Below are 161,690 nucleotides of genomic sequence, written 5' to 3'. Positions count from 1 at the left end.
AAATTACACAAAAAATCGAGTTGAAAGTATATATTTGACTACTCAAAAGTAGAAAACAAAGATGACAAAAAATATTGTCATAAAAAAACTTTATCAAACTTGATTATTAAGAAATATATTTGTATGTTTCTTTCTCATAGAAAATTATGATACACACAATCCATTCACATCGTGTTCGTTACGGCGAAACCGACCCTATGAAATACGTCTACTACGGCAACTACGCGCAGTACCTCGAAGCCGCCCGAGTTGAGCAGTTACGATCCATCGGAATTTCATACGATGAACTTGAAAACCAAGGAATTTGGCTACCTGTTTCAGAGTATAAGATGAAGTATTTAAAGGCGGCTTTGTATGACCAAGTTTTGGACATTCATACCTATTTGAAAAAAAAACCTGGGGTAAGAATGCATTTCGAATATGAAATTTACAACGAGCAGAAGGAACTTATTTCACTCGCCGAGGTAACTTTGTATTTTTTTGACGCCAAAACAAAGAAAATAACCCGCTGCCCTGAATTCTTATCTGAATTAATTGAAAAAAACTGGAAAGAAGACTAACTTTGGACTTCGATCTTAAAATACGTTTACTTTATGAATATTCTTCTTGCCTCCACCTCCACTCTTTATGAGGGAAGCTATTTGGACTACTTAACCGAAGAGATAAAACTTTTATTCCAAGGAATAGACGAGATTTTATTTATTCCTTTTGCTCGTCCCTCTGGAATCTCTCATGAGGAGTACACGAACAAGGCAAGACTCTTTTTTGAAGCTCTGGGTATTTCCGTAAAAGGACTCCATGAGTTTGAAGACCAGAAAGCAGCCATTGAATCTGCAAAAGGGTATTTCACAGGGGGAGGCAATACCTTCCTTCTTGTTAAAACGCTGCATGAAAACAATTTAATGGAGGTTTTGAAAGAGAACATCCTAAAGCAAAAGCCTTATCTAGGCACAAGTGCGGGGAGTAACATTGGAGGTCTTAACATGAGAACCACCAATGACATGCCGATTGTACAGCCCCCTAGTTTCGAGTGTCTTGGTCTCGTCCCTTTCAATCTAAACCCACATTACTTAGATCCAGACCCGACCCTCAAACATAACGGCGAAACGAGAGAAACTAGAATTCTTGAGTTTTTAACCCAGAATGATACAAAAGTAGTCGGACTTCGGGAAGGAAATTGGATTCGAAAAAGGGGTGAGAAAATCTCCATTGGAGGCAGCCAATCGACTCGAATATTTGAAGTGGGCAAAGCCCCAGTCGAAGTGCCACCTGGCACCGTTCTTTAAACGTCCTAAACAAGGGTCTAGAACTTCTGATTAAGGGTTAATTAAAATTAAGGGAATTTATTAAAACCCGATTTTTACTCCGGCTTTTCATTTTCTGCAGGCGTGATTCTAAATCTTCTTGAATAAATCATCGCGGCCACTCCTATTAAGATAAAAGGTATGGACAAGACTTGCCCTGTATTTAATCCCGCAATACTAATAAACTCATCGCCCTGCGGTTCTTTAAGGTATTCGACCAAGAAACGAATGGACCATAGGACCGTGAAGAACACACCAAAAAGAAAGCCCTGTTGGTACTTTTTAGCCGTATATCGGTAAAGCACCCACAAAAGAACAAAGAGCAAGAAATAGCCTCCTGCTTCAATGAGCTGAGTCGGATAGCGTGGAACGGTCGCTCCATATTCACTACTCATTTGAGGAAACAAAATCGCAAGGGGAGAACTTGGGTCTACGGGTTTTCCAATAATTTCAGAATTGAAAAAGTTTCCAATTCGAACAAAGGTTCCCCCTAAAGCCACCACGATTCCGATTCGGTCGTATACCCACAGCGGATTTTTCTTGATGATCTTCAATGAATAATAAAGCGTCGTTAGGATTAACGCTATGGCAGCACCGTGGCTTGCTAGCCCAGCAAATCCAGTGAATTTTATTTCCGGCTTGGTTTGAATGGGTAAGAATACACTCCAAAAATCTTGCTTGAAGAGTTCGGGTTGATAAAAAATAACGTGACCCAGCCTTGCGCCTAAAATGGTTCCAATTAAGGTCCAGGTGAATAATGGCTCCAAATACTTTTGGTTTACATTGTCAATTTTGAACATCCGACCCATGACCACATACCCAAGCCCAAAGGCAAGCACAAACATAAGACTATAGTAGTGAAGTGAAATTGGTCCTAAATGAATTGCCGTGGAGGGATTCCATATTTTATATTCTGTTTCTAATTCTACCTTTTTTTCAGGGGTAATTACCTCTGCAACCGATCTTGGTTTGTATAGATAGCTCCAATTCTCAGGCGAAACCAAAGATTCTGAAGGAATAGGCCTCCATTCTTTATCAAGAATTTGAAAACCGGAATTCTGGTACCCTTCAAAAACGCCAGACTGTGCGTAGGAATTGACCACGGAATTTAGAATGACAAGGACAGAGGAGTCCGTATTATTCTCTGGGAAATTGACAAAGGCTTGAATATCTGTAGTGGAAAACACTTTGACAGGTAGGTCTTTTCCGTCCACTTTTAAATTCGCATCGGAGAGTCCGTCGGGATAAGACTGCGCTGTTAATTGCGGACTAAAAGCCACAACCATTAATATAAAGAAATGAAAAAATACAGATTTCATAGCAACTATTTTCAAATTATAGCTAAGTTTTTAGCCTTTGTTTTTTTTAGGCGGTACAGGATCATATCCCTGTCCTCCCCAAGGATGACAACTTAAAATTCGTTTAGTCCCCAAATAGAGACCGTAAAATAGCCCATGCACTTTCAAGGCTTCTAGCATATACTGCGAACAGGTCGGATGGTACCGACAGTTGCTCCCCAACCAGGGGGATATAGCAAGTTGATAGAAGCGTATTAAACCCACAAGGGGCAAGATCGCTAGGTATTTTATTTTTGAATCCAAGACCTTGCAAAAATAGCAGAATAATTTTAAATTAAAGATTGCAAAACTCTTTATTATTACCTTTGAACTAAAATTGACGAGATTTTGAACTCAAACACTCCTTTAGCCGAACAATTAAGACCCAAAACCTTAGAACAAGTTCTTGGGCAGACGCATCTCACAGGGCCTTCGGGGCCTATTCGACGCATGATCGAGAACGATACGCTGAGCTCCCTGCTTTTCTGGGGTCCTCCTGGAACTGGCAAAACAACGCTTGCAGAAATCATAGCGGAGCATTCAAACCGTAAATTTTTTAAACTTTCTGCTGTTTCAAGTGGAGTTAAGGAAGTTAGAGAAGTCATTGAAGAGGCAAAAAAACAAAATCTTTTTTCGGGAAAATCTCCCCTACTCTTTATTGACGAAATTCACCGTTTTAACAAGTCGCAGCAAGATTCGCTCTTGCATGCGGTGGAAAAAGGATGGATTGTACTGATTGGAGCCACAACGGAAAACCCAAGTTTTGAGGTGGTTCCAGCCCTGCTCTCAAGATCGCAAGTTTACGTCCTTAAATCTCTCTCGTACGAAGATCTCGAGGAATTATTGGGAATTGCCTTGAAGGCTTATAACGAATCGAATGAATCGGATTTTTCTGTGGATAATGCGCAGGCCTTTATTCAATATTCAGGAGGCGATGCGCGTAAATTAATCAATTCCGTTGAACTTGTATTAAACCAATACCTAGGGACTTCCCACACGGAAATATCCACTGAAGATGTCCTAGGTACGTTACAACAGACCATGGCTCTTTATGATAAGAATGGGGAACAGCATTACGATATTATCTCTGCTTTTATCAAATCCATTCGAGGATCGGATCCTAACGCGGCTGTTTACTGGCTTGCCAGAATGTTAGAGGGGGGCGAGGATATTAAATTCATCGCGCGGCGTTTGCTCATCTTGGCGGCTGAGGACATTGGTCTTGCCAATCCCCAGGCCCTTACTCTAGCCAATACTTGTTTTCAAGCGATCAATGTGATTGGAAATCCGGAATCCAGAATCATTCTAAGTGAAACTGCAGTGTACCTAGCCGTTTCTCCGAAATCAAATTCAACCTACAAAGCCATTGGCGAGGCCTTAGCACTTGTGAAAAGAACGGGGAACCTCCCTGTGCCGCTCCATTTGCGCAATGCACCTACGAAACTGATGAAAGAGATGGACTATGGCAAAGAGTATCAGTACGCCCATTCCCATAGTGGAAACTTCGTGGAGCTCGAGTTCTTACCTGAATCCCTTGCTGGCACTAAACTCTACGAGCCGGGCTCCAATTCGACAGAAAAGAAAATTAAGGAGGAACTTTCAAAAAAATGGAAGGACAAGTATTAATTACTGCTCCAGTAAGTATTCTTTGTAATGCCCTAGAAAATTCACCTGAATGTTTAAACTTTCGAGCTCTTGCAAGGCACCAAGTGCATAGGCAGAATTCCACTCACCCACAACATTGACAAAGAAAAAATAGGTTCCAAGCTTCTTTTTAAGAGTTCGGCTCTCAATTTTAGAAAGATTCATTTTGCGCCAAGCAAAAACGGACAAAGCTTGGTGAAGTCCTCCCGCATGATCTTCTGGCAGGGTGAGGATAAGAGAGGATTTCTCCTCAGTTACCTCCAGCGGTAAATCTAAGGTTTTGTTTTGTTTACTGATCACAATGAATTTCGTGTGATTCTGTTCAAAATCATGAATGTCACGACGAATAATTTGCAACCCGTACAATTCAGCTGCCGTGGCATTGGCAATCGCCGCGAAGTTTTTCTCCGGATGTTCACTAATGTATTTTGCGGCGCCTGAGGTCGAATGGTAATCCATGCGAGGGACCGTTTTGAAATCTGTATCCAACGAATGGAAGCACTGAGCTAAGGCCTGAGGATGCGAGACAATCGCTTGAACCTCCTCACTTTGCGGATGAACCATTAAGTGATGTGAAATAGGCAGTACCGCCTCGGCTTCAATAAAGATCCCTTCAAAGTCATAAAGATAGTCTAGTGTCATGGACACCGTTCCCTCGATGGAGTTCTCAAGCGGAACGACCGCCTTGTCGAGCTCTCCCTTTTGGACCGCTAGAAAGCAATCTCGGATGCTGCTTTGCGGAGACAAGGTATTTTCTGGAAACAATTCTTGAGCTACTAGACTTGTAAATGAGGCGATCGGGCCTAAATAAGCGATGGTCATTCGAACGAAAATATAAAATTTAGTTTGTTAATCTAGTTTTTCCAGTAGCCAAGGTTGCACGGGAAGTCGAAGAACCGATGAGGACTTGCTTGATTCTCCAAGCGTAAGGGCTAGGTAGGGATTTTGTTTCGTTCCCTTTACCACTATCTCCTTAATTGCAGACGGATAGACCTTCAAATGATTGTGAAAGAGCTGCGTTCCATCAAGGTAGATGGGACTCTCAGCAGGCAAACCGTGCATTTGGTTTAACGTACTTAATTCCACGGGATGTTCCACTTCCCTAATTTTTTTAAGCGTGATGGAAATCAAGGAACGATCTAAATGGTTCGTTAATCCCTTCAGCTCAGAGGGTAATGAGGAATCGGCTTTATAGATTGCTACCGACTCAATATTCTCTACCTCCACTTCTTTTGCACTGCTTTTCGCCAAGTTTCCATCCACTAGGAAGATGGGTCCTGATTGAGGCTCTACTGAAGAGTCTACTTCTTGAGAGCTCGCAAGGGCGAAGCAAGCCAAAAAAGCAATACTGAGCAGTCCGTTTGTTATTCGATTCATTATATTCTATTTTTTTGAGTTCTGTTTATTCACTTTTAAAAATCTCGGACCGTGGAGAAATCCCATTGGCATTAAAGGCTTCAATCTGAAAATAGTAGCTGTCGGTACGATCTGCGCCGGTAAAAAAATACTCATTCTTCCCGTACACCATAATACTACCGTAGAGCTTACCTGGATCTTTCCCAAAATAGATCACATAGCCATCCGCGAGAGGGTTTTGTTGCCATTTCATCCAAATGCTTCGTCGTTCTCCAAATTTCTTTGGATCGGCACGTAGGGGCACAAAGTTTTGCACCTTACCAGGAGCCTCACCAGGCCCTTTACCAAAGACTCGCAGTCCACTTAACGCAAATTTTCCCGTGGGCATCTTTAAGTTCTCGATTTTTATATAGCGAGCCTTGACACTGTGGGCAAGCTCTACATAATCGTGGGGCACATCGGTTTTGTTCTTACTTTTGTCTACGATTCGCTTCCAAGATTTCCCATCAGTGGATGCAAATATTTGGTATTGATGAAACTTCCCAAGTGTTTTCCCCATGAACTCGACATCTTGATCCGCATAATTAATTTGAATCGCATTCACACTTGAAATTTCTCCTAAATCGGTCTCCAACCACTCCCCTTTGTTTCCTGTTTTCGCACTCCAATAGGTCTTGATGTCTTCGTCTACCGAATAATTCGCATGATACCCTCCAAGAGTAGAGGAAACCCGCACCGGCTTATTGTAATTGAGAAGCATCCAGCCTGTAAAGAGTCCTTTGCTAAAATCTTTTCCTTTTGCATATTCAGGAAGGTAGGTAGGGTAATCGCCGTAGGCAGTGATGCTATACATGACATCGTCTTTATCAAAGCCCGCAGGCCAGATTCCGAGTCGTCTTTCAAAGTTGTTTTTCGTGGAAATAAAAATAGTGGATACGTGCCAATAGTTTTTGTTCTTGTCTTGAAACGTAGACCCATGACCTGCCCCTCGAGCAAAGCCTCCCGGTTTGTAGGAAAAGGGATTGTGCTTCTGATATTCATACCCCTCTAACGGGTTCTTGGACACATATACTCCGTCTGCATATCCGCTAAATTCAGTCGCAGGAGCGCCGTACTGCATATAGTACTTCCCATTATGCTTTGTCACCCAGGCTCCTTCAATAAACGGTTTCAAAAAGACATTGTCGTTGTATTCTCCAAATCGTTCCCATCCGTGGTCCTCTGGATTGAGTTTTACGATCGGTTTTACATACCCTTCACTCTGCAGAGTTTTCATGTTCACTTCGGTGCCCAGAAGAGGCCATTCGTTACTGGAACCCCAGTAAAGAAAAAGCTTGTTGGTATCCTCATCGTAGTGGAAGGCCGGATCCCATGCTCCTACTTTTAAGGTATCTACTGCAATCTCCCACTCGTCCTTGGTGGGATTCGTGGACTTCCAAATCGGAAAATCGGATTCCCATGTTGATCCGTACACGTAAAGCGTATCCTTCATGACCCATGCGGCAGGAGCATTTAAATCATGAATATACTTGTCGTCTCGTAAGAATTTTCGTGAGACAAACTCCCAATCCAGCATATTGTCACTATGCCAATACCCTTCTTGGTTGGTTGAAAAAAGAAAAAGTCGATCTTTAAAGTTGACAATCACAGGATCGGCTGTTGCGCGATGCTTCCCTTGTTTAGAAAAAACCTCAAAAGGCGTGTATCCATAGTCAATATTGATCGGATTCGCGTAGGTTTTTTGCTGGGCATTACCAAGAATGGAAATCATTAGAAGGGCTCCCCCTATAAAAAGATGGGTTTTGCTGGTCGTGAATTTCATAGTATCGAACGCATTGTTTACTCAAATGTATCAATTTTATAGGCAGCTATAAAATTTTTCACTCAAAAAGACGGGGATATCTTGAATTCGTGAGCGAGTCCCACGCAGCTCACACCCGAAAAGACAACTCGAATTTTCACCTATAGGCTGAAACGAACCCTATGAAAATCAGTAAGGATCCTTGAAGAATTTGTATATTTGCGCAACCAATAAATTTATAAGTAAAAATGAAATTTTTTATTGACACAGCGAATCTAGAGCAAATTAAAGAAGCGCAAGATCTTGGAATTTTAGACGGGGTGACTACCAATCCTTCTCTAATGGCAAAAGAAGGCATTAGTGGCAAGCAGGCCATTAACGAGCATTACAAAACCATTTGTGAAATCGTGGACGGGGATATCTCCGCCGAAGTTCTTTCCACCACCTATGAAGAAATGATTAAGGAAGGAGAAGAACTTGCAAAAATCCATCCCAACATCGTGGTGAAAATCCCAATGATTAAAGACGGAGTGAAAGCTTTAAAATACTTTTCAGACCGAGGAATCAAAACGAATTGTACTTTAATTTTCTCTGCAGGACAAGCACTTTTAGCTGCGAAGGCGGGCGCAAACTATGTCTCTCCTTTTCTTGGAAGACTAGACGACATTTCCATGGACGGGTTAAACCTAATTGATGAAATTCGTACCATCTATGACAATTTCGGATTCAAAACGGAAATCTTAGCCGCTTCCATCCGTCACTCCATGCACATCATCGATTGTGCAAAATTAGGTGCCGACGTAATTACCTCTCCTTTAGGTCCGATTTTAAGTCTCTTAAATCACCCTTTAACCGACAAAGGACTTGCTCAATTTATTGAAGATTCAAAGAAAATGGCATAATTAGAATGCCGTAAAATAGGTAAAAAAGCTGTCCAGAATCAATTTCTGTGACGGCTTTTTTTTGCCGTTCTGCTCCCTTTCTGAATTTCTAGAAAAATGAGTACTTTTACGCCTGCGTTTTAGAACTGGAATTAACCCTTCCTACCAAAATGGAAAAGGTATATTCACTAAACCCCCTCTAAAAACGAAGTTCAAATAGACTACACGATGAAACTTGTCAAATCGCCACTAGCAGATTGCTTTATTATCGAACCCACCCTCTTCGAAGACGAACGAGGTTATTTCTACGAAAAGTACAACCAGTCCCGGTTTGAGCAGCTCACAGGAATGAAGGGCCATTTTGTGCAAGACAACCTTTCTAAATCCACCTATGGGGTCGTGAGAGGAATTCATTGGCAAAATAAGCAGCATGCCCAAGCCAAGCTCGTTTCCTGTTTAGAAGGAGTCGTTTGGGACGTGGCAGTAGACTTACGAAAGGACTCTGCTACATTCGGCAAATGGTACGGTGTAGAACTCTCCGAAAAAAACAAACTTCAATTTTACATTCCCAGAGGATTTGGGCATGGGTTTTCCGTGTTAAGTGACTCGGCCGTTTTCGCCTACAAGTGCGATAACTATTACAATAAAGAATCGGAAGGCGGCTTACTTTGGAAGGACCCTACTCTCGGAATTGACTGGAGAGTTCCTACAGAAAAAGTGATCATTTCCAAAAAAGATGAGGAGCTCCCACTCTTTTCAAGTACAGATTTTTAAGTGTTCATTTTCCTTTTCAAAAATTCCCTCGCGATCAAGGACCGTAACTAAGACTTAAGCCTCACTCAAGTCTTGTGAGTTTTGCTAAATACTGGTAATGCTCATCTTCAAACAAGAACTCAGCGTTCCATCCTAAGGAAAGTGCTCTTTTTTTAAGCGTAGAAAAATCAATGTAAAGCCAGTGGAACCAAGGGGTGATTTCCTTGCCGTATTGGTAGGCACATTCTACCTGTCCATAATAGAAGGAGGGCTTGCGAGTATAAGCATACATATAGTCGATATCAGAAGAATCAAAAATAATTTGCCCACCGGGTCTTAGTAGAGATTCTGCTTTTTGCAAAAACTGATCAAATCCTTCGAGCGATCCACACAGTCCAATCCCGTTCATAAGAAGAAGGAGCGTATCGTACTTTTGAGCAGAATACTCAAATATATCTTCGCAGATAACCGTCTTTACGCCTCGCTGAGTCATCACTTCACAGGAAGAAGGGGATATTTCTAAGGCATGCACCGTGCAACCTCTCGTTTGCAATTCCAGGGCGTGGGATCCTGCTCCCGCTCCAATTTCAAGGACTTCACCTTTCACCTGCTCTAGTGCTTTTAATTCGAGTTCAGGCATAGCCTTTACTCCTCTAAAATACATGGAAATGGGCATTTCCACGCGAGGTCCAAAACGATCGTGAACATAAAGTCGAGTCTTCTTATCGCCTTGAAAATAATCTAAAATGGCGCGTCCAGGTAAATCTATCATGAGTAAGGGATCAAAAGCAAAGAAGAGGATCATAAAAATGATCCTCTTCTCGTAGTAGCGGGAACACGACTCGAACGTGCGACCTCCGGGTTATGAGCCCGACGAGCTACCTACTGCTCTATCCCGCGATGTATCTTAATGCCTAAAAGGCCTTTGTAGCGGGGACACGACTCGAACGTGCGACCTCCGGGTTATGAGCCCGACGAGCTACCTACTGCTCTACCCCGCGATATTGGATTGCAAATATACGAAATTAACCCAATACTGCAAAGGCAAAATTAACATTCCAAGAGTGCGCAGTTTTTAATACCTTTGTTGTATGGCAAAAATACTTAAGATTTACCCCGACAATCCGCAAGAAAACTTACTTTCAGAAGTAGTTAACACCTTGAAAAAGGGAGGGTTAATTATTTACCCCTCGGATACGATCTATGCCTTAGGGTGTGACATCAACAATTTAAAAGCCATGGAGAAATTGGCACAGATTAAGAAAATTAAGTTAGAAAAATCTCAATTTTCGATTATCTGCAACGACTTAAGCCATCTTTCGCATTTCACAAGACCCATTGACACCTCAGTTTTCAGGATCTTAAAGAACAATGTACCCGGCCCCTTCACCTTCATTTTAGAAGCAAACAAAAGTTTACCGCTTGCCTACAAAGGAAAAAAAACGATTGGGATTAGAGTACCGGATCATATTGTACCTCAAATGCTAGTAGAGAAACTGGGTCACCCCATTGCTTCCACCTCCATTCGAGACGAAGATGAAATCCTAGAATATTCCACAGACCCCGAATTAATTGCAGAAAAATACGACCACCTAGTGGATCTCGTGATCGATTCTGGGTACGGAGACAACATTGCCTCCACCATCGTGGATCTCACTTCCGGTGAACCCGAAATCATAAGAGAAGGCAAAGGCCAACTCGCTTAATTTCAAAGAAATTTAATTAATTGTTAGACACTTTCGATCTATTATGAAGCTAATAACCTCCCCCGCTAAACTTATGAACCTTGAGCATGTGGGCGGATTTTCAAGAACCTCCACACCCAAATTCATTCAAGAGGCTACCCTAATTCAATCCCATTTAAAAGAGAAATCTCCAAAATTCTTATCGGAATTAATGGACATCTCTTCCAATTTGGCCCATGAAAATTGGGAGCGCAATCAAAGATGGAATTCTTCACCGAGTTCCAAACAAAGTGCGGCCGCTCTCTTTGCCTTCGCAGGCGAAGTGTATAGAGGCCTCGATGCTCAGTCTCTAGACAATGAGTCCTTACAGTACTTAAATAAGAACTATCGCATTCTTTCGGGTTTGTACGGACTTTTAAAACCCTCGGACCGCGTCATGCTCTACCGTCTTGAAATGGGAAGATCTTTTCAGTTTGACACCTACGACAATCTTTATCAGTTTTGGCGTGAAAAACTGACTCAGGAACTTAATAAGCAGCTCCATTCACGAGATGTGATTCTAAACCTTGCGAGCAAAGAGTACTTTAAAGCCTTAAACCTTAAAGAACTTAAAGCTCCTGTAATCGATTTTGAATTCTATGAACTCAAATCGGGCAAACCCAAAACAATTGTCGTGTATACAAAACACGCTCGCGGTTTAATGGTCCGATACTGTGCTCAGAACCAAGTTAAGAAGCTAAACGAGGTGAAAGCTTTTAACCTCGAAGGGTATCGCTTTGATTCGGAACTTTCTACGTCTTCCAAGTTTGTATTCACGCGTTAGCCCTTGGTATTATGACAGTCGGCGAACTTAAACAGGAATTCCAATTTGAACTTCAAAGGCTTTATGAAAAGTCGCAAATTGAAGAGCTATTCAAAATCATGGCCTTTGAGGTTCTTGAATTGAATTCCATAGCGCTTCGAAGCTCTTTACCAATGGAAATCCAGGTTCCCGATACCAAACGCTTCTTAGAGATTCTAAAAGAACTCAAAACAGGTAAGCCCTACCAACAAATCCTTGGAAAAAGTGAGTTCTATCGACTCGAATTTAAAGTAAATGACCAAGTTCTCATTCCGCGACCTGAAACCGAGGAACTTATCGAACTTGCCCTTTTCGAATTAAAAAGTAGCTCGCTTGGAAAAACGGAATTCTCAATACTTGATATTGGCACAGGCTCAGGGGTAATTCCCATCGTACTTAGTAAAAACTTTCCTTTAGCCAAGGTGCATGCGCTAGACATCTCGAAAGGCGCACTAGAGGTCGCAAAAGAGAATTCACAGAGGCACAAAACAGACATCAACTTCCTGCTTAAAGACATCCTCTTAGAAGAATTAGAGCAAAGCTATGATGTGATTTTTTCCAATCCACCCTACATTGGGATCGAGGAGCAAAATGAAATTGACCACAGTGTAAAAGATTTTGAACCGACAATCGCGCTGTTTTCTCCCACAAGTGATCCGCTTATTTTCTATAAACGGATTGCTAGTCTTGTAAATAACTATTTAAATGCCGGGGGTTATCTCTTTCTTGAGATCAACCAAAAGCTAGGAAACCAAACCTTAGAACTTTATGAGTCCCTCCTTTCGGAAGTAAAATTAATCCAAGATCTTTCTGGAAACGACCGGTTCATTATGGGTAAAAAATAGGGGCTTTTGCTCCCTTATATTTTCTTTTTTCGCACAAAAATTACGAAGCACAGATACAGCAGTGGAATGGCCATGATTAGCAAATAGCGCCAATTGGTTAGTGCCAATTGGGGCATCAGCATCACGGAATAGATGAGTCCTAAAAAGGCACCACCAAGGTGGGCAGCGTGTCCAATGTTATCGTTTGCCTTCGGATTTAACATCATGTAAACAGAGTAGGAAAAATACAGAAGTCCAAAGATATACCCTGGAATCGGAATCGGTATAAAAAAGAAATAAATACCAATTTGCGGATAGACCGCAATGGCGGCAAACAAGATTCCAGAGACTCCCCCACTCGCTCCAATCGCAGAGTACCATCCTTGATGTTGATAAAGGTAGAGTGAAAACAAATTCCCTAGGAGGATTGAGCCAAAGTAGACCACGATAAGCCCCATCTCTCCGAAGGCTTGGGCCACGATCGGACCAAAAAAGTAGAGCGTAAGCATATTGAAAAAGAAATGCATCCAGTCTGCATGTAAAAAACCTGCAGAAAGAAGTCGAATGTATTCTTTTCTCTGTACGATGGCAGAGACATTGAATTTGTATTTTTCAAAGATTTGTTCATTTGTAAACCCCATGTAACTCACTAGGGCGGTGATTGCAATAATCCCTATTAACACTACGCTCATAAATTATTTGATTTAGGCCCTTCGGCCATTTTGTAAAGATCCCGAAAAATAGGGTTCTAGTCTTCAAAAAGAGATCCAATCGTTCCTTCTTCTGGGGACTGATCCTCCATGCCGGAATGCAAGTCGCTCTCAGGCTCCTCGACGGTTATTTCAGGCTCCTCAGGCTCTGGAGGAAATTCAAGATCAATGCTTTTTATTTTGTTTTTGGTTAATTGATTTCCAATGGCTTTGATTCCTTTTATGGCAATATACGCATCGACATCTATCATTTCTACTTCTCTTTCCTTGCCCTTTTCTTGTGCAAATTTAAGGGTTGCAGTAGCTCCTGAACCGGTAAATACATGTTCAATAAAAGACTTAGGATGTTCCGATGGCATAAATTGCTGAACACCGGCCACATTATCAAAAAGGAATCGCTTGATGTAATAGATCTGCTTTTCTCCGTCAAAATAGATACAGCTGATGGCTTGCAAAGGATTCCATTTTTCAAGCACTAGATATTCGTCATCAAAACGGTTCATCAAATCAAAGGAAACCAGCCTGGCTTCGCCTTGGGCATTAATGGTTAAAATCTTGTCTTCTCCTTTGAAATTTCCAAGAAACTCTCCTCGATGATCGACATTAAGTCGGCGCACGGTCGGATCAAACCAAATCTTTCTTGGGGCAAGAGTCGAGACTCCCTCCTCTTTCATTTCAACTTTTTTCACCATGTATTTCGTAACCAAATTTCCTTTTGCATTACGTCCCTTAATGGCTAGTTCGGAGAAATCAATATCGATTTTGTTCTTACGTATTCTTGCATTTGGTTTTAACACCACGCTTACAGTTTCCGCCTCTCCATTTGGATTGGCTGAAAAATAAAGCAATTCTGAACCTTTTTCGTCGGAGGCCAGAGCATAATCTGTATTTCGAGTGACTGCAGTGACTGCAAAACGCTTCATGAAATAAGGCCCTAGCTTCCCTTGTCGGTAAATCGTGTTGTAAACCGTTCTTTGGTCATTCTTCTTCCAAATTCCGACATGCAAAATATCGCGTCCTACAAATGTTTTCGCCTCTACTTTCACCACCTTCATCGTCCCGTCTTTGCGAAAGACAATAATATCATCTATGTCAGAACAGTCAAATAAGTATTCATCTTTTCGAAGGGAAGTTCCAATGAAGCCTTCCTCTCGGTTTACGTAAAATTTCTCATTGGCCACGGCTACTTTGGTTGCATCGATGGTATCAAATACGCGGATTTCCGTTTGACGTAGACGGTCCTTTCCGTATTTTTTCTGAATCCCTAGGTAGTAATCAATCGCATAAGGAATCAGATTCTCCAAGTTAAATTTGCACTTCTCGATTCGCTCCTCAAGCGAAGCAATGGTTTCTTTAAATTTATCTAGGTCGAATCGGGAAATCCGTTTAATTCGAATCTCGGTTAGCTTTAAAATATCCTCTTGACTCACGGCTCTTAGTAGATGCTTCGTGTGAGGTTTAAGTCCTATATCAATGGTCTGAAGAACTTCTTCCCAAGAATTCACCTCTTCAATATCGTGGTAAATTCTATTCTCAATGAAAATCCTTTCTAGAGAAGCAAAATGCCAACTTTCTTGAAGTTCATGCAGTTCAATTTCAAGTTCTCTTTTTAACAAAGAAACCGTATGGTCTGTGTTTCGACGCAGAATTTCAGAAACGTTAAGGAACATCGGTTTGTCCCCTACAATAACGCAGGCATTGGGCGAGATCGAAACTTGGCAATCCGTAAATGCATAAAGCGCGTCAATGGTCTTATCAGGAGACACATCGCTATGGAGATGAATTAGTATTTCTACTTTATCGGATGTATTATCCTCAATCTTCTTAATCTTGATTTTCCCACGTTCTGTGGCCTTGACAATACTGTCTATTAAATCACTCGTGTTCTTCGAATAGGGAAGCTCCGTAATGGAAAGAATGTTTTTTTCTTTGTGGACGATCCGCGCTCTCGCTCTAACTTTGCCCCCTCGTTCTCCATCATTATATTCAGAAACATCCAGCATCCCCCCTGTAATAAAGTCAGGAAACACTTGAAAGGATTTTCCTTTCAAATAAGAAATGGAAGCTTGGATTAATTCGTTAAAATTATGAGGCAATATTTTAGTGGATAGTCCCACACCAATCCCTTCTACTCCTTGTACTAAAAGCAGTGGAAACTTTACGGGAAGGTCGATGGGTTCGTTATTTCTACCGTCATAGGATTTTGCCCAATGCGTGGTTTTCGGATTGAAAACCACCTCAAGAGCAAAAGGCGTAAGTCTCGCTTCAATATACCTAGCAGCCGCAGCGGAATCTCCTGTGAAGATATTCCCCCAGTTCCCTTGGGTATCAATTAGCAAATCTTTTTGCCCAATTTGAACCATGGCATCGGTAATGGAAGCATCCCCGTGAGGGTGGTACTTCATGGTATTGCCGACAATGTTGGCTACCTTGTTGTAACGACCATCCTCTAATTCTCGCATGGAGTGCATAATACGTCTTTGAACGGGTTTAAACCCATCAAAAACGGAGGGTATGGCCCGGTCCAAAATCACATAGGATGCATAATCCAAAAACCAATCTTTGTAAAGACCGGAAACTTTCTTTAGGCTTTCTCCTTCGTTTAACTGTTCTTCTGTCATTCGTTTTTATGCTTCGTTAAAGCAACTTATGTCTGATTATTTTGTTCTTTTTTCACTTCACTTGCAGAGCTCTATACAACGACCTCATCTTCTAATTCCTCTTTCTTTTCAATATCAGGATCCTCCACTACCAGGTTCGCAAGAATAAAATTTTGACGATCAGGTGTATTCTTCCCCATGTAAAATTCAAGCAACTGCTCAATGGTTTGGTCTTTGCCGAGCACCACAGGCTCAAGTCGGATATCCTTCCCAATAAAGTGTTTAAACTCATCCGGGGAAATCTCTCCTAGACCTTTAAATCGAGTGATTTCTGGATTTTTACCCAGCTCGTTAAGCGCTTTTATTCTTTCTTGGTCGGAGTAACAATAGCGAGTTTCCTTTCGGTTTCTTACCCGAAACAAAGGAGTTTGTAAGATATACAAATGTCCATTTCGGATAAGATCGGGAAAGAATTGAAGAAAAAAGGTAATCATTAGCAATCGAATATGCATCCCGTCCACATCGGCATCGGTTGAAATGATTACTTGATTGTAGCGTAAATCTTCTAAGGAGTCTTCAATATTAAGAGCGGCTTGGAGTAAATTGAACTCCTCATTTTCATAAACCACGCGCTTTGTAAGTCCGTAGGAGTTCAAAGGCTTTCCTCGAAGGGAAAATACAGCCTGAGTTTCCACATCCCTAGATTTCGTAATGGACCCGGAAGCGGAGTCCCCTTCCGTGATGAAAATTTGGCTTTCTGCCTTGCGAACCGCCTTTTGATCGTTGTAATGCTGACGACAGTCTCTTAACTTCTTATTGTGCAAAGAAACTTTCTTCGCTCTTTCTCTTGCTAATTTTTGAATCCCTGAGAGCTCCTTTCTTTCTCTTTCTGACACCAAAATTTTCCGTTGGACCGCTTCCGCAGTCTCCTGGTTTTGGTGCAAATAATTGTCAAGTGCCTTTTTTAGAAAGTTATTCAAAAAGCTTCGAACCGATTCCTTCCCTGGTTCCATGTCATTAGAACCTAACTTCGTTTTGGTTTGAGACTCGAATACAGGTTCAATCACTTTAATGGAAACCGCAGCGATTATCGATTTTCGAATGTCAGCTGCTTCGTAATTTTTATTCAAAAACTCACGAATCGTTTTTACGTACGCTTCTTTAAATGCATTTAAGTGGGTTCCCCCTTGGGTTGTATTTTGTCCGTTGACAAATGAAAAATAAGTTTCAGACTGCGATTTATCGCTATGCGTAATCGCGATCTCAACATCTTCCTCTTTCAAGTGAATGATGGGATATAAAATCTCCCCCTCAATTTCTTCTTGTAGTAGATCCTTTAATCCATTTTCAGAATAGAAAGTCTCCCCATTAAATATAATTTTTAGGCCTGGATTTAAATAAACATAATTCCGAAGCATGCGCTCGATGTACTCTTTCCGGAATTTGAAATTTGGAAAAATCTCATGGTCTGGTACAAATGAAATTTCAGTTCCAGCACGTTCCGCGCTAGGCTCAATAGGCAAATCATGCGTAATGGTTCCTTTCGAAAAAGTGGCTTCTTTTACCTGAGCATCCCGAATCGAACGTACGCGGAAAAAATCAGACAAGGCATTTACCGCCTTGGTTCCTACTCCGTTTAGACCTACCGATTTTTTGAAAGCTTTGGAGTCGTATTTCCCTCCCGTATTCATTTTGGAAACGGCATCCACTACTTTTCCAAGTGGAATTCCACGACCGTAATCTCGAATTAAAGCTTTTCCTTCGTCAATCTTAATTTCAATTCTTTTACCCGATTTCATCACAAACTCATCAATCGAGTTGTCAATAATTTCTTTGAGAAGAATGTAGATACCATCGTCCGCAGAAGAACCATCTCCTAATTTTCCAATGTACATACCGGGTCTCTGGCGAATATGCTCCTGCCATTCCAGTGTACGGATGTTATCTTCGGTATATTGAACCTGGTTGTTTTCTATCATAGTTATTGAATCTATTCACTAGCAGCCGAAAAAAGGCAAAAACCTTCTACTAGCCACTAACTTCCAAAAATAATGAATTGAAAACGAAATCTAAAATATTGTGGAAAAGTTTTGCGAATTTGCTCTAATCTATAGCAAAGAAGACCCCATTTCGCTCCTTTTCACCCCCTATTCTTCGAGTGGGCATGAAAAGTTCACGATACGACTCGAGAAAGCTGGACTCAAGACACTTTGAACTTAGGGCCAATTCTTTGTGTCAAAAAAAACGAGACGCAACTTGCTAGATTTCCTCCTCAGGGGAATCTTCTTCCTGCTCCCCGCAGACCAAAACGGAATCCGAAGTGAGAAAAGAAGGCTCGTCTTTTTGGATTCTATAGATCTTATACAAAATAAAAGGAATAGAAAGGAGCCAAGGTCCAAAAACAAGCCCCATGGCACCAAAAAGCTGAAGTCCTAGCAAAACACCAAACACCGTAATAAGTGGATGTATGTCTGCCATTTTCTTCAAAAGTGTAAAACGAAGAACGTTATCAATTCCCCCTACAAAAATGAAGCAATACAGGGCCAATAAAAGTCCCTGGTGAAGGTCTCCAGTCGCAATTTGATAGACACTGACCGGGATCCAAATAAGCATCGTTCCCACCACGGGCACCACAGAGGCAATCGCCGTCAAAAGTCCCCAAAACACGGGCTGTGGCACATCAAATAGGCTAAAACCGAGGACTGCAATCACTCCCTGACTAAAAGCGAGAATAGGAACGCCATACGCATTAGAGCGAATAAGGGCTAAATTCTCTTTCACAAAATAGTCTTTGGCTACAGGCGAAAACGGAAGTGCTTCTTTTAAATCCCGTTCCATCGAGCGATTGCTCGAAAGCATAAAATAGAGAATAAAAAGCGCAACAAATATATTGGCGAAAAACTGTCCCACCCAATTTAGGGTCGAAGGAATATACCCAAGTACTTTGTTCACGATGGCAAGAATTTGATCTTGACTAATTGAAAAATCGAATCGCTGGATAAACTCATTGGTTTCAATGTAGGTAAGCACCGGATTAAAGCTCTGGATCATTTTCTGTGGATGCTGAACAATCTCGTTTATTTTGGGAATCAATAACTCAAGCATTAGCCAAACGGGAACACCAAAACACACCACGATAAGCAAAAGCATCACCCAAATTGCAAATTCTTTAGGCCAACGGTACTTTTCAATCCATTTGAGAAAAATACCTCGACACACTACATACAGTGCAATGGAACCTAAAAGCCCCGTTACAAAATACTTTAATTCAAAAAGGATAAAGCACAGTAGCAATGCCGAGCCGATTACTAATGCTTTTTGAATGGTTCTCTCTTTAAAAATAAGATTCATCGACCTGGAAATTTTATCAAATTTACTCCAAAAAAAAATGAATTCGATTCTTCATTCGAATTCATTTCACTTTCCTTGAAAGATTATCTCTAGCGCAGGACCCATTTTTCATAGGCATCCATAAAGGACTTCAAAAATTTCTTCGTATCCTCAACCATTTCTCCGTCCTTTTCAAAGAGTTCGCTCGCCTTCCCTATATAGGCTTCTGGCTGCTGCATCATATAGACATCTAAAAACACCATGGATTGCCTAAGTACATGGTTTGCTCCAAAGGCACCAAGCGCACTCAGCGTCACGCTTACCACGGCTCCAGGTTTGCCAGCCCATGCATTTTTCCCATAGGGTCTAGAAGCTACATCAAGTGCATTCTTCAGGGCGCTCGGCACAGATCGATTGTATTCGGGCGTGAAGAATAAATAGCCGTCTGCGTCTTTAATTTTCTTTCTAAAATCGACCCAAGGCTTGGGTGGTTCGCTTTTGTCTAAATCCTCATTGTAGTGAACGAGATCTCCAATTTCAATGAGTTCCAATTCTAGATTCTCAGAAGCAAGCTCCATGGCTTGCATTGCCACTTTGCGATTAAAGCTTTCTTTTCTCAAACTCCCAACGAGGACTGCAATTTTTTTTGCCATAAAATATTTGTTTAGTGATTATGATCTCTGCGCTGCAAGACTTCTTGCCAACGTAGAAATGGCAATAAAGATAGTTTCAATTTTTATAATAATCGAAGAAACTAAAAATAAAGAAATAAAATCAAATTTAGATATAAAAAAAGGCTACCCACGTCTTCGTGGGTAGCCTTGTCTATTCTCTTGGATTCTAGTCCCTTATACATTAAATCTAAAATGCATAATATCTCCGTCTTTCACAATGTATTCTTTTCCTTCTACGCCCATCTTTCCAGCTTCTTTCACTTTGGCTTCCGAACCGTAATTAAGAAAATCTTCATACTTAATTACCTCGGCGCGGATAAAGCCTTTTTCAAAGTCTGTATGGATAACACCCGCCGCTTGTGGCGCGGTCCATCCCTTTCCAATGGTCCAAGCTCTTACTTCCTTCACACCTGCGGTAAAATAAGTCTGCAGTTGTAGTAGTTCATAAGCTTTACGAATCAGACGGTTAACCCCAGGTTCGGTTAATCCTAACTCCTCTAAAAACATTTGTCTTTCTTCAAACGTATCAAGTTCATTAATATCTGCCTCTATCTGCGCCGCTAAAACAACAACCTCCGCATTTTCCTGCTCTGCCATCGCTTCGATTTTTGCAATCCATTCGTTCCCATTCTTAATGGAATTCTCATCTACATTGCAAACATAAAGCACGGGCTTTTTAGTAAGCAATTGTACTTCGTCAATAATAGGCTGCGTTAAATCATTCGACGCAAACTCTCTTGCATTTCGTCCACTTTCCAAAAACTCTTGAAGTTCTTTTAGAGTTTCATAAACAAGGATATCTTCCTTCTTTCCTGACTTAATGAACTTCTTGGCTTTATCGACTGACTTTGAGATTGTTTCGATGTCTTTTAACTGGAGCTCAATGTCTATAATTTCTTTGTCTCTTAGTGGATCTACAGAACCTTCCACGTGAATAATATTTCCATTGTCAAAGCAACGAAGAACATGCAGGATGGCTTCACATTCTCTAATATTAGCTAGAAACTGATTTCCTAGTCCTTCTCCTTTGCTCGCACCTTTTACAAGTCCTGCAATGTCCACAATTTCCACAACTGCAGGCAAAACTCGTTCTGGATTCACAAGCTTTTCAAGCTCCACAAGTCGAGTATCAGGTACAGAAACGGTTCCTAAATTAGGTTCGATTGTACAGAAAGGATAATTAGCACTTTGTGCCTTGGCATTGCTCAAACAGTTAAAAAGGGTTGACTTGCCCACATTGGGAAGTCCTACGATACCACATTTCATATTCTTAGTGTGTAATAGCGAGTTTGGCTCCTAACCAAAGCTCTGGTTTATAAAATACTAAAGTGCGCAAAGATACGATTTTTAAGCACAAAAAAAGCTTCAGTTTCCTGAAGCTTTCTTATAAGTTACTAGTGAATTACCAGTCTCTTCTTCTGTCTCCTCCACCTCTGTTGTAGCCACCGCCACCACCGAAGCCTCTTGGCTTTTGCTCTTTTGGTCTAGCTTCTGAGATGTTAAGTACTTTTTCTTTGAATTCTCTCTGGTTAAGTTCCTCGATAGCCTTCAACGCTTCGTCGTTTTCTGGCATTTCAACGAATCCAAATCCACGGCTTCTTCCCGTTTCTCTGTCCATGATAATCTTTGCAGAGTCCACTGTTCCGTAGTTTTCGAAAAGTGATTGTAACTCAGACTCAACTGTGTTGTAGTTAAGGTTTGAAATAAAAATGTTCATAATAAAAAAAATAAATAGTGTTGATTAATTAAGTGGAAACCAACAAACGGACGTATGAACATTGATTGAATTTCTCATTAAATAATTTGCTGCAAGATACAATTAAAATTCAATTGATGAAATTTTATTTTAATTTATTAATTACCTGCTAATCAGTACATTTGAAGAACATACGGGGAGAGATTACCCAATCGATCGACCGATTTAAGAGCAACAGCGTGTAATTTTTCGCCAGAACGATTCAAATTAAGCACTTTTTCTTTTGCATCCCTTTCTAGAATTTCATACTCCCACTCTTTTCCATATTGAGTATAAAGAACCCATTGAGAAATGGATTCTCCCGGATTTGTATTCCAAGTCAGCTTTACGCTTATACCTCCATTAAGAGTACTTTCAATTAGGGGCCTTGACAGTTTATCCGAAGGGATCCATGGCGAGACAGGAACCAAAGCAGGTTGTCGATAGGCACTTTGAATCGCAGAATACATCTCTCCATTCTTTAACAGTCCATCCACACTGTAATGAATTTCTCCTGCATCTTTCCCCATGATTTGACGTATGGTACTCATCTGCCCTCTAATCTCAGTAGGCTTGTCGTCCACTCCTTTGATTCCAATGGTATTGAGTCCTGGCCACAAATGCCTCTTTTGGGTATTCTCAGCCTCCCACCAACTAAGTAACGCACTAAAGCGCTGTGGACCTTCCTCTTTCCAATACAGTTGAGGGGAAAAATAATCAACCCATCCTTGGTTTAACCAAAGTTTTGCGTCTGCATAAAGTTCGTCGTATTGACTTGTTCCACTAATACCCACAGGATAACCTGGTTTCCAAATTCCAAACGGACTGATACCAAATTTGACCCAAGCTTTTTCTTCCTTTATCTCCTGATAAATTCTTTTAATAAATTTATTTACGTTCGCACGTCTCCAATCCGGTTTGCTTAAAGTTCCACCTGACTCCGTATAGGAAGCGTATAGTTTTTGGTCGGGAAAGTCCCTACCTCCATTGTATTCTCTGTACGGATAGAAATAATCGTCTATATGGACCGCATCTAGGTCGTATCTTTCCACTAAATCCCGAATCACTTTGGCCGTATGGTCTTGGACTGTGGAATCTGAAGGATCCATCCAGTACATGCCATTGCGAAGTCGATACGTGACTTTATTCATGGTGCTTGCAATGCTTTTGGAATTTAATTTCCCACCCGTCGTATGATGAGCTCTGTAGGGGTTAAGCCAAACATGCAGCTCCATTCCTCGTTTGTGCGATTCTTCTATCCAAAACTCTAAAGGATCGTAAAAAGGACTTGGGGCCTTCCCAATCTCTCCGGTAAGAAAATAGGACCACGGTTCAAGATCACTCTTATAAAAAGCATCAGCCGAAGGTCGAGCTTGAAAAACCACAGCATTGAAATTCGCTTCCTTTAAACGGTCTAGAATTTCAAGAGCTTCTGTCTTTTGCTGCGCAACCGATAGATTGTTTTTGGACGGCCAATTAATATTTGCCACCGTGGCAATCCAGGCCGCTCTAAACTCGCGCTTTACTTCCGGTAGAACCACTTGGGGAACTTTCTTTGGTTTAGGCTCTTGCGGCTTTATTTCTTTCTTTACAATTTCTTTTTTTACAGGAGGTTGTTTGGGGTCCTTTTGAGTCGCACAGCCTATTAAGAAAAAAGCGCTTACAACTACAAAAAACCACAATTTAGGGGAGAAATTCTTCATGAGGCAAAAATAATAGAAAAACGGACTTCTGCGCCTATTTTAACACACTTTAAACATTTGGATTCAAAAGATGTAGCCATCGTGCTTGTTCTTACCCTGAGACAAAAAAAGAATCGTCCCGAAATTTCATTCGGGACGATTTCTATCTTTGATTGAATAGCTTTCTTATTTCGCCATTCTATCGTTTCTTTTTCTTTCTTCTTCAGAAAGTACTTTCTTTCTCATACGAATGAAATTCGGTGTCACCTCAATCGCTTCGTCCGACTGAATATACTCCATGCATTCCTCTAAGGAAAGTAGAATTTTTGGGGCAATATTTCCGTCTTTGTCTTTTCCTGATGCACGCATGTTGTTCAACTGCTTTCCTTCTACAATATTCACCACAAGATCACCGGGTTTGTTTTGTTCCCCCACGATCATTCCCATGTAAACTTCTTCACCTGGATCCACAAAGAAACGTCCACGGTCTTGAAGTTTTTCAATTGAATACGCAGTACAAGGTCCTTGGTTTTTGGAAACAAGCACTCCGTTTCCTCTTCCTGCAATCGCTCCTTTGAAGGGTTTATATTCTGCAAAACGGTGAGCCATGATGGCTTCTCCTGCAGTTGCTGTAAGCATTTGTGATCTTAGTCCGATTAATCCTCTAGAAGGGATTTCGAATTCTAAGTGTTGCATCTCACCTTTCGTCTCCATTATATGAAGATCTCCTTTACGTTGAGTGGCAAGGTCAATCACACGGCTTGCATATTCTTCCGGAACGTCAACCACCATACTTTCATAAGGCTCGCATTTCACTCCGTCAATTTCTTTTAGAATTACTTGAGGCTGACCAATGGTCATCTCATAGCCTTCACGTCTCATCGTTTCGATAAGCACAGAAAGGTGCAAAATACCTCTACCAAAAACAAGGAATGTATTCGCATCGTCCGTCTGTTGAACTTTTAAGGCAAGGTTTTTCTCAAGCTCTTTTTCCAACCTTTCTTTAAGGTGGTTGGAAGTTACATACTTCCCGTCTTTCCCGAAGAATGGGGAATTGTTAATAGAGAACGTCATGTTTAGAGTCGGCTCATCGATCGTCAACCTAGCCATGGGCTCTGGGTTTTCAAGATCTACGAATGTATCTCCAATTTGGAAAGCATCAAAACCAACAATTGCGCAGATATCTCCCGCATAAACTTCGGTTACTTTCTTCTTTCCTAGACCTTCAAAAACATAAAGTTCTTTTACCTTTCCTTTGATTATTTTTCCGCCTTCTTGCGCAAGACCAATCCACATGCCTTCTTTGATCACTCCTCTTGCAATCTTTCCAATGGCAATACGCCCTAAGAAAGAAGAAAAGTCAAGGGAAGTTACTTGCATTTGTACACTGCCTTCCTCAGTTTTTGGCTCCGGTACATACTGAAGGATTCCATCAAGTAGGGGAAGAATTGTATCTCCTGGGGTAAGACTGGTGTTAAACCATCCCTGTTTTGAAGACCCGTAAAAGGTTGGGAAATCTAACTGCTCCTCGGTCGCTCCTAAATTGAAGAACAAATCGAATACATTGTCGTGAACTTCTTCAGGACGACAGTTGTCTTTATCCACTTTATTAATAACCACAATCGGTTTTAGTCCAAGTTCTAATGCCTTTTGAAGTACAAAACGAGTTTGAGGCATGGGACCTTCAAATGCGTCTACCAAAAGAACCACACCGTCTGCCATTTTAAGTACTCTTTCTACCTCTCCACCAAAATCGGCGTGACCAGGGGTATCAATTACATTGATCTTTGTGTCTTTGTAAGTAACAGAAATGTTTTTAGAAAGAATCGTGATTCCACGCTCTCTTTCCAAATCATTGTTATCCATGATTAGCTCACCAGACTCTTGGTTTTCCCTAAATACACTGGTCGCATGGATGATCTTATCAACCAGAGTAGTTTTACCGTGGTCAACGTGTGCGATAATCGCAATATTTCTAATGTTTTGCATATTCATTTTTTGACGCCACAAAAGTAAGGAATCTTAATCAATTTGATAAAAAAAACTTAAAAAAATAATTTTTCCTTAACATTAAAATCTTAACCTTAAGGTTTCAGAACAAAAATCTTCGAAAACATAACTATTTTTCAGCCTTTTCGAATATCGAGGCAATAGATTCCAAACTGCTTCAGGTTGGCATTGCAAGCAAAAAGACCAGATTTAAATTCTGGTCTTTGCAATTTTTTATTGAACTTCTGACTTTTTTTTCAGAAACTTCATATTTATATACTCCCAAACCATAGGAAGTAGTGAGAGTCCAATAATCCCAAAGATCACCACCTCAAAGTTTTGTTGTACAAAAGGAATGTTCCCGAAGAAATACCCCATCAGTGTTAATCCGACCACCCAAATGAAACCACCGATCACATTGTAGCGAATAAACGTGGAATAATGCATAGATCCAATACCGGCCACAAAGGGAGCAAAGGTTCTTACAATGGGAACAAACCGCGCAATAATAATAGTCTTAGGTCCGTTCTTCTCATAAAACTCTTGAGTTTGTTCAATGTATTTAGGATTTACTACAGGTTTACCTTTTACTTTCCAATTAAGCATCTTAAGACCCAATTTCTCACCCAGCAAATAATTGCAGGTATCGCCAAGGATGGCGGCCACGAGTAAAATTAGTAATACGAGCCACAAATTGAGACTTGCTGTTTCCCCTGTAGCGCCGATTACACCTGCACAAAAAGTACCGGCTGCAAACAACAATGAATCCCCTGGCAAAAAGGGCATCACCACAAGGCCCGTCTCCACAAAAATGATAAGGAATAAAATAAGATAAATCCAGACCCCATAATCAATAATCATTGTGAAGAGATGCTGGTCTAAATGTAGAAAGAAGTCTAAAACAGTTTGTATAAATTCCATAGCATTGTTATTACAGGTGCAAAAATACTGATTCGTTTTCCTATCCTGCTATAATAATATAATCTTTAATGAAATTTAACTTTTAATTTACGGTTGAGAGGATGGAATTGGACGACTTTTCAATTCAATACCCAAAGCTTAAGTAATCGTTATCCTATATTTAGTAGGCTTGCACTTGCTACAATCCCCTTTGCAGCGTCTGAGTGATACCCTCCCGGTAACTTGTCGGAGTAAAGGCAAAAGCCGAACAGAATTTGCCGCTGTCGAAAAAGTAATCCTGATCATTCTGGTACTGCATTTCCTTCAGCTCACGTAGGGATCTGTCAACCAACCCGCCTAGAATTAGTACAAAAGGAGTTAGAACTCGGTAAGAGGCTTTCTGTTTTTTGATGCCATACGCTAATTCAATAAGTTGATCTCCGGTCAACCGCTCAAAGGAAGTGGGCAGGTGCCAGATCTGTCCGTAAGCACTTTCTGTATTGCCTAGCATGGCAGTGGCCCTAGCCGCATCAGGCGTGTAAGTATACGAATGGACTTTATGTGGATCGGCCTGCCAGTTTGCTTTTTTGCCTTTCGCGACTGCATTCAGAACCAATATATTTAATAAGCCATTCTCGGATTCCGGGCCGTAGAAATCGGCGCTACGGGCGATTAGCGCACTAAGGTTTCTACTTGCTACCGCCTCCATAATATACTGAGCCACTTCCATTCGTACCGTTCCCTTCTTAGAGGAGGGTGCCACTTGGCTATTTTCAGTCATATTGGGAACTGCATTTTTATCGTACATGTATACGTTGTCGAAAAACACCAGTTTAGTCCCCATTTTCAGACAACCATTCACTACATTTTGGATGATTAGAGGCCAATCTCTTTTCCATACTCGGCTATCGTACTTCAGCCCTACAACCAAATAGGCGACTTTTGCGCCAGCCAGCACTTTCTCCACCGCATCCGCATCTCTTAGATCTGCAGAAACGACCTCATCATCAAGATTTACCCGCTCAGGATTCCGGGAGACCAATCTCACCTTTTCTGTATACTGTCTTAATTCTTTTGCTAGTAGTTTGCCTATACTGCCGCCGGCACCTAATACAACCTGTACCATAATTCTACTCTTTTTTTGTTTACAATACAAAAATAGAGAGATGTAACCCCAAAAACGATGATTTGGGTTATGACTTTGAAGAGGTCAGAATCCGCTTTCTGATCCGGCTCAGGCTTTCTGGCGCTACACCTAAGTATTCAGCAACATACCGTTGGGGGAATCGTTGCAAGAGTTGAGGGCGTTCTTGGAGCAGTTCATCCAGCTGTTCTTCGGGCGACAGGGATAGCAAGGATTGAATGCGTCTTATGTTCGCTGTGGCTATTTTCTCGACAAGCGAACTAAAAAATGCAGAAACAGAGGGGGATTGCGATATGTATTCGGTCAGTTCTTGACAGCTTGCCACAAGGCATTCAGTCGATTCTAGCGCAATAATGTTAGTGGTTGAAAGCGTCTTATTGGCAAAACTCTCAAGATCCGTCACAAATTCACCCTCGAAAGCGAAATTGCACGTCTTTACGGCTCCTTTCTCGTTGGTGAAATACTGCCGTAGACTTCCTTTCTGGACAAAAAAAACCTCATGGGAGACTTTACCCGCAGTTAGTAATAAGGTATTCTTCTTATACTTTTCCACTCTGAAAATCGAATAGAATCTCTGCGCCTCCTGCGAAGGAATAGTAGCGTGAGAACTGAGAGTCTGAAGAAATTGATCCATTCGCAAATGTACATTAAAAAATGGAGTACTCCCAATGCCAAACCCATTGACATTCCGAATAACTGAATTTAAAGTTACGACTGTTTTCGGGGGTGCTTTCGGGGGAATACACAACAAAACCCCCTTAACTAGGGGGTTTGAGTAGGCCCATGAGGAATCGAACCTCAACCTAAAGAACCGGAATCTTTAATTCTATCCATTAAACTATGGGCCCCGAAAAACCAACGACTATTAGAATGTGATTTTCACACCTCCTACCACTTGGGCGCCCAGTACTTTATATCCTTTAAAGGTCTCGTACTTGCTACTAAGAAGGTTATTTCCGAGCGCAAAAATACTGAAATTTTTATGAATTTTGTATTCTGCCGATAGATTTAAATCTCCATAGCCTTTCACCTTATCGTTTGTATTTTCTGTGGAACTTAGAACCATAGAGCCTGGCACGTCCGGATTAAGCACAGGGGAGATATTAAACGAGTTTGTGGTTCTTTGGGAAGCAAAAATTCCTTTAAAACCTAGGTGTAGTTTTTTATCCAGCATGGTGTACTGTGCTCCAATGGAGGCTTTCACCAAAGGCTTATTGTAAACTTCGCTGTAGTTGTCTAAATCATAACTTTCATAGTTCACCTCAGCATCAAGTGCTAAGTTCGCTAGTGGAAAATAGGAAACACTTGCGTTTACTGTACTAAGGGTTCCGCTATCGTAAAGAGCCGAGAACGTATTCGCATAGTTATATGCGCTTCGATTAAGTGTATCGTTCGTGTCAAAAATAGAATTTGCGCCAAAGAACATGAGATCATTTACTTTCCCAAATCCCCCATTTAAATCGTATTTAAATTGTTGATCAAGGTCTCCTTTCACACCAAAATAAAAATGGTACTTTGTTTCAGTCGGTTTGACTAATTGGTCCGAGACCAGGAATGGATTTTCACTAAGCATCTCACTATACGAGTTCAGCTCTAGTCCCCCGTCAACTCCTGCATAAAATTTAAATTCTGGACTTGCAGCGAGTAGAAGTTCAGCTTTGGGAAACCAATAGGTCTCGTTCGAAGTTTCTCTTGCTACAGCCATTTGATTGTTATATTTAGAGCTGAGGAAAGAAAACCCAGAACCTACTCTTAAGTAGGATTCCCCTTTTCGAAAAGTCACCTCTGGACTTAATTCAAAATTCAAAAATTGGCTATGGTTTTGGTTGAGAAGAGAAAACTCAGAATTCAAGGACTCAAGTCCTACCCCTAGGTCTGCATTCATCACGAGATCACTAATGGGCAAACTAACTCCATGCTTGGAGAGATTGGTAGCGAGGGAAACTTGCGATTCTTTCGCATCAAAATGATCCGACAGAAAAGAAGATTTCACTCTTACATCATTCAAAATTTCATTCGAATAAAAGTCATAGTACCCATTTACTTTAAATTCCGTCACCTTTTGTTGAAGGTCTACCGAACTGGCCGGTTCCATCGCGTAAATCCCGTACAGATTGTAATCATCAAGCGCAAAATTGGCATTGATATTTAATTTTCCTTTTTCTCCGTAGGAGTTCAAATACGCTCCTAGGCTTGCCGCACTTTGCTTAGAACTCCAAGCATAGTCCTTTTTAAGCCCACCGGTGGATAAGAAGTGTAGATCCGCACCTAGTTCCAAATTGTCTTCAATTTTTGTGGAGAGGGCTCCGTCGGCTAAAAATTTAGAATAATTGCCATAGCCCACCCGGAAATAATTGGCCTGTTTATCCGCCTGAAAGTCGGGAGCAATGTCGGATCCCGCAATGGTCGAGGTTTGAAAATCAGAAGAAGCAGGCACGTTCGTGATATCGTACTTTACCGGAACCGCTGATTTTTCTTCAGGGGGATAATTTTTTATGGTTTCAACCGATGTTTTCTTTTTCTCGATCTTCTTCACCTCTGGCTCACGTTTTTTCTCTAAGACCAAACGCTCCTCTTGAATTTGAGCGAAGACTGATACAGAGCTAACAAAAAGCCCGAGTACTATTAGTTTATGAGTGTATTTATTCATTTTAAAAGTAAATCCGTTATGCGATTGTAATTCCCTATTTCAGGGCAATTAAATTTTCTATTTAATTTGTTTTTTGGCCTCTTTCGCCTCAGCCACAACGTCTGGAAAATCCTTATAGTTGGCAATAATTTGATCCAGTGTGTAACTTGCTTGGTAGCTATCCTTTAAACCGATGTAATTTTTGGCCATAACCACGAGGGCTTTGGCTCCCCAATACTCTTCGGAGGCATAATTATTGGCTAGCTTAAAGATCGTTTCATTAGAGGACTTGTAGCTTTTCTCCTTGTTCTGGAAATACGCTTTTGCATAAAGCGCCTCCGCGGCTACGCTCGCATTCGCGGAGCGCTCTAAAGAGGCATACGCCGATTTTGCTTGTCCGTCTTTTCCACTTTGTAGCTGAGCCCGAGCGCTAATTACTTTCGCACTTTCAAGTACTGCAGCCGAATTCTTCGAGTTTGCAAGCACAAGGGTTGCATAGGTTTGCGCTTTTGAAAGGTCGTTCTGTTTTGCATACAAGTTCATAAGTTGCACATTCGCAAAATCCTTCAAGTTCACGTTGGAAGATTTCGCTAGAGCCTCTAAGTAGGTCTTCGCCTCTTGCGTATTGCCTTGTGCTAAATAAATTTGAGCAATCCTAGTTTGAGCCTCCCCTTGGTAATCGTTTTGTACCTGCGCTACCTCTTGCAAAACCAAAAGGGATTTCGCCTCCTGGCCTGAGCGATAGAAACTATCGCCTAATTCAAACTGGGCTTGGTAACGTGGCGCACCGGAAGGGTTTTTGGTTAAATAACTTTCATAAAGCGGAATGGCTTTCTTATAGTCTTTCTGGCTATAAAATCCTCTCGCAGAGCCAAGGGTTGCATCATCCAGATCCGAGGCATTCAAATTGACTCCAATCGTACGAGCAAAATTCTGGTATCCTTCTACATCCCCTTTTTCAATAAAGAGAGGTCTAGACACCAAAACAATTTTATCTGCGTACGAAGTATCTTTGTATCGCTCTGCAAGGGATTTTAATCGATTGAGAGCCTCCGTATCTTTTCCTTGATCCATTTCGTTTTGCGCAAGATAGATAGAAGCATTCGCTACCAAATCAGGATCTGCACTTTGTTTAATTACCCTATTGAAAAACTCATTTGATTTTCCATACTCCTCATTCGAAGCATGGGCCGCTGCAATTTCGTAGAGTGCATCGTCCGCATAATCGGAATCAGGATAGGTAGAGGTAAGCGAATTTAGGGCTGCAATTTTCCCGACCGAGTCTCCCTTAAATCCAAGTGCCATCCCCTTTTGAAACAGGGTATAATCATTTGCATTGGTCGTCTTGTCGTACAGGGCAATCGCTTCGTTTAATTGATTGTTTGCATAGTAAGTGTCTGCCAGACGCAGTTCCGCATCGTTTTTAAAGGCCTCGCTTGGATCCTGCAGGTAATTTTTAAAATGCATCTGCGCTTTTTCAAAATTCCCAGATTTAAAATAAGCATACCCAAGGTCATACTCTAATTGCGATTTTTCGGGAAAACTCTCGGAAGTTAAACTCTCAAAACGAACAATCGCAGAGGGATAATTTCCTTTTTGGTAGTAGGTTTGTGCGAGCCAGTACATGGCTCGATTTCTAAATTCAGGATTTAGATGAAATTCTAAGCTTCGTAGAAAATAAGCCTCCGCCTGGTCTAAATTTCCTTTGTTAAATTCTTCGGTTCCTAACATATAAGAAACTTCCTGGTCTACTTTATCAATTTCAGGAGTCGAGTTCGGAAGTTTATCAATCGCGGACAAGGTTTCTTTAAAACTCCCAGAATAAAGGTAGGACTTCACAAGCAGTTTCTCCATCTCAGCGGTACTTGCATCCTGAGGATACAAATCAATATAGTTTTGAATTACTTTGGGTGGCGCTTCAAAAGGGTTTCCAAGATCGTAACTTAATTTTGCATATTGTGCATGGGAAAGCTTTTGCACCTTGGGGTCGTAAGTCATTTGATAGGCGGAACGAAAAGCAGAGAGCGCCTCTTTCTTGGCTTCGGTTTGCAAATACGCATTTCCTAATTGATAGTAGGCATTTTGAGCCAATGCAGAATTGGAGTTAATCAGGCGATTGTAATAGCTTACGGCCTCCTGGTAACGTCCGGCCTCAGCGCTTACAAAACCCATCTCATACAAATCACTCTCCGAGGGATTTCCTTGAGAATCGAGGTAGATCTTTAAATGAGGATAAGCCTGAGCATACTCTCCCTTCATGAAATAACTTTCTCCAATGATTTTATGGACTTCCATTTTATAAGATTCCGATATATTAGAATCTAATAGAGAGTTTCCCTCCTCAATGGCCTGGTCGTATTGTTTGTTATTAAAATAGAGCTGAACGTAATAGGGTCTTACGAGGGATCCTAACTCAGGATCTTCTTTAATGGAATCAAAATAATGAAATGCATTTTCATTTTGATTTTCTGAATAATAGAGATGCCCTAGCATGTAGGCAACTTGACCTCTCGTTTCTCCTGGCGACTGGGCATAGACTTCTTCTAAAGCTTCTAAGGCCCCAGCGGTGTCACCCGTCATAAACTTAGCGTACCCTAGTTTTAGTATATACTCTGAGTTTTCTTCTTTGGAGAGTTGATACTGATTCACCTTCTGCAGGGTTTCCAGTGCGGAGGCAAAGTCCTTTTGTGCCAGATAATAATCGGCTAGGGGCAAATTGGCCTGCGCAAAATAAGCTGAATTTGGGTACTCTTTCATAAAAGCCTCAAGACCCTTCTCTGCGTAACTCTTCTCTAACATGACGCCAATTACGTTGTCAAAAAATTGAGAAGCCTCTTTCTCACTTCGACTTAGCTGCTGGTTATAAAAATACTGCCTTGCGTATTCAAATTGCGAAGCATTGTAGATTTTAGTCTGATACAGATTTTCAGCCAAATCATAGCGGTACTGTTCTTTTGGTGTATAGTATTGCGACTGTTGTGCATAGGCAATGCCTGAAAAAACAACTGCCGCAGAAAGAATAATTTTATTGGTACCCATTGTATTTTGAAAGAAAGTTAATAACATTTAATCAACGAAATTATCGAAAACTTATTGTATATACAACTTTTTAACTTATTGTTAAGATGTGGATAACTGAATCTCTTTCCTGACAAATACGACCATTGAATTGCCTGTTACAAATTCAGCAATAAAGACTCAATTATCAAAAGAAAATCAAGGAAAGGTCTATTTTAGATTTCGAAAAAAACAATTTTACTTACATTTGCTTTTTCAATTAAACTATGAGTCAACTTTTCAGAAGAAAAAAATACAACCCAGAAGACAAGAGTACAAACCTAAATCGAGTCCTGGGCATGTGGGACATCGTCTTTTTTGGTTTAGCTGCCATTATTGGTGCAGGAAGTTTTAGCAGTTTAGGGGAAGCCATCTTTCGCGGAGGCCCTGGTGTCATCACCCTTTATGTCGTCTGTGGAATTGCCTGTGCATTCACTGCCCTCTCCTATGCGGAGTTCGCGAGCCGAATTCCCACCGCAGGAAGTGCCTACACCTACGCCTACGCAAGTTTCGGGGAACTGATTGCTTGGATCATTGGTTGGGCCCTAATCATGGAGTATTCTTTTGGAAATATCTATGTAGCTTTTTCTTGGAGTGATTACTTTACGAGTTTTTTAGAAAGCATTGGTATCTACTTTCCGGACTATCTTGCCACCTCCTATCCCGAAGCCATGAAAGCGGTAGAGCGAGGCTCTGAGCATGCAGGTCTACTCAATGCTTGGAATTCAGCTCCCGAATTCTTAGGTTTCAAATTTATTGTGGACATTCCAGCCCTTATCATTAACATATTAATTACAGCCCTAGTCTACATTGGAATTAAAGAAAGTAAGAATTTCAACAATTTGCTAGTGATCTTAAAACTAGCGGTGATCGTACTTATAATAGCGGTAGGCGTTACCTTTATCAATACAGACAACTGGACCCCCATCGATTCACAAGGGATTTCGAACTTTATGCCAAATGGATTTACGGGAGTGATGGCCGCCGTATCTGGAGTTTTCTTTGCGTACATTGGGTTTGATGCCCTAAGCGTACTATCAGAAGAAACCAAGAACCCGCAAAAAAACTTACCTAGAGGGATGATTATTTCCCTAGTAGCGAGTACCCTGGTTTATATCGCACTGACTTTAATTCTCACCGGAATGGTGGATTACCGCAAATTCGAAGGCGTGGGCGATCCCCTATCCTTTATCTTTGCACCTCAAAATGCCAATATTCCTTGGATGGAATTCACAGTCTCCATCACGGCTATTGTTGCCATAACCGCCGTATTGCTAGTATTCCAAATGGGACAGCCTAGAATTTGGTATGCCATGAGTAGAGACGGGCTATTGCCTAAGAGATTCGCTACCATTCACCCAAAATACAAAACCCCTTCCTTCGCAACCATTGCAACCGGAATCGCGGTCGGGGTGCCCATTCTTTTCACTGACAAATCCTTCATCTTAGATTTTACGAGTATTGGAACCATTTTCGCTTTCATTCTAGTCAACGGAGGGATTTTGCTTATGCCGAGAAAGGAAAAAATCAAGGGCAGATTTCACTTGCCGTTTGTTAGTTCCAAGTACATCTTTACGCCCTTATTTGTGGTGTGCGTTCTTGGCTTCTATTATTGGCAACCTCAATTTTTCCATAATTTACTTAACTGGAGCGATCCTATCGATGGAGAATTCAATATGTCTCTGTGCATATTCCTTGTGGTCACTTCCGTACTTGCCGTTCTCTCAATTGTAAAAGAACTCAATTTAATCCCCTTGCTAGGACTTACCTCTTGTCTTTATCTTCTGACGGGGATGACCCATGACAACTGGTTCTGGTTTGCGATTTGGTTCGCCATTGGGCTTATTATCTATTTCTGTTTCGGAATGAAAAACAGCAAGCTTGAAAAAGAAATGAATGGCGATTTGAAATAGCATTCAAACGCCCCCTAAAAAAAAGACCACAAAGAAAAAATCGTTTTCCTTTGTGGTCTTTTTCTTTTGGGACAAAAGGAACTATTCGAAGGGATTCATCTTACCTAAGACACCTAAGAGTAAGAGCCCAAACACGCCTTTCTTTCTTTAAACCTACAATCCTTCTGCTCCTAGGGTTTCTAACTAAAGATCGACACTTTCAAATCTGCGGTGTCTTTATTCACTAAAGGCTATTCTATCTTACGATTTGATTTGCGCTCGAATCTCTTTAGGGCAGACAGAGGCTATATCCTTCTCAGACAACAAAAAACCGTCTCGATTGAACATCGAGACGGCCTAGTACAAATTTGTTTACGGGATAAAATTCCGAATTACTTTTTCGCGTCTGGATAAGGAGCTTTGTCTAAATCCGAAAACTGCTGCGTCGCAGCCATTGAAACGACTAAATCGTTTAGCATGTTGCTTGCTGCTGTCGGGGAATTCGGAAGTAAAACCAAATTGCTTCGGTTGTTAGAACCTACGGAGTTTAGCGTGTCATAATGCTGAGTTACCACAATCAGAGCCGAAGCTTCTGCGGCATTAATATTCACATTGTTCAACATCTCCACAGATTCTTTTAGACCTTTCGCAATTTCTCGCCTTTGGTCTGCAATCCCTTGCCCTTGAAGTTTCTTGCTTTCCGCTTCTGCTTTTGCAACCGCAACAATCCGGATTCTTTGAGCTTCGGATTCGTATTCAGCCGCTGTTTTTTCTCTTTCTGCTGCATTGATACGGTTCATTGCATGTTTAACCTGTTCATCAGGGTCAATGTCGGTTACAAGAGCTTTGATGATATCGTATCCATAACTTTGCATCGCTTCTTGCAATTCGCTTTTCACGGCAATGGCCACGTCGTCTTTTCGAACGAACACATCGTCTAATTTCATTTTCGGCACTTCTGCTCTCACCACATCAAATACATAGGAGGTAATCTGTCCCTCTGGGTATTCTAGTTTATAGAAGGAATCCGCTACTTGTTCTCTAATTACTTGGTATTGTACGGAAACTTTCATTTTTACAAATACGTTGTCTAAAGTCTTGGTATCAATAATGACATCAAGCTGTTGAATACGAAGACTTACTCGTCTTGAGATTTGATCAATTATTGGGATTTTCAAATGAAAACCTGCATGACGCACGCTTTGTAGTTTTCCAAAACGTTCCACAATTGCGGCGGTTTGTTGCTTCACAATAAAGAAAGAAGCAAACAAAATTAACAGGGCAATAAACCCTAGAATTCCAAGTATAGGCATAGTTAAATTATTTTATTTTTTATTAAAATCGGTGCTTAAAGATAGGTAAATTCTATGAAATTCTAAACACTCATTCCAATTTCAATCCCTTTAATTTTCCGGTACAGATCCGTCGCGAAATTATCGGTCATTCCGGAAATGAAATCCACCACCCCTAGGACTTTTTGATAATCACTTCCCTCTTCGTATAAAAATTGAGTGGGCAGGAGTTCGATCGCTTTTTTCTCATAGGATTTTCGCTCCTGCCGGGTTTTAAGAATCGGAGGAACAAAATGATCTAAGAGTTCATACATCACATTGTAGCCCGCATTCTCGATCTCCACCACGGAACGATGTCCATATATTTTTTCGATGGAGAAGGATTCAATTTCTTGAAAGGCTTTGTTCTCCTTTTTGTAAGTATCCATCAGCGCCATGCTGAGGCTGCCCTCTAAAATCGGTTCAAAATGATCCTTGTAATTCTGAATCGCTTTGTTGATAAGCGCATTAATGACCTTGGCTCTTAAATACGAAATGCGTTCATTATCGTTCGAGAGAACCTGCAATTTTGCCTCGACTCGAAGGGTATTGGGATTCTCCGAACGGATTAACTCCATAAAGAGTCCTTCAATGTCACTGGTCGATACGATTTTCAATCGGTGAGCGTCCTCCATATCAATGATATTGTAGCAAATATCATCGGCTGCTTCCACAAGCCATACAAAAGGATGACGCTTGTAAACCAGTGGATCCCTACTTTGCTGGGGAAGGCTCACACTTAAGGCGATTTGCTCAAAGGTTTCTTTTTCATTTTGAAAAAATCCAAATTTCTTCTGATGCAAACTTCCCTTTGCTTTCCCTAAGGATTCACAAGGGTATTTTGCAATGGATGCCAAGGTCGTGTGCGTTAATTGCGTCCCTCCTTTGTCCTTTCCAGTTTGCTGGTGGGTAAGAACTCGCATCGCATTTGCATTGCCTTCAAAGTTTACAAAATCCCCCCATTCTTCAGGCGTAAACCTTTGCTTTAAACCAGACTCGTTCCGTTGGAAATAACTCGCAATGGCATCTTCGCCTGAATGCCCAAAGGCAGGGTTCCCCACATCGTGGCAGAGACAGGCTGCGCTCACGACTTGACTTAAATTGTGAAGGTAGAAGTCCTTCGCATTCAAATTTAAATCCTTTGCATACCGATCGACGATAAATTCTCCCGCCATAGCCCCTAAACTTCTCCCTACGGTAGAAACCTCAAGAGAATGGGTTAATCGATTGTGTACAAACACACTACCGGGCAAAGGAAAAACTTGAGTCTTATTTTGTAAACGACGAAAAGCAGAGGAAAATATGATCCGATCGTAATCTCGTTGAAAATCGTTTCGATTCCCCGGTAGACCCCCTTGGTTCCCGGTTCGCTGATGGCTGTAGATTTGGTTTAATCGCATACTCCAAAAATAAGAATTCCTGGAGGTTAATCCAGGAATTCTTTTAAAAACATTCGAATTAGGGTAGGTTTTACATATAAGCTTCTATGGGCTCACAAGTACAAATTAGATTCCGGTCCCCATACGCTTCGTCCACTCGAGAGACCGTGGCAAAGAACTTGTGGTCTCTTACCCAATCCAGTGGATAGGCTGCTTTTTCACGGCTGTAAGGACGATCCCATGCATCCGAAATCACCACCTGCTCTGTATGCGGTGCATTTTTAAGCACGTTGTTTTCTTTATCCGCTTCTCCGCTTGCAATTTCTTCAATTTCGGCTTTAATGGCAATTAAAGCTTCTGCGAAGCGATCGATTTCGGCTTTGCTTTCCGATTCCGTAGGTTCAATCATAAGAGTTCCGGCTACTGGGAACGATACGGTAGGAGCATGGAAACCATAATCCATAAGTCGTTTTGCAATGTCTGCCACTTCAATGCCTAGCGGCTTGTACTGTCTAAAATCGACAATGCATTCATGGGCAACACGGCCTTTATCGTTTTGGTAAAGGATCGGATAATGCTCAGCAAGTACTTCTTTCAAGTAGTTTGCGTTTAAAATAGCATATTGCGTAGAAAGCTCTAGGCCTTTGGTTCCTAACATCTTGATGTACGCGTAGGAAATATTAAGCACTAAGGAAGAACCGTAAGGTGCTGCAGAAATTCCTTTAAGCGCCTGACTTCCTCCTGTTCTTACATTCGCATTGGTTGGTAAGAAAGGAGCAAGGTGCTTCGCTACACAAATAGGTCCTACCCCTGGGCCACCGCCTCCGTGTGGAATGGCAAAGGTTTTATGTAGGTTCAAATGGCATACATCAGCCCCGATATGACCTGGGCTGGTAAATCCTACTTGCGCATTCATGTTGGCTCCATCCATATAAACTTGTCCTCCATTGTCATGGATGATTTGGATAATTTCTTTGATGTTTTCATCAAAGAATCCATAAGTCGATGGGTAGGTAATCATGGCCGCTGCAAGATTTTCTTTATGCAGTTCTGCTTTCGCTTTTAAATCTTCGCTATCGATTTCACCATTTTCTAAGTTTTTCACCACGACCACTTTCATTCCCGCTAAAACCGCAGAAGCAGGATTGGTCCCGTGCGCCGATTGTGGAATTAGTACAATATGGCGGTGGGAATCTCCTCTTGAAATGTGGTAGGCTCTAATGACCATCAGTCCCGAGTACTCTCCTTGCGCTCCTGAATTGGGCTGTAGAGAGGTCGCTGCAAATCCTGTAATTTCAGAAAGGTCTTTTTCAAGTTCTGCTATCATTTCTTGGTAACCTTGGGCCTGTTCTACAGGAACGAAGGGATGAATATTTCCCCATTCTCCCCAAGAAAGCGGAAGCATCTGAGTGGCCGCATTTAGTTTCATGGTGCACGATCCAAGAGATATCATGGAATGCGTCAGAGACAAATCCTTTCTTTCTAAACGCTTAATATAGCGCATGAGTTCCGTTTCAGTATGGTAGGAGTTGAACACTTCTTCCGAGAGAATCGCATCGGTTCTAAGTAGGTCTGCAGGGACTGTATAATCGGATTTCAATACCAATTCAAAGGCCTGTTTTCCTTTAAACTGAGCAAAAGCTTCCACCAAATTATTTAGCTTGGCTAAGGTGGTTCCTTCGTTCAGTGACATACTAACAATTCCTGTGGTGAAATAATTCAAATTGATTTTGCGCTCCGTCATGCGAAGTTTCAATTGGGCTTTTTCCTCCTCGGAGAGTGAAATTTTTACCGTATCAAATACAGGTTCTTCTTGTACGTCGTATCCCAAAACCTTTAAAGCACTGGAAAGTGCATTGGTTTTAAAATGAATTTGATCCGCAATAAAGCCTAAACCTTTTGGACCGTGGTACACCGCGTACATTCCAGCCATCACGGCTAGGAGTACTTGCGCGGTGCAAATATTAGAAGTAGCTCTTTCTCTTTTAATGTGCTGCTCTCGGGTTTGAAGCGCCATACGAAGCGCTCTATTTCCCTGCGCATCTTGCGAGACTCCGATGATACGACCTGGAATCACACGTTTATAGTCTTCTTTACAAGCGAAAAAGGCAGCATGAGGACCTCCATACCCCATTGGAATCCCAAATCTCTGAGAAGTTCCTACGGCGCAATCCGCTCCCATGGTCGCGGGTGATTTTAATTTCACAAGCGCTAGTGGGTCACAAGCCACAGCGACTTGAAGGTCTAGTTCTTTATATCTTGTAATGTCACTCGTATAATCAAGTACAATCCCGTTTTTCCCTGGGTATTGGAGAAGCACTCCAAAGTAAGTTTCATCCAGGTCATGCGTCGCATGATCTCCTACGACCAGTTCAATTTCAAGACCTTCCGCTTTTGTAGAAAGAACGGCAAGGGTTTGAGGCAGAACCAAGTCAGAGACAAGAAATTTATTGGCTCCTTTCTTTTGAGCTTTGGTACGACTCTCGAAAAACATGTGCATCGCTTCCGCCGCTGCGGTCGACTCATCGAGTAGAGAAGCGTTCGCAAGCTCAAAGCCCGTAAGGCTGCACACCACGGTTTGGTAATTTAAAAGGGCTTCCAATCTTCCTTGTGCAATCTCTGCTTGGTAGGGCGTGTAGGCCGTATACCAAGAAGGATTTTCAAATACATTTCTTTTCACAGCAGAAGGTAGAAGCGTATCATGGTACCCAAAACCAATGTAATTGGCAAAATCACTGTTCTTCATGGCCAGTTCTTTCGAATGCTCAAGCATCTCGTATTCACTTAAGGCCGGTGTGATATTAAGGGGACTCTGCAAACGAATGGAATCGGGAATGGTTTGCGAGACTAACGTCTCCAGATCCGACGCTCCAGTGCACTCCAACATGGCTTTTTGGTCAGCCTCATTGATGGAAATGTGGCGGTTCACAAACTCGTGTGTATTCATACTATATCAGATTTTATTGATTCAAAATGGAATGGTAAAAATACAATAATTTGGCGGTTGTAGCAACCCTGCTCCTTAGCACTCAAGTTTCAAAAAGCTTTAATTTTATTTGGAATTATTCTAAATAAAAATATATATTTGCAACATGAATACGAGCATTGCCTTTCGAATCCCACCCTTAGCTCCTGCCCGCAGTAACGCAGAGGCGATGTATTGTGGAAAAAAGAAGTGTTGTAAAAAATTCAAAAAGGGCAAACGATGCAAGAAATGCCCGGGTCGATTAAAAATGGCCTAACGCTTATACGACGGATTTCTCAGCGAAATAGGTAGAGCGCAAGTAGCGCCAATAGGACGAGCAAAACCAGCCACCCGACCTGCCCTCTTAGCTTACTTTGTCTTTTCTCTTGCAATTCCCCTTGTTTTTTGCTTTTCTCATTAAAAGGAACCTGCTCCTTAGAAACATGAGTTTTATCATGAATGGTAATTCCTTGCACCACCGTTTTACGTAGAAGTGTGTTTTGAGCATGGAGTAAGATTTGAAATTGCCCTTGATCAAATTCCGGCAATTCAATTGTTTTCTCTCCAAAAGCCTTTACCAGACCAAAGGGGACTATCTTTACGACGTCCGCATGCAGGGTATTCCATTTCAAGATCACCTCTTCTCCTTTTTCTCCCTGTAGCTTACTGACCGTAAAGGATTTAATCACCGGGGGCAAAGGACTTCTAGGGCTTCTATCTTCCGTTTCCAAATAAGAATCGTAAACGGAGCGGGACTCCGGGTCCGAAAGGATTTCGTAGGCCTCTTTCAAATCCGCAAAGCGCCGATTGAAAAAGGGATCTTCCGAATTTTTATCAGGATGGTATTTATGGGAAAGCTTGCGGTACGCCGATTTGATCTCTTCCAGAGTAGATTTCGAGTCGATGCCGAGAAAGTAATAGTAATTCTTCAAGTTCAGTATTCTATAGGCAAAAATAGCAATTGTAATTCTTTTTCCTTACTTTTAAATTCTAAACTTAAAAGTAGGCACGAATGGAAAACGGCGCAGACATCAAAATCTCCAAAAAAAAGCCCTCATACCTTCTTAGTGAGCCTTTCCGACATTACTTAAAACGCTTTGATCGGGTCGCAAAATTAAGCGCCCAATACGAAGACCTTCTGCGTTATAGTGAGCACTTCCCCATTACCGATCAAGAAGGCAATGACACCCTTTGGGAAGGCGTTATGTACCCTTACCAAGAAATGATAGAACTGCATGCAGGTTTAGTTGAAATTTATCAGCGCCTGCGTTCCGATGGAAATCAAGAGGCGAAATCCCACCTAAAAGTGGACAGTATTGACTATTGTACTTTTGGAAACTCCCACCCGTTTCGAATCAAAATCAAAAACTCCCATAACGACATTCACGACTATTTTTATGTCAAGAAAGCAGATGCCTCCCGCGTCTATGGACTTGAACTCGAGTATCTACTCTCTCCCAATCGTATCGACTTTCTTGTCTACAACGATACACTCATAGAAGAGCACGTCTCAGGGATCCCTGGCGATGTTTTTCTAAACAAGTGGATGGATGAAAACCAAAACAAAAAACGAATTGCAAAAGAATTTGTAAAATTTAATGAACGCTGCTTTTTAAGACTTCTTGGCGACCAAAGATCTTATAATTTTGTGATGGTTCTCACGCCTGATTTTGATGAAATTAAATACAGAATTCGAAGCATTGACTTTGATCAACAAAGTTACGAAGGACGCGCGAATGTATACAAGCCCCAATTCTTTAAGGAAAACTTCCCTTATGTTAAACTCGTGATGGACAACATTGAGACCTCGTCCATCAAACAGTACCAACACGAAGAGCGCTCTTTAATGGCCAAACGTATGATTGTGGCCAAAAAAAGAATCTCGACCTTGCTTCGGATCATGCGGAAAGAAGCCCTCTCAAGTGAGGAAAAGATTCAGACACTAAAAAACGAAATTTACGCCGAATTAAAAGATCCGGCGCTGTTGCATTGTAAAACGATGGGGGATATTGTAGCCGCTATACTAAATCATACCGTACGGAACTACGAGAAATCATCCTCACTACCCTCTAAATTCTAGGGGGTCAAAATAGAATGGTAAGGGACTAAGAATCTCTTATTTGAGATTCTCCACATATTTTTCAAAATTACTTAAGACCACGTCCCAAAAACGTTTTTGAGTTTGGTGCGTATTTTTGGTTTCCGGTTCAAACACCATACTAAATTTCGTGGCATCTTGGTCGATGGCCTGGAAATCAAATTCAACTTCACGACCGTCCGTGAGAACAATAGAGATGTGTTCTCGGGGAACAAACGTTTTAATCGTGCCGGTAAAATCATAGCCCGAACCTTGGTCTTTGGTGCTCATTACATAGCGAAAAGTTCCTCCCTCTTTTAACTCATTGACAGCGCTTTCGCACCTCTGGCTCTGAATCACAAAAAACCACTTTACGACATGTTTAGGATCCGAAAAAGAATCCCAAACCTTTTCTATGGGAGCCAGCAGCATCACCTCAGACTTGATTGTTTCCATACGTTAATTTTTGATAAAGATAAGTAAAATAAATAGTGCTAGTCAAACGCTCCATTCTAAAATTAAAAAAAAAGGATCCTTTTCGGACCTTAAAAATTGAATTTTCCCACTCAAAACCTATTGATTCCTTTCCTTTACTGGATTCTTCAAAGTGCATAATTAAAATTTTTCCTTTTCATCACACAAAAAAAGTGCACTTAAGTAAAGTACACTTTTCTAGAATCTAGTTTCTCTCTTTATTTTAAGGCTTCAATCGCTGCCTCGTAGTTCGGTTCGGTTGTAATTTCAGGCACTTGCTCTGTGTACAACACTTTGCCTGTTTCATCTGTAACCACCACGGCGCGAGACAAAAGACCTCTCATCGGTCCGTCGCTAATTTCAACTCCGTATTCTTTTCCAAAGTCTCCTCTGTAATCAGAAAGTGTCTCTACATTGTCTAAACCTTCTGCTGCGCAAAAGCGACCCAATGCAAATGGAAGATCCTTCGAAACATTAATAACCACCGTACCTTCTAAAGACGTAGCCCGTTTGTTAAACTCACGCGCTGAGGCGGCGCAAATTCCCGTATCAATACTTGGGAAAATATTAAATACTTTTTTCTTTCCCTCGTAATTCGAAAGTTTTTTCTCCTCTAAATCTTGGTTGACTAAAGTGAAATCCTTTACTGAATTTCCTGACGCAGGAAGCTCTCCTACGGTATTAATTTCATTTCCTTTTAATGTGATTTTTGCCATAATGTATAAATTTATCTCTCCCAAAGATAGTCAATTTCTTCTACAACCTTTCCTAACAGAGGGTTAAAACTTTATTAAATATCTTGTCCTTATTCCGATTGTGGTCTAGACTAAACTTCGTGTTCTTGTTAAAATTCAGTAAATTTGTAATCCTATAAATTAAAATCAAAAACAACACAATAATGTCACAAGCAAAAATCTATTACACCCTTACGGACGAAGCGCCTATGCTGGCTACCAATTCATTTCTGCCGATCGTAAAGGCATTTACGAAACAAGCTGGAGTTGAAATTCAGGTTCCAGACATTTCTCTTGCCGCCAGAATTTTAGCAAACTTCCCTGAAGGACTATCCTCAGAGCAATTTGTTCCCGATTATTTAACTCAGCTAGGAGAACTGGCAAAGACCCCAGAAGCAAACATTATAAAGCTTCCGAATATTTCCGCCTCGGTTCCTCAACTTGAGGAAGCGATCCAAGAATTACAAAGTCAAGGATTGCAAATACCGAATTATCCTACAGAACCAAAAAACGAGCAGGAGAAGCAAATTCAATCCCGTTATGCAAAGGTTTTAGGATCCGCAGTAAACCCTGTTTTGAGAGAAGGGAATAGTGACCGTCGAGCCCCAAAATCTGTAAAAGACTACGCAAAAGCAAACCCACACCGTATGGGCACTTGGGCACCTGACAGCAAAACCGAGGTAGCTCACATGAATGCAGGAGATTTTTACGCGACAGAAACCTCGACCACAATAGAGTCGGCATGCAAATATCGAATCGTATTTGAGTCTGCAAATGGAGAACAAACCGTTTTGAAAGATTTTGCGCCCCTACTAGCGGGAGAAATCATTGACAGCTCTGTGATGCATTTAGCCGCTCTTAAAGCAAGTGTACAAGAGGCCATTGATAGAGCAAAAGCTCAAGACGTTCTTCTTTCTGCCCACTTAAAAGCGACGATGATGAAAATCTCGGACCCTATTATTTTTGGTGCAGTCGTAGAGACCTATTTCAAAGACGTTTTTGCTAAATATGCCGAGACTTTCAAATCTCTGGACATTAATCCAAATTTCGGATTAGCGACCCTCTATGAAAAAATCGAAGGAAATCCGAAAGAAGCTGAAATCAAAAGAGATTTGCAGCAAGCAATGGAAAAAGGCCCTCGCATTGCCATGGTTAATTCTGACAAAGGAATTACCAACTTCCACGTTTCTTCAGATGTGATTGTGGACGCCTCGATGGCAGCCTTAGTTAGAGGAGGAGGGAAAATGTGGAACAAGGAAGGGAACGAGGAGGACACTGTATGTCTAATTCCGGACCGTACGTACGCTGGATTCTATGATGCAATTGTAAAAGACATGAAAGCAAACGGCGCTATTGATCCCAAAACCTTTGGTACAGTTCCTAACGTAGGACTTATGGCTCAAAAAGCAGAAGAATACGGATCTCACGACAAAACATTCCAATTGAAGTCTGCAGGAACCGTAAGAATCGAAAATGAAAATAAGGAAGTTCTTCTCGAGCAGACTGTAGAAACCGGAGATATCTTCCGTATGTGCCAGGTCAAAGATGCACCGATTCAAGACTGGGTGAAATTAGCAGTGAACCGCGCCCGCCTATCCGATACCCCGGCCATTTTCTGGTTAGACAAGGGCAGAGCGCACGACGCGCAAATGATCAAAAAAGTGGAACTTTATTTAAAAGACCATGATTTGAGCGGACTTGACATCCGAATTATGGATGTTAAAGACGCAATGCTTGAAACCTTAAAACGAGGACGTGAAGGAAAGGACACAATTTCCGTTTCCGGGAATGTCCTAAGAGACTATTTAACGGACATGTTCCCAATCTTAGAACTGGGAACCTCAGCCAAAATGCTATCCATCGTTCCGCTTATGAACGGAGGGGGTCTTTTTGAAACAGGCGCAGGAGGTTCGGCTCCAAAGCATATCGAACAGTTTATCAAAGAAGGCTATTTGCGATGGGACTCTTTAGGGGAGTTCTTAGCCTTGCAAGCAAGTTTAGAACATCTCTCGCAAACACAAGACAACCCAAAAGCCAAAGTTCTTGCTGACGCCTTAGACGGTGCCAACGCCCTATTTTTACAAAATGACAAATCGCCAGCGCGTAAATTAGGTTCGATTGACAACCGAGGATCTCACTTCTATTTAGCCATGTATTGGGCTCGTGAGATCGCAAATCAAAGTGAAGATCTAGAGCTGGCAAAAACCTTTGCGGTCATTGCAGACAAAATGGAGCAAAACGAGACGCTCATTAATGAGCAGCTGATCGCTGCGCAAGGCTCTGCCCAAGACATTGGCGGATACTACCATGCAGACAGAGAAAAAACAGAAAATGCGATGAGACCAAGTACGGTATTAAATGAAATTATAAATTCTTTATAGTTCCATTCTAGGTTGAATACTCTTGACCTCTGCACTTTTTGCGGAGGTCTTTTTTTGTACTTTTACATGGTGGAAAATTCATTAACAGTCTTCTCTAAGTCGGGAGAGCAGGTAGAAAACACCAAAAGTGACTCCTTTTATAGGCTTTATCTATTCGAGGGCAAAGGGAGTTTAACCTTTGAGGGAATCACCTACCCTTTTCAGGGACCTACGGTTTTATTCACTTCCCCTTACCAAAGCCACTCCTTAAATATCGAATCTAAGCGAGAAGTTTGGGGACTAAAATTTCATGGAGACTTCTACTGCATTGAATACCACAAAAAAGAAGTAGCATGCAATGGACTCCTTTTCAACAACGTCTATTTACAGCCGCACTTTCCTACGGATCCTGAATCTTTTGAGGAGCTTATTTCTCTCATTGAAAAGATCAAAAAAGTTTCCATAAAGGACTCGTTTTCAAGGTCAATTTCGCAATCCTACTTGCAACTGATTTTAGCCTTGTGCACGAAGAAAAAGAGTGATTATCTAACACGTACTACACAAGAAGGACCTCTTTCTGATCATTTGAGTCCATTTCAAGAACTAGTCGAAGCGCATTTCACCACACAGAAAAACACTTCATTTTATGCCGATGCTTTGCATATGTCGCCTAGCGCACTCACTAAGAAGATAAAGAAAGAATTTGGCAAACCGCCCTCTAAACTTATCAGTGAGCGACTAATTTTAGAAGCGAAGAAAAAACTTCATTTAACGCGTGATTCGATCAAAACCATTGCTTCAGAATTGCGTTTTGAGGATGCCTTTTATTTTAGTCGTTTTTTCAAAAAACATACAGGATTAACTCCTAGTGAATTTCGAACTCATGTAGGAATCTCAATTGTAGCACAGCCGTCCTAAATAGGCAAAATTATCCATTCAATTTCCCTAACTGTCCATTTTCCTTGGAAGGCAATCGTCCTACCTTTGAAAAAACAAAATATGACAGCATTCTTTGAATTTCTTAGTTCTAGTAAAAGGCCTTTTATTCACGGCCTACGAATTTCAATCTTTGTCGTGATGGCTTGGATTGGCGGCTTAAAAGCCTTTCAATACGAGGCAGACGGCATCGTACCTTTTGTAGCAAACTCTCCTTTTATGAGCTTCTTCTACCAGAAAAACACCTCTGACGCGGATTCTTATAAGCAACACAAAAACAAGGAGGGAGAAGTAGTACCCCAAAACATTAAATGGCATCAGTCCAATGGAACGTATGTTTTTTCCTATGCTTTAGGAACCGTAATTTTCATAATCGGCACCCTGGTCTTACTTGGTATTTGGCTACCTAAAGTTGGAGTTTTAGGTGGGCTGTTAACCTTTGGAATGTCTTTGGTCACCCTATCCTTCCTAATCACAACCCCGGAGACTTGGGTTGCGGATTTGGGCGGGCCTGACCATGGATTCCCCTATCTTTCGGCGGCGGGTCGACTTGTAATCAAAGATATAATTATGCTTTTTGGAGGCCTAATTTGCGCCAGTGAAGCTGCGGGGGAAGCCCTTCGCAGAAAATCATTGTAAAGAGTTGCTAGTGACTCACGATTTCTGCCAAAACAAAAAGGCAGACTTATCTTATGCAAAAAGGACAAAATAGGGGATTGTAAGAATTCCTTGAAAGATTAATGTATTAATTTACGTATTGCGACAGGTTACTTTTATCCAAGTCGGATACGAAAGAGTATACAAATCAAATTAGAGGGTCCTAAAATAGAAAACGCTAGCAATTGACGAATTACGAGCGTTTTCTATTATCTAATTTTCGACATTGTTAGTGATGCAGTGAGACGGCTATATTACAATAGTGAAATTAATGGATTCCGAAAGTTTTTTAATCTAACAATTCGTCACGCACAGCATTTGGGAGAGTCACTTTCAAATTGGGTTCAAGTTCCATAGCTCGTTTTATGGCAAATGTAGCACCTTCATTACGGGCCCAACTTCTTCTAGAAATTCCATTATTAACGTCCCAGAATAGCATCGATTTTAATCTTCGGTCTGCTTCAGGACTTCCGTCTAGTAGCATTCCAAATCCGCCATTAATTACTTCTCCCCAACCTACGCCTCCTCCGTTGTGAATAGAAACCCATGTCGCTCCTCGGAAACTATCCCCGATCACATTATGAATGGCCATATCGGCTGTGAATCGAGAACCGTCGTATATGTTTGAGGTTTCACGGTACGGAGAATCCGTTCCTGAAACATCATGATGGTCGCGCCCTAACACTACTGGACCAATTGTTCCTGCTGCAATTGCTTGGTTAAATGCTTCGGCAATTTTCATTCTACCTTGTGCATCCGCATAGAGAATTCTTGCCTGGGAACCGACTACCAAATTGTTTTTTTGCGCCTCTTGGATCCAATGAATGTTATCTTTCATCTGTTGCATAATTTCAGGAGGCGAAACTTTCAGGAGTTCTTCCAACACCTCGCAAGCCAAGCGATCGGTTTGCTCCAGATCCTTCGGATCGCCACTACTGCAAACCCATCGGAAAGGACCAAACCCGTAATCGAAACACATAGGTCCCATAATATCTTGCACATAGCTAGGGTATCTAAACTCTCTTCCAAGTGTAGGATTCGGATTCATCACCTCTGCTCCTGCGCGACTGGCTTCCAATAGGAACGCATTTCCGTAGTCAAAGAAATAGGTTCCTTTGTCTGTATGTTTATTAATTGCTCGAGCATGTCTACGTAGACTCTCCCGAACTTTCTCTGCAAAAGCCTCAGGATCTTCAGCCATTAGGCGATTCGATTCTTCAAAACTTAGCCCCACCGGATAGTATCCCCCAGCCCATGGGTTATGAAGAGAAGTTTGATCGGAACCAATATCGATTGAGATTCCTTGCTCATCCAACGTTTCCCAAACTTCCACTACATTCCCTAGGTAGGCAAGTGAAACTGTTTGTTTTTCTTCTTTTGCTTTTCGAATACGAATAACCAGCTCCTCTAAATTCTCAATAATTTCATCCACCCATTTTTGCTCGTGACGGATTTTTGCAATTTTCGGATTTACCTCAGCACACACTGTAATGCATCCTGCAATACTCCCTGCTTTGGGCTGTGCACCAGACATTCCTCCTAAACCGGAGGTCACAAAGAGTCCTGCTTTGGGGTCCTTGTTTATTTTACGAAATGCGTTGAGTACAGTAATGGTCGTACCGTGTACAATGCCTTGTGGACCTATGTACATATAACTACCTGCCGTCATCTGACCGTATTGCGAAACCCCTAATGCGTTAAACTTTTCCCAATCGTCGGGTTTGGAATAATTCGGGATTACCATTCCGTTGGTCACCACGACTCGGGGTGCCTCTTCATGGGAAGGAAATAGTCCCATCGGATGTCCTGAATACATCACGAGGGTTTGCTTGTCTGTCATTTCACTTAAATACTGCATCGTCAGTAAGTACTGCGCCCAGTTACTGAAAACACCGCCGTTCCCTCCATACGTAATCAACTCATGGGGGTGCTGGGCTACCGCTGGATCCAAATTGTTTTGAATCATGAGCATGATGGCTTTTGCCTGCATGCTTTTTCCAGGATACTGCTCAATCCCTCGCGCCTTCATAGGATAGTCAGGACGAAATCTATGCATATAAATTCTTCCGTAACTTTGTAGTTCCTGTTTGAATTCAGGGACTAATGTTTCGTGGAATTTTTCCGGGAAGTACCGAAGTGCATTGCGAAGTGCAAGATTCACTTCTTCTTTATTTAGGATATCCTTACGCTTTGGCGCATGATTGATTTTGGAGTCGTACGCTTTCTCAGCAGGCAGTTCACTAGGGATTCCCGCTTGTATTTGTTCTTGAAAAGTCATGTAAAATAAGTCTTTGACCAAAGTACAATTTTTGGACAAATTGCGCAAATTTACTTGTGGGTCTTGCCGAGCATCGGCACAAATTTGTAGGCACCAAAGTCTTCTTTTTCAAACTCTGTTTCTGAAATCTTAGTAAAGCGCATTAGCACTTGTTCTTCTTGAGGCCCTAACGGTATCACTAAGATTCCACCGATTCGCAATTGTTTTAGAAGTTCGGTGGGAAGCTCATGAGCCCCGCAAGTCACTAAAATACGATCAAAGGGGGCAAACGTTGGAAGCCCTTTAAATCCATCGCCAAAACTATGAAACTTAGCTCGGAGTCCTATCTGTTTTAATTTCTCAGAAGAAAAATCAAACAAGCTTTTTTGCCTTTCCACCGTATAAACGAGTGCTTTCATCGCAACCAGAATTGCGGTTTGATATCCACTTCCGGTACCAATTTCAAGCACTTTATCCCCTGAAGATACCTGTAGCAATTGCGTTTGCTCTGCCACAGTAGAGGGATGGGAAATGGTTTGTCCAGCCGCAATCGGAAAAGCTCGATCCTCGTAGGCGTAATCCGCAAAGATACTTTCAATGAAAAGGTGGCGAGGTACGCTTTGCATAGCCTCAAGCACTAGGGAATCTTCGATTCCTAGTTTTTGATGGAGATACTCTACGAGCTTACGGCGCTTTCCTTTGTGTACAAAACTATCTGGCATAGGACAAAAATAGCAATTAAAAACGAGATTCCATGGGCTTTCTCCTCACATTCCACGGAGGTAAATAGGCCAAAGAGTTTCATTTTTCTTTTCGAATCCATATCTTTACAAAAATAATAAAGCATGATTAAAGCAGGTCTCGTGGGCGCAGGGCATTTGGGGAAGATTCACCTAAAACTTCTACAACAAAGCGAACACTATAATCTCGTGGGCTTCCATGACGCTGACACAGAAAACGGCCGAAAAATTGAAGCAGAATTTGGATACCGGTACTTTGAAAATTTCGAGGAGCTTTTGGATCAAATTGACATGTTAGACATTGTTACTCCCACGCTTTATCATTATCAATACGCTTTAAAAGCAATTGAAAAAAGAATTCATTTCTTCATTGAAAAACCCGTCACTCAAACTTTAGAACAAGCGAAAGAAATTCTCTCGCTCTGCAACGAGCATCAGATCAAGGCTCAAGTTGGACACGTGGAACGCTTCAACCCTGCCTTCATTGCCACCAAGCAGTACATTCAAGATCCCATGTTTATCGAGATTCACCGTCTTGCGGAATTCAATCCCAGAGGAACGGATGTCTCAGTCGTACTCGACTTAATGATTCACGATCTTGATATTCTCTTAAGCATTGTAAAATCAAAAGTAAAAGACATCCATGCCAGCGGAGTATGTGTCGTGTCAAAAACGCCCGACATCACCAATGCGAGAATTGAATTTGAGAACGGTTGCGTGGCCAACCTCACCACCTCTCGAATTTCGATGAAAGCCATGCGAAAATCTAGATTTTTTCAGCGAGACGCATACATATCGGTCGATTTCTTAGAAAAAAAAGCAGAGGTAATCCGAATGAAGGAAGCGCCAGAAAACCCTTCCGATTTTGATATGATCATTGAGAGTTCCGAGGGTGAAAAAAGTCAAATTCTTTTTGAATATCCAGCAATCGAACCTAACAATGCGATCTTGGATGAGCTCAATGCGTTCGCAAGAGCAATTGCAATGGATGACCAAGTTGAAGTTTCCCTTGAAGATGGAACGGAGGCACTGGAAGTGGCCCTTAAAATCATGAACCTAATTCAAAAGTCTCCAACACCTTCTAAATAATTCGTTATGCTACGATACGGCCTTTTAATACTCTTTTTCGGATTCTTCTTTATCCAGTCCTCAGCGCAGTCCCTATCCGAACGAATTGCTACGCTAACCAAGGGAAAACCTCTTACGTTAGGGGTTTCTGTAATCGGTATTGAAAATTCACTTCAGTTTCACTGGAACGAGAATAAGGCCCTGCCGATGCAAAGTGTATTTAAGTTCCCCATTGCCCTACAAGTCCTTTCCCTTGTCGACAAAGGAACCTACTCCCTTACGAGTCCTATTCTTGTCAAAGCAGAAGAACTATTAGACAATACCTGGTCTCCTTTAAAGGTAAAATATCCTTCTGGCGATGTGACTCTTTCGCTCGGTGAACTCATTGAATATACCGTTGCGCAAAGTGACAACAATGCTTGCGATGTTCTACTAAGATTAGGGGGTGGACCTTTACAAACGCAGAAGTTTATTCGCAGCTTTGGACTTAAGGAATTCCAGATTCTATTTAATGAAGAGCAAATGCACGAAGATTGGGAGCGTCAATATCAGAATGCGGCATCTGCAAAAGAACTAAGTTCTCTACTCAAATTGTTTTATGAGGGAAAAACTTTATCAGAAAGTTCAACCGCTTTTCTTTATAAAGTAATGCTCAATACAAAAACCGGCAGCAATAAAATGAAAGCGCTTCTCCCTAAGGGATCCACGGCCCACAAAACGGGCGCATCTGGGAAAAACAAGGAGGGTCTCACAGGAGCGGAAAACGACATAGGAATTGTAACCACTCCAAAAAACAACCATTACGCACTTTCCATTCTAATTTCAGATTCGAAATTAGATGACAAAACAAACACGCAAATGATCGCGACAATCTCGAAATGGATTTACGATTATTACGCTGAACAGGAATAGGAATAAAAATAAGAACTAAAAAGGAAGAATAAAAAAAATAGTATGAACAAGATTGTAGTAATTGGCGCAGGAACCATGGGCAATGGAATCGCGCACACCTTTGCACAAAATGGATTTCAAGTAAACTTGGTAGACGTTTCTACTGAGGCCCTAGAAAATGGACTAAAAACCATCACCTCTAATCTCGATCGGATGCTTTCGAAAGAAACCATTACTGAGGCTTTAAAAAAGGATACCTTAGATCGTATCACGCTATTCACAGACCTAAGCAAAGCCATCGACGAGACGGAATTAATTGTAGAAGCCGCGACGGAAAACTTAGAGTTAAAATTAAAGATTTTCAGACAGATGGATGAACTTGCGCCTGGGAATTGTATTCTTGCCAGCAATACCTCCTCTATTTCCATTACCCAAATCGCATCTGTTACAAACAGACCTGAAAAAGTAATTGGAATGCATTTTATGAATCCAGTACCCCTAATGAAACTTGTGGAAATCATTAAAGGGTTCTCCACTTCTAAAGAAACGTTTGACAAAACGTTTGAATGGTCCAAGACTCTAGGCAAAACGCCAGTGGAAGTGAATGACTATCCCGGATTCGTGGCCAACCGTATCTTAATGCCTATGATCAATGAAGCGATTGAGACCCTATACAACCGCGTAGCAGGTGTCGAGCAAATCGACACGGTAATGAAGTTAGGAATGGCGCACCCTATGGGTCCATTGCAACTTGCAGATTTCATTGGATTAGACGTTTGTCTTGCTATCTTAAACGTAATGCACGATGGATTTAAGAACCCGAAATACGCTCCCAATCCACTTCTCGTAAATATGGTACGAGCGGGAAAACTAGGAGTAAAATCAAAAGAAGGGTTTTATGACTATTCCACCACCAAAAAAGCAGAAATTGTAGCTAAAAGTTTTGCAACCGGATTTTAACAAAATTTAAAATAGGGGATTCATTTGCTAAAACAATTTTCTTTATCTTTGACCCCATTAAAACATTACAAAAATGAAAATACCTAAATTTTTATTAGCCGACAATTCCGAAATGCCGGAAGATTTATTTGTAGTTCATACAGAATATCCAAGATTTATCCTTAACGTAGAGGAGGAAGAAGTAGAATGGTTAGACGATCTTGAAGGAGATGACGAAGAAACCATGGCAGACGAAGCCACTAAAGTAGTAGAAATGGCTTTCACATGGTGTGACGAAGAATTAGCCAAATACGACGAAGAGGACGAAGAGAACTAATTCTTTTAGTTTCTAATACTTAAAATATGCAATCTGCTTTCCTCCGGAAGCAGATTGTTTTTTAAGCAAAAGGTCTATAAAAACAATACCGCCGAGAGAAGCTCTAGGCGGTATTGTTTTTTGAAAGTAGATTCCTTTCTTAGTTTTTTGTAAACTTCATAAGAAGTAAATTGTCTTTGTACAATTCAAGGGTATTCCCATTCACAACGTAATGCGTTGCACTTTGCAGAAGACCAAGAAAGTTCGTTTCTGTCGTCATATCTTCACAAGCTTTTCTTGTCGATCCCAGTGCGGAAGTTGAAAAACCACCCACGGATGGGTTTAGCTCAACACCTCCAAAATAAGAATTACAGCCTGCATTCCCTGCAATCTTTTGCTCTTCAATTAGGAGCGTAGGTTTTGGACCTGAGACGGATTCCGTTACAGTCCACTGGGTATTTGCAATACTCGTTTGCTTCGAGCCTACTTTACCCACGGATCCAATCGCTGTACACGAAGCGAGGGTAAGAAAAGCGAATAGAACTAACCAAATATTTTTCATAAAATGTAATTTTGCAAATCAAATGTATAAATAAAAATCGGACTGCGTCTTGAATTTAAGCTTTTTCTAATCAAAAAATAGGCCTATTAAAGCGCTGCGCAATTCAGAATTTCAAGATCCCTTAACGAAGAGTTGCTCCAAATTCATTTTCAAACAAAGCGATCAATTGATTCATCACCTGAGAAATTTCTTTCTCTTCGAGTGTCTTTTCTTCGTTGAGTAACTCAAAACTTAGCGCGTAGGATTTCTTACCCTCGGGTAGGTTTTTGCCTTCGTAAACATCAAACAAGTTCACTTTACGTAAATAGCGGGAAGGCTTCTTCTCTACTGCTTTTTTAAGCTCACTATAGCTTACATTTTTATCTAGTAGCAAAGCGAGGTCACGACGAATCACATTAAACTTAGGAAGGTCTTGAAATTTAAGATTCTCTGTTTCTCTCAGACTCTGGGCCAGTTGAAGTTCGATTTCTGCGTAGTAACATTTCTGATCTACATCTGCTGACTTAAGCGCCTCTTTTGAAACAATCCCAAGTCTTGCCACAATTTGATTTCCAACTTTCAAAGCAAGGCCATCGCTAAATCGCGCGTCCTCTAGCACCTCTTCTTCCCATTTAAGCCCAAGTCGCTGTAAGAGAAGAGATACATATCCTTTAAGGCGATAAAAATCACTAACTTCTCCTTGCGACCTCCAATTCTCTGCCTGGTCCTTACCGGTGGTAAGCAGGGCGAGTTGCTTGCGCTCTGAGTAGGATTTCGTCTTATGGTAAATCTTTCCTAGTTCAAAAAACTTTAAATCTGCACTTTTTCGATTGATGTTATAGGCTGCGTTTTGCAATAGACCCTCTAGCAGAGACGTACGAAGGTACGCTAACTCTCCACTTAATGGATTTAGTAATTTAACGGCATCCTTTGGATCCTTAATCGAGGTTAAGGAATTATTCATTACTTCATTAAACCCAGCGCTTTGAAGCGTTCGAGCCCACGAATTTTCAAGTTCGTCTTGGTCATTTGTACTCAATTTCACAGGGGAAAACGAAAATTTCGCAGGCGATTCCACCTTATTGTATCCATAAATACGAAGGATCTCTTCAATGACATCAATCTCTCGAGTTACGTCCGCTCTAAAGGTAGGAACCGAAAGTTCGAGCCCATTTTGAATTTCATTTAGAATAGCAATGTCTAGAGACTTTAGAATTTCTTTGACCTTCTCTCTGTGGATTTTAATCCCAAGGATTTGATCAAGCATTGAATAGCGTAAAACGACGTACTGCCCCTCTATCGCGCTAGGATAGAGATCGATTACTTCACCGACCAACTGTCCACCCGCAATTTCTTCAATCAATTTAATTGCGTAAGAAAGTGCTGTTTTCGTTTGAGCAGGATCCACTCCTCTTTCGAAACGGAAAGAGGCATCTGTACTTAATCCGTGATATTTGGCTGCTTTCCGGACTGCTACGGGATTAAAGTACGCACTCTCTAGGAAAATCCTTTGAGTCTCTTCTCCTACGCCCGAATTCATTCCACCGAAGACCCCTGCGATACACATGGGATTATCGCTTCCGTCTTTAATCATAATTTCTTCTCCCGAAAGGCTTCTCTCCACTCCATCTAGGGTGGTGAATTTCGTTCCCTTCGCAAGCGTACCTACTTTTACTTTGTGGCCTTCGATCTTGTCTGCATCAAAAGCATGCAAGGGCTGACCTAGGCCGTGAAGAATGTAATTGGTAATGTCTACCACGTTATTGATTGGAGATAGACCAATGGCTAGGAGCCTATTTTGAAGCCATTCGGGTGAGGCTTCTATGGTTACATTTTCCACAAAAGCGCCCACGTAGCGAGGCGTTAGAGTTGAATCTTCTACTACAATCTCTAAATCCGATTCGTTTTGCCCTTCCAAGGGTTGAAGTGCTACTTTCTCAAAATCAGACTTCTGAGAATTGCTGGCTAAATAAGCATGCAAATCTCTTGCAACTCCGTAATGGGACATTGCATCGGTTCTATTAGGGGTTAAACCAATTTCATAAACATGGTCACTCCCTACTTCAATATAATCGCTTAGAGGTCTTCCGACTTCATATAAATCTTCTTCTAAAACCATAATTCCAGAATGGTCCTCACCAATGCCTAGTTCCACTTGGGAACAAAGCATTCCTTCTGAAACCTCTCCTCTTAGTTTGGCTTTTTTTATCTCAAAAAAACTTCCATCTTTTGCATAGATCTTCGTACCCACAGTGGCAACCGCTACTTTCTGACCTGCCTCCACATTGGGAGCTCCACACACGATGGAAAGTAGGCTCTGAGCGCCCACATCGATTGTGGTTACTTTTAATTTATCCGCATTGGGATGCTTTTCGCACGTCATCACCTGACCCACAACGATTCCTTGCAAAGACCCTTTAATGGTTTCAAAAGGCTCTATACCTTCCACTTCTAAACCTATGTCGGTTAGGATTTCTCCTATGCGTTCTATTTTTAAATCGGTGTTCAGGTATTCGCCTAACCAGTTGTTTGAGATTTTCATTTACTCTTAAATTTGTGTACAGATACGGGCGCAAATATCGGTATTTTTGAGCAGACATTAAAATATAGCCATGGGAAATTCAAAAGGATTCTCTCCCCCAAAAGGAATTCAAAAGAACTTAAATTCCATTTAGCCTGCGGCCCAAAAAAAATAGGAGCTTGACTTAAGCAAGCTCCTACGGTATTCAATTAATCAATGCACTCACTTTGTATTCAAGTCCATTGAATTTGATTGCATTTTACATCCCTATGACAGGCATGGAAAGCATCAATAAATTTTCATTGTCTTCTAGTCCGTCAATTGGCTCAATAATTCCAGGACGGGTTGGCATGGACATTTTAATGGTAATGTCATCGGATGCAAGAACAGAAAGCATTTCTGTTATGAACTTAGAGCTAAATCCAATGTTGATATCCTCGCCGTTGTAATCACAAGGAATCTGCATATCTGCCTTGTTTGCATATTCAGGATCTTCTGTGTGCAAATGCAATATGTTACCAGACAATTTGAAACGAACCTGATTCGTGGATTTATTCCCCATAATAGAGGCTCTTTTGATCGCTTGAAGAAGCAGAGCTCTATTGATTGTTAGAATGTTTGGATTTTCCTTTGGAATGACCGCTGTATAATTTGGATACTTCCCATCAATTAATAAGCAAATCCAAATGTTTTTTCCAAATGTGAACTTCGCTACATTGTCAGCGAATTCAATCAAAACCTCTTCCGCTGTGTTTGATAAAATTGATTTGAAAATAGCCAGTGGTTTTTTCGGCATGATGAACTCCATCGGTTCTGCCACAAGGTCTGTTCTATTGTAAACCACAAGTCGATGCGAATCTGTGGAAACAAAATTCGTCCCTTCTTCTGTAAACTGAAATAACACTCCGGTCATTACAGGTCTTAGAGAGTCATTTGAAGTCGCAAACAAAGTGTTATTTAACGCCTCGGAAAGAACACCTGCAGGAATCACTACTTTTTGAGTCGCATTAAATTCAGATAGTTCAGGATAGTCTTCTGCATTGTCCAAGGCCACTGCAAAATTATCCTTCTCGTCTAAAATTTCAAGTAGACTTCCCACCCCCTCATCGTTGTCTTTTACTGACAAAGTAAGAGGCTGTTCTCCATAGGTTTTCACAAAATCTTGAAAAATCTTCGCAGGCACCGCAAATCTTCCGGACTCATCTGATTTTACATCTAGACTTGTAATAAGCGTAGTTTCTCCATCCGAAGCCGTGATTTGCAATTGATCTTGATCTAAAGCAAATAGGTAATTTTCTAAAATTGGTCTGGATTGAGAGCTTGAAATCACTCCACTTACGGTTTGCAATGCTTTTTGCAACTCTCCACTTGAAACGATAAATTTCATAAATCAATTTAATTTCTACAAATATAACAAATAAAGGGAAAATAGAGAAAACTTGTGGCTTTAGTTATTAACAATATTCTCTCTTTTTTTTATGGGAATTTCTCCTAGATTCCCTACCTTTCCCTTACTCAATATGAATAACAAAACTTTTCTTTCCAGTCTTAAAAATGCGCTTAACGGACTGCAACATGCAGTTCGCACAGAGCGCAATTTGCAAATTGAGCTTTTTGCCTTCGCCTTAAACCTCGTATTCATTTTCATTTTTGATCTAACCTACGTGGAAATTGCAATTCTGCTACTCGTGTGCGCACTTGTTCTATGCATGGAGCTACTAAACACAGCTCTTGAAAAAATGGCGGATTTCATCGAGCCTAAATGGAACGATAAAATTGGACTCATAAAAGACTTAGCTGCAGGCGCAGTGCTACTGGCTTCCCTCTTTGCTCTTTTCGTAGGACTAGTTATTTACTTACCTCACCTAAAAGCCCTACTCCTCGGAGCATAAATTCGCGTGATGACCAAAAAAAGGCGGTGAAACCATTTGTTTCCCGCCTTTTCAGTATTCTACTAAAAGAATTTCTTATTTAAAGTAATCCACTCCATTTTTAAAGACATTGTGGTAATTCGCATCCGGAATGTTTTTCATTAGTCCTTCGCTAAATCGCTCTGTGTGTCCCATTCGACCAAATATTTTTCCATCTTTGGAAGTCACACCTTCGATTCCAAAAAACGAATTGTTTGGATTAAAAGGCATTCCGTGGGCTACTTGTCCCTGGAGATCCACATACTGGGTTGCAATTTGTCCTTGCTGGTAAAGCTCTTCAATCGCCTCCTTGGAAGCAACAAATCTCCCTTCCCCATGGGAAATCGGAATTGTGTATTCTTCTCCTAAGGTTCCCGCTAACCAAGGGGAATGCTCACTTACCACTTTTACGCGGACCATTTGAGAAATATGTCTACCAATGGAGTTATGTGCTAAGGTGGGAGAACTTGCATCCAGATCTCGGATTTCCCCATAGGGTAATAACCCTGATTTCACAAGGGCTTGGAAACCATTACAGATACCTAAAATCATCCCATCTTTCTCTAAGTGGTTCATCACTGCTTCTTTCATTCGCTCGTTCTTAAGCACGTTCACAATGAATTTCGCGGATCCATCCGGCTCATCGCCCGCAGAGAAACCTCCAGAGAACACGAGAATCTGAGAATTCTGAATTTCTTTAACCCAATTTTCAATGCTTTGCTCTAGCAAATCTGTGGTCAAATTCACGAGAGTTGAACTGTTTACAATGGCCCCTTCCTTAGCGAATGCATTGATGGTCTCGTATTCACAGTTTGTCCCTGGAAAAACCGGCGCAAAAACCGTAGGTTTTGCAATTCCATGGCCTCTCTTTATTAGTGGAGAAGACTTAATTGAGTTTAAACTCTCGTCCACATTAAGAAGAACAGCCTCCTTTTCCTTAGTTGGAAAAAGCGATTCAAATGTGCCTTTGTAAGCTCCTAGAAGCTCTTCAATTGAGAAGCTTTCTCCCGAAATTTGCAAAATAGGCTCACTTGAGACTTTTCCAATTTCAATTAAGTGGGAACTTTCAAGAGGCTCGGTAGACTCAAGAACTAAACTTCCAAGAGAACTGGTTAATAGACTTTCTTTTGAAGTCGAAACGAAAGCACCCAGTCGGTTTCCAAAAGCCATTTTAGCGATCGCTACGGCAAGACCGCCTTTTTTGATTGTTTTAGCCGACACTACTTTTTGGGATTTGATCGCCTCATGGACTTCCCCATAAACCGCTTTTAACGACTTATAATCAGGCATTCCGCTCGAATCGAGCGTATGATTGAAATAGTAAATATAATTCCCTGCTTTTTTAAATTCCGGTGAAATCACATTCTTTTTCTCCCCGTGTGCACAAGCAAAAGAAATGAGCGTGGGAGGCACATTCAAATTCTCAAAAGACCCACTCATACTGTCCTTTCCACCAATCGCGGCCAACTCAAAATTCATTTGAGCATCGTAGGCACCCAGTAGAGAAGATAGCGGTTTTCCCCACTTCTCAGGTACTTGACCCAATTTCTCAAAATACTCTTGAAAGCTCAAACGAATCGTGCGGTAATCTCCGCCCATGGCCACAATCTTAGAGACGCTTTCTACAACTGCAAGAGCAGATCCACTTAGGGAGTTTTCACTCGAATGGTCCGCATCAAATCCCCAAGAGGCAAAAGAAACAGTCTCCACCTCTTTTGCCCCAATCACAGGCAAGGTTTGCACACTTCCTTCCATAAGGGTTTCTTGGTAGGTTCCTCCGTAAGGCATTGCTACGGTTGTTCCTCCCACAGAGGCGTCAAACATTTCTTGAAGCCCTTTTTGAGAGGCAACATTCTTATCTTTTAATAGAGTAAGGAAATTTTCTTTTGAAAATTCGATTGAATCTTCTTTGTAAGGCTTTAAATGAGATATTTTGGCAGTCTGTATTTTTCGACACCCGTTGGTGTCCAAAAATTCACGACTCAAATCCACAATTTTCTCACCTTTCCAAAACATTTGCATGCGACCCGAATCTTCCACCTTCGCAATGGAAAAGGCATGAATATTTTCTTTTTCACAAAGGGAAATGAATTTCTCTTTGTCGCCCGGCTCGATCACCACGGCCATTCTTTCTTGAGATTCGGAAATCGCAAGTTCAGTTCCACTAAGGCCCTCGTATTTAAGGGGCATTTCGTCCAACTGGATGGACAAACTCGAGGCAATTTCCCCAATAGCTACGGAAACTCCACCGGCTCCAAAATCATTGGATTTTTTAATCAGTCTTGTGACTTCAGGATTTCTGAAAAGTCTTTGAATTTTTCTTTCCTCGACTGCGTTTCCCTTTTGTACTTCAGTGGATAGGGTATGGATAGAGTCTTGGTCCTGCTCTTTGGAGCTTCCTGTGGCACCGCCTACTCCATCGCGTCCTGTGGCACCGCCAAGGACAATCACCAAATCTCCTGGACAAGGTTCTTCACGTTTTACCCAATCTTTTGGCACAGCTCCCACTACAAATCCTACTTCCATACGTTTTGCTTTGTATCCAGGATGGTAGATTTCATCGACTAACGTAGTAGCGAGTCCAATTTGGTTTCCATAAGAAGAGTATCCACTGGCTGCTTTTTTCGAGATCGTACGCTGAGGAAGTTTCCCCGGCAGCGTTTCAGAAACAGGCTCTAATGCATTACCCGATCCGGATAGTCGCATCGCTTGGTACACATACGCACGACCCGACAAAGGGTCCCGAATTGCCCCTCCCAAACAGGTGGAAGCGCCCCCAAAGGGTTCAATTTCCGTAGGGTGGTTGTGGGTCTCATTTTTGAAAAGCAAATACCACGGCTCTTTCTTTCCATCGTAGTTCGCTTCTATTTCAATGGTGCACGCATTGATTTCTTCAGAGACCACTAGGTCTTCTAATTTTCCTGTCTTGTATAAGTACTTTGCTGCGATCGTTCCTATGTCCATAAGAGACATGGCTTTATGCTCTCGCTTTAAAAAGGCTCTTTTGGATTGGTAATCGTTATAAATGCGCTCGAGAACCTCCTTTTGATACCCTTCAAACTCTATTGAGGTAAGTTCCGTTTCAAAGGTCGTATGGCGACAGTGATCGCTCCAGTACGTGTCTAGTACTTTAAGTTCAGTTTCTGAAGGATCTCTTTGTTCCTTTTGAAAGTAGGACTGAATGAAGGTAAGATCTTCCATATCAAATGAAAAATCATGTTCTTTATGGAACTGTTCTAATTGCTCCTTAGTGTAGGCTGTAAAGCCCGAATGAATCGGGACCGGTTGGGGCTCTTCTTGTTTTGGAATTTCCAAAACTTCAAGATTCTTCTCTTGACTTTCCACCTTATTGATAAGGTGCTCCTTTATAAGATCCATATCGCTTGAGCTTACTCCTTGAAGTTCAATAAGCGAACCGCTGCGGACTTCTGCCTTATCATTTCCGGTAAGCAGCGTAATACACTGCTCTGCCGAATCCGCTCTTTGGTCGAATTGACCGGGAAGATATTCCGTGGCAAAGTAGAGACCTTGGGCTGGATTCTCTTCGTGGAGCTCATCCGTCACGGGATCTACAAACGTGGTATGAACCACTTTGGAAAACTCCTCACTGCTTAGACCAAAAAGATCGTATACATTGTAAACTTTTACGGACTGAATGGTCGGTACGACTGCTTTAATCTCTTCCAAAATTTTTGGACTTTCTACATCAAACAGACCCCTTTTTTCTACGAATATTCTTTTTTTCATTTCAACTCTCATGCGGCTTTCAGGCCGGATGCTTAATTACTAGATTGTACTCTTTCTTCTTACTTTGTCTAAAAAAATAGGCAGCCCGTAGGGGGCTGCACTACCTTATACTTTTAAATCAGAACTACCGCCCATTTCGTGAGCGTACTTCTTTAATATAGGCTGAACTTCATTCTCAATAAACTCCTGCGTTTGAATAGGCGCAAAGCCAATGAAATTTTTCGGATCCAAAACTTCCCTTAGTTTGCTCTTATCAAGTCTTAGACTTTCGTCGCTTAAGATGCGTTCCAAGAGATCGTTCTCTTTTCCTTCCATTTTCACTTTTTTACTCGCTTCCATGGAATGCTGACGAATCACTTCGTGAATCTCTTGTCGGTCACCTCCGGCTTTCACTTCTTCCATAATAATGTACTCTGTGGCCATAAACGGAAGTTCTTCCTCAATATGCTTTCCAATTCTATTCTCATAGACCACGATCCCATTTAGAATATTATTCCATATGAGTAGAATGGCATCCACCGCCAAAAAGGCTTGTGGAATAGTAAGTCTTTTGTTTGCACTGTCATCAAGAGTTCTTTCAAACCATTGGGTGGAGGCCACCATAGCGGAACTGCTTGAAAGGGACATCACAAATTTGGCAAGCGCGCCAATTCTCTCCGAGCGCATTGGATTTCTTTTGTAGGCCATCGCGGAAGATCCAATTTGATTTTTCTCAAAAGGTTCCTCGAGTTCTTTCAAATTCTGAAGTAGTCTTAAATCGTTGCTAAATTTATGGGCTGACTGTGCGATATTCGAAAGTAGGGCAACCACTTTCGCATCTACTTTCCGGTCGTACGTTTGACCTGAGACGCCGAACACTTTTTCAAAACCAAATCGTCTTGAAAGCTCTTTGTCAAGATGCTTCACTTTGGTATAATCCCCTTCAAAAAGTTCTAAAAAGGAGGCTGCAGTACCTGTGGTGCCTTTTACACCTCGAAAACGAAGAGTGTCTAAAAAGAATTCTAATTCTTCAAAATCAAGCACTAGGGATTGAAGCCACAAGGTGGCACGTTTCCCCACAGTCGTTAATTGAGCGGGTTGATAATGCGTAAACCCAAGAGTAGGCAAATCCTTATATTCTATTGCAAAATCAGAAAGACGCTGCATGACGCCCACCAGTTGCTTTCGAATGAGTTTAAGTCCGTCGCGGATCTGAATTAAATCCGTATTGTCTCCCACAAAAGCGGACGTAGCCCCCAGGTGAATAATTCCTTTGGCTAAAGGAGCGGCATCGCCATACGTATGGACGTGAGCCATCACATCGTGCCTAAATTTTTTCTCGTATTCGGCTGCTTTTTCAAAATCTATATCGTCCTGATTCGCTTTTAGCTGGTCGATTTGTTCTTGTGAAATTTCTAATCCAAGTTCTTTTTCAATCTCCGCCAAATGGATCCAGAGTTGACGCCAGGTGCGAAATTTATTGTTGGGTGAAAAATTAAAAAGCATTTCCTCACTGGAATAACGCTCTTCCAATGGATTTTTGTAGGAATTCATTCGATTGGTTTAAGGTTTAGACTTAGGCAAAATTATGGATTTTAATTGAGAGATGAAAGTCGGTTTTGAGCGAAAAAAAATCGCCACCCTAGGGCAGCGATTATGAATACAAAAATGACGCACGCGGTTACTTGGACCAGTGCACTCTTTGCGTTTTAAAGTCCTGAGAATTCGTTCCCACCATAATGTCAAAATCTCCTTCTTCCCAATCGTGAAGAAGTTTATTGTCGTAATACTTTAAAAGTTCGGGTTGAATCTGGAAGCGAACCACTTTACTTTCCCCTTTTTTAAGGAAAACCTTTTCAAAACCTTTCAATTCTTTCACAGGGCGTGTATTGCGACCCACCAAATCGCGAATATACAATTGCACGACTTCCGAACCATCGTAGTTTCCTGAATTGGTTACGGTTACACTGGCTTCAATCGTTTGATTTCCTTTTGGGGCCTTGTCTGAAACCGAAAGCTCAGAGTACGAAAAATTCGTATAGCTTAATCCAAAACCAAACGGATATAGCGGAGTGTTGCATTCGTCCATGTAATTAGAGCGGAACCTCTCGTATTCACATTTCGCAGTTTTCTCCGGACTAAGCGGTCGGCCTGTATTTTTATGGTTGTAATAAATTGGCACCTGCCCTACACTACGAGGAAAGGTCATTGGTAATTTTCCGGAAGGATTCACCTCTCCAAATAGCACGTCTGCTACCGCAAGTCCCGCTTCTGTACCTGGAAACCAAGCGTTCAAGATGGCATCCGGAGTTTCGTACATATTTGAAAGGGCTAAAGGTCTTCCCGTCAAAAGAACCACCGCAATCGGCTTGCCTGTTTTTTTAAGTTCATTTAGCAAATCGATTTGCGCCTCTGGAATCGTAATTTCTGCGCGTGAAGAGGATTCTCCGCTCATTTCTGCACTTTCCCCAATGGCTAGCACAATTACATCCGACTGATTTGCAACATCAACGGCTTCTTTAAGTACGGCCTCTTTCCCTCTGGAATCACGGTCCACTACTTTGCCATGGGCTGCGTATACATTTTCCAACGTTTCGTTTTCCTCTACGTTTGAACCCTTAGCCGTAAGGATCTTCACATTCTTGCCTGCACTTTTTTGAAGTCCATCTAAAAGAGTGACTGCACTTCCGTGCGTAGTGGCAACACTCCATGTTCCTGGCATGTTGACTGAATTTTTTACCAGAGGACCAATAAGCGCAATGGTTCCTGATTTCTTTAAAGGAAGTACCTGATTGTCATTTTTTAAGAGCACCATTGAAGCGGCCGCAATTTTCCTTGCTTCCTCACGATTTTTTTGCTTAAAGACTTCTTTTTCTGCCTCTTTTTTGCTACCGTATCGATACGGATCTTCAAAGAGCCCCAAATCGTATTTTGATTCTAAAATTCGTTTTGCGGCCAAGGTAATTTGCGCCTCCGTTACTTTTCCTTCTTTGAGCGATTTTTGAAGCGTAGTGAGAAAGCCTTCCCCTACCATATCCATGTCGGTTCCTGCATTTAATGCCAAGGCGGAAACGGTCTGCAAATCTCCCATACCGTGTTGTTCCATCTCGTTAATTCCTGTGTAATCACTTACCACGAACCCTTCAAATCCCCACTGTTTTCTTAAGACATCGTCCATAAGCCACTTATTCCCAGTCGCTGGAATCCCATCCACTTCATTGAAAGAAGCCATTACGGAACCAACGCCCGCCTCCACAGCCGCTTTGTAAGGAGGGAAATATTCGTTGAACATACGGGTGTGACTCATGTCCACAGTGTTGTAATCAAGTCCTGCTTCCGGTGCACCGTAAAGAGCGAAATGCTTCACGCAGGCAAGGATCGTGCTTTCAAGGGAAAGATCCTTCCCTTGGTATCCGTACACCATGGCTTTTGCAATTTCACTTCCGAGGAAGGGATCTTCCCCTGCACCCTCGGAGACACGTCCCCAACGAGGCTCTCTTGAAACATCCACCATCGGAGAGAAGGTCCAGTTAATCCCGTCCGCAGCCGCTTCTTTTGCCGCAATTTGCGCAGAACGTTGCACTAAATCCATGTCCCAACTCGCGGCAAGCCCGAGGGGAATCGGAAACGTGGTTTCGTATCCATGGATGACATCCATCCCAAAAAGCAAGGGAATCTTAAGTCTCGACTTTTCCATCGCTACTTTTTGAACAGCTCTAATTTTCTCAATTCCTTTGATATTGAATAGTCCTCCGACTAACCCCTGTTCAATCTTTTTTCCAATGTCCGAACTCTGCGCTTGTCCTGTGGTGAAATCCCCTGCGCTCGGCAAATTGAGCTGACCAATTTTCTCCTCTAAGGTCATTTTTTGAAGTAGCTGGTCTACAAATACTTTCTTTTTGGCCAGGTAGTCCGCCGTTTGGTACTTTTGAACGGGCTGATGGACGAGCTCCTGTGCCATCGCAAATGGACTCAGAGCCAGGAGCGCAACTAAAATTAACTTCTTCATTATTCTATTATTTTTGTTTCTTATTTGCTAACATCCAGCTGTAAAATTCGGGATTGCTATAGGTAGAATCCCAAGAATTATGGTTATCGTCTGGGAAAATCGTCAGACTCACGTTTGGATTGATTTTACGAATGACTTGGTACATCTCAATAGAGGCCATTGGAGAGACGATATCGTCATTTCCTCCATGGAAAATACGGATCGGTAGATCCTTGTACTGATGCGCAGTTGCCTTCATCCATCGATCCGAAGGACCACAAACCACGCTTAGAGAAGCAAACATTTCAGGATGTTCATTGGCTAGCTTCCAACTTCCCCATCCTCCCATAGAGAGGCCCGTGAGATGAATTCGACTCGGATCTATTTTATATTTAGTTTGAATTTCCTGAATGAGTGCATAAACAGCCTGTGTATCCCACCACTCATTGGCAGGGCACTGGGGTGCTAAAATAGCAACCGGCTCTTTAATTAGCTCTTTGTAAGTAAAAGGACTGTGGGCCTTGACCATTTCCAGATTGCTTCCTCTTTCCCCGGAGCCATGTAAAAAAACAATTAGGGGCACCGCGGATTTGGCCTCCTTAGGATAGTCTAAGACATACCCAAGCTCAGATTCGATCGACACGGTCTTTTTGAAATTCTCGTGAATTTCTTGCGCAAAACTAACGCTTGTCATACTTAGAAGTAAAACAAGACTAAAGTAGCGTATGCATCGGTTTCTCAAAGGGTTCATCTTCATTTGATATTGTATTTTTCGGATTTATAATCAAGTTTTCGTAGTCCCGCTTGAATGTCTGGTGCATTCATGAAAAGCTTCCATAAAAGTCCCGTCCTATAATTTTCAATCATAGGAGAAATCGTGCCTTGATCGATAGCGAGATATTGTTTGGCTACCCAATTGTCATAATGGATTGAGGTTGCGTCGTAGGGACCTGCGCTTCCAATAAATTCAGGTTTTTGCTCATATAAAAACCGAAGCACATCCATCGATTCTTTCGGCGTATATGGAAAACTACTAAGCGCAGCTGTAGGCGTTATAACGCCTCTGTCGTTAGAGGGCATATGAGCGGTATAACCAGTGGATCCGTCAGGATTTCGAGAATAAGAAGCGGTCATGCCCCAATAATTAGGTCCATAGCCTTTAAAGTGCTTTGGATTTTCTAGGGCATAGCGGTAGCTAATTAGCACATGGTTTCGGTTTAGATCAAAATAATTTTGAATCTGTCGGTCCCTTAGTCCGGTAGGATCTAATCCAAGATAAGAATACTGCGCCCAAAACAAAGGTCCACCGTATTCACTCGCTCCGTTGTGATTGACCACAAGAGGAAGACCGTATTTTGATTTGTCGGTGGTGTAACTTCCGTCTCTGGTCCATCCTTTATAATAGGTTTCTGCATCAATGGGATGGGTAGGGGAAGAGGCCGCTAGAATATAGGTAATCAAACATTCGTTATATCCTTCCAAAGGAAAATTCATTTCCCATCCGTAGTTTTTGGACCAATGCCAGTAGAGGACTTTCTCTCCTCCTTTCGTGTACCAATCCCATTCTACCGATTTCCATAACTCATCCATTTTCTCAGCTAAGGCTTTCTCCCGCTCATTTCCTTCTTTAAAATACTCTCGTACTGTAATAATTCCTTGAACTAAAAAAGCGGTTTCGACCAAGTCTCCGCCATCATCTTTTTTTCCAAACGGGACGGCTTTTCCGGTTCTCCCATCAATCCAATGAGACCAAGCGCCATGGAAGCGCTCACTTGTGGAAAGAAAATCCGCAATTTTATGCAGTCTATCGACCGCTTCCGTGCGTGGCACAAAGCCTCTTTCTACGCCCACTAAAATACTCATGAGTCCAAAACCAGAACCTCCTGTTGTCACTACATGCGCATCGTTATAAGGGTATACCCCATCTTCATGGTAGCGTTCTTGGCCCATGAGAGAATTGGGCTCTGCAAAATCCCAAAAATATTTAAGACTTTGCTTTTGAACCTGATCCATTAGGTCCGTATCACTTTTTGAAAAACTCACTTTTTTTTCCTGCGAGTCTTTCTCTACATTCAATGCTGTACACGATCCAACAATCGATCCTAGAGCAAGCGTAAATACAATTAATTTCTTCATAGTATCTTCCTTTTTAAAGAGTGTGGGTGCTGGAACTAAACCCGAGCTTTTTAAGTCCCACCTTAATTTCAGGAGCCTTCATAAAAAGATTCCAAATAAATCCACTTCGGTAGTTCTCTACCATGGGGGTGATGGTTCCTTGATCAATGGCCAAATAGCGTGGGCTCACCCAATTGTACTGGGCACTATACGCATCGTAGGGACCTGCCACACCCACATACTGCGATTTCTTTTCGTTGTAAAGAAATCGAAGCATCTCCATGCTTTCGCTTGGTGTATAAGGCATACTTGAAAGAGCTGCTGTCGGGCTGATTACACCCAAATCATTTAACGGCGAATGGGCACTGTACCCGGTCGATCCATCACTGTTTCGAGAGTAACTTGCGGTTAATCCCCAGCCTTTCGCACCGTATCCAACGTATCCTTTCGGATTGTTTAATGCATATTGGTACATGATTTTAGAGTGGTTCGTTACCACGTTTCCATAATTGACATATTCATCCGATAGACCTCTTGGATCGAGCGCTAGAAAAGAATAATGCGACCAAAACAGAGGGCCTACGCTTCCTGAGTGACCGTTATGATTCACCACTAAGGGAATGCCGTAAAGCAAACCGGCACTCTTAATTCCACCACTGCGTGCCCATCCTTCTTTATACACTTCTTTTGAAATGGGGTACGTAGGTGAACTTGCTGCAAGGATATACGGAATTAAGGTTTCATCAAATCCTTGCAATTTCATATTCATCTGAAACCCACTGCTTTTCGACCAGTGCCAATACAGTGTGTTTTGGTTTTGAGTATACCAGTTCCATTCAACCCCTTGCCAAAGTTCATCCGCTTTTAAGGCTAAATTCTTTTCCGCTTCAACGGACGAGTTTTTAAAGTATTCGCGCACGCAAATTAGGCCTTGAACAAGAAACGCTGTTTCCACCAAATCTCCACCGTCGTCTCCAGGACCGAAAGGCTTCACGGCGCCGGTTTGCCCATCGATCCAATGGGGCCACGCGCCGTGGAACCGCTCTGCATTTTCCAAGAAACTAAGACCAGTACTAAGTCGTTCTACGGCTTGTGAGCGAGGAAGAAACCCTTTTTCAATACCTACGAGCAAACTGAGCAGTCCAAATCCAGATCCTCCTGTGGTCACCACATTTTGATCAAGCGAAGGATTGTCCGTATGGTATCGTTCTCGAGCTAATTTCGAATTGGATTCCGCATACTCCCAAAAGTAGGAAATCGTTTCTTTTTGCACCAAATCCAAAAGTTCCACATCGGTATAGGTAACCGGCGTAGGATCAGGATTCGGTGGCGTGGGAAGTGGCGTACCGCCACCACCAGGGGAATCGCGACCACCCGAGCAGGAGCTGGTTAATAGCGCGAACAAGAATAAAGTTGGGATCGCTAGTTTCATTTGTATTTTATTTTAAAAGAAAAGGGCCCAAGTGGACCCTTTTCGAAGTCAATTATCTTCCGTCTTTTTCGAGCTTGTAAAGCGCGATGATATCGGCCGGAGCAAGCGCTGCATTGTAGAGTCTAAACTCATCCAATTGCCCTGCATAACTAGTGGCCCAATCTTGGTGCGAACCGTTATTGAGTGGCGGAAGGGTTTCAAATTGATGAGTACCTAGGACCACTTGTCCATTAGTCCCCACCATTTCTAAATTCCCATACCCTGCCACGGCTTTTGGATTGTCAATACCCCCCGGATCGTCAGAAAACCAAGAAGCGTACCCGCTTAAGGTTCCACCGGCAGGCGAATAAGCAAACCCTTCTAAATTCTTAGCAGGTTCTCCGTCTTGGTATACGTAGCATCGGCTTTCCTTGGAGTTATAGACAAAGGCCACATGAACCCATTTTCCTTTGTAACCGTCCAAATTGGCAATGACACTTTGGCCTTTCCAGTTGACACCGGAACGTCCATTTTCAACCCCTAGTTTCAAACGAATTCGATCGGGTTTGGAGTTGTCTGGATTTTCAATAAAAAGGTTAATTCCACCCCAGAATTCCGCCGGACGAACGACCGAGAAAATTCCTTGCGCTCCTTTTCCAACGCCAGGAGGATCTGGTGCTACTGTATTGTTACTTTTCATCCAAAAGGCGACTGTAAAATCATTAAGACCCGTGATAGCACTGGATCCTTGGCCTATGGCGTAACGGGATTCTGTGGAAGACCCACTGTAGGCCATTCCCTTGATCCCTTCCGCATACCCCACTTTGGTGGACACCGCTCCCGAGATGCTGTTTTTTGCGTCTAAAAGATTGTTCTCAAAACTAAGTTTGCTTAGCAGATTGCTGCTAGCTACTTCATCCGAGTTTTCATACCCTCCGATGGACGGGTATGGAATGGGTGGATTGTCTTTGTCAATACTATCCATGCATCCAGACAGAAGCAGCATCCCTAGAAAGGTACCGCCTACATATGTGATTGTATTTTGATAATTCATAAGAGTAATATTAAATAATTAATAGCCTGGATTTGGTTGACTCAGTCCTTTCGACTCACTAATGAAAGGCTGAGGAATTGGAAACAGTTCATGTCTTCCGACAATAAAGGTTTTGCCATCCGCCGCCATTGCACTTTCAGCTTGACCTGTACGGACCAAATCAAACCAGCGATCGTGCTCTAGAGCTAACTCCAAACGTCTTTCCTTCCAAATTGCGGTGCGCATTGCCGTGCTTGAGCTCGCAGTGGTCACCCCTAAATTGGCTCTAAGTCTCACTTTATTAAGTTCCTCCCCGGCAAGACCCGTTTGTCCTAATTCATTTAAAGCTTCTGCCTTAATTAATAGAATCTCGGCGTAACGCAGGTAGCGAATGTTCGTATCCGAATCGTCAGAACCCGTGTAATTGGAAGAGTACGCTTTGTAATTGTAAAAAGGATTTTCCACAGTGCTAGGCACTACACGTCCATCGTAAAGAGTGGAATTCCTAAAAATAATGGTCGCATCACGACGCTCCGTATCACCAGCCTCGTCAAACGCATCGACGAGATTTTGAGAAGGCGTGGCAAATCCCCATCCCCAACCTCCAGCACCTCTCGCGCCTTGGGTTTGAGAATACTGTTGAATGCCAGGTTCTCCCGGTCCTCCTTTTCCTTGAATTTCAAAAATGGATTCTTGATTGTTCTCTCCCGAAACTTTATAAATATCTGCAAAATCAGGTGTTAGGCCATACCCTACGACTAAGTTCGCATGATCCAGCGCTTTTTGCCAATTCTTTTGATAGAGGTAAACCTTCGCAAGCAGTGCATTTGCAGCACCCTTGGTCGCTCTACCCACATTGTTCCCTGAATACGCTGCTTTGGGTGGAAGCACAGTGGCTGCATCTTCTAAGTCCTTGATAATAAAAGCATAAACTTCCTCTGCACTTTTTCGTGTGAGCAGCATGACTCGATCCTCCTCCACACTAGGACTCGGCACATGATCTACGATAGGAACTCCTCCCCATCCTCGAACCAAATTGAAGTATAGAAAGGCTCTTAAGTGACCTCCCCCCGATATATGGAACAATCTAAAATAGAGAAATTTGCATGTTTTGACTGTTTTCAATGAACTCGTTTGGCGTTAAATTCCCCAATGAGCTATGGGGTCTGTAACTGTTATAATCCTCTTTCCAGACATCCAGCTTTTGCTGTGCATCTTCCAGCGATAAGAACCAATTCACATTGAGGCATTCATCTCTTAATGATCCGTTAAAACTCTCTATAAATGCATTATCTGTTGGCTTTCCCGGCCTGGAGAATTCCAGTTCTATTTTCCTTTCATAAGCCCATCTGTCCAATGCTTTACTGATAAACTCCGGTCCGTTATCAATCTTAATCCGCTTGGGATAGGCTTGCTGCTCAAAGGTAACATTTTTTAATATTTCAGCAACATCTTCTCCTTTAATGGAAATTCCGGAATGAAGCACCAAGGATTTACGGCTATAATTATCCACTAAAGTTAAGACCCTGAATTTCTTGCCGTCAAACAGGGCATCGCTCATAAAATCCATGCTCCAGCACTCATGTAAACTAGAAGCAATGCCATTGGTAGGAACCCGGGAGCGTGCAGATTTTATTCTTTTGTTCCGTTTTCTCCTTAGGTTCAAACCTTCCTCACAATAGATTCTGTAGATCCTTTTATGATTGTCCTTCCATCCTTCCCGTCTCAGAAGAATATGTAAACGCTGCACGCCATACCGAACACGAATGTTGGAAAGTTCTATGAGTCGCATCCTCAGAGCCTTATCATCTCTCCGATGTGGATGGTAATAATAAACACTAGGCTGTAAAAACACCAAACGACAGCTTCTTCGCTGAGAAACCCGGTAATCCTGCTGTATCCCTTTCGCCAGTTCACGCCTCTGAACCGGCTTTAGAACTTTTTTTTCAGAACATCCTGAAGAATTTGCTTATCCAAACTTAAATCAGCTACCAACTTTTTGAGCTGGCTGTTCTCTTCTTCCAGCTGGCGCAAACGGCGAAGTTCCGTGATGCCTAAGCCTCCGAATTTTTTTTTCCAATTGTAAAAAGTTGCCTCGCTGATACCCATTTTGCGACATACTTCTTCCACTTTTACTCCCGTGTCGGATTGCTTCAAGGCGAAGACAATCTGACTTTCTGTAAATCTGCTTTTTTTCATCTGATTATTCTTGTTTTAAAGTTAATTGCTTTATCGAAAAATCTCTACTTTTAAGTGTTACGGTTTTGTGGGAGAAGGTCATAAGAACTTCACTTCGCCTACAAGTCGTTCGCGAAGGGCCGCATCCGCTTTGTCCAGCTGTGGGATGTATTCAAGGGCTTGGTTGGCTCTGTTAATCCCTTGGTAGGAACCCTGCCACACATCGTTAAAGGAACTTCCCGTAGCGGTTAAATCCAGTTTGTCCAAAAGGTCCTTGTCGCCACCTGCATCTCCAGGGGACGACCCCTTGTCTGCATCGTCGCTAATAATATTGGTAATCCCAATCCAAGCAAACGAACTTAAATTCCAGTCTAAGAATTTTGCATATACGGCATTCGAAAACCCTTCTGCTCCTTCGTTGTTATTAAAAAGGGATAAGTCCTGAGTCGAAATATTGGAAGTCGGTGTGACGTCCAAAGAGTCGGTCCTACAACTGTTTGTGCTAAACGCAAACAGGGCTAAAGCGGAAACTAATATAATTTTCTTTTTCATGACTTTCAAATTAAAATTTAACATTTACACCAAAAACAAACGATCGAAGTGTAGGATAAGCATCCAGTTCAATTCCGGCGTTTCCATAGGGATTCCCGTCGGCAGAAAGTTCAGGGGTAAATCCTGAGAATTTCTGAAATACAACCGGATTGATTGCATTCACATAGAATCGAACCGACGAAACATAATCGACGATATTCTTCACGGTGTATCCTAGGGTAATATTGTTGATCCTAAAATAATCGCCACTCTCTAAGTAATAATTAGAGGCAAGCGGTACACTGTTAAAAGGCGCAGGATTCGACGCTCCTGTATTGTCTGGAGTCCAAAAGTTGCTTGCCACATCGTATTCAATGTTTTCTCCAGAGAAACGTTGGGCTTTTTTCCCATTGTAAACCACGCCTCCAAAGGCTCCGTATCCATTCACTGAAAAATCAAGGTTTTTGTAATTCACCCCAAGATTAATTCCCACATTGGATTTCGGAATGTATGAGCCGAAAAAGCGGCGATCCTCAGAATCTGAAGAGCCTGTGATGCCATTGTTGTTGTGATCCACATACATGACTTTTCCGTCTTGGTCATACCCCGCAACTTCCCAAAGATAGAAACTGCCTAAAGGCTGACCCACAGCTCTTTCATTCAACAATTTAGTCCATTGTCCATTTCCAAGTCCTCCTCCGTTGATGTCGTTCACATTTTCAGAAGCGAGTTGATTTACTTCGTTATGGTTATAGGAGTAATTGACTCCGATGGAGTAAGAAAAATCTTCCCCCACTTGGTCCTTCCAATTTAACGCAGCTTCAACCCCCTTGTTGGTTACTTGCCCTAAATGAGAATATCCCGCGATTTCAAGTCCAGAAGTAGAGATCGGTGTGGCTTGTAGTATAAGGTTATTCGTGACCTTTTTGTAGACATCAAACGTTCCACTTAAACGGCGAGACAAAATCTCAATGTCAAGCCCGATGTTACTGCCCTCCACAATTTCCCAAGAAAGAAGTGGGTCATAAAGTTGATTAATTGTGGTACCTCCTCCGTTGGTCAGACCATTGAAATAATAATTCATATTTTCTCCAGTCGCAAAAGGAAGGAAGTTTAAAGGAACATTTTGATTTCCTAAACGACCCCAACCTCCTCTAATTTTCAAGAGATCGAAAGCACCATCCTTAAGAAATTCTTCCTCGGAAATCACCCATCCTGCACCAAAGGAAGGAAAAGTTCCCCATTTGCGATCCTGTGCAAATTGAGAAGAGCCATCCTGACGAATGGTAGCGGTAAGCAAATATTTGTTATTGTATTTGTACTGCGCTCGTGCAAAAAAAGAAAGGGTGTTTGCATCGTTTGCTTTTACACTCGTAAGAGAAGTAAGGTTTTCGTCTGCGTAATTGGTTCCGGCGAGATCCCAATAATTGCGATTAGGAAGAACATTTCGTCTTGTAAAGGCCATTCGTTCTTCTCCATCATAAATCGTAGTCTCGGTTCCCACTGTGGCTTCCACATCGTGAAGTCCAAATTTCTTTTGAAAGGTTACAAAATTCGTCACCGCCCAATTAAAATTGGTGTAACGACTATTGTTAAGTGAGTTGACGGCATCTGCAGGGCTATACTGCGCCTCCGTTCGGGTAGGATCCGCAGCTAGCCATATTTCTCGAGTATCCGAAAAACTGTAGGCTTTTCCGTTGTTGTATTGTCCAGAAAACTGACCTGTATAAGTGAAGTATTTCGCAAATTTAATGTCTAACTTCACACTTCCCTGAAGCTGCATGCTTCGCTGCTGCTCATCGTTAAAGAAAAGTTGACTTACGGGGTTTCCTACATTATTAAAAGAGGAACCGGTGGTTCCCGCGAATCCATCTGCTCCTACAAAAGGTACACCCCACTTCCCATTTTCAAATCGCACCGGTACGATCGGAGACTGTTTGTAAGCCGTCGTAAAGGCGCCCAAAGGTTTAGGCGTTACATTAAAGAACGCCACACTCATCGTCTGGGAGAGGGTAATATTGCGGTTGATTTTAAATTCGTTATTGGTTCGAAGCGTGGTACGATTGTAATCCGAACCTTTTAGAATCGCTTTTTCATCGTAATTGCTCGCACTAAAAAAGTACTTCGCATTCTCAGAAGAACCCGATACCGATACGTTGTGCTGGTTGTAAACACCTTGGCGTGTAATTTCTTCAAACCAATCGGTGTTCACCGGTTGATCCTGAGAGAATTTTGTACTGCTCAAAGCCGTATTGGTATAATACGAAAAGAGATTACTTCCAGCCATTTTGACTTTGCGAAGGGGGGAACGAACTCCAATAAATCCATCGTATTCCACCGATATACCTCGACCTCGACCGGATTTAGTCGTAATAATGATTACTCCATTGGCCCCACGGTTCCCATAGATTGCAAGTGCCGAGGCATCTTTCAAAATATCATACGTGAGAATGTCGTTTGTATTGATGTTGGAAATACCTCCCACCATCATTCCGTCCACCACATAAAGAGGTTCACGTCCTCCCAGTGCGGTTCCTAATCCACGGATAACCACCGAGGGGGTCGAACCGGGCAGGTCAGAGGCGGTCACGTTAACACCCGCAGCCTTCCCTTGAATCGCTTGCGTCGCATTTAACACTTTCGTCTTACTGACTTCTTCTGCATTAATTGAGCTGATTGCAGCCGTATTGTCCACTTTTTTACGACTACCGTACCCAATCATAACGACCTCCTCGATTTGTTGCTCTCGCACCGTATCTTGAGTCGTCTGTGCCTGCACGCTAAAACCGAAGTAAAAGGCGGCAATAAGGCAAGGAAACTTTAGATTGCTGTTTTTCATACTGTTAACTTTTGAATTAAATCTCTCTTGAGCGATCCTAAACACACGTGCGTTTATTATCTCAAATTTAGAAATTATTTAGTAAACTTTAGCATTTACTTAACTTTTCTTACCTAACGCTCGTTTGCTTGGCCCAAGAGCCGTATCGAATGAACTTGGCTTAATATTTGAAACACCCCAATAACATAGATGCATTTTTCTATATAAAAACATACATATGAAAGTAAAAACCGTATTAGTGGCGAGCCTTGCTGTGGGTTCGATCGGCGTTTTAACCCAATCTTGTTTGGCGGTAGCTACCTCAGGGATTGGAATTACCGTTTTAAAGCAAATCTTGCTCGGAGGAATCACCAAAGGAGTTGGAATTTTCTCTAATAAAAATGCGTTTATGCAAAATGAATTAATCGATCAGGCATTGCCTAAGCCTTTAAGAGAGATTAATTCCGTTTTAGAGCGAATCTCACCCAGTCTCGTCCAGAAAGAAAGAGAATACATTGCCCAGGCTGCAGCGTACACGGTGCAAACCGCAGAACCTATCTTAAGGAATGCTGTAAACTCGTTAACGGCTCAGGACGTTATGCAAGTCGCGAATGGTGGAAAAGGAGCTGCTACACGGCTTTTGAAAGCAAAAACAGCAGATCAACTTTTGCTTGCCATTCAACCAAAAGTGGATGAAAAACTAAATGAATACGGAATTGTAAAAAGTCTTAATTTAGCACTTCAAGGAAACAACCTTTTAGGAGGACTGTTAGGAACAGGAGATCAAAATCTAAACCTTGCCTCAGGGGGACTCAGTAGACTTGCATCGGAGCAAATGGTGGAGGGACTTTTTAAAATTATTGAAAATCATGAAATGCAAAATTCGTATCAACTTTTAGATGCACTTCAAAATTCAAAATAAAAAAAATCTTATATTTATCGCCTCGAACTTTTAACCTCTCTAGTTTATATCGAATCTATATTTATGGACCAACCCAACAGCCCACTTCCAAAGGGCGTATCTGCAGAAGAATTTTACACTAATTTACAAGCCAACTTGGAAAGCGCACATAGCTTTCCCGAAGATTATCTCTATAAATTCATATTCCCAAACGACAATTCAAAACTCACAGATTTGTATCAAATCTTTGACAAACTAAAGTACACGATTTCAACAAGGGAAAGTTCAAACGGGAAGTACATTTCCGCCAGCATCCTGGCCTTTGTCATGGATGCAAATCAGGTGATTGACCTTTACAAAGAAGTTTCCAAAATTCCTGGCGTAATGATGCTTTAAATCTTAGGCTTCTATAAAAAACTTTGCTTTTTCAATAGGTCGGGCGACCATCGCTAGGGATCCTTTTATCAAAATAGGACGCTCTATTAAATTTGGATTTTTGGAGAGGATTTCTATCCACTCAGAATCCGTTAGGGTCTTATCTGCGTATGTGCTTTTGTAGAGCGGTTCGTTTTTGCGAAGGATATCAAGAGGCCTAGCATCTAGTTTTTTTAGAAGCGTTTCAATCTCTAAGACAGAAAGCGGATCGTTTACAATATCAATTAATTCGAACTCCACCCCATTTTCATCAAGGTATTCAAGAACAGATCGAGATTTAGAACAACTGTTATTATGTAAAATTTTCAGCATGCAATTGGTATGAAGGAGTTAAAAAAGTCCGTGAAGCTCTGCCTCAATGCGTTCAAGAATAAAGCCAAAATCTTGAGGCCTTTCTACAAAATCCAGATCGTCCACTTCAATTACAAGTAATTTTCCTTCCTTGTAATTCTCAATCCAACTTTCGTATTTTTGGTTCAACTTAGAGAGGTATTCAATGCTAATGGTTGCCTCGTATTCCCTTCCTCGTTTGTAGATCTTTTTCACCAAATTTGGAACATCACTCTTTAGGTAAATTAAAAGATCAGGTGCCTGCACAAAAGATTTCATCAAAGTAAAAACAGAAAGATAGTTGTCATAGTCTCTTTGGGAAAGGAGACTCATGTCATACAAATTCTCTGCAAATATGTGAGCATCCTCATAAATCGTTCGGTCTTGGATAATGTTTTTTCCACTTTCACGAATTTCTTTGACTTGTCGGAAACGACTGCCCAAAAAATAAATCTGAAGTGCAAAACTCCATTGGCTCATGTCGGCATAAAAGTCCTCTAAATAAGGATTGTGATCCACGTCCTCAAATTGGGCTTCCCAGCCATAATGTTTCGCGAGCATTGTCGTGAGCGTGGTTTTTCCAGCGCCAATGTTTCCTGTAATTGCGATGTGCATGTGTAAAAAATCTCTTAAGTTGATCTATGAGTATGGCCCAAAAAGCAGGGACATTTAAAGCGCGTAAAGATAAATCTCTTTCTCTTTGATTTCAAAATTATGACTCTATAATTTATCCACAATCCGGAGCATTTCTACCTTTAGGGACTGCTAATTATTTTATTTGAACTTCGTAAATCGTAGGCCAATTTTTACCTGTTACCAGCATGTTTTCTCCTTTGAATGCGATCCCATTTAACACATCGTCATTGCCCGTCGTATGTTTTTTAGCAAGCTGCGTGAAATCGAATTTCCCCACAACTTCTCCTGTTTTAGGATCAATCTTTAAAACGATTGGGTTTTGCCATACGTTCGCATAAATGTAGCCCTCGTGATACTCGAGCTCATTTAATTGATCGTAAGCCTGGGTGTTTCCTGCCACGGAAATATACCGTTCTAACTGAGAGGGATCCTTTACAGAAAGGAAATAAAGATTCTTGGTCCCGTCTGAGGCAATGAGACTTTTCCCATCGTAGGTAAGCCCCCATCCTTCTCCAATCACATTGGGGTAAGGAAATTCAGAGAGAAGCTCCAAGCTTGACTTGTTATACACAAATCCTTTTTTATTCTGCCAAGTCAACTGGTAGATCTTATCCCCTACGATCGTGGCTCCTTCCGAAAACACTTCTTGAGGTTGATGAATGGATTTCTGCACCTGCGTGGAACCCAAAGTATATTTTATAAGTTGAGAGAGCCCATGTTGCCCGTCACTTTCGTAAATAGTTTCTCCTTCCAATTGAAAGCCTTGCGTGAAGTTTGCCGTATCGTGAGGATACTCTTTCACTATTTCATAGGAAATATTAGCCTCAGGCTTTGCAGCAAAAACATTAATGGTCGCATCTTGGCTTAAAACTTCCCCGCTTGAGGTTGTAATTAAAAAGGTGACGGCATTATCCCCTAAGGAAAAGTAATTGGGATCAATGATAAGACTTGAGGTCTCCTTGTCTCCAAAACTGATTTTTATTTCTTTCGCATCCTTCAGCACGCTCTGCGGAAGCTCAAGAGAATCCCCAAAATGAAACCCCTGCGATTGACGCTCAATGGTATAGCTGTTTAAATCATTTAAAACTTCTTTTTCTTTACTACAAGATACTAATACGCCTAAACCTATCAGAGCAATATATAAACTACGTTTCATTTCTTTTTTTTTCAAATTTACTTCTTTCAGGCCTATGCCTGGATCGAATTTGTGAAATTACTGAAATATCATGGCTCAGACAAAAAGGGATTCCCCTTTTTTTGGCTTCCCAAAAAAAACCTTTCTGAAAACCTGATTTTCAATTTTCTAAATAGCTTTTCAAAGAATCCTTAACGATGCTTTTCCATCCGAATGAAAAATTTTCGAAGGAAAACCCCTCACCCAATAATTTAAAATGATCTAGATGCTCATGCCTAAGGACTAAGCGAGTTTGATCTCCCCTAGGTTCTAACTCCCAATTCACGAGTGTAGTTTCATTCGAAATTTCGGGATAAGACCAAGTATACGAAAGCTTTTTATAGGGTTGAATTTCTACGATTTCTCCAGCGTGAAGAAATTTCTTTTCATCCCCGGGTTCATAAAAATGAAATTTATGATGTAGCTTTAATTCAAAACTAGGGATCTCAAAATACCATTTTTGAAGTTCACTTGCATCGCTTATTGCACTCCAAACCTTTTCTAAGGGCTGATTAAAGATTTGCACTACAGTAATTGTATCGTTCATCCTACTTTTTTCGTGGGGTTTAAAAATATACAATATAGAGAGAACAAATCAAAAACCTGAGAAAAATGGGTTAATTTTGCAGACTTAATCCACTAATTGTGCATCCACTACTAAAAGTTCTGTTCGTAATCCTTATTCTCACCTTACTTATTGCAATCGTAGGGTATTTCATTCTAAGGAGTCCTTCCTTTGGAAAAGCCCCCTCCGGAGAACGCTTAGTTCGAATTCAAAACTCTCCGCATTACCGAGGAAATCAGTTTGATAATTTACTAGATACACCGGCTATGGCACCTGGGGCCACTATGGTAGGCGCGATGTACAAAATGCTATTTAAGAAAAGTCCTCAGATACAACCTAAGAATCCGTTTGAATTTACAAAAACAGACCTCTTTTCCATTCCCCTTTCTGAAAACACGATGGTATGGATGGGACACTCTTCTTATTACCTGCAACTAGATGGAAAACGTATTTTAGTCGATCCTGTTTTTACGGGCCATGCAAGTCCTTTCTCATTCAGTGTAAAAGCATTTAAAGGAAGTGATCTCTATGAGACGAAAGACATCCCCCCTTTAGATTACCTAATTATTACGCATGACCACTGGGATCATTTAGATTACAAAACGGTTAAAGCCCTTTTCAACCAGACACAAAAAGTCATTACCGGACTTGGAACGGGAGAACATTTAGAGTTTTGGGGACTAGAGTCTAGCAAACTTGTTGAACTAGATTGGTACGAATCCCATGAATTAACAAGAGGATACACTGTCTATTCAGAGCCGGCAAGGCACTTCTCAGGAAGAGGACTCAAACGAAATCAAACGTTATGGAGCAGTTTCTTGCTTCAATTCCCGACCCAAAAGGTTTTCATTGGAGGAGACAGCGGGTACGGAGATCATTTCAAAGAAATTGGAAAACGACACGACTCCATTGATTTGGCCATTTTAGAAAATGGGCAGTACAATGAGGATTGGCGATACATTCATTTTCTACCCGGAGAAAATTTAAAAGCAATGGAAGACTTAAAGGCGAAAACCCTGGTTCCAGTCCATTACGGAAAGTTTGCTTTGGCACTCCACGCATGGAACGAACCCATTAGCAAGATGATGGCACTTCGAAAGCCCGATCAAGCGATCTTAACGCCCAAAATAGGTGAGCGCATCGATTGGAGCCAAAACGAAATTCAGCCTAACCCTTGGTGGCAAAACCTACCCTAGCCCTTTTCGTCTAAGGTGCTTCCTTTATTCGGGCTTGGAAAGCGGACCGTTCAGGCAACTTGCAATACCGAATGACCGAGCAGAACTTCAATAAAGCCTTTGCGACGGCAGCCGATCTAGTCATTGCAGAGGTTGAGCACTTGGTCGAAGAAGGCGAACTTTCACCCGAAATTATTCATACGCCTGGTTGCTACATAGACTATCTTGTTCAGGCGCATACCACCCTTGAAGAACTTGGAAGTTCCGCCGTGAGTCAAAGTGCCAAATCCGTCTCTCTGAGAAGACTCAGCATGGCACAAAGAGCACTTAAAGAACTAAGGAAAGGAGAAGTAATCAATTTAGGCATTGGAATACCTACCCTAGTGGCCGATTTAATTACTCCTGAGCACCAAATAACTCTGCATACCGAAAACTAAATGCTTGGAGTGGGTCCTTCACCAAAGGAGGGTGGAGCTATGGACTATCCGGTGAATGCAGGAAAATTACCGGTCTCGGCATTGCCTGGGACTTCTTATTTTGACAGTGCAGAATCCTTCGCAATGATTCGAGGCGGACATATTGATGTGGCCATCATGGGCGGACTTCAAGTCGACGAAAAGGCAAACCTAGCCAATTGGGCCGTACCGGGTGAGCCTTTGTTAGGAGTAGGTGGAGTCATGGATCTTGCATCGGGAGCAAAGAAGCTAATTATTACCATGATGCATACAGAACGAAACGGCGACCCAAAAATTGTACCCGCTTGCGATCTACCCATCACGACAAGATCCGCGGTGGATATGATTATCACGGACCTAGCTGTATTTCAATATATTGATTCAAAGCTAACGCTCATTGAGATCATGCCTGGAATCACAATTGAGGAAGTTCGGGAAAAAACCTCCGCCCAGTTTGTAGAAAAGTTAAACTAAGCATTTAATGGAAAGTCTTATTTTTTCCAAAACGGAAGAAATATCCTTCGTTTACGTGGTTGGAAATTGATACTTTTGTAAGCAAAGCGATAGTTCATGAGAGTCCTGACAGGAGTGCGCAATTTTTTGTTTTCCTCGATATCCATTTACATTTATAGGTGCGTTCTTGGATTCACCCTTGGATATTATCTAATGGAACTGGTTCCCGAGTTTGACTTGTTTTGGGCCCTACTCTCCATTATGCTCGTGATTTCACCCGAAGGAAAAGACGCTCCTCGGTTAACCACAGACCGAGTTAAAGCCAATTTAGTGGGTGCTTTGTCGGGATTTGTAGTGGTATTTTTGCCCTTTGAGCTCTTTTGGAAAACGCTGATTGGAATTGTGGTGGCGGCTCTTTTGTCCAACGCATTCAAACTTTCAAGTGTCTCTCGAACGGCCATTGTTGCCGTGATTATTATCGTTTTGGAAAAACCAGACGAAGGGTATATCGCTTCTATTGAACGATTCTTATCGGTCGCAGGGGGCTGTCTTATTGGACTCTTTGTCGTGGTAAGCACAGGATACTTAATCCGATACCTTCATAAATTAATTTTAAAAGTAGAATTTAGACACCGCGACGACCCTCATTAATTCGATGTAAGTTGCCCGTCTTAAAAACAGTATAAAATGAAAGAAAACGCATACATTGTAAACGGAACTCGTTCCGCTATTGGAAGTTTTAGAGGAACACTCTCAGGAGTGAGAACCGACGACTTATTAGCGGATGTCCTAAAGGGACTGTTAAAGAAGTCCCCAAATCTACCCCTAGACAAAATTGATGATGTCATTATTGGCTGCGCAAACCAAGCCGGCGAAGACAATCGTAACATAGCAAGAATGTCTCTCCTTCTAGCGGGGCTTCCCGTCTCCGTTCCTGGAGAAACGGTCAATAGGCTATGCGCTTCAGGAATGAGCGCAATCGTACAAGCCTCTCGAGCCATTAAATCAGGCGAAGGAGACCTTTTCATCGCAGGAGGTGTAGAGGGTATGACACGTGGACCTTATGTGCTATCTAAATCCGCTGCCCCTTTTGGAAGTGACCAAAAAATCTACGATAGTAGTTTTGGTTGGCGTTTTGTAAACCCGAAAATGAAGGAACTTTACGGAACGGATGCAATGGGAAACACAGCTGAAAACTTAGCTGAAAAATACGAGATTACCCGAGAAGAACAAGATCAGTTCGCACTCTTTTCACAGAAGAAAGCGAAAGCAGCAATGGAAAGCGGAAGGCTAGGCGAAGAGATTACCCCTATCGAAATTCCTCAACGAAAAGCAGATCCTATTCAATTCGATCAAGATGAATTTGTCAAACCCAATTCTTCGATGAAAGGACTCTCCAAATTGAGAGCTGCCTTTGTAAAAGAGAACGGTACCGTTACGGCTGGAAATTCTTCTGGACTGAACGATGGGGCCGCTACCGTATTAATCGCCTCCGAAAGTGCTTTAAAAGAATACAACCTTACTCCCATGGCGAGAATAGTGACTTCTGGGGTCACAGGGACCGAGCCAAGAATCATGGGGATTGGACCTGTGGAAGCGACCAAATTAGCGCTGAAACGAGCAGGGCTTACCCTAGAGGACATGGACATCATTGAACTAAACGAAGCCTTTGCAGCGCAAAGTATTGCTTGTTTAAAAGAACTAGGATTAGAGCCAGATGACCCAAGAGTCAATCCAAACGGAGGAGCCATCGCTCTTGGCCACCCACTAGGAATGAGTGGCACTCGAATCACCTATTCGGCCGCTTTAGAACTTGTGAAAACCAAGAAACGCTATGCGCTTGCAACCATGTGTATTGGCGTAGGACAAGGCTATGCAGTCATTTTAGAGAATGCTTCTTTTAGCAAATCTAACTCATAAAACCGGCCTAATAATAGCACGATAACCTATAAAGTAAAAGAGCCTTTTCCTGTGCGGAAAGGGCTCTTTTACTTTGTTTATAATTTCGGGCATTCTGCTTCTAAAACCCTAATAATTTTAATTTTAACTGCACTGCGAAATTTCCTTTGAATCCTGGGGTTTGGTAATGACCCACTCGATAAAAGAACCCTAAATTGAAATAAGAACTCAAGAAATTGTTCCATTCGAGACCCACTTCTTGGTAAAGTTTATTTAATGGATGGAAGTCTAGGTCATGGTTTTGCGGAGATTTCATGTCCCCAATAATTCCTTTGTAAAGCACATCAATACTAGAGGTATTCTGACCTATGCTCTTAAAATACCAAGGCAGTCGATGGGTTAAGTAATATCCAACAAAACGATCGTTAAAATATCGACCTCCAGGCATCGTGGCAAATCCAAGGTAGGAAGTGAGCGTGAAACTCGTGGCTAGCTTCTCACCCGAGAGTCCATTCATCTGGAACTGATTCCATATGGGCGTATCTCCAAAGACTTTCCCCATGTACGCTCGGGTACCCGTCACACCCCATGGATTTTTAAATTGGTGCGTAAAGAGAAGTTCAATTTTCTTGAATTCTGTCTCTCCACCGAGTAGAGAAAGACCCTGCTCATAGTGCAAATAGATTTCTGGAAAATCGGTATGGTACGTAAATTTGCCACCCGGCGTCATCATCGATTTAGATCCCGGTGCATACTTTAAGGTGGCTAGAAAACTAAACTCATCAAATTCATCTCCCAGGGATTTAAAATTGTAGGGGAAAAGTGCCTTGTTACGCTCTCTCTTGGCCCCTATTTTCATCGTAAGATCAGGTAGTAAATCGTATTCCCAACTTAGCTTCCCCCCTTGGGTTGAAAAATACTTCTCGTTGCTAATGTTCACGCCCGAATTCATCAGTTGCATCTTGAAGCTCCAAAGCTCTTCATTGAAAAGCCCACTGGCCTTTACATCCGAATAGTACTCCGCTCTTAACTTCGAATGGCGAGAAAGGCTGGGAAGATAATCGAGAGCCAATCCGTATTTCCATTTTCGATCCCTAAATCCATACCCCACATAGACCTCTGGAGACCAATGCGGACTAAAGTGCTCGTTTAGTTTCGCTCCTACACCCAAGCGGAGTCCCTCGTACTTCGAATACCGAGCGAAATGCTCCGCGAGCAGATCTACTTTTCCTACGCGCAACTTTCCACTTGTAAGGGTTGAGAAAAATCCTGCTGCTTGATTCCAATTGTGCTTTTGACCTAAACTGTCGATTTTGAGGTAGGTTTGAGTCTCTCGTGAACTTAAGGGCCGAGTTCGGTACTCCGATAGATGGGTTCCATCCGAGTTTTTCACTTCAAACTCATACCCCTTAAAATCTTCTTTTTCAAACTGAGCATTGGGCTGCCAATCAAAATAGTCTACATTCAGAAGGGCATAATATCCAAACCCAGGTGCTTCTTGCAGCGAAACAGAGTCTTTCAATAAATTGATTTCGCCGATTTTAATCTCAATGTCTTCTCGCTCTAGGAACCATTTACCCCCAAGGAGTATCCAAGAACTTTCTAGCGTGCGTTTTGAACCTGAACTGCTTTCTCTTTCTATACGTTTCACCCCGTAACTCTGTGAATCTATAAGGATCCTTCCATTGTATTTTGGGGAGCTCGTCACTTTGCTTTTTCGAATTTCTCGAAAGCTAATCTCATACGTCTCACGACCTTCGTAGAAGAGGGTATCGGTCAGAAAAAACCGATAAAGATTCTTGTTTTTACTCTGAATTACTTTGGGAATGATGGAGCGATCACTTCGAACCGCTAAAAGACGGTACAAAGGTTCACTTAGTCCTGAAATCCGATTGTCTAGCACGAGAGTTTTCTCCCCTAGTGTCTTGGAATGTCGGTACTCTAAGGCTCTCTCCCACAAAAAGCCTTTGCTATCCCTTGCAACCTGCTGCATTTCTTCCGCATTCCAAGGGGATTTCTTCTTTTTGTCTTTTGCCTTAAGTTCCGCTTCTAAGGAAATCGTATCACGCTTTGCATCAAGTACCTCTTGATACAAACTAAGCGAATCTTTGTCTAAATCAAGCGATACTTTCTCATAAGAGCGGTAGAGAAACGACACTAAACTGTAGGGGGAATTTTGTTTATAGTTTTTACGAACTTTATCAAGAAGTTCGAGCGCTTTGGAATCGCTTTGGTCTTTAATGACTACACTTTCAATCCTGCTTTCTTTTACGGGGTCCGTAGAGAGTTGAACGTGCATTTGCTTTTTTACCTGTAGAATTTGATCCTCGTACCCTTCGACTTGCACTCGAATTTCAGGACAGGAAGTTTGAAATTCAAGCCCATGACTAAGTTTCTTTGAGTCTAGTTTTTTTCCCTCACACCAAAGAATTACTTGGGATAAATCTACGTTCGCATCCTTTGCAAAGTGCAATTGAGATTGAGAAAAGGCCCCTGAACTTACCAAAAGACCCAGGAAAAAGAGAAGTCGACTCATCGTTTGTGTATTTGAGAGGAATGAAATTAAACAAATTCTAAACATGCCTAGCACTCCATGGAAAAAAAAGACGAAAAAAGCATCGTAACGATGCTAATTTCTTCTTATGTGGTTTCTATTTCGTCTTTTGTTAAAGGCTTAAGGCTTTTTGATATGCATTTTCAATGCCCTCAAGGTTTTTACCTCCTGCCGTGGCAAAACCTACATTTCCACCGCCGCCGCCTTGAATTTCTTTGGCGAGATCCTTCACAATTTGTCCTGCATTGAATTTATCCTCAAGATCAGAAGAAACACCGACCGTAATTAGGGGTTTATTTCCATGATCAGAAATAATGACCGTCAAGGACTGAGGCACTTGTTTCTTTAATTCAAAAACTAAATCTTTTATGCTAGAGGCATCAAGTGAGGTTTTTTTCACGAGTGTATTTCTTCCCTCTTTTGCTTCATACTGATTCTTCCATTCTTCTGTCTGTGCGACCGCTTGGCTTTTCTTACTAATTTCTAACTCCGCTTTTAGCTGTTGGTTTTCTTCCAGCAATTTTTCAATGGATTTGCGAAGATCTTTTGATTTTAAAAGACCTCCTAAAGAAGTAAGGGTCGATTCTAAATCTTTATAATAGTTCATGGCTGCCTGGCCAGAAATGGCCTCGATCCTTCTGATTCCAGCCGCGGTTGAGCTTTCCGATACAATTTTAAAAAGACCAATTTCACCGGTGGAACGTACATGGGTTCCTCCACACAGTTCTTTTGAACTGTCAAACTGAATCATACGAACTTGATCGCCATATTTTTCCCCGAACAGAGCCATAGCTCCTTTCTCCACGGCTTCTGCCATAGGGATTTCTCGGTATTCTTTTAGGGAAATGTTTTTCTGAATTTTGCGCTTTACTTTCTCTTCCACTTCTTGCAATTCTTCTGCAGTGAGTTTCGAGAAATGCGAAAAATCAAATCGCAAATACTCAGGACCCACGAACGAACCTTTTTGTTCCACGTGCGTACCCAGTACTTCACGAAGCGCTTCATGCAATAAATGCGTTGCCGAGTGATTTGCTTCGGTACTTTTTCTTCTTGCTCCCTCGACTCGCGCATAGAAAACTGCGCCGACATCCTTTGGAAGTTCGCTTATTAAAGAGACAATTAAATTGTTTTCTTTTTTGGTATCTAATACTTCAAGCACCTCAGGGTTGTTCTCCACGTTGTATAATTCGGGTGCAGAAAGGTCGAAGTGCGGTGCATAACTTGGAATTAAAATTCCATGGTCCCCTACTTGCCCTCCTCCTTCGGGATAGAATGGCGATTGATCCAAAACAATTTGGAAAAACTCTCCGTCTTTGTTTTCAACCTTGCGGTAACGTGTAATGGAACACTTGGTCTCAAGCACGTCGTATCCTACAAATTTCTCACTCTTTTCCTCTAAAACGACCCAGTCATAGACTTTACCTGCAGAGTCCTTTTTGCTTCTTTGCTTTTGTTTTTGCATCTCCGCGTCAAACCCCTCTTCATCCACTGACAAATGACGTTCTTGTGCAATGATTCGAGAGAGATCCACAGGGAATCCATAGGTATCGTAAAGTTCAAACACTCGGTCTCCAGGAAGCGTGGTATCCCCGTTGGCGATGGTTTCTTTTATGGTATGATCAAGACGAAGTAGCCCTGTTTCAATGGTTTTCAAAAAGGAAATCTCTTCTTCTTTGATTACTTCTGTGATTAGTTTTTTCTCTTTGCGAAGCTCTTTGAAATAATCGCCCATTTGGCCATCTAATACTTCAACAAGTTCATACAAAAAGGCTCTGTTCATCCCTAGGAATCGGTAAGAATAAGAGATTGCGCGTCGCAAAATGCGTCGAATCACATACCCTGCTCCTGTATTGGAAGGCAGCTGCCCATCTGCAATCGCAAAGGCAACCGCACGAATGTGATCCACCACCACGCGAATGGCAATGTCTTTGGAGTTCTCTAAAATCCCTGTATAGGTTTCTCCTGATAAAGATTCTACTTTCTCAATTAGGGGAGTAAAAACATCGGTATCGTAATTGGAGGATTTCTTTTGAAGAGCCATACAAAGCCTTTCAAATCCCATTCCCGTATCTACATGTCGATTCGGTAGCTTCTCTAGGCTCCCGTCCGCTTTGCGGTTGAATTCCATGAAGACTAAATTCCAAATCTCAACCACTTGTGGATGATCTTGGTTTACAAGTTCTGAGCCTTTTACAAGTTCTTTTTCTTCCTCACTTCGCAAATCCACGTGAATTTCGGAGCAAGGACCGCAAGGGCCGCTCTCTCCCATTTCCCAGAAATTATCTTTTTTATTTCCTTCCACGATTCGATCTGCTGAGACGTGATTTAACCACAAATCGTATGCCTCTTGATCACGCTCCAAATTTTCTTTTAAATCTCCTTGAAACACACTTACATACAAATCCTCTTTCGGGATTTTATAAACCTCCGTTAGTAGTTCCCATGCCCAGTCTATTGCCTGCTTTTTGAAATAATCGCCAAAAGACCAATTTCCTAGCATCTCAAACATCGTGTGGTGGTACGTATCGCGGCCGACATCGTCCAAATCATTGTGTTTCCCAGAAACTCTCAAACACTTTTGCGTATCTGCAATTCGCGGCGCTTTCGGGGATTTATACCCAAGAAAATAATCTTTAAACTGAGTCATTCCTGAATTGGAAAACATAAGTGTAGGATCGTCTTTTAAGACAATAGGAGCCGAAGGTACAATTAGGTGTTCTTTGCTTTTAAAAAACTCTAAAAATTGTGCACGTATCTTTTGTGAGGTCATATCGAATTGATTTATTTGTATGCAAAATCGCTACATGATTCTTGCAAGTTGGCAAATTTAAGGAATTTGTACAAATGTTCTGCTAAGGCGCAGGTTTCGGGGGCACATTTTTTGAGCTTTCTTTTGCAGGGTCGAAAAACGACCCCTTCCTTAAGCTTTAGTCTTAAAAATTAATTATATTTAGCCTATGAAAATTACCGATTTAGCGCTTGAACTTGGCGTCTCTACCTATAGCATCAAACAATTTATTGACGATTTCGATTTGGATTTGCAAGAATGCCTTTATCCCAATTTAGAAGTGAAAGATGATTTTTTAAAATTTGCTAGGGAAAACAAGGCCTTTTTGATTCGATATGAAAAAGACTTAGTGGAAGAAAAAACCTCTAAACAAATTGCAAAGCAGATTAACCAACCCTTAGAGGAGGTAGAAACTATTATCAAAAAACAAAAGCCCAATTTATTTGAAAACGGCGTTTATAAATCCTCAGTCTCTAGCTACGGCATTGACCATGCATTAGGCGGAAACTATAAGTTTGTTTACGATTACTTCGGAAAGAAAACTCCCCTCGCTCAACGTGATTTCATAGGATACCGCGATTTGTATTTTCACATTACGGAAATGCTCCACCCCTTCATTGACCCCCAACAAACGAAAGATTGGGGAATTTACAAACCGGCCGGCATCATTCTCTACGGTCCTAAGGGGAGTGGAAAGATTTTCTGGGCACGAAAAATGGCAGAAATCATCGACTATGAGTTTAAAGCCGTGAAAAACGCCTATTTAGGAACCTCTTTCATCAATGGCGAGAAGACGGATTTCACCGATTTTTTGACCACTATGATGAAGGAATCGAAGGTACTTCTTTTCATGGAAAACTTTGACTCCATCGCAAGGGAACGCTCTAGCGAGCACGACCAACATTCCAGTACTGAGGAAGTAAAAGATATCATTTTGCATTCGATTCATCAGTTTGTAAATGAAAAGCTACTCATGGTCGTCGCAGCAGATACACTCTCTGGGATGGATAGTGAGGTCTTTGCACCGGGACGATTTGATGTACGGATCCCTGTGTTCCCGCCCAACCAAGACGAACGCGCTCAAATGATTATGCGATACCTCACCATGAACCTAGAGAAAGATGCTCTACTTCTTCAAATCCTTAAGTTCAACAAAGCCGATCAGAAACCCTTCTGGACTCCAGTGGCAGAAAAAATGAAACTTTTCAGCAATACGATGGTGATTGATTTTACACAAAGTTTTAAAAAACGTCTGCGTACCCAGTATTTAAAGCTCAAAACTCCTCATTTCAAAATCGATGCGAAATTGCTGCAACATAGTCTAGCAGAAGCGACAGGCAAACTCACCGAGGAATACTTAAACTCTGTACAGGATTTCATCTACGAAGTGAGCGCAAGTGATTACGATGTCTTTTCGCGTCGAATCGAAGCCCTTAAAATAGAATTAAACTCTTATAAAGTACAAGAACTCCCTCGTCGTCAGATTGGATTTGCTCACAACGAATCCCTCGATCCTACCGAGGATATGAACCTTGGGGAATAAGACCGCTTTCAAAAATAGTCAGACTCTGCCCCAATCCTGCTTGTAAGGTTTGAGGAGGTTTTTTTAGGTGCCTATTGCAAAGTTCCAATCCTTTTGCGGGCCCCATTAGAGTAAAATAATATTTCTCTTTTCTAAAAAGTCAAAATCCTATCTTTGCAAAAATCAAATGTGTGATAAGTTCTGATCAATTAAAAGATATACAATCCCGAATCGAGTCTCTGTACCAATTTCTTCATATTGAGAAAAAATCAATTGAAATTCAAAACGAAGAAGAAAAAACGACGGCTCCTGATTTTTGGAACGAACCAAAAGAAGCTGAACTTTTTCTAAAGCAACTTCGAACGAAGAAAAAATGGGTTGAGGCCTATAATGAAATCCAAAGCACGTTTGAAGATTTACAAGTACTCGTTGAATTTGCAAAAGAAGACCCCGAAAGCGAAGCCGAATTGCAATTGCAATTCCCTTTGCTAGTGGAGAAGGTAGAAGATCTTGAATTTAAAAATATGCTTTCGCAAGAAGGGGATGAACTCTCGTGCGTACTTCAAATCACGGCTGGAGCCGGCGGAACCGAAAGTTGCGATTGGGCCTCTATGCTTATGCGGATGTATCTAATGTGGGCACAGAACCAGGGTTACAAAGTTCGAGAACTCAACTTTCAAGAAGGCGATGTGGCAGGAGTGAAGACCGTGACCTTAGAAATCGAGGGGGATTACGCCTTTGGATACTTAAAAGGCGAGAACGGAGTACACAGGCTGGTTCGTATCTCACCCTTTGATTCGAATGCAAAGCGCCATACAAGTTTTGTCTCGGTCTATGTCTATCCTCTGGTAGATGACACCATTGACATCCAAATCAATCCTGCTGATATTTCTTTCGAAACCATGCGCTCCTCAGGTGCTGGGGGACAAAACGTAAACAAAGTGGAAACGGCTGTGAGACTTCGTCACGCACCTACCGGAATCATTATTGAAAATTCAGAAAGCCGCTCTCAACTTCAAAACAAGGAGAAAGCCATGCAACTTCTAAAATCGAGACTCTACGAAATGGAACTCGAAGAACGAATGCGGGCCAGAAATGAAATTGAAGCCGGAAAGATGAAAATAGAATGGGGAAGTCAAATTCGGAATTATGTCATGCATCCTTACAAACTCGTTAAGGACGTACGAAGTAGTCACGAAACCTCTGATGTCGACGGCGTGATGAATGGAGATTTAACGCCCTTCTTAAAAGCCTTCTTAATGGCCGATGGAAGCGGCCATCAGGACGACAACGAGTTAGGACTTTAAACCGTAAGGCGAAAACCCAGTCCCTCCCGCAAAAAAAGTAGAGCCAGAAAAAATTTCACATTGGACTCTGTTAAATAATCATAATAATTTCTCATTCGGTTTTTTTTCAATTATTTTTGTAGCTAGAGATAATATGAATGGAGCATTTCGAAAGTTGGAAGGATTTACTGAATCCAGAGTTTTACATTAAGATTGGAGGATTTTGGCTTATCATATTTATAATCTTTGCGGAAACAGGCCTTTTTGTAGGCTTTTTCCTTCCAGGTGATAGTCTACTTTTCATTTCTGGAATTTACTCGGTCGAAATCATACAAACCACGTTTGGAAGTACCCAAAGTGGATTTCTGGACACGACCATCCTAGCTTTTTGCATTGCCCTCTCTGCCATCGTTGGAAACGAGGTTGGATATTGGTTTGGTCGTAAAACCGGCCCTGCACTCTACAAAAGAGAAGATAGCTTCTTTTTCAAAAAGAAATACCTATTTCAAGCGCACGATTTTTTCGAAAAGCACGGAAGCGTCGCGATTATTCTCGCTCGATTCCTTCCTATCGTACGGACTTTCGTTCCCATCGTAGCCGGTATCGTAAAAATGGACAAAAAAAGATTTCTTCTTGACAATATTATTGGAGGAGTCCTTTGGTCGTTTATCCTCGTTTTTGCAGGTCATTACCTTGACCAGTTATTTATACATGAATTTGGAATTGACTTAAAAGAACACTTGGGACTCATCGTTCTTCTTCTTGTCGTGTTCACTACGATCCCAGTCATTTTAAAAATTCTTTTCGGAAAAGCCAGCGACCGCTCCTAGGGAATAATCTATCACACCCTGGTTTCTTTCGTTGCAAAGCTTGAAATAGGTGTCTGCTTCGAAATTTCCTAGTCACACCTCCCTTTCTTGAATGATTAATTTCTATCTTTGATTGATTAAAACTACTTTCAATGAAGAATTATTTCCTTTTACCCTTTCTATGTCTCTTTTCCCTTCTGTTCTCTCAAGAGAAATATGTTCTCGTTCTACACGGGGGCGCAGGAACCATCACCAAACAAAACATGACGCCCGAAAAGGAAGTGGCTTACAAAGACAAACTCTCTGAGGCTCTAAAGGCCGGATATCTTCAAATTGAAAAAGGCGAAAGCGCCGTGCAGGCCGTAGAGGCCACCATTGAAATCCTTGAAAATTCACCCCTTTTTAATGCCGGAAAAGGGGCCGTCTTCACCGCGGAAGGGAAGAATGAAATGGATGCAGCAATCATGTACAGCAAAAACCTAGACGCCGGAGCCGTTGCGGGCGTAACCACAATTAAGAACCCTATCAAAGCGGCCATTGCCGTTATGCGCAATTCACCCCATGTTTTGTTAGTGGGAAAAGGTGCAGAAGTATTTGCACACGAACAAAAATTAGAAATCGTCTCCCCTGACTATTTTTATACGGAAGACCGCTTCCAATCTTTGCAAAAGTTTCTTAAAAAAACCGAAAATGAAAAATCGACTACTTCTCGAACCCAACCTAGCTTTTTAGATGTGGATTATAAATTCGGAACGGTTGGCGCGGTCGCATTAGACAAAGAAGGAAACCTTGCCGCTGGAACCTCTACAGGAGGAATGACCGGTAAAAAATGGAACCGTGTCGGAGACTCTCCTTTGATTGGTGCAGGCACCTATGCAAACGAGTGGGTCGGAATCTCAGGTACCGGATGGGGAGAATACTTCATTCGCACCACAGCCGCAAGAACCCTTGCTGCAAAAATGCAATACCAAAACAAAGACATCCAAACCGCAGGCTCTGAAGTCATTGCAGAAATTGAGGCTTTAGGGGGTGACGGAGGACTCATCGTCCTCGACAAAAATGGAAATGTCGCTATGCCGTTCAATACAGCGGGAATGTACCGAGGTACAGTCACGAGCGAAGGGAAAATCGAAGTTCAAATTTACCGTTAAACCTGAATTCCATGACTCCTTTGCAATTTGAACTTACCTCTCTAGAGCAGTGGCCTGAAGTCGTAAAAGAACTCCTTCCTCAAATCGAGAAGCAGCCCGTTTTGCTTTTAAAAGGCAATCTGGGAGCCGGAAAAACAACCTTTACGAAGGAACTTGTTCGCCAGCTCGGCAGCCCCGATTCGGTTAGCTCCCCTACCTACGCTCTGGTAAACACCTACCAAGGTTCAAAACTAAAAATATATCATTTTGATTTGTACCGCCTTCAATCGAAAGAAGAAGTGTATGACATTGGAATTGAAGACTATCTTGAGCAGCCCAATACCCTTTGTATCGTGGAATGGCCGGAGGTATTTGAAGAGGAACTGAAAAGTGAGGGTTACCACGAACTCCGCATTGAAAATTCTCTTGAGAAACGAAAGGTTTACTTTCAGTAGTCCTTACCTCTATAAGTTTAGGATATTTGTATCTTTGCGACTGAATTACTATTAATACAAAACCACCTATGAGCGGTACGATTTTTACTCCATTCACGGAAAAGGACCTCTTACCCAAAGAGGAAAAACTTGAAGTGTTTAAAAAAGGAAAAAAATTCACAATTGGACTTCCCAAAGAAACTTGTTTAAATGAGCGAAGGACTTGCCTTACGCCGGACGCTGTTCAAGTCTTAACCGACCACGGTCATCAAATCATTGTGGAACAAGGGGCCGGGAACGGTTCGTTCTTTTCAGACATTCAATATGCAGAGGCAGGGGCTAGAATCACGACCGATCCCAAGGAAGCATTTGGTCAAGAGCTCATTATGAAAATCAATCCTCCTACCCTTGAAGAGATTGATTACTTAAAAACAGGGACTCACCTTATTTCGGCTTTGCAAATCAATCTACGGGACAAAGAATACTTTCTAAAACTAGCCGAACAAAAAATCAACGCTATTGGTTTTGAATTCATCACAGACGATTACCATCAACTTGCACTCGTAAGGCTCATCGGAGAAATTGCAGGAACCACTTCAATTCTCTACGCATCCGAACTTTTGGCACTTTCCAACGGTCTTATGCTTGGGGGAATCACGGGAGTTCGTCCTACGGAAGTCCTCGTAATTGGCGCTGGAATTGTAGGCGAGTTTGCTACGAAAGCCGCCATAGGACTAGGGGCAAGCGTAAAGGTATTTGACAACTCCTTATCCAAATTGCGCCGACTCCATACGCTTGTCGACGGTCGAGTTCCTACTTCCATTATTGATCCAAAAGAGCTTTCTAAAAGCCTGCGACGTGCCGACGTGGTGATTGGAGCATTGCCGTCTTTAAATGAAACCCCTGTGATCACTGAGGAAATGGTACTGAAAATGAAAAAAGGAAGTGTCCTAATCGACATAACGATCGATCATGGGAAGGTCTCGGAAACCTCCGAACTCACCACCATGGAGGATCCTTTTTTTATCCGCCACGATGTTATTCACTGTGGACTTCCTAACCTAACTTCCCGTATTCCTAGAACAACCACAAAGGCAATTTCTAATTTCTTTTTGTCCTATATTTTAAATTACGACCAAGAAGGAGGATTTGACAATATGCTAATGCATCAGGCCCAGATGAAAGAGTCCCTCTACATGTACAAAGGACGACACACAAACAAATCGGTATGCGATCGATTTGATCTTACCTACCACGACATTAATCTCCTCATTTTTTAATAAGAAAACAAGAGCAAGCAGGACTTCTTTTGCGTCCACATGCCACATAAACTCATGCGAAAACTAAAATTTTATCTGATCGGTCTAATTCCCGGAATTATCCTGGTATTTTTCATACTTAATAAAAAAGGAGCCACGTGTACGGGGTATCTACCCAACAGTCGGGTGGTTGCAGAAACCTTAAGTAAAGATTTTTTTTACGACCCTACATTTACTCAGCAGATGAAGGATCAAGGCGTCACACCTGAATTCCTTAAAGACAGTATAATCACGAAAGGGGAAGTCGATTTCACGCGTAGTGATGCGCAAAAAAAGCCTTGTCCTCAGTACGTTATTCAGTACCCAAAAAAGAATCCACGCTATGAAATCGCCTTTGAAAAATGCGATGAAAAAGCCAATTTTAAATCCCTTAGTGGGCTATAACTCATGACTATTGCTTTATTTGGAACGGGACTCATAGGAGGCTCCTTAATGCTCCGGTTAAAAGAACAAGGCCTGGCGCAAAAAGTCTATGGAATTGATTTGGATTCCACGCACTTGCAAACCGCTTTAAAGCTTGGAATTATTGATGAGATCTCCTCGCTAGATACTTTGCCCCAGAACACCGATCTGGTCGTACTGGCTGTCCCTGTGGATGTCACTCAAAAAATACTCCCAAGTATCCTCGATCGAATCTCTCGCTCGAGCGTCGTGATGGATGTGGGTTCTACCAAACAAGGCATTGCTGAGGCTGTGGAAGCCCATCAGATGCGAGGTCGCTTTGTTGCTTTTCACCCTATGTGGGGAACAGAAAACAGCGGACCGGAATCGGCACAATTGGACAGCTTTGAGTCAAAAGCCGGTGTTATTTGTGATCCCGAAAAATCCGATAAAGATGCGCTAGATACAGTAGAATCCCTAGTTCGCAGTCTAGGAATGAATATTTTGCATATGAGTGCAAGGGACCATGATTTGCACACAGCTTACATCTCACACATATCCCATATTACATCTTACGCACTTGCGAATACCGTCTTGGAAAAAGAAAGAGAAGAGGACACCATTTTTCAATTGGCCAGTTCTGGATTTTCCTCCACCGTTCGACTCGCAAAATCACACCCAGATATGTGGGTTCCTATCTTCAAACAAAATAAGGAAAACGTACTCGATGTATTGAATGAGCATATCTCGCAACTTCGAAAATTTAAAAGTGCACTTGAAAAAGAAAACTACGAACTTTTAGAGGAACTCATTTTGAACGCAAATCGTATTCGACCGATTCTAGAAGAAAAGTAACTCTCCTAGCATTCCGGTACATTGACCGCAATAGCGAGTCCTCCTTCAGAAGTTTCTTTAAATCGATCACTCATACTTTGAGCGGTATCCCACATAGATCTTGTCACCTCGTCTAAAGTAACGCGAGCTTTCGAAGGGTCGCTCTCAATTGCAATGTTCGCAGCTGTGATCGCTTTCATCGCTCCCATGGAATTTCGTTCAATACATGGAATTTGCACCAGTCCCCGAATAGGATCACAAGTAAGACCTAAATGATGTTCCATGGCTATTTCTGCTGCCATAAGGACCTGTCCCGGCGTTCCTCCCATGATTTCAGTAAGACCAGCCGCGGCCATGGCGGAAGAAACTCCAATTTCTGCTTGGCATCCTCCCATGGCTGCAGAAATTGTCGCATTCTTTTTGAACAAAGTGCCAATTTCGCCAGCGACGAGCAAAAATCGAATAATCTGATCTTTTCCCTGGTGAGGGGTAAAGGTTTGGGAATACATAAGAACTGCTGGAATCACTCCACTCGCTCCATTGGTCGGTGCGGTAATAATGCGCCCAAAACTTGCATTTTCTTCGTTCACAGCTAGTGCGTAGCAAGTAACCCATTTGTTTATGGAATTAAAAGATTGGTCTGCTTCCACAAGCATTTGAAACCACTGCTTTTGATTTTGATAGGTCTTTTCACCTAATAATTTTCGGTTTAATCCTGCAGCACGTCTACTTACATTTAGACCGCCAGGAAGCGTTCCCTCTTTGTTTACACCTTTGTAAACGCAAGTTTGAATTTGATCCCAAATATAAAGTGCGTGCTCATCAATTTGCTTTTTGGTTCGCCAGCTCTCTTCATTTAAGTACACAAGATCAGAGATGCGAGGCAAATTGTGCTTTTCTACATTGCGAAGGATATCTTCTCCACTGTGACAAGGATAAAGGGTGCGGACACTATACTCTTCAATCGAATTGTCCTCTTTAGTCGCCACAAAGCCACCGCCCACAGAATAATAATCTTGAGAAATCTCTTCACCGTCCTTAAAGACAGCCTTAAAGATCATGCCGTTCGGATGGAAATCTAGACTTTTGGTTTTGTTTAGAATCAAATGATGTCCGTAGACAAAAGGAACCCATGATTTCCCCGCTAAACAAAGTTTTTGCGAGCTCTTTATCTCCTCAACCTTTTGATCGATTAGATTGGTATCTATGGTTTGGAAGTTCTCTCCCGACAAACCAAGCATTCCGGCAATGTCGGTTCCATGCCCAATCCCTGTTTTCGCAAGCGAACCGAAGAATTCTACAAACACTTCGCTCACCTCAGAAATCGGTCTACTTCTCTCGATTAAATTAATAAAAAGTTCGGCTGCATTCCAAGGCCCCATGGTATGGGAGCTTGACGGCCCTATGCCGACCTTAATAATTTCAAAAACACTTATTGATTGCATAACTTATGATAACAAAACAAAGATACTATTAATCTCTTAATCTTTCAAGTTGAGAACCTCCTTAATGATGGAGGATACTTCCCTACTTTTTGTGACCGGAAAAAGATGGGTCCCGCCAGAAATCACATAGTCGGGTTGAGAATTTTTAATCGGGAAAATATGGTCCTTATCGCCTAATATTTGAATCACCCCCTCTAGTGGCTCTGCACGCCAATGAGCAATTTGATTTAGACTCCATTTTAGATAACGGTTATCCCGAACTGTGAAATAATTCAAAACATTTGAACTCGTGGCACCAAACAAATAATGCAGAGCATATTTCATCACTTTCAAATTGGGGTCTAAAAGTCCGGCAGGAACATATCTAAAAAGCCTTGTCATCTCACCCGCCCTTAGAAGAGAGGACTTTTCTTTTCCACTCCGAATACTTCCTAAAATAATGGTCTTTTGGGCCGGTTTAATTCTTGAAATCTCCTGAACGACAAGTCCACCAAACGAATATCCTAACAAATAAAAAGGCTGGGAATCGTCCACTCTCTCTGCCATTCTAAGTACATAATGGCTAAAACTTTCCTTTTTCTCTGGCATAAGCCAATCCAAAAAAACCACATTGAGCTCTGGGGGAAATTCCAGTCTCTGTAGTACGGAAAAATCTGCCCCAAGACCGCTTATCACAAAAATGTTCGTTTTTTCTTGCATCTTGATTCTTTTTCTTGAAAGATTCTCCTACTTAAAAAGAGCAGGAAAGTATCTTTCCTGCTCTCCTATCCAAACCCTCAGAAAAACATTCCCGAGCGTTACATGGGTTAATTTTAGTTCATTTCTCTAAAGGCGCCATAATAAGCAGCCCCTTCTAAAATACCTTTCTTATTTTTTAGAATATAAATTGGAATATCTTTAAGTAGATGCTCCATCCGGTCAGAAATCTTAAAGTTCTTATAAAACTTCTGGTGGTCGATTAGATCATTAAGTTCCTGGGTAATATCCCCCGTAATGATTAAACCGCCGGTCGCTTTTAATTTTAACACAAGACTGTTTGATTCTCTCGCTAAAAACTCCAAAAACATGTTTAGCGTCAGCTTAACTAACCTCGATTTTTTTTCTCTTGCAACCTCTGCGAAGACCGTTAGAAACTCTTCATTTTTAAGTCTTTCGGTTAACCAAGGCTCTTCTTCGTGTCGGCCTATATCTCTCAGGAAACGATAGATGTTGTAAAGTCCGTCTTTAGAAAGAACGGTTTCCCAAGTGACAATTCCATAAATCTTGGTTAGGAATTGATAAAATTGAACTTCAAAGTCATTTCTAGGTGAAAACTCAGTATGGCCTCCCTCTGTGGCGAACGGCCGTAAAAAGGTACCGTCATAGAAAAGTCCAGCTTCTCCAAGCCCATTTCCAGGAGCAAGTAGTGCCACATTTCCTCGGCGACGGTCTTTGGAAGAGTGAATAATCTCAAAATTGCTATCATAAACATCCGACAAGGAATAGGCAGTGGCTTCTAAATCATTAACCAAATATACTTTTTCCAGATTCAGATCTTTCTGAATGCTTTCCGCCTCTAACCCCCAAGGTAAATTGGGCGTTTCGCATTTCCCGTTAATCACAGGTCCAGGCACGGCAATTGAAAACTTTTTGATAGATTCTAATTGCAATTCAGAAATAAAGCCTTTGGCCATCTGCGTAAAGGATTCAAAATCGGACGTGGCATACGTCTTCTCGATTCGTAGGGTAATTTCCCCATTTTTGCAATCATAGACCCCTAATACACTCTGATCCTTTCGAAGGTCAGCAACTAGCAGGTTGTTATTTTTATTAATTTCGCACTCACTTCCAGGCGAATAGAGGGGAAATTTCGTTTTAGGACTCATAGGTGTACGTTTACTCTCAAAGATAAAAAAACTTTCTTAAAACCACGAAAAAAAAACCTCCCCAATCAATGAGGAGGTCCTAATTTACACTTTCTTGGACCTATCGGCCTAAAGGAATATTATAAGAAACCCCTACGCCCAATGCTCCTGCATTGTATTTTTGGTCTCCAATCTCTCCTTTGTCACCTGTAAATACCTTTTGGTATTGTACAGAGAAATTCCAATCTTGGTTATGGTATCCAATCTCTGGTTTAATGTAGAATCCTCCGTCTGGACGATCGACCATTAATCCTGTATTAGAAGCTACCTTATCGTCACCTGTAATAAATCCGTATCCGACATCCGTACCTAAATAGAATCCAGTTTGTCTTGGATATACACGGATTAAGGCTGCAACGGGCACAACACCGAAATCGTTGTTATTTACGGTTACACCATTTACATCATTTTCACGTCCAAAATAATGAGAGTACCCTGTGGCAACCCCCAATCCAAATCCAGGAGTGATTAGATTTTGATATGCCACTTCAACTCCGACCGCAGCCGATGCATTTTCTGCAGGTACTGCAGCTCCTGCATTTACACCCACTTTCAAAATATTACGCATATCAGCTGACTGTGCACTTACGATACCTGCCGTTAATAATCCAGCGGCTAGGATTGATTTTTTTAAAGTATTCATACTATTAAATTTTACAGTTACTTTTAAATTTTACTTTTAATGGTAGCAACTATTGAAAATTTTATGCCAAAACACCCTGCCCTCTGCAACCCACCCATCAATTTTAAAGCCAACGAGTTGATTAATAATTATTTATATTTTAAACATATGTTTACAAGGAAGAGAGAGAATAAGGCTTATTTCGAAGTTAATTCCCTTTCTCTTCTTACGAATACGCTAGCAAAAATGGCCCAAAACGAAAAGGATATAGGACTTATTTAGAGTGTGAGCATTCGAAAGGATAATGCTAGGTCCCCACAATTCCCTCCTCTAGAAAAGAAGTAGTACCCATTAAGCTAGAGGATCTATTGAATAAAAAAAAGCAATCTTTAGAAAGACTGCTTTTGATTTTAAGAATTTTGTCGCTTTGCCAGTGATTTTTTCTCCTGTCTCTGCTCATACTTTTTCACGATGAATCCTATCGCGAGGGGAGCGACCCAGATCAAAATTCTTCTTAATAATGTTGGACTCATATTCAATAGATTTATTAATCCCATTTGACAATTTTCAGGCCAAAACAACCTGAGTGGATTTGAAGATTCAAAAGATGAAAAAACAAAAGAAAATTAAATAAAAATTCCCGCAGAAGCGGGAATTTATAGTGTAAGCGAGAAAAAATTAATTGTTCGCTTGATCCTCTTGGTTAGAAGACTCTGATCTTGGTTTTTGATCCGGTCTTGGAGGTCTTGGTAAAAGAACTTTTCTAGAAAGTTTCATCTTTTTACGATCGTCGTACCCTAAGAACTTCACTTCTACTTGATCCCCTTCCTCATACGGTACTTTTTCCGTACGTTTCCAGTCAATCTCTGAAATATGAAGAAGTCCTTCGGTTCCTTTTGCAATCGCGACAAACGCTCCAAAATCCATTACTTTTACAACGGTACCGTTGTAAACCTCCCCTACGGTAGGAATAAATGTAATTTCATTAATTCTTGCAATGGCATCATTGATTTTATCTCTGTCTGTTCCAGCGATTTCAATTCTTCCAATTTCACCAATCTCTTCAATGGCAATCACCGTATCGGTATCTTTTTGTAATTGTTGAATGATTTTTCCACCAGGTCCAATTACGGCTCCGATAAACTCTTTTCCAATTTCAAGAATTTCCATTTTCGGTGCATGTGGTTTCACATCTTCTCTTGGTGCATCTAGCGTTTTAAGAATTTCACCAAGAATATGAAGTCTTCCTTCTCTTGCTTGGTTTAAGGCAGTTTCCATGATGTCCATAGAAAGGCCTTCAATCTTAATGTCCATTTGACAAGCTGTGATTCCGTCCGCTGTACCGGTCACTTTAAAGTCCATGTCTCCTAGGTGATCTTCATCCCCTAAGATGTCCGATAGAACTTGGAATTTACCTGATTTAGGGTCTGTAATTAACCCCATTGCGATCCCTGAAACTGGTTTTGAAATTTTAACCCCTGCATCCATAAGAGCGAGAGTACCTGCACATACAGTCGCCATGGAAGAAGATCCATTTGACTCAAGGATGTCAGACACAATACGAATCGTGTATGGGTTCTCTGCAGGAATCATTCCTTCTAAAGCTCTTTGAGCTAAATTCCCATGTCCTACTTCACGTCTAGAAGTTCCTCTAAGAGGTCTTGCTTCTCCGGTTGAAAACGGTGGGAAGTTGTAATGAAGGAAGAATTTTTGATCGTAGTTAATCGCTACGGAATCCACCATGTTCGCATCTTTCACAGATCCTAAGGTCACTGCAGTAAGAGACTGAGTTTCCCCTCTTGTGAAAATGGCAGAACCGTGCGCTCCTGGAAGGTAATCTACTTCGGACCAAATAGGACGAATCGTTTGAGGCGTTCTTCCGTCTAAACGAATCCCTTCATTAAGGATCATTTGACGCATCGCTTCTTTTTCTACATCGTGGTAATATACTTTTGCAAATCCAGCAACTTCCACTCTTTCTTCTTCCGAGTACTGAGCTAAGAAGGATTCAAGAACTTCTGCAAATCGATCATGTCTTTCCTCTTTAGAAGAAGGAGACTTTGCTACTTCGTATACTTTATCGTATGTTTCTTCCCAAACTTTTTTACGAATCTCTTCGTTATGGGTTTCGTGCTCATAGGTTCTTTTGACTGCTGTCGCAGGAATTCTTGCCGCTAGTCTTTCTTGAGCCTCAATTTGTACTTTGATTTCGTCGTGCGCATATTTAATCGCTTCTAGCATTTCCGCTTCTGAAATTTCTTTCATTTCGCCTTCTACCATTACGATTGAATCTTTGGTTGCACCCACCATAATATCAAGATCTGCTTTTGCAAGATTCTCCATACTTGGATTGATGCTATACTCTCCGTCAATTCTTACGACACGTACTTCTGACATGGGTCCATTGAAAGGAATATCAGTGACCGCAATAGCAGCAGAAGCTGCAAGACCCGCTAGGGTTTCTGGCATTACTTCTTTATCGTAAGAGATTAAGGAAATCATCACCTGAACTTCTGCGTGAAAATCAGAAGGGAAAAGGGGACGTAGAACACGGTCTACCAATCTCATCGTTAAAATTTCTTCGTCTGAAGGTCGAGCCTCTCTTCTAAAGAAATTTCCTGGGATCTTACCTCCCGCGTAGAATTTTTCTCTATAGTCTACGGTAAGGGGAAGGAAATCAACCCCTGGGTTGGCATCTTTGTTTGCTACAACGGTAGCTAGGAGCATCGTACCTCCCATTCTTACAACTACAGACCCGTTTGCCTGCTTGGCCAAACGTCCTGTCTCGATCGTTACTTCACGACCGTCTTTTAATTGAAATTTTTCAATAATTGCTTGTGGAGCATTCATAAAATTACTTTCGTCTTTGTTGCACTCCGTATTGAGTGCGATTACTATTTAAACATTTTAAATTTTCGTGGGCAAAGTTAACGATTTTATCATGAAAAATCCCTAAATTCTAAACACTTCGCGCCGAGTTTTCGAAAAATCAGACCCTGAATTTCTACAATCTAGCTCTTCAATCTCCTTACTTAGATTTGCTTTCCATTAAATATAAATTTTCAGAGGCTATTCGGAAAGGTCTTACCCTATCTTCATTTCGCGAATGGTCCTAAAGGATAAGAATTATAATTTTCAAGAATTTTTTCAAAATTTCCATTTTACCGCTCTGTGGCATAAATCTAGCGCTATTCAAAGTACTAAAAAAATAAAATTATGGGAATATTATGGACACTTATTATCGGAGCTTTAGCCGGATGGCTAGGGTCTCAAATTTTTAAAGGAGGAAGCTTAGGACTTCTGGGTAACATTGTCGTAGGAATTGTTGGAGGCTTTATTGGCTACTGGCTACTTGGAACTACATTTGGAACCAATATTTTAGGTCAGATTCTTACAGGAGCGGTAGGAGCCATCATATTACTGGCAATAATCAATCTACTCACCGGCAGGCGAGTCTAATGAAAATTAAACCAAAAAAAATGAAGCCGTCTCAATACAATTTTGAGGCGGTTTCTTTTATATGCTAATTTTTAAGTAAATATTTTGTGGGTTTGCACTATTTGTAGTGATTGAGCAAAAAGAGGCTCTTGTTTAAGCACCTTTCTTTCTTAAATTGTGCGCTAATGCATGTAATCCGAACTCTAATTCTGCTTTTTGTATTCCTATATGTGTAAATCGTTTGAAGTTTCTGTTGGATTTGATATGAGCAAATACAGGTTCCACATCCACACTACGCTGCTTGCGTTTGATTTCTCCAAGTTCGCTCAGCATGTTTTCCCGTACTTTGGACCTATGGCGTTCTAAATTCGAGTTCCTCTCTACGATTCTGTTCCCCTGTGCTTTGAAACAGGTCCCTCGCAAAGGACACCCTTTACAGTTTTGAGCCTGATACAACGAACTCTTTTGACTGAACGCACTTTTGGTTTTCCGGCTTCTTTCTGTTATTTTGTTCATGGGTTGTCCCATCGGAACTGATGGGTCATAAAAAATACGATTTCCTTGTTTCACCCAATCCTCATTCGACATCCCTGTTGGGTCAACAAATCTGATAGGATTATTAAAGCCGTAGGCGTTGGACTCCAATTTGGTGTGGTTTCCGCCAGCGGATCCACATTAATCCACCTTCCAATCACAGGCATGTAGTACCTAGCACCGTAGTCGTACATTCCAATTTCATCTTGTAGTTCCTTTCCATTAAATTTATATAGATAGTCGGAGGGAATCGCTGCCTTGTTGTAGCCCTCATGCTGAAGACCAAATGGATAATAATTTGACTCTTCTATTACTTCCAAGGTTCCTGATCCATTATTCCAAAATGAAAGCCTTACACTTCCCAAATGATCCATATAATTGTAAATGTACGCATTTCTTGAAATATCAAAATATCCTTGGTTGGTTTTGATATAGGCCAAGGTAGAGGATAGTCCTTGAGTTTTGTAAAGGTAATCTCCATGGTAGATTTTACCATTATTTTTGATGTTGTAATTGCAGTTTTCTGCCATCAGCTAAGTACTCATATCGTAGCGTATCTGACGTTTTGGCAATTTCACTTGGTAGGTTTAGAGGGTTGAATAGATATATATAAGTTCATCCAAATTGCTCACCCTGCATTCCGTAGGCTACTATATTAGGTCAATATTCTACTTAAATATGAAATAGAAAACCGTCTCAAAAAAAAAATACCGACTCTTAATTGAATCGGTATTTTTTTTAGTTTGAAAAGGATTATTTTCTAAGTCCTAGTTCCGCGATAATCGCTCTATATCTAGTAATATCCTTGTTTTTAAGGTAATCCAATAGTCTTTTTCTTTTCCCTACTAACTTTACAAGAGATCTTTCTGTTGCAAAATCTTTTTGGTTCTTTTTCAAGTGACCTGTTAAGTGGTTAATACGGAAAGTAAAAAGTGCTACTTGTCCTTCTGCAGATCCAGTGTTCTCTGGAACTCCGCCATGTTTTGCGAAAATTTCCGCTTTTTTCTCTGATGTTAAGTACATGCAAATATTATTTAATGATTATTATGTAACGAGCTGCAAATATACAACAATTCCCCAATCTGAGCAAACCGGTTTTTGAACGAAAATTTAGTCCCGTAAAAAGTGTTAAAAAAATCTTAAATTTTATAATATAAATTCCAGGAATTGGCTCTATTTTTGCATCATTACTACAAAGATGAAAAAACTGTTATTCCCCATTTTACTTGTTGCGGCAAGTGCTGTAATTTTAAAGAGTTGCATAAACGTATCCGCTGCACAGGGACCTAGTTTTTCCAATTCAAATATTGGCTCACAGAACGTTCAACAGGTGCTATTTTTCAATCCAGAAATTGACCCTGGAATAGAGGAGATTCGATTCCCATCCTATCAAACTTTTTTTGACGGCGTTACCCAAGAGTTTTCTAAATCTAAAAACATTGTAGTAAACCGAGTGGAAACTCCAATGATTTACGATGATGTAGACGTGGAAACCCTCAAGGAAATTTGCAAAATCAATAATTTTGATCTTGCCGTAGTTCCAAAAATAAAATATTTCAAAGTTGGTTTTGGAAAATACGTACTCTCTAATCAAGTACTTGTAAGTTTAAAAATGTACAATTCGAATGGAGAACTCTTAAGTGAATCTTCCTACGACACCTATCGTAAAAACAAACGCATCCTTGGAAGTACAGAAAACTCTATTAAGATTGGAACCACCGGGGCATTAAACGAAATCCGTAAGTACATTCGAAAAATACGGTAAGCATGGATCGCCCTTGAGGAACGGTTCTAATTTCGAAAAGAATATTATCTTTGAAAAAAGCTACCCTTTGTAAGTCGTAAGGGGCCCATAATTTTCAAATCGATTCAAATGCGTATTGTCTCTCTAGTCCCCTCTTTCACCAAAACACTTTTTGATTTTGAGCTCGATAGTTCCCAGATTGTAGGAAGAACAAAATTTTGCATCCACCCTACAGAGAAAGTTTCTCAAGTGCAAATCATTGGAGGCACGAAGGATCTTAAATTGGAGCAAATAAGAGCTTTGCGGCCCGACCTCATCTTGGCAAGCAAAGAAGAAAATGAAAAAGTCCAAGTCGAGACGCTTCAATTGGAATTTAATGTTTGGGTTACCGATATTAAAACTTTAAATGACAATAGGGAATTTCTTAGCGAGCTCGGGGAACGTCTCCAAAAACAATCCTTAGCCCACTGCTTTAACGAAAAACTAGATCAAATGTTTAATTCTCTTCCGAGAAGAAAAGAAAAGAGTCTTACCTATTTCATTTGGAAAGACCCTTATTTAAGTGTAGGCGGCGATACCTTTATCCACGCTATGCTAGAACAACTAGGATTTAAAAACTCGCATGAAAATGCTTTGCGCTATCCCACAGTTCCTCTTGAAGAGCTCGCCAGAGAAAAAACTCTTTTTCTTTCAAGCGAACCCTATCCTTTCAAAGAAAAACATAAGAAGGAACTTCTTTCGCTATATCCACACCTTGAAATCCATCTGGTCAATGGAGAAGCATTTAGCTGGTACGGAACCCATTTGCTAGAGTTTGAGTCGGATTACAGAGAACTTATCTCTATTTTATAATCTTTGCGATTTCCTCGCAAAGCCATTCCAAAAGCTCTCTATCTTCCTGTGTAAATGCATTGGGCGTATGAGAGTCAATATCAATTTGCCCTACATTCACACCGTCTTTAAGAATTGGAACCACAATTTCCGCTTTGGTCTCTAGGGAACAAGCCAAGTAATTCGCCTGCTCATGTACATCTGCTACAACAAATGTTTCATTAGAAACCGCTACTTGTCCGCAAATTCCTTTTCCAAAAGGAATGACTGTATGGTCTGTTTCAGCTCCTACGTAAGGACCAATCACTAACTCCTCCTTGTCTCCATTTCGGAAATAGAATCCAGTCCAATTAAAATGTTCGATCTCTTGATCTAACAATTGGCAAATCTTTTTCAGTTTGCCTTCAAAGCTTCCCTGAGGACTCTCTAATATAAATAACAATCTTTTTTTTAGCTCTTTCATGATTTATTCAAAGTGAAATTCTTTATACCCAAACAGTCCTCTTTCTTTGATCATTTCCGCCACGCCTTCCGGAAGTTGATCCTCCCATCCGTTTTCTTGGTTTGTGATCTTCGCAAGCACATCGCGCGAATAGATTTCAAGTACACTTGGGTCATATTCTTCTACATCTACAATTTGCCGGTTGGCAATAAAAAATTTATAAAGTTCTTTTACCTTACGATCTACTTTCAACGTTTTTGATGTGAGTAGACAATTGGTGTCTGGATCTTTGTATGGGTAGAGATAAACCCGCATATCTTTTCGGAAAAATTTTCCGAATGCTTCGAGTATACCTCCAGACAAATGCTCATAGTATTGCTCTTCGAAGACCATCAGAAGATTGTTTACGCCCATCGCAATCCCGAAGTATCGAATGTTATAGCCTGTAAAATATTCCGCAAGTCTATAATACTCAGAGAAATTGGAAACCATAACCGTATAACCTAGCTTGGCTAAGATATCGACTCTATCTAAGAAATCCCGCTCATCAATACGACCGGTGGCACGCAAATTAAACGTGGTGATTTCAAAAATAATGACAGTATCCTCAGACTTTCCTTCCGTATCTTTTAGAAACATCTGAAGTCCCTTCTCAAACATATCGGTGTTAACGAGCGTCACCGGCCGAAAGCTACCTCGAACTGCAAAAACATCTTTCTTATAGAGAATATCGGCAGGCAGCATGTTCTTTCCTTCCGAATTGAAAATCACGGCATCTGTCATTCCTTTTTTCACGAGCTGCAGAGACATAAGGCGATTGTCCACATAAGGGAAAGCGGGCCCTTCAAAATGAATGGTATCAATTTCAATTTTGTCTACTGAGATATCATCGTACAAAGACTTGAGCAAATTCCGGGGATTGTCAAAATAATTAAAGGCACCGTAGATAAGATTCACGCCTAAATTCCCCAACGTTTCTTGCTGTAAACTCGCTTCGTTTTCTTTAAATCGGACGTGAAGAATAATCTCACTATACTTTTCATTCGGTTGATGCTGAAACATAAGTCCCACCCAACCGTGACCTTTAAACGTTTTGTGATAGTTTATCGTTGTGACGGTATTGGCATAGGAAAAATAGCGACGGTTTGGCATCTCCGATTGGTTTAGCCGCTCGCTTATGAGTCGCATTTCGTGACTAAGCATTTTCTTTAGACGGGTCTGGGTGACAAAACGATTTTTGTCTTCCGTCCCATAAATTGCATTGCTATATTCCTTATCGTATGCGGACATTGCTTTTGCAATCGTATTGGAGGCACCGCCCGCCCTGAAAAAATGGCGTACCGTTTCCTGTCCAGCACCGATTTCTGCAAATGTGCCGTATATATTATGGTCTAAATTGATTGCTAATGCCTTCTGTTTCGGGGTTAAGAATTGCTTAATCTCGGACATTTATATTTTTTTGTAAATTTACCAAAATAATAACCGAGCGCAAAATGAAACTGAAATTTCTAGGCACAGGAACCTCCCAAGGCGTCCCCGTCATAGGATGCAGTTGTGAGGTTTGCACCTCACAAAACCCTAAAGACCAACGCCTAAGAGCCTCGGCCATCCTAACCACAGACTCAAATCATAAAATATTAATTGACTGTGGACCTGATTTCCGCGCTCAAATGCTTAAATACAAGGAAACCTCGGTCGATTCCCTACTTATAACGCACGAACACAACGATCATATTATTGGGCTTGACGACGTACGCCCCCTGATCTTTCGCACCCGAAAAGACCTTGAACTCTACTGCCAAGCGCGCGTGGCAAAAGAAATACAAGGCAGATTTCCATATGCTTTTGCTGAGAATCGTTATCCCGGGGCGCCCTCTTTTGAGATTCATGAAATTGACGCGACGCCATTTACTCTTTGGGACACTCTTATTACGCCCATCCAAGTCTTACATTATACCCTTCCCATCTTTGGTTATAAATTCAAGAATTTAGCCTACATCACGGATGCAAGTTTGATTCCTGAAGAAGAAAAAGAAAATTTAAAAGATCTGGATTATCTCATCTTAAATTGCATTCGAAAAGAAGACCCACACCCCGCCCACTTCATCCTTCCTGACATTAAAAAACTCAATGAAGAGCTAAAACCCAAGATCTTACTTCTCACGCACATCAGCCATCATTTTGGTCTTCACCTCGAAAACGACCCTGATCTTGACCCGAACATTTCTTTGGCCTACGATGGTCTAGAAATTGAATTCTAACAAATTCGAGAAAAACATTTTTAAATTTTAAATTTTACCTTATATTTGCACACCAAAATTGCCCAGGTGGCGGAATTGGTAGACGCGTTGGTCTCAAACACCAATGCCATTGGCGTACCGGTTCGATCCCGGTCCTGGGTACTATTAATTAAAAGTAATCTATTGAATTTCAATAGATTACTTTTTTTTGGTTCCGAGAGGTTTTGTTTTGCACCTAATAGACGGATAAATCAAGGCAAGTGAATCATGTTCCATACTATTAATTTGCAACTTATTGCATCTAAATAATTTGCCAAGAACCTTTCGTCCTTCCTATTATGGACGTGTTTTTCAATCTCGGAATCCTCTATTTCTAGATTTCCTGCTAATTCTCTTCTAGCAACTTTTTTATTTTTTACTATTAAACGATATACCAGATCCTGCGTTGGAGTCAGTTCTGTTCTAGAACAGTTAATTTGACCACCTTCTTTCCAAAATATCTAATTGCGACAGAAAATTCAGCTAATAACTGCGAGAGAATTCTTCTCTAATTTTGGCGCATCTGTATAATTTACAATTTAATTATATCCTAATCACAAACGACTAGAATGACTTTCATCATAGTGGTTTTTCCTAAGGTTTCTACTATTCCCAATCCAAAACCATCAATTTTTATCAAACTAATAAATAATTAAACAAACGTTGAACAATCGCTATATTCCATCAACTTAAATTACAATATATGTAAAACATTAGCGAGTATTGATATATATCACTTATAATTTTCTCTAAATATTTACGAATACCCAAACCCTTAGGTATCTTTGTATAAGAAAATGAAACCAATTAAAATTATCAATAATGAGAAAAGTATCAAGAGTCAAATTACTCGCCTTGTCCCTAAGTTTTGTAGCTGGAATTTTCAGTGCCCAACAGCTTTCGAGCAAAAGTGTAAATGTGAGTGTAGAGGGAACCTCACCCATGCACAACTGGACAATGACTTCCACTACGGGTTCCTTTAGCGCCCAACAGAATGGGAACACATTAACCAATGTAAAATTTACGATGCCTGTGAAAAACCTTAAAAGTAGCAAAGGGAAAATGATGGACAACAAAGCATACGGTGCTTTAAAGGCTAGCACATCACCTACCATTTCCTTTACCACTTCAAGTTTAAATGTAGGCAAATCGGTAGTGAACGCTCAACTCTCGATTGCGGGAAAATCCAAAACAATTTCGATGCCCGTGACACTTACAAAAACTGGAAATGCCTACAAAATCGTTGGAATTCAAAATTTAAAAATGTCTGACTTTGGAATGGAAACCCCCGGCTTTATGGGAGTAAAGACAGGAGACCAAGTAAAAGTATCCGTATCCATCGTAACCAATTAGAATAGTAACTCTAAAATGATAAAACAATGAAAACTCAAAACTTGAAATTAGCTCTCGCTACCGCGATTTTCACAAGTAGCATTTCGTTTGCACAAAACAGCGACATGCGAGCCTACTTAGCTCCTGAAAAATACCAAAGAAATATCTTTGAGGATCCAAAAATGCAGTCTCCTGACTACGAGGGAGTCAAAGTATCGATTGGAGGAGATTTCGCTTTGCAATTCCAAGCACTGGATCATTCTACCAAAGGAAATCTAGGGTACAAATTGGACGCAAGCGGACAACCTACGTCCGAGGCAATTCAGCTCTTAAATTTAGGAAGTGATGTCAATCTTCCCACCGCCAATTTAGATGTGAATGCCTATCTAGCCAAAGGAGTTAAAATGCATTTAAGAACTTACCTATCAGCGCGTCACCATAATGAAGCGTGGGTAAAAGGGGGATACATTCAAATTGACGACTTAGACTTCGTATCCGAAGGACTGTTATCCAATGTGATGCAGTACGCGAGAGTAAAATTGGGAATGGATGAACTCAACTATGGAGACTCGCATTTTCGACGCACCGACAACGCCGAGGCTTTAAACAACCCGTTTGTTGGGAACCTAGTGATGGACAACTTCACCACAGAACCTTTCTTAGAAGCCTACTTATTTCACAAAAACTTTCTAGGAATGGTGGGAGTTTCGAATGGAAAACTCAACCAAACCGCTGTAAAAGGAAAAAGCGACAACAAACCGTCGCTCTATGCTAAAGTGGGATATGACAAACAAGTGGACAAGGATCTACGCGTTAGACTAACCGGATCCCTCATGAAAACCAACGGTCTTACCACTGGGGGCAACCTTTACGGTGCGGACCGAGCAGGATCTCGCTATTACTATGTCCTACTAACCGAAATGGATGCAATGGGAACCAGCAATTACGCTACAGGACGATTCAATCCTGGGTTTAAAGAAATGACCGCCATCCAAATTAATCCGTTCGTAAAGTACCAAGGACTTGAATTCTTCGGAACCTTCGAAAATGTAAGTGGAAACAAGCTTGTAAGTGGTGCAAAGCGAGATACCCGTGGGAATTATACGCAGCTTGCGGCTGAACTTCTCTATCGATTTGGCCAGAAGGAGCAGTATTACTTCGGAGGCAAATACAATACGGTTTCTGGTAAAGACGACAAAAACGCAGCAAAACGTTCGATCGATCGATACAACATCGGTGCAGGTTGGTTCATGACCCCAAATGTACTTGCAAAAATCGAATACGTAGATCAAAACTATAACAACGACACTGTTTGGGGTGCCTCTAGTCCACTTATGGGTGGTCAATTCAACGGAGTGATGCTAGAAGCGACCATAGGTTTTTAATTTTATCTTTTTAAATTTTTTTGGAAGAGGGGCAATCCAATTGCCCCCTTTTTTTCTAGAAACTTGCTATATGAAAATTGAACAGCTATTAATTCTACTGCTTCCTTTCTTCTTTTTTGCCCAAAACAACAGCATTGTGATTGCCGGCAAAACGAACGTGAATGCCTTTAAATGCACCCACACAAACATACCACTACTACCCGCCTTGCAAAGTGACAAGCTGCCAAACATTCAGTTAAAAGTGGTTGATTTTGATTGCCGAAACAAACTCATGACAAATGACTTTCGCAAAACTCTAAACCACACGAAGTATCCAGACCTTACCATTCGTTTTGTAAAACTTAAAAAGCTCGGTACAAGCAATTATTACAAAGCCACATTGGAGGTTCAGCTCATGCGCAGTCAAAAGACCTACGACATTACACTATTCCAAGAAGGGAATCAACTGGTGGGAACCAAAAGAGTTCAATTTAGTGATTTTCACATCTCACCGCCCACTCGGTTAGGAGGCACCATTAAAGTGCAGGATGAATTAGATCTATCAGTGAGTCTAAAAACCTTACCCTAAACTAAGTAAGGAATACTCTAAAATCAACTTAAAAATTCAATATTCCGTTTTAGTCCACTAAATTTTGTGCGCTTCACAGCCGATTTTCGAAACACCTCGGAGAATAGCTCCTGCGTTAGTTCTTTCCACTGTGCTTTTGAGAATTGATCTAAGCCTGGATTGGGATCAAACCTTGGCTGTTTATGGGGAAGCGAAAACCGATTCCAAGGACATACATCTTGGCAAATATCACATCCAAACATCCAATCCTCCATCGAATCCTTAAACGATGCAGGAATGGACTCTTTAAGCTCAATAGTAGCGTACGAGATGCATTTACTGCCATCAATGACACTAGGCTCCACTATGGCCTCGGTAGGACAAGCCTCAATGCAGCGGGTACAACTTCCGCAATAATCCCCCATCGGAGAATCATACTCGAGTTCCAAATCGCAGATAATCTCTGCCAAGAAGAAAAAAGAACCTTTTTGCTTGGTTATTAGATTCGCATTTTTTCCCACCCAACCGATTCCGGATTTGCGAGCCCAACTTCTTTCAAGAACAGGAGCTGAATCTACAAATACCCGAAAAGAAAATTCGCCGATTTCTTCCTGAAGCTCCTGAACCAACTGCGCCAAAATCCCCTTGATAATAGGATGGTAATCCTCACCATAGGCATACTTTGAAATTTTAAAATTTTCAAGCGTGGGAAGCTCCTCACTTGGATAGTAATTGTACGACAGAGAGATCACAGATTTGGAGCCTTCTACAAGCAATCTTGTATCCACACGCTTATCAAAATGATTCTCCATATACTGCATCTTCCCCTGAAAGCCCTTTTTCAAATAACTTTCAAGCGCTTTTGCATCCTGTTCTAGAAACCCAGACTCAGCGATGCCGCAATCTTGAAACCCAAAAGCTTTCGCTTTGGTTTTAATCAATTGGGTCCAAGATTCTTTTGATGCATTCATTCCACTGCGAAGATAAAGCAAATTCCAATGTCAAAAAAAGAGAGCTCAAGAATTCCTCGAAATTTCCTTATAGAATTTAAAAATTTGCTACTTTAGCAAAAATTCTAAGCATATGAGTACAATACAAGAAGTCTTAACCTCTGGAAATTACCATTTAATTGATGTACGCGAACCGATTGAACTAGAAATGGACGGTGCAATTGAAGGAGCCACCAATATCCCCTTAGGTGAGGTAGAGGCACGTGCCGAGGAAATCACTAGCTTACCCAATCCGGTCATTCTCTTTTGTAGAAGTGGAAACCGAAGTGGAAAAGCCCTTGAACTTCTTTACGACCATGGACTAAAAGAAGGCTACAACGGAGGTGGATACATTCAACTGCAGGCTCTTCTAGAAGATCAATAAAATTGAGATCACGACCTAAAAAAAACACCTCTTGGGTGTTTTTTTTGCTTTAGGCTAGAAAATCGACAAACGTAGCCGATTGAAATTCTTCTAGTAATCTTTCAAAGACTTCGTCCACACTGAGCACCTGGTCTATTAGGGCGGATACCTGCCCGATTTCGAGTTCGCCTTCTGTTAAGTCGCCCTCGAACATACCTTTTTTGGCTCTTGCTCGGCCGAGCACGCGCCGTAATTCCTCTTTATCTCTTCCCGATGCATAAATCTCCTCGAGTTGGTTAAAGAGCTCATTTTTCACCATTCTAACCGGCGCCAGTTCCTTTAAAGAAAGCATTGTACTTCCCTCCGATAAACTTGTGATGTGCTCTTTCCATAGATCGTGTGCACTTGCTTCCTTCGTGGCTGCAAAACGACTGCCGATCTGAACTCCGTCAGCTCCCAAAATTAGGGCTGCTTTCATTTGAGAACCCAGGGCGATTCCTCCTGCGGCAATGAGCGGAGTTTTTATATGTCTTTTCACATTCGGAATCAAAACAAGGGAGGTCGTCTCCTCTCTACCGTTATGTCCACCCGCCTCAAAACCTTCCGCCACAATTGCATCCACGCCCGCATCTTCGCACTTGACCGCAAACTGGGTAGAGGACACGACATGTGCCACCTTCACTCCTTCTTTTTGAAGGGTTTCTGTATACGTTTTAGGACTTCCCGCGGAGGTAAAAACTATTTTTACGCCGTGGGAAAGGACAATTTCAATGATTTCCTCTAGGTTGGGATAGAGCATGGGGATGTTCACCCCAAAGGGTTTGTCCGTAGCCGCTTTGCATTTGACTAAATGTTCCTTTAAAACATCGGGATACATACTTCCTGCCCCAATTAAGCCTAACCCTCCCGCATTGGACACAGCACTCGCAAGACGCCATCCTGAATGCCAAATCATGCCCCCTTGAATGATAGGGTATTTTATTTTGAAAAGCTCGGTAATACGGTTTTGTTTCTCGCTGTACATTTTCTCTGCGATGCCAAAATGAATAAAATTGCTCATGTACCAAAAATAGAAAATCCTTTAGAGATTCTAAAGGATTTTCTAGGGTTATTCACTTTCTTTATTCCACTCACTGGTAAAAGCGCAGTGGTGGTATCGTTCGTTAATTGAGATAAACGTATCGGATAATTTCTCCTTTACCCATTTCTCAACAAGCTGTGCCTTCTTTCGTTCCGCAGCGAGATGTTTAATTCTCTCATAATCGGTTTCAATCGCGAGCTGGTGAGAAGCGATTTCCTCGTTTACCATCACAATATTCACTGTTTTTCTTTCGTTGGCGGCTTGGTCTTGGAATACTTCTGTCATATCGTGAGGCTGTATTCCTACGATTTGATATGCTAAAGTAGCGGGAAGATCAATCTTCTCGATCTTATCCCCTCCATCGGCACCGGTCAAAGTACCTCCATTAAATTTCGTGTTCTTGTCGTCCGAGAATTTGAATGCCGCTTCTTTAAAGGTTAATTTTCCTTCAATAATTCTTGTACGTATAGAATCAAGCTCTTTTCTCGCATTTGCAATTTCTTCCGCGTTTGGTTCCGCTTTTAAAAGAATGTGCCTAGCATCGTACTGCTTCCCGCTCTTTTTTACAAGTTGAATCAGGTGGTAACCAAAATCCGTTTCTACAGGTTCTGACATCTCCCCTTCTTGTAAGTTTAAGGCAGCGGCTTCAAAAGGCCTTACCATTTTTCCTCTCGAAACATTGGTGTAAAGACCACCCTGAGCAGCGGATCCAGGATCTTCAGAGTAAATACGAGCCATTTGCTCGAAACTTTCTCCATTTAGAATGTCCTGTTTGATTTTTAAGAGTTTGGCTTTTAGTTCGTCTTTATGCGCTTCCGTTAATTTAGGATACATCATAATCTGTGAAACCGAAACCTCGTCCTTTACCATAGGCAATTGATGTTGGTACATCGTATAGAAATCGGTTACTTCGTTTGGAGTTACATCCACTTTCTCCGTAATTCTAGCATATTTTTGCTGACCGTAGTAATTGTCCGCGTCAATTTTTTCAATGGCATTTTTCATCTCGTAAGAATTACGAAACTTATAACCTGCAAGCATTGCTTTCTCGTCTGGGAACTGGGAAAGAATTTGGTTGTATTTCTCGTTTGCCATTTCTTTGATTGCCGCCGTTCTATTCTCAATAAGCGTATCGCGCTTCGCTTCGTAGATTAGAAGCTTATTGTTCACGATGTTTGCAAGAAACGTACAGCGGTCACTCACTTGGGCACCTTGCTGCTTGGCGTAATTCATTTGTTCGTCAATGTCCGACTCCAAAACAATTTCGTCTCCGATTACCGCCGTAATCCCATCCACTAATGCTCCTTTTTGAAGTTGCTGCCCCTGAGCGCTTCCTGCAAAAAGGGTTATAAAAAACACACTTAAAAAAAGTGATTTTACATTATTTACCATCATAAAACTATCTAGTTTGCAAAATTAGGATTCTTCGCGGATTCCGCTCAAAATAAACTTATAATTATTTCTTAAAATTTTTCTCTAGGTCCTGCATAAATGCAGCGGGCACCACGATTCGGGTTTTCGCTCTCTGTTCCTGCAAAATTCCCTTGAGTCTTTCTTCAGTAACTCTCGAAATCACATCCTCTTTGGCCTCTTCAAAGGTCATTAAAGTTCGAGGGGTAATTTTATCAATCGCAATGACTACGTCACGCGCACTCATTTTGGTCGAAAAGACCCCTTTTTTAAAGGGTACCTTATATTGGGTGAAGATTTCAGCGTCGCTATACATCTCACCTTCTTGGAAGGAAACTAGAATTTTATTTTCTTTATTCAACTTCCCCTCGTATTTCTTTTTAAGGTCTCCCCACTTGGCAGGATCTTCTATGGCTTTTATTACAGACTTCGTTAAACTCTCGTCGCTCAAAATCGCCACTCTACCCTGGGCCATTTCCTCCCATTGAAATTCATTTTTATTTGCGTTGTAAAAACGTCTGAGATTTGCATCAGAAGCATCCACTTCGCTTTTAAGAAGATCGGAGTAAATATACTCAGAAAAAAGCATTCTACGTTCTGTTTCAAGAGCCGTTTTCACCTGCGGTTTTGCGAAAAACTCTTGGGAATACACACTGTACAAATCGCTTTTGATTCGTAGGTCTAATAGCGCTTTCCACTGGGATGGCGTCACCGTATCCAAGTTTTGATAAAGCTGCTCCACTTCCGCCTTGAGTGTTTTGTAGTCCATCGAATGGTTCTTGTATCTCCACAGGATTGCATTCGGATTGGAAAAATTCTTAAAACTTGCATACGATTTCTCTACGGTTTTAAAGTCATTGGTTAGACTAAAATCCGGACTCGTTTGCCTTTGATTAATCACCTGATCCTCCAAAGCCTGCAGGTAATTGCTATTTAGCATATCTGCACGAAAAAGCTCTTTGGTTTTGTCCGTCACTTCGTAAGGAACCAAATCATAGATATGAAAAACGTAGTAATTCCCATTAAAAAGCACGGGCTCTTTTGTGTACTCTCCCGCCTTCATGCCTTTTAGAGCTGCATATACGTGGTCAGGTAAACTCGGAGAGCCCATCACGGCACCTCCTGCATTAATTTCATTTTGAGTCGTTCCAAATTCTTTGGTCACCTCGTTAAAGGCCTTTCCTGAGGTAAGCGCCTTATAGATTGCTGCTTTTTGTTTCGGTGCATTTGCATCGTCGGCATACCTAAGCGTTCCAAAGATCATATACCCCAAACTAGGTCTTGTGCTGACTAGCTTTGCAAAGGTTACACTGCGTCCCTGATCATGTAACTTCGTATACCCCCCAGCTTTGGCCGCCATTAACTCTTTATAAAGGTCCTCTCCAATTAGACCTGGCTTAATGTAAATCGGTTTAATGTCCTTTTTGATGTAGGTTGAAATCGCCTGATCCATTGTCATTCTACCGCTCACCACATCCTGGTAAACCTTGGCGTAATCGGTGGCATCCCCTTCTTCTTTCTCCAAAGTGAACACATGCACGAGCCTCTCTAGTTTGTTGGCCTGAACGTAAGACTGAGTCATGCGCTCTACTTGTGCAGGGTCGAAAAAATACTGATCATGCAACTCCTGAATTTTCTGCGCCATTCGCTGGCGAAAATGCATCGTCGTGTCTGCCTTTTTCTCTTCTGCCAGTTGCTGAAAGAGCAAGAAATCTTGCGTACTTGTTAGGGTTTGAGTGATGCCGACAGACTTCAAAGTCTGTGCATTATCTTTTTTAAAATCCTGAAGCGAAATACTGTCTGAACCTACAGTCATGACTTGCGCAAAACCGAGTCCTGAAAGGAGCGTAAGGGATAGATATACTATTTTTTTCATATAATCTTAAGATTAATCGAAGTACAAATCTACTTCAAATGTCGTTAATTGTTTGAATGCGTTGACCCGGGTACGCAAGTCTTCCACACTTACTTTTTGAAGTCTTTCCGTTCCGAACTCCTCCACCGTGTAGGAAGCCATGGCAGACCCTACAATGAGTGCGGATTTCATGTTCTCAAAGGACAAATCTGAAGTTTTTGCTAAATGTGCAGCAAAGCCTCCTGCAAAAGTATCTCCTGCCCCTGTCGGGTCGAAAACGTCTTCTAGCGGAAGAGCGGGAATGGCAAAGATTTTCCCCTCATGGAAAAGAAGAGCACCGTGTTCTCCTTTCTTTATAATCACATAGGTAGGTCCCATTTCATGAATCTTTTGCGCTGCTTTTACCAAAGAATACTCTCCGGAAAGTTGACGCGCTTCTTCGTCATTAATGGTGATCACATCGGTTCTTTTAATCATTTCTAAAAGAGTCTCTAATGCAGTGTCCATCCAGAAATTCATCGTATCTAAAATCACGAGCTGTGGACGCGTTTGCATTTTATCCAGTACCGATAGTTGAATGGAGGGATGAAGATTTCCTAGCATTAGAATTTCTGCATTTTGCGCATCCTGCGGCACTTTTGGATCAAAATTCTCCATGACGTTCACTTCCGTTACAAGCGTATCCCTGGTATTCAAATCGTTGTGGTATTTGCCACTCCAAAAGAATGTTTTTCCTTCCTTGATGATTTCAATTCCCTCGGTCTTTATGTTTCTAGATTCTAAAAGATCTAAATATTCTTGAGGAAAATCTCCTCCTACCACGCTCACTAAACTTACATCGGTTCTAAGAACCGAAGCGGCAAGACCAATAAAGGTAGCAGCACCTCCTAATATTTTATCTGTTTTTCCAAAAGGGGTCTCGATCGCATCAAAAGCGACGGAACCTACAACCAAAAGTTTCATTTATTTCCGTTTAATTTATCATTTAAAAGGGTGCTCAAGAAACCCTCGTGCCTGCCCTTTGCGACTTAGGAAATAAGGACTTGTGCCTCATTTCATTTTTTATTCGCGCGAGGCAAAAATACGGTTTTTCGCTTAATAAAAACACTTCGTACTTTTCTATCGCTTTGTCTTCTCTAAATTGCCCTCTCCAATCTGATTATTCTTTGCCCATTCTTTGATGAATTGATCTAACGGACGAGGAAAAGATTTGAGATTGGAGTCTTGAAAGGCCATAGGGAAAACTCCAGAATCTCTTGAATACAGTTTAAAATCGTCTTGAGAATTCAACTTAACTGTATGGATTCGTATGCTCATCGTTCTATGGGAGAGCTGATGACGAATTTCAAGGCTATCTATCCCCTGGGAGCTTAGAGATTCTGGAAGCTCCTGTGGGAATTCGTAGAGGCGTTTCCAAATGGAACTTTCGTCCCTTTGCCGAACTAAAAAAACATCCTCATGGTACACAAAATAATAACGGAGCGATTCCACTCCCACTTTTACCTTTCGGGATTTCACAGGAAACTTCTGCTGCGATCCTACTGCGTAGGCAAGACAGGTCGAATTCAAAGGACACTCTATGCAGTTTGGGTTTTGAGGCTTGCATATACTCGAGCCTAAATCCATGACCGCCTGATTAAATCCGCCTGGATCCTCCGTAGGCATGAGTCTTTGCGCAAGCTGGGCAAAGTGCTCGAAAGCTCCCGAACTCGTCACATCAAATCGATCAGCGAAATAACGAGACCAAACCCGGTACTGATTCCCATCAATCGCCACTTTTGGCTCTTGAAAACAAATACTGGCTATGGCAGCAGCCGTATATTTCCCGATACCTCTCAAGTGAAGAAGGGAGTCATAGTTCTTTGGAAAAATCCCCTCCAAATCTTTTTGAATCTGAATACTTGCCTTGTGCAAATTAATGGCACGGCTATAATACCCAAGTCCTTTCCAATAAAGGAGTACTTCATCTAGGTTTGCCTCACTTAGTTCTTGCACTGTAGGAAAGCGCTCGATGAAGCGCTCATAGTACTGGGTGCCTTGAGATACCCTTGTTTGCTGCATAATGATTTCCGAGATCCAAATTGAATAAGGATCTTTCGTTTCACGCCAGGGTAGCGCTCGAGAATGCTGATGGTACCACAGCAAAAGCTGCTGTCCCATTTCAAGGTCTGTTTTCATTGGCGCGCAAGATATTAAACTTATTTAGGATAGTAAATAAGGACTTTAAAAATTTATTTATTCCTTGAAAAAGAAAAGCGAAAAAGAGACTCGCAGAAGACCGCTATTTAATAGAGATTCAAAAAAAGGCAACTCGCAATCAAAAATTCACAATCCAGAATTGCAGATTCCGAAAATTTCGATGCAAAATAGAGTGGAAATTTTCCTCGATTGAAAAACCGTTACCGACTCAGAGTCAGACTTTAATCAATGTTAAGAAAATCAGGCTTTTGTTTGTTTCAATTCAAAAAATCTTCTTATATTTGCACACCAAAATTAAAAACAATTAAGGAAATGACAAAGGCAGAATTGGTAAATACGATCTCCACCAAATTGGGTACAGAAAAGAACGAAACCCAAAAAGTAATAGAAGCATTTATGCAGGAGATAAGAACCTCAATGTACAATGGTGACAATGTATACTTAAGAGGTTTTGGATCTTTCATCATTAAAACAAGAGCAGCGAAGACAGGAAGAAACATTTCTAAAAATACGGCCATTGAAATTCCAGCGCACAACATCCCCGCTTTCAAGCCGTCAAAAAGCTTCGTGGAAAAAGTGAAAACGAAAGTAGCAGTAAAATAAAAATTTAACTAAAATATTAACCTTAACACATTACGACAATGCCAAGCGGAAAGAAAAGAAAAAGACATAAGGTAGCGACGCACAAAAGAAAAAAAAGAAGAAGAGCTAACAGACACAAGAAAAAGAAATAGTTTTTCTAGAACAATATAATAATATAGTTGATGAAGCTTTATTCATTAACTATATTTTTGTTTAAACACAGTTTGTAGCCCCATCAACCCAAGTCTAACAATAAATTAGAGCAATGAAAAAAGAACTTATCATTTCTCATGAAAATGAGCGCACGAAAATTGCGATGCTCGAAGACGGTAGGCTTTTTGAAATCCACGAAGAAGAGGACAACAGAGAGTTTAGTGTCGGCGATTTATTTTTAGCTCGAGTTAGAAAACTTGCACCGAACCTTAATGCAGCCTTCGTCAATATCGGATACGAGAAAGACGCATTCTTGCATTACCAAGATTTAGGACCCGATTATTTAAGTTATCAGAAGTTTCTGAAAGATACGTTTGCAAAACGTCATCAAACTTCTAGCCTCAAAAATTTTCCGGTTCAAAAAGAAATTAACAAATACGGCACCATAGACAAGGTGCTGTCCAAAGACGATGTGGTTCTGATTCAAATCACGAAAGAACCCATCTCTACGAAAGGACCTCGAATCTCTACTCAAATCTCCCTAACGGGTCGATTTTTAGTATTGATTCCTTTTGACAACAAAGTTTCGATTTCTAAAAAGATCAAAAGTGCGGAAGACCGTGAACGACTTCGTACTTTAATTGAAAGCATTAAACCCGAAGGCTTCGGTGTGATTATTCGCACCGTGGCAGAGGGTAAAAAAGTCGCTGAGCTTCATAACGATATGAACCAGCTGATTCACAAATGGGAATCGACTTTCAAAAACATTCAAAAGCAAAAAGTCCCTTCTAAGATTTTAAGTGAAGAAGATAGAGCGTCTGCTATTTTGCGAGACAATTTCAACCAAGATTTCACCGGAATCATTTCCGACGATGAAAACATGGTCCAGGAAATCACCCACTACCTAGAGGTTATTGCCCCGGAAAGAAAGAACATTGTCCAGCATTACGATTCTCATATCCCGCTCTTAGAATATTACAATGTGGAGAAACAACTCAAGCAGAGTTTCGGTAAACACGTGAATATTCCAAGCTCAAAAGGCGCTTATCTGGTCATTGAACACACCGAAGCCCTTCATGTGGTGGACGTGAATTCAGGTCCGAATATCGCCTCAAGCACGACCAATAAGGACCACGCACTTAGCGTGAACAAAATGGCCGCCACCGAAGTAGCTCGACAGCTTAGGCTAAGAGACATGGGCGGAATTATTGTCGTAGACTTCATTGACATGAGCAGTGCCGATCATCGCAAACAACTCTACGAACATCTTCGTGAGGAAATGCGTAGAGACAAAGCAAGACATAAAATCTTACCTCCAAGTAAATTTGGTCTGATTCAAATCACTCGACAAAGGGTGAGACCTGAGAAGCAAATTAAAACGGCGGAGCAAAACCCGAACACGGACGGTGAGATCTTAGCACCGATTGTCGTGGTCGAAAGAATGGAAGAGCTTATAAGAAATAAAATGCAGAAGGAAAAAGGAAAACTTTACCTTCACGTTCACCCTTTCGTTGAGGCTTACCTCACAAAAGGAATCATGAGCATTCAAACCAAATGGTACTTAAAATATAAAAAATGGGTCACCATTATCCCTAGGGATAGTTTTAAGTATTTAGAATACCGTTTGTACAATGCAAACAAAGAGGAAATCGCAAGTTACTCGAACTAAAAATAAGCGCATGAGCGCAAAGAAAAGGTCTCTACTTGTAGGGACCTTTTTCAGTGACTTACTAATTTTAACCTTTCCTTAAAACTTCTGCACGAAGATTTTGACTAAATTTGTGAAATGCAAGTTTTTGGTAGAGATTTTCTAGAACGAATTAAAAAGGCAGATTTACACGGAGAATCGGCGCACTCGCGCTACTCCCCTCCTTACCGTCCCCTTTTCACTCACGAACAAATCGTCAGTCGAGATCCGAGGTACGCTGCGGTCAACATACTTCTTTACCTTAAAGACGGAGAGTGGCATTTTCCCTTAATGGTGCGTACCCACAATGAAAACGATCGACACAGTGGACAAATTTCCCTTCCTGGTGGAAGCAGAGAGCCTTCTGATTTGGATTTCGCACATACAGCGAAGAGGGAAACCTGTGAAGAAATGGGAATTGACATTCATTACATTCGCATTGTGCGAGAAATTTCTCCCATTTACATTCCTCCAAGCAATTTCTATGTATATCCCTACATATCGTATACGGGAAAGAACCCTACTTTTGTTCTTCAAAAAAGCGAAGCGATGGAGCTCATCGAATTCCCAGTCTCTTCGTTCTTGACCCTAAAGGATACGCCCGAACTAATGGTTCTTCCTGACTCGAGAGGACAGAAGGTACCGGTCATTAATTTCAACGGCTATATCATCTGGGGAGCGACCTCAATGATCCTAAGTGAATTTAGTCACTTGCTGAAAAATTTGTAAATTCGCAGTCTATTTTACCAGGAAATCAATGGCTAAAAAAAATATTTTTACCGATGCATTCGGTACTCCCTATTTTCTGAAACGACTGATCATTTTTATTTTAGGAATGGTTTCATATCGTCGTTTTAATGGGTTTAATAAATTGAAAATAACGGGATCTGAGCATTTCAAAGATCTTCCGGATTCAAACGTACTCTTTGTATCCAATCACCAAACCTATTTTGCGGACGTGGCCGCCATGTACCATGTGTTTTGCTCGGTCAACAATGGCTATCTAGACACAATCAAAAATCCAGTGTATCTACTCAATCCCAAAGTGGATTTTTATTACGTTGCAGCAGAAGAAACCATGAACAAAGGGATTCTTTCTCGGATTTTCAAACTCGCGGGCGCCGTCACAGTAAAAAGAACATGGCGTGCAAAAGGAGAAAACGTAAACCGAATGGTAGACATGAGTGAAGTGGATAATATCATGAAGGCCCTTGACAATGGCTGGGTCATCACCTTTCCTCAAGGAACCACTGCTGCGTTCGCCCAAGGAAGAAAAGGAACGGCAAAACTCGTAAAACAACAAAAACCTATAGTGGTTCCCATCAAAATCAACGGGTTCCGAAGAGCTTTCGATAAAAAAGGATTGAAAATCAAAGTGACGGGAGTGAAACCTACGCTAGAAATCAAAAAGCCGCTTGACATTGACTACGACAACGATACGGCCCAACAAATCTTAGACAAAATTATGGCAGCCATCGAACAGACCCATGATTTCAATGTACTTCACGATTACGAAAAAGAACGCTGTAGCAAAAGCGAAGTTCAAAATACAAGTCTTTAAACACCCAAACCCATGAAGAAACTCCTATTAATTTTACTGATTGGATGCCTTTACAGCTGTACAAACCAGTCGGTATTTGAGCACTACGAATTAAGTTATAGTCGCAGTGGCGGATATGCACCGATCTATGAAAACCTTCTTATTGAAGGAAACACGGCTCGCTTTTATTTTGAAGGACAAAACCAAAAATACAATAAGAAAACCAGCATTTCCAATGATGAGAAAGCTCTCATTCTAAAAGCAATTGAGACCAGTAAACTCAAAGAAATTCGCGAAGACTACAAGAAAGTTTACGACAACATCACCACGACAATCAAGGTAAAAACGCCTAACGAAAAGCTCTTCAAAGACGATGGAAGCTTTATTATTCCAGAGCATCAAGCGAGATGGAATTCAATAATTCAAGCATTTGAATCGTTCATCCAGGCCAAAAAACTAAGACAATAAAAGGTAGTCCCCGTATGTCAAATTCTGCATTGCATGACTTTAGCAATAAAACAAGAGTCTCGATCGTTACAAATCACCAATCGATCGCAAAATTCATTATTCACGTTCTTGAATTCAATCAAAAATCGATTCATTATCAGTTGGAAGGGGAATCGCTCGTCGAAAGCCCCGGAAGTGATTTCGTTTTAGTAGAACATAAAAACTTAGAAAAAGCAGCTGAGTTCGAGCCCAATATAGTGCTAGTGACCACTTCGCCCTTATACAAGCAGTATCAAACTCTACTCCAACGCATTGTAAACGGCGGTATACTAGTGTATCCGGCCAAGGCCTTAGAGCTTGATAATGAGTTGAAAACAGCCCCAAGTTTTTTTCGAAAGATTCCCTACAAGGTTTCGATTCTTGAGTCCCATTATTTAAAAACCTCCATTGGGTCGATTCCCTTGACGCTAGAGGATGAAATCCTTATTGAACATTTGGAGGGACTGCAGCACCTTTTGCAGCATCTAGGAATCATGGAGGAGGAATTCTATGAAGCGCTAATGGCCTTTGAAATGCAATCCTAAGGACGGATCCATGAGGTCTTAAGCTTTCCTTAAACTAAAAATAAATCACCGGCCTGTTTCCTATGGAGACAGGCCGATTTTTAGGTCCTTTTTTAAATAAGCACCCTGAAAATTTGAGCGACTTAGGAAACGAAAGTGCGAAATTAAAAGACCTTTCTAGCGTGCCTCCTTTTAGCACTACCCACCTGCGAACTCACTTTCTGGTTCTTAGAAGGCTCATTCCTCTCCAAATACAAGCCGAATTCAAGGAATGCAAAATTTTAATTAAATTTACAAGAATCAAACCTTGTATCATGCATTACATTCAAGAAGGGAAAATCCCCCCAAAAAGACATACGGTTTTTAAATCCGAATCGGACTCGTTCTATTACGAACAACTTTTCGGCACAGAAGGCTTTCATGGCATTTCATCTCTGCTTTACCATTTGCACCGACCCACTCAAATCAAAAAGATTGGAGAGCCAAAAGATGTAGCTCCCAAAATAGCAGTAGCCAGGAACGTAACCCCGCGAATGTTTAAAGGAATGAACGTAACCCCAGAAGATGACTTTCTTGAAAGTCGTAAATTTCTAATGGTGAACGATGATCTTAAAATGGGACTTGCCAAACCGCGCCATTCCATGGACTATTTTTACAAAAATGCCCATTGCGATGAACTTCTTTATGTGCACGAAGGATCGGGTACGTTAAAAACATTCCTAGGGGATTTAAACTTTGAATTCGGAGATTATTTAATCTTACCTAGGGGAACCATCTATCAACTTGATTTTGACACGGACACCAATGTATTTTTCATTTTAGAAAGCAATTCGCCAATTACCACTCCCTCGCGTTATCGGAATGAATTTGGTCAACTCTTAGAGCATTCACCCTTCTGTGAGCGAGACATTACGACTCCAAAGCTAAAGGCCCCAGTAGATCAGATTGGCGATTTTTTAATTAAAGTTAAGAAGCAAGATCAAATTTGGGATTTCACCTATGCAACTCATCCTTTTGATGTGGTAGGCTGGGATGGGTTTTTCTACCCTTACAAGTTTAACATCAAGAATTTCGAGCCAATTACAGGTAGAATCCACCAACCCCCGCCCGTTCATCAGAATTTCCAAGCACATAATTTTGTAGTATGCTCCTTTGTGGCTAGAATGTACGATTATCACCCCCAGTCCATTCCTGCCCCTTACAACCATTCCAACATTGATAGTGACGAAGTGCTCTTCTATACAGAGGGCGATTTTATGAGTCGAAACCATATTGACCTAATGGATTTCACCCTGCATCCTGGTGGGATTGTCCACGGACCTCATCCTGGAGCCATGGAACGCAGCATCGGCAAGAAATTCACCGACGAATTCGCAGTGATGGTTGACCCTTTCCGCCCACTAAAACTCACGGAAGAAGCCTTAAAAGTGGAGGACCCTTCATACATGACTTCCTGGCTTGACTCTCCTGAAAACAATATTAAGGACCGCCTTATGGAATAATGAGCGTAATTTCTTTGAAGAAACTTGAGCCTCGTTTGACAAATATCATCTTTCCTTTGCGCCTTAAAACCCGTATCTTTGAAGTAGCTCATAAATTTAGCAACTAAACAAAATTTACTACCATGCTTAACTATGTAAGTCCTCAAGAAGCGGTTTCTGTCATTAAAAGTGGAGACCGGGTCTTTTCTCACGGAAGTGCCTGTACACCTAACATTCTTCTCGATGCTCTTGCGAAAAGAGCCCCCGAACTTCGCAAAGTCGAGTTTGTTTCCATTACACAACAAGGGAACATGGAAGTGGCAAAAGAACAATACAAGGAAAGCTTTTATATTAACTCTTTATTCACCTCTACTCCTGTTCGTCAGGCGGTCAATTCCGAGCATGGCGATTACGTTCCCGTATTCTTAAGTGAAATTCCTATTTTATTTAGAGACGGATACTTACCGATTGATGTCGCACTCATCACGGTTTCTCCCCCAGACCAACATGGATATTGCACCTTAGGAACCTCAGTAGATGTAGCACGGAGTGCTGTAGACACCGCTAAAATCATGGTTGCGGTTGTGAATCCAAAAATGCCACGTACCCATGGCGATGGCAACGTCCACGTCTCAAAAATTAGCAAAGCGGTATGGAGTGAAGAAGAATTACTCACGGTGGATTACGGAGCCAAAGTAGGAGCTGAAGAACTTCTTATTGGAAAGAATGTAGCCGAATTAATTGACGACCGCTCCACCTTACAGATGGGGATTGGGACCATTCCAGATGCGGTACTAAAAAGCCTTGGCAACCATAAAGATTTAGGTATACATACGGAGATGCTAAGCGACGGGGTCATTGATCTTATTAAAAATGACGTAGTCAATAACAAATACAAAGGTACTCACAACAACCAAACCATTACCAGCTTTTGCTTTGGGACGCGCCGACTCTATGATTTTGTGGACGACAATCCTTCCATCACCTTTTTAGATGTGAAGCACGTGAACTACCCTATCAACATCATGAAAAACCACAAAATGACCGCGATCAATTCAGCGATCGAAGTCGATTTGACTGGACAGGTCTGCGCCGACTCGATCGGAACTTTTCAGTTTAGTGGAATTGGTGGTCAAATGGACTTCATGAGAGGAGCGGCTCTTAGTGAAGGAGGAAAACCAATCATTGCCATTTCTTCAAGAACGAAAAAAGGAATTCCTCGCATTGTGCCTCACCTTAAATTAGGTGCGGGAGTCGTTACCACTAGAGGGCATATGCACTGGGTGGTCACGGAATACGGCGCTGTCAATCTCTATGGAAAAAATCTTCGACAAAGAGCACAACTGCTAATCAGCATTGCCCATCCGGACGATCGCGACATGCTAGAGCGGGCCGTCTTTGAGCGATTCAAACAAAATTAATCCTTTTCAAAAGGCAGTTTTTTATCAACTGCCTTTTCTTATACTCTTGTTTTAAAACCCCTCCAAGGAAATCCTTGCGCCCCCATTTCTTTCTGAAACTCACTATAGCGCAGTTCTATTTTATCCAACGGACCTATAAAAAAAGCAAGCAAACGATTCACAAAAGACAAGAAATCAACCCTTTAAAGTTTCAGATTATTTGTTTAAATTAGGGCAATCAAACTTCAAAGAACTACCCTTATATGTCAAATTTAACCTTTGCAGAAAAAATTGCAAAAGCAGAAAACTTCCTTCCCATCAATGGGACCGATTACATTGAATTCTATGTGGGCAATGCAAAACAAGCGGCGCACTTTTACAAAACGGCATTTGGATTCCAAAGTGTCGCCTATGCTGGACCGGAAACAGGCGTAAGAGACCGCGCAAGCTACGTCCTACAACAGGGCAAAATAAGACTGGTTTTAACCACAGGATTAAAATCAGACTCTCCAATTAATGAACATGTAAAAAAGCATGGAGACGGAGTCAAAATTCTAGCCCTTTGGGTTGACGATGCCACGAGTGCGTTTGAGGAAACTACCAAAAGAGGGGCTAAACCTTACTTAGAACCAACCACCATTCAAGATGAACACGGCGAAGTGGTTCGGTCAGGCGTCTATACGTACGGAGAAACCGTGCATATGTTTGTAGAGAGAAAAAACTATTCTGGACTCTTTATGCCAGGTTACCGCAAATGGGAATCTACCTACAATCCTAGCGAAGTAGGGCTACTGTATGTAGACCATTGTGTAGGCAATGTGGGATGGAATCGTATGCTTCCCGTAGTAAAATGGTATGAGGAAGTAATGGGGTTTGTCAACATACTTAGTTTTGACGACAAACAGATTAATACGGAATATTCCGCATTAATGTCAAAAGTGATGAGCAACGGAAACGGGTTTGCAAAATTCCCAATTAATGAGCCTGCAGAAGGCAAAAAGAAATCACAAGTAGAGGAATACCTTGACTATTATGAGGACGAAGGTGTACAACACATCGCTGTGGCTACAAAAGATATCATTCAAACGGTCACCGATCTTAAAGCTCGAGGCGTAGAATTCCTATCTCCTCCACCAGAAGCCTATTATGAAATGGTACCCACCCGAGTAGGTGAAATTGATGAAGATTTAAGAAAACTCCAAGATCTTGGGATTCTAATTGACCACGATGAAGAAGGGTATCTCCTTCAAATCTTCACAAAACCAGTTGAAGATAGACCGACGCTCTTTTTTGAAATCATCGAACGCCACGGAGCACAAAGCTTTGGTGCAGGAAATTTCAAAGCCCTTTTTGAAGCTTTAGAACGCGAACAGGAATTACGAGGAAATCTTTAAAATTAGGTTTGGATTGATATTTGTAATCTTATTGAGGTAAAAATTAACACAATGAGAAAACTATTATTAATGATAGGTATATTTTTAGCTTTCGGAAATGTGCACGCACAGTTCGAGAAAGCGAATTACCGTCTAGCCAAACTGAAAAAGCAAAATCCTGGATTCAAATCACTGAAGAACGTCGATTTAGAGGCTCAAAAATTTGTTTTAATCAAAGATTTTGAAGACCATACGGAACGCCAAATTATAAGCGTGACCGGTAATCAAGCAACCTATGTGGAAGTATTTGATGACAAAGCTTTAAAAAAGAGTAGTTCGAATGTCTTTTCAGGAGATGTGATCAAATCCGATTCGGGGGTTCTATCCTTTCGATTTGATGAGCTTGAAGGAAATAAACTACCTCTGCCCATCGCAAAAAACTTTGTTGCAATGGAAAAGGATAACACCTTGGTTTTGGTCGATGTAAACACCAAAGATCGATGGATTAGCTATCCGTAAAGTAGAAGGCTCTAAAGGCTTTATACATCTAAGAAAAAGCAAGTTCATAACCCTTCGAGGTTATGAACTTTTTTTTATATATTTAAGTTCTAAATTTAACTTATGAAATCATTCGTATCCTATCCTGAAAATTCAGACTTCTCTATACACAACATTCCGTTTGGTGTGGCCGTTTTCGATAAAGAATACATCGCTTGCGCAACCCGAATTGGAGACATTGTCATTGACCTAGCCACCTTGTATGATTTTGGTTATTTCAATGACGTAGATGGACTTCAGGACAATATATTTGAAGCCTACACTCTTAATGAACTCATTGAACTAGGCAAACCCATCACAAAAAGCATACGAGAAAAAATTCAGTCTCTGCTTTTGGAAGGCTCTTCTCTTTCGAAGGACGAAAAAAGCATTGAAGAGTGCTTTTTCAACCTAGACCAAGTAAAAATGCTTATGCCAGTGCATGTAGCAAATTACACAGATTTTTACTCCAGCATTGAACATGCCACAAACGTAGGGAAGTTATTCCGCGATCCCGAAAATGCCCTTCTTCCGAACTGGAAACATTTGCCGGTTGCTTACCACGGAAGAGCTTCTTCCATTGTGGTTTCAGGAACTGAAATCATTAGGCCCAAAGGGCAAACCAAAGCGAAAACAGAACCACTTCCTACCTTTGGACCGTGCAAACAACTTGACTTTGAGTTAGAACTCGGGTTTATTGTAAACCAAAACACCGAGATGGGCGATCACATTAGTGTCGAACAAGCTGAGGATGCCATTTTTGGTTTAGTACTCTTTAACGACTGGTCGGCTCGGGATATCCAATCTTGGGAATACGTTCCTTTAGGTCCTTTCCTTGCCAAGAATTTCGCAAGTTCGATCTCCCCTTGGGTGGTGACTCTTGAAGCTTTAGACCCATTCCGAACTGAATCTCCGAAACAAGAACCAGAAGTATTAGAGTATTTAAGAACTTCTGGCAAAAAGAACTTTGATATTAACTTAGAAGTTGGGCTTACTCCGGACAAAGGCACTGAGGTACTCCTTACCCAAACAAATTTCAAGACGATGTACTGGAACATGGCCCAACAGCTTGCTCATCATACGGTCAATGGTTGCAATGTCGAAGTAGGGGACTTGTACGCTTCCGGAACGATCTCGGGCACGGAACCGGATTCTTTTGGATCTATGCTTGAGCTTACATACCGCGGAGAAAAGCCCCTCGTGCTGAACGACGGGCAGAAACGAAAATTCATAGAGGATCATGATACGGTGTCCATGCGAGGTTGGGCAGAAAAAGACGGCATTCGTGTCGGCTTTGGTGAAGTTGTGGGAACAATACTTCCCGCAAAATAAACAGCACATGGGTAGACCTTATACCTTTCTCTAATCTATAAAAACAATTTCTGTGAAAACAATTGATCCAAAAGACTTAAGTTCGCAAGATCTCCAAACCTTAATGCAAACGGCAATTGCGCCTAGGCCTATTGCCCTTGCCTCTACCATTAGCAAAAAAGGGGAACCCAACTTATCCCCTTTCAGTTTCTTCAACATGGTTTCTACGGTCCCTCCCATTCTTGTATTTTCGCCTTCACGAAGAGTTCGTGACAACACAACGAAACATACCTTAGAAAATATAATTGAGACGAATGAGGTGGTAATTGGTATTGTAAATTACGACATCGTTCAACAAGTGAGTCTCAGTTCTACGGAATACGAAGAAGGGGTTAATGAATTTGTGAAAGCAGGTTTTACGATGGTGGATGGTGTAAAAGTGAAACCTAAACTCATTGCGGAATGCCCAGTCAATTTTGAATGCCGTGTTCTTATCGTTCAATCCTTAGGCTCGGAAGGGGGCTCTGGGAATTTGGTAATCTGCCAAGTGGAACATATTCACATTGATCCAAAATACTTGGATTCGAAAGGAAAGCTAGACCAAATGAAATTAGATCTCGTTTCTCGCCTAGGCGGTCCCTATTACGGTCGAAACAATGAGGCCAATTTATTTAAAGTCCCAAAACCTTTAACTAAAAAGGGAATTGGGTTTGACAATTTGCCCAAAGTCATTTTAACGAGTACCGTACTCACAGGAAACGATTTGGCTTTGCTTGCCAATGTGGAGACCGTTCCGGTAGGCCATTTCTCTTCAGACAAACAAATTCATCTTAAAGCGCAGGCTCTTCTCCTTGAGGGAGAGGTTGAGCAGGCTTGGAAAACGCTTAGACGTCCTACAACCGACGAAGATCAAAAATTAGATATTCTGCGACACATTTTTAGCATCATTAAGAAATAAGACCCGCGTAAGCAATTCTTCTCCCCCCTAAAGGTTCCCTCACATAAATTATGTCGAGGGAATTCTTATACCTTTCTAGGATCTCCACGCTCTTGTATTGTATACTTCTATGATATTGAGCAGAACTTATAGGGAAGATTCCCCAATGCATCTTCGCAGGAGTCACATTCTTTGCCCCGCAAGATCTGTATCCTTTTGAGAGGATGCGATTCTACTCTATGGATTCTCCGAATCTTTGATTTCAAAATCCTTTTCGAGTTCAGGACTAATTTTTCTGCGATTCTCGGCGCGGCTCCGGAAACGAATATTAAGCATTTCAACGACAAGACTAAATGCTAAACAAGAGTAAATAATATTTTTACTAACGTGCTGATGTATCCCTTCTGCGACAAGCATGACTCCAATCACAACCAAAAAGGCCAAAGCTAGCATTTGCAAGCTCGCATGCTTATTAATAATGGCAGAAATTGGACCGGCAAAGAGCATCATTATTCCCATGGAAATCACGACTGCTATAATCATAAGCATTACGTTATCCACAAGGCCAATTGCAGTTAGAATGGAATCGAGCGAGAACACCATGTCAATCAGGATGATTTGTAGAACGACCATGGTCATAAGGCCACTTACTCCGGACTTTGAAGAAGAACTTACTTCATGTTCTTGGAATTGCATCTTCGAATGAATCTCAAATGTACTTTTACCAATCAGGAAAATACCTCCCGCCAGAAGAATCAAATCTTTCCAACTTAAAGCCAACGGACCTTCTCCATTAGGCTCCATAAACCAGTCAAGTGTGAGCACGGGATCTTTCAAACCGATAATCCAACTAATCATTAAAAGGAGAACAATCCGAAAAATCATGGCAAACGCAAGTCCAATATTCCGTGCGAACCTTCTTCGTTCTTTTGGTAATTTATCGGATATAATAGAGATGAAAATAATATTGTCAACTCCCAGCACAATTTCTAAAAAGGTCAAAGTCAATAGAGAGATCCAAATTTGAGGATCCGCAAAATTGGGCCAATCGAGTGCAGCAAATAAATCCATTGTAATTATCTTAATTTAAGCATCGAAGATAATTTATCTCATTGAAATACAAACTATTTTACTTCCTGTTTTTTCTTAGGAAATCCATATTTATTTTGCTCTAAGCTCAGAGGGAAAACTTAGAGAAGATAGCCTTCAAGCGTTATATACCATCCTATAAGACAGAAGTTTAAAACCTAGGGGTTTTGTGCAAATCCCTAATTAAGGAATCTTCAAAGTATAGGGAAGCCTATTTTCCATGTGAAAAACGTGCTAAGGACTTAGAGCAATCACCTACTCTAATTTTGAAAGATACTCGGTGAATTGATCGTTTAAGATTTCACATTCGGGTTTCAACAAACCGCTTTTAATCTGTGGCCTTCGACCCCATTTGGGAATCGTTTCGGTTTCAAGAATCTTAAACTCTGAAGATTGACCCCCTACATGAGGCACATGCAATCCAAATCTAATTCTTCCAATTTGATGGTGTCTAATCACATAAGAGCACATGAGACAAGGTTCATGGGTCGAGTACAAAATGCTGTGAGGCAAAGCCTCCGCAAAGCCATTTTCCAACGCATCTTGTATGGCTAGAATCTCAGCATGCTTTGTTATATCACCGGAGGATTTCCCAGACTCTATTCCTCTGCCGATAATTTGATGCTCATGCACAAGCAAAGACCCAACAGGTGGATTCCCATTTTCAAGTGCCAATTTTGCAAGCTCTATGCATTCCAGCATATACATTCTATCCTTTTCCATAGTCCTTACTTTTGAAAAATAGCAGCTACGTAAAAAACCTAAACTTTCTTAGCCCTAAACTTAGGGTCTGGCAATTCGATTGCAAAGCCAAAATGGCTTCTAGAAATTAAATAGCTCTTCTAAATCTAGCTCGACTACTTTTCCTAGGGTTTCAAGTTCAGAAAAATCTAGCTCCTTTCGGTTCCCAATCAAAGCCATATTGTACTTCAGACCGTTAATTCGATCTTGGTAGAAGGAGGCTAATTGTTCAAAAGTTAAACTTTCAATTTGTTTGTACATCTCTTCCCGAATGTCATAATCAACGCCTAGTTTCTTTAGTCGATGGTGATTACTGAATATTGCACTGCGTCGAATCCTTCCCGAAGCAATCCGCTTAAGCGCCTGCGATTTTGAGCTCTCGAATTGGGACTTATAGTAAGGAAGTTCTTTCATTAACTCATCCATTGAATCAAGCGCTATACTCAATTTATCACTTTGCGTTCCTAAAAAGCTAAGCAAGTAATCAGGCTCGCCCACGCGATTTGCCGTTTGGTACTGAGCATAGGCAGAATAAGCTAAACTTTTACGCTCCCGAATCTCTTGGAAGACAATACTTGAAAGACCACTTCCAAAATATTCGTTAAATACATTTGCGATTCCAAAGGTTTTCGGATTTACCACTTCTGATCTTCCTACTTTGGAAAGTTCAACCTGGACCATATCGTAATTAACAAAATATAAAGTTCCCTCACCTTTCGGAGTATCGTAGGTTTGAGGCTTCGGTATTTCCCTCGTTTCCGGTTCGATAAAAGGTATTATATGACCTACAAGGGCCTCCAAATCATTCCCGTAGAAAAACAGTTCGTACGGAAACGAAAACAGGGACTTCGTGTTTTCCACAATTTCAGCGCAAGAAAGGACTTCAAGATCATCTTTCGAAATCACATCTCTCAGACGTGAACTTTTACCGAATTTCGCATAGCTCCTAAGGGCACTACTTATCTTTCCTTTGTCGTTCTTAGCCACTTCACGACTTTCCACAATGCTCTGAACAAATTCCTGATACACGTTTTGGTCCGCTTCAAGCTCTTTAATCCAATGGTTTAAAAGACGAATTCCTTCATTTAAGTTCTGTTCCAGACCCGAAAGCACGATGCTCAATTCATCCGAAGTAATTTGGAAATCAAAGGTGATCCCAAGCTTGAAAAATTCTAATTTTAAGGCTTCATTGCTATATTTTGAGGTGCCTAAATACTGAAGCAGATAAATAGCAAGCTCAAGAGTTTTGTCATGATCTTTCCCCATTGGAAAAATATAGAAGAGTTGCGCCCTTTCGTTCAGAGGATTCTTCACATAGCTCAGTGTTTTCCCGTTTGCATTTCGGGTTGTGATTTTTGCTTTGTAATCGATGAACTCAGGTTCAATTTGTGAACTCGCCATGTGAAGAAGGGATTTCGCAAATTCACTCTGCGCTTCTTGATTCAATTCTACAGGTGTAATGCCTGGATTTTCCACCCGAATAAGGGCAGGATTCTCCCCTTTTTCTTTGAAAATCTCAACGTAATTATCTATGAAAAATTCGTTGGCAAATTCCATAATCTCCTGCTTCGTGATGGACTCATAGATAGAAAGTTCCTCAAGTTCTTCCTTCCAAGACTGCCCCCGAATATAGGTTTGATAGAGATTGGTTGCAAGCCCATCAGAAGACTCTAAACCTTTAATTTGTTGAAGTTTAAAATCATTGACAATGGCCCAAAGCATCCAATCCGGAAACTCACCCTTTTTTATTTTTTCTAGCGCCTCGAAAAGCAGTGCTTTCCCCTGCGCTAGACTTTGATTTTCTTTCGGTACTAAAACCAACGAAATCATGCCGTAATGTTTGAACCCCATGGCATAAGCACCTGCATACAGGGCTTTTTGCTTGTTATTCACATCCAAATCAAGAAGTCCTACTTCCCCACGATTCGTAAGCAAACTTGAAATCATGTCTACAAGATAATACGCGCGACTACCGTAGCTCGGCGTCCTCCATCCTAAATGCAGTCTTGGCGACGAAGGACTTTGAATCACAGAAGTCTGAATCTCGGTAAGCGGCTTTTCTACAATTTCTTCATCATGAGGGAGCTCCACGGGCTTAAGAGTTCCGAAATACCGATCCACCATTTCAATGGTCTCTTCGAATTGAAGATCGCCTACAAGAACCATCGCATAGTTGTTCGGTACATAATACTGATCAAAATAGGCATGAATCGCCTTCATGGAAGGATTCTTCAAATGCTCTGCCTTCCCTAAGGTCGTTTGCTGTCCGTTGGGATGGGTAGGGAAAAGCAAACTCATCATCGTATCGTTCACCTGACGAGAGTCTTGATCTTGCGCTCGGTTAAATTCTTCGTATACCGTTTCTAATTCGGTATGAAAAAGACGAAGAACCAATTCTCCAAATCGCTCTCGTTCTACTTTAAGCCATCGCTCCAACTCATTGGAAGGGATTGCGTTTTTGTAAACCGTTTCATCAAGCCATGTATGTGCATTGGTTCCAGTTGCCCCTAAAGAGGAAACCAATTTGTCGTATTCCCCTGCAATCGCATAGCTACTTGCCTTATGGGAAAGAGCATCGATTTGCTTGTAGATTTCCTTTTTCTTGTCAGCAGTGGCCTTTTTATGCTCTTCGTAGAGTTCTGAAATTTGATTGATTAACAAGGATTCTTTCTCCCAATCTATAGTACCGATATTAGAGGTTCCTTTGAAAAGCATATGTTCAAGATAATGGGCAAGCCCCGTATTGTCTTTAGGATCTCGGTTACTTCCTGTACGGACCGCGATATAGGTTTGAATTCTTGGGTGCTCTGAGTTGCTTGCCAAATAAACTTTTAGTCCATTTTTTAGGGTATAAAGTCTCACCTTGTGGGCGTCATTTTCGATCCACTCGTAGGTGTACCCGTTTGCATCGGTTGCGCATTTTTCTTCGTATTGTGTCATACTAATCTATCGTCAAAAGGGGCACTTTTTGACGTAGCCCCCTATTTTGTTTATTTTATAAATTTAATGGGCCTCTAGCCATGTATCGCCAACGCCAATCTCAACGGTTAAAGGTACCGCCGTTTCCACCGCATTTTCCATTTCGTGGCGCACGAGTTCTGTGGTCAATTCAAGTTCATTCTCAGGAACCTCAAACACCAATTCGTCATGCACTTGCAAGAGCATTTTGGTTTCTAAATTTTGTTCTTTCAATTTTTGATCGATTCGGATCATTGCCATCTTGATAATGTCCGCTGCGGACCCTTGAATGGGAGCATTGACCGCATTTCTTTCGGAATGCGCTCTGACCACAAAATTGGCAGAATTAATATCTTTCAAATGACGTTTCCGTCCCATGAGAGTGGTGACAAACCCTTTTGTTTTCGCATTCTCGACCTGGCTTGCCATCCAAGCTTTTAATTTCGGGTAGGATTCGTAGTAGGCTTCAATCATCGCTTTCGCTTCTTTTCTCGAAAGTCCTGTTTGCTCCGCCAATGCGAAAGCTCCTTGTCCATAAATAATACCAAAGTTCACCGTTTTGGCTTGGCTTCTCTGAGATTTTGACACCTCCTGAATTGGCAAATCAAAAAGCTTTGCAGCGGTAGCCGCGTGAATATCCTCCCCTTCTTGAAAAGCCTTCAGCATATTGGTCTCATCTGAAATCTCCGCAATGAGTCGAAGTTCTATTTGAGAGTAGTCTGCCGCTAGAATCTTGCATCCGGGTTTTGCCACAAAAGCACCACGGATCTGCTGTCCTCTAAGAGTTCGAATGGGAATATTTTGAAGGTTTGGATTGAGCGAAGCAAGTCTTCCGGTGGCCGCAGTGGTTTGTGAAAAACGCGTATGAACTCGTTGATCCACGGGATCAATTTGGGTCGGAAGTGCATCGACATAGGTCGATTTTAGCTTCTGCAAAGTTCTGTATTCCAAAATGGGTTTAATCACCTCATGTTTCCCTGAAAGTTTCTGCAAAACTTCTTCGGAGGTGGCATATTGTCCGGTCTTGGTTTTCTTCGCTTTCGCATCTAACTCGAGTTTATCAAATAAGATTTCCCCGAGCTGACGAGGAGAGTTTAGATTAAACTCCTGATCGACAAGTTCAAAAATCTGACGCTCTAAACCGCGCAAATCCGATTCTAAATCTTGACTTTCCTTTTCGAGCCACGCTTGGTCTAATAGGATTCCTTCTAGCTCCATACCTGCTAGAACTTTTAAAAGGGGCATCTCTATGGTTTCAAAGACAGAGTCTAGCCCTTCCGCACCCAATTGAGGTGCAAAAAGTTCATACAATTGAAACGTCACATCTGCATCTTCACTTGCGTAGGAAGTTTGAGTTTGTATATCGAGATCCGCAAAAGACAATTGATTCTTCCCTTTCTTTCCAATTAACCGCTCGAGGGGTACAGGCTCGTAGTTCAAATACATTTCCGACAAATAGTCCATCCCGTGTCTCCCGTCTGGGTTTAATAGGTAATGAGCAATCATCGTGTCAAACAAAGGACCCTCAAATTGAATCCCGTAGCGGGTTAGTATTTTGTAGTCGTATTTTAAATTGTGCGCAATCTTAATGACTTCCTTGCTTTCAAAGAAGGGCTGAAAGAGTGCGAGGGTCTCTCTGGCCTTGGTGGAATCCGAGGAAATAGGAATGTAATAGCCTAATCCTTTCTTATAACTAAAACTAAGCCCCACCATTTGAGCATGCAATTCATCGAGTGAAGTCGTTTCTGTATCAAAACAAACCGCCTTTTGCGAGAGCAAATTCTCCACCAAGATACGCTGCATCTTGGGAGAGTCTATCGTTTGATACAAATGGTCATTCTCTTCTAAAGTCAGTTTGCTTGAAGTGGCCCTTTCTAGCTGCTCAAAATCAGCAAACAGATCTAGCTGTACCCCATGCGCCGGATTCACAACCGAAGCTTTCTTTTTAGGCGTAGAATCCGCTAAAATCGCGCTTGGTTCCGTGGAGTTCTGAGGGGCAAAAGTTCGGTATAAGGTTTCGTAGAGTCTTCTGAATTCAATCTCATCAAACACTTCTCTTACTTTCTCAAAATCAGGAGTTTCTAGGTCGTACTTCTCATGGTCAAAATCGATGGGCACATCGCAAATAATCGTGGCAAGCGTCTTAGAAAGCCGCCCACGCTCCGCCGAATTCTCCACCTTTTCTTTTAGTTTCCCTTTCAATTCATGGGTGTGGTCTAAAAGATTTTCAAGGCTGCCGTAGGTTTGCAAAAACTTCATTGCTGTTTTTTCTCCAACGCCTTCGAGCCCAGGTATATTGTCCACTGCGTCTCCCATCATGGCAAGGAAGTCGATCACTTGCTTAGGATCTTTAATCCCGTATTTTTCATTTACTTGCTCAACCCCTAAGATCTCAAAATCAGCACCCCGGGAACCCGGCTTGTAGATTTTTATATTCTCCGTGACTAGCTGCGCAAAGTCCTTATCAGGCGTTACCATGTAGGTGGTATACCCCTGTTTTTCAGCCTTGCATGCAATGGTCCCAATGACATCATCTGCTTCATACCCTTCTACACCTAAAATTGGCACATGCATCGCTTCTAAAATTCGATGAATATACGGAACGGCGATTTTAATAGCCTCGGGCGTCTCGCTCCGGTTAGCCTTGTACTCCGCATATTGCTCAGTTCTGACACTCGCCTTTCCCACATCAAAAACCACCGCCAAATGCGTGGGATTCTGCTTACGGATAAGCTCGATTAGAGAGTTGGTAAACCCGAAAATTGCAGACGTATCAATGCCTGTACTTGTTACTCTAGGGCTTCGGATGAGCGCGTAGTAGCCACGAAATATCATGGCAAAAGCATCCACTAAAAAAAGACGTTTATCGTGTGGTTGTGACATAGGGGCAAAGATAAACAAAACTAGTTCAGCAACCTTTGCTTTGAAACCGCCTTTTTGCCTCCTTCAAATAAATCATGCAAAATAGAAACTTTAACCCTAAATTTGCCCTATGCAAGATCTATCTCTTCGTTCTGTCACCGTGACACGCTACATTCTTCCCCTTCGCGAAGGAGGAAGTCTGCCGGCTCTTGCCGAAGCCGACGACGATTTCAAATACGTTGTGAAATTTAAAGGCTCAGGACACGGCGTTAAAATGCTAATCTCCGAACTCATTGGAGGAACCCTTGCAAAACTACTTGGCTTAAACATGCCTGAACTTGTTCTGGTTCATCTTGGAGAAGAATTTGGTCAAACCGAAGGAGACGAAGAAATCCAAGATTTACTAAAATTCTCAAAGGGACTTAATCTAGGACTCCACTATCTTTCGGGTGCCCTTAGTTACGAACCCAGTATGAAAGTTGATTATTTATTAGCCTCGAAAATCGTTTGGTTAGACTGCTTCATGACCAACATTGATCGCACCTATAAAAACACAAACCTTTTGCTTTGGCACAAGGAGCTTTGGATCATTGACAACGGCGCTTCCCTTTATTTTCATCATTCTTGGCAAAACTTTGACCAAGCGGCTAAATCGCCTTTCCCTTACGTGAAAGACCATGTGCTCCTTCCCAAAGCCCATCGACTCGATCAGGCAGATGAATTTGCAAAGAGTATTCTAAACGACCAGAGCTTATGGGAGGTCGTTAATTTAATTCCTGTGGAGTGGCTCGAGTGGGAAGACACCGACCAAAGCCCACAGGAAATCCGAGAGATTTACCATACGTTTTTGAAAACCAGACTTGATAACTCACACCTATTTCTAGACCATGCTAAAAATGCAAGAAAATAAATTGTACGAGTACGCGGTCATTCGATTGGTACCCCAAGTTGAACGCGAAGAATTTTTTAACGTGGGACTTATTCTATTCTCAAAAAAAGAAAAATACATTGAGTCTCGCATTCATCTTTGTGAAAAGAAATTTAATCTCATGCAAAGCAAACTGGATTTCCAGGAGGTAAAACAAAGTTTAGAAAACTTTCAACGCATTGCGAAGGGAGATCCTTCGTCTGGACCGATTGCTGAGCTCGATCTAGCGGAACGTTTTCGCTGGCTTACGGCACTTCGTAGTAGTTCCATTCAAACTTCAAGACCGCATCCAGGCAAAAGTTCAGATCTGCAGGCCACTTTTGAGCGTCTCTTCGAGGAATTGGTTCAATAAAGCTACGGTTTCTGGAATCAATCTCCTCCAACCCCTTAGGGGTCCTAATTAAAGCTTAATTAGTTTGGCAAACTTTAAAATTAAGTTTTTCTCTCCCTCGTTTTGAAATTTTACCTTGGCTTTGATATTGCTCGGATCGCTTCCGTCCAAAAACAGGACCTCCCCCAGCCCAAAACGTTCATGACGCACTTTGTCTCCGACCTCAATATCTTGATCGCTCGTTCCACTAGGACCGTTAATTCTAGCGCTGGTCACCGGTTTTAAATTCTTTGAAAGTTTCGACTCTTCCATTTCTCGGGTTTTTCGAAGGGCTTTTTTAGGCTCCAATTTTCGAAAAGTTCGAGGCTCTCCTACTTGGTCGTCGAAGAGTGAACTCTTGAGCCCTGCATGGTTCACAAAGCGACTCTCCATTGCAGGATTGATAAACTCCATGTAATTCGTATTCACTTCACTTAAAAACCGGGAAGGTTCCGCATCGGTAATCTTCCCCCATTGGAATCTTGATATCGCATAAGTCAAAAAGACTCTTTTCTCCGCTCGGGTTAGGGCCACATAGAAAAGTCTTCTTTCTTCTTCAAGTTCTTCTCGGGTCGAAGAACTCATAAAACTAGGAAATAGATTTTCTTCAAGACCTACCAAATGGACAATTGGAAACTCTAGCCCTTTGGATAAGTGAATGGTCATTAGAGACACTTTGTTAGGATCGTCGTCTTTGTCCTTATCCGCATCGGTCGAGAGCGCGATGGACCCTAGAAAGTTGCTAAGGCTCGGATCACCATCCTCTATCTGTTGTTGTTCGTCTAAGAATCCACGCATGGAATTTAAAAGCTCTTGCACATTCTCTACCCTTGAGATTCCTTCTGGCGTTTGGTCGTCTTTTAGAAATTTGATCAGCCCACTGCGCTTGGCTACTTCCATCGCAACTTGGTATACATCCTCCGACTTCAATAAGACCTTAAAAGCCTGAATCATACTCCAGAAATCTCCTAACTTCCTAAGGACTCCATTGTTTAAACCTAAACTAGGAGCATACGTAGGCAGATCCGCTAATACCGCAGACAGGCTTAGGTTTCTTGAATCTGCAAAAACGAGCAGTTTGTTCTGCGTCGTTTCTCCAATTCCCCGGGTAGGATAATTTACGATTCGGCTAAAAGCTTCGTTGTCGTTTTCATTGACAAGCAGGCGTAGATAAGCCAATAGGTCTTTCACTTCTCTTCTTTGATAGAAAGAAAGGCCTCCGTAGACTCGGTACGGAATGTTTTTCTTTCTGAGTGCATCTTCAAATGCTCTTGTCTGAGAATTGGTCCTATAAAGAATGGCAAAATCACTAAAGTTCTTTTGCTCGGAATTGTGCAGTTGCCAAATGTTTCCCGCGACGAATCCGGCTTCGTCCGCATCGGAAAGCGCCCGGTACACTTTTATTTTCTCACCAATTTCATTGTCACTGAAAACATTTTTCTTGAACTGTTGGGTATTTTTGGCAATAACGTCGTTCGCAGCGTCGACTATGTTTTGAGTAGAACGGTAATTTTGTTCTAGTGCCACAGTCACCGCATCTGGGTAATCTTTCTTAAAATTCAAGATATTATAGATGTTCGCCCCTCGAAAGGAATAGATACTTTGCGCATCGTCTCCAACGACACAAATGTTTTCAAATTTGGAGGCAAGAGCCTTCACAATTAAATACTGAGAATGGTTGGTATCTTGGTACTCGTCTACTAAAATATAGCGGAATCGATCTTGGTATTTTGCAAGAACTTCGGGAAAACGAGTAAGCAGTTCATTCGTTCTTAACAGCAAATCGTCAAAATCCATGGCTCCATTCCGGTAGCAAGTTTCGACGTATCTTTTGTAAATCGCACCCATGGATTTCATATTGGCCTTTTCATCCGCTTCAATAAGCTCCGGATTGTTAAAATAGGCCTTTACAGTGATTAAATTATTTTTATAATTAGAAATCCGACTCAGAACTTTTTTCGGTTTGTAAAGGTCCTGGTCAATAGAGAGTTCTTTCAAAACTTTTTTAAGCACATTCAAAGAATCCTGCGCATCGTATATGGTAAAATTAGACGGAAATCCAAGAAGCATCGCTTCGCTCCTTAAAATTCTTGCAAAGACAGAGTGAAAAGTTCCCATCCATAACGACTTGGCATCACTGTGACCCACCACTTTTGCGATCCTCTCCTTCATTTCCTTGGCTGCTTTGTTGGTAAAGGTCAGAGCCAAGATATGGAAAGGACTTACCCCTTGGGTAATGAGATGCGCAATGCGCATAGTAAGCACCCGGGTTTTACCAGAACCCGCTCCGGCAAGCACCATAAGAGGTCCTTTTGTAGTAATAACTGCTTCGTGTTGGGCTTCGTTTAATCCTTTAAGGTAATCCATTATGTTGAGTGAAAAATATTAGAATTTACAAAGTTAAGGAAATATTTTCTCGCTTTTTTGACAAAACAATTTCTGTTTTCCCAGGAATCGAAAACGATTGAAAAACGATTCCCAACAAAATTTCGATCTTAAGGACAGTCCCATGGAAAACGGGCGAACCTTCACTTCATAAAAATACGAACAAAACAGAAAAAGGAGAAGTTCAAAACGGCAGATTTTGTAAGATTAATAAAAATGTACTGAAAACCCCTTTGGGAATCGTATATTTTTTTTATCTTTATAAACGAGCAAAATGTAACATTTGGTTTAAAAAAACCACCTATATACTACAAAATTCATACTATGAACAAAAAACTTCTTTCTGCTGCGGCCATTGCCCTACTTGGGGCATTTGTAAGCGCACAGCAAATTAAATTTGAAGAATACGATTTAGACAACGGTCTTCACGTGATTCTTCACCAGGACAATACGGCGCCCGTCGTAACGACCTCGGTAATGTACCACGTAGGCTCGAAAGATGAGCAGGCAGGGAAAACAGGGTTCGCCCATTTCTTCGAACATTTATTATTTGAGGGAACTCATAACATCGATCGTGGAGAATGGTTTAAAATTGTTTCCGCTCATGGAGGCTCAAACAATGCCAATACAACCACAGACCGTACGTACTATTATGAAACCTTCCCGTCCAATAACCTTGAGTTAGGACTTTGGATGGAATCCGACCGATTGCTACAGCCTATTATCAACCAAGTGGGTGTAGACACGCAAAAAGAAGTCGTACAAGAAGAAAAAAGACAAAGGCTAGACAATCAACCTTACGGCCGTTTTAGTTACGGTGAGGCTTTGTCTCCCCATATTTTTGATAAGCACCCGTACCGTTGGAGCGTCATTGGATCTTTTGAAGATTTGAGCAGTGCGAAATTAGAAGACTTCAAACATTTTAGCAAAACGTTTTACATCCCTAACAATGCCGTGCTTGTCGTGGCGGGAGATTTCAAAACGCCAGAGGCTAAGAAAATGATTCAACAGTATTTCGGAAACATTCCAAAAGGAGCTCCGCTAACGAAAAACTTTCCGAAAGAAACGCCTATCACTCAAGAGCGTCGCGTAACGGAATACGATAGCAACATTCAAATTCCTTTACTTGCCATCAACTATAGAACGCCAGACAACAAGTCGAAAGACGCAGTCGCATTAGACATGCTATCGACTTACTTGTCAGGAGGAAAAAGTTCTGTTTTATATAAAAAATATGTAGACGAGAAAAAAGAAGCGTTGCAAATCTTCGCCTTTAACCGTCAAATGGAAGATTATGGAATCTATACCATTGGCGTGCTTCCACAAGGAGCAGTACCCCTAGAGAAATTAGAAGCGGACATCCAGCAAGACATTGAGAAAGTTCAAACGGACCTTATCTCCGAGTCTGACTACCAAAAACTACTTAACACGGTAGAAAATGGTTTTGTGTCTCAGCGTTCTGGCGTAGAAAACATCGCACATCAACTTGCAGACGCTTACATGCTTCAAGGCGATACGAACAAAATTAATACGCAACTGAAAACCTACCAATCGGTCTCAAGAGAGGACATTAGAGAGGTCGCTAAAAAATACCTAGGCAAAAACCAACGTGTCATCGTGAATTACTTACCTGAATCCACGAAAGACAAAAAAACCAACTAATTATTAACAGAGAATTTCTATGAGAACAAAAATAATATCCCTTGCCCTGGCGTTGGTCGCTGTGTCGTTTAGTGCACAAATCGACAGACCGATGCCAAAACCAGGACCCGCTCCTGTGGTAAACCTCGGAAAATCGAATGAATTCAAATTAAAGAATGGATTAACGGTCATTGTCGTTGAGAACAATAAACTTCCACGAATTAGCACCACGCTAAGCATTGACAACAAACCCTTTGCTTTAGGTGCGAAGAAAGGAGTGGACGGTCTTCTAGGAGAAATGCTAGGAACCGGAACGCAAAGTCTTTCCAAAGATGAGTTCAACAATAAAATCGAACAATTAGGTGCACGTGTAAGCTATTATAGCGAAGGCGCTAGCGCTTCCGCTTTAACCAAATATTTCAATGAAATCTTCGGTTATTTTGCAGACGGAGCTCTAAATCCGAACTTCTCGCAGGCTGAGTTTGATGCAGTGAAAGCACGTTATATAGAAGGTCTTAAAGCCGATGCGAAAAGTGTGGATGCAGCAGCCTCTCGTATGACTAGTGTTTTAACCTACGGAAAAACCCATCCTTTCGCAGAGTACGATACCGAAGAGAAAATCTCCGCAATCACCTTACAAGATGTAAAAGAGTATTATAACAAATACTACAAACCAAACAACGCATACCTTGTATTTGTAGGAGACATTAATGCAAAAGACGCAAAAGCTTTAGCAGAAAAACAGTTCTCTTCCTGGAAAGCGGGGAACCTTGCGATCCCAGCACTTCCTAGTGTCGCTTCTGTAACAAAAACGGAAGTAGACGTTGTGAACATGCCTAATGCCGTTCAATCTGTTATTTCAGTGGCCTACCCTGTTCAACTAACAAAGAAAGACCCAGACTATTATGCGGTTCAAGTGGCATCTACCATCTTAGGGGGTGACTTTAATTCCAAATTGAACATGAATCTTCGTGAAGCTCACGGTTGGACTTACGGGGCAAGAGGTGGCGTTTATGACTCGAGATATATCGGTCGTTTTATGACCAGTACAACGGTTCGAAATAACGTGACGGATTCGGCAGTGGTCGAAACGATCAAAGAAATCAAAGGCATGACTTTGAACAAAGTTGATCAAACGGAACTTGAAAATGTAAAGGCTAAATTCTTAGGCAACTTCGTATTATCCCTTGAGCGTCCTCAAACCGTGGCAAGCCAAGCTTTAACCACAAAAACGAATGACCTAGACAAGAATTTCTATGCATCCTACATTCAGAACATTAACAAAGTGAGCGTGGATGACGTACTTCGAGTAGCCAAGAAATACTTCAAACCTGAGCAGGCAAGAATTATTGTGACAGGAAAAGCAGAAGAAATCGCTCCAAGTTTACGTAAATTAGGATATCCAATCAATTTCTATGATTCTTACGGAAATACAATTGCAGATCCTGCGACGGCTAAAAAGCAGGTCAATGTAACGACGGACGAAATCAAGGCAAAATACCTTGAATTTGTTGGCGGTGCCGCAGCAGTTAGCAAAGTAAAAACCATGGTTCAAGAAGGCAAAATGAGCATGATGAACATGGAAGGAGAATTCACAGGAAAATACGAGTTTCCAGATAAATCCCTTACTTTAATCAAAATCATGGGAATCGAAATCAAAAATGTCTTTGATGGAAATGCAGGATACGTTTCTCAAATGGGACAAAAAATTGATTTCACTCCAGAGCAAGTCAAAGGACTAAAAGATTACAATACTGTTTTCCCAGTACTTTCTCCTGCTTTTGCAAAAAGCAAAGTGGATGGACAAGTTAGCGAAGCGGGTGTGGATTACTACAAAGTATCCAATGCCGATGCAAAAAAAATCGAGTATTTCAATGTGAAAACCGGTGAACTTGCTAAAACGGAGCAGACTATTTCTACACCTCAAGGCGATATTCTTTCCACTACACTATACAAAGATTACAAGGCATTCGACGGGATTCAAATTCCAACGACACTTGAAACGCAGGCAGGTCCACAATCCTTCACAATGGTTGTGACCAAAGTAGAAATGAATAAAAATGTAACGCCAGCCGATTTTAAATAAATCGCTAGGTAGTGCATCCCATCCGAGATCTAACCTTAATTCCCTAACATAGGGAGAATACACAAGGCAAAGAACGAAAGCGGGCCGTCTCAAAATAAATTTTGAGACGGCTTTTTTCATCTGGCTAGCCCCAAGGTTTAAAAAGACCCCCCGAACCAAAGTTTTACGCCTTATAGTTTTGGGAAATAGAACTAAATGAGTATATTTGCAACCTAATTTTTAAGACAACAGATGGGTACAATTTTTACATTATTCATGATCCTAATCATCATCGCATCGGTTTTACTGATCATCATTGTGATGGCACAAAACCCAAAAGGAGGAGGATTATCAGGAACATTCGGGGGTTCAGGAGCCGCTCAATTTGGGGTTCAGAGAACAAACGACTTCATGGAAAAAGCGACATGGACACTTGGGATTGTCATTGTAGCTTTAATTGTATTAAGTGTAGTTTTGACTGCTAAACCTAGCCCGAAGGCCGTTCGTCAAGCCGTTCCTGCACAAAGCACAGCACCTGCAACCTCGGCGCCTGCACAAAGTACACCGGCTGCGACCCTACCTACAACCAAATAGAAAGAGCTTACGTTTACCTCGAGTACGATCGGGGAAAACAGTACAATAAAAAATCGACCTTAATTTGAAATTAAGGTCGATTTTGCATTTGTATAGCTTCTCTTAATCCGACTCCCTGTAGGGTACTCGGTTTTGAATGGAACGACCCAAAGAAATTTCATCAGCATATTCAAGTTCATCCCCTACCGAGATTCCTCTTGCAATGGAGGAAAATGTGACGGGATGCGACTTTAATTTTTTATAAAGATAGTACGCAGTGGTATCTCCTTCCATGGTGGCACTCAAGGCGAAAATAAGCTCTCTTATGGTTCCGCTATTAAGTTTAGACTCTAAAGCCCCTATATTAAGCTGCGAGGGTCCGACCCCTTCCATCGGGGAGATCTTGCCTCCTAGAACTAAGTATTTGCCTTTAAACTTGCCCGTGTTCTCAATGGCCATTACATCTCTTACGTCTTCCACCACACAGATTTGGGAAGAATCTCTATTCTCGCTTCGACACAAATCACATACCTCTTCGTCTGAAAAATTGTGGCATTCTTTGCAATACTTAATTTCAGTCACTAATTTTGCAATGGCCTCAGATAGCGCTAACGCTTGAGAATCATGCTGTTTTAGAAGATGAAGTGCAAGGCGAAGTGCAGACTTTTTCCCAATTCCTGGAAGCCCCGAAATCTCTTCTACTGCTTTTGATAAAACTTTACTTGGATACTCCATCGCGCAAAGATAAAATATTTGACTGAGCCTAAAGAAATTCCATATAGGAAACTAATGGATTTCCACTTATCTTTGAATATCAAATGAAACCTATGCTGAGACTAAAAACCTATTTCGTTTTTTCCTTAATCCTAAGTGCCTTGCTACTCTCTTCTTGTCAGAAGAAGGAGACCTCATCGAAAGCCGAAATGAAAACTAGTCCAACCCTTGCAAACTCGTCCGTACAGAAAGCATTGGAAAAGGGCGAAAAACCCACTTTCAAATCTTTTGCGTTCCCCCAACAAGTGGAGGGCTGTTCTTGCTATTTCGCGGCCAGTCGAAGGGAGTTCATTAATCAAAACTACATTTATGTAGACGATTTTGAAAAGAGCGTCTTTTTGCAACTTGGCGACAAGGAGATGCAAATTAAGTATGGCGACAAAAATGAGGTCACAGGAAACGACAGTCTTGTTCTAGAATCCAAAGGAAAAGATTTCAATCTCCTACTGAAGGCTAAAAAAATTGATCAAGGAGAAGTAGAGACGGCTCTTTATCACGGCAAAATGACACTTACGACAGAGCAAGGGATTGTCATCGAATCTCCGATTTACGGCGAATGTGGATGTTAAAATTTCCTTAACAAGCGTAAACTTAGGGCTGAGAAAATTTCAGTTGCACAATTTAATCCTTAAATTTGAGCAAAATCAACTTTTATGAATTTAACCACAATAGAACCTAAGGTCATTTGGAAAAATTTTGAAAAGCTAAATAGCATTCCAAGACCTTCCAAAAAAGAAGAAAAAGTCATTGCCTTTATTCAAGAATTTGGTACGAGCCTAGGGCTTGATACAAAAGTAGATTCTGTAGGCAATGTGATTATACGAAAACCAGCCACCCCAGGCATGGAATCTCGAAAAACCATTGTGATGCAATCTCACTTAGATATGGTTTGCCAAAAAAACAACGACGTCAATTTCGACTTTGATACCATGGGTATTCAAATGGAAATTGACCAAGATTGGGTAAAAGCAAAGGGAACCACTCTAGGCGCGGACAATGGACTTGGAGTCGCAGCCATTATGTCCATCTTAGAATCTACCGACATTCCTCATCCTGCTTTGGAAGCCTTATTCACAATTGATGAAGAAACCGGCATGACAGGTGCAATGGGTCTTCAACCGGGAGAATTAACTGGAGAAATCCTTCTCAATTTAGACACCGAGGAAGACGATGAAATTGACATCGGCTGTGCTGGTGGCGTAGATGTAAGTGCAAGAGCAAACTACCCCCTTCAGGCCGCAAGCGGTATGGGAGTAAAGATCGAAATTAAAGGACTTAATGGGGGACATTCCGGAATGGACATCCACAAAGGATTAGGGAATGCAAATGTGCTTCTTGCCCGTTTTCTCCATTTAGGATTAAAAGATCAAAACCTCGAACTTGTCTCCATCGACGGAGGAGGCCTTCGCAATGCGATTCCTAGAGAAGCCTCTGCGGTTGTAAGCGTACGCCACGCCGTAGAATTCATTGAAGCGTGTACCGCTCTAAAAGCAGAAATCCTGGAAGAGTTCGCGAGCGTTGAAAAAGACCTAGTGATTCAAGTCGAAAACTTTTCAACTGAAAAGAAAGCAATTTCTGCGCTGGATTCTAAAAAAGTAGTCCTAGCGCTAAGTTCTGCTCACAACGGAGTGTATCGTATGAGCCCGGATGTAGAAGATTTAGTAGAAACCTCTAACAACATAGCAAGAGTGGAACTTAAAGACGGAGACCTAAAAATCTTATGTCTTTCTCGCTCTTCTGTAGAATCGAGTAAGACCAGCGTAGCCAATCAACTTGAAGCGGTCTTTACCTTAGCCGGAATGGAAGTGGAACTAAGCGGCGCCTATCCAGGTTGGAAACCAAAACCTGGCTCTGAAATCGTGAAAATCATGGAAAAGATCTACGAGGAGAAATTCAAATCAAAACCGCAAGTGGTTGCCTGCCACGCGGGTCTAGAATGCGGAATTATTGGAGCCAATTACCCCGAGATGGAAATGGTTAGTTTTGGACCTACGATCAGAGGAGCTCACTCGCCGGACGAGAAAGCAAGCATTTCTTCTACTCAAAAATTCTGGGATTTCTTAAAAGAAATTCTCAAAAACATTCCTGAGAAATAAAAAAGGAATAGCGCCTTTTGCGGCATACCTTATAAAGGGTCGTGAATGCAAAAAAGACACTATTTTGAACAAAGAGCCATCCCCATAGAAATGGAGACGGCTCTTTGTTTGTTCTTGCTATTGGTTTACGGATAAGGTGCGAGAGCGACCTCTAATCCATCAAGTTCTGGCGTTAAAAAGATCTGGCAGCCTAAACGAGAGTTTTCTTTCACGTGGTAGGCCTCACCAAGCATGGCATCCTCTTCGTCTCCCATCTCTTCTAGTGAATCCTGACCTCCTAGTACATAGACTTGACAGGATGCGCACATAGCCATTCCGCCGCATACGCCAATGGTCCCTTCCTCCGCTAGCTCATAAGAGCGAATCGCTTCCATCAAATTCATGGACATATCGGTGGGTACCACCATTTCATGGCGCACACCTTCGCGGTCAATAAGATTTACGGTGATGTCTGACATTCTACAACTTGTTTAGATTAATCAATTTTCTTAACCACGGCTTTTTCCGCTTCCTTACGGCTTCCGTCAAACCCATCTACTCCACTTACCGTCGTGTACTTTAAAACGAATTTTTTTCCTGGGTTCATACGGTTATAAACACTTTGACACATAAGGGTAGCTTCGTGGAATCCACATAAGATCAGTTTCAACTTTCCTGGGTAGGTATTGATATCCCCTATGGCATATACGCCTTCAATATTGGTTTGGTAATCTAGAGAATTGTTTACTTTGATTGCATTCTTTTCAATCTCAAGTCCCCAATTGTTTAAATCCCCTAATTTCGGTGTTAGTCCGAAAAGTGGAATAAAGAAATCGGTTTCAATTTCAAGAGATTCCCCATTGGTTTCCACCGTAATGCTTTCTAAATGACTGCCACCTTTCAGTGACTTCACTTCAGCCGGTGTAATTAGGTTAATTCGACCTTGATCTTTAAGAATTTGAACTTTCTCTACTGAATCGAGTGCTCCTCTAAATTCATTTCTTCTATGAATTAACGTGACACTGCTTGCAATGTCAGCCAAAAAGATACTCCAATCTAAGGCAGAATCTCCACCTCCAGCGATCACTACTTTTTTTCCTCTGAAATGCTCTGGGTCCTTTACAAAGTATTCTATCCCGTTCTCTTCAAATTGGGCTAGGTTTTCTAAATGCTCAGGTTTACGAGGCTCAAAGGTACCTAAGCCTCCTGCAATGGCAACCGCTCTTGCGCGATGCACAGTTCCTTTGTTTGTCACCACTTCAAAGTAATCGTCATCAACTTTTTCAAGGCTTACGGCGGTTTCTCCTAAAGTAAAGCCCGGTTGAAACTGCTTGATCTGTTCCATCAAATTATCCACAAGCTCACCTGCATTAATGCTTGGAAATCCAGGGATGTCAAAAATGGGCTTCTTAGGATAAAGTTCAGAAAGCTGACCTCCAGGCTGAGGAAGCGCATCAATAATGTGGCATTTTATTTTAAGTAATCCTGCTTCGAACACGGCAAAAAGACCGGTAGGTCCAGCGCCGATTATAAGTAAGTCGGTCGTGATCATTGCTCTTTAAAATTTGGTTATTTAAACTTTGCGAAAGTACAAAAAAAATACGAAATTAGCCTCGCAAACGGCTAAGTACGAATTGACCTATTAGCTGATTTATATCACAATAGAAGCATTTTTAACAATGGCAAAGTATTTGCAAAACACATGCTATGAAGAAAATTTTCAGCCTATTCTTTCTCTCTTTCCTAGTCTTTGGGTATGGGCAGTTAGAAAACATTAAATCAGGCGAAATATTGCACTATAGAATTCATTACGGCGTTTTGAATGCGGGTACAGCGACTTTGTCTGCGCAAAAAACCACGTACGGAGGCTTGCCCCATCTCTATGTAAAAGGTATAGGGCAGTCGACAGGTGCTGTAAGAGCCCTATTTAGAGTGAATGATTTGTACGAAAGTTATATCAATTTTAACACAGGACTTCCAAGCTTTTACATCCGGAATGTAAAAGAAGGGGGGTATTCGCAGCATCTAGAAGCAAAATTCAACCAGCGCAATCACAGCCTTGTACTCACGGACAAGAAAACGCCTTCTAATCCTCCAAGGAGAATTCAAACTGTAAAAGGAATACAAGACATGCTATCGGCTTTTTACCATTTGAGAGGATTGGATAGCCTAGAACTTAAACCTGGACGAACGATAAAAATGAACGTTTGGATTGACGACAATCTTTTTCCATTCCAACTTCGTGTTGACAAATACGAAACCATAAAAACAAAATTCGGATCCATTAATGCCATTCGAATCACCCCTATGGTGTTGAGCGGACGCGTATTCAAGGCGAGAGAAGGCGTGACTATGTGGATTTCAAATGATCGCAACCATGTACCGCTTTTAGTCCAAGCGGAGCTAACGGTCGGCTCTCTGAAAGCAAGCATTGAAAATTATTCTAACGTGAAATATCCGTTGAAATTCAAGTAAAAAAAACGATCCTATTTTCGTTTTTTTTCAATTAATTTCCTTTTCGATGTAACAAAGTAAAGTCTTCTAGTGTCCTATAGTAAGATGGACCTTACGATGAAAGTATACTTTACGCTTAGCTGTTTTTTATTTGCAATTGGCTTGGCCCAGGCGCAGCAAACCCCCACGGTTCAACCTCCAAAGGAGATTGTGACTGTACGTACCTCAAGCCCCATTCGAATTGATGGAGTCATGGACGAAGACGTATGGGCAAACGCGCCTATAGCAAATCAATTTATCGAAAGATCTCCAAACAAGGGCCAAAAAGAACTCCAAGAGCATGCCACCACGGTCAAAGTCTTATATGACGATACCGGAATCTATTTTGGAGTACAAATACTTCATCCTAATCCCGACGAAATAGCTCGCGAGCTAATGGAAAGGGATCAAATTGGAAATGATGATTTTTTCGCAATTACGTTGAATGGAAATAACGATAACCAGCAAAGTTTGCTATTTTTGGTACAAGCCTCAGGCGTCCAAGCCGATGCAAAGATCTTAATTAACGCAAACGATGACTACAGCTGGAATGCCATTTGGTACAGCGCCGTAAAACGCGACGACAAAGGCTGGAAAACGGAAATAAAAATTCCGTATTCTGAATTACGATTCCCAAAAGAACAAATTCAAAAATGGGGAATCAATTTCATCACCAACTTGCAAAAAAAGCAAATTCAATATACATGGAATTTTGTCGACAATGCGAAGGGTTCGTTTTTATTGTATGACGGGCTTCTAACAGGTATGGAAAACTTAAGTCCCCCTACGAGACTTTCCTTCACTCCCTATCTATCAAGCTATTTTACGAATTACAAGCAAAATAGCGATTTGAATGTGAATGGGGGTATGGATTTAAAATACGGTCTCAATGAAGCCTTCACATTAGATATGACCCTTATACCCGACTTTGGCCAGGCTTCCTTTGACGAGGCTGTACTAAATCTGGGTCCGTTTGAACAACAATACGAAGAGAACCGCTCTTTCTTTATGGAAGGAACCGAACTCTTTGGAAAAGGCAACCTATTCTATTCGCGCAGAGTGGGAGGAAGTCCTACGGGGAGCCTAAATCTTCAACCCGGCGAAGAAGCAGAGGCCACAGCAGCCAAAGTGAATTTATTCAATGCGATAAAGCTCTCGGGAAGGACTAAAAAAGGACTAGGCATTGGTGTATTCAATGCTGTCACGGAAAAACTCTCCACCAATGTATCCAATGCCAGCACAGGGGAATCAAGAGAAGTGGTACTAGAGCCTTGGAGCAATTACAACGTACTGGTTCTCGACCAACGATTTGGTGGGAACTCCTCTGTTACCCTAGTCAACACGAATGTAACGCGGGATGGACATTTTCGAGATGCCAATGTAAGCGCTTTACTAGCTGACATTTCAAACAAAGAAAACACTTACAATGTCTTTGGAAGTTTAAAACAAAGCATCGTGAATTCAAACGGATATCTATACGGTACCGAGGCTTCGCTTGGAGCAGGTAAAACCGCTGGCGCACATCGCTACACTCTAGATGCAAAACTTAGGACTAAAAATTACTCAATCGACGATTTAGGCTATACAGGAGGTAATAATTTCGTGAATTATCACGGATATTATTCCTATCGATATTTAAACCCTAGAGGAAATCTAAACAATCTAAATTACCAGCTAAATGTAAACTACTCAAATCGATTAGAACCCTATCAATATAGAAGCTTCGACATCCATCAAACCCTGAGTTTGACCAATAAAAAATTTCAGAACATGGGGCTTGGTCTCCTTGTGACTCCCTTCGGTGAGAAGGATATGTATGAGCCGCGGATGTTTGGTAGACACTTGAATGTACCCATGATGGTGAATCCGTGGATTTTCTACAATTCTGATCAACGTAAAAAACTTAGCTATGGAGGTTATACCGAAATCTACACATACGACCAGCCAGGTAGGACCCGATATGTCACGGAACTTGATTTTCGATACCGTGTATCGGATCGCTTCTCGATAGAATATGGATTTAACACAGACATTCATCTTCGTGATATAGGTTTCGTCGAGATCAACAAAGGAGATATTATAATGGGGAGACGTGATGTGCATACCTTTGAAAACTCAATTGAATCACAATACATTTTTAACGAAAAAATGTCCTTAAATCTTTCATTTCGTCATTACCTGTCTACTGTTAATTACCTCGATTTCCATAGTTTAGCTCTGGATGGGAACTTAAATCCCACCTCTTATTTAACCAGTCAAGATGGATCTTATAATTTCTGGAATCTTGATTTGAGGTACAGCTGGTGGTTTGCGCCTGGCAGCCAGCTCACACTGCTATATCGTAACGCAGCAGACAGCTATCAAGCACAAGCAATTAACAATTTGAAACACAATTTGCAAAATGTATTTGATCAACCTATGCTCAATACCCTTTCCTTAAAAGTGACTTACTACCTCGATTACAATGCAGCAAAACGTATGTTGAAAGGCAGAAAAATAAACCCCATATTATAGCTCCTTGTAACTCCCTGGAAAGCTATTAGTGCCGCTTTTGCACTGCCCCCAAAAGTAAGACACTTTTTAGGGGCATTTTTAGAGGGAGAGCTCTTTTAAAACTACAAAGAAACCAAAATAAACTGCGATTCCTTTGTCACGAAATTTGCGATGCTCAACATTTTAAATTTGAATAATAAATCAATTCAGAACACAAACTGGGCAGGTTTAAAAATTTTCATACCTTTATCACTATCTTTAGTGACCTAATTGTCAATCCCTAGTATTTAGCCGTAAAAAAATCAGATTTCAATATCATTAAAGTATTGCATCCAATTGAAAAGAAAAGGACCCTAGAAATAGCGTCTTCCCTACCAGTACAAAAGGTGTCCAATTCAGACTGTACGTATGTAAATCACCATAGCTATAATACAAGTAATTATTTATAGAAGGATAGAGCTTTTCAAGTTGAAAAATGGCTGTAAGGCTAGAACACATGATTAGCTTTGATAACAACTGGAGGTCTCTCGAAATAGAAAAATCATACAAAACAAAAACCAACTTATGAAAACATTATTATTAGTAGCTGCATTATTCTCTACGAGTCTATTTTCTCAACAATACACCAAGTATCCTGCAGGCATATCGATGGACGACGCACATGAAATATATTATGATAAGCTAGACATTGGGGGCGGGTTTGAAATCGTTTCCGCTAGTGAGGATCGAATTAAATTCACAACAAAGACCAAGAACGTCTTTTCCAGAACCGTGATGGACTTCACAGAAAAAGGCTTTTATTTTACCATGGATTCCGTCCTAATAACCGACCCAAAAACAGGAAAAAAGTCGGCGGCAGATCGTAAATTAATCAAATTATGGGAAGATGAAATACTTGAAATGTTCGTGAAAGAACTCAACTCTTATTAACCGATTAAAATAAAGTATTAACATTCCCCACTGAAGACGGATGATAAACTGAAACAGACTCTACAAGGATTTAAACTGCTCAAGCATTCGCTTGTCATTCTCAAAGAACATTCGGATATCACCCATTTGATGAAGTAACATCACGATCCGTTCTATTCCCATACCGAAAGCAAAACCAGAATATTGGTCTGGATCAATGTTTACATTTGTTAAAACGGCAGGATCCACCATTCCACAACCCATAATTTCAAGCCAACCGGTACCCTTCGTAATCCTGTAATCGGTCTCGGAGTTAAGTCCCCAATATACATCTACTTCAGCACTTGGCTCTGTAAAGGGAAAATAAGAGGGACGCAGTCTGATTTTTGATTTACCAAAGAGCTCAGTCGTAAAATATTGCAACGTTTGTTTTAAATCTGCAAAACTCACCTTCTTGTCAATATAAAGTCCCTCAATTTGGTGGAAAATACAATGCGAACGAGAAGAAATTGCTTCGTTCCTAAAGACTCTACCTGGAGACAAAATACGAATCGGCGGCTCATTTGATTCCATGTATCGAATCTGCACAGAAGAGGTATGCGTTCTTAGCAAAATATCAGGATCCTGTTCAATAAAAAAGGTATCCTGCATATCTCTTGCTGGGTGGTATTCAGGTAAATTCAAGGCACTAAAGTTATGCCAGTCATCTTCAATCTCGGGACCGTCCGAAACGGCAAATCCAATGGATTTGAAGATTTCTATGATGCGCATTTTGACTAAATTAATGGGATGTCTCGTTCCTAGCTCAAGCGGTAGACCTGGACGGGACCAGTCTTCCTTCTCAGAGATCACCTCAGTTTGAGTCTGCCCTTTAAGTTCTTCAAGCTTCTGAGCGACAGCCATTTTCAACGCATTTATTTTTTGACCAAATTCTTTCTTCTGGTCATTTGGAACTTCTTTAAACTTATCAAAAAGTGTGTTAAGTATTCCTTTTTTTCCACTATACTCTATGCGGAATTTTTCGATTTCTTCGGCTGTTGTAGCGGTAAAGCTCTGTACCTTTAAAAGCAACTCATCGATTTGTTCTAACATGCTATTCCATTCTTAAGGTCGCAAAGTTACAATTTCGTAGGCGAAAAAAAAAGTAAAGGCGCCACAGGGCACCTTTACCTTTTCACTTATTAACACTTAAATTGAATTGTCTTCGGTGAGAACCCCCTAGGACAACATACAATTTCATTTTCCAATACATTAGGACGATTGCGATTTTTCAAACCGACTTCCTAATGGCCAAGGAAAGCATACTAAACTTTCTCTAGGGCTTTAACAAGCAACTGTACCGTTACTTCGTTTTTAATTATACCGTTTTGCGCCGGTACTTGAAATTTTACACCAAAATCTTCTCTTTTAATATCAGTAGGCTCAGAGGCAATGCTTACTTCATTTCCATTCACGGTTACGTTCGCACGAAATTGTACCGGTTTTGTAATTCCTTTCATCGTCAGATTCCCGTCAAGAATCGTGTTGTAATCCCCTTCCGCTACTGCACTTACCTGGGTTATCTCATAAGAGGCCGTTGGAAATTTATCCACTTCAAAGAAATCTGCAGATTTCAAATGATTTTCGAGTTTTTGTTGTTGTTCCGGATCGTCTTTCAAATCAATATTCTCAAGAGAATTCAAATCGGCTACAAATTTACCGCTCTCTAACTTTCCTTCATGAACCGTGATTTCTCCACTTTCAAATTTTATACTCCCAAAATGGCTGGTGTTTTGCGATTTAAACACTTTGTACCCAATCCATTCCATACGACTGTTAAGCGTGTCAAGTGTGTAAACCACCCCTTCGTTACCCGTCACCACTGTGCCCGTCTCACTGGCTATAGCCTTATCTTTTGTACAAGAAACAAAAAAACCCAATACGAGACAGAGGGATAATAGAGAGAATACAAGCGATCTTTTCATGAATTATTAAATTGTTAGGAGTTATTGCTAAACTATGAAAAATTTTTTGATTACGAAAACATTATATTAACTTCGCATAATGCTATTAGAAATAAAAAATCTGGATTTCTCCTATCGTCCCGAACAAAAACTTTTTAACAACCTCCACCTTTCCGTGGATCATGGAAAAATCATCGGACTCGCTGGGGAAAGCGGTTGCGGGAAATCAACTTTACTAAGTCTCATCTATGGTCTCTTAGACTGGCAAAGCGGCAGTATTTCCTTAGATGGAAAGACACTTTTAGGACCGAAAGGGAATATTGTCCCAGGCGAGAAAGAAATGAAACTTGTTGCTCAGCATTACGATCTAATGCCCTACTCTACTGTATACGACAATGTGGGAAAATTCATCTCCAACATCAATCTGAATGAGAAAAGAGAAAAAGTAAACGAACTACTCGATGTGGTTGGCATGCAAGAATTCGCTCAAGTAAAACCCCAATTTTTAAGCGGTGGCCAGCAACAAAGAGTTGCAATCGCGAGAGCCCTGTCGGTCATGCCAAAACTTCTTTTGCTTGACGAACCTTTTAGCAACCTAGACTATTCCAGAAAAATTGAGCTTCGAGAGCGTCTTTTTCGCTATGTCGAGGACAACCATATTTCCGTTCTAATTTCCACTCACAACCTACAAGAAATCATGCCATGGCTTGACCAGGTACTAATTCTGGAAGACGGTCGACTTATTCAAAACGACAGTCCTATGGAAACCTATTCCCAGCCCTATAATAGCTATGTAGCAAAGCTCTTAGGAGAGGTCAACATTATTCCCGATGATTTAAAGCATAAACTTTCACTTCCAAAATCCTTTTACTTTCCTGAACAAATCCAGATTTCGCAGGATGGCTTAAAAGCAAGTGTTTTAGAAAGTCGTTTTTCAGGTAGTTTTTTCTGGAATAAAGTGAAAGTAGAAGATTCGACCCTTGTCGTGTACTCAAAAACGAAACTAACAGGCGAGGTTCAAATTGAGTTTTCATAGTCATGTGAATTTGTGGATAACTCTAAAGAAGAATGCAGCTTAATAAAATTGTAACTTCCTACTAAATTCCTACCTTTAACTTATGGAAGAAAAAAGAAGAGACCTCCAGTAGCCCATTTAGGCTACGCTGAACTAATTCTATTTTGCTTACCCTTCCTAATCGCCCTTTTTTGACCAAAATTCATTTATAATAAGTAGC

Annotated in this window: 138 protein-coding genes and 4 tRNA genes; 65 read left to right on the top strand and 77 right to left on the bottom strand. The window is 41.4% G+C overall.

What is annotated here, in order from left to right:
* The first annotated feature begins 146 nt into the window (after positions 1-146).
* Positions 147-560: an acyl-CoA thioesterase gene (locus AC3IRX_RS11055; protein WP_459084256.1), complete on the top strand. Its 414-nt coding sequence runs from the start codon at positions 147-149 to the stop codon at positions 558-560.
* 33 nt (positions 561-593) lie between these two features.
* Complete coding sequence (gene pepE / locus AC3IRX_RS11050; protein ID WP_489210412.1) at positions 594-1,286, top strand: dipeptidase PepE; 693 nt, start codon at positions 594-596, stop codon at positions 1,284-1,286.
* Between the two features lie 74 nt (positions 1,287-1,360).
* Here the strand turns inward: pepE and lgt are convergent, their stop codons facing one another.
* Together lgt and yidD are read right to left on the bottom strand one after the other, a co-directional pair.
* The gene (lgt, locus tag AC3IRX_RS11045) at positions 1,361-2,209 is read right to left on the bottom strand and encodes a prolipoprotein diacylglyceryl transferase (RefSeq protein WP_489211489.1); all 849 of its coding nucleotides are present in this window, start codon (positions 2,207-2,209) and stop codon (positions 1,361-1,363) included.
* A 444-nt stretch (positions 2,210-2,653) separates the two neighbouring features.
* Positions 2,654-2,893 (bottom strand): membrane protein insertion efficiency factor YidD, encoded by a 240-nt coding sequence (gene yidD / locus AC3IRX_RS11040; protein ID WP_459084405.1) that lies wholly within the window; start codon positions 2,891-2,893, stop codon positions 2,654-2,656.
* Between the two features lie 96 nt (positions 2,894-2,989).
* On the opposite strand from yidD, the gene AC3IRX_RS11035 reads away from it, so the two are divergent.
* The gene (locus tag AC3IRX_RS11035) at positions 2,990-4,267 is read left to right on the top strand and encodes a replication-associated recombination protein A (RefSeq protein WP_489210410.1); all 1,278 of its coding nucleotides are present in this window, start codon (positions 2,990-2,992) and stop codon (positions 4,265-4,267) included.
* Here the strand turns inward: AC3IRX_RS11035 and pheA are convergent, their stop codons facing one another.
* Genes pheA through AC3IRX_RS11020 form a run of 3 tightly spaced genes read right to left on the bottom strand, consistent with a single transcriptional unit; the run spans position 4,268 to position 7,463 of the window.
* Positions 4,268-5,107, bottom strand: coding sequence for a prephenate dehydratase (pheA, locus tag AC3IRX_RS11030; protein ID WP_489210408.1), 840 nt, complete (start codon positions 5,105-5,107; stop codon positions 4,268-4,270).
* A 27-nt stretch (positions 5,108-5,134) separates the two neighbouring features.
* Positions 5,135-5,662 carry a hypothetical protein gene (locus AC3IRX_RS11025; protein ID WP_489210406.1) on the bottom strand — a complete coding sequence of 176 codons (528 nt, stop codon included), beginning with the start codon at positions 5,660-5,662 and terminating at the stop codon, positions 5,135-5,137.
* A 25-nt stretch (positions 5,663-5,687) separates the two neighbouring features.
* A complete protein-coding gene (locus tag AC3IRX_RS11020) occupies positions 5,688-7,463 on the bottom strand; it encodes a discoidin domain-containing protein (RefSeq protein WP_489210404.1) in 1,776 nt (591 codons plus the stop codon).
* 227 nt (positions 7,464-7,690) lie between these two features.
* Between AC3IRX_RS11020 and fsa the strand changes: the two genes are divergently transcribed.
* Positions 7,691-8,344, top strand: a complete 654-nt coding sequence (fsa, locus tag AC3IRX_RS11015; protein WP_459084262.1) for a fructose-6-phosphate aldolase — start codon at positions 7,691-7,693, stop codon at positions 8,342-8,344.
* A gap of 207 nt (positions 8,345-8,551) precedes the next feature.
* A complete protein-coding gene (gene rfbC / locus AC3IRX_RS11010; RefSeq protein WP_489210402.1) occupies positions 8,552-9,097 on the top strand; it encodes a dTDP-4-dehydrorhamnose 3,5-epimerase in 546 nt (181 codons plus the stop codon).
* A 61-nt stretch (positions 9,098-9,158) separates the two neighbouring features.
* Here rfbC and AC3IRX_RS11005 read toward each other — a convergent pair whose 3' ends face one another.
* The 3 genes from AC3IRX_RS11005 to AC3IRX_RS10995 form a co-directional block, all read right to left on the bottom strand.
* Positions 9,159-9,848, bottom strand: a complete 690-nt coding sequence (locus AC3IRX_RS11005; protein ID WP_489210400.1) for a class I SAM-dependent methyltransferase — start codon at positions 9,846-9,848, stop codon at positions 9,159-9,161.
* Between the two features lie 55 nt (positions 9,849-9,903).
* Positions 9,904-9,976: transfer RNA gene (locus AC3IRX_RS11000), tRNA-Met, on the bottom strand.
* Between the two features lie 28 nt (positions 9,977-10,004).
* Positions 10,005-10,077: transfer RNA gene (locus tag AC3IRX_RS10995), tRNA-Met, on the bottom strand.
* Positions 10,078-10,167: 90 nt separating this feature from the next.
* On the opposite strand from AC3IRX_RS10995, the gene AC3IRX_RS10990 reads away from it, so the two are divergent.
* From AC3IRX_RS10990 to prmC, 3 genes are read left to right on the top strand one after another with little or no spacing between them, the layout of a single operon-like run.
* The gene (locus tag AC3IRX_RS10990) at positions 10,168-10,782 is read left to right on the top strand and encodes an L-threonylcarbamoyladenylate synthase (protein ID WP_489210399.1); all 615 of its coding nucleotides are present in this window, start codon (positions 10,168-10,170) and stop codon (positions 10,780-10,782) included.
* Between the two features lie 43 nt (positions 10,783-10,825).
* Positions 10,826-11,584 (top strand): peroxide stress protein YaaA, encoded by a 759-nt coding sequence (yaaA, locus tag AC3IRX_RS10985; protein WP_489210397.1) that lies wholly within the window; start codon positions 10,826-10,828, stop codon positions 11,582-11,584.
* Between the two features lie 11 nt (positions 11,585-11,595).
* Entirely contained in the window at positions 11,596-12,447 is an 852-nt protein-coding gene (prmC, locus tag AC3IRX_RS10980; protein ID WP_489210395.1) for a peptide chain release factor N(5)-glutamine methyltransferase, read from the top strand.
* A 14-nt stretch (positions 12,448-12,461) separates the two neighbouring features.
* Here the strand turns inward: prmC and AC3IRX_RS10975 are convergent, their stop codons facing one another.
* The 15 genes from AC3IRX_RS10975 to AC3IRX_RS10905 all read right to left on the bottom strand — a co-directional run bounded on the left by AC3IRX_RS10975 (position 12,462) and on the right by AC3IRX_RS10905 (position 32,858).
* Complete coding sequence (locus AC3IRX_RS10975; protein WP_489210393.1) at positions 12,462-13,118, bottom strand: rhomboid family intramembrane serine protease; 657 nt, start codon at positions 13,116-13,118, stop codon at positions 12,462-12,464.
* A gap of 56 nt (positions 13,119-13,174) precedes the next feature.
* Positions 13,175-15,757 carry a DNA gyrase/topoisomerase IV subunit A gene (locus AC3IRX_RS10970; protein ID WP_489210392.1) on the bottom strand — a complete coding sequence of 861 codons (2,583 nt, stop codon included), beginning with the start codon at positions 15,755-15,757 and terminating at the stop codon, positions 13,175-13,177.
* Positions 15,758-15,828: 71 nt separating this feature from the next.
* Positions 15,829-17,715, bottom strand: a complete 1,887-nt coding sequence (locus AC3IRX_RS10965; protein WP_489210390.1) for a DNA topoisomerase IV subunit B — start codon at positions 17,713-17,715, stop codon at positions 15,829-15,831.
* Positions 17,716-17,995: 280 nt separating this feature from the next.
* Positions 17,996-19,087: an AI-2E family transporter gene (locus tag AC3IRX_RS10960; protein WP_489210388.1), complete on the bottom strand. Its 1,092-nt coding sequence runs from the start codon at positions 19,085-19,087 to the stop codon at positions 17,996-17,998.
* Positions 19,088-19,176: 89 nt separating this feature from the next.
* Positions 19,177-19,719 (bottom strand): NADPH-dependent FMN reductase, encoded by a 543-nt coding sequence (locus AC3IRX_RS10955; protein ID WP_459084272.1) that lies wholly within the window; start codon positions 19,717-19,719, stop codon positions 19,177-19,179.
* A 195-nt stretch (positions 19,720-19,914) separates the two neighbouring features.
* The gene (gene ychF / locus AC3IRX_RS10950) at positions 19,915-21,006 is read right to left on the bottom strand and encodes a redox-regulated ATPase YchF (RefSeq protein WP_489210386.1); all 1,092 of its coding nucleotides are present in this window, start codon (positions 21,004-21,006) and stop codon (positions 19,915-19,917) included.
* A 136-nt stretch (positions 21,007-21,142) separates the two neighbouring features.
* Complete coding sequence (gene rbp, locus AC3IRX_RS10945) at positions 21,143-21,457, bottom strand: RNA-binding regulator (protein ID WP_489210384.1); 315 nt, start codon at positions 21,455-21,457, stop codon at positions 21,143-21,145.
* A gap of 152 nt (positions 21,458-21,609) precedes the next feature.
* The gene (locus AC3IRX_RS10940) at positions 21,610-23,178 is read right to left on the bottom strand and encodes a glycoside hydrolase family 10-like protein (protein WP_489210382.1); all 1,569 of its coding nucleotides are present in this window, start codon (positions 23,176-23,178) and stop codon (positions 21,610-21,612) included.
* Positions 23,179-23,343: 165 nt separating this feature from the next.
* Positions 23,344-25,146 carry a translational GTPase TypA gene (typA, locus tag AC3IRX_RS10935; RefSeq protein WP_459084276.1) on the bottom strand — a complete coding sequence of 601 codons (1,803 nt, stop codon included), beginning with the start codon at positions 25,144-25,146 and terminating at the stop codon, positions 23,344-23,346.
* A 234-nt stretch (positions 25,147-25,380) separates the two neighbouring features.
* On the bottom strand, positions 25,381-26,067 hold the full coding sequence (locus tag AC3IRX_RS10930; protein ID WP_489210381.1) for a DedA family protein: 687 nt from the start codon (positions 26,065-26,067) through the stop codon (positions 25,381-25,383).
* 178 nt (positions 26,068-26,245) lie between these two features.
* Positions 26,246-27,172 carry an NAD-dependent epimerase/dehydratase family protein gene (locus tag AC3IRX_RS10925; protein WP_489210379.1) on the bottom strand — a complete coding sequence of 309 codons (927 nt, stop codon included), beginning with the start codon at positions 27,170-27,172 and terminating at the stop codon, positions 26,246-26,248.
* A gap of 67 nt (positions 27,173-27,239) precedes the next feature.
* On the bottom strand, positions 27,240-27,824 hold the full coding sequence (locus AC3IRX_RS10920; protein ID WP_489210377.1) for a Crp/Fnr family transcriptional regulator: 585 nt from the start codon (positions 27,822-27,824) through the stop codon (positions 27,240-27,242).
* 142 nt (positions 27,825-27,966) lie between these two features.
* Positions 27,967-28,038 (bottom strand) — tRNA-Arg (locus AC3IRX_RS10915).
* 17 nt (positions 28,039-28,055) lie between these two features.
* A complete protein-coding gene (locus AC3IRX_RS10910; RefSeq protein ID WP_489210376.1) occupies positions 28,056-29,840 on the bottom strand; it encodes a TonB-dependent receptor in 1,785 nt (594 codons plus the stop codon).
* A gap of 57 nt (positions 29,841-29,897) precedes the next feature.
* Positions 29,898-32,858: a tetratricopeptide repeat protein gene (locus tag AC3IRX_RS10905; protein ID WP_489210374.1), complete on the bottom strand. Its 2,961-nt coding sequence runs from the start codon at positions 32,856-32,858 to the stop codon at positions 29,898-29,900.
* A 245-nt stretch (positions 32,859-33,103) separates the two neighbouring features.
* Here AC3IRX_RS10905 and AC3IRX_RS10900 point away from each other — a divergent pair, with 245 nt between their 5' ends.
* The gene (locus AC3IRX_RS10900; RefSeq protein ID WP_489210372.1) at positions 33,104-34,789 is read left to right on the top strand and encodes an APC family permease; all 1,686 of its coding nucleotides are present in this window, start codon (positions 33,104-33,106) and stop codon (positions 34,787-34,789) included.
* A 371-nt stretch (positions 34,790-35,160) separates the two neighbouring features.
* Here the strand turns inward: AC3IRX_RS10900 and AC3IRX_RS10895 are convergent, their stop codons facing one another.
* From AC3IRX_RS10895 to AC3IRX_RS10880, 4 genes are all read right to left on the bottom strand, one after another.
* A complete protein-coding gene (locus tag AC3IRX_RS10895; RefSeq protein ID WP_489210370.1) occupies positions 35,161-36,081 on the bottom strand; it encodes an SPFH domain-containing protein in 921 nt (306 codons plus the stop codon).
* Positions 36,082-36,143: 62 nt separating this feature from the next.
* Positions 36,144-37,499 carry a dGTP triphosphohydrolase gene (dgt, locus tag AC3IRX_RS10890; protein ID WP_489210369.1) on the bottom strand — a complete coding sequence of 452 codons (1,356 nt, stop codon included), beginning with the start codon at positions 37,497-37,499 and terminating at the stop codon, positions 36,144-36,146.
* Between the two features lie 70 nt (positions 37,500-37,569).
* Positions 37,570-40,425, bottom strand: coding sequence for an aminomethyl-transferring glycine dehydrogenase (gcvP, locus tag AC3IRX_RS10885; RefSeq protein ID WP_489210367.1), 2,856 nt, complete (start codon positions 40,423-40,425; stop codon positions 37,570-37,572).
* A gap of 314 nt (positions 40,426-40,739) precedes the next feature.
* Positions 40,740-41,375, bottom strand: coding sequence for a J domain-containing protein (locus AC3IRX_RS10880; RefSeq protein WP_489210366.1), 636 nt, complete (start codon positions 41,373-41,375; stop codon positions 40,740-40,742).
* An 80-nt stretch (positions 41,376-41,455) separates the two neighbouring features.
* On the opposite strand from AC3IRX_RS10880, the gene AC3IRX_RS10875 reads away from it, so the two are divergent.
* Complete coding sequence (locus tag AC3IRX_RS10875; RefSeq protein ID WP_489210365.1) at positions 41,456-42,523, top strand: hypothetical protein; 1,068 nt, start codon at positions 41,456-41,458, stop codon at positions 42,521-42,523.
* A 36-nt stretch (positions 42,524-42,559) separates the two neighbouring features.
* On the opposite strand, the gene AC3IRX_RS10870 is transcribed toward AC3IRX_RS10875, so the two are convergent.
* Together AC3IRX_RS10870 and tpx are read right to left on the bottom strand one after the other, a co-directional pair.
* Positions 42,560-42,976, bottom strand: coding sequence for an SRPBCC domain-containing protein (locus AC3IRX_RS10870; RefSeq protein WP_489210364.1), 417 nt, complete (start codon positions 42,974-42,976; stop codon positions 42,560-42,562).
* A gap of 236 nt (positions 42,977-43,212) precedes the next feature.
* The gene (gene tpx / locus AC3IRX_RS10865; protein ID WP_489210362.1) at positions 43,213-43,710 is read right to left on the bottom strand and encodes a thiol peroxidase; all 498 of its coding nucleotides are present in this window, start codon (positions 43,708-43,710) and stop codon (positions 43,213-43,215) included.
* Between the two features lie 182 nt (positions 43,711-43,892).
* Between tpx and AC3IRX_RS10860 the strand changes: the two genes are divergently transcribed.
* The 3 genes from AC3IRX_RS10860 to AC3IRX_RS10850 all read left to right on the top strand — a co-directional run bounded on the left by AC3IRX_RS10860 (position 43,893) and on the right by AC3IRX_RS10850 (position 47,663).
* Complete coding sequence (locus AC3IRX_RS10860; RefSeq protein WP_489210360.1) at positions 43,893-46,109, top strand: NADP-dependent isocitrate dehydrogenase; 2,217 nt, start codon at positions 43,893-43,895, stop codon at positions 46,107-46,109.
* 66 nt (positions 46,110-46,175) lie between these two features.
* Complete coding sequence (locus tag AC3IRX_RS10855) at positions 46,176-47,006, top strand: AraC family transcriptional regulator (RefSeq protein WP_489210358.1); 831 nt, start codon at positions 46,176-46,178, stop codon at positions 47,004-47,006.
* Between the two features lie 81 nt (positions 47,007-47,087).
* The gene (locus tag AC3IRX_RS10850) at positions 47,088-47,663 is read left to right on the top strand and encodes a DUF417 family protein (RefSeq protein WP_489210356.1); all 576 of its coding nucleotides are present in this window, start codon (positions 47,088-47,090) and stop codon (positions 47,661-47,663) included.
* 307 nt (positions 47,664-47,970) lie between these two features.
* On the opposite strand, the gene hutU is transcribed toward AC3IRX_RS10850, so the two are convergent.
* Positions 47,971-49,959 (bottom strand): urocanate hydratase, encoded by a 1,989-nt coding sequence (hutU, locus tag AC3IRX_RS10845; RefSeq protein WP_489210353.1) that lies wholly within the window; start codon positions 49,957-49,959, stop codon positions 47,971-47,973.
* 50 nt (positions 49,960-50,009) lie between these two features.
* Positions 50,010-50,660 carry a protein-L-isoaspartate(D-aspartate) O-methyltransferase gene (locus tag AC3IRX_RS10840; RefSeq protein ID WP_459112701.1) on the bottom strand — a complete coding sequence of 217 codons (651 nt, stop codon included), beginning with the start codon at positions 50,658-50,660 and terminating at the stop codon, positions 50,010-50,012.
* 123 nt (positions 50,661-50,783) lie between these two features.
* Here AC3IRX_RS10840 and AC3IRX_RS10835 point away from each other — a divergent pair, with 123 nt between their 5' ends.
* From AC3IRX_RS10835 to AC3IRX_RS10820, 4 genes are all read left to right on the top strand, one after another.
* Entirely contained in the window at positions 50,784-51,767 is a 984-nt protein-coding gene (locus AC3IRX_RS10835; protein ID WP_489210352.1) for a Gfo/Idh/MocA family protein, read from the top strand.
* A 6-nt stretch (positions 51,768-51,773) separates the two neighbouring features.
* On the top strand, positions 51,774-52,658 hold the full coding sequence (gene bla, locus AC3IRX_RS10830; protein ID WP_489210350.1) for a class A beta-lactamase, subclass A2: 885 nt from the start codon (positions 51,774-51,776) through the stop codon (positions 52,656-52,658).
* A 42-nt stretch (positions 52,659-52,700) separates the two neighbouring features.
* The gene (locus tag AC3IRX_RS10825; protein WP_489210348.1) at positions 52,701-53,597 is read left to right on the top strand and encodes a 3-hydroxyacyl-CoA dehydrogenase family protein; all 897 of its coding nucleotides are present in this window, start codon (positions 52,701-52,703) and stop codon (positions 53,595-53,597) included.
* Between the two features lie 73 nt (positions 53,598-53,670).
* Positions 53,671-53,913, top strand: a complete 243-nt coding sequence (locus tag AC3IRX_RS10820; protein ID WP_459084300.1) for a DUF8828 family protein — start codon at positions 53,671-53,673, stop codon at positions 53,911-53,913.
* 139 nt (positions 53,914-54,052) lie between these two features.
* Here AC3IRX_RS10820 and AC3IRX_RS10815 read toward each other — a convergent pair whose 3' ends face one another.
* The 3 genes from AC3IRX_RS10815 to dnaN all read right to left on the bottom strand — a co-directional run bounded on the left by AC3IRX_RS10815 (position 54,053) and on the right by dnaN (position 58,341).
* Complete coding sequence (locus AC3IRX_RS10815) at positions 54,053-54,454, bottom strand: META domain-containing protein (protein ID WP_459084301.1); 402 nt, start codon at positions 54,452-54,454, stop codon at positions 54,053-54,055.
* Positions 54,455-54,575: 121 nt separating this feature from the next.
* Positions 54,576-56,975 carry a phenylalanine--tRNA ligase subunit beta gene (pheT, locus tag AC3IRX_RS10810; RefSeq protein WP_489210345.1) on the bottom strand — a complete coding sequence of 800 codons (2,400 nt, stop codon included), beginning with the start codon at positions 56,973-56,975 and terminating at the stop codon, positions 54,576-54,578.
* 238 nt (positions 56,976-57,213) lie between these two features.
* Positions 57,214-58,341, bottom strand: a complete 1,128-nt coding sequence (dnaN, locus tag AC3IRX_RS10805; RefSeq protein WP_459112706.1) for a DNA polymerase III subunit beta — start codon at positions 58,339-58,341, stop codon at positions 57,214-57,216.
* A 133-nt stretch (positions 58,342-58,474) separates the two neighbouring features.
* Here dnaN and AC3IRX_RS10800 point away from each other — a divergent pair, with 133 nt between their 5' ends.
* Positions 58,475-58,846 (top strand): diacylglycerol kinase, encoded by a 372-nt coding sequence (locus AC3IRX_RS10800; protein WP_489210343.1) that lies wholly within the window; start codon positions 58,475-58,477, stop codon positions 58,844-58,846.
* A 75-nt stretch (positions 58,847-58,921) separates the two neighbouring features.
* On the opposite strand, the gene AC3IRX_RS10795 is transcribed toward AC3IRX_RS10800, so the two are convergent.
* The 11 genes from AC3IRX_RS10795 to AC3IRX_RS10745 all read right to left on the bottom strand — a co-directional run bounded on the left by AC3IRX_RS10795 (position 58,922) and on the right by AC3IRX_RS10745 (position 76,685).
* Positions 58,922-62,611, bottom strand: a complete 3,690-nt coding sequence (locus tag AC3IRX_RS10795; protein ID WP_489210342.1) for a phosphoribosylformylglycinamidine synthase — start codon at positions 62,609-62,611, stop codon at positions 58,922-58,924.
* A 105-nt stretch (positions 62,612-62,716) separates the two neighbouring features.
* Positions 62,717-64,144: an adenylosuccinate lyase gene (gene purB / locus AC3IRX_RS10790; protein ID WP_489210340.1), complete on the bottom strand. Its 1,428-nt coding sequence runs from the start codon at positions 64,142-64,144 to the stop codon at positions 62,717-62,719.
* 127 nt (positions 64,145-64,271) lie between these two features.
* Positions 64,272-66,599 carry a beta-glucosidase BglX gene (bglX, locus tag AC3IRX_RS10785; protein ID WP_489210338.1) on the bottom strand — a complete coding sequence of 776 codons (2,328 nt, stop codon included), beginning with the start codon at positions 66,597-66,599 and terminating at the stop codon, positions 64,272-64,274.
* A gap of 7 nt (positions 66,600-66,606) precedes the next feature.
* Positions 66,607-67,329 carry a carboxylesterase family protein gene (locus AC3IRX_RS10780; RefSeq protein WP_489210336.1) on the bottom strand — a complete coding sequence of 241 codons (723 nt, stop codon included), beginning with the start codon at positions 67,327-67,329 and terminating at the stop codon, positions 66,607-66,609.
* Positions 67,330-67,331: 2 nt separating this feature from the next.
* Complete coding sequence (locus AC3IRX_RS10775) at positions 67,332-68,714, bottom strand: glucoamylase family protein (RefSeq protein ID WP_489210334.1); 1,383 nt, start codon at positions 68,712-68,714, stop codon at positions 67,332-67,334.
* Between the two features lie 13 nt (positions 68,715-68,727).
* The gene (locus AC3IRX_RS10770) at positions 68,728-70,125 is read right to left on the bottom strand and encodes a glucoamylase family protein (protein ID WP_489210332.1); all 1,398 of its coding nucleotides are present in this window, start codon (positions 70,123-70,125) and stop codon (positions 68,728-68,730) included.
* A gap of 52 nt (positions 70,126-70,177) precedes the next feature.
* Positions 70,178-71,158 (bottom strand): LamG-like jellyroll fold domain-containing protein, encoded by a 981-nt coding sequence (locus AC3IRX_RS10765; protein ID WP_489210331.1) that lies wholly within the window; start codon positions 71,156-71,158, stop codon positions 70,178-70,180.
* Positions 71,159-71,176: 18 nt separating this feature from the next.
* Positions 71,177-72,223 (bottom strand): RagB/SusD family nutrient uptake outer membrane protein, encoded by a 1,047-nt coding sequence (locus AC3IRX_RS10760; RefSeq protein ID WP_489210329.1) that lies wholly within the window; start codon positions 72,221-72,223, stop codon positions 71,177-71,179.
* A gap of 1 nt (position 72,224) precedes the next feature.
* Positions 72,225-73,336 (bottom strand): IS3 family transposase gene (locus AC3IRX_RS10755; protein WP_489210193.1). Its coding sequence is split into 2 segments (ribosomal slippage): positions 72,225-73,081 and positions 73,081-73,336, totalling 1,113 coding nucleotides; the frame shifts between segments, so codons are not numbered across the junction.
* Positions 73,337-73,414: 78 nt separating this feature from the next.
* Entirely contained in the window at positions 73,415-73,867 is a 453-nt protein-coding gene (locus AC3IRX_RS10750) for a hypothetical protein (RefSeq protein ID WP_489210327.1), read from the bottom strand.
* A 10-nt stretch (positions 73,868-73,877) separates the two neighbouring features.
* On the bottom strand, positions 73,878-76,685 hold the full coding sequence (locus AC3IRX_RS10745) for a SusC/RagA family TonB-linked outer membrane protein (protein ID WP_489210325.1): 2,808 nt from the start codon (positions 76,683-76,685) through the stop codon (positions 73,878-73,880).
* Between the two features lie 217 nt (positions 76,686-76,902).
* Here AC3IRX_RS10745 and AC3IRX_RS10740 point away from each other — a divergent pair, with 217 nt between their 5' ends.
* Together AC3IRX_RS10740 and AC3IRX_RS10735 are read left to right on the top strand one after the other, a co-directional pair.
* Positions 76,903-77,586: a DUF4197 family protein gene (locus AC3IRX_RS10740; protein ID WP_489210323.1), complete on the top strand. Its 684-nt coding sequence runs from the start codon at positions 76,903-76,905 to the stop codon at positions 77,584-77,586.
* A 63-nt stretch (positions 77,587-77,649) separates the two neighbouring features.
* On the top strand, positions 77,650-77,961 hold the full coding sequence (locus AC3IRX_RS10735) for a DUF493 domain-containing protein (RefSeq protein ID WP_459084320.1): 312 nt from the start codon (positions 77,650-77,652) through the stop codon (positions 77,959-77,961).
* Positions 77,962-77,964: 3 nt separating this feature from the next.
* Here the strand turns inward: AC3IRX_RS10735 and AC3IRX_RS10730 are convergent, their stop codons facing one another.
* The 4 genes from AC3IRX_RS10730 to AC3IRX_RS10715 all read right to left on the bottom strand — a co-directional run bounded on the left by AC3IRX_RS10730 (position 77,965) and on the right by AC3IRX_RS10715 (position 80,687).
* The gene (locus AC3IRX_RS10730; protein WP_489210321.1) at positions 77,965-78,312 is read right to left on the bottom strand and encodes an ArsC/Spx/MgsR family protein; all 348 of its coding nucleotides are present in this window, start codon (positions 78,310-78,312) and stop codon (positions 77,965-77,967) included.
* Positions 78,313-78,330: 18 nt separating this feature from the next.
* Positions 78,331-78,945, bottom strand: coding sequence for a deoxynucleoside kinase (locus AC3IRX_RS10725; protein WP_459084322.1), 615 nt, complete (start codon positions 78,943-78,945; stop codon positions 78,331-78,333).
* Between the two features lie 154 nt (positions 78,946-79,099).
* Positions 79,100-80,122, bottom strand: a complete 1,023-nt coding sequence (locus tag AC3IRX_RS10720) for a glutaminyl-peptide cyclotransferase (protein WP_459084323.1) — start codon at positions 80,120-80,122, stop codon at positions 79,100-79,102.
* Between the two features lie 139 nt (positions 80,123-80,261).
* Positions 80,262-80,687 (bottom strand): SRPBCC family protein, encoded by a 426-nt coding sequence (locus tag AC3IRX_RS10715; RefSeq protein ID WP_489210318.1) that lies wholly within the window; start codon positions 80,685-80,687, stop codon positions 80,262-80,264.
* Positions 80,688-80,785: 98 nt separating this feature from the next.
* On the opposite strand from AC3IRX_RS10715, the gene AC3IRX_RS10710 reads away from it, so the two are divergent.
* The 5 genes from AC3IRX_RS10710 (at position 80,786) to AC3IRX_RS10690 (ending at position 84,708) form a co-directional block, all read left to right on the top strand.
* The gene (locus AC3IRX_RS10710; RefSeq protein WP_489210316.1) at positions 80,786-81,901 is read left to right on the top strand and encodes an MBL fold metallo-hydrolase; all 1,116 of its coding nucleotides are present in this window, start codon (positions 80,786-80,788) and stop codon (positions 81,899-81,901) included.
* A 26-nt stretch (positions 81,902-81,927) separates the two neighbouring features.
* Positions 81,928-82,317, top strand: coding sequence for a CoA-transferase (locus AC3IRX_RS10705; RefSeq protein ID WP_489211488.1), 390 nt, complete (start codon positions 81,928-81,930; stop codon positions 82,315-82,317).
* A 9-nt stretch (positions 82,318-82,326) separates the two neighbouring features.
* On the top strand, positions 82,327-82,809 hold the full coding sequence (locus AC3IRX_RS10700) for a CoA-transferase (protein WP_489210314.1): 483 nt from the start codon (positions 82,327-82,329) through the stop codon (positions 82,807-82,809).
* A 96-nt stretch (positions 82,810-82,905) separates the two neighbouring features.
* The gene (locus tag AC3IRX_RS10695; protein ID WP_459084327.1) at positions 82,906-83,439 is read left to right on the top strand and encodes an FUSC family protein; all 534 of its coding nucleotides are present in this window, start codon (positions 82,906-82,908) and stop codon (positions 83,437-83,439) included.
* A gap of 36 nt (positions 83,440-83,475) precedes the next feature.
* Positions 83,476-84,708 carry an acetyl-CoA C-acyltransferase gene (locus AC3IRX_RS10690; RefSeq protein ID WP_489210312.1) on the top strand — a complete coding sequence of 411 codons (1,233 nt, stop codon included), beginning with the start codon at positions 83,476-83,478 and terminating at the stop codon, positions 84,706-84,708.
* 100 nt (positions 84,709-84,808) lie between these two features.
* Here the strand turns inward: AC3IRX_RS10690 and AC3IRX_RS10685 are convergent, their stop codons facing one another.
* Together AC3IRX_RS10685 and alaS are read right to left on the bottom strand one after the other, a co-directional pair.
* Positions 84,809-87,223 (bottom strand): hypothetical protein, encoded by a 2,415-nt coding sequence (locus AC3IRX_RS10685; RefSeq protein ID WP_489210310.1) that lies wholly within the window; start codon positions 87,221-87,223, stop codon positions 84,809-84,811.
* A gap of 130 nt (positions 87,224-87,353) precedes the next feature.
* Complete coding sequence (alaS, locus tag AC3IRX_RS10680; RefSeq protein WP_489210308.1) at positions 87,354-90,011, bottom strand: alanine--tRNA ligase; 2,658 nt, start codon at positions 90,009-90,011, stop codon at positions 87,354-87,356.
* Between the two features lie 187 nt (positions 90,012-90,198).
* Between alaS and AC3IRX_RS10675 the strand changes: the two genes are divergently transcribed.
* The 8 genes from AC3IRX_RS10675 (at position 90,199) to AC3IRX_RS10640 (ending at position 97,765) form a co-directional block, all read left to right on the top strand.
* Complete coding sequence (locus AC3IRX_RS10675) at positions 90,199-91,572, top strand: AAA family ATPase (protein WP_489210306.1); 1,374 nt, start codon at positions 90,199-90,201, stop codon at positions 91,570-91,572.
* 170 nt (positions 91,573-91,742) lie between these two features.
* The gene (prfB, locus tag AC3IRX_RS10670) at positions 91,743-92,858 is read left to right on the top strand and encodes a peptide chain release factor 2 (RefSeq protein WP_459084333.1); all 1,116 of its coding nucleotides are present in this window, start codon (positions 91,743-91,745) and stop codon (positions 92,856-92,858) included.
* Between the two features lie 137 nt (positions 92,859-92,995).
* Positions 92,996-93,667 (top strand): DedA family protein, encoded by a 672-nt coding sequence (locus tag AC3IRX_RS10665; protein WP_459084334.1) that lies wholly within the window; start codon positions 92,996-92,998, stop codon positions 93,665-93,667.
* Positions 93,668-93,798: 131 nt separating this feature from the next.
* Positions 93,799-94,797 carry an isoaspartyl peptidase/L-asparaginase family protein gene (locus AC3IRX_RS10660; protein WP_489210303.1) on the top strand — a complete coding sequence of 333 codons (999 nt, stop codon included), beginning with the start codon at positions 93,799-93,801 and terminating at the stop codon, positions 94,795-94,797.
* Positions 94,798-94,817: 20 nt separating this feature from the next.
* On the top strand, positions 94,818-95,231 hold the full coding sequence (tsaE, locus tag AC3IRX_RS10655) for a tRNA (adenosine(37)-N6)-threonylcarbamoyltransferase complex ATPase subunit type 1 TsaE (RefSeq protein WP_459084407.1): 414 nt from the start codon (positions 94,818-94,820) through the stop codon (positions 95,229-95,231).
* Positions 95,232-95,299: 68 nt separating this feature from the next.
* Positions 95,300-96,490 carry an alanine dehydrogenase gene (locus tag AC3IRX_RS10650; protein WP_489210301.1) on the top strand — a complete coding sequence of 397 codons (1,191 nt, stop codon included), beginning with the start codon at positions 95,300-95,302 and terminating at the stop codon, positions 96,488-96,490.
* A gap of 54 nt (positions 96,491-96,544) precedes the next feature.
* On the top strand, positions 96,545-96,913 hold the full coding sequence (locus tag AC3IRX_RS10645) for a hypothetical protein (RefSeq protein WP_489210299.1): 369 nt from the start codon (positions 96,545-96,547) through the stop codon (positions 96,911-96,913).
* Positions 96,914-96,916: 3 nt separating this feature from the next.
* Positions 96,917-97,765 carry a prephenate dehydrogenase gene (locus AC3IRX_RS10640; RefSeq protein ID WP_489210298.1) on the top strand — a complete coding sequence of 283 codons (849 nt, stop codon included), beginning with the start codon at positions 96,917-96,919 and terminating at the stop codon, positions 97,763-97,765.
* Between the two features lie 5 nt (positions 97,766-97,770).
* Here the strand turns inward: AC3IRX_RS10640 and AC3IRX_RS10635 are convergent, their stop codons facing one another.
* The 5 genes from AC3IRX_RS10635 to AC3IRX_RS10615 form a co-directional block, all read right to left on the bottom strand.
* Positions 97,771-99,189, bottom strand: a complete 1,419-nt coding sequence (locus AC3IRX_RS10635) for an L-serine ammonia-lyase (protein ID WP_489210296.1) — start codon at positions 99,187-99,189, stop codon at positions 97,771-97,773.
* A 36-nt stretch (positions 99,190-99,225) separates the two neighbouring features.
* On the bottom strand, positions 99,226-99,888 hold the full coding sequence (locus AC3IRX_RS10630) for an alpha/beta hydrolase family protein (protein WP_489210294.1): 663 nt from the start codon (positions 99,886-99,888) through the stop codon (positions 99,226-99,228).
* Positions 99,889-100,001: 113 nt separating this feature from the next.
* Positions 100,002-101,054 carry a glucokinase gene (locus AC3IRX_RS10625; RefSeq protein WP_489210292.1) on the bottom strand — a complete coding sequence of 351 codons (1,053 nt, stop codon included), beginning with the start codon at positions 101,052-101,054 and terminating at the stop codon, positions 100,002-100,004.
* A gap of 100 nt (positions 101,055-101,154) precedes the next feature.
* A complete protein-coding gene (locus AC3IRX_RS10620) occupies positions 101,155-101,736 on the bottom strand; it encodes a hypothetical protein (protein ID WP_459084343.1) in 582 nt (193 codons plus the stop codon).
* 657 nt (positions 101,737-102,393) lie between these two features.
* On the bottom strand, positions 102,394-104,565 hold the full coding sequence (locus tag AC3IRX_RS10615; RefSeq protein WP_489210289.1) for a polyribonucleotide nucleotidyltransferase: 2,172 nt from the start codon (positions 104,563-104,565) through the stop codon (positions 102,394-102,396).
* 366 nt (positions 104,566-104,931) lie between these two features.
* Between AC3IRX_RS10615 and AC3IRX_RS10610 the strand changes: the two genes are divergently transcribed.
* Entirely contained in the window at positions 104,932-105,174 is a 243-nt protein-coding gene (locus AC3IRX_RS10610) for a GlsB/YeaQ/YmgE family stress response membrane protein (RefSeq protein ID WP_459084345.1), read from the top strand.
* A 132-nt stretch (positions 105,175-105,306) separates the two neighbouring features.
* On the opposite strand, the gene AC3IRX_RS10605 is transcribed toward AC3IRX_RS10610, so the two are convergent.
* The 3 genes from AC3IRX_RS10605 to rpsO form a co-directional block, all read right to left on the bottom strand.
* A complete protein-coding gene (locus tag AC3IRX_RS10605; protein ID WP_489211487.1) occupies positions 105,307-105,681 on the bottom strand; it encodes a transposase in 375 nt (124 codons plus the stop codon).
* A gap of 38 nt (positions 105,682-105,719) precedes the next feature.
* Positions 105,720-106,217, bottom strand: coding sequence for an RHS repeat domain-containing protein (locus tag AC3IRX_RS10600; protein WP_489210287.1), 498 nt, complete (start codon positions 106,215-106,217; stop codon positions 105,720-105,722).
* A gap of 223 nt (positions 106,218-106,440) precedes the next feature.
* A complete protein-coding gene (gene rpsO, locus AC3IRX_RS10595; RefSeq protein WP_459084348.1) occupies positions 106,441-106,710 on the bottom strand; it encodes a 30S ribosomal protein S15 in 270 nt (89 codons plus the stop codon).
* A gap of 175 nt (positions 106,711-106,885) precedes the next feature.
* On the opposite strand from rpsO, the gene AC3IRX_RS10590 reads away from it, so the two are divergent.
* Complete coding sequence (locus AC3IRX_RS10590; protein WP_489210285.1) at positions 106,886-107,452, top strand: pyruvate decarboxylase; 567 nt, start codon at positions 106,886-106,888, stop codon at positions 107,450-107,452.
* A 108-nt stretch (positions 107,453-107,560) separates the two neighbouring features.
* Positions 107,561-108,283, top strand: coding sequence for a helical backbone metal receptor (locus AC3IRX_RS10585; protein ID WP_489210283.1), 723 nt, complete (start codon positions 107,561-107,563; stop codon positions 108,281-108,283).
* On the opposite strand, the gene AC3IRX_RS10580 is transcribed toward AC3IRX_RS10585, so the two are convergent.
* Positions 108,273-108,725: a GAF domain-containing protein gene (locus AC3IRX_RS10580; RefSeq protein ID WP_459112726.1), complete on the bottom strand. Its 453-nt coding sequence runs from the start codon at positions 108,723-108,725 to the stop codon at positions 108,273-108,275. The genes AC3IRX_RS10585 and AC3IRX_RS10580 overlap by 11 nt on opposite strands.
* A gap of 3 nt (positions 108,726-108,728) precedes the next feature.
* Entirely contained in the window at positions 108,729-110,153 is a 1,425-nt protein-coding gene (locus AC3IRX_RS10575) for a TonB-dependent receptor (protein ID WP_489210281.1), read from the bottom strand.
* Between the two features lie 44 nt (positions 110,154-110,197).
* Here AC3IRX_RS10575 and AC3IRX_RS10570 point away from each other — a divergent pair, with 44 nt between their 5' ends.
* From AC3IRX_RS10570 to AC3IRX_RS10550, 5 genes are all read left to right on the top strand, one after another.
* Entirely contained in the window at positions 110,198-110,965 is a 768-nt protein-coding gene (locus AC3IRX_RS10570) for an MBL fold metallo-hydrolase (protein WP_489210279.1), read from the top strand.
* A 60-nt stretch (positions 110,966-111,025) separates the two neighbouring features.
* Positions 111,026-111,106: transfer RNA gene (locus AC3IRX_RS10565), tRNA-Leu, on the top strand.
* A 699-nt stretch (positions 111,107-111,805) separates the two neighbouring features.
* On the top strand, positions 111,806-112,336 hold the full coding sequence (locus tag AC3IRX_RS10560) for a YceI family protein (RefSeq protein WP_459084354.1): 531 nt from the start codon (positions 111,806-111,808) through the stop codon (positions 112,334-112,336).
* 26 nt (positions 112,337-112,362) lie between these two features.
* Entirely contained in the window at positions 112,363-113,700 is a 1,338-nt protein-coding gene (locus AC3IRX_RS10555; protein ID WP_489210277.1) for a hypothetical protein, read from the top strand.
* Between the two features lie 70 nt (positions 113,701-113,770).
* The gene (locus AC3IRX_RS10550) at positions 113,771-114,268 is read left to right on the top strand and encodes a hypothetical protein (protein WP_489210276.1); all 498 of its coding nucleotides are present in this window, start codon (positions 113,771-113,773) and stop codon (positions 114,266-114,268) included.
* 23 nt (positions 114,269-114,291) lie between these two features.
* Here AC3IRX_RS10550 and queG read toward each other — a convergent pair whose 3' ends face one another.
* Positions 114,292-115,218, bottom strand: a complete 927-nt coding sequence (queG, locus tag AC3IRX_RS10545; RefSeq protein ID WP_489210274.1) for a tRNA epoxyqueuosine(34) reductase QueG — start codon at positions 115,216-115,218, stop codon at positions 114,292-114,294.
* A gap of 112 nt (positions 115,219-115,330) precedes the next feature.
* Between queG and AC3IRX_RS10540 the strand changes: the two genes are divergently transcribed.
* Positions 115,331-115,621 (top strand): rhodanese-like domain-containing protein, encoded by a 291-nt coding sequence (locus AC3IRX_RS10540; protein ID WP_459084360.1) that lies wholly within the window; start codon positions 115,331-115,333, stop codon positions 115,619-115,621.
* A gap of 49 nt (positions 115,622-115,670) precedes the next feature.
* Here the strand turns inward: AC3IRX_RS10540 and AC3IRX_RS10535 are convergent, their stop codons facing one another.
* The 5 genes from AC3IRX_RS10535 to mutY all read right to left on the bottom strand — a co-directional run bounded on the left by AC3IRX_RS10535 (position 115,671) and on the right by mutY (position 122,124).
* Complete coding sequence (locus AC3IRX_RS10535; protein WP_489210272.1) at positions 115,671-116,660, bottom strand: NAD(P)H-dependent flavin oxidoreductase; 990 nt, start codon at positions 116,658-116,660, stop codon at positions 115,671-115,673.
* A gap of 48 nt (positions 116,661-116,708) precedes the next feature.
* Positions 116,709-118,073 (bottom strand): peptidylprolyl isomerase, encoded by a 1,365-nt coding sequence (locus AC3IRX_RS10530; RefSeq protein ID WP_489211486.1) that lies wholly within the window; start codon positions 118,071-118,073, stop codon positions 116,709-116,711.
* 64 nt (positions 118,074-118,137) lie between these two features.
* Complete coding sequence (locus AC3IRX_RS10525; protein ID WP_489210270.1) at positions 118,138-119,967, bottom strand: hypothetical protein; 1,830 nt, start codon at positions 119,965-119,967, stop codon at positions 118,138-118,140.
* 12 nt (positions 119,968-119,979) lie between these two features.
* Positions 119,980-120,909, bottom strand: a complete 930-nt coding sequence (locus tag AC3IRX_RS10520) for a PfkB family carbohydrate kinase (RefSeq protein WP_459084365.1) — start codon at positions 120,907-120,909, stop codon at positions 119,980-119,982.
* 156 nt (positions 120,910-121,065) lie between these two features.
* A complete protein-coding gene (gene mutY / locus AC3IRX_RS10515; RefSeq protein ID WP_489210269.1) occupies positions 121,066-122,124 on the bottom strand; it encodes an A/G-specific adenine glycosylase in 1,059 nt (352 codons plus the stop codon).
* A 249-nt stretch (positions 122,125-122,373) separates the two neighbouring features.
* Between mutY and AC3IRX_RS10510 the strand changes: the two genes are divergently transcribed.
* From AC3IRX_RS10510 to AC3IRX_RS10455, 12 genes are all read left to right on the top strand, one after another.
* Positions 122,374-122,748 carry an HU family DNA-binding protein gene (locus AC3IRX_RS10510; RefSeq protein WP_459084368.1) on the top strand — a complete coding sequence of 125 codons (375 nt, stop codon included), beginning with the start codon at positions 122,374-122,376 and terminating at the stop codon, positions 122,746-122,748.
* A gap of 244 nt (positions 122,749-122,992) precedes the next feature.
* Positions 122,993-124,549: an Rne/Rng family ribonuclease gene (locus tag AC3IRX_RS10505; protein ID WP_489210267.1), complete on the top strand. Its 1,557-nt coding sequence runs from the start codon at positions 122,993-122,995 to the stop codon at positions 124,547-124,549.
* 117 nt (positions 124,550-124,666) lie between these two features.
* The gene (locus tag AC3IRX_RS10500) at positions 124,667-125,296 is read left to right on the top strand and encodes an NUDIX hydrolase (protein WP_489210265.1); all 630 of its coding nucleotides are present in this window, start codon (positions 124,667-124,669) and stop codon (positions 125,294-125,296) included.
* Positions 125,297-125,324: 28 nt separating this feature from the next.
* Positions 125,325-126,128: a lysophospholipid acyltransferase family protein gene (locus AC3IRX_RS10495; protein WP_489210263.1), complete on the top strand. Its 804-nt coding sequence runs from the start codon at positions 125,325-125,327 to the stop codon at positions 126,126-126,128.
* A gap of 12 nt (positions 126,129-126,140) precedes the next feature.
* A complete protein-coding gene (locus AC3IRX_RS10490; RefSeq protein ID WP_489210261.1) occupies positions 126,141-126,575 on the top strand; it encodes a hypothetical protein in 435 nt (144 codons plus the stop codon).
* Positions 126,576-126,589: 14 nt separating this feature from the next.
* Entirely contained in the window at positions 126,590-127,138 is a 549-nt protein-coding gene (locus AC3IRX_RS10485) for a hypothetical protein (RefSeq protein ID WP_489210259.1), read from the top strand.
* A gap of 293 nt (positions 127,139-127,431) precedes the next feature.
* On the top strand, positions 127,432-128,619 hold the full coding sequence (locus tag AC3IRX_RS10480; RefSeq protein ID WP_489210257.1) for a homogentisate 1,2-dioxygenase: 1,188 nt from the start codon (positions 127,432-127,434) through the stop codon (positions 128,617-128,619).
* A 122-nt stretch (positions 128,620-128,741) separates the two neighbouring features.
* Complete coding sequence (locus AC3IRX_RS10475) at positions 128,742-130,019, top strand: acetyl-CoA hydrolase/transferase family protein (RefSeq protein ID WP_489210255.1); 1,278 nt, start codon at positions 128,742-128,744, stop codon at positions 130,017-130,019.
* Positions 130,020-130,261: 242 nt separating this feature from the next.
* Complete coding sequence (gene hppD / locus AC3IRX_RS10470) at positions 130,262-131,392, top strand: 4-hydroxyphenylpyruvate dioxygenase (RefSeq protein ID WP_489210253.1); 1,131 nt, start codon at positions 130,262-130,264, stop codon at positions 131,390-131,392.
* A gap of 51 nt (positions 131,393-131,443) precedes the next feature.
* Positions 131,444-131,890: a hypothetical protein gene (locus AC3IRX_RS10465; protein ID WP_459084379.1), complete on the top strand. Its 447-nt coding sequence runs from the start codon at positions 131,444-131,446 to the stop codon at positions 131,888-131,890.
* 102 nt (positions 131,891-131,992) lie between these two features.
* Entirely contained in the window at positions 131,993-133,240 is a 1,248-nt protein-coding gene (gene fahA, locus AC3IRX_RS10460; RefSeq protein ID WP_489210252.1) for a fumarylacetoacetase, read from the top strand.
* 52 nt (positions 133,241-133,292) lie between these two features.
* Positions 133,293-134,177: a flavin reductase family protein gene (locus AC3IRX_RS10455; RefSeq protein ID WP_489210250.1), complete on the top strand. Its 885-nt coding sequence runs from the start codon at positions 133,293-133,295 to the stop codon at positions 134,175-134,177.
* Positions 134,178-134,393: 216 nt separating this feature from the next.
* Here AC3IRX_RS10455 and AC3IRX_RS10450 read toward each other — a convergent pair whose 3' ends face one another.
* From AC3IRX_RS10450 to polA, 4 genes are all read right to left on the bottom strand, one after another.
* On the bottom strand, positions 134,394-135,227 hold the full coding sequence (locus AC3IRX_RS10450) for a TerC family protein (RefSeq protein ID WP_489210248.1): 834 nt from the start codon (positions 135,225-135,227) through the stop codon (positions 134,394-134,396).
* Positions 135,228-135,500: 273 nt separating this feature from the next.
* Positions 135,501-135,968: a nucleoside deaminase gene (locus AC3IRX_RS10445; RefSeq protein ID WP_489210246.1), complete on the bottom strand. Its 468-nt coding sequence runs from the start codon at positions 135,966-135,968 to the stop codon at positions 135,501-135,503.
* A 99-nt stretch (positions 135,969-136,067) separates the two neighbouring features.
* The gene (locus AC3IRX_RS10440; protein ID WP_489210245.1) at positions 136,068-138,926 is read right to left on the bottom strand and encodes a M16 family metallopeptidase; all 2,859 of its coding nucleotides are present in this window, start codon (positions 138,924-138,926) and stop codon (positions 136,068-136,070) included.
* A 63-nt stretch (positions 138,927-138,989) separates the two neighbouring features.
* Positions 138,990-141,827 carry a DNA polymerase I gene (gene polA, locus AC3IRX_RS10435; protein ID WP_489210243.1) on the bottom strand — a complete coding sequence of 946 codons (2,838 nt, stop codon included), beginning with the start codon at positions 141,825-141,827 and terminating at the stop codon, positions 138,990-138,992.
* Positions 141,828-141,936: 109 nt separating this feature from the next.
* Here polA and AC3IRX_RS10430 point away from each other — a divergent pair, with 109 nt between their 5' ends.
* Together AC3IRX_RS10430 and AC3IRX_RS10425 are read left to right on the top strand one after the other, a co-directional pair.
* Positions 141,937-142,716, top strand: coding sequence for a HipA family kinase (locus AC3IRX_RS10430; protein ID WP_489210241.1), 780 nt, complete (start codon positions 141,937-141,939; stop codon positions 142,714-142,716).
* Positions 142,703-143,086: a DUF3037 domain-containing protein gene (locus tag AC3IRX_RS10425; RefSeq protein ID WP_489210239.1), complete on the top strand. Its 384-nt coding sequence runs from the start codon at positions 142,703-142,705 to the stop codon at positions 143,084-143,086. Before AC3IRX_RS10430 ends, AC3IRX_RS10425 begins: the two co-directional genes overlap by 14 nt.
* A 48-nt stretch (positions 143,087-143,134) precedes the next feature.
* Here AC3IRX_RS10425 and AC3IRX_RS10420 read toward each other — a convergent pair whose 3' ends face one another.
* The gene (locus AC3IRX_RS10420; RefSeq protein ID WP_489210237.1) at positions 143,135-145,471 is read right to left on the bottom strand and encodes an ATP-dependent helicase; all 2,337 of its coding nucleotides are present in this window, start codon (positions 145,469-145,471) and stop codon (positions 143,135-143,137) included.
* A 342-nt stretch (positions 145,472-145,813) separates the two neighbouring features.
* Here AC3IRX_RS10420 and AC3IRX_RS10415 point away from each other — a divergent pair, with 342 nt between their 5' ends.
* The 3 genes from AC3IRX_RS10415 to secG all read left to right on the top strand — a co-directional run bounded on the left by AC3IRX_RS10415 (position 145,814) and on the right by secG (position 149,789).
* Positions 145,814-147,151, top strand: a complete 1,338-nt coding sequence (locus tag AC3IRX_RS10415; RefSeq protein ID WP_489210235.1) for a M16 family metallopeptidase — start codon at positions 145,814-145,816, stop codon at positions 147,149-147,151.
* A gap of 19 nt (positions 147,152-147,170) precedes the next feature.
* A complete protein-coding gene (locus tag AC3IRX_RS10410; RefSeq protein ID WP_489210233.1) occupies positions 147,171-149,216 on the top strand; it encodes a M16 family metallopeptidase in 2,046 nt (681 codons plus the stop codon).
* Between the two features lie 231 nt (positions 149,217-149,447).
* Positions 149,448-149,789, top strand: coding sequence for a preprotein translocase subunit SecG (secG, locus tag AC3IRX_RS10405; RefSeq protein ID WP_489210231.1), 342 nt, complete (start codon positions 149,448-149,450; stop codon positions 149,787-149,789).
* Positions 149,790-149,891: 102 nt separating this feature from the next.
* Here secG and recR read toward each other — a convergent pair whose 3' ends face one another.
* A complete protein-coding gene (gene recR / locus AC3IRX_RS10400) occupies positions 149,892-150,503 on the bottom strand; it encodes a recombination mediator RecR (RefSeq protein ID WP_489210229.1) in 612 nt (203 codons plus the stop codon).
* Positions 150,504-150,595: 92 nt separating this feature from the next.
* Between recR and AC3IRX_RS10395 the strand changes: the two genes are divergently transcribed.
* Together AC3IRX_RS10395 and AC3IRX_RS10390 are read left to right on the top strand one after the other, a co-directional pair.
* Entirely contained in the window at positions 150,596-151,111 is a 516-nt protein-coding gene (locus AC3IRX_RS10395) for a hypothetical protein (protein WP_489210227.1), read from the top strand.
* An 84-nt stretch (positions 151,112-151,195) separates the two neighbouring features.
* Entirely contained in the window at positions 151,196-152,638 is a 1,443-nt protein-coding gene (locus AC3IRX_RS10390) for an aminoacyl-histidine dipeptidase (protein ID WP_489210225.1), read from the top strand.
* A gap of 125 nt (positions 152,639-152,763) precedes the next feature.
* Here the strand turns inward: AC3IRX_RS10390 and AC3IRX_RS10385 are convergent, their stop codons facing one another.
* Positions 152,764-153,096, bottom strand: a complete 333-nt coding sequence (locus AC3IRX_RS10385; RefSeq protein WP_489210223.1) for a 2Fe-2S iron-sulfur cluster-binding family protein — start codon at positions 153,094-153,096, stop codon at positions 152,764-152,766.
* Positions 153,097-153,113: 17 nt separating this feature from the next.
* Complete coding sequence (locus tag AC3IRX_RS10380) at positions 153,114-154,169, bottom strand: NAD(P)/FAD-dependent oxidoreductase (protein WP_459084398.1); 1,056 nt, start codon at positions 154,167-154,169, stop codon at positions 153,114-153,116.
* Between the two features lie 155 nt (positions 154,170-154,324).
* On the opposite strand from AC3IRX_RS10380, the gene AC3IRX_RS10375 reads away from it, so the two are divergent.
* The 3 genes from AC3IRX_RS10375 to AC3IRX_RS10365 all read left to right on the top strand — a co-directional run bounded on the left by AC3IRX_RS10375 (position 154,325) and on the right by AC3IRX_RS10365 (position 158,533).
* A complete protein-coding gene (locus AC3IRX_RS10375) occupies positions 154,325-155,092 on the top strand; it encodes a DUF3108 domain-containing protein (RefSeq protein WP_489210221.1) in 768 nt (255 codons plus the stop codon).
* A gap of 69 nt (positions 155,093-155,161) precedes the next feature.
* Complete coding sequence (locus tag AC3IRX_RS10370; RefSeq protein WP_489210220.1) at positions 155,162-157,624, top strand: DUF5916 domain-containing protein; 2,463 nt, start codon at positions 155,162-155,164, stop codon at positions 157,622-157,624.
* Positions 157,625-158,167: 543 nt separating this feature from the next.
* Positions 158,168-158,533 carry a hypothetical protein gene (locus AC3IRX_RS10365; RefSeq protein WP_489210218.1) on the top strand — a complete coding sequence of 122 codons (366 nt, stop codon included), beginning with the start codon at positions 158,168-158,170 and terminating at the stop codon, positions 158,531-158,533.
* A 60-nt stretch (positions 158,534-158,593) separates the two neighbouring features.
* On the opposite strand, the gene AC3IRX_RS10360 is transcribed toward AC3IRX_RS10365, so the two are convergent.
* The gene (locus AC3IRX_RS10360; protein ID WP_489210216.1) at positions 158,594-159,604 is read right to left on the bottom strand and encodes a phenylalanine--tRNA ligase subunit alpha; all 1,011 of its coding nucleotides are present in this window, start codon (positions 159,602-159,604) and stop codon (positions 158,594-158,596) included.
* A gap of 212 nt (positions 159,605-159,816) precedes the next feature.
* Positions 159,817-160,476, bottom strand: a complete 660-nt coding sequence (locus tag AC3IRX_RS10355; RefSeq protein WP_459084607.1) for a YceI family protein — start codon at positions 160,474-160,476, stop codon at positions 159,817-159,819.
* Between the two features lie 79 nt (positions 160,477-160,555).
* On the opposite strand from AC3IRX_RS10355, the gene AC3IRX_RS10350 reads away from it, so the two are divergent.
* A complete protein-coding gene (locus AC3IRX_RS10350) occupies positions 160,556-161,491 on the top strand; it encodes a sulfate/molybdate ABC transporter ATP-binding protein (protein WP_489210214.1) in 936 nt (311 codons plus the stop codon).
* Positions 161,492-161,690 lie beyond the last annotated feature (199 nt).

This window comes from Epilithonimonas sp. KH_059, from assembly GCF_057838485.1.
Note: the sequence above shows the minus strand (reverse complement) of the source record. Positions and strands in the feature narration are given on the sequence as shown.

Excerpts from the sequence above, each read along its gene's own strand:
- AC3IRX_RS11055 (WP_459084256.1), top strand. The coding sequence starts at position 147 with ATGATACACACAATCCATTCACATCGTGTTCGTTACGGCGAAACCGAC.
- pepE (WP_489210412.1), top strand. The coding sequence starts at position 594 with ATGAATATTCTTCTTGCCTCCACCTCCACTCTTTATGAGGGAAGCTAT.
- pheA (WP_489210408.1), bottom strand. The coding sequence starts at position 5,107 with ATGACCATCGCTTATTTAGGCCCGATCGCCTCATTTACAAGTCTAGTA.
- AC3IRX_RS11025 (WP_489210406.1), bottom strand. The coding sequence starts at position 5,662 with ATGAATCGAATAACAAACGGACTGCTCAGTATTGCTTTTTTGGCTTGC.
- AC3IRX_RS11020 (WP_489210404.1), bottom strand. The coding sequence starts at position 7,463 with ATGAAATTCACGACCAGCAAAACCCATCTTTTTATAGGGGGAGCCCTT.
- fsa (WP_459084262.1), top strand. The coding sequence starts at position 7,691 with ATGAAATTTTTTATTGACACAGCGAATCTAGAGCAAATTAAAGAAGCG.
- rfbC (WP_489210402.1), top strand. The coding sequence starts at position 8,552 with ATGAAACTTGTCAAATCGCCACTAGCAGATTGCTTTATTATCGAACCC.
- AC3IRX_RS11005 (WP_489210400.1), bottom strand. The coding sequence starts at position 9,848 with ATGATAGATTTACCTGGACGCGCCATTTTAGATTATTTTCAAGGCGAT.
- AC3IRX_RS10990 (WP_489210399.1), top strand. The coding sequence starts at position 10,168 with ATGGCAAAAATACTTAAGATTTACCCCGACAATCCGCAAGAAAACTTA.
- yaaA (WP_489210397.1), top strand. The coding sequence starts at position 10,826 with ATGAAGCTAATAACCTCCCCCGCTAAACTTATGAACCTTGAGCATGTG.
- prmC (WP_489210395.1), top strand. The coding sequence starts at position 11,596 with ATGACAGTCGGCGAACTTAAACAGGAATTCCAATTTGAACTTCAAAGG.
- AC3IRX_RS10975 (WP_489210393.1), bottom strand. The coding sequence starts at position 13,118 with ATGAGCGTAGTGTTAATAGGGATTATTGCAATCACCGCCCTAGTGAGT.
- AC3IRX_RS10970 (WP_489210392.1), bottom strand. The coding sequence starts at position 15,757 with ATGACAGAAGAACAGTTAAACGAAGGAGAAAGCCTAAAGAAAGTTTCC.
- AC3IRX_RS10965 (WP_489210390.1), bottom strand. The coding sequence starts at position 17,715 with ATGATAGAAAACAACCAGGTTCAATATACCGAAGATAACATCCGTACA.
- AC3IRX_RS10960 (WP_489210388.1), bottom strand. The coding sequence starts at position 19,087 with ATGAATCTTATTTTTAAAGAGAGAACCATTCAAAAAGCATTAGTAATC.
- AC3IRX_RS10955 (WP_459084272.1), bottom strand. The coding sequence starts at position 19,719 with ATGGCAAAAAAAATTGCAGTCCTCGTTGGGAGTTTGAGAAAAGAAAGC.
- ychF (WP_489210386.1), bottom strand. The coding sequence starts at position 21,006 with ATGAAATGTGGTATCGTAGGACTTCCCAATGTGGGCAAGTCAACCCTT.
- rbp (WP_489210384.1), bottom strand. The coding sequence starts at position 21,457 with ATGAACATTTTTATTTCAAACCTTAACTACAACACAGTTGAGTCTGAG.
- AC3IRX_RS10940 (WP_489210382.1), bottom strand. The coding sequence starts at position 23,178 with ATGAAGAATTTCTCCCCTAAATTGTGGTTTTTTGTAGTTGTAAGCGCT.
- typA (WP_459084276.1), bottom strand. The coding sequence starts at position 25,146 with ATGCAAAACATTAGAAATATTGCGATTATCGCACACGTTGACCACGGT.
- AC3IRX_RS10930 (WP_489210381.1), bottom strand. The coding sequence starts at position 26,067 with ATGGAATTTATACAAACTGTTTTAGACTTCTTTCTACATTTAGACCAG.
- AC3IRX_RS10925 (WP_489210379.1), bottom strand. The coding sequence starts at position 27,172 with ATGGTACAGGTTGTATTAGGTGCCGGCGGCAGTATAGGCAAACTACTA.
- AC3IRX_RS10920 (WP_489210377.1), bottom strand. The coding sequence starts at position 27,824 with ATGGATCAATTTCTTCAGACTCTCAGTTCTCACGCTACTATTCCTTCG.
- AC3IRX_RS10910 (WP_489210376.1), bottom strand. The coding sequence starts at position 29,840 with ATGAATAAATACACTCATAAACTAATAGTACTCGGGCTTTTTGTTAGC.
- AC3IRX_RS10905 (WP_489210374.1), bottom strand. The coding sequence starts at position 32,858 with ATGGGTACCAATAAAATTATTCTTTCTGCGGCAGTTGTTTTTTCAGGC.
- AC3IRX_RS10900 (WP_489210372.1), top strand. The coding sequence starts at position 33,104 with ATGAGTCAACTTTTCAGAAGAAAAAAATACAACCCAGAAGACAAGAGT.
- AC3IRX_RS10895 (WP_489210370.1), bottom strand. The coding sequence starts at position 36,081 with ATGCCTATACTTGGAATTCTAGGGTTTATTGCCCTGTTAATTTTGTTT.
- dgt (WP_489210369.1), bottom strand. The coding sequence starts at position 37,499 with ATGCGATTAAACCAAATCTACAGCCATCAGCGAACCGGGAACCAAGGG.
- gcvP (WP_489210367.1), bottom strand. The coding sequence starts at position 40,425 with ATGAATACACACGAGTTTGTGAACCGCCACATTTCCATCAATGAGGCT.
- AC3IRX_RS10875 (WP_489210365.1), top strand. The coding sequence starts at position 41,456 with ATGGAAAACGGCGCAGACATCAAAATCTCCAAAAAAAAGCCCTCATAC.
- AC3IRX_RS10870 (WP_489210364.1), bottom strand. The coding sequence starts at position 42,976 with ATGGAAACAATCAAGTCTGAGGTGATGCTGCTGGCTCCCATAGAAAAG.
- tpx (WP_489210362.1), bottom strand. The coding sequence starts at position 43,710 with ATGGCAAAAATCACATTAAAAGGAAATGAAATTAATACCGTAGGAGAG.
- AC3IRX_RS10860 (WP_489210360.1), top strand. The coding sequence starts at position 43,893 with ATGTCACAAGCAAAAATCTATTACACCCTTACGGACGAAGCGCCTATG.
- AC3IRX_RS10855 (WP_489210358.1), top strand. The coding sequence starts at position 46,176 with ATGGTGGAAAATTCATTAACAGTCTTCTCTAAGTCGGGAGAGCAGGTA.
- AC3IRX_RS10850 (WP_489210356.1), top strand. The coding sequence starts at position 47,088 with ATGACAGCATTCTTTGAATTTCTTAGTTCTAGTAAAAGGCCTTTTATT.
- hutU (WP_489210353.1), bottom strand. The coding sequence starts at position 49,959 with ATGACTTTTCAAGAACAAATACAAGCGGGAATCCCTAGTGAACTGCCT.
- AC3IRX_RS10840 (WP_459112701.1), bottom strand. The coding sequence starts at position 50,660 with ATGCCAGATAGTTTTGTACACAAAGGAAAGCGCCGTAAGCTCGTAGAG.
- AC3IRX_RS10835 (WP_489210352.1), top strand. The coding sequence starts at position 50,784 with ATGATTAAAGCAGGTCTCGTGGGCGCAGGGCATTTGGGGAAGATTCAC.
- bla (WP_489210350.1), top strand. The coding sequence starts at position 51,774 with ATGCTACGATACGGCCTTTTAATACTCTTTTTCGGATTCTTCTTTATC.
- AC3IRX_RS10825 (WP_489210348.1), top strand. The coding sequence starts at position 52,701 with ATGAACAAGATTGTAGTAATTGGCGCAGGAACCATGGGCAATGGAATC.
- AC3IRX_RS10820 (WP_459084300.1), top strand. The coding sequence starts at position 53,671 with ATGAAAATACCTAAATTTTTATTAGCCGACAATTCCGAAATGCCGGAA.
- AC3IRX_RS10815 (WP_459084301.1), bottom strand. The coding sequence starts at position 54,454 with ATGAAAAATATTTGGTTAGTTCTATTCGCTTTTCTTACCCTCGCTTCG.
- pheT (WP_489210345.1), bottom strand. The coding sequence starts at position 56,975 with ATGAAAATCTCAAACAACTGGTTAGGCGAATACCTGAACACCGATTTA.
- dnaN (WP_459112706.1), bottom strand. The coding sequence starts at position 58,341 with ATGAAATTTATCGTTTCAAGTGGAGAGTTGCAAAAAGCATTGCAAACC.
- AC3IRX_RS10800 (WP_489210343.1), top strand. The coding sequence starts at position 58,475 with ATGAATAACAAAACTTTTCTTTCCAGTCTTAAAAATGCGCTTAACGGA.
- AC3IRX_RS10795 (WP_489210342.1), bottom strand. The coding sequence starts at position 62,611 with ATGAAAAAAAGAATATTCGTAGAAAAAAGGGGTCTGTTTGATGTAGAA.
- purB (WP_489210340.1), bottom strand. The coding sequence starts at position 64,144 with ATGAATTCCTACAAAAATCCATTGGAAGAGCGTTATTCCAGTGAGGAA.
- bglX (WP_489210338.1), bottom strand. The coding sequence starts at position 66,599 with ATGAAGAAGTTAATTTTAGTTGCGCTCCTGGCTCTGAGTCCATTTGCG.
- AC3IRX_RS10780 (WP_489210336.1), bottom strand. The coding sequence starts at position 67,329 with ATGAACCCTTTGAGAAACCGATGCATACGCTACTTTAGTCTTGTTTTA.
- AC3IRX_RS10775 (WP_489210334.1), bottom strand. The coding sequence starts at position 68,714 with ATGAAGAAATTAATTGTATTTACGCTTGCTCTAGGATCGATTGTTGGA.
- AC3IRX_RS10770 (WP_489210332.1), bottom strand. The coding sequence starts at position 70,125 with ATGAAACTAGCGATCCCAACTTTATTCTTGTTCGCGCTATTAACCAGC.
- AC3IRX_RS10765 (WP_489210331.1), bottom strand. The coding sequence starts at position 71,158 with ATGAATTATCAAAATACAATCACATATGTAGGCGGTACCTTTCTAGGG.
- AC3IRX_RS10750 (WP_489210327.1), bottom strand. The coding sequence starts at position 73,867 with ATGAAAAAGAAAATTATATTAGTTTCCGCTTTAGCCCTGTTTGCGTTT.
- AC3IRX_RS10745 (WP_489210325.1), bottom strand. The coding sequence starts at position 76,685 with ATGAAAAACAGCAATCTAAAGTTTCCTTGCCTTATTGCCGCCTTTTAC.
- AC3IRX_RS10740 (WP_489210323.1), top strand. The coding sequence starts at position 76,903 with ATGAAAGTAAAAACCGTATTAGTGGCGAGCCTTGCTGTGGGTTCGATC.
- AC3IRX_RS10735 (WP_459084320.1), top strand. The coding sequence starts at position 77,650 with ATGGACCAACCCAACAGCCCACTTCCAAAGGGCGTATCTGCAGAAGAA.
- AC3IRX_RS10730 (WP_489210321.1), bottom strand. The coding sequence starts at position 78,312 with ATGCTGAAAATTTTACATAATAACAGTTGTTCTAAATCTCGATCTGTT.
- AC3IRX_RS10725 (WP_459084322.1), bottom strand. The coding sequence starts at position 78,945 with ATGCACATCGCAATTACAGGAAACATTGGCGCTGGAAAAACCACGCTC.
- AC3IRX_RS10720 (WP_459084323.1), bottom strand. The coding sequence starts at position 80,122 with ATGAAACGTAGTTTATATATTGCTCTGATAGGTTTAGGCGTATTAGTA.
- AC3IRX_RS10715 (WP_489210318.1), bottom strand. The coding sequence starts at position 80,687 with ATGAACGATACAATTACTGTAGTGCAAATCTTTAATCAGCCCTTAGAA.
- AC3IRX_RS10695 (WP_459084327.1), top strand. The coding sequence starts at position 82,906 with ATGAGAGTCCTGACAGGAGTGCGCAATTTTTTGTTTTCCTCGATATCC.
- AC3IRX_RS10690 (WP_489210312.1), top strand. The coding sequence starts at position 83,476 with ATGAAAGAAAACGCATACATTGTAAACGGAACTCGTTCCGCTATTGGA.
- AC3IRX_RS10685 (WP_489210310.1), bottom strand. The coding sequence starts at position 87,223 with ATGAGTCGACTTCTCTTTTTCCTGGGTCTTTTGGTAAGTTCAGGGGCC.
- alaS (WP_489210308.1), bottom strand. The coding sequence starts at position 90,011 with ATGACCTCACAAAAGATACGTGCACAATTTTTAGAGTTTTTTAAAAGC.
- AC3IRX_RS10675 (WP_489210306.1), top strand. The coding sequence starts at position 90,199 with ATGAAAATTACCGATTTAGCGCTTGAACTTGGCGTCTCTACCTATAGC.
- AC3IRX_RS10665 (WP_459084334.1), top strand. The coding sequence starts at position 92,996 with ATGGAGCATTTCGAAAGTTGGAAGGATTTACTGAATCCAGAGTTTTAC.
- AC3IRX_RS10660 (WP_489210303.1), top strand. The coding sequence starts at position 93,799 with ATGAAGAATTATTTCCTTTTACCCTTTCTATGTCTCTTTTCCCTTCTG.
- AC3IRX_RS10650 (WP_489210301.1), top strand. The coding sequence starts at position 95,300 with ATGAGCGGTACGATTTTTACTCCATTCACGGAAAAGGACCTCTTACCC.
- AC3IRX_RS10645 (WP_489210299.1), top strand. The coding sequence starts at position 96,545 with ATGCGAAAACTAAAATTTTATCTGATCGGTCTAATTCCCGGAATTATC.
- AC3IRX_RS10640 (WP_489210298.1), top strand. The coding sequence starts at position 96,917 with ATGACTATTGCTTTATTTGGAACGGGACTCATAGGAGGCTCCTTAATG.
- AC3IRX_RS10635 (WP_489210296.1), bottom strand. The coding sequence starts at position 99,189 with ATGCAATCAATAAGTGTTTTTGAAATTATTAAGGTCGGCATAGGGCCG.
- AC3IRX_RS10630 (WP_489210294.1), bottom strand. The coding sequence starts at position 99,888 with ATGCAAGAAAAAACGAACATTTTTGTGATAAGCGGTCTTGGGGCAGAT.
- AC3IRX_RS10625 (WP_489210292.1), bottom strand. The coding sequence starts at position 101,054 with ATGAGTCCTAAAACGAAATTTCCCCTCTATTCGCCTGGAAGTGAGTGC.
- AC3IRX_RS10620 (WP_459084343.1), bottom strand. The coding sequence starts at position 101,736 with ATGAATACTTTAAAAAAATCAATCCTAGCCGCTGGATTATTAACGGCA.
- AC3IRX_RS10615 (WP_489210289.1), bottom strand. The coding sequence starts at position 104,565 with ATGAATGCTCCACAAGCAATTATTGAAAAATTTCAATTAAAAGACGGT.
- AC3IRX_RS10610 (WP_459084345.1), top strand. The coding sequence starts at position 104,932 with ATGGGAATATTATGGACACTTATTATCGGAGCTTTAGCCGGATGGCTA.
- AC3IRX_RS10605 (WP_489211487.1), bottom strand. The coding sequence starts at position 105,681 with ATGGGACAACCCATGAACAAAATAACAGAAAGAAGCCGGAAAACCAAA.
- AC3IRX_RS10600 (WP_489210287.1), bottom strand. The coding sequence starts at position 106,217 with ATGGCAGAAAACTGCAATTACAACATCAAAAATAATGGTAAAATCTAC.
- rpsO (WP_459084348.1), bottom strand. The coding sequence starts at position 106,710 with ATGTACTTAACATCAGAGAAAAAAGCGGAAATTTTCGCAAAACATGGC.
- AC3IRX_RS10590 (WP_489210285.1), top strand. The coding sequence starts at position 106,886 with ATGAAAAAACTGTTATTCCCCATTTTACTTGTTGCGGCAAGTGCTGTA.
- AC3IRX_RS10585 (WP_489210283.1), top strand. The coding sequence starts at position 107,561 with ATGCGTATTGTCTCTCTAGTCCCCTCTTTCACCAAAACACTTTTTGAT.
- AC3IRX_RS10580 (WP_459112726.1), bottom strand. The coding sequence starts at position 108,725 with ATGAAAGAGCTAAAAAAAAGATTGTTATTTATATTAGAGAGTCCTCAG.
- AC3IRX_RS10575 (WP_489210281.1), bottom strand. The coding sequence starts at position 110,153 with ATGTCCGAGATTAAGCAATTCTTAACCCCGAAACAGAAGGCATTAGCA.
- AC3IRX_RS10570 (WP_489210279.1), top strand. The coding sequence starts at position 110,198 with ATGAAACTGAAATTTCTAGGCACAGGAACCTCCCAAGGCGTCCCCGTC.
- AC3IRX_RS10560 (WP_459084354.1), top strand. The coding sequence starts at position 111,806 with ATGAGAAAAGTATCAAGAGTCAAATTACTCGCCTTGTCCCTAAGTTTT.
- AC3IRX_RS10555 (WP_489210277.1), top strand. The coding sequence starts at position 112,363 with ATGAAAACTCAAAACTTGAAATTAGCTCTCGCTACCGCGATTTTCACA.
- AC3IRX_RS10550 (WP_489210276.1), top strand. The coding sequence starts at position 113,771 with ATGAAAATTGAACAGCTATTAATTCTACTGCTTCCTTTCTTCTTTTTT.
- queG (WP_489210274.1), bottom strand. The coding sequence starts at position 115,218 with ATGAATGCATCAAAAGAATCTTGGACCCAATTGATTAAAACCAAAGCG.
- AC3IRX_RS10540 (WP_459084360.1), top strand. The coding sequence starts at position 115,331 with ATGAGTACAATACAAGAAGTCTTAACCTCTGGAAATTACCATTTAATT.
- AC3IRX_RS10535 (WP_489210272.1), bottom strand. The coding sequence starts at position 116,660 with ATGAGCAATTTTATTCATTTTGGCATCGCAGAGAAAATGTACAGCGAG.
- AC3IRX_RS10530 (WP_489211486.1), bottom strand. The coding sequence starts at position 118,073 with ATGGTAAATAATGTAAAATCACTTTTTTTAAGTGTGTTTTTTATAACC.
- AC3IRX_RS10525 (WP_489210270.1), bottom strand. The coding sequence starts at position 119,967 with ATGAAAAAAATAGTATATCTATCCCTTACGCTCCTTTCAGGACTCGGT.
- AC3IRX_RS10520 (WP_459084365.1), bottom strand. The coding sequence starts at position 120,909 with ATGAAACTTTTGGTTGTAGGTTCCGTCGCTTTTGATGCGATCGAGACC.
- mutY (WP_489210269.1), bottom strand. The coding sequence starts at position 122,124 with ATGAAAACAGACCTTGAAATGGGACAGCAGCTTTTGCTGTGGTACCAT.
- AC3IRX_RS10510 (WP_459084368.1), top strand. The coding sequence starts at position 122,374 with ATGTTAAGAAAATCAGGCTTTTGTTTGTTTCAATTCAAAAAATCTTCT.
- AC3IRX_RS10505 (WP_489210267.1), top strand. The coding sequence starts at position 122,993 with ATGAAAAAAGAACTTATCATTTCTCATGAAAATGAGCGCACGAAAATT.
- AC3IRX_RS10500 (WP_489210265.1), top strand. The coding sequence starts at position 124,667 with ATGCAAGTTTTTGGTAGAGATTTTCTAGAACGAATTAAAAAGGCAGAT.
- AC3IRX_RS10495 (WP_489210263.1), top strand. The coding sequence starts at position 125,325 with ATGGCTAAAAAAAATATTTTTACCGATGCATTCGGTACTCCCTATTTT.
- AC3IRX_RS10490 (WP_489210261.1), top strand. The coding sequence starts at position 126,141 with ATGAAGAAACTCCTATTAATTTTACTGATTGGATGCCTTTACAGCTGT.
- AC3IRX_RS10485 (WP_489210259.1), top strand. The coding sequence starts at position 126,590 with ATGTCAAATTCTGCATTGCATGACTTTAGCAATAAAACAAGAGTCTCG.
- AC3IRX_RS10480 (WP_489210257.1), top strand. The coding sequence starts at position 127,432 with ATGCATTACATTCAAGAAGGGAAAATCCCCCCAAAAAGACATACGGTT.
- AC3IRX_RS10475 (WP_489210255.1), top strand. The coding sequence starts at position 128,742 with ATGCTTAACTATGTAAGTCCTCAAGAAGCGGTTTCTGTCATTAAAAGT.
- hppD (WP_489210253.1), top strand. The coding sequence starts at position 130,262 with ATGTCAAATTTAACCTTTGCAGAAAAAATTGCAAAAGCAGAAAACTTC.
- AC3IRX_RS10465 (WP_459084379.1), top strand. The coding sequence starts at position 131,444 with ATGAGAAAACTATTATTAATGATAGGTATATTTTTAGCTTTCGGAAAT.
- fahA (WP_489210252.1), top strand. The coding sequence starts at position 131,993 with ATGAAATCATTCGTATCCTATCCTGAAAATTCAGACTTCTCTATACAC.
- AC3IRX_RS10450 (WP_489210248.1), bottom strand. The coding sequence starts at position 135,227 with ATGGATTTATTTGCTGCACTCGATTGGCCCAATTTTGCGGATCCTCAA.
- AC3IRX_RS10445 (WP_489210246.1), bottom strand. The coding sequence starts at position 135,968 with ATGGAAAAGGATAGAATGTATATGCTGGAATGCATAGAGCTTGCAAAA.
- AC3IRX_RS10440 (WP_489210245.1), bottom strand. The coding sequence starts at position 138,926 with ATGACACAATACGAAGAAAAATGCGCAACCGATGCAAACGGGTACACC.
- polA (WP_489210243.1), bottom strand. The coding sequence starts at position 141,827 with ATGTCACAACCACACGATAAACGTCTTTTTTTAGTGGATGCTTTTGCC.
- AC3IRX_RS10430 (WP_489210241.1), top strand. The coding sequence starts at position 141,937 with ATGCAAGATCTATCTCTTCGTTCTGTCACCGTGACACGCTACATTCTT.
- AC3IRX_RS10425 (WP_489210239.1), top strand. The coding sequence starts at position 142,703 with ATGCAAGAAAATAAATTGTACGAGTACGCGGTCATTCGATTGGTACCC.
- AC3IRX_RS10420 (WP_489210237.1), bottom strand. The coding sequence starts at position 145,471 with ATGGATTACCTTAAAGGATTAAACGAAGCCCAACACGAAGCAGTTATT.
- AC3IRX_RS10415 (WP_489210235.1), top strand. The coding sequence starts at position 145,814 with ATGAACAAAAAACTTCTTTCTGCTGCGGCCATTGCCCTACTTGGGGCA.
- AC3IRX_RS10410 (WP_489210233.1), top strand. The coding sequence starts at position 147,171 with ATGAGAACAAAAATAATATCCCTTGCCCTGGCGTTGGTCGCTGTGTCG.
- secG (WP_489210231.1), top strand. The coding sequence starts at position 149,448 with ATGGGTACAATTTTTACATTATTCATGATCCTAATCATCATCGCATCG.
- recR (WP_489210229.1), bottom strand. The coding sequence starts at position 150,503 with ATGGAGTATCCAAGTAAAGTTTTATCAAAAGCAGTAGAAGAGATTTCG.
- AC3IRX_RS10395 (WP_489210227.1), top strand. The coding sequence starts at position 150,596 with ATGCTGAGACTAAAAACCTATTTCGTTTTTTCCTTAATCCTAAGTGCC.
- AC3IRX_RS10390 (WP_489210225.1), top strand. The coding sequence starts at position 151,196 with ATGAATTTAACCACAATAGAACCTAAGGTCATTTGGAAAAATTTTGAA.
- AC3IRX_RS10385 (WP_489210223.1), bottom strand. The coding sequence starts at position 153,096 with ATGTCAGACATCACCGTAAATCTTATTGACCGCGAAGGTGTGCGCCAT.
- AC3IRX_RS10380 (WP_459084398.1), bottom strand. The coding sequence starts at position 154,169 with ATGATCACGACCGACTTACTTATAATCGGCGCTGGACCTACCGGTCTT.
- AC3IRX_RS10375 (WP_489210221.1), top strand. The coding sequence starts at position 154,325 with ATGAAGAAAATTTTCAGCCTATTCTTTCTCTCTTTCCTAGTCTTTGGG.
- AC3IRX_RS10365 (WP_489210218.1), top strand. The coding sequence starts at position 158,168 with ATGAAAACATTATTATTAGTAGCTGCATTATTCTCTACGAGTCTATTT.
- AC3IRX_RS10360 (WP_489210216.1), bottom strand. The coding sequence starts at position 159,604 with ATGTTAGAACAAATCGATGAGTTGCTTTTAAAGGTACAGAGCTTTACC.
- AC3IRX_RS10355 (WP_459084607.1), bottom strand. The coding sequence starts at position 160,476 with ATGAAAAGATCGCTTGTATTCTCTCTATTATCCCTCTGTCTCGTATTG.
- AC3IRX_RS10350 (WP_489210214.1), top strand. The coding sequence starts at position 160,556 with ATGCTATTAGAAATAAAAAATCTGGATTTCTCCTATCGTCCCGAACAA.